Below are 183,110 nucleotides of genomic sequence, written 5' to 3'. Positions count from 1 at the left end.
GTTCAACAATGACCGTGGCGACCGTAAGCCCTTCGGTGACCGGCCCGAGCGTGGACCGCGGAACTTTGATGGCCCCCGCCGCGACAACGATGACCGTCGCTCATTCGGTGGCGACCGCAAGCCCTTCGGCGATCGCGGCGATCGTCCGGCCCGTGATGGTGAGCGTCGTCCGTTCAACAATGACCGTGGCGACCGTAAGCCCTTCGGTGACCGGCCCGAGCGTGGACCGCGGAACTTTGATGGCCCCCGCCGCGACAACGATGACCGCCGCTCATTCGGTGGCGACCGCGACCGCAAGCCTTTCGGCGACAGGCCCGAACGCGGCGGCGAGCGTCGTTCCTTTGGTGGCGACCGCAACGAACGCGGTGGCTCATGGGAAGAGCGTCCTGCACGGGTTCCTAACGCCAAAGACATCCGTAGCGCCAACCGTCCTGACCGTGAGCGTTCCCCCGAAATTGATGAGGACGTCACGGGCAAGGAACTCGACCGCGCTACAGGCCACCAGATCAAGACCCTCGAGGAGCAGAGCGCAGGGTGGGTTGCCAAGCACCTGGTGATGGCTGGGCGTCTGATCGACATTGAGCCCGAACTCGCCTTCCAGCATGCCCTTGCTGCAAGCCGCCGCGGTGGACGCCTCTCGGTAGTACGCGAAGCGGTAGGCCTGACCGCCTACGCCGCCGGCCACTACGGCGAAGCGCTGCGTGAATTCCGTACGTACCGCCGCATCAGTGGGTCCAACGTTCACTTGCCGGTGATGGCCGACTGCGAGCGTGGCCTTGGCCGCGCTGACCGTGCCCTGGACATGGTCCGCTCTCCCGAAGCCCAGGATCTTGACGCTCCGGGCAAGGTTGAGCTCGCCATTGTTGCCTCCGGCGCACGTGCAGACCTCAATCAGCTGGATGCTGCTGTCAGCGAACTCGAGATCCCACAGCTGGACATCAACCGGGCCTTCTCTTACAGCCCGCGCCTCTTCCGCGCATACGCTGAAGCGCTGGCTGCGGTGGGTCGTACTGAGGAAGCCGATAAGTGGGCCCGCCAGGCGCTCGTTGCTGAGAGCGCCTTGGGTGTTGGCGACTTCGCTGAGCCCGAAATTCTTGACCTTGGCTGGGACGAGCAGGAAGAAGCAGCCGCGCGGAAGCCGCGCTTCGAGAAGCCGGCGCGGGACGCCGACGTCGTGAAGCCGGAAACGGAAACGGTCATTGTTGAGGCTGCAGCCGCCGACGTCGAGCACGATGAGGTTGAGCTTGATGATGCGGAATCGGACTATTTTGACTCCGATGACGCAGAATCAGACATCGATTCAGCTGAAGACGAGGTAGAGGCAAAAGACGAAGATACCGAGAACGAGGGTTCCGACTCCCAGCATGGCTGATTCACTGATCTCCTCCTTTGATGCTGTCCTTTCGGACCTGGACGGTGTGGTCTATGCAGGACCACATGCCATCCCCGGTGCCGTGGAGGCGTTGCGGCGTCTCGAAACCGTGGACGTGGGCCTGGGGTATGTGACTAATAACGCTTCCCGCACCCCGGCCCAGGTCGCGGCGCATTTGCGTGAGCTGGGTGCCCCGGCGGAGGACCATCAAGTGGTCAGTTCCTCCCAGGCAGCAGGGGAGCTTTTGGCTTCCATGCTGCCTGCGGGGGCGCATGTGCTCATTACTGGCAGTGCGGCATTGGCCCATGAGATCGAGTTGGTGGGGCTTAAGCCGGTGCACAGCGCCGCAGAATCCCCGGTGGCCGTTGTCCAAGGGTTTAACCCGGAGATCGGTTGGAAGGATCTGGCGGAGGCATCCTATGTTGTGGCTGGGGGAGCCATGTGGTTTGCCACCAACACGGACATGTCCATTCCGCAGGCCCGCGGGATGGCACCGGGGAATGGAACTCTGGTTGCCGCTGTGGCGGCGGCCACGGGTAAGAAGCCCCTGGTGGCCGGCAAGCCCGAAGCGCCTCTCTTCCACGCAGCGGCGAAACGGTTGAACGCCCGCCACCCGCTGGTGGTGGGGGACCGTTTGGACACCGATATTCTGGGTGGCAACCGTGCAGGATTTGCGACGGCGGCCGTCCTCACCGGGGTGGACACCACCCACACCATCCTTGCGGCGCGGACTGACGAACGTCCGGATTTCCTTTTGGCTGACCTGGAGGGTCTTTACGCGCCGTACCCGGAGGTGACCAGCGACGGCGATACGTTCCGTTGCGGTGCGGCTTCAGCAGTTGCCGGAAACGGAACGGTGACCGTCACGGGAGACGAGGACGACCTCGACGCCTGGCGTGCGGCCTGTGGCGCGTGGTGGGCTGCGGTTCCCGACACGGACGTGGCACATGCGCCGCAGCTGGAATGGCGAAATCACTAGACTGGTGCGATGACCGAGCCCCAACATTCCGAGCCCTCACCTCCTGAGGTGGAAGCTGAACGTCCTGCAGTGCAGTGGCCTGAGGTGCCGGTTCCCACGGGAGATCCTCTGGTGGACAGGGCCCTTAGCCTGCTGGATGGCGTCGTCGGATCTCCCGTGCCAGACCACGGGGAGCTGTACACCGGCGTCCATGATGGGCTCTTGGAAGCTTTGGACGCGGAACCCGGACTTCCGGCACCACCTCAAAGCAGCCCGCGCCCGGAAGGCGACAGTTAACGAATGCCAAGACTTGATCAGGAACTCGTCACCCGTGGGCTGGCGAGGTCGCGTACGCATGCCGCCAAACTCATCAGTGATGGCAAGGTCAGCTCGAACGGGCACGTCCTCGTCAAAGCCGCCCACCAGGTGGATGCTGAGACGAGGCTGGATGTCGAGTCCCATCTGGAAGACATTTACGTCAGCCGTGCCGGGCATAAGCTGGCCGGCGCGCTAAAGGCTTTCCCCGCCGTCGTGGTTTCCGGAAAGCGGTGTCTGGACGCAGGCGCCTCCACCGGCGGTTTCACTGATGTCCTGTTGCGACAGGGCGCCGCCCAGGTAGTGGCGGTGGATGTGGGGCATGGCCAACTGGTGGCCCACCTTCGGGATGATCCCAAGGTGGAGGTCCACGAAGGCCTCAACGTCAGGTATATGACTCCGGAGCAGATCGGCGGCCCGGCCACGTTGACGGTGGCTGACTTGTCCTTCATTTCCTTGACGCTGGTCCTGTGGCCGCTCGCGCAGTGCACCGAGCCGGGCGGCGATATGGTCCTCATGGTTAAACCACAATTTGAGGTTGGCAAGGAACGCTTGAGCCGAACCGGTGTGGTGTCCTCGGAGAATGAACGACGCCGGGCGGTGTCCCAGGTGGCCCGGGCGGCAGTGGATGCCGGCCTTGAACTTCAGGACCTGGCAGCCAGCCCGCTTCCGGGCCAGGACGGAAATGTTGAATACTTCCTGTGGATGAAGCGCAGGATGTCCACGGTGTTGCCTAAGATCGAAGAGCGGGACGAGGACGTTGCTGCGTTGATCAAGAAACTCTGGCCGAACCACTAGAAAGCAGATCCGATGAGCAGGCGTGTACTTGTCCTTGCCCACACAGGGCGGGAGGAATCGCTCCGCGCAGCGTGGGATGCATGTACGCAACTGCATGCCTCCGGTCTGGTTCCTGTGCTGCAGAAATCCGAACTCGCGGATATCGAACGTTTTTTCGGTGCCCTTGATACGCCCATCGAGATCCTCAATGATCACGTCAATCTGGAGGACGTGGAGTTGGTGATGGTCCTGGGCGGCGATGGCACCATCCTTCGCGCTGCTGAACTGGTCCGTGAGGTGGACGTCCCCCTGCTGGGTGTCAACCTGGGCCACGTGGGATTCCTTGCGGAAAGTGAACGCGCGGATCTGGCCCAGACAGTGGAATGGATAGCCAGCCGCCAGTACACGGTGGAAGAGCGCATGACCATCGATGTCCAGGTGTGGGTCAAAGGCCAGAAGATTTGGCACACGTGGGCTTTGAACGAGGCTGCCATTGAGAAGGCCAACCGGGAACGCATGTTGGAGGTTGTCACAGAGGTGGATGAGCGTCCGCTGACGTCGTTCGGCTGTGATGGTGTTGTTCTTGCTACGCCCACGGGTTCCACTGCCTACGCTTTCTCCTCGGGAGGTCCCGTGGTGTGGCCCGAGGTTGAAGCTTTGGTCATTGTTCCCATCAGTGCACATGCGCTTTTTGCCAAGCCCTTGGTGGTGTCCCCGCGGTCCAAGCTGGCCGTGGAAATCATGAACCGGACCGACGCTTTGGGGGTCCTCTGGTGCGATGGCCGCCGTTCGGTGGATCTGCCGCCTGGAGCGCGCGTTGAAGTAACGCGGTCTGCCACCCCGGTACGGCTGGCCAGGACGCACAAGACTCCGTTCTCGGCCCGCCTGGTCCGCAAGTTCCAGCTTCCTATCCATGGCTGGCGCGGCCCGGCCCCTCGGAGCGGTGAAGTCCACACCGGTCCCATCCCTGTCATCCGGACCCTGTCACCGGCTCCGTTGCCCAGTCCCCGGGACTCCGATGCGTCCCAGGACTTGGGGTACGGTGAGCCATCAGACCCCACGAATGCGAAGTGAACCATGCTCGAAGAACTCCGAATCCGTGACCTCGGCGTCATCACCGATGCCGCCCTCCCGCTAGGCCCGGGCCTCAGCGTCGTCACCGGCGAAACCGGTGCGGGCAAGACCATGGTGGTGACCGCCGTCGGACTTCTTCTTGGCGCCCGTTCGGACGCCGGTGCCGTTCGTAGCGGAGCCAAATCCGCGTCGGCCGAAGCTGTGTTGAAGCTTGATCCCTCGCACAGTGCTGTTGAACGCGCCAAGGAGGCCGGCGGCGAGGCGGAAGAGTTCGACGGCGTTGCTGAACTCCTGCTGGCCCGGACCGTGGGTGCCGACGGGCGCAGCCGTGCCTACGTTGGCGGGCGCGCGGCACCGGTGGGTGTGTTGGCTGAGTTGGGTGAAAGCCTGGTGGTGGTCCATGGCCAGTCGGACCAGATCCGGCTCAAAAGCGCCACCGCGCAGCGGCACGCCTTGGACAGGTTCGCCGGCACACCTTTGGCCAAGACGCTGGGGGAGTACCAGGAGCTGTTCAACCACTGGAAGGCTATCCAGTCCGAACTTGAGACGCTGCGCCGCGAAGCCCGCGAGCGTTTGCGGGAGGCTGAGTCCTTGGACGTTGCCCTCAAGGAAATTGATGAAGTGGATCCCCAGCCGGGTGAGGACGAGACGCTCAAGGCAGAGGCTGTAAAGCTGGCAAACGTGGAAGAGCTGCGTTTGGCGGCAGCTGCTGCCCACGAGTCGCTCATTGCCGAAGAGTTCGGAGACGCCGGCGATGCCACCACCATGGTGGATGCCGCTAAACGGACGCTGGAGCACGTGGCGGAACATGACGAGGAACTTGGTTCCGCGGCAAAACGGCTGGCCGAGGTGGGCTTCCTCCTCAATGACATCGCCGCCGAGTTGTCCAGCTACCAGGCTGCGCTGGACACGGAAGGCCCTGAGCGGCTCTCCGAAATCGAGGATCGCCGGGCTGCCCTGGCCAAACTGATCCGCAAATACGCGCCGAGTATTGATGAAGTGCTGGAGTGGGCTGCTACGGCGAGGACCCGCTTGGACGAGTTGCAGGACGATTCAAGCCGCATTGAGTCCTTGGACGCCGAGGTGGTTTCCGCGGAGGCGGCCCTGCGCAAGCTGGCTTCGACCATCACCAAGGCCCGCCTCAAAGCTGCCAAGGACTTGTCATCCCGGGTCAGCGCCGAGCTGAAGGCCTTGGCCATGGCTGATGCCACCTTGATCATCGAGGTGGATGGCAGCGGCGCATTGGGCCCTTGGGGCACCGATGAGATCGCTTTCCTCCTCCAGCCCCACTCCGGAGCTCCGGCCAGACCCCTGGGCAAGGGAGCCTCCGGCGGTGAACTGTCCAGGGTCATGCTGGCGATCGAGGTGGTGCTTGCCGCCGTAGATCCTGTCCCGACGTTTGTCTTCGATGAAGTGGACGCCGGCGTGGGTGGGCGCGCCGCCGTGGAAATCGGACGCAGGCTGGCCATGCTTGCCCGGCACGTCCAGGTCCTGGTGGTGACGCACCTGCCACAGGTGGCAGCGTTCGCCGATCAACACATCCGCGTGACCAAAACGTCCGTGCGCGGCGCTGATGGGAAGACCACCACCGGCTTCACTTCCAGCGATGTGCAGTTGCTCAGCGATGATGAGCGCGTCAAGGAGCTTGCCCGCATGCTGGCCGGCCAAGAGGATTCCGAGAGCGCACAGGCGCATGCCCAGGAATTGCTGGATGACGCGAAGCTCTTGCCGCAGCGTGCCTAGCGTTTTGGGCGTAGCGGGCGTAGCGGGCGTTTCGGACGCTGCGGCTGCGAAGTGCGAGCACCATCACATCGGTGCACTTAATCCGCCCGGGTCTTGCCTGGAATGCGGTGGTGAGCAACTATTGACCATTTGGGGAATCCGAACAGACGCTTGGAAGGCGTAATTGATGATAAGCTCGAATTCCGTGGTGCAGCGATCAAATTCCCGTGTAAATTCCCGGTTCCCGGGCTCGTCCAAGACGACCAAACACATCTTCGTCACCGGTGGTGTGGCGTCCTCGCTCGGTAAGGGTCTGACGGCTTCCAGCCTCGGTCACCTGCTGCGGGCACGTGGTTTGTCTGTAACAATGCAGAAGCTCGATCCCTATCTGAACGTGGATCCGGGCACGATGAACCCCTTCCAGCACGGCGAAGTATTCGTGACGGACGACGGCGCCGAAACCGACCTCGACATCGGACACTACGAGCGCTTCCTCGATGAAAACCTTGAAGGTTCGGCCAACGTCACAACAGGCCAGATCTACTCCACCGTTATCGCCAAGGAACGTCGCGGCGAATACCTCGGAGACACCGTGCAGGTCATTCCGCACATCACCGATGAAATCAAGCGCCGCATGCGCCTGCCTGCCGAAGGCAAGAACGCTCCGGACGTCATCATCACCGAAATCGGTGGCACGGTGGGCGACATCGAGTCGCAGCCGTTCCTGGAGTCGGCCCGCCAGGTCCGCCAGGATGTAGGCCGCAACAACGTCTTCTTCCTGCACGTTTCACTGGTCCCGTACATCGGTCCTTCCCAGGAACTGAAGACCAAGCCCACGCAGCACTCCGTGGCAGCCCTTCGCTCCATCGGCATCCAGCCGGAAGCAATCGTGATCCGTTCGGACCGCGAAGTGCCGGACGCCATGCGGGAGAAGATTGGCCGCATGTGCGACGTCGACATCGACGCCGTGGTCAACGCCGCTGACGCCCCCAGCATCTATGACATCCCCAAAACGCTGCACTCCCAGGGCCTGGATTCCTACATCGTCCGCGCACTGGACCTGCCGTTCAAGGACGTGGACTGGAGCAAGTGGGACAAGCTGCTTGAAGCTGTCCACAACCCCAAGCACGAGGTCGAGATCGCCTTGGTGGGTAAGTACATCGACCTCCCGGATGCTTACCTCTCGGTGACTGAGGCACTCCGTGCCGGTGGTTTTGCCAACGAAGCCAAGGTCAAGATCCGCTGGGTCCCCTCGGATGAATGTGAAACCCTCGCCGGTGCCACCAAGTCCCTGGCCGGCGTGGACGCCATTTGCGTACCGGGTGGCTTCGGTATCCGTGGCCTCGAAGGCAAACTTGGTGCTTTGAAGTTCGCCCGCGAATCCAAGCTCCCTGTCCTTGGCCTGTGCCTGGGTCTGCAGTGCATGGTGATCGAGTACGCCCGCAACGTGGTTGGCCTTGAAGGTGCTTCCTCGAGCGAGTTCGAGCCCGATTCCAAGTACCCGGTCATCGCCACCATGGAAGAGCAGCTGGACATTGTGGACGGCAAGGGCGATCTCGGCGGCACCATGCGCCTGGGCCTGTACGAAGCCAAGCTGGACGAGGGCTCGGTCATTGCCGAGACTTACGGCACCACCACGGTCAGCGAACGCCACCGCCACCGTTACGAGGTCAACAACAAGTACCGCGAGCAGATCGCTGCCAAGGGCCTGGTGTTCTCCGGTACCTCTCCCGATGGCAAGCTCGTTGAATACGTGGAGCTTCCCCGCGAAGTCCACCCGTTCTACGTGGCAACGCAGGCGCACCCGGAGCTCAGCTCCCGCCCGACGCGTCCGCACCCGCTGTTCGCAGGCCTGGTCAAGGCTGCCCTGGAGCGTCGCGAAGGCGTTGCCGTGGACACCAAGGCCGATGCCCGCGCGGTAGCTGCCAAGTAAACGCAAGATCTAACGAAGGACGGCGCGATGCCCGGTATTTCTGAAACCCCCCGCACGTCAAGGCAGGTTTCGGACATGCCGAGCCCGCGCCGTCTTTTGTCTACCAACAAGGTTTACGAAGGCCGCATTTGGGACGTCGTCAGCGACTCCTTCCAGCTCAGCGAAGACACTGACACCCTGGTTCGCGACTACATCGACCATCCCGGTGCAGTGGCGGTTCTTCCCATGAACGTGGACGGCGAGATTCTTCTGCTCAAGCAGTACCGTCATCCCGTTGCCATGGATCTCTGGGAGATCCCGGCGGGCCTGTTGGACGTGGAAGGCGAGGACTTCGTAGTGGGGGCTGCGAGGGAACTCGCTGAAGAAGCGGACCTGAATGCCGCCACCTGGAACGTCCTGGCTGACTTCTTCAACTCTCCGGGCTCCTCCAGTGAGGCCATCCGCATCTATTTGGCGCGCGGTCTCAGCGATGTCCCTGAAGCGGACCGCCACACGCGGACTGACGAGGAAGCGGAGATCGAGCTTCACTGGGTACCCCTGGATGATGCCGTGCGGGCAGTACTTGAGGGCCGGCTGCACAATCCCTCGGCTGTGGTGGGCATCCTGGCCGCCGCAGCTGCGAAGGCTGATGGATTCACCAGCCTGCGGCCCGCCAATGCACCCTGGCCGGCCCACCCGAGCCAGCGCTGAGCATGACCGAAGCCGCCACACGCACGGTCAATGGCATTGACCGCGCCATCACCGACTACCTGCAGCATGTTGGTGTGGAACGTGGCTTGGCTGCCAACACGTTGGCCGCGTACCGCCGTGATCTGGCCCGATACTCAAACTTCCTTGCCGCCCAAGGCGTGGAGCACCCCGGCAACATCACCCGCCATCATGTAACGGCCTTTGTGCAGGCGCTGTCCGACGGATCCGACGGCGCAGCAACACTGGGTGTCCGCTCAGCGGCCCGCACGGTGGTTGCCGTCCGCGGTCTGCATAAGTTTTGGGCTCTGGAAGGAACCACGACGGCGGACCCCGCCAGCGATGTCCACCCGCCAATGCCGGGCAAGAGACTGCCCAAAGCCATCAGCGTGGGCGAAGTGACACGCATCCTGGAAGCTGCGGGCTCAGATACCGCCACAGGCCTTCGAGACCGGGCATTGCTGGAGTTCCTCTACTCCACCGGGGCCCGCATCAGTGAGGCCGTTGGTTTGGACGTGGATGATGTGTCCCTCGAGGACACAGGGGGCGATCCCGCCATCGTGAGGCTGTTCGGTAAAGGGTCCAAGGAGCGTTTGGTGCCGCTTGGCTCATACGGAGCCCGCGCCGTCGGGGCCTATGTTGTTCGTGGCAGGCCGCTCCTGGCGTCCAAAGGCAAAGGCACACCGGCATTGTTCCTCAACGCACGGGGCGGCCGTATCAGCCGGCAAAGCGCCTGGACCATCCTCAAGGCTGCGGCAGAGAAAGCCAATATCACCAAGGACGTTTCGCCGCATACGTTACGTCATTCCTTTGCCACCCACCTTTTGGAAGGCGGCGCTGATGTCAGGGTGGTGCAGGAGTTGCTGGGGCACGCGTCCGTGACCACTACCCAGGTTTACACGCTGGTCACCGCTGACACTTTGCGCGAGGTCTACGCCGCAGCGCACCCGAGGGCTCTCGGCTAGATCGCCCGCGCTCAGTTGGCAGGCGTGCTATCCGAGCACGTTCAGTGTCAGCTCCACGGCATCGACAAACAGGGCCAGCAGGGACGTCCCCAACCCAGCCACCAGCAACAGGCCCGGGTGGGCCAGTCCCACCACCACGCGTTTGAGGCGGGGGCGTCCTTTGAGGAATTTCTTCGGAACGCGTGTCTTGACCGGAACCTGCCGCCAGCCCCTCAGCCGCCGCAGGAACCACGCACAACGGACGATGAATGCCATCCACAGGATGGAGAGCACCAGCGGAACCGCGGCCAGCATGAGGTTGAAACCCAGTGCCGTGACTTCTTTTTCCGAATCACCGATCACTGACTGGACGGTGGTGGAAATTGACGCACTCATCACCACAGAGGCGGCCCACACCATGAAGGCTGCCACCAGCGCCAGGAACCGAACAAAAAAGTGACCAAGAACCGTCGCGTCCACAGCCCTGAGATGGCTTCGCGGCGTGGCATGCAGCACCACCAGTGTTGAAATGAGCGTGGGGAGGGCCGCCACCAGAACCAGCAAATACCAGGTCCATCCGGCCAGGTCCACCACTTCATCCAGGACGATGAGCCCGGCCCACACAACGGTCCAGGCCCAGCCAGCGTAGAGCGGGTGCGCCACAAGCCATCGAGGGAGCCAGACGTCCCGTTCCGCTTTGGTGGTGGCGGGCGTTTCATCGACCGGCTCAGCCACGGTGGATGCAGCTTCCGGAATGTCGTCGACGGCGGCCGCAGTAGCACGCGCGTCACCCCCACCTTCAGTCATGGGCTCACTGTAGCAATGGCAGCCGCGCTGGGGGAGATCAGGTTAAGGTAGGCAGCATGACTGCAGCCCATGTGACTTTATGCTTCCTGCTCCGCGACGGCGCGGAAGGCGAGCAGGTCCTGCTCGGGACCAAGAAGACCGGCTTTGGCCGGGGCAAGGTGGTGGGTGTTGGCGGCCATGTGGAACCGGGGGAGACTGCGCCAGAGGCAGCATGCCGGGAGGTCATGGAGGAAGCCAACGTCCTGGTGCGGACGCAGGACCTGATTCCTGCCGGAACAGTCGACTTCGTGTTTCCGGCCAGGCCGGACTGGGATATGGCCACCACTGTTTTCCTCGCCCGTGCCTGGGAAGGGGAACCATCGGAAAGCGACGAGATCGCGCCGGAGTGGTTCCCTGTGGCACAGCTTCCTGTGGAGCGGATGTGGGCAGATGCCGAACACTGGCTGCCGGCAATGATCTCCGGGCGGCGAATCGCCGTACGGGTGGCCCTGGCGGCAGACAACGAGAATGTGGCTGATGTCCGAACCCTTGAGTGGGTGGACCCCAAGCTGTAGCAGGAGCGAGGAAAGAACGACGCCGGGCCGGTCGCCTTTCGGTGACCGGCCCGGCGTCGTACTTCTCAGTGCTGTACCGGAAGCGTTAGGCGACGTGCCGCTCTTCGTGCCCGTTGTATTCGCTCAGCGGGCGGATCAGGGAGTTGGAGGCTACCTGTTCCATGATGTGCGCGGTCCAGCCGGTGATGCGGCTGGCGACGAACAGCGGGGTGAACGTGGGGGTGTCGAAGCCCATGAGATGGTACGTGGGGCCGGCGGGGTAGTCGAGGTTGGGCTTGATGGCCTTGGCCTCATCCATGGCCTGCTCGAGCCCGTTGTACAGCCCCAGAAGTTCGGGCCGACCGTAGTGGGCAATCATCTTGTCCAGGGCGGCTTTCATGGTGGGCACGCGGGAGTCGCCGTGCTTGTAGACGCGGTGTCCGAAGCCCATGACTTTTTTCTTCTGTGCGAGGGCGTCTTCCATCCATGCACGGGCGCGGGTGGCGGCTTCCTCGAGGGATTCTTCGCTGCGGATGCCGATCTCGTCGAACGTGTGCATCACGGCTTCGTTGGCTCCACCGTGCAGAGGGCCCTTGAGGGCGCCGATCGCGGCGGTCACGGCCGAGTGCAGGTCCGAGAGCGTGGAGGTGACCACGCGGGCCGTGAAGGTTGAGGCGTTGAAGGAGTGCTCTGCGTACAGGATCATGGAGACGTTGAACGCCTCCACGACCTCGGGAACCTGCTCTTCACCGAAGGTCATCCAGAGGAAGTTTGCGGAGTAGTCAAGGTCCTCCCGAGGTTCAACGGGTTCCTGGCCGCGGCGGCGCCGCTGGTCGTAGGCCACCACGGCGGGCATGGCAGCCCAGAGGTCGATTGCTTTCTTCATGTTGGCTTCGGGTGAGGAGTCCTCAGCCAGTTCGTGTCGGGCCCCGAGCACGGAGGCAGCTGTGCGGCACACGTCCATGGGGTGGGCCGTGGTGGGCAAGGTATCCACAACGGACTTCACCACGGGATCCAGGGCGCGGCCTGCGCGTTCCCGGGCCGTGAATTCAGCCAGCTCTGTTTCGTTGGGCAGTTCGCCGTTCCAGAGCAGGTAGGCGACCTCTTCGAAGCTGCATTTGGCGGCCAGTTCCTGGACCGGGTAGCCGCGGTACAGCAGCGAGTTGGTGTCCGGGTTGACCTTTGAGACGGCGGTGTAATCCACCACGACGCCGGCAAGGCCCTTTTTGATATCAACAGCTGCCATGCTGCCCTCCTTCGTTCTTAAGGCAAGCGGCCCGGTGTCCCCGGACTGCCTGCTTTCCCCTGAATGAATCCCGGTCCTAGCGATTGCCAGGAACCTGGAAGTTGAAAACGCCGGTATCGAACTGGTTGTAAGCCTCGTAGTCCACGAGTTCGTAAAGACGCGCACGCGTGAGCATGTTTTCCACGTGCGCTTCCTGGGTCCCCGCAGCCTTGATCGATTCCAGCGTACGCTCTGCAGCGCCCATGGCAATGCGGAGGAGTGTGACGGGGTAGATGACCATGTTCACGCCGACTCCTTGGAGTTGGTCCACGGTGAAGAGGTCGCTTTTGCCGAACTCGGTCATGTTGGCCAGGATGGGTACGTCCACGGCGTCGCGGATGGCTTGGAATTCGTCCAGGGTGGCCATGGCTTCGGGGAAGATCGCGTCAGCGCCGGCGTCTACCAGGGCTTTTGCGCGGTCCTGTGCGGCCTGGATTCCCTCGACGGCGCGGATGTCCGTGCGGGCCATGATGAGGAAGTTCGGGTCCCGGCGGGCATCGGCTGCGGCGCGGATGCGCTTGGTGGCCGTGTCGATGTCCACCACGTTCTTGCCGTCCAGGTGTCCGCAGCGTTTCGGGTTGAATTGGTCCTCGATGTGGCAGCCGGCCAGGCCTGCGTTTTCGAGTTCCTGGATGGATCGGGCCACGTTCATGGGCTCACCGAAGCCGGTGTCCGCGTCCACGAGTGAGGGCAGGTCCGTCATGCGGGCGATCTGCCCGGCACGGGTGGCTACTTCGGTGAGCGTGGTGAGGCCGATATCGGGCAGGCCGAGGTCGTTGGCGAGGACGGCCCCGGAGATGTACACGCCGGCGAAACCTTTTTCCTCGATCAGCCGTGCCGAGAGCGGGTTGAACGCTCCCGGGAACTGCTGCACGGTCCCGGAAGCCAGCAACTCCCGCAGCTTGACCCTCTTCTGTTCGGGGGTGACTTTGGAGTACAGCATTTAGAACAGTCCCTTGGGTGCGTTGTTGAGGTCGATCACGCCGGGTGCTGCGGTGATGTTCAGCTGGTCCAGTTCGCCTTCGCCGAGTTCGGTGACGCGTTCGACGGCGGCGAGGAACCTGTCAATTTCGGCTTCCTCCACGAGTCCGGCAGCGAGGGTGCGGAACTTGTTGATGTATTGCTCGCGGGCGAACGGGCGGGCACCGAGGGGGTGGGCGTCGGCCACGGCGATCTCGTCCGTGACAACAGACCCGTCCGTGAGTGTGATGACAACAGTGCCGCCGAAGGCCTTCTCCGCGATGTCCAGGGAGTGGTACCGGCGGGTCCATTCCGGGTCTTCCACCGTGGTGACCTTGTGCCAGAGTTCCACCGTGTCCGGCCGCGCAGCACGTTCGGGGGCGTAGGAGTCCACGTGGTGCCAGGCGCCGTCCTGCAGGGCGACGGTGAAGATGTACGGGATGGAGTGGTCCAGGGTTTCGCGGGAAGCCGTGGGGGAGTACTTTTGGGGATCGTTCGCGCCCGAGCCGATCACGTAGTGGGTGTGGTGGCTGGTCTTGATCAGCACCGATTCCACGTTGGCCGGGTCCGTGGTTTCCGGGTGTTCGCGGTTCAATTTGCGGGCGAGGTCGATCCACGCCTGGGCCTGGTATTCGGCGGAGTGTTCCTTGGTGTAGGTGTCCAGGATGGCGCGCTTGGCTTCACCGGGCAGCGGCAACGGAACCTCATAGGAGGCATCGGGGCCGTCGAGCATCCAGGCGATGACGCCGTCTTCGCCTTCGTAGATCGGCACGGGGGAGGTCTGGCCGCGCATGGAGCGGTCCACGGCCTCGACGGCCATCTTGCCCGCGAATGCCGGAGCGTGGGCCTTCCAGGTGGAGATTTCGCCCTTGCGGGACTGCCGGGTGGCAGTGGTGGTGTGGAGGGCCTGGCCCACGGACTGGAAGATCGTCTCAACATCGAGTCCCAACAATGTCCCGATGCCTGCGGCGGCGGAGGGGCCGAGGTGGGCCACATGGTCAATCTTGTGTTTGTGCAGGCAGATGGCCTTGACCAGGTTCACCTGGATTTCGTAGCCGGTGGCGATGGCACGGACAAGGTCGGCGCCGTTGGAGCCCACATGCTGGGCAACAGCCAGGATCGGCGGGATGTTATCGCCCGGGTGGGAGTAGTCAGCGGCCAGGAAGGTGTCGTGGTAGTCGAGTTCGCGCACGGCCACGCCGTTGGCCCAGGCGGCCCACTCGGGGGAGACCTGCTCGCTGATGCCGAAAACGTGGGCACCCTTGCCATTGGCGGACGGGGAATGGGTCAAAGCCTGCGCGCGGGCCGCGACGATCGGTGCCCGGTTCAGCGAGGCGATGGCCACCGAGGCGTTGTCGATAATGCGGTTGATCACCATGTCAGTGACCTCCGGTGTCACCTCGACGGTGTCCGCGGCGACCACGGCGATCTTGTGCGCCAACTGCTCCTCGCGGGGCAGGTTCTCTTCGCTCTTGTAGACGCGGACGTGGTTGTTCTTAACCATGATGCTCCTTCTGGTGGGACGTTCTACCGTGCCGTGTGGGTGGCTTTGACGTGGGTGAGACTGCGATGCAGGTGGACTGTGGTGGCGGCTTCTGCCAAGCGGGGGTTGCCGGCGGCGATGGCTTCGGCAATGGCCGCGTGCTCGGCCGCGGCTGCGTGGAGCCGGGTTGAGTCGTCGGCAGCGAGGCGGCGGACGCGGACCAAATGGACGCGCAGGCTCCGCATGGCGTTGGCCAGATAGGAGTTGGCGATCGCGGCATCGATTGCGTCGTCCAGTCGGCTCACCAAGGCGTAATACTCGTGCCGCGCGGGATCGTTATCGCTGAGCAGTCCAGGGGCCCGCAGCAGTTGGGCGTGCAACGCGCCGAAGATGCCCGGTTCCCCTCGTTCGGCAGCCAACGCGGCGGCCCGGACTTCCAAGGTTTCGCGCAGTTCGAACAGTTCGTCAATGCTGTCCAGCGAGATATCGGTGACGACGACGCCGCGGCCTCCCGCCGCCGTCGTCAATCCTTCCGCGGTCAGCCGGCTCAGCGCTTCCCGGACCGGGGTCCGGGACACTCCCAGGCGTTCGGATTGCTCCACTTCGGCGAGGACGGTGCCCGGACGGAGACGCCATTCAATGATGTCTTCACGGAGGGCGTTGTAAGCCCGATCACTGGCGCGCATATCCTCAGTGTATACACAGAGAGCATTTCAGGCCAGCAAATGAACAAAAGACACACTTTATGTATACAGAGGCCTAACGATGATTCCAGCCATACTCATTCTCCGGCCGGCCAGGAGTGCCATAACGCGGCGCCCGGGTGACCGTGCCGGCGTCGGCCAGGTACTCCAGGTAGCGGCGGGCTGTCACCCGGGACATCCCGAGTGCATCCATGACCTCACTTGCCGACACCGGCTGCTGCCCTGCCCGCACCAGATCCTTCACCGACTCCAACGTTGAACCGGAGAGTCCCTTGGGCAGCGGCAGCTCCGTGGGCGCGCGGAGGCTTGCGAACGCCTGGTCCACGTCACTCTGCGAGGCCCCGGCTTTGGAGATCCCGGACATCGAGCCTGCAAGCTGCTCGCGGAACGTCCGGTAGCTGCTGAGCTTGTCAGCAAAGGTGGCGTAGGTGAAGGGCTTGATGAGGTACTGCACCACTCCGATGGATACGGCGCTGCGCACAATGTTCAGTTCCCTGACAGCAGTGATGGCGATGATGTCAGCAAAGACTCCAGCGGAACGCATGCGGCGGGCAACGTCAAGACCATGAAGGTCCGGCAGGTTCATGTCCAACAGGACCAGGTCCACCGGCGTTCCCGACGCTGCAAATTCGCCCAGAATCCGCAACGCCGACTGGCCATCCGGTGCCGTCCCCACCAGGGTGAAGCCCTCCAAGCGGCCAATGTAGACAGAGTGGGCATCAGAGGCGATGGGCTCATCCTCCACCACCAAGACGCGGATGTGTGTCATGCCTTCTCTTCCTCGGGAACAGGCGCGGGGAGCAGGACATGGAACTGTGCTCCGCCGGGATTGCTGATGGTCATCGTACCGTTGAGCCGCTCCACAGCCTGACGCACCAAGGCCAGTCCGACACCCCGGCCATGGGCGCCGCGTGGTTTTTCTTCCGGGGACTTCGTGCTGAAACCATACTGCAGGACGTCGTCGATGGAATCCGGATTGATGCCGCTTCCCGAGTCCCGCACGGTGAATTCGACGGCGGCAGGCCCGGCTTCGACGTCCAGCTCCACCTTCCGTGGGAATTCACCGGCAGCGGCAGCATCGATCGCGTTGTCCAGCAGATTTCCCAGGATGGTGACAAGATCCTGGATTTCCAGTCCGCGGACACCGGCGCTCCCTGACGTGCGGACCACCAGTTCCACGCCCCGCTCGTGGGCTTCCGCCGCCTTGCCCATCACCAGCGCACTCATCACGGGTTCGTCCACGGAGGCCACCATGTCATCGGTGAGCTGCTGGCTCAGCTCAAGATCCTTGGTGGCAAAATCCAAGGCCTGCGGCGTCCGTCCCAATTCCAGCAACGAGACAATCATGTGGAGACGGTTGGCGTGTTCGTGCGTCTGGGCACGCAAGGCATCGGAGAGCGTTTTCATCGTCTGAAGCTCCGTGCCCAGGGACTCAATCTCCGTACGGTCCCTGATCGTGGCCACGGTGCCATAGATGGCGGGCTTCTGCCGGCTGCGCTCAGGTACCGGTCCTACTGCCGGGGCCTGGTTGACCACCAGTATCCGGGAACCGGTCAGATGGATTTCGTCGTGGGCGGGCCGACCGGACTCGAACAGCGCTCGCAGGCTTCCATCGAAGGGCAGGTCGGCCAGTTTCGGGGCGTCGTCAGGGGACCGGTCGGCGTCCGAGGGAGCCAATCCCAGGAGCTCGGCCGCTTGGTCGTTGTACATCACAGCTTTGCCGTGCGTATCAATCAGGATCACACCTTCGCGTACCGAGTGGAGAACTGACTCGTAGTAGGCGAACAGCTGCGCCAGCTGTTCAGGCCCCCACCCCCGGGTGACGGAGCGCAGGTAGCGGCCCAACAGCCATGAGGCCACCGACCCGAAGAACAGGACCACCAGGGCGATGATGCCAATCACGCCCAATCTCTCAGCAACGTCTGTGTCCACGGTGCGGACCGTCACCCCGGCAGCCACCAGGGCCTTGACGTTACCTTCAGGATCCAGGACGGGAGCAATGGTGCGGACGGACGGCCCCAAGGTTCCAGCGGTCACTTCGGTGAAGGTTTCACCCCGCAAAGCAGGCTCAATGGTCCCGATGTAGGGCTTTCCAAGCTCCTCCGTTCGGGGGTGCGTCCACCGGGTCCGGTCGGGAGCCATGATGGTGATGAAGTCGGCGTCGGCATGGTCCATGACCTCCAGCGCGTAGGGCTGGAGGACCGCTGAGGGATCTGCTGTTGAAGCCGCCTCCACCACCAGTGGATTGTCGGCCAGGGAGGCGGCGATGGCGAGCATCCGGCCGCCGGCTTCGTCGTACCCCCTGTCCCTGGCTTCCACTACGGAGAAAGCACCGAAGACTGCGGTCAGGACAAGGACGAAGAACAGGTTCGCCACAAACAAGCGGCGGGCGATGCTCCAGCTATGAAACACGTGGGCCTCCATGACCAATATGACCGCAACGGTGATGTGTGTCACCAACGGCTCAATGATGGATATCACACAAGGGCAGCGGATTGGACATCAGTGCAGGACCGCAGCGCCTTACACAGTATCCAAAGGAGAATCCCATGACCTCTCAACGTGGAGAGTCGGCAGTTGTTGCCAAAACTGGACGCAAGGGGCTCGACAAGTCGCACTACCTGTACATCGCGGTCATTCTGGCCGTAGTGCTCGGCGCCGTCGTCGGCCTGGTGTTCCCCGAAGTTGGAAAGTCCCTCAAGCCGCTCGGTGATGGCTTTATCAAACTCATCAAAATGATGATCGCTCCGGTCATCTTCTGCACCATCGTCCTGGGCATCGGATCCATCGCCAAGGCGGCCACCGTCGGCAAGGTGGGCGGTCTTGCACTGGGCTACTTCGTGGCGATGTCAACGTTCGCCCTGGCCATTGGCCTGGTGGTCGGCAACCTCATCCACCCGGGTGAAGGACTCAAGCTGACTCCGTACGACCCCACCAAGAAGGCTGACACCAACAGCACCGTGGACTTCCTCCTGGGCATCATCCCCGGTGACATTCCGGTCCTGCCCACTCTTCTTGCCGCGATCCTGGTTGGTTTCGCCCTGCAGAAGATGGGCAAGCAGGGAGCTCCGATCCTCGGAGCCATCGGGCACGGGCAGCGACTCGTCTTCCGCATCCTCATTATGATCATGTGGCTGGCTCCGGTGGGCGCGTTCGGCGCCATCGCCGCCGTGGTCGGTGCAACCGGCGCCCAGGCGATCCTCAGCATGTTCACCCTCATGGTGGCCTTCTACATCACCTGCGCACTGTTCATTGTGGTCATCCTCGGAACGCTGCTCCGCGCAGTGGCCGGCGTCAACATCTTCAAGCTCATGAAGTACCTGGCCCGCGAGTACCTCCTGATCTTCTCCACCTCGTCCTCCGAGGCTGCATTGCCCCGCCTGATCGCCAAGATGGAACACCTGGGTGTCTCCAAGCCGGTGGTCGGTGTCACGGTCCCCACGGGTTACTCCTTCAACCTTGATGGCACGGCAATCTACCTGACCATGGCCTCCTTGTTCGTTGCCAACGCCATGGGCACCCCGCTGGACCTCGGCGCCCAGATCTCCCTCCTGGTCTTCATGATCATCGCTTCCAAGGGCGCTGCAGGCGTCACCGGCGCCGGGCTCGCAACCCTGGCGGCCGGTCTCCAGGCACACAAGCCGGAGCTCTTGGGCGGCGTGGGCATGATCGTCGGAATCGACCGCTTCATGTCCGAGGGCCGGGCGCTGACCAACTTCACCGGCAACGCCGTGGCAACAGTGCTGATCGGCACCTGGGTCAAGGAAATCGACAACGGGCAGGTGGAGCGCGTCCTCTCCGGCAGTGAGCCCTTCGACGAGCAGACCATGATCGCCCACGGTGGCGAAGAAGAGGCTTCCCCCGAGGCCGAGAACCGCGAAAAGGCCACGGTCTAGCAGGATCAGCGTCACCGCAAGGTAGTTTGGCGAAGGCCGGCACCTCACCAGGTGCCGGCCTTCGCTGTTCCCGCGACAGCTCAGGGAAGCGCCTCAACCTTCGACCTCAACCAGAGGGTCAAGGCTCAAGAATCGGCCAAAGTCAAGTTCCCCAAATAACCTTGTCGGGCGCTGTAGCCTAAAGGGGTAGCAGCGCTGTCGTCCAGGGGCGCAGCGGCAGGGAAGATCGTCGTCGAAAGAGTGGTTAGATACGTGAGCATCGAACGGGGAACAGCTACGCTGGAAGGCACCGAGCTCGATCTGGAAGACGCCATCATGGGGCCCACGGGCCGTCCTTACCGCGAATTCCCGGAACCTGCTCCACTGGCCTCCCACGGCCCGGCGAGAGTCATCGCCATGGTCAATCAAAAGGGCGGAGTGGGTAAAACCACCTCCACCATCAACTTGGCGGCCGCGCTCGCCGAGTACGGCCGGCGTGTCCTGTTGGTGGATTTCGATCCCCAGGGTGCTCTGTCCGCCGGCCTCGGAGCCAACCCGCACGAGCTCGACCTCACCGTCTACAACGTGCTGATGGACCGCAAGGTGAAAATCCGCGACGCCATCCAGCAGACAGGTGTGGAAGGCGTTGACCTCCTGCCTGCCAACATTGATCTTTCGGCCGCCGAGGTCCAGCTGGTCAACGAGGTTGCCCGTGAGCAGGTCCTGGACCGCGCACTCAAAAGCGTTGAGGATGACTACGACGTCGTATTGATCGACTGCCAGCCCTCCTTGGGCTTGCTGACGGTGAATGCGCTGACTGCAGCCCACGGCGTCATCATCCCGTTGATTTGCGAGTTCTTCGCCTTGCGAGCCGTTGCGCTCCTGGTGGAGACCATTGAGAAGGTGCAGGATCGCCTGAACCCGCGCCTGCAGGTGGACGGCGTCCTGGCCACCATGTATGACGCCCGCACCCTGCACAGCCGTGAAGTAATTTCCCGCCTGGTGGAGGCGTTCGGGGACAAAGTCTTTGAAACTGTCATCAAGCGTTCGATTAAGTTTGCAGATGCCACCGTGGCCGCCGAGCCCATCACCAGCTATGCCGGCAACCACATCGGAGCTGACGCTTATCGCCGCCTTGCCAAGGAACTGATCTCGCGCGGCGGCGCGCCCTAGCGGACGGTGGGACCGTCAATCGCCCCTGCCGCGGAAGCGGACCTGGCCTCGCCTTCTGAGACGGAAACGCCGGTACACGCCGAAACGCCCGTACAAGCCGAAGCGCCCGACGCCGGAACCTCCGAAGCCCGCAAGGCCGGCTTCGAGGTACGGCTCTCTAACTTCACTGGACCCTTTGACCTTCTTCTGGGCCTCATTTCCAAGCACAAGCTGGATATCACCGAGGTGGCCTTGGCCACGGTCACTGATGAGTTCATCAAGTACATCAGGCGTCTCCAGGAGCTGGGGGAGGACTGGGCGCTGGATGAAGCCAGCGAGTTTCTGGTGATTGCCGCAACGCTGCTGGACTTGAAGGCGGCGCGCCTCCTGCCGGCCGGTGAGGTGGAGGACGCGGAGGACATAGCCCTCCTGGAAGCAAGAGACCTGCTGTTCGCCCGGCTCCTCCAGTACAAGGCATTCAAGCAGATCGCCGGGATTCTGGGAGAGACTCTGGAGCAAGAGGCCTTGAGGTATCCGCGCCAGGTCGCCCTTGAAAGCCACTTCGCCGTGCTGCTTCCGGAACTGGTGTGGCGGCACACCCCGGAGCAGTTCGCGGAACTTGCCGCGAAAGCACTCAAACCCAAGGACTCCGCTCCGGCCGAAGTTGGCCTGGACCATCTTCACGCTCCGCCGGTGAGTGTCAAGGAACAGGCCGAGATCATGGGTTACCGATTGAAGCTGGGAGCACCACTGTCCTTCCAGGCATTGATTGCCGATGCCGAGACGTCGATGGTGGTGGTGGCGCGATTCCTGGCGCTGCTGGAAATGTTCCGCGATCGCGTGGTTGCCTTTGAACAGCCTGAACCGTTGGCTGAGCTGACGGTGCGATGGACAGGCGATGACGCCGGGTGGGACAGTTCCAGCTTGAGCGAGGAGTACGGGCCTGAAGCAGGAACAGGAAGCGGGGATGGCGACAGTGAGTGAGCAGGAAACGGTGCAGGACGGGCTGGCCGAGCTGGAAGCCCTGCCCGGCGGTGCGCGTGCAGCGTTGGAAGCTGTCCTCATGGTGATCGATGAGCCGGCCACCTCGGAGGATCTGGCCGCCGGGCTCAACGTGACGGTCGCCGTCGTCGAGGATTTGCTGCAGGACCTGCAGCGGGAGTATAGCGGCTATACTGTTAAAGCCCCGGACGTGGATGCTGTCGGCTTTGCCGATGCCAGCACTGCACCCCGGGGTTTTGAATTGCGGAACGTCGCCGGGGGGTGGCGGATTTATTCACGGGCGGAATTCGCCGACGTCGTGGGGAGATTCGTCCTCGAAGGGCAGACCACCAGGCTGACTCAGGCAGCGCTTGAGACGCTGGCGGTCATTGCTTACCGGCAACCGGTCTCAAGGGCCCGGGTGTCCGCCATTCGCGGCGTCAACGTAGATTCCGTAGTCCGGACTCTCACCCAACGGGGTTTGATCGAGGACTCCGGAAACGATCCCGAATCGGGGGCTGTCCTCTACAGGACAACCTCGTACTTCCTGGAACGGATGGGCATCGGCTCGGTGGCTGAACTGCCACAGCTCTCGCCGCACCTTCCTGGTTTGGAAGGCATCGACGAGTACTACGACGCCAGCCGGATGTAGCCACGGCCAACACCGGTACTGCAAGAGAACTTCATACTGATTCACGGCGCCATATCAAGGTGCACAGCGACAAGGGGCAGACGATGTCTGCCCGGCTGGCTAGTGTTGATTTCAACACCTATTGCCGGCCATTACTACACAAGGACGGGTCATGACACAGGCGGGACGCCAGAGTTCACCACGTAACGGTTCGGGACGAAACAGTTCTGGACGCAATGAGGCCAAGGGAGGCGGCACAGGCCGCTCCAACGCCGGCGGCTTCTCAGGCCGCGGCGGCAGTGCCGGCGCTGGAAAGCGCAACTTCCCACAGGGCGAGGGCCGCCCCTTTAAGGCTCCGAAGCCCCGCGAAGCGGCACCATTCGATCCTGACAACCCCACAACAGCGGGCGATTACGACCGCGGCCAGGCAGCAAGGCCCGCTAAGCCCTTCCGCAAGCCAGGCTCCAACAAGCCCGGCTTTGGCAAGGCACCCGGCACTCCCGGTGCCATCAAGCCCAAGGCAAAGCCGGCACGGCAGTATGGCTCCAAGGCCTTCGGCAGCGAACGCTTCGGCCAGAACCTGGGCCCCATCCGCAAGCCGGCCCGCAACCGCGGTCCTCGCCAGGAAGTGCCCCAGTCCGATCTCCACGATGCTGACGGCGTACGCCTGCAGAAGGTCATGGCGCAGGCAGGCGTGGCCTCACGCCGCGTGTGCGAAGAAATGATCCTCGAAGGACGCGTCGAGGTTGACGGTGTGGTTACCACCGAGCTTGGTATGCGCGTTGATCCCACGGCAGCCGTGATCCACGTTGATGGCATCCGGATCCAGCTCGACGACACCCTGGTCTACATGGTCTTCAACAAGCCCAAGGGCGTTGTTTCCACCATGGAGGACCCTGAAGGCCGTCCCTGCATCAGCGACTTCCTCAAGAACAACAAGAACAAGGGCGAACGCCTGTTCCACGTCGGCCGCCTCGACGTCGCCACAGAGGGCCTGCTGCTGCTGACGAACGACGGCGAACTGGCCAACCGCCTGACGCACCCTTCCTATGAGGTACCCAAGACGTACCTGGTCCAGGTGCGTGGTCCGTTCCCGCAAGGCGTGGGCGCAAAGCTGAAGAACGGCGTCGAGCTTGAAGACGGCGTAGCTGCAGTGGACTCCTTCCGCCTGGTTGACTCGACTCCCGGTCACGTCCTGATTGAGGTTGTCCTGCACTCGGGCAAGAACCGCATTGTGCGCCGTATGTTCGACGCCGTCGGATTCCCCGTGGAGCGTCTTGTCCGCGTCAAGGTTGGCCCCATCGGCCTGGGCGACCAGCGCCAGGGCAGCATCCGCAACCTCGGCAGGCAGGAAGTCGGACACCTCCTGGCATCGGTGGGACTCTAAGGCATGTCGGCATTCGGTACGCACGGCCGGGGCCATCTTGATGGCCCGGTCGTCGTTCTCGGTACAGGCTTGCTTGGGGCCAGCATTGGCCTCGGCCTGCGCGGACGCGGAGTCCCCGTGTTCCTTTTTGATCCCTCGCCCACCAACCAGGCGGTGGCGGTGGACATCGGTGCGGGACGGCCACTGGGGGAGTTGGATGAACAACCCCAACTGGTAGTTGTCGCGGCCCCGCCGGACGTTACGGCCGACGTCGTGCAGAAGGCACTGGCGGATTACCCGTCAGCGGTGGTTGTAGATATTGCCAGCGTCAAAGCCACAATCCAGGCACAGTTGCGCGAACGCGGCGTTGACCTCGCCCGCTATGTGGGTACCCACCCCATGGCAGGCCGGGAGAAGTCCGGCCCGGTTGCGGCCAGGGGCGAGCTTTTCACATCCATGCCATGGGTTCTGTGCCCCTCCGAAGAAACCTCGGATGCTGCACTCCAGGCTGCACGTTCGCTCGCCGGGGATCTGGGAGCAATAGTTTCCCAATTCACGGCGGACGAGCACGATGAAGCCGTGGCGTTGGTGTCCCACTTGCCGCAGATCATGTCCTCGCTTCTGGCGAGCCGTCTGCAAGGTACGCCGCTGCATGCCCTGTCCTTGGCTGGCAACGGTCTCAGGGACACCACCCGCATCGCCGCCAGCGATCCCACTCTCTGGGTGCAGATCCTGGGCGGCAACGCGGAAAAGGTGGTGTCCATCCTTCACGGTGTCCGCGAGGACCTGAACCGTCTGATCGGCACCTTGGAAGAACCCCTCGCCCCCGGCGCGCGGCTCGACCTCGCCCAGCTGATCAGTGAGGGCAACGCAGGCCAGGCCCGGATCCCCGGAAAGCACGGCGGACCTCCCCAGGCGTATTCGTGGCTCACCATCCTGGTGGATGATAAACCGGGCCAGATCGCGCACCTCCTCACGGAGATCGGCGAGATCGGTGTGAACCTCGAAGACCTTCGGCTCGACCATTCGTCGGGACAGAACGTGGGCATGGTGGAACTTTCCGTGCTTCCGAGCAAGCATGACCTCCTTGTTGAAGCTTTGACTGACCGTGGATGGCGGGTACTCCAGTAATGACGCGTGAATTCTTTGGCCCGGAGACAGTTGCCCGTCCCGGCAAGCCGCTCGTGATCGCGATCGACGGCCCTTCGGGGTCCGGCAAGTCCAGCGTCAGCAAAGAAGTCGCCCGGCGCTTGAAGCTGGCGTACCTCGATACCGGTGCGATGTACCGTGCCCTGACCTGGTTCTGCCTTAAGACCGGCGTTGACCTGCAGGACGGCGCCGCGGTGGAACAGGCTTCCAAGATCATGCCGTTGGAGATCAGTACCACTACCGCAACGGAATATGTGGCGGTTGATGGCACGGACATCACGGACGAGATCCGTGATCCTTTGATCTCCTCGTCGGTCAGTGCTGTGGCCACGACGCTCGGTGCCCGTACCGAGCTCATCCGTCGCCAGCGTGAGCTGATCGACCAGCACCACCGCCGCATGGTGGTGGAAGGGCGCGACATCACCACCGTCGTCGTCCCCAATGCTGAGGTCCGCATGCTCCTGACCGCCAGCGAGGAAGCCAGGCTGCGGCGTCGCGGGATCCAGTTGGGCGGCACGCAGACCAAGGAGCAGCTCAAAGCCCAGGTCATCCAGCGTGACGCCAAGGACTCAACGGTAGTGAACTTCACCCAAGCGGCCGACGGCGTGGTGACGCTGGATTCTTCGGATCTGAATTTTGAGGAAACCGTGGAGACTGCCTTGGCGATCGTGAGCAAGGTTATCTATGGTGACTGAGACTCGGCTCCCTTCCGCAGCGAGCAGGCTGTGGAGCAGGCCGGTGGGCTGGTTCCTTGATCACGTCATCTACCGGACCATCGTCGCGGGCAAAAGCAACGTTCCCGCGGCCGGGCCGGTAGTTTTCGCCGCGAATCACATCAGCTTCCTGGACGGGCCGGTGATGTTCGGCGCGGCGCCGCGTCCCATGCACATCCTGGTGAAGAAAGAGATGTTCAGAGGCTTCCTTGGCTCTGTTCTGAGGGGATCCGGACAGATTCCCGTGGACCGCGCCGGTGACCGCACCGCCCTGCATGTGGGCAAGAAACTGCTCGACGCCGGCCGGTGCGTTGGGATTCTTCCCGAAGGTACCCGGGGGAGCGGTTCGGCCGAGAACATCAGCAATGGAGTTGCTTGGCTCGCCCTCAACTCGGGAGCCACTGTTATACCGGTCGCCATCCTTGGAACCCGTCAGGGTGACGAGCATCGCGACCATATCCCCAAACCGCGCCGCAAGCTCCATGTGAGCTTCGGCGAACCCATTACGGTGAAGCGCCGGAAGGGCGAACCGGGGCGTGTTTCAATGGACAGGGCGGCTGCGGAGATCCGTGAAGCCCTGGCCGGTCACGTCCAGGACGCCATCCGGGCCACAGGCCAGGGTCTTCCCCTGGAATCTGCGCCCGGAGAACCCACTTCGCAGCACCGCCACACAGCAGTAGCCGGGACGCCGGCAGACCACCCCTAAGGAAAGTGCAATGAGCGATACGACTCAAAAATCCGGCCTCCACGGAGCCGGCGACGACGAATACACGCCCACCGGCACCGACCAGGTGGCGGAGAACCTGGCGGCCCTGGACGACGACGAGGCCGAGCTCCGCGCGGCCACCCTCCGGGCCGGCCTGGACGACTACGATCTCGACGAAGAAGATGCTGCGCTGCTGAGCGGCGAGTACGGGGATGAAGGCGACGAGGGTCCCCTCAAGCTGGACCCGGTGTTGGCCATCATCGGACGCCCGAACGTGGGCAAGTCCACGTTGGTCAACCGAATCCTTGGCCGCCGCGAAGCGGTTGTTGAGGACACCCCGGGTGTTACCCGCGACCGCGTCATGTACTCAGCCCGCTGGAACGGCCGCAACTTCACCCTGGTGGACACCGGCGGTTGGGAGCACGACGCCAAGGGCATTCACGCCCGGGTGGCAGAGCAGGCCGAGATGGCTGTTGAGCTTGCCGACGCCGTACTCTTCGTGGTGGACTCTGCCGTTGGCGCAACAGCCACCGACGAGGGCGTCATGAAGATGCTCCGCAAGAGCAAGAAGCCGGTCATCATGGTGGCCAACAAGGTGGACGACTTCGCCCAGGAAGCGGATTCCGCTGCATTGTGGGGCTTGGGCTTTGGCCAGCCATACCCGGTTTCGGCCCTGCATGGCCGCGGCGTTGCAGACCTCCTGGACCACGTCATGGACACGCTGCCCGAGTTCTCCTTGGTGGATGGGGTGGAGCGTTCAGGCGGTCCTCGCCGTATCGCCCTGATTGGCCGCCCGAACGTGGGCAAGTCCTCGCTGCTCAATAAGCTCGCGGGTTCCGAGCGCGTCGTGGTGGATCCGTTGGCCGGCACCACGCGTGACCCGGTTGACGAGTTCATCGAACTTGGCGACCGCACGTGGCGCTTTGTGGACACCGCAGGTATCCGCCGCCGTCAACACATGGCACAGGGCGCCGACTTCTACGCTTCCCTGCGCACGCAAGCCGCGCTCGAAAAGGCGGAGGTCGCCGTCGTGCTTCTTGCCGTTGACGAGGTCCTCAGCGAGCAGGATGTCCGCATCCTCCAGTTGGCCATCGAATCCGGCCGTGCCCTGGTGCTCGCGTTCAACAAGTGGGATCTGCTCGATGACGAACGCCGCCGTTACCTGGAGCGCGAAATCGAGCAGGATCTTGCCCACGTGGAGTGGGCTCCCCGCGTGAACATCTCAGCCAAGACCGGCTGGCACAAGGACCGGCTGGTCCCTGCGCTGGACATCGCCTTGGAGAGCTGGGACCGACGCATCCCCACCGGTCGCCTCAATGCGTTCCTGGGCGAACTCGTGGCAGCCCACCCGCACCCGGTCCGTGGCGGAAAGCAGCCGCGCATCCTCTTCGGCACCCAGGCATCCAGCCGCCCGCCGAAGTTCGTGCTGTTCACCACCGGCTTCCTGGATCCCGGATACCGTCGCTTCATCACGCGTCGCCTCCGCGAAACGTTCGGCTTCGAGGGCACCCCCATCGAGGTCAACATGCGCGTACGCGAGAAGCGTGGCAAGAAGCGCTAAGTGAGACGGGCATCACAGCCTACTTTGGCTGTGATGGCGTCTCCGACCTCCAACTTCGTGTAAGCTTTTGGAGGTGGTTCGGCCGGACTGCTTAGGTGAGACTCTTCGGAGGAAAACTTAGGCGGAGAACGGTGGAACCAGCGGGCTGTAGCGCAGCTTGGTAGCGCACTTGACTGGGGGTCAAGGGGTCGCAGGTTCAAATCCTGTCAGCCCGACCATAAAGGCCGGAATCACGTGGAAACACGATGATTCCGGCCTTTGGTCGTTAACGGCGCATCCCGGCCTTGTTCGATTCCCTCGCCGTTGAGCGCCGGGGAATTGAACACGGCCGGGAGGGTTGGGCTAGACCGTCTGCAATGCGCCCAGTGCCCGCACCAGGGGCTCAAGTTCGGGCACGGAACCGGCGGCTTCCAGGGCGGACGCAAGAGTCTGGTCATGCACGGGCTTGGCCGCTTCGAGGAGCTTCTGGCCAGCCAGCGTCAGCTCGGTGTAAATGCCGCGGCGGTCGTCGGCGCACAGGATGCGCGTGAGCAGGCCCCGGTCCTCCAGGCGGTTGACCAGACGGGTAGTGGCGCTGCTGGACAGGGCGGTGGCGCGGGCCAGCTGCTGCATCCGCATATGCCAACCATCCTGGCGGCTGAGCGCATCCAGGACGGTGTACTCCACTACCGACAGGTCGCTCGCGGCCTGGAGGGCTTTCTCGAGCTCCGCTTCGATGCTTCCGTGCAGGGCGGCAAGGGTTCGCCAGCCCTGTGCGCGTACTTCGACGGCGTCATCCTTGATGCCCATGTGTGCTGTGCTCCTGACTTGATGTCGTGTGAATCGCGACGCATCGCAAAGTAGTTGCTTGCGCAAGTATCTAGCGTGTGCAACTATATATAGAGCGTCTGCAACTATTATTCTACGGTTCCCGACGACGCACTTCCACTTCCAGGCGGAACCGACCCATTTAAAGGAGCTCCACATGCCCGCAGGGTTGATCGCCCTTGCCCTCGGCGGATTCGGCATCGGACTGACCGAATTCGTGATCATGGGCCTCTTGCCGGAAGTTGCCGCCGATTTCCGCGTCAGCGAGGCTTCGGCAGGCTGGTTCATCTCCGGCTATGCCCTTAGCGTCACAGCCGGCGCACTGCTGGTGACGGCCGCAGTGACCAGGCTTCCGCGCAAACCGGTTCTCCTTGGCCTGCTCGTGTTGTTCATTGCCGGCAACTTCTTGTCCGCCGTTGCTGACAGCTACGCGGCCATGATGATCGGCCGTATCGTCGCCGCGCTCTGCCATGGCGCGTTCTTCGGCATCGGTTCAGTAGTAGCGGCGAGTCTGGTGCCTCCCCACAAAAAGGCCGGCGCCATCGCCATCATGTTCACCGGCCTTACCGCAGCCAACGTGCTGGGTGTTCCGTTCGGAACGCTTCTTGGCCAGAACTTCGGCTGGCGGTCAACGTTTTGGGCGATCACCGTCATCGGAGTCGTTGCCCTGCTGGGCATCGCGCTGATGGTCCCCGCATCCACCACGGAACCCACCAAGGGCCTTCGCAGCGAGCTGGGTGCCTTCGCGTCCGGTCAAGTGTGGCTGTCCATCATCGTCACCATCCTTGGATTTGGTGGCATGTTCGGTGCCTTCACCTACATTGCCTTCACTCTCACCGAGGTGTCCGGTTTCGAGTCCGGAGCCGTGCCGTGGCTCCTGGTGCTCTTTGGCGGCGGGCTGTTCGTTGGCAACTTCCTGGGTGGTAAGGCCGCGGACAAGGCGTTGGATAAGTCACTCATTGTCATCCTCGCCGGACTTGTGGCGGTGCTGATCTTCTTTGCCCTGACCGCTTCCAACAGCATCGCAACCCTGGTGTCGCTGGCGCTCATGGGCGGTTTCGGTTTTGCCACCGTCCCGGGGCTCCAAATGCGCGTGATGCACTTCGCCTCCACGGCACCCACGCTGGCATCCGGCGCGAACATCGGTGCCTTTAATCTGGGGAATGCCCTCGGAGCCTGGCTCGGCGGGGTCACTATCACCGCAGGACTCGGCTATACCTCGCCCATCTGGGCTGGAGCCGTCATCACCCTTGCCGCCCTGCTGGTGATGCTGGCTGCGGCTGCAGCAGCACGGCGCGGGGGACCTGCGGCACCTGCTGTAGCTCCCGACGTCGAACGCGAACCGCATGGGGCCACCATCGCCTGACGCCGGGCTGACATGCCTTGCAGGCAGGTCACCCTGCACAACGCAGAAGCCCGTCACGGACAATATCCGTGACGGGCTTCTTGGCGTCTCAAGCGTTGGGGGTGGTGTCCTGGGTTTCAGCTTCAGCGTTCTTCGCAGCACTGGCCTTTGCATCCCTGACGCGCTGGCTTTCTGCTTGCCTGAGCACTTTCATCTGCTTTCCCCTTCGCCGCCACAGCGCCCACAGAATGGTGACCGCAATGAAGATGAGAACAGCGGCAACGGCAGAAATGGCGGTCCAGGTGGTGAAGAATCCTGCATCCACGCTTAAGGTCCGCTGGCCGGCGTGGGCTGACTCCGTGCTGCCGAAGACGATGCCTGCAGTGAGCAGGTTGGGTGTGGCAATGGCGACAGCCACCAGGACGATAGCAATCTTCCAAGGCCAGGACACGGATTTGCGGGTGGCTTGCCAAGCCACGAGGAGCGGAATGAAAGTGAAAACGAACCCGTAGAACATGCCCACCAGGACACTGGCTCCCAGATCGCGCCGGACCTGCCCGGCGATGACATCGGACCACCAGCGGGGAAGGATGGCCCCGAGGATGAAGTAAGCGGCCACAGCGACAAGTGCTGCCACCAGGATCAGGATAATTTTTACGCCCACGTTGCGCTTTTTCTGAGCTGGTACTTGTGCTTGTTCGGTCATGGGTCAATCATGGCAGAGACCCCATCAGGCGCAGGGGAAATGTGCCTATACTTTCAGCGGTGGCCATCAGTAAGGGCCGCCGTCGAGGTTCGTAAATGTCCCGATGAAAGGCCACCAGTGAGCAATATTCCGGAAGAACTCTCCTACACCGCAGAACACGAATGGGTGACTGCTCCAGATGCCGACGGCGTGGTGCGCATTGGCATCACAGACTTCGCCCAGGACGCCTTGGGGGACGTTGTCTATGCCCAAATGCCCGAGCCGGGGACAAAGGTCACCGGAAATGAAGTTGTTGGCGAAGTGGAGTCCACAAAGAGCGTCAGCGATATCTATGCGCCGGTGACAGGCGAAGTCACCAATCGAAATGACGCCCTGGACACTGATCCGGCCCTGATTAACTCGGACCCGTACGGCGAGGGATGGCTTATTGAAGTAAAGCTTGCAGAAGCTGATGCAGTGGAATCCCTGCTCAGTGCGTCGGAGTACGAACAACAGGTAGGCTAAAGTTATCTGGCCCGTCAGGCTGCTTTCCTTAAACCGGAAAGCGGGACGGCGGGCCAGCAACCGATTTGCCCGGCGGTACCGGGAGGCGGAAGTGGCCGGCAGGGTTTGGAATTGCCGGCGGATGAGGAGGAAATTCCATGGTTGGCGGCGAACAGAATCAAGCCAATGTCGGGAACGGCGCGGAGGAACAGCCTACGTCGGAGACCACCTCGATCAGCATCACGCCAACGTGGGACGAGCCAAGCATTGCTCCCAAGTTGGCACCTGAAGAGCGTGCATCAGTAGACGCGCTTCCGCCGAACTCAGCATTGCTCATCGCGCACAGCGGCCCCAATGCCGGGGCCCGTTTCCTCTTGGATGCGGACACCACCACGGCGGGACGGCACCCGGATGCTGACATCTTCCTGGACGACGTCACGGTCTCCCGCAAGCACGTTCAGTTCATCCGGTCTGAATCCGGGTTCGAGCTGGTGGACATGGGAAGCCTGAACGGAACATACGTCAACCATGACCGTGTGGACCGAGTGCAGCTGAAGAGCGGCAACGAGGTTCAGATCGGCAAGTTCCGGTTGACCTACTACCTGAGCCCTGTTCGCGCAGCAGGCCAAGTCTGACGGGGTATCTGCCTGTGGCTATGGCCCAACAGGACCGTCGCGGACCGCAGGTCCTGAACATAGGGGAGGTTCTCGCTCAGCTGAGTGACGACTTTCCCGGCATGACGGCGTCCAAGATCCGATTTCTTGAGGAAAAAGGACTCATTAATCCGAAAAGGACCCCTGCCGGTTACCGTCAGTACACTGACAGCGATGTTGAGCGACTCCGGTTCGTCCTTGCCCTTCAGCGCGACCAGTACCTCCCGCTGAAGGTCATCAAGGATTATCTTGACGCAATCGACCGCGGCGAGAGGCCGGAGAACCTGCCTCCGGGTGTCACGGTGTCACCCAGGGTTGTATCGGCGGAGATGGCAGCGGAAGTGCAGGGTCGCGCCCGTGCCCTCACTGAAGAGCAGTTGCGCGCCGAGTCGGGCGCCAGCGTGCCGTTGCTTGAATCATTGCTGAGTTTCGGGCTGATCAGTCACGTGGGCGGCAAGTTTGATGAACATGCCCTTCAGGTGGCGCGGGCCTGTGTTCAGCTGGAAGGCCACGGCCTGGAGCCTCGGCACCTTCGGCCGTTCCAAGCTGCTGCTGAGCGGGAGTTCGGCTTGGTGGAGAGGGCCGTTGCACCCTTGACCTCGCGGCGGGATGCTGCGTCGCAGGCCCGGGCTGCTGAGGCCGCCCGCGAGATCAGCGATCTTTGCCTTACCTTGCACAGGGCCCTGGTGCACCACCGCATCTCCCGGATGGACAGCTGATGATCGAAGTCGAAATCGTTGGAGTCCGGATCGAGCTGCCTTCCAACCAGCCTTTGGTGCTCCTCCGGGAGATCAACGGAGAACGCCACGTTCCCATCTGGATCGGCACTCCTGAAGCCAGCGCCATTGCCCTGGCTCAGCAGGGCGTTGTCCCGCCGAGGCCCATGACGCACGATCTTTTGGTGGATGTTGTGGAGTCCTTGGGGCATTCCATCATCAGCGTGAACATTGTGGCTGTGGAAGACAACATCTTCTACGGACAGTTGCAGTTCGACGACGGTACGGTAGTAAGTTCGCGCGCTTCTGACGCCTTGGCCCTTGCATTGCGCGCGAAGTGCCGCATCTGGTGCGCCGATGCTGTGATGGAGGAAGCCGGCGTGCGCATTACCGAGCACGATGAAGGCGAGGACTCGGAGCCGGATCCCGCAGTGGACGAGGAGCGCGAAATGCGCCGTTTCCGCGAGTTCCTGGATGACGTGGAACCGGAAGATTTCGAAGGTTGATCCACCCTAAGCCTAAAGTTGAGGGTGAAACTTTCGACACGACCGGATTTTCGGTCCAAGGTCTTTGACCTCGGCGCCTGACGGGCCTAACGTCGAAGTTATCAAGTTCCCGTTGCATACACTGCCTGCGCAAGTCACACTGGAAGGTGCGGACTTGCGGGAATTACACTGCTGCATTTCGCCGTTGTATCAGTGTATGCACCGTCCCCAAGGGAACTGAGAACAAGGAGGTCACGTGAGTCCGAAAGGCGAAGCAGGCGAGCTGAAGCAGTCCTCTGCCGGTATTGCTGCGCCCGCATCCGGCGCCCAAGGTTTGCTCTTCACGGAGGACCTTCCTGTGCTGGACGAGGACGCGGGTTACCGCGGCCCCACCGCATGCAAAGCTGCAGGCATCACCTACCGCCAGCTCGACTACTGGGCACGCACGGGCCTGGTTGAGCCTGCCGTCCGCGGCGCTGCCGGCTCCGGTTCACAACGGCTCTATGGCTTCCGCGACATCCTGGTTCTCAAAGTGGTCAAGCGTCTCCTTGACACCGGCGTATCACTCCAGCAGATCCGCACCGCCGTTGAACACCTCCGCGAGCGGGGTGTTGAAGACCTGGCGCAGATCACCCTGATGAGCGATGGTGCCAGCGTCTACGAATGTACATCTGCTGATGAGGTCATCGACCTCGTTCAAGGCGGACAAGGCGTCTTCGGCATCGCCGTAGGCCGCGTATGGCGGGAAGTAGAGGGAAGCCTGGCTGCGCTTCCCAGCGAGCATGCTGGTGAGCAGTCGTTTCCCGACGACGAACTGAGCAAGCGACGCGTCGCGCGCCGCATCAGCTAAACGCCTGGCAGAACATAAGAATTAACGACGAAAGGCCTCTTCCCAGCAGGGTGGAGGCCTTTCGTTTTGCCTGGTAAGGCGTTGATTCGTCGCTAGCGCTGGCGGCGGTCCCGCAGGGAGGATTGTCCGGCCAGGAGGCTCTCGAGCAGGGCATCGAAGAGTTTGGCGGCATTCTTCGCCGAGTCCCCGGGCCAGTGATGGACGGAATGGGCCGCGCCCTGGATCTGCTGCCAGTTGGCTTGCTCCGGAATATGAGGGGTCAGCAGCAGCTCGCCGAACATGGATTCCATCTCAGCCAAGCGGAATGTGTGCTCAGCGGATCCGGTACGTACTCTGTTGGCCACAATGCCCGCCGGTGCCAGGTTGGGGGCGAACTCCTGCCGGAACAGCTGAATGGCACGCATGGTGCGTTCCGTGCCGGCAACAGAGAAGAGCCCGGGCTCGGCCACGAGTACTACGCGGTCGCTGGCGCTCCACGCCATGCGCGTTAGTCCGTTGAGTGAGGGAGGGCAGTCGACGAGGACGAGCTCGTAATTGCCAGCCCCGGCCAGCACTGCGGAAAGCCTGCGGAGGTCGCGCCGGCCCAAATCCGGGCGGTCGTAGATTCCCGTGAAGGCCGAACCGACTGCTACGTCCAAGGTCCCGTTGCTTGAGCCGTTGGAAACCCAGCTACTGCCGGCAACATTGCCGGCGAGGTTGGCTTTTCGGGGGCTTTTCAGCATCCGGCCGATGTCCAGTTGATCGCTTGGTTGAACGCCAAGGGCCGTGGTGGCGTCGGCGTGCGGATCGAGATCCACCACCAAGGTGGAAATACCGGCTGCGAGGGCCGCGGACGCCAGGCCGGTGGTCACGGACGTCTTTCCCACTCCACCCTTGAGGCTGCTGATGCTGACTACTTGCACTTGAAAACCCAAAACCTAACGCCGGTTGCCGTGTCGCGCTGATTCGCTCCGGAAGCACCGGAGCCGGGGCTTGCCGAAGCCCCCCCAACATCATATGGTGCATCGCGGTCGATTCCCGCTTTCTACGCGCCCGGCCGCCCGGGATGCCGCAGGGCAATAGCACGCCGTCTGGTCGCGCGCACGCATATACAGCCCACATGACGATTCCTTTGTGATGGTTGCCACAAAGATTTGTGTTTGATGCTGGCGGCACTACACACTGTGACCACCGACCGATCCACCCGCAATGATGCAGGAGAAGTATGTTTTCGAAAATTCTGGTGGCCAATCGCGGCGAAATCGCGATCAGGGCGTTTCGCGCTGGTTATGAACTGGGCGCCAAGACCGTAGCCGTCTTTCCGCATGAGGACCGTAACTCGATCCACCGGCAGAAGGCCGACGAAGCTTACCTGATCGGCGAGGTGGGCCATCCCGTCCGCGCCTACCTGGACGTAGAGGAGGTTGTCCGCGTCGCCAAAGAAGCCGGCGCTGACGCCATTTACCCCGGCTACGGCTTCCTGTCCGAGAACCCGGACCTCGCCCGTGCCGCCAAGGCAGCAGGAATTACCTTTGTGGGTCCGCCCGCGGAAGTCCTGGAGCTCGCAGGCAACAAGGTTGCCGCTTTGGAGGCCGCGCGCAAGGCAGGCGTCCCCGTCCTGAAGTCGAGCAAGCCCTCCAAGGACCTTGACGAGCTCATCGCCGCAGCTGACGAGATCGGCTTCCCGATCTTCGCCAAGGCTGTCGCCGGTGGCGGTGGCCGCGGTATGCGCCGCGTGGAGACCCGCGAAGCACTCCCTGAAGCATTGCAGTCCGCCATGCGGGAAGCTGATGCAGCCTTTGGCGATCCCACCATGTTCCTTGAGCAGGCCGTCCTGCGTCCCCGCCACATTGAAGTGCAGATCCTGGCTGACGCCGAAGGCAACGTCATGCACCTCTTTGAGCGCGACTGTTCGCTGCAGCGCCGTCACCAGAAAGTGGTGGAGATCGCTCCTGCACCGAACCTGGATGAGAACATCCGCCAGGCCCTCTACCGGGATGCGGTGGCCTTCGCCAAGGCCCTGAACTATGTCAACGCCGGAACTGTGGAGTTCCTGGTGGACACGGAGGGGGAGCGGGCCGGTCAGCACGTCTTCATTGAGATGAATCCCCGCATCCAGGTTGAGCACACCGTCACTGAGGAAATCACCGATGTGGACCTCGTGCAGGCGCAGATGCGCATCGCTTCGGGTGAAACCCTTGCGGATCTGGGGCTGAGTCAGGATTCGGTGTCCATCAAGGGCGCTGCCCTCCAGTGCCGTATCACCACGGAAGACCCCTCCAACGGCTTCCGCCCCGACGTCGGAAAGATCACCGGCTACCGTTCCGCTGGTGGCGCTGGTGTAAGGCTCGACGGCGGCACGGTCTACTCGGGTGCCGAGATCAGCCCTCACTTTGACTCCATGCTGGTCAAGCTGACCTGCCGTGGCCGTGACTACCCGGCGGCTGTGGCCCGTGCGCGTCGTGGCCTGGCCGAGTTCCGCATCCGTGGCGTGTCCACCAACATTCCCTTCCTTCAGGCAGTGCTGGCGGACCCGGACTTCAACGCCGGAAACGTGGCCACGGACTTCATCGACAAGCGCCCTGAGCTGCTCAAGTCGCACATCTCCGCGGACCGCGGAACCAAGCTGCTGACGTGGCTTGCCGAGGTTACCGTGAATAAGCCGAACGGCGAGCTCAAGGTCCATTCCGATCCCGCCAGCAAGCTGCCCGCCATCGATGGGCCGGTTCCCGCGTCAGGTTCCCGCCAGAAGTTGATTGAACTTGGGCCGGAAGGCTTCGCGAAGGCACTTCGTGAACAGCAGGCGCTGGCCGTCACGGACACCACCTTCCGTGACGCACACCAGTCACTGCTGGCAACACGTGTCCGTACCCGCGACCTCGTGGCTGCGGGGCCCGCAGTCACTGCCCTCATGCCGGAACTGCTTTCGGTGGAGGCGTGGGGCGGTGCAACGTACGACGTCGCGCTCCGCTTCCTGGGTGAGGACCCGTGGGACCGTTTGGCTGCTTTGCGCAAGGCGTTGCCGAACACCTGTATCCAGATGCTGCTCCGCGGCCGCAACACTGTGGGCTACACCCCGTACCCGGAAGAAGTGACTGAGGCTTTCGTCAACGAGGCCGCTGCCACGGGCATCGACATCTTCCGTATCTTTGACGCCCTCAACGACGTCAACCAGATGGCCCCCGCCATCCGGGCCGTACGTGCCACCGGGACGGCCGTTGCGGAAGTTGCCCTGTGCTACACCGGCAACCTTCTGGACCCCAACGAGGACCTGTACACCCTCGACTACTACCTGGGCCTGGCCCAGAAGATCGTCGACGCCGGTGCACACATCCTGGCCATCAAGGACATGGCAGGACTCCTGCGTCCGGCCGCTGCCGCGAAGTTGGTGTCGGCGCTCCGTGAGCGCTTCGACCTCCCCGTGCACCTGCACACGCACGACACCGCGGGCGGCCAGCTGGCCACTTTGCTTGCGGCAGTCGACGCAGGCGTGGACGCCGTTGACGTGGCAGCGGCCTCCCTGGCCGGCACAACCAGCCAGCCAGCAGCGTCCGCCTTGGTTGCTGCCTTGGCCAACACGCCCCGCGATACCGGGCTGAGCCTGGCCAACGTTGGCGCGCTCGAGCCCTACTGGGAAGCTGTACGCCGCGTCTACGCCCCCTTCGAATCCGGTCTCCCGGGTCCCACAGGACGCGTCTACCAGCACGAAATCCCTGGCGGCCAGCTCTCCAACCTTCGCCAACAGGCCATCGCCCTTGGTCTCGGTGAGCAGTTTGAGGCCATCGAGGACATGTACACGGCGGCCGACCGCATCCTTGGCCGCTTGGTCAAGGTCACGCCGTCCTCCAAGGTCGTGGGCGATCTCGCGTTGCACCTCGTCGGACTCAACGCCGATCCCGCGGATTTCAACGAGAACCCGCAGAACTACGACATCCCTGATTCCGTCATCGGCTTCCTCTCCGGCGAACTCGGTGATCCTCCCGGAGGCTGGCCCGAGCCGTTCCGCACCAAGGCCCTTCAAGGCCGCAGCGTCAAGGTGCGCGACGCCGAGATCAGTGCCGAGGACAGCGCAGCGCTGAAGGGCGACTCCAAGACGCGGCAGCACACGCTGAACCGTTTGCTCTTCGCTGGACCCACCAAGGATTACCTGAAGAGCGTGGACACCTACGGGAACATCTCCGTGCTGGATACCCGTGACTACCTGTACGGCCTCCAGCAGGGGGCAGAGCACGTCATCGAGCTGGAGAAGGGCGTCCGCCTCATTGCCCAGCTTGAGGCTGTTTCAGAAGCCGATGAGAAGGGCATGCGCACAGTGATGTGCACGCTCAACGGCCAGTCCCGGCCGGTTGTTGTCCGTGACCGTTCGGTGGTGAGCAACGTCAAGGCTGCTGAGAAGGCAGATCCGGCACAGCCGGGTCAGGTTGCGGCGCCGTTTGCCGGGGCAGTTACGGTAACGGTCAAGGTAGGCGATGCAGTGAACGCCGGCGATACCGTCGCCACCATTGAGGCGATGAAGATGGAAGCATCCATCACGACGCCGGTGGCGGGCACCATCTCACGCCTCGCCATTTCCTCTGTGGAGCAGGTCCAAGGCGGCGACTTGCTGCTGGTGATCGGCTAGCCGAACACGCAAAAGTACCCCGTCCGGAATCCGGACGGGGTACTTTTTTGATTCCCGGTTGCTAGGAAGCGCGGGGTGCTGAGTACATTTCCTCAATGACGGCGTCGAAGTCCTTCATGACCTGCGCGCGCTTGACCTTGAGGGACGGTGTCAGGTGCCCTGAGGCTTCAGTAAAGTCCGCCGGGACAATCCTGAAGGACTTGATGGCCTCGGCCTGGGAGACGGACTGGTTGGCCTTGCTGATGAGCTCCTGGACTGCGGCCTTCACCACCGCATGGTCAGTGGCTTCTGCGAGCGTGGTGCCCGCCGGCAGTCCGTGGCGGTCCAACCAGCCCGGGAGCGCTTCTTCATCCAGGGTGACCAAAGCTCCGATGAACGGCCGGTTGTCGCCCACCACCAGAACCTGGGAAACCAAGGCATCAGCGCGGATCTGGTCCTCCAGCAGGGCAGGAACCACGTTCTTACCGCTTGCGGTAACAATGATTTCCTTCTTGCGGCCAGTGATCTTGAGGAAGCCGTTGCTGTCCAGTTCGCCGATGTCTCCGGTGCGGAACCAGCCGTCAACGAACGTTTCGGCCGTCAGGTCTTCACGGTTGTAGTAGCCGCGCATCACGCAGACGCCCTTGGCGAGGATTTCGCCGTCGTCGGCGATCTTCACCGAGTTGCCAGGGAGCGGGGCGCCTACGGTGCCGATCCTGATCATGGAGGGGGTGTTCACCGAGATGGGGGCAGTGGTCTCAGTGAGGCCGTAACCCTCCAGGATCTGCAGGCCGATGCCTTGGAAGAAGTGGCCCAGGCGTTCACCCAAGGGGCCGCCACCGGAGACGGCGTGCGCAACCTGGCCGCCCATGGCGGCACGGAGCTTCCCGTAGACAAGTTTGTCGAACACGGCATGCTTGAGCTTCAAACCAAGACCCAGCGAACCGGCCTCGCGCGCCTTGGAGTAGGCGATCGCAGTATCCACTGCCCGGTGGAAGATGGCACCCTTGCCGCCGTCCTCCGCCTTGGTCAATGCCGAGTTGTAAACCTTCTCGAAGACCCGGGGTACAGCCAGGATGAACGTCGGCTGGAAGCTCTGGAGGTCAGCCAGCAGATTCTTGATGTCCGGGGTGTGTGCCACCTGGACGCCGCCGGCCACGGCCAGCACGGAAATGAAGCGTGCAAAGACGTGGGCCAGGGGGAGGAACATGATGGTCTTGCCCGATTCGTTAATGATCTCGGGCAACGAAGCACGGGCGTTTTCGGACAGTTCCACAAAGTTGCCGTGCGTCAGCTCGCAGCCTTTGGGCCTGCCAGTGGTGCCGGAGGTGTAAATGATGGTGGCGAGGTCCTTGAGGCCGGCCGCGGAACGGCGGGACTCAAGTTCGTCGTCGGGGACGCCGGCGCCAGCAGCCCGCAGGGCATCGAGTCCGGCACCCTCAAGCTGCCAGACGTTGGCCACGGACGTGATGTCCTCCGCGGCCACGGCCTGGCGGATGATGTCCTCGTGGTGAGCCGCTTCGCCGAAGGCAGCCACAGCACCGGAGTCACCGAGGTTCCATGCCACTTGCGAAGGGGATGACGTCTCGTAGATCGGGACGGAGACGGCTCCGGCAAACCAAATGGCGAAGTCCACAAGGGACCACTCGTAGCGGGTGCGGGACATGATGCCCACACGGTCGCCTGCAGCAACACCACTGGCGATGAGGCCTTTAGCCAACGCCCGAACATCCTCAAGGAAGTCCTTGGCGCGGATGTCCTGCCACTGCCCACTCTTGTCCAGCTTGGAGAAAAGAGCAGGGTTGGATGCTTTTTCTGCCTCGCGGATCACGAAGTCCGTGATGTTGGTTTCCGGGGCGATGTTCACGAGGGGAGGAACACTTATTTCACGCACGGGTAGCTCCTTTGATATCCACGGGCCACGAGGGGCTGCTTTCACTCTAGTATGCCCGCTCGAGCTGGTGTGTTCTATTTCACCTACTGGCGAGTAACTTTACGGATGAGCAGTCATTTCAAGCAAATGGGGCCCTTCTTCGCCGTGCAATGCGGATGCCACTCTGCCCTCCGGAATAAGATGATGGGATGCCCGCACTACGGTCCAGTTCCCTGGTCAGACCCAAGTCCCCGGCCTCGGCGTGGAGGGATGCGCCCTGGGCCGCCCGGCGGAGCCATTTAGGCCGCCGCGGCCTGGCGATCGGGATTGACATTGGCGGCACCAAAGTGGCTGCCGGAGTAGTGGACGCCGAGGGCCGGGTCCTCGCCGAAGCCCGTAGATCCACGCCGGGCGCAGACCCTCGTGCCGTCGAGCAGACCATCGTGGAACTCGTGAACGAACTCAGTGCAGGCCACCGGATCGCTACGGTAGGAATCGGCGCCGCGGGATGGATGGACCTCGACGGCGGCACGGTACTGTTCAGCCCGCACCTGGCCTGGCGCAACGAGCCCTTGAGGGACAGCCTCCAGAAGTTACTCAGGCGACCTGTCCTCCTGACCAACGACGCCGACGCCGCGGCGTGGGCGGAATGGCGCTTTGGCGCAGGCCAAGGCGAAAGTCGCCTGGTATGCATCACGCTGGGCACGGGAATTGGCGGAGCCATGGTCATGGATGGCCGGGTGGAGCGTGGACGCTACGGCGTGGCCGGGGAATTCGGACACCAGATTATTTTCCCCGGGGGACACCGCTGCGAATGCGGCAACCGCGGTTGCTGGGAGCAGTACGCCTCAGGCAACGCCCTGGGACGGGAAGCCAGGCAACTGGTACGAACCAATTCCCCGGCTGGTTGCGCACTGTTGGAAAAGGCGGGAGGGACCGCAGAGAACCTGTCCGGGGCGGCCGTGACCTCGCTGGCGCTCGCGGGCGATGCCACCTCGCGGGAACTCATTGCGGACCAGGGCGAATGGCTGGGGTTGGGGTTGGCCAACCTCGCGGCGGCGCTGGATCCCGGGATGTTTGTCATCGGCGGAGGCCTGTGCGACGCGGGGGAGTTACTGGCCGGTCCGGCCCGCGAGTCATTCGCAAAGAACCTGACCGGGCGGGGTTTTCGGCCCATGGCCAGGATAGAACTCGCGGCCCTCGGTCCGCGCGCAGGCATGATCGGCGCGGCAGACCTGTCCCGGGTCAGTGGCCGGGCGCGAAGCTAGCAGCTAGAGGCGGGCGCCGTCGTCGTCCTCATTCTTTTCCTGCGGAAGCCGCATGATCAGGTAAACCACCGATGCCACGAAAACAGCCACGATGCCCAGCGTGGCTGTCAATGGCGCGGACCTCCAGAACATGGCGGTGAAGAGCAGGGCGATCGGTCCGCCCACCGCACCAAACCATGCCAGCATGACCAATGGTTCAGTTCCCGCCAAGCTCGGGGGGTCTTCGGGAATGAACGTGTGGTCCTCGTCCTCCACCTCGAAGTCACGGGGTCCGGACGGCCTCCCAGCTGCTTCGGCGTCTGCAGGGGCTGTTTCAGCATCGGACTCCGGTTCCTGTGCCGGGGTGGAGAGTCCCAATGGATCAAAGTCCTTGAAGCTCCGGCCATGCCCGGGCTGCAGATGCTCCGCTTCGGTGACCTGGCCCTCCAGGCTGTCTTCAGGCAGTTCCCCGGCCGGGCCGGACTGTGTAGCCTCCAACCGGGACACAAGATCCAGCCACACGGCGTCGTCGTCCTTGTTGGCGCTTTGATCAGCTGAATTGGGATCAGGCCTGTTCATGGGCTGTGTCCTTTTCGGAGGAAGGCCCGTGCCCGGCCAAGGCCGCTACGGTCTTTTGAATGAACTCGACGGACCCGGCAAAAATCTCCGGCGCATCATTGTCCAGGGTGGCTACATGGCGGCTGTTGTGGAGATAAGTGACCTCCACCGGCGCCTGAACCCGGGAACGGAGGAAGTCCAGGCTCGCGGTGGAGATCACGTTGTCCACTGTTGACTTGTAGACCCGGACGGGTGAGCTGATGCGGGGCAGGATCGCCGCTGTATCTTTGTACATCTTCTTCAACTGGTGAGCGGCCGCGACGGGGGTGCGGGCGTAAGCGCCCTCGTCCTGGTCCGGTTTGAGGATGTCATTGGCGATCGAAGGGGTGGTTTTCACTACGTACTTGAGCGCAGCTACGATCACAGCCCGGGGATCGTCAAGGACCAGCCCCGGGTTCACCACCACTGTTCCTGCCACAGGACGGGTGGCTGCGATCCGCAACGCCAACGTTCCACCCATGGACAAACCCGCAGAGAAAACGTAGTCGCACTCGGAAGCCAGCTCGAGATAAGCATCGTCCACGGCACGGTGCCACTCGCGCCATGAGCGGTTGGCCATGTCCTGCCACGACGTCCCGTGCCCAGGCAGCAGAGGCAGCCTGACGGCATAGCCGGCCTCTGCAAGGTGTTGGGCCCACGGCCTGACGCTGTGGGGGCTCCCTGTGAATCCGTGGGACAGGACGACGCCAACGCGCGGCCCAACCCCATTCCAGCTGCTATGGAACGGCGAGAAATCCGGGAGCATTTTCATGATGACTCTGAGGCTACTCTGTCACCGGCGTGCTGACGGAAAAAGTGGGCCGATTCTTCAAAAATGGTGGGTGCATCAACATCCAAGGTGGCCACATGCCCGCTGTGGGGAAGGGTGACCACCTTCAGGCGCGAGGATGAAATGTATTTGCTGATGGTGGCCACTGAACTGGGCGGAATGACACCATCCACCGAGGACTTGAACACCAGGGCGGGGGCCTCAACATGGGGCAAACCCCGGGTGGCCGCGCGGAAGAGCTTCTTGAGTTCATGCACCGACTGCAGTGGCGTCTTGGAATAGTCGCCGGTTTCAGCGGTGGCCGGGGCTGGTGAGTCCTCCTCTATGGGAGTGGTGGTCCTCATGACGTACTTGAGGGCGCCCACATACTTCACCCTGCGGTCATAGAAGCTGAGGCCCGGATTGACCAGAACCAGACCGGAAACATCGTGCAGTGAGGCTACCCGAAGGGCAAGTGCGCCTCCCATGGACAGCCCTGCCACGAAACAGCTCTCAGTCTTTTCGGCGAGGTCCAGGTAGCTCTGCTCGAAGGTCCGGTACCAGTCCTGCCAACGCGTGGTTGCGAGATCCTGCCAACTGGTGCCGTGGCCGGGGAGGAGAGGCACGGAAACAGCAAATCCCTGGGAGGCCAAGTACTCAGCCCAAGGGAGCATGCTGAGAGGGCTTCCTGTGAATCCATGGCATATCGCCACGCCTGTGGAGGCATTGGGTCCATGCCCCTCATGGTGGAATGCGAGCGGCGCAGCGGGTGAAGAGCGTTCCGTCATGTGTCCCATCGTGTCACTTCTCCGGACATTTCTCACTGGAGTAGGGTTGCTGTTGAGTGCCGGCCGGGTTGCCCGGATGCATGCCAACCATTCGGCCGTGAGAGGACAAAAGTGTTCTATTGGGTCATGAAGAGGATCTTTCTTGGTCCCATCCTCAAGCTCTTGTTCCGTCCGTGGGTAAAGGGACTGGACAACGTTCCGGAAAACGGCGCCGCCATCCTGGCGTCCAATCACCTGTCCTTCTCGGACTCCATCTTTCTGCCCCTGATGGTTCACCGCCCCGTGATCTTCCTGGCCAAGTCCGAGTACTTCACCGGAAAAGGGCTCAAAGGCCGGCTCACTGCCCTGTTTTTCCGGCTGAGCAACCAATTGCCCATGGACCGTTCGGGAGGCGCGGCATCGGAAATGTCGCTGCAGGCCGGCAAGGACGTCCTGAGCTCGGGCGGCCTGCTGGGGATCTATCCGGAAGGCACGCGCAGCCCGGACGCCAGGCTCTACCGCGGGAAAGTGGGCGTGGCCAAGCTGGCACTGCAGACGCGCGTCCCTGTGGTGCCCGTGGCCATGATAGGCACGGAGAAGGTCCAGCCCATCGGTAAACGGCTCCCCAACATCCGCCGGATCGGGCTCATTTTCGGGCAGCCCTTGGACTTTAGCCGTTACTACGGCATGGAGGATGACCGCTTGATCCAGAGGGCTGTGACCGATGAAATCATGTACGAATTGATGCGGCTTTCCGGTCAGGAGTACGTGGATGAGTACGCAGCAGTGGTCAAGGCCCAGTTGGCCGGCAAAGGCCCGGAGCCGGTCCACAAGATTGAGGTTGCCGAAGAGTCCGCCGCGGACATAGCTGAAGACAGGGACGATCCCCGGAGTGACGGGGCCGGATCCACGGAGAGACTGTGACGCATGCGGCGGCATCGGTTACGGCTGCAGTCCCGCAACCTTGCCGCGGGCTACTACTCTTGAAGGGTGACTGAGCTAACCGCGAACACCGCACCCTCCGCAGCAGATCCTCTTGCCAGTACCGCCCAGAGCGGCGCGGCAAATTACCCCGGCCTCGACGCCTGGCGGGACCTGCCGATTTCCCAGCAGCCCACGTGGTCCAACTCTGAAGTCTTCAAGGCTTCCGTCAAGGAACTCTCCGTGGTGCCGCCCTTGGTCTTCGCCGGTGAAGTGGACGTTCTGAGGGAGCGCCTCGCGGCTGCTGCCCAGGGCAAGGCTTTCCTCCTTCAGGGCGGCGACTGCGCTGAGACTTTTGAGGCCGCTACCGCGGACAGAATCAGTGCCCGGGTCAAGACGATCCTCCAGATGGCAGTCGTACTCACGTACGGCGCTGCCATGCCCGTCATCAAGATGGGTCGGATGGCCGGACAGTTCGCGAAGCCGCGTTCCTCCAATGACGAGACCCGCGATGGCGTGACGCTTCCCGCTTACCGCGGCGACATCGTCAATGGCTACGATTTCACCCCCGAGTCCCGCGCTCACGACGCCGGCCGGATGCTGAAGGCCTATCACACCTCCGCTTCCACGCTGAACCTCATCCGCGCCTTCACCCAAGGTGGCTTCGCGGATCTTCGCCTCGTTCATCAGTGGAACAAGGGTTTCACTGAGAACCCGGCACACGCACGCTACGAATCACTGGCGCGGGACATCGACCGTGCCATCAGCTTCATGGACTCCTGCGGTGCTGACTTCGAAGCACTCAAGCGCGTGGAATTCTTCGCCAGCCACGAAGCACTGCTGCTCGACTACGAACGCGCACTGACCCGCATCGATTCGCGGACCGGACTGCCGTACGACACCTCCGCCCACTTCCTGTGGATCGGCGAGCGGACCCGCGAACTGGACCACGCCCATGTGGACTTCCTGTCCCGTGTGCGGAACCCCATCGGCGTTAAGCTTGGCCCCACCACCAGCGGTGATGACGCCCTGCGCCTCATCGACAAACTGGACCCCAACCGCGAACCGGGCCGCCTCACGTTCATCACCCGCATGGGCGCCGGCAACATCCGCGAGAAGCTGCCTGCCGTCGTCGAACGCGTCACTGCATCCGGCGCGCAGGTGCTGTGGGTGACTGACCCGATGCACGGCAACACGGTGACCTCGCCGAACGGTTACAAGACGCGCAACTTCGATGACGTCATTGATGAGGTGCGTGGCTTCTTCGAGGTCCACCAGTCCTTGGGCACAGTACCTGGCGGACTTCACGTTGAAATGACCGGCGATGACGTTGCTGAGTGCCTGGGTGGTGCTGATCCTATCGACCAGGACGCCTTCCTGGACCGCTATGAGTCGGTGTGCGATCCCCGCCTCAACCACATGCAGTCCCTTGAGATGGCGTTCCTCGTGGCCGGAGCCCTCTCCAAGAAGTAGAGGTACAACAGAAGTAGAGATACAACAAAGGCGCGGTCCGGATCCTTCGGGCCGCGCCTTGTGTTGTGGTTGAAAAACGTTAGACAACTGTCAGTGTCACCACTGAGTCCTCCGGTACCTCGGCATTGACGGGATTCTGGTCGCGGACGGTGCCGAAGAACCCGCCCAGGACTTTATTGACCTCAACTTTGAAACCCAGTTTCTTCAACTCCCTTTCAGCTTCGGCGGCCTGCTTGCCGATGAAACTGGGGACCTTCACCAACTTAGGCCCCTTGGACACTGTGAGCGTGACAGCTTCGCCCCGGATCAGCGTGCCGTTGGCCGGAACCTGGGAGACCACGGCGCCTTTGGGAACCGTCTTGTCGTTGACCGTCTCCGGAGCGATCACGGCTTTCAGGCCGGCGTCCTGAAGGGCTTTGACGGCTGCATCCTGTGCCAGTCCACGTACGTCGGGAACCGGAATGGGCTGCGGACCCTTGGAGACCACCAGCGATACCGGGGTGCCATGCCTGACTTCGGTGCCTTTGGCCGGGTCCTGGGAAATCACGACGCCGGCCGGAACCTTTTCGTCGAAAGCCTCCGTGACGTTGCCCAGGGCCATCTCGGCTGCATTCAAGGCAATCTTGGCTTCGTCCAAGGTGCCACCGGCCAAACCGGACAAGGGGAAAAGCTGGGCACCTTTGGAAACGAAAAGCGTGATGGGCTGGAACTTCCGGACTTCCGCCCCGGATTCAGGTTCGGTTCCTACGGCCAGCCCTGCAAGGATGTCGTCGTCGAAAACGTCCCGCGGTTCAGAGTTGAACCCGGCAGTGCGGAGCAGCTGCTGGGCTTCGGCAACGGTTTTATTCTTGACGTCGGGTACGGTGCCCGGAGATCCGGGTCCCATCCCGAAGAACCAACCGGCCGATGCCGCAAGCGTTGCAAGAATAACGATCACGATGGTCCAGATGATGCCGCGGCGGCGGGGATTTCCCTCGCGTAGCGGGCGGCTCGGAGTTGCTGCTGCCCGTGCGCGGTCTTTGCTCTCTTGCCGTTCGAGTTTCTTCAGTTCCCGCTTGCCGGGCTGGCGGGCGTCCTGATGGTTCCCGGGAACAACGGCGGCGCCTTGTGGCCTGCCGGGACCTCCCGCCGCCAAGATGGTGGTGGGGTTGCTCTGCTGGGAGATCAATTCCGTAGGCGAGGCAACTGTGGCCAGGGCTTCCGTGGGGTTGGCATCCAGACTGCCCAGTTCGGTGGTTGCCGCACCGGCCACGGAAGAGCCTGCCGGCCTGGAGGATGCCTGTCGGCGGTCCAATTCCTCGTCCGTCAGGGTGGTGCGTATGTGGCGGAGTTCGGTCAGCAGCGCAGCGCCATCCACGGGCCTGTTCTCGGCGTCTACGGCAGTGCACCACTGCACCAGTTCATCAAGGTCCTCTGCAAGGCCTGGAGCAGCATCTGAGGGGCGTCCCACCACGGCGTTGACGTGCTGGTAGGCAACCTGGATGGGGGAGTCTCCCGCGTAGGGCTGTTTGCCAGTCAACATCTCATAGAGCATGATGCCGGCCGAGTAGATGTCGCTGCGGGCATCTGCGGGCTGGCCGAGAACAAGCTCGGGAGCCAAATAGGCCACTGTGCCTATCAGGGCGCCGGTGCTGGTGTTGGCTGAGATAGCTCTGGCCAGGCCGAAGTCTCCCACTTTGATGCGTCCGTCGTCAGCTATGAGGACGTTCTCCGGCTTGACGTCGCGGTGGATCAGGCCGGATCGGTGCGCGGCGGCGAGGCCTTCAATCACGGGATCGATCAAGGCCAGTGCAAGGCGTGGCGGCAACGGGCCCTGTTCGCTCAGGGTGTCGCGCAGGGTATGACCCTTGACGTACTCCATGACCAGGTAGGCAATGTGGCCGTCCTCGCCTTGGTCGAGAACTCCTACGATGTGCGGGTGCGAGAGACTCGCGGCCGCTTTGGCTTCGCGGCTTAGACGCTGCAGGAATGTGGGGTCGTTGGCCAAATGCGGGTGCAGGACTTTGAGGGCCACGTCTCGCTCCAGGCGCTGGTCCGTGGCCAGGTAAACAGTGGACATTCCGCCCCTCGCCAGGCGGGAACGGACCGTGTACCGGCCGTCCACGGTGGTTCCGATGAGGTGGTCCTGCGTTGGTTCTTGCACCATACGATCCTAAACGAGGCAGGGAAGGGGCCCGAATCCACGCGGGATGCGGGCCCCTTCCGAGGTGGTGCTGAAGGCCTAGCCGAAGGTGCGCTGGCGGGCCTTGATCGATTCGACGTAGCGCTTGGTGTCGTCGTACATGCCGTACTTGCTGACGGAATATTGTCCCTGGTAGTAGCCGGCGATTGCCGTGTCCAGGTCCTTGCTGGTGGCGATGAGTGTCCGAATGATGGCCACACCCGCCGTGGCATTGTCGTAAGGGTCCAGGAGGTTGAGCTTGCGGCCCACCAGATCCGACGCCCATTGCCCGGACGAGGGGATGACCTGCATGGTGCCAATGGCGTTGGCGGGGGAGACGGCGCGCTGGTCGAAGCCGGACTCCTGCTCTGCGAAGGCCAAAGCCAGGGACGGGCTCACTCCCATGCGCCGGGCAGTGTCCGCCACGATGCTCTTCATCTCGGCGCGGCTGGGCACCGGTGAAGCGTTGAGCAGGGCCTTGTTCTCGTTGGCGGAGCTGACAACTGCCGGCGGGTAAGTGAAGCCGAGGAACGTGCTGGGAACCAGTGGCTTGGTCTCGCCAACCGGCTGCAGGCCGGCGCCGGGGATGGTGAGCTTCTGCCCCGGGTAGATGACAGTCGTGGCTGTGATGTTGTTATTGGCGGCCATCAACGCCGCAAGCGAAACCCCGTGGCGGGAAGCAATGGAACTGAGGGTGTCGCCTGCCTTGATGGTGTAGGAACCCGTGCCGGCCAAAGGGGCAGGCGCCGGCGCCGGGGCGGCCGGTGCTGTGGGCGCGGATGGCGCTGATCCACCACTGACCTTGATCTTCTGGCCGGGGTAGATGATGGAGCTTCCGTTGAGCCCGTTCCAGCTGAAGATGCTGGACAACGGTACGCCGTGCTTGGCGGCAATGGCGCCCAGGGTATCTCCGGGGACCACGGTGTAGACGGTTGCGCTGCTGGGGGCGGGTGCGCTGGGGGCTGCCGGGGCCGGCTGTGCCGGCGCTGCCGGCGCTGTGCCGGTGAGCTTGATGGTCTGACCCGGGTAGATGAGCGTGGTGGCAGAAAGCTTGTTCAGCTGAAGAACTGCCGTTGTGTCCAGGTTGAAGCGGCGCGCGATGGCGCTGATGGTATCCCCGCGGACAACCGTGTAGGTGTCAGGTACGGACGGGGCCATGGGGCGCAGAGTGGAGGGAATGGTGGCTGCGACCGCATTGGCAGGAATGACGGAGCCCACGTTGACTGCTTGCGCCTTCATGGCCGCAGCGAGCGTGGCGGGGATCTTTCGCGGCTGGGGTGCCGGTGTTGCCATGGAGGGTTGGGCCAGGGCAAGCGAGGACAAAACCACGGCGGGAAGCGCAGCCGTGGTTGCCGCGATAACCGGCATGCTCATGGTTCGTTTCGGCGAGCGGGGCGTCGTCATGAAATGTGTCCTCATCTCAAACAGCGGGGGCTATTGTTAGCGCTGTTGTCAGTGTTACCAAAGTTGCTGATGTTATCAATGATGCAAATGTGATCAGTGTGAATCTCTCACACTTAGTCGATCAACACAACAATTCCTGTCAAACCCAACAAATAGCCACAATTGATGCGGACAAATGGGCCAGTACCCTGCGGCCCGGGGGAACCGGCCTTGGACTTCGGCTAGGCGTGGGGCGGGGCGGCGTGGCAACCTTGTTCCGTGAGTAATGTAGAAAGCCTTGTTTCCGACTGGCTGCCGCTGCCGGATGTCGCTGAACTTTTGGAAGTTTCCATCACCAAAGTCCACGGACTTCTGGATGAGCGTGCGCTTGTCGCCATCAGGCGGGGAGAGCGGAACATCCGTTCAATCCCGGCCCTCTTTGTCCAGGACGGGCATGTTGTAGACAGCTTGAAGGGAACCGTTGCGGTTCTCGGTGACGCCGGCTACAACGACGAAGAATTGATTATCTGGCTTTTCACCCCGGACGAGTCATTGCGGGGGCGTCCCATTGACGCCCTGCGCGAGGGGCGAAAGACGGAGATCAGGCGTCGCGCCCAGTCTTTGGCTTGGTAAAGTCGCTGGCTGAATAGCAGCGCCTCTCCAGCGGGAGACTGCCTAAAACGCGGACGACGGCGGTGATTCACCGCCGTCGTCCGCGTTTGCTTTCGCAGGTGCTGCAGGGGCTGGAATAAGCTTTTTGAACGCTACACAAGAGCTAAGGGCGATGAGTTGCCTCAGCCCCGAGGCCCCGGGGTTCAGGCTGCCCGGCTGACAGCGGCTTCGGCCAAGTGGCGCAATGCCACCAGCGGGAGTTCCTCAAGGGGAAGGCGTTCAAGAGCGTCGAACGCTCTGTTGCTTAGCTCGCCGATCAAAGATTCCGTGGCTTCCAAAGCGCCGCACTCAATAATGATGCGCCGTATTTCAGCTACCTCATCCTCCACCAGGAGGGGGTTGCCCAGCATGCGATCCAGGTAATCTGCCTCTGCCCGGGGTGCTTGGTTAATGGCAAACCCCACCAATACCGTTCGTTTACCTTCCCTGAGATCATCTCCCGCAGGTTTTCCGGTGGTTTCCGGATCCCCAAAGACACCCAGGACGTCATCCCGCATCTGGAATGCTTCGCCCAGCGGTAAGGAGAACTCCGAGTAACCCTCCATCAGGGCAGCGGGTGCTCCAGCCAGTGCCCCGCCCAACGCCAGTGGGTGCTCGGTGGAGTATTTGGCGGATTTGTACCGAATGATTGATTGTGCCCGGGCTACGGATCCGGCTCGGTCACGTACCGGTCCGGCCACTTCTTCCAGGATGTCGAGGTACTGACCTGCCATCACTTCTGCCCGCATCACGTTGAAGATGCGCCGCGCAGGGCTTCCCGCTGCTGCCCGGGGGCCGATTTCCGTAAAGGACTCTTCGCTGAAGGAAAGGCAGAGATCGCCGGTTAGGATGGCTGCCGCATCCCCAAAGCGGCCGCTGTCCAAGGCCCAGCCATTCACTTCATGGAGCTGGCTGAACCGCTTGTGCACGCTTGGGCCGCCGCGGCGGGTGTCGGAACGGTCAATGATGTCATCGTGGATCAGGGCGGCTGCCTGGAAGAGCTCAAGGGCACACCCGGCGGTAATGATGTCCAGGTTGTCGGCAGGGCCGCCGGCGCCTCTCCAACCCCAGTAGCACATCAGTGCCCGGAGGCGTTTGCCGCCCGTGACAAGATGCGAAATCGATCCAATGAGCGGCTCGACATCCGGAGAAACGGAAGCCATGAGTTCCTGCTGTGCGGAGAGGAACCCGTTCAATTTGCCGGCGACGCCGCCAATGAACTGTGCCTGCTCCGAACTGACAAGGGCAGCTGCCGTCACTTGACGGACCCGGCCGCCACGTTGGCGCCGATAGTGAACGTTGAGACGCCTTCCTTTTGCCTGACCGAAACATTCACCGTTTCGCCGTCACCACGGATGAAGTCCAAGGAAGTGACGTTTCCAACAGCGGATGGACCCGGGACGAGTTTGAAGCCCTGTGACTCCATGGAGGTCTTGTAGTAGTCCACAACCCCCTCCGGTGGGGCTTTGACCGTTCCGACGAGAGCCACGGTGGCTACTTCTGCGCTCTTGTCCACACTGCTGGAACGAATGGACGTGTTGGGCATGACCGGAATGAGCTGCGCAGGGAATCCAGGGACCAGTGCATTGACCGTGGCCGTGGCATCGGGTGCCGGTGCAGGTGTTTCGGTGAACGTCGTGGTTTCGGGTGATGCTGTGGACCCCGACGCGGAGGACGATGGGGTTGGAGCCGCCTGAGTGGACGCCGAAGCAGTACCTGATGTGGACGGTGCTGCCGAACCGCCGGGCGATGGTGTGCACGCGGACGCCGCCAAAGCGACACTGACTGCGAGCAGGGCAAACCCTCGCGATTGAGGAGTTCCAAAGAGCTTCACAGGGTATCCTTCCTGGGGCTGAGCCGGACTTTGCCTCCAGTTTAGTCAGTGGCCGGGCATAGTATTGCCGATGTGAGGCAGGAAGCATTCGGTGGCGCTCAAAGCGCCGGCAGCAAGCCGCCCCGCAGTGCCGGAGATGCCCTGCGGGAAATGCGGCGAACCAGCATACTTCACGTGGATATGGACGCCTTCTTCGTCTCCGTGGAACTGCGCAGCCGCCCTGAACTTCGAGGCAAGCCGGTCATTGTCGGATTCCCGGCTGAACGGTCCGTGGTGCTCTCCGCTTCCTACGAGGCCCGGGCCACAGGCGTGAAGTCGGCCATGCCGATGTCCATTGCCATGAGGCGGTGTCCATCGGCGGTGATCATCAACCCCCGGCACAAAGAGTATTACGAGGTCTCCGCCCGGCTCATGGAGATTTTCGCCTCCATCACCGACCTCGTTGAGCCGTTGAGTGTGGACGAGGCCTTCCTGGATGTGAGCGGCGCAATTCGCCGTCTGGGGTCACCGATGGACATCGGCCACCTCATCCGTCGCAGGGTTCAGTCGGAACTGGGCATCACGGCATCCGTGGGCATCGCCAGCACCAAGTTCGTGGCCAAGATCGCATCAACACGGTGCAAACCTGATGGCATCCTCCAGATCGATGCCGAGGACTCCGTCCCTTACCTCCACAGCCTTCCAGTCGGCGCCTTGTGGGGTGTCGGCGGAAAGACGGCCGAAGTGTTGTCCCGTCTGGGTATTCGCACCGTTGCCGATGTCGCAGCAACTCCGCTGGCATCGCTCAAGAAGGTTCTGGGAGCAAGTGGTGAGCATGTCCACCGCTTGTCCATGGGTATTGACCCACGGCCGGTAACTCCAACCAGGCTTGAGAAAAGTATCGGGGCGGAGGAGACGTTCTCCGTGGATACAGGGGACGAGGCATTACTGCACAGGGAATTGCTGCGCCTCTCGCACCGTACCGCCATCCGGCTCAGGAGTTCAGGCATGTTGGCCAGGACTGTGGCGTTGAAGCTGCGGTACTCGGACTTCTCAACAGTGACACGCAGCCGCACGGTGCAGACTCCCGTGGACAGCGCCCAATTGATCTACCAGGTGGCCGTGCAACTCCTTGAATCCTTGGGCAACCGTTCCATGAGCGTCCGGTTGGTGGGGGTTCGGGCCGAACAACTGGAGCCAGCCGGCCAGACGTCCCTGCAGTTGAGTCTCGACCGGCGGGACGACAACTGGCGGGCGGCCGAACAGGCACTGGACCGTGTCTCCGAACGTTTTGGGTCCAAAACTCTTCTACCAGCGCGGCTTTTGGAGCCCGGGAAGCCCGCAACGGACACCTGAGCCGCGCACGGTTTCCCGGCAGGACTCAAGGCGTCTTTCAGAACGGCGTCGGACAAACTATCCTATTTATTACAGAGATTTAAATCGTCTGGACAAACTGTTTCCTGAACAGTCGGCCCCGAGATGCCCGCTGAACCAAGAGGGGATTTTTGGGGAACGATTTTCTTGGTCCGATCGTTGTGGAAACAGACGCACAGGAAGCGTTATGTCCAGACGCTGGCTGACTAAAGGAGGTCGCGATGCCCCTCTCGGAGCATGAACAGAAGCTGCTTGAGCAACTTGAAAAGCAACTTCATGAGGACGATCCGAAGTTCGCCAACACCATGGGTTCGGATCCCATCCGCAGCTGGTCTACCCGGCATGTGATCATAGGTGTGCTTGGAGCCATTGCCGGCATCCTTCTCCTGCTTGTTGGAGTATCACTGCAGGCGATACCTGTGGGTGTCCTCGGTTTCGTCGTCATGGGTGCTGGCGTCTATTTCGCCACGTTGCGTGGCGCGGCCTTCGGCAAAGCCAATAAGGGGAAACCCGGCAAGAGCAAGCCAAAGAGTTCGTTCATGAGCAGCCTGGAAGAACGCTGGGACGAACGGCGTCGGGACGACCACTGACATCCCGCTTCGAATCAGCGGCCGGCAGCCCCGGTCCCTCCTGAGTCAACCATGCCCCTGAGGTTCAACGGGGCATAACGAAAGACCCGCGCTGCGGGTCTTTTCGCATTTAAGGGCGGCTACCCAGCAACAGGGAGGGTCTGTCCATTTCCCCGTCCCTTGGCTCCCATCCTTTGGCTCTCCGCGGTTCCTCCACCTTCCACCCTTTTCTCCTCTTTCCCCCTTCTGTTGTGAATCAGGCCGGGCATTTTCGGGGCCGGAGCGAGGAACAAAGGGCCCTGACGCCCAGGACGCTGCCCTGCTGCATTGGCTCCTCCACTTTCCGCCACCCTTCAAAAACCGCGTGATTTCAGGCCGGATGATTCTCAAAGTGGTGGAGAAACGCCCACCAGTGCGTTGACTGTGGGGCATTGTGGAGTAAAGTGGAGCGCATAAGAGGGTAGTGGCAGTGTTGGGAATGTGCGGGCACCTTTGATTGAGGGGCGGTGGGGCCAGTGTTTCTGGGTACTCACTCGCCGCGTCTCGATGAAAAGGGCCGGATCATCCTTCCAGCCAAGTTCCGCGAGGAGCTTGCTGATGGATTGGTTCTCACCAGGGGCCAGGAACGCTGCATCTACGTCTTCAGTCAGAAGGAATTTGAGCGCATCCACGAGTCGATGCGGGAGGCACCACTGTCTTCCAAGCAGGCGCGTGATTACATTCGGGTTTTCCTGTCTGGAGCCTCTGATGAGGTACCTGACAAGCAGGGGCGCGTGACGATTCCGCCGGCGCTCCGGACTTACGCAGGGCTTGGGCGGGAATTGGCAGTCATTGGCGCCGGTACCCGGGCCGAGATCTGGGCCGCCGAAGCTTGGAATGAGTACCTCAATGAGAAGGAAGCAGCCTTCTCGGAAACGGATGACGACAATCTCCCCGGGTTCATCTGACCCCGGTGGGAGGAAGCCGCTGTCCGGCTTCTTGAATGGGATCTCCAGCCGCCCATCGAACTGTCTTCCTGGCTCAACTTCCCCTGAGCCAGGCGGCGGCCGATAGGCGCGGATGGGGATCCGATTCAAGAATCAGCAGGTAAGCGATTGAGGAAAGAGGAGGCAGCGTGGAAGAGCAGGACGCGGCAAAGCCCACATCGGAGCGCCACGTGCCCGTCCTGAAAGACCGCTGCATCAATCTGCTCGCACCCGGCTTTGAAGCCGCCAGGAAACGCGGCGAAACCCCAGTCGCCATCGATGCCACGTTGGGCATGGGAGGACACTCCGAGGCAATGCTGCAGCGTTTCCCGGATCTTCACCTGGTGGGCATCGACCGCGACGAGGAAGCGTTGGCCTTGGCCGGTGCCAGATTGGAACCCTTCTCTGACCGTACTGACCTTGTTCATGCGGTGTATGACGAGATTGAGGACGTCCTGCTGGACCTTGGCATATCCGAGGTCAATGGCATTCTCATGGACCTCGGAGTTTCGTCCCTGCAGCTCGATGAGCGTGAGCGGGGCTTCGCGTACTCCTATGACGCCCCTTTGGATATGCGCATGGACACCAGCCGCGGCCAAACGGCAGCTGATGTGGTCAATAACTACACCGAAGACGAGCTGGTGCGCATCATCCGTAAATGGGGCGAAGAGAAGTTCGCCGGACGGATCGCCAACCGGATCGTCAATGCCCGCGCGGAGAAACCCTTTGCAACCACGGGGGAGCTCGTAGAGCAGATCCGCAGCGTTGTTCCTGCCGCCGCAGCCAAGAGCGGCGGACACCCCGCCAAGCGGACCTTTCAGGCCTTGCGGATTGAGGTCAACGAGGAACTGGACGTCCTGGAACGCGCAGTTCCGGCAGCAGTGGCCGCGACGGCCATGGGTGGTCGGATCGTGGTCATGTCCTACCACTCGCTGGAGGACAAGATCGTGAAGTCAGTTTTCCAATCAGGTTCCAAATCGTCGGCGCCACTTGGCTTCCCGGTGGAGCTTGAAGAACACAAACCCGAATTGAAGACCATCACCAAGGGCACGGAAGTGCCTACGGCAGCAGAAATCGCTGAAAATCCCCGCGCGGCGTCTGCCCGGCTGAGGGCAGTGGAGCGTATCAAACCGAGGAGAGACGCATGAGCAACGCCGCAGCGAAGACTTTGCCCTCCACGGTGGGCAGCGCCGCCCGTAGCCTGTCCGCGCCTGCGGAAAGGGCCGAGCCCGCCCGCAAGGCCCGTACACCTCTGTCGCTGGTACGCAGTGCCCCGGGCAAGCGAAGGACTCCGTTCGTGGTCCTTTGCTTTGTGGCGATGGCGGCCGCCCTCCTGACGGTCCTGGTACTGAACATCTCCGTGTCCACAGCGCAGTACCAGTTGGTGCAGCTGAAAGCCGAAGCTGCCACGCTCAACAAGGAAAACCAGGACCTGACACAGAAGAAGCAGAACTACGAAGCTCCGCAGAACCTGGCTGCCAAGGCTGCAGAATTGGGAATGGTTGCTTCCACAGTCAAGGGTCAGATCGATCTGAACACCATGGCAGTGACCGGTAAGGCATCACCGGCGGTTAAGGGAGATAACCCCGGTGCCCTGCTCGCTCCGCCGGCCGTTGAAGGGTTGATCGATGTGGTTCCGTCGGTGACTACCAAGGACCCGTTGGAAAGCCGCAAGCCTGAGGCAACTCCAGCGGCCCCGGCTGCAACGCCGTCCACCCCGGCGGCAACCCCGGCGTCCCCCGCGGCCGCCCCGCCCGTCGAGCTCCACGGGGGCTCGGTACCGGCACCCCAGCAAAAGGCTCCAGGGCAGTAGATCGTCAAACCACCGAAGCAGGGCCAGCAGCAAGGAATCAACGTGGCAAAGAACCCCGGCACATCGACAAAAACGAAGACGCCGGCGGCAAGAAAGCGGTTGCGCGTTGGCCTTGGCATCATGCTGACCCTGCTTCTTGTGGTGGGCGGCAAACTCTTCATGGTCCAGGGCCTGGATATGGGCGGAATGGCTGAAGCTGCGCTGGCGAGCCGCCTGACACCGCAAATTCTTCCTGCTGAGCGGGGACAGATTGTGGATGCCAATGGCACAGTCCTGGCCAGCAGTGTGATCCGCTACAACATCGTGGTGGACCAGACCGTAAATACCAGCACGGAAACCTTCCACCGTTTCAATGAAAAGACTGAGAAGCTGGACGAGATCACCCGTGATCAGGGGATTGCCGACCTCGCCGGACTTCTGGGCGCGGATGAAAGCACCATCCGCGAATCGTTGACCGGAGAGAAGCAGTACTTTGTGGTGGCAAAGGACGTCAAGCCGGAACTGGAAGACCGGATTTCCAAACTCTATATTCCTGGTCTCAGCGCCGAGGGTGTCAGCAAGCGCGTATATCCCAACGGCAGCGTTGCCGGCGGCGTGGTGGGTTTCCTCAAGGACGGAACCAACGGTCAAGCCGGCATCGAACAAACCCAGGACGAGATTCTTCGTGGTGTTGAAGGCAAGCGTGTCTTCGAGATCGGTGCTGACGGACTGAGGATTCCGGTGGCCACTGATGAACTCACCCCTGCCGTTGATGGTAGCGACGTCAAGCTGACACTGAATACGGACATTCAGTACTTTGCCCAGCAAGCCATCCAGAGCCAGGTCAACAAGATGAACGCCGAGTGGGGTTCCATTGTGGTGATCGACACCAAGACAGGCAATCTCATTGCTTTGGCTGATACCAATGCACCGGACCCCAACGACCCCGGGAAGGTTGATGCCAAGGATCGCGGCGTCAGGTCCGTGACGGCAGCCTACGAACCCGGTTCGGTGCAGAAGATGATGACCGCTGCGGCCGTGATTGAAGAGGGGAAGTCATTTCCCCTGGATCACTTCACCATTCCCTCGGCCTACACCATTGATGGGCAGACGTTCACCGACGCGTTCGAGCACGGCACCGAAGAACGTACCCTGGCCGGAATTCTTGGGTGGTCCATGAACACCGGAACGGTGATGGCGGGCAGCAGGCTCACCAAGGAACAACGGTATGACTGGTTGAAGAAGTTCGGCATCGGAGAGCAGACGGACATCGGCCTGCCCGCCGAGGCCACGGGCATACTGGCCAAGCCCGAGCAGTGGGACGACCGCCAGCAGTACACGGTGCTTTTTGGGCAGGGTGTCTCGCAATCCACGCTCCAGACCGTGCGCGCGTTCCAAAGCATCGCCAATGATGGCGTGATGCTGCAGCCCAGGCTCATTGACAGCTACATCACCCCGGAGGGTGAGGAACAAAAAGTGCCCGCCAAGGACTCACGCCAGGTGGTTTCCAAGGAAACTGCCCAGCAAGTCCGGGACATCCTGGAAAGCGCCGTGACCGAGGGGCAGATTAAGGACGCAGCCATTGACGGCTACCGTGTGGGGGCCAAGACGGGAACGTCCCAGGCGCCCCGCGAGGATGGGCTGCCCGGGTTCGACGGTTTCACGGCCTCCATGGTGGGCATGGCACCCATGGATGACCCGAGGTTCATCGTGGAGGTGGTCCTCCAGCGCCCCAAGGGAAACATCTATGGCGTCACCAATGGTCCCGTGTTCCGATCGGTGATGTCACAGGTCCTGCGGACCTACAACGTGGCACCGTCCACCGGAACGCCCGCGCGGTTGCCGCAGTTCGTCAAGTAAGCTTCTTGGGCGTCTGTTTCGGCCAAATATCGATCCACCACTAACGGCCCGGGCGCCGCTGGCCCCCAGCCGGTCGTTCCACGAGCACCAACGGAGAACCACGTGTCAGAGCACAATGAGGCAGCTACCAACGCCACGACGCCGGAGGCCGGCCAGAGCGGCTTTCGTCCCGCATCAGTGGCTGCAGTGCCGTTGGCCACCATCGCGGAAACACTCGGTGTTGCCGTTCCTGAGTCCAGCCAGGACAGGGGAGTGACCGGCATTACCCTCAATTCGAGGGCCGTCGAAACCGGTGACCTTTATATGGCCTTGCCCGGCGCCTCCCGTCATGGTGCGGACTTCGTTCCGCAGGCCATCGAGGCAGGTGCGGTTGCCGTCGTCACGGACGACGCCGGGGCGCGCCAACTGGCGCTGGCAGGTGAGCAGCCGGTGCCGGTTCTCATCGTCGCCCAGCCGCGAACCGCCGTCGGACGCCTGGCTGCTCTGATCTATCGCAGCCAGCCTGCCGATGGCGGGTTCCCGACGTTGTACGGGGTCACCGGTACTAACGGCAAGACCACCACCACCTACTTCATCAACTCCTTGCTCACAGCTTTGGGTAAGAAGCCTGGCCTGATCGGGACCATCGAGATCCTTGCGGGCGGGAAGCCGATCCCCAGTCTCCTCACGACGCCGGAATCCACGGATGTCCATGCGTTGCTGGCCCTGATGCGCGAACGGGGACTGGATGCCGCATCAATGGAAGTCTCATCCCACGCCATCTCTTTCCACCGCGTGGACGGAGTGATGTTCGACGTCGCCGGATTTACCAATCTGACCCAGGACCACTTGGACCTGCACGGCAGCATGGACGAGTACTTCCGGACCAAGGCGGAACTCTTTACCGCCGGAAGGGCCAGGCACGCCGTGGTCACGGTGGACGACGAGTGGGGCCGCAAGCTGGCCGGTACGGCCGACATTCCTGTTACCACCCTCGCGACCAAACTCGTCGATGCAGGCGGCCCGGACGCCGACTGGAAGGTTGCCTCCACTACGGCGCGTGGGCTGGGCTCGGAATTTGAGCTCCGGCACACCGACGGACGGACCCTGCGCGTCCACACGGGCCTGCCTGGCGATTTCAATGTGGCCAACGCAGCCCTGGCCACTGTCATGGTCCTGGCCTCCGGGGTGGACGAAGTGACGCTCCAAGCGGCCTTGGATACGCACGATCCCTTCACTGTGGCAGTCCCCGGACGCATGCAGCTCGTTTCGGCACAGCCCGCTTCGGTTGTTGATTTCGCTCACAATCCGGACGCTTTGTCCCGAGCCCTTGAGGCCGTTCGCTCTCCCAAGGAAGGATCCCGGGTCATCGTGGTCTTCGGGGCAACCGGTCAGCGCGACCAAGGCAAGCGCCCCACCATGGGTGCAATCGCTGCCCGCCTCGCCGACGTCGTGATCGTCAGCGATGACGATCCCCACGACGAGGACGGGGCAGGAATCCGGGCCGAGGTGCTCCAGGGGGCCTACGCTGCCCGGGATTCCGAGAACCTGAACAGCGAAATTATCGAGTCCTACCCCAGGGATGCAGCCATCAGGCTGGCCGTCGACATGGCCACCACCGAGGACACCATCCTCATCGCCGGGCGTGGCCATGAGGTGTGGCAGGAGGTCAAGGGCGTGAATCTTGCCCTGGACGACAGAGTGGAGTTGCGGGCCGCCTTGACATCCAAGGGATTCAGCGTTTCAGCGGACCAGCGGATAGAGTCCTAAACCGAGATGATTGCACTTACTGCGGCGGAGATCGCCGACATCACCCATGGCCGATTGACCGGAGATCCGGACGTCGTGCCCACTTCCGTCGTCACTGATTCCCGGGAAGCGACGCCGGGATCGTTGTATGTGGCCAAGCCCGGCGAGCACGCCGATGGGCATGACTTCGTAGATGCCGCTTTCGAACGCGGTGCCGTTATGGTCCTCGCCGAACGCGAAGTGACCGACGCCGACGGCCGCCCCTATCCCGCCGTCGTGGTTGAGGACGCTGTCCTGGCCATGGGGGCGCTGGCAGCGGAGTCCGTGAGCCGCATCCGTGCTGAGCGCAAAAGCCGTGGCGAGGACTTCACCGTCATCGGCATTACCGGTTCCGCGGGAAAAACCACCACCAAGGACCTCCTTGCCGGTGTGCTCTCCACGGCCGGTGCCACGGTGGCACCCCAGGGCTCCTACAACGGCGAGGTGGGCGTCCCGCTGACGGTCTTTGCCGCCGACGCTGGCACCCGCTTCCTGGTGATCGAGATGGGTGCAACAGGTCTGGGCCACATCAAGTACTTGGCTGAGATGGTCAAGCCGGATATCGGCGTGGTCCTGGTGGTTGGCACTGCCCACGCCGGTGAATTTGGTGGTGTGGAGAACATCGCCAAGACCAAAGGCGAACTGGTGGAAGCCTTGAGCGAGCACGGCACGGCCGTGATCAACCTCGATGACGGCCGGGTTGCTGCCATGCGCACCCGGACCAAGGCCAAGGTGCTGGGGTTCACGGCTTCGCCGGCCACCACTGAAGAAGTGGAAGCACGCAACGTTGTGGTCAATGGGCAAGGGTTCCCGGACTTCGATCTTGTACTGCCCGACGGCGGCCCGTCCGTTGAGGTGCGCAGCCGCCTGATCGGTGGCCACCACGTCACCAATCTTTTGGCAGCAGCCGCCGCCGCGTTCGCCGCAGGCATCCCGGCCGCTGACATTGCGTCCTCGCTCAGTTCCCAGTCCGCAGCCAGCCGCTGGCGGATGGAGCGCACTGAACGTGAAGACGGCGTCACCATCATCAACGACGCCTACAACGCCAACCCCGAATCCATGCGGGCTGCCTTGCGAACGCTGGCCGACCTGGGACAAGGCAGAAGGACCTGGGCCGTTCTGGGAGCCATGCTTGAGCTCGGTGAGGACTCCATCCGTGAGCACACCGCAGTGGGCACCCAGGTGGTTCGCCTGAACATTTCCAGGCTGGTGGTGGTGGGACGTGCAGCCCGTGCGCTCTACGTCTCAGCCATCCAGGAAGGATCCTGGGGTGACGAGTGTTCCTTCACCGAGACAGTGGAAGAAGCGTACGAGCTGCTTCAACGTGAGCTGGAACCCGGAGACCTGGTGCTCTTCAAGTCCTCCAACGGTGTGGGCCTACGGCATTTGGGTGATCGGATAGCATTACCTCCACGGGCCGAGCCCACCGGAGAAAACGCGGATGAAGCTGCCGCAAGCGAAGGGAACGAGCTGCTGTGATTGCACTTTTGATCGGCGCTGGCGTCGCCCTTCTGGTGGCCCTGATCGGGACACCCCTGTTTATCAAGTTCCTCGTAGCCAAGAGCTACGGACAATTCATTCGGGACGACGGACCGACGTCGCACCACACCAAGCGCGGCACGCCCACCATGGGCGGAACCGTGGTGGTGGCTGCCGTGCTGATCAGTTACTTCGTGACGCACCTGATCATGTGGATGATGAATCCGGCCTCTGCCGGCCCGTCCGCATCCGGGCTGTTGCTGCTGTTCCTCATGGTGGGTATGGGTTTTGTTGGTTTCCTTGATGACTTCATCAAAATCTCCAACAAACGCAGCCTTGGCCTGAACGCACGCGCCAAACTGATCCTGCAGGCGGCTGTGGGCATCATCTTTGCGGTGCTGGTCCTTCAGTTCCCCAACGAGGACGGCCTGCGCCCCGCTTCAACCCAGATCTCCCTGGTCCGCGACATCCCATGGCTGGACCTCGCTTTTGGCGGAACAGTAGTGGGCGCCATCTTGTTTGTGCTGTGGTCAAACCTGATCATCACCGCTGCCACCAACGGCGTGAACCTGACCGACGGCCTTGACGGGTTGGCTGCCGGAGCGTCCATCATGGTCTTCGGCGCGTACACCATCATGGGGATCTGGCAGAGCAACCAGGCCTGCGGGTCACCCCGGGAAGCCGGCAGCGGGTGCTATCAGGTCCGCGACCCCATGGACCTTGCCATGCTGGCCGCGATACTCAGTGCGGCGTTGGTGGGATTCCTGTGGTGGAATACCTCACCTGCCAAGATCTTCATGGGGGACACCGGTTCCTTGGCCATTGGTGGTGCCGTTGCGGCGTTCGCCATCCTGTCACGTACCGAACTCCTGCTGGCGTTCATTGGTGGTCTCTTTGTCCTCATCACCCTGTCCGTCATCATTCAAGTGGGCTTCTTCAAGCTCAGTGGCGGAAAGCGCGTCTTCAAGATGGCCCCGCTGCAACACCACTTTGAATTGAAGGGGTGGGCGGAAGTCACGGTGGTGGTCCGGTTCTGGATTCTCGCCGGGCTCTTCGTGGCTGCTGGCCTTGGGATTTTCTATGCTGAATGGGTGGTGCTGCTGTGAACGAAAGCCCGGAGATGTCGCCGTCGAACGCCGACAGGCTTGAGACACTCACAAGCTGGGATGCTGACTGGGCCGGTCTGCGCGTTGTGGTGACCGGCATCGGTGTGTCCGGCTTCGCGGCCGCAGACACCCTCATCGAACTCGGTGCAAAGGTGGTGGTGGTTGACGCCGCCACCAGCGCCAAGGCCGAAGCCCAGGCGGACACCCTCAAGATTGTTGGTGCCGTGGACGTGCTGCTGGGGGAGGAGGCCGTGACGGCCCTTCCGTTGATTGAGGAAAGTTTGCCGGACCTCGTGGTGACATCGCCCGGTTGGCGCCCCGACCAAGCACTGCTTGCCGCTGCGAAGCGAAAGCACATCCCCGTCTGGGGCGACGTTGAGCTCGCGTGGCGTCTCAGGGAGCGCTCCGGCCGCAAGACCGCGGACTGGCTGACGATTACCGGGACCAACGGCAAGACCACCACGGTGGGCATGGCCGAATCCATGCTCCAGGCAGCTGGGCTCAAGGCGATCGCCGTCGGAAACGTCGGCACCCCTATTCTCGACGCTCTCCGGGACCCGGTGGACTACGATGCCTTCGCTGTTGAACTCTCCAGCTTCCAGCTGCATTGGAGCCACTCGTTGTCTCCTGTTGCAAGCGTCTGCCTGAACGTCGCCGAGGACCATGTTGACTGGCATGGCTCCTACGCGTCCTACCTTGCGGACAAAGCCAAGGTGTATGAGAACACCCAAAAGGCGGCGATCTACAACGCCGAACAGATCGAAACTGAACGAATGGTGGAGAACGCCGACGTCGTTGAGGGGTGCCGGGCCATCGGCTTCACCACCAACTCGCCCGCCATCAGCATGGTGGGCGTGGTGGATGGCCTGCTTGTTGACCGCGCGTTCATTGCCGAGCGCAAAGACTCCGCGGCGGAACTCGCCGCCATGTCCGATCTTGGTCCCGTGGCCCCACGCCACATGGTGGCCAACGCCCTCGCGGCAGCGGCCCTGGTCCGTGCCTACGGAGTCGAGGCGGCAGCCGTGAAACAGGGCCTGGCCAACTACCTGCCAGGCGCCCACCGCATCCAGCTGGTGGCCAACAACAATGACGTCTTGTGGATCAACGACTCGAAGGCAACCAACCCGCACGCGGCCTCCGCCGCCCTCTCAGCTTTTCAGCGGGTGGTATGGATTGCCGGCGGTCTGTCCAAGGGTGTCAACTATGACGACCTCGTCAAAGAGCACGCGCCCCGGCTCAAAGCCGTGGTGCTCATTGGTACTGATACCGAGGCATTGGAGGGGGCCCTCCAGCGACACGCACCCGATGTCCCCGTTATCACGCCATCCAAGAGCGACACTGAAGGAGTGCAGACCGCAGCCGGAGACGCCGCTTCGCCGATCTATGGTGAGACCGTCATGTCCCGGGCCGTGGCATCGGCGGCCGGAGTGGCAACGCCCGGCGATACCGTGCTGATGGCACCGGCGGCTGCTTCCATGGATCAGTTCTCTTCCTACGCTCACCGTGGCGACGCTTTCGTCCTGGCAGTTCGCGAGCTTGTGGAAGGGCAGGCACCGACCACCGAGGAGTAACAATGGTCAGCACGCCCACCCGCACCCGCGGCAAAGAACCCCGGGACGGGAAGTCCAAAGCTGCATCTGTTGACGGGAGCCGCCCCAAAAGGCTCCGCGGACATTTGCGCGGCTTTTGGGAGAGCCTTGAAGGCAAGAGCAAAGCACCCAACAGCTCCACGTACTACCTGATCCTCGGCTGTGCCCTGGCCTTGACGGCCATCGGGATCATGATGGTGTTGTCCGCTTCAAGTGTCGAAGCCATTTCCGAGGGCAAGTCGCCGTACGCTGATGCCCTCAAGCAGGCGCTCTTCGGCGTCGTTGGACTCATCGCCATGTACGTCATCTCGCGGACCAACGTTAACTGGATGAAGAAACTGTCCTGGTGGGCGCTCGGCGCTGTGATTGTCCTTCTGGCCTTGGTCCAGGTCATGGGCAACACCGTCAACGGCAACAAGAACTGGATCGACATCGGAGGCATCACCCTCCAGCCCTCGGAGATGGCCAAGCTGATCCTCTGCGTGTGGATCGCTGCCGTTCTGGCGCGGAAGCAGAAACTGCTTCACCGCTGGATGCACGTCATCATTCCAGTGGTTCCCGGTGCCGGGCTCGTCATTGCCTTGGTGATGTTGGGCAACGACCTCGGAACAGTCATCGTCATCGCGGCGATCACCGCTGCCGGGCTGTACTTCGCAGGCGTTCCCGGCCGCATGCTGGCTATTGCCGGCGCGGTGGGTGCGCTTGGCGCTGTCCTGGGTACCATCAGCAGCCAAAACCGGATCTGCCGCATTACCTCGTGGTTGGGGACCGCCTCCACGCAGTGCACCGAGCAGTTTGACTTCGATTTCCAATCCACCAATGGCATGTATGGCCTGGCGCAAGGCAGCTGGACCGGACTGGGCCTGGGCCAAAGCCGGCAGAAATACAACTGGCTGCCGGAGGCGCACAACGACTTTATCTTCGCCATTATTGGCGAGGAACTCGGCCTGGTGGGAACCATCGTGGTGCTGGTCCTGTTCGCGATCCTTGGCATCGCCATCTTCCGCGTCGTTGTGAGGCAGACCGACCCGTTCCAGCGCACACTCGCTGGTGGCATCATGGTGTGGCTGCTCGGCCAGGCAAGCATGAACATGGCCGTGGTGACCCAGCTCCTTCCCGTGGTGGGCGTGCCTCTTCCTTTCATCTCCTATGGTGGATCCGCGCTGATCATGTCCCTCTGCGGTGTGGGCGTAGTGTTGTCTTTGGCCCGAGGCCAACTGCCGGCCCAACAGCGTTCAGGATTCTTCCCGCGCCTCATGTCCAAGACCGCACGAAAGCGTACCTAGCACTTCATGACTTCTGACTCCACCACCGTGCCCAAGCCTTTGTCCGTCGTCCTTGCCGGCGGTGGAACTGCCGGCCACGTCAGCCCACTTTTGGCTATCGCCGATGCCATCAAGGACCGACGACCGGACGCCGCCATCCTGGCTGTGGGGACGCCGTCGGGCATGGAAACCCGGCTCGTTCCCGCGGCCGGCTACGAGCTCGCCACCATCGACCGCGTTCCCTTTCCGCGGCGCCCGTCGGCCGACCTCGTCAAGCTGCCTGCCCGGTTGAGCGGCGCGGTGCGGCAGGCCCGGCGAATCCTGGAAGAGTCCCGCGCCGATGTTTTGGTTGGCGTGGGCGGCTACGTCTGCACACCCATGTACCTCGCCGCACGGAAACTTCGGATTCCCATCGTCATCCACGAAGCCAACATGAAAGCCGGCCTGGCCAATCGGGTGGGCGCGCGGTTCACCAACCACGTTGCCGTGGCATTTGCCGGGACCCGCTTGCGGGGTGCACGCCACGTGGGCATGCCCATGCGGCGGGCTATCTCGCAATTGGACAGGACCGTAGCTGCGCCTGCGGCAAAGGCCTCCTTGGGGCTGGATGCCAACCGCCCGGCTCTGATCGTCACAGGCGGCTCCTCAGGGGCGTTGAGCATCAACCGGGCCATCACTGCCGCGCTCCCGGCACTGGCGGCTGCAGGCATTGAGACCCTTCACATCACAGGCAAGGGCAAAGCGGTCAAAGACGACGACGGCGGCCTTCTCGCCGCTGACGGCTACCGGCAGGTTGAGTATGTGGACGGCATGGAGAACGTCTATGCCGCTGCCGACGTCATCCTTGCCCGTGCCGGGGCCGGAACTGTCAGCGAGGTAGCGGCTGTGGGTCTTCCGGCCGTATTTGTGCCCTTGCCCATTGGAAATGGGGAGCAGGCGCTGAACGCAGCCCCCTTGGTTGCCGCGGGTGGAGCGCTGATGGTCAGTGACCAAGACCTCAGCCCGGAATGGCTCCAGAGAGAATTGATCCCGTTGCTGACGGACCGCAGCAGACTCAAGGACATGGCCGGGAAATCCGAAGCCCTTGGTATCAGAAACGCCGATCAGCGAATGGCTGATCTTGTCTTGGAAGCGGTATCCGCATGACCAACAACATCGCCCCGATCGAGTCCCTCGGACGTGTCCACTTCATCGGAATCGGCGGAGTGGGAATGTCCGCGGTGGCGCGCATCATGGTGTCGCGCGGCGTCCCGGTCAGCGGAACCGATGTCAAGGACCTTCCGGTGATGCGCGACCTCTCCTCTGCAGGTGCGCGCATTGCGGTGGGCTACGACGCCGGAAACCTGGGCGATGCACAGACCGTCGTGGCCGGTTCAGCCATCCGTGCAGACAACCCGGAGCTGGTGGCGGCGCGTGAGGCCGGCCTGCCTGTACTGCACCGCTCCGAAGCCCTGGCCGCCACAATGGCCGGCCACCGGGTCGTCACCGTAGCCGGTACCCACGGAAAGTCCACCACCACCTCCATGGTGGCTGTCCTCCTGAAGGAAGCCGGCCTGGATCCCTCCTTCGCCATTGGCGCTAATGTTCCGGCCCTTGGCGTCAACGCAGCTCACGGAGGATCTGACATCTTCGTGGCAGAAGCCGATGAATCGGACGGATCATTCCTGAACTACCGTCCGCTGATTGCCGTGGTCACCAACGTCGAAGCCGATCACTTGGATCACTACGGGACGCCGGAAGCCGTCTTCTCTTCCTTCGATGCCTTCGCCGCGCTCCTGCCTGCCAACGGCGTTCTGCTGGCATGCGCCGACGACGCCGGGGCCAGGGCCCTCGCGGAGCGCACAGCGTCCACTGGGACAACGCGCGTGTTGACGTACGGAACCGCAGCCGACGCGGACGTCCAGCTTCACGACGGCGGCCCAGGCGACGTTTCAGTTGCCTTTGGCGGAGACGTCCACAGGCTTGAACTGCAGGTACCCGGACGGCACAACGCCTTGAACGCGGCAGCCGCGTTCGCAGTCGCCGTCGAACTCGGCGTGGAACCCGGCGCCGCCGCGGACGCACTGGGCCACTTCACGGGTGCGTCACGGCGCTTTGAGCTCAAGGGCCAGGGGAGGGGAGTGCGGGTCTATGACGACTACGCCCACCATCCCACGGAGGTCCGCGCAGCCCTGTCGGCAGCACGCTCCGTAGCCGCAGGCAACAAGGTGCACGTCCTCTTCCAGCCGCATCTGTTTTCGCGGACCCGTGAGTTCGCTCAGGAGTTCGCTGCCGCATTGGATCTGGCGGACACCGCTTTGGTCCTGGATATTTATCCTGCCCGCGAGGATCCCATCCCCGGGGTCACAAGTACTCTCATAACGGATCATCTGGTGAACGGCCGGCTCGTAGCAGCTGATGAAGCCGTGGACGCCGTGGCGGCCGTTGCCAGCGAAGGCGACGTCGTCCTGACGGTCGGAGCCGGCGACGTCACTGCCTACGGGCCGGTCATCGTGGCGGCGTTGGATGGCTAGCACCCGCAGGCCCACCTTCAAACCCGGCACGGGCCCGCGCCAAAGCAAGCCCGGCCGTCCCGGAGGTGACTCAGGGGAGGTCATCAGCGCTCAACGCTCCGTTGAGCCGGAAGCGGACACCTCGGTGACCAGTGCTGCGAAGGTGACCGGTGCCGCGAAGGCGGGCAAGGCGTCCCCGGCGGGCAACGTCATTGCGTTTCCCGAGCCCAAAAACCGCCGTCAGCGACGACTCGTTCTCTGGACGCTTTCAGTGGTGGCTGTGGTGGTAGGGGCCCTGATTGCAGGGGCTGTCTTTTCGCCGGTGCTGGCAGTGCGCACCATCACCGTGGACGGCACATCGTTAGTCACCCCGGATGCGGTGCGGACTGCTCTCGCCGGTCTCGAAGGCAAGCCGTTGCCGCAAGTCACCGAGCAGGAAATCAACGAACTCCTGAAACCCCTTGTCCAGGTCCGTTCGGCCACCATGGAAGCGCGGCCGCCGTCTGAGTTGCTGGTGCATGTGGATGAGCGCGTCCCGGTGGCACTGCTAAAGCAGGGGGACAGCTACGTCATGGTGGATGTGGACGGCGTGCAACTCGGCGCAACCCAGGATTTGGCCGCTGTGGCACTACCCTTGATAGACGCGGGAGTCGGGACTACCAACACGGAGTTGTTTAAGGCAATTGCTGCTGTTCTGGACACCCTGCCCGCGGATATCCTGGCAAGGATGTCCACCGCTTCCGCAGCATCACCGGACGCCGTTGAGCTGAAGCTGGTAGATGGAAAGACGGTAGTGTGGGGCAATGCCGATGACAGGGAGCTGAAGGCGAAGGCACTTGAAGCGTTGCTGAGGATGCCGCCGGACCCGAAGGTCCCGGTCAGTGTCTACGACGTCAGTGTGCCAAGGCATCCCTTCACAAAATAGGCAGTTTGGAGAACGTAACCTGCGGCTGGCGGTGGCCTTATTTCGCGGCAATCACACGACACGCGCAAGCGGAGATTGCATGTGGGAACCAGAGGAAATACCGTCGCAGTAGAGTTACTTGACATAACTATAACCTTCAACTAGAGGGTTAAGGTCCAAGGATTCAAGTTGGACTCGATCAGTTTCGCTATAGGACACAAGCAAGGGGCACGAAACGTGGCAGCACCGCAGAATTACTTGGCCGTCATCAAGGTCGTCGGCATCGGCGGCGGTGGCGTGAACGCAGTCAACCGTATGATCGAGGTCGGCCTTCGGGGCGTCGAGTTCATCGCCATCAACACCGACGCGCAGGCGCTGCTCATGAGCGACGCCGACGTCAAGCTCGATGTCGGGCGTGAGCTCACCCGCGGCCTCGGCGCAGGAGCAAACCCCGAGGTCGGCAAGCAGGCAGCAGAAGACCACGCCGACGAGATCGAAGAAGTTCTCCGCGGTGCTGACATGGTCTTCGTCACGGCAGGCGAGGGTGGTGGCACCGGAACCGGTGGTGCTCCCGTGGTCGCGCGCATCGCCCGCTCCTTGGGTGCGCTGACCATTGGCGTCGTCACCCGTCCGTTTACGTTCGAAGGCCGACGTCGCGCAGGCTCCGCCGAGGCCGGCATTGACGCCCTCCGCGACGAAGTCGACACCCTGATCGTCATCCCCAACGATCGCCTCCTGTCCATCAGCGACCGCAATGTCTCTGTCCTGGACGCCTTCCGTTCCGCGGACCAGGTCCTCCTGTCCGGTGTCCAGGGCATCACTGACCTCATCACCACCCCGGGTCTGATCAACCTGGACTTCGCTGACGTCAAGTCAGTCATGCAGGGCGCAGGATCGGCCCTGATGGGTATTGGTTCCGCCCGTGGTGAAGACCGTGCCGTCAAGGCTGCGGAACTCGCTATCGCCTCCCCGCTCCTGGAGGCTTCCATTGACGGTGCCCACGGTGTCCTGCTGTCCATCCAAGGCGGCTCCGATCTCGGTCTCTTCGAAATCAACGAGGCCGCGCGCCTTGTTCAGGAAGTGGCCCACCCGGAAGCGAACATCATCTTCGGTGCAGTCATTGACGACGCCTTGGGAGACGAAGCACGCGTGACGGTTATCGCTGCAGGCTTTGATGACGTCAAGGCAACCTCGCCTTCCATGGATCAGTCCCGTCCGGCCCAGAACCCGGTGCCGTCGGAAAGGCCTGCTGCTCCGAGCAGTGCGCCGTCCAACGCTGCAGCCCCGCAGCACGCCACGGCAGGAATCGGTGCTGCAGGCCTGAGCAACTGGGGCCAGCAGCGTCCCTCGGCTCTGCCGGCAGACTCTGGCTTCGACGTCGACCTCCCCGCAGTGGTTGAGCCGGACCTTTCGGGCAGCCGCTCCGATGATCTCGATGTTCCTGACTTCTTGAAGTAAGCCGCGTTCGGAGAGTCAGTACCAGGTGTTTTGGTGGCGAAATGAAGTACGGCCCGGCGTTTCTGTAGCCTTCACGGATACAGGCGCCGGGAACCTGGCTCTCCACGTGCAGGACGACCCCTTGGAAGTGATGGCTCGTCGAGCCCGGTTGGAACAGGCTGTTGGCCTGGGCGGCGACGAGGGGTCACGGCAGTTCCAGTACATGGACCAGGTCCATGGAAATCACGTTGAGTTCGTTGAAGCCCACGGTCCTGGGCCGACGGCCGATGCCTTGGTCTCCGCTGCTCCGGCGCCATCCGTGGCTTCCGAACCTCTGGCAACTTCTCCGCGCCCCGCATTCTCAGGGCGATCAGCACAGCCTCTGGCCGTCATGGTGGCTGACTGTGTTCCGGTTCTGCTTGTTGGTACCGGCTCGGGTAACAGCCCCGTCCTGGCTGCTGCCCATGCCGGACGTCCCGGCGTCGCTTCAGCGGTGGTGCCCGCGACCGTCGCGGAGATGCGACGTCGGGGAGCTGTGGATATCAGCGCTTGGTTGGGGCCCTCCATTTGTGGATCCTGCTATGAAGTCCCGGAACAGCTGCGTGCTGAAGTGGCAGCAAAGTATCCCGAAACCTGGTCTTCCACCTCGTGGGGAACGCCTGCCCTGGATTTGCCGGCGGGTGTTCGTGCCCAGTTGGCCGCATTGGATGTCCCCGTGGAGTATTCGGGGGACTGCACCCTTGAGAACGACTCCCTATTTTCCTACCGGCGGGACTCCCTGACCGGTCGATTCGCAGGTTTGGTGTGGACGCATGACTAGCTTTGAAGATGGCGACGAACAGCGGGAAGACTCAGTTGGTGACCCCCGCGCCGCTGAGCTGGCTGAGCGGCTGGGGTTGGTGCGGAAAAGGATCGAGTTGGCCACGCGCGCTGCAGCTCGGAGTGATCTGCCGACATTGATGGTGGTGACCAAATTCCATCCCGCGGCCGACGTCCGCCGACTGGCAACCCTTGGCGTTCGGGATGTCGGTGAGAACCGTGACCAGGAAGCAGCCGCCAAAAGTGCTGAACTCTCAGAGGTTGACGTCCGCTGGCATTTCATTGGCCAGCTTCAGAGCAATAAGGCAAAGTCCGTGGTCAAGTACGCAGCTTCGGTCCAGTCCGTTGACCGTCCGCAGCTTGTTGAAGCTTTGGCCAAGGCCGTCGCCCGGGAGAAGGATGCCACCGGCCGTAGCGATCTTGACTGTTTCATCCAGGTGAGCTTGGACCACGACGCCGGTGCGCACCGAGGTGGCGCCAGCCCCTCGGATGTTGAGCTGCTGGGGGAAAAAATAGAGTCAGCGGAGGGCCTCGTGTTGTCCGGTCTGATGGCCGTTGCGCCTTTGGGGGCTGATCCGGACGCTGCGTTTGAGCGGCTGGCGGAGATTTCCGAGGCGCTCCGGGCCGTTCATCCTGCCGCAGTGGGGATTTCCGCCGGAATGAGCCAGGACCTGGAAGCAGCCGTGAGGTTCGGGGCGACACACCTGAGAATTGGCTCCGATATTCTCGGTTCCCGTCCAGCCGTGGGGTAGCGTCAAAGTATTGGAATGACGGGCCGGGGTTCCAATATGTCAAGTCATGGCGGCCCGCCTACTGCAGAAATGATAGGAGTGCACCATGGCTGGCGCTCTGCGCAAGACAATGATCTATCTTGGGCTCGCCGACGGCGATGAACACTACGAATCTGAGCAGTCCGTCCCCACGCACCACGATGAAGAACGCCCCCAGGCACAGGAACGGGAAGAGCGCCGCGCGCCTGCTCCCGTCCGGGAAGTTGTCCGTGAAATGCCCACTGTAGATGCCGAAGAGGAATACCGCGCACCCGTGACACCCATCAAGCGTGCGGCGTCCAGCCGCGAAGATGCCTCGGGCCTGAGGCAGATCACCACCGTTCACCCGCGTTCTTACAACGATGCCAAGGTCATCGGTGAGAGCTTCAGGGATGGCATTCCGGTCATCATGAATGTCACTGACATGGGCGAATCCGATGCCAAGCGACTTGTGGACTTCTCGGCCGGCCTCGTGTTTGGCCTGCATGGCAGCATCGAGAGGGTGACCAACAAAGTCTTCCTGTTGTCGCCGTCGTACGTTGAGGTCATCGGAGATGACAAGAAGGCCAGCGAAACGCAGGCCAGCTTCTTCAACCAGAGCTGACAATAGTTTTTTGCGGATGCCAGGCGGGTCAACCCGCCTGGCATCTGTGTTGCAATAGTAAGGACCGATCGGCATTCCGGAACAAGTGGGAGATCTGAGCTAACTCGTGGGCATTGTTTTCGGCCTTATATATATTGTGTTGTTGCTGTTCTTCATTGCCCTGATCATCCGACTCATCTTTGAGTGGGTCCAGATGTTCGCCCGCCAGTGGCGGCCCAGGGGTGTGGCGTTGGTTACAGCCCATGTGGTCTACTCCGTTACTGATCCTCCACTGAGCAGGCTCAGGAAGCTGATACCACCCCTTCAGTTGGGCGGAATATCCCTGGATCTGGGGTTCTTGATCCTGATTATTGCCGTCAGCATTGCCATGGCAGTGACCAACAACCTGGCGTAGCTGCTCCGCGGAACCCGGGCCACCGATGGTCCATAGGCCGCAAATTCTCCAAATCAACACGATGGTGTTGAATTGGAGGAACAAGATGATATTTAGGTACCGTAGTTTTGAACGGCCGGAAGGCCTACTGACTAACTAGACCAACGAGGTGACCAGATGGCTTTGACGCCAGAAGACGTTGTCAACAAGCGCTTTCAGCCGACCAAGTTCCGCGAAGGCTACGACCAGGACGAGGTTGATGACTTCCTCGACGAGATCGTGGTGGAACTTCGCCGCTTGAACCAGGAGAACGACGAACTTCGCAAGAAGCTCGGCGAGGCCGGTTCGGCCGTTCCCGCTGCAACTGCTGCGGCTCCGGTCGTCGAGAAGGTTCCGGCCCCGGTCAAGGTCGACAAGGAAGCTGAGGCGAAGGCCGAAGCCGAAGCCAAGGCCGCAGAAGCAGCCAAGAAGAAGGAAGCCGAGCAGACAGCAGCCGCTGCTGCAGCTCCCAAGGCGCCCGCTGCAAGCAACAGCGTCACCCCTTCCGCTGAGTCCGCTGCCGGCCTGCTGGCCATGGCACAGCAGATGCACGACAAGCACGTTTCCGACGGCGCGCAGCAGAAGGAAAAGATCATTGCCGAGGCTCAGATCGAGGCTTCCAGCCTCGTCAACGACGCCCAGGAGAAGTCCCGCAAGATCCTTGGTGCCCTCGAGCAGCAGCGCTCCGTTCTTGAACGGAAGGTTGAGCAGCTCCGCGGCTTCGAGCGCGACTATCGTTCACGCCTGAAGGCCTACATCGAAGGTCAGCTCCGCGACCTCGACGCCCGTGGTTCCGTTGCTGCCCCTGAGGTTGGCGAAGCAACCGCTGACGTTTAGCAAGTATTCTGAAAGCCGGTGGCTGAGGACTCCTCGGCCACCGGCTTTCGCTGTTAAAGACTGACAGCGTCAAAAGCTGACAGCAGCCCGCACGCTTCCCGAATGAAAGCACTATGACCGACGACTTCACCGCTGACGCCACACAGGCGACGCCTGCCGAGCGCCGTAAGTTGCGTCCTGCCATGCTCTGGCTCTTCGCCGGCTTTGCCGTGTTCGCCTACGTTTTTGACCAGCTCACCAAACTCTGGGTGACCAGCACCATGACGGAGGGTGAGCGGATCCCCGTGCTGCCTCCGCTGCTGCACTGGTACTACATCCGTAATTCCGGGGCGGCGTTTTCCATTGGGGAGAACGTCACATGGATCTTCACGATCGTCATGGCCGCCGTCTCGGTCGCTATCCTCTTTCAGCTGCGGAAGTTGGGCTCGGCCTGGTGGGCACTGTCCCTCGGACTGCTTCTTGGCGGTGCACTGGGCAACTTAACCGACCGCTTGTTCCGTGAGCCGTCCTTCGCCATGGGCCACGTGGTGGACTTCATTCAGTTGCCGAACTTCGCCATCTTCAACATCGCAGACTCGGCGGTGGTGTCCGGCGTCGTCATTATCTGCCTCTTGACACTGCGGGGGATTGGCATGGATGGAACGCGCCACGTGGCTGCCCCCAAGCCAGCCAAAGACGCCAAACCTGCCGGCGGCACCACCGGGGAGCCCGCTGGTGAGTAAATCCGTAGTGATTCCCGAAGAGCTCGCCGGGTTACGTGTTGATGCCGGCCTCGCGCAGCTTCTGGATATTTCCCGGTCCGCAGCGGCGCTGCTGATTTCCGAGGGAAACGTCACCAGCGGCGGTGTTGCGCTGGGTAAATCGGCCAAGCTCGTCGCAGGCGCATTGCTTGATGTCACGGTTCCTGAGCGGCCGGATCCCCTGGAAATCGTGGAGGAAGTTGTGGAAGGCCTGAAGATCCTGCTGGACGACGAGGAATTCGTTGTCATCGACAAACCCGTGGGGGTCGCAGCCCACCCTTCGCCCGGCTGGGTTGGGCCCACAGTAGTGGGTGGCTTAGCCGGTGCCGGGTTCAGGATTTCAACGTCAGGGGCGCCCGAGCGTGCAGGGATCGTTCACAGGCTTGATGTGGGGACGTCCGGTGTCATGGTGGTGGCCAAGACCGAGCATGCATACACGGTGCTGAAGAAGGCGTTCAAAGAACGCACTGTGGACAAGGTGTACCACGCAGTTGTTCAGGGGCTGCCCGATCCCCTCCAGGGGACTATTGATGCCCCGATCGGACGCCATCCGGGCCACGACTGGCGCTTCGCTGTGATCGAGGACGGCCGGCCCTCAGTGACCCACTACGAGGTCCTGGAAGCATTCGGCAAGGCAACACTGGTGGAAGTGCATCTGGAGACCGGCCGCACCCACCAGATCCGCGTCCATTTTTCAGCGTTGCGTCACCCCTGCGCCGGCGACCTGACCTATGGGGCGGATCCGCGCCTCGCAGCAACCCTGGGGCTCACGCGCCAGTGGCTGCACGCCCGCCAGCTCGGTTTCACCCACCCCCGCACGGGGGAGTGGGTGGAAGTCAGCAGCGAATACCCCGCAGATCTCCAGTACGCCCTGGATCTGCTGGCAAGCGGTTCTGCATAGACTGCCATCCCGTCCCGGTTCCGCATTGTGTCGGACCCGGGACGGTAGACTGTCGTGGTGACTTCCAGCAATGATTCGTTCGTCCATCTGCACACCCATACCGAATACTCCATGCTGGATGGAGCTGCCCGGCTCGGCGAGCTGTTTGATGAAACCGAACGGTTGGGCATGCCCGCCCTGGCCACGACGGACCACGGATATCTGTTCGGTGCGTTCGACTTCTGGCGCAAAGCCACAGACAAGGGCATCAAGCCGATCATCGGCGTCGAAGCCTACGTAACCCCCGGTACTGCCCGCGGTGACAAGGAACGCGTGCGCTGGGGCGACGAAAGCCAGCGCAAGGACGACGTCTCCGGTGGTGGCTCCTACACCCACATGACGCTCCTGAGCTACAACAACGTGGGCATGCGGAACCTCTTCAGGGCCTCGTCCATTGCTTCCTTGGACTCTGTCTTTGGTAAATGGCCGCGGTTGGACCGGGAGCTCCTCAACACCTACTCCGAAGGTCTGATCGCCACCACGGGTTGCCCTTCAGGGGAAGTCCAGACCAAACTTCGGCTCGGCCTCTACCGCGAGGCTGTGGAGGCCGCAGCAGAGTTCCGCGACATTTTTGGGGCAGAGAACTACTTCTGCGAACTGATGGATCACGGCCTGGACATCGAACGGCGCGTGACCGGCGACCTCCTGCGCTTGGCCAAGGAGCTCAACCTACCGCTGGTGGCCACCAATGACCTCCACTACACGCATGAGCACGATGCCAAGGCCCACGAAGCGCTGTTGGCAATCCAGTCGGGTTCAACGCTCCTGGAACCGACGTACGACAATGGCGGTTCCCGCTTCGCGTTCTCCGGCAGCGGCTACTACCTGAAGTCACCGCAGGAGATGCGTGAGCTGTTCCGTGATCACCCGGAAGCCTGCGACAACACGCTGCTCATCGCCGAGCGCTGCGAAGTTTCCTTCAACACCGGTGCCAACTACATGCCGCGTTTCCCTTGTCCTCCCGGGGAAGACGAGACGTCCTGGCTGGTCAAGGAAGTGGATACCGGCCTGCAGTACCGCTATCCCCAAGGCATTCCTGACAAAGTCCGGAAACAGGCGGATTATGAGCTCGGCGTCATCACGTCCATGGGGTTCCCCGGGTACTTCCTGGTGGTTGCCGACTTCATCAACTGGGCCAAGAATAATGGCATCCGCGTAGGTCCCGGACGTGGTTCAGGTGCAGGTTCCATGGTGGCCTATGCCATGCGCATCACCGATCTTGACCCGCTGCAGCACGGCCTGATCTTTGAACGCTTCCTCAACCCGGACCGCGTTTCCATGCCTGACTTCGACGTCGACTTCGATGATCGCCGCCGCTCCGAGGTGATCGACTACGTCACCAAGAAGTACGGCGATGAGCGTGTGGCCATGATCGTCACGTACGGAACGATCAAGACCAAGCAGGCGCTCAAGGACTCCTCCCGCGTGCTGGGCTACCCGTTCAGCATGGGTGAGACGCTCACCAAGGCGCTTCCGCCCGCCGTCATGGCCAAAGACATTCCGCTGGCCGACATCCAGAACAAGGAATCCAAGCGGTACAGCGAAGCAGGGGATTTCCGCCAGCTGATCGCCACGGATCCCGAGGCCGCCAAGGTCTTCGAGACCGCGTTGGGCATCGAGGGCCTGAAGCGCCAGTGGGGTGTTCACGCTGCCGGTGTCATCATGTCCTCGGACCCCATCATCGATGTCATCCCCATCATGCGCCGTTTCCAAGACGGCCAGGTCATCACCCAGTTCGATTACCCGACGTCTGAAGGCCTCGGCCTGATCAAGATGGACTTCCTGGGCCTCCGAAACCTCACGATCATTTCGGATGCCCTGGAAAACATCAAGATGAACCGGGGCGTTGACCTCGATCTTGAAAACCTGGAACTCGACGACGCATCCTCCTACGAGCTTCTGGCCCGCGGTGACACTTTGGGCGTGTTCCAGCTTGACGGTGGACCCATGCGGTCCTTGCTCAAGCTCATGAAGCCTGACAACTTCGAAGACATCTCAGCAGTTCTTGCGCTCTACCGGCCCGGACCCATGGGCGCCAACGCCCACACCGACTACGCGCTGCGCAAGAACGGGATCCAGGAAGTCATTCCCATCCACCCGGAGTTGGAAGAACCGCTCAAGGAAATCCTTGGCGGGACCTTCGGCCTGATCGTGTATCAGGAGCAGGTCATGGCCGTTGCCCAGAAGCTGGCCGGCTACTCGCTTGGCCAAGCAGACATTCTCCGCCGCGCCATGGGTAAGAAGAAGAAGTCCGAGCTGGACAAACAGTTCGCCGGTTTCTCCCAAGGCATGCAGGACAACGGCTACTCCATGGCCGCCGTCAAGACACTCTGGGACATCCTGCTCCCGTTCTCCGACTACGCCTTCAACAAGGCACACTCGGCAGCGTACGGCGTTATCTCCTACTGGACGGCCTACCTGAAGGCGCACTACGCGCCGGAGTACATGGCTGCACTGCTCACGTCCGTGGGTGATGATAAGGACAAGTCCGCCATCTACCTCAATGAGTGCCGTCGTATGGGCATCACCGTTCTGCCGCCGGATGTCAACGAGTCCTCGTTGAACTTCACTCCTGTGGGCACGGACATCCGCTTCGGCATGGGTGCCATCCGCAACGTGGGCGTCAACGTGGTGGATGCCATGGTGGCCGCCCGCACTTCAGAGGGCAAGTACACGTCCTTCAAGGACTTCCTCCTGAAGGTGCCGGCCGTGGTGTGTAACAAGCGCACCATCGAATCGCTGATCAAAGCCGGAGCGTTTGATTCGCTGGGCCACCACCGGCGTGCTTTGGCGATGATCCACGAAGAAGCCATTGATTCGGTGATCACGCTCAAGCGCAACGAAGCGATTGGCCAGTTCGATCTTTTCGCGGGCTTTGAAGACCAGGAGCCCGAAGCGTCGCTGACCACCGAGATCCCTGACCTGCCCGAGTGGGAGAAGAAAGACAAGCTGTCCTTCGAAAGGGACATGCTGGGACTTTACGTTTCGGATCACCCCCTGCAGGGGTTGGAGGGCGTCCTCAGCCAGCACGCGGAACAGTCCATTACGTCGATCATCGCCGAGGATGGACCGCACGACGGCGCCATTGTCACCATTGCCGGCATGATCACCTCGCTGAGCCGCAGGATCGCCAAAGCCAGCGGCAACGCGTACGCCCGGGCCGAAATCGAAGACCTCGGCGCTTCCATGGAGGTCATGTTCTTCGGCCAGGTGTACGGGCCCATCGCCTCGGTCCTGGCGGAGGATTTGATCGTCGTGGTCAAGGGGCGGCTGCAGCGCCGCGATGACGGTGCGGTCACCCTCAACTGCATGGAGCTTTCCGTGCCGGACCTCAGCGAAAGCGTGAATGGTCCCGTGGTGATCACCATTCCCACGTTCAAGGCCACCGAAGCGGTAGTAACGGACCTGCGTGACGTGCTGCGCACCCACCGCGGGAACTCCGAAGTCCGGCTCAAGCTTATGGGCGATACCAAGGTGGAAGTCATGGGGCTGCCCGTCCATATGCGGGTCAACCCGAGTCCATCGCTCTTCGGCGACCTGAAGGTGCTGTTGGGTCCGGCCTGCCTGGATAACTAGGCAGGTGGCCTGCGTGCCCGGTCAGATCTCGTAGTCGAGCGGAGCAGGCTTGCTGTAGCCGCCGCTGTGGTAAAGCAGGGGAGTGCCGTCATCGCCGACCTGCCCGTCAACAACCTCCACCACCACTACTGCGTTGTTCTCGAAGGACAGGCGCATCTGGATCCTGCCCACGAGCCAGCCGCTGACGTCTTTGAGGATGGGGACGTCGTGGGGGCCCGGTTCCCAGTGGTCGCCGTCGAACCGGTCGCGCGTCCGTGCGAAGCGATTGGCCAGGGCCTGGTTCTCCAGCCCCAGCATGTGGACTCCGATGTACTCCGCGTTGGCCACCGCCGGCCAGGAACTGGAGCTCCTGGCCATATTGAAGGTGAAGCGGGGTGGCTCCGCGGACAGGGAGGCCACGGAGGTGGCGGTGAAACCAAACGGGCTTCCGTTGAGGTTCGCCGTGATGATCGCCACGCCAGCCGCATGCCGACGGAACATCTCCCTGAAAGTCTGATCGAAGCCGGATGGTTCGCTTGACACGTGGGTATTCTCCTGAATTGTGGCGGTACATCTCACCTTCAGGGTATTCCTCCCATACTGCGAGACCCACATTTTGTTGAGTAGGCGTGAACCTTTGTTAATGTGTGTTGCATGACCGAGCCAATAATGCACGCCTCCGCCGTTGCAGAACCGATATCCATCGTGAAGCCGCGGAGGTCCAAGGACGTTCTTTGGCTGGTCCTTCCGGCTGCTTTGGGCGTGGTGGCCGGGGTGATCTGGTGGCTGCTTGCTCCGGGCGGGCTGAACCTGGTGTCCGGCAATCCGGACCTGGCGAATGCGGCCAACCCTGATTCCTGGCTTCCGCGAGACCTGGTCCTTGGAGCTTTGATGTTGCTGGCAGGCTGCCTCACCGGTGTCATGCTTGACGGCAAGCTGCAGGGTGAGGGATCCGGTCGACGTTTGGCCTTTGCCCTTGTTGGCGGCGCCTTGGGGGCTCTTATCGCGTGGCTGGTGGGTTTGCTTACCGCCCAGGTACTGGGTCCAGCCCCGGATCCGGCTCTTGGCCCCGGGTTTGGTTTTACTCTTCGCTCTTACGCCGTGCTGGTTCTGTGGCCCGCTGCGATTGCCTTTATCACGTTCGTCCTGGCCCTGTTCGGGGTTCTGTCAAAGAAGCCCGTAAAATAGCCGGGTGACCACTTCCTCGGATACTTCTGCCCCCTCCACTGACGCCCTTAACTTCCGGAGCATCGATTTCCGGGGCCGCCACCTCTCCTTGGCGGAGCTGCGTGCTGCCGTGCCCAGGGCGCAGCATCAGACCATGGCAGACGCGGAGCAGAAGGTCCTGGACATCATCTCCGAGGTCCGTAGCCGGGGCTTTGCCGCCCTGGGCGAACTGGCAAAGAAATTCGACGGCGTGGAACAGTCCCACCCCCGGGTCCCGGCGGAGGCGCTCACCAAGGCCTTGGCCGAGCTTGATCCCCAGGTACGGGCCGCCTTGGAGGAGTCCATTAAGCGTGCCCGGCAGTTTGCTGACCAGCAGCGCCCTGCCAACGTTGATGTCCAACTTGGTGCCGGCGCTGTTGTGAGCCAGAACTGGATCCCGGTGGGGCGCGTCGGACTCTACGTCCCAGGTGGACTCGCGCCCCTGGCGTCATCGGTCATCATGAACGTCGTCCCTGCGGTTGCTGCCGGCGTCGAATCCATAGCGCTGGCCTCCCCGCCGCAGAAAGACTTCGATGGCCTTCCGCACCCCACCATTCTTGCCGCCGCGAAGCTCCTGGGCATCGATGAGGTGTACGCCATTGGTGGTGCCCAGGCAATTGTTTCGTTTGCCTACGGCATCCCGGGAAGCGGAGATGAACTGCCGCTTGAGCCTGTTGACGTGGTCACGGGCCCCGGGAATATCTTCGTCGCCACGGCCAAGCGGCTGGTCAAGGGTGTAGTGGGCATTGACTCGGAGGCCGGGACGACGGAGATCGCCATCCTCGCCGACGCCACTGCACAGGCTCCGTTGGTGGCCGCGGATCTCATCAGCCAGGCCGAGCATGATCCCAAAGCAGCCTCCGTCCTGGTGACGGACTCCGCAGAGCTGGCTGACGCCGTCGTGCTTGAACTGGCACGGCAAGCCGGTGCCACCAAGCACAGTGCCCGCGTCCTTGAGGCGCTCTCCGGACCGCAGTCCGGTGTGGTGCTGGTGGATGATCTCGAGCAGGGCATCGCGGTCTGCAACGCGTACGCCGCTGAGCACCTGGAAATCATGACGACGGACGCAGCCGCCGTGGCGTCGCGGATCCGTAACGCCGGGGCGATTTTCGTGGGCGATTACTCTCCGGTGAGCTTGGGCGACTACTGCGCCGGGTCCAACCACGTACTGCCCACCAGCGGGACGGCTGCTTTCTCATCGGGGCTCAATGTCACCACCTTCCTCCGGGCAGTCCAGGTCATCAATTATGACCGCGCCGCTTTGGAGCAGGTCAGCGGTCATATCGAGAGCCTGTCCGGTGCTGAAGACCTCCCTGGCCACGGTGACGCTGTCCGGATCCGCTTCGCTCAGGAGCTTTAACCACTACATATAAGGGTGCCTACTACTACATGTAGTAATTACACGCTTGTCATTACAGGACGGCTGACCGTAAACTGGTGCCGGAAGTGAATCTTCCGGCACCTTTTGCGTATCCGGCGTCCTGCCGCATTCGATTCCGTGCCGGAGCTGTCAGGGGAGGCCCAGCGTGTATTGTCCGTTCTGCCGGAATCCCGACTCCCGCGTCGTCGACAGCCGTATGGCTGACGATGGCTCCTCCATCCGCCGCCGCCGTCAATGCCCGGAATGCGGACGCCGCTTCACCACCGTTGAGACCACCAGCTTGTCCGTCATCAAAAGGTCGGGCGTCGGTGAACCGTTCAGCCGGATCAAAGTCATCAGCGGAGTCCGCAAGGCCTGCCAGGGACGTCCCGTCACCGAAGACGACCTCGCCATGCTGGCCCAGGAAGTCGAGGAGAACATTCGTTCCTCCGGGGCAGCGGAAATCGATGCCCACGAGGTGGGCCTGGCCATTCTGGGCCCGTTGAGAAAGCTCGATGAAGTGGCGTACCTTCGCTTTGCGAGTGTCTACCAGGCGTTCGAGTCTTTGGAGGACTTCGAGTCAGCCATCTCGCTGCTCCGTCATGAGGCAGAAGAGGCCAAGGCAGGCGCCAAAGAAGCCACAGGTTCAGAAAAGAGCCAACTCTAGCTCCGGTGGCGGCAGCGGAGGGGAAGCCGCAGCCGCCACCGGCACCATGTCCGGTCTGGCGTCATCGTCCGCCGGACACGGGGAGCACTGCTCCCGTAATGTAACCGGCTGCGTCAGACATCAGCCACATCACTGCAGCTGCCACCTCTTCCGGTTCAGCTCCACGTCCCATGGGAATAGTTGGGTTCAGTCGCTCCACCCGGTCCGGCATTCCCGCCGCTGCATGAAGACCGGTGTTGGTGCTTCCCGGGGCAACGGCGTTGACACGGATACCTTGTTTGGCCACTTCTGCTGCCAGACCCACCGTCAGGACGTCAACGGCGCCCTTGGTGGCCGCGTAGTGGACCCAGGTGCCGGGGGAGCCGGCCTTGGTGGCTGTGGAGGAGATGTTGACGATGGATCCGCCGCTGCCGCCGTTGTCTGTAGAGAGTCTCCGGACGGCTTCCTGGCACATGAAAATCATGCCGGCAACATTGACGTCAACAACCCGCTGGACCGTCACGGCCGGTACGTCCACCAGGGTACCGATCAGGTTCCCGGTGATCGCGGCGTTGTTGATGACGGCCGTTACGGGGCCCAAGGCGGCAGCTTGGTCGAACAGACGCACGACGTCGGCGGGCTGGCTGACGTCTGCCTGCACGGGAAGTGCCCGGCGGCCATGGGCAAGAATGTCCCGGACCACCGCCTCTGCGCCTTCGCTGTCTGCTGAGTAATTGACCACGACGTCATAGCCGGCTGCCGCCGCGGCCTTTGCCACGGCGGCACCGATCCCGCGGCTGGCGCCGGTGACGATCGCGACTCCCGGTGCGTTGCGCCGGGCAGTGGTCCGTTCGTCGGCCATGCCGCGGCTACTTCGCGAGTTTGTGGTGCAATGCGACCTCAAGCGCGGCGCCCACGATCCCGGCGTCGTTCTTCAACTTTGCCGTGACTATTTTGGTCCGCAATTGAAGGTGCGGGAAGTACTCGTCGGAGCGCTTCGAAATGCCGCCGCCCACAATGAAGAGTTCCGGGGAAAACAGGAACTCAACGTGCTGGAGGTAGCGGTTCAACAGGACGCCGTACTCGTCCCAGCTCAGGCCATCGCGTTCGCGGGCAACGGCTGAGGCCTTGGTCTCGGCATCATGTCCGTCCACCTCGAGGTGGCCGAGCTCGGCATTGGGGACCAACTGACCGTTGAAGATGAAGGCCGAGCCGATCCCGGTACCCAAGGTGATCACCAGGACAGTGCCGTCCACACCTTCGCCGGCGCCGTAGCGGGCTTCGGCGAGACCTGCCGCGTCGGCGTCGTTAATGACCTCAACGGGGCGGCCGAGGCGCTTGGTGAAAGTGGCATCGATGTCGGTGTTCAGCCAGGTCTTGTCCACGTTGGCCGCCGAGTTGACCACACCGTGCTGGATGATGCCGGGAAAGGTCACACCCACAGGCGTGTCCGCTGCCGGAGCGTCGGGACGGCTGGAGAGTTCCTCAACGATTTGGGCAACTACCTCGGCCACAGCCTCCGGAGTGGCGGGTTGCGGAGTGGGGACGCGGAAGCGATCGCCAATCAGCTTGCCCTTCTTCAGGTCGACAATGCCGCCCTTGATGCCGGTGCCGCCGATGTCGATACCGATCAACGGGGCGTTCTTGTGGGTCTTCTCATCCTTCTTGGACAATGCATTTCCGATCATGGCAGGAGGGGATGGGCATGGCACAGCCGCCCGGGCTGCGGGGACCTTCCGGAGAGCTCAGGGAAGGGTAAGGATTTCCGCACCGGTCTCGGTGACCAGCAGGGTGTGCTCGAATTGGGCCGTGCGTTTGTGGTCCTTGGTGACAACTGTCCAGTCGTCGGACCACATCTCCCATTCGATGGTGCCGAGGGTCAGCATGGGTTCGATGGTGAACACCATGCCTGCCTCGATCACTGTGTTGTACGCCGGGGCTGCGTCGTAATGCGGAATGATGAGGCCGGTGTGGAAGGCCTCACCCACGCCGTGGCCGGTGAAATCCCTTACTACGCCGTAGCCGAAGCGTTTGGCATAGGACTGGATTGCTCGGCCGATTACGTTGATTTCGCGGCCAGGGGCCACGGCCTTGATGGCCCGGTTGAGCGACTCCTGCGTACGCTCAACCAGCAAACGGGATTCTTCATCCACGTCGCCAACCAGGAAAGTGTAATTAGTATCCCCATGCACTCCGTTGATGAAGGCGGTGATGTCAATGTTCAGGATGTCGCCATCCTGGACCACGGTGGAGTCGGGGATGCCGTGGCAAATGACTTCATTGAGTGAGGAACACAGCGATTTGGGGAACCCTCGGTATCCGAGCGTGGAGGGGTAAGCCTGGTGATCCAGAAGAAACTCGTGTCCAACTCTGTCCAGCTGGTCCGTGGTGACGCCGGGCTGGATATGCTTGCCTACCTCGACGATCGCTTGCGCGGCAATTTTTCCCGCAATCCGGATCTTCTCGATGGTCTCGGAAGACTTCACTTCGGAGCCGGTGAACTTGGCGGGCGCCTTCTTGCCTACATACTCCGGCCTCGGAATGGACGCCGGGACGGGTCGTTCAGGGCTGATGGTTCCCGGGGTGAGGGCGCCAATGGGTGCAGTCGAAGCAAGAGAAGGCATAGATTGATCATATAAGGCACACAAGAGACGCAAGTAACAAAGCGTGGCCGGGTTCCTGTGACCCCGCCAACGTTACGCGTCAAAGGGCCCCGGATGGAGGAGGAGACGTGACGGAGTACTGGTACAACGTCAAAACGCACGAGATCGAAGAGGACGCAATGTCCGATTGGACGCAGCTGATTGGCCCCTATAAAACCAGGGAAGAAGCCGAGCACGCCTTGGAGAAGGTCAAAGCACGCAATGACGCTTGGGACGCCCAGGACGACGACTAGCCGCCCGGGTGACGGGCCCGGGCGACTGGAAGGCTGAGACTAGAAGGAGTGCTCGGGTCCGGGGAACTGTCCGGACCGGACATCCTCCCCGTAGGCGGCGGCTGCGTCACTCAAGGTGGTGCGGAGATCCGCGTATTGCTTGACGAATTTTGCCATTTTGCCGCCGCGCAATCCTGCCATGTCCTGCCATACGAGTACCTGTCCTGTGGTGCTCTTGCCAGCGCCGATGCCGACGGTGGGCACCCGCAGGGCGGCATCGACTGCGGCCGCGGTCTCGGCAGGCACCATTTCCATGAGGACACTGAAAGCGCCCGCGTCCTGCAGGGCGACTGCATCTTCCACGAGCCGCTGGGCGTCATCGCCACGACCCTGGACGCGGTATCCGCCGAGGGAATGTTCGCTTTGGGGGGTGAATCCGATGTGTGCCATGACGGGGATTCCTGCTTGGACCATGGCCTTGACGGTGTCGGCGTAGTAAGCGGTTCCCTCAATTTTGACGGCGTGCGCCAGTCCTTCCTTGAGGAACCGGACGCCGGTGGCGACAGCCTGGCCCGGGGAAACTTCGTAGCTGCCGAACGGCAGGTCCGCCACCACCAACGCGCGCTTGGCAGACCTGCTCACTGCCCGCGTCAAGGGCAGGAGCTCGTCCACCGTGACGGGAAGGCTCGTCTCATTGCCGAACACGTTGTTGGAAGCGGAGTCGCCCACCAGCAGGACTTCGATTCCGGCCTGATCAAAGATCTCGGCGGTGTACTGCTCATAAGCCGTCAGCATTGCAAAGTGCTCGCCGTTGTCCTTGGCTTGCTGGAGGTGGTGTATCCGGACCCGGCTGACAGGCTTCCTGCCGGCCGCCGACGGCGCAGGGGCAGCAGCTGCCGGGCCCGTGCCGTAAGGTGCGGGGACTTCGGCGGGCGTGGTGGACTCAGGAAGGTTGCTTGGGGCCATGGATAGAGCCTAAGCGGTGCCGACGACGGCTGCCACCAGTGTGCCCGGCGTCACCTTTTGTAAACGCTGTGTTACGCGCAGCTACTGCTGCGGCATTAGCACGGAACTCTTAGTAGAGTGAAGGCTGAGCTGTCGTGGCTTCTATTCATTGAAACCAGCGGCATGGACACCGAATCGGAAAAGAGGCCCTATGGACCGCCAGCAAGAGTTCGTTCTGCGGACGATCGAAGAGCGTGACGTGCGCTTCGTACGCTTGTGGTTCACCGACGTCGTGGGTTCCCTTAAATCGGTGGCGCTTGCGCCGGCCGAAGTTGAGGGTGCCTTTGAAGAAGGCCTTGGCTTTGACGGTTCCGCCATTGAAGGCCTGGCCCGCGTGTTCGAGTCGGACATGCTCGCGCAGCCGGACCCGTCCACGTTCCAGATCCTGCCCTGGCGTGGCGAGACAGAGCAGACGTCGCGAATGTTCTGCGATGTTCTCACTCCCGACGGTGAGCCATCTGCCGCGGACCCCCGCAACGTCCTCAAACGGACCCTTGCGAAGGCCGCTGACATGGGCTTCACCTGCTACACCCACCCTGAGATTGAGTTCTATCTGTTGAAGTCCAAGGACCTCGGTCCTGACGGCGCTCCTGAGCCCGTGGACGAAGGCGGCTACTTTGACCACGTACCAGGTGGTGTAGCGCAGGACTTCCGCCGTACAGCGGTCACCATGCTCGAATCCGTCGGCATCTCGGTGGAGTTCAGCCACCACGAGGCCGGCCCGGGCCAGAACGAGATCGACCTCCGCTATGCGGATGCGCTTCAGACCGCGGATAACATCATGACGTTCCGGACGGTCATCAAGGAAGTGGCCCTTCAGCAGGGTACGTACGCAACGTTCATGCCCAAGCCGTTCACGGACCACCCCGGTTCAGGCATGCACACCCACTTCTCGCTCTTCGAGGGCGACACCAATGCGTTCTTCGAAGCCGGGGCCGAGTTCCAGCTGTCCAAGACGGCTCGCCAGTTCATTGCTGGGATCCTTAAGCACGCTCCTGAGTTCACGGCCGTCACCAATCAGTTCGTCAACTCCTACAAGCGCCTCTGGGGTGGCGGCGAGGCCCCCAGCTACCTGAGCTGGGGCCACAACAACCGCTCGGCGCTGGTTCGCGTTCCGCTGTACAAGCCCGGCAAGGGCCAGTCGGCACGCATCGAGTACCGTGGCATCGACAGCGCAACCAACCCGTACCTGGCTTACGCCGTGCTGCTGGGTGCCGGTTTGAAGGGCATCGAGGAAGGCTACGAACTTCCCGCCGCAGCTGAAGACGACGTATGGTCGTTGACCACCGCGGAGCGACGCGCCATGGGGCATGCGCCGTTGCCGGCCAGCCTCCACGATGCCATTCGCGCCATGGAGGAATCCGAATTGGTGGCCGAGATCCTGGGGGAGCAGGTGTTCGAACACTTCCTGCGCAACAAGCGCGCGGAATGGCAGGACTACCGCCTCCAGGTCACCCCGTACGAGTTGCAGCGCAACCTCGGCATTCTCTAGGCCGGGGCCATGAGCCTTGCGCGTCGGCTCATCTCAGCCGGATTCAGTGACCTCGAAAAAGGCGAACGGTTCCTCGCTGCCCCGGAACTTGAAGGGATAGACGAGGACGCCCTGTTCGCCGGGCTGTCATTGTCCGCAAGCCCGGATACCGCCCTGCAGTCCTTGGTGCGGCTGATCGAGAAGAATCCGGGGCTGAAGAAGCTGGCCGCGGCTGATCAGGACACCAGCGAGCCCATGTACCGGCTCCTGGGTGCCTCGGAGGCTCTGGGGGAGTTCCTCATGCGGCGGCCGGAGCATCTGGATGTGTTCAATGTCAGGGTCAGCCCGGAGCCGGTTCAGGCCTCTAGTGAAGAGCTCCGGGCCGGGCTGCTGCGCTCCGTGAAAGCCGAGCCCGGCGCCCAGCGCCCGGTGGCCGGAATGACGGGGCTGCCGGCCTACGCGGCCCTCCGGAGTGCGTACCGCCGCGGCCTGACGGAGTTGGCCATCAAGGACATCTGCGCTGCATCACCAACAGACTTCATGCCAGCGGTCGGCGCGGAGTTGGCCGACCTTGCCGGGGCCGCCATCGAGGCTGCCCTCGCGGTGTCCCGGGCCGAAGCTGCTGCCCAGTTCTCCGCCGCCGACGTTGCCGACGTCGGGCTTGCCGTCATTGGCATGGGCAAATGCGGCGCCCGGGAACTGAACTACATTTCCGACGTCGACGTCATTTATGTCATCGAAGCAGGCGAGGTGGACGACGCCCGCGCGTCCACCATCGGCACTGCACTGGCCTCCGGTATCTCCAGGGCCATCTCGTCCTCCGCGCCGGAACCGGGGTTATGGGAAGTTGACGCCAATCTTCGTCCGGAAGGAAAGTCCGGCCCGCTGGTTCGCACGCTGCCCTCGCACTTGAGCTATTACGCACGCTGGGCCGAAAGCTGGGAGTTCCAGGCCCTGCTGAAGGCGCGGACCATAGCCGGGGATCGGGACCTGGGCCAGCGCTATGAGAAGGCCGTGGAGCCTTTGGTCTGGGCCTCCGCGGGCCGTGAAGGCTTTGTGGAGTCGGTCCAGGCCATGCGCCGCAGGGTGACCGATTACATTCCGGCAGCCGAGGAACAGCGCCAGATCAAGCTGGGGCGCGGCGGGCTCCGCGACGTTGAATTTACGGTGCAGCTGCTGCAATTGGTGCATGGGAAGTCTGACGAGTCACTTCGTCGCCGGGACACCACCTCTGCCATCGCTGCGTTGTCTGCCGGCGGGTACATCGGACGGACGGACGCCGCGGCCTTTGACAACGCGTACCGCTACCTGCGCCTGCTGGAACACAGAATCCAGCTTTTCCAATTGCGTCGGACCCACCTCATGCCTGTTGCTGAGGATGCCCAGCGCTTCCTTGCCAAGGCTGTCCTGGGTCCGTTCGCCCTGGAGCGGCCACACCCTGACCAGTTGATGGCCACGTGGCAGAAGACCAAGAAGGCTGTCCGCGAACTGCACGAGCGCATCTTTTACCGGCCGCTGCTCAACACGGCTGCAAAGCTGAGCAGTGAGGACGCGAAGCTCAGCCCGGAGGCCGCCCAAGGCCGGCTGGCCGCACTCGGCTATGTGGACCCCCAAGGTGCCATGCGGCACATCGAGGCACTCACCGCGGGCGTCAGCCGACGCGCGGCACTGCAGAGGCAGCTCTTGCCTATCCTTTTGGGATGGCTCGCCGAAGGCGTTGACCCCGACGCCGGACTCCTCGCCTTCCGCAGGGTCAGCGAAGCCCTCGGAACCACCCATTGGTACCTGGGCCTGCTCCGCGATTCTCAAGCGGCCGCCGAGCGGCTCTGCCAAGTCCTGGCCAATTCCCGGCTGATTTCGGATCTGTTGGAAGTATCTCCGGAGTCCGTTGCCTGGTTGGGCAGTGACAAGGACCTCGTGCCCATACCTTTTGAAGCCCAGTGGCAGGAAATCCGTTCCAAACTTTCCCGCCACGCGGATCCGGAGAGTGCCATGAGGCTGATCCGGCTGATCCGGCGTCGGGAGATCCTGCGTACCGCGATTGCGGACAGTGCCGGATTGCTCGATCAGGATGCCGTGGGGTTGGCCTTGTCCGAAACGGACCGCGCGGCGGTTCTCGGGGCATTGCATGTAGCCGAGGCCGTCATCGCGGCGACGGGGCCTTTGAAAACCGATGTCCTGGTGGTGGCGATGGGTCGGCAGGGTGGCCGCGAGATCGGCTACGGCTCGGACGCGGACGTCATCTACGTACACCGTGCCCGTCCGGGGTTCACAGATGCTGAGGCGCAGGAACAGGCAACCACCATAGTGGCCAAGGTATCCAGCTTCCTCACCCAGCCGCTCAAGCCCGCCATCATGGCCGAACGAGTGCTCATGGTGGACGCCGACCTCCGTCCCGAAGGCAAGAACGGCGCCATGGTGCGGTCCTTGGATTCGTATGCGGAATACTACCGGCGGTGGTCCCTCATTTGGGAGGCGCAGGCCCTTCTTCGGGCCCGTCCGATGGCCGGCTCGGATGAGCTTGCCGCCGACTTTGTGCGTCTCATTGATCCCCTTCGGTACCCGGAGCAACTCGCGGACAACGATCTCCGGGAGATTCGCCGTGTTAAGGCGCGGGTGGAGTCCGAGCGTCTGCCTCGTGGCGCTGATCCTGCCCGGCACGTCAAGCTTGGCCGAGGCGGCCTGAGCGACGTTGAATGGCTGGTTCAGTTGATGCAGCTCCAGCACGCCGGAAAGCATCCGGAGTTGCGGACGTCGTCAACCCTGGATGCACTGGCTGCTGCAGAAAAGTTGGATCTCATCGCCGAAGACGACGCCGCGCTCCTGCGGGAGGCGTGGAGGCTCGCCAGCCGGATCCGCTCCGCCAACGTCATTGTGACCGGACGCGCCTCGGATCTGCTGCCCTCATCCCGTAAGGACCTTGAGGCTGTGGCTCGCTGGTGTGGTTACGAACCCGGGAACGCTGGTCATTTCGAAGAGGACTACCTCCGGCTCAGTCGACGGGCCCGTGGGGTATTTGAGAAAGAGTTCTACGGCAACTGAAGCGTGGCCGCGGACGCCCTTTCACGGGCGTGCCGCAGCATGGCGACAACCGGGGCTCCTGGTGTGAGGGTCCCGTCAACGACGTAGCCTTCTTCGCGGTCCCGGAGCGTCTCCACCATCCGATGCCGCCATGACTGCAGTTCACCCAGGTTGGCAGGGTCTTTGGCGAGGTTGTACCGTTCCTGGGGATCGGCGTCGAGGTTGAAGAGTTCCTCAGTTCCCTCGCCGGATCCCCAGATGTATTTGTGGTGGCCGTCTGTCAGCCAGTGCAGGTTCTGGCCCCAGTACACGTGCTCGCCGTGAAGGATCTCCCTCACCGCTTCGCTGCTTTCGCCCTGGACGATGTGTGCCAACGATTTTCCGTCTACGGACTCCGGGATGGGCAGCCCTGCAAGGTCCAGCAGGGTGGGCATGATGTCCCTGAGCTCCACCACGTGATCCACCACCGTGCCACGAGCGGCTTTCGGGGCGGCAGGAGAATTGGCGATGATGAACGGTACGCGGGAGGAACCTTCGTACGGCACGGCTTTTCGGAACATATGGTGATCGCCCATCATTTCGCCGTGGTCGCTCGTGAAGGCAATCACGGTGTTCTCGTGCAGGCCGAAGTCGGCCAGGGATTCCTTGATGCGGTTGATCTGCAGGTCAATCTGCGCCATGAGGCCGTAGTAGCCTGCCCTGGCCCGATGGACCACGTGGTCCGGGATCCTGCCGTAGCTGGCCTGATAGTTTCCGTCTTGTCGATGCTCGTCCCAGTGGTGTTCCCAGTCGCCTTCCACTGCTTCATAGGGCGGTATGTTGAGGTACTGCTCGAAGGCCCACGACGGCGGGTCGTAAGGCGGGTGCGGGCGGTGAAAGGACAGGTAGAGGAAAAAGGGTTTGACGGGATCGCGCCTGTGCATCCATTCGATGGCTTGGGTGCCGATCCAATGCGTGGGATGCAGGTTTTCTGCCTTGTCCCAGGGGCGGGCGACGATCGAATTGCAATTGACGCCGTGATCGAAGTACTCCGCGTCCGGACCCATGCCGGGTTGGCGACGGAGCCATGGCACATAGTCGTCGAATTTTGCGAAGTGTTGTTGGTGTTCCTGCCTGGCGTGGTGCAGATATCCGTCGTGAAGGATGACGTCGTCAAAGTCGAGCCTGGAGCGCTCCGGCCACACATGCATCTTCCCGATGGCTTGGGTGTGGTAACCGCCCTTCCTGAATTCGCCCTGCACCGTCACGGGATGAACCGCATGGAACGGCACGCCGTCGTTGTAGCCCACCCTTCCATGCCGTTCCTGCGATTGCCCGGTGAACAGGGCTACGCGGGCAGGTACGCACGATGGTGTAGCAGAATAGCCCTTGGAAAACCGGACGCCGCTACGGGCGAGGTCATCGAGGTGGGGTGTCTCCACAAAGGGATGGCCGTCCGCGGACAAGCAGTCGCCCCTCCACTCATCAACGCAGATAAGGATGACGTTGGGCTTGTTCATAGGAAATGGTCCCTTCATCGCACTAACGGTTGTGACAATCCTAAGAGGAGAAACTCTAGAAATGCTTGAATATGACTCGGAAGAAGCATTTCCAATCGAAAGTGATCACTTCGACCATGGCGATGTTTGGCTGATACCCCTCAAAATGCTCGACGACGACGCCCGGGCCATTCACCTTGGCGCGGTAGCGGAGTTGGCCGTGGAAGCAGGGCAGCGGGAATTCGTGGGCGACCCGATGCGCATGATGCTGATCTCCCTGGAAGAGGAATCCCGCTTCCCGTACGTCATTGAGTCCGGTGGAGTCGCGGTGGGCGTACTCACCCTCCAGTCCGGGGCGGCCACACTGGCAGGCTGGCCCGATGACGAGTCTGTGTGGTTGTTGCGGGGATTTCTTATTGACTCAAAAAGCCAAGGACGCGGACTCGGCACCTTGGCTGCGCGGGCCGCATCGGAGGAGGCGCACAAGCTGACAACCAGGCTGGGTGGCGGGCAGGCCGGCGTCGTGCTTTCCGTCAATGAGCGCAATCCCGCAGGGCTGGCCGCTTATACAAAGGCGGGATTCGTGGACGTTGGACGCTATTTGGGCGGCAACGCGGGACCACAGCGGACCATGTACAAGGCCTTCGTGTGACCATGGCGTCCGGACCCTCATCAGTCTTGGTCCAGCGGGGCTGGGTGACGTTCGCCGCCCCCAAAAGCTAAGTATCCTTATAGACTTCTTGTGTATCTGATCTCAACACATAGGGGAAGTACATGGAATACAACGGAAATCCGACAGAGAGAGCCATTCCTGCCGGAGAACTGGACCGGCGTCACGTTGGCCATTCTGTGAGCTTTCAACCCAACGACTTCACCGTGGTCTTCGGCACGATTGCCGGTATCGCCAGGACCGAAGCGCTCGTGTACCTATCGCTGGCCGGCGTCTCCGGGGGTACTCATCTGAAAGACGAATACGATCTACCCATCGATCACAACGTGTACCTTCAGTTGGACCCGCTGGGTAGCGCGGAAAAGGGAATCTCTGATGCCGCGAGTTTCGTCAAGGACAAGCTGGACGAGATCACCAAGAACCTCAGGGACCGCGACCAAGGCAAGTCTGAGTAGCCTGCACCCACAAAAGAGGCCAGCCTCCGTCCCTTGGGACGGAGGCTGGCCTCTTTGCTATGCGGTGATCTTAGACGCCGTAGTAGAGCTCGAACTCGTAGGGGTTCGGGCGCAGTGACAGCGGGCGGATCTCGTTCTCGTACTTGTAGTCAATCCAAGTATCGATCAGGTCCTGGGTGAAGACGCCACCGGCCTGGAGGAACTCGTTGTCCTCGCGCAGGGCCTCAAGCGCTTCTTCCAGGGAACCCGGAGCCTTGGGGATGTCCTTGGCTTCCTCGGCCGGGAGCTCGTAAAGGTCCTTGTCGATGGGAGCCGGGGGTTCAATGCGGTTGCGGATGCCGTCGATGCCGGCCATCAGCTGGGCAGCGAACGCCAGGTACGGGTTGGACGAGGGATCCGGAGCGCGGAACTCGATGCGCTTGGCCTTCGGGTTGGTGCCCGTGATCGGGATGCGGATACCGGCGGAGCGGTTGCCCTGCGAGTAGACCATGTTCACGGGGGCTTCGAAGCCCTTGACCAGTCGGCGGTAGGAGTTGACCGTCGGGTTGGTGAAAGCAAGGACTGCGGAGGAGTGCTTCAGCAGGCCGCCGATGTACCAGCGGGCCATGTCGGAGAGGCCAGCGTAGCCCTTCTCGTCATAGAACAGCGGGTCGCCGTTGCTCCACAGCGACTGGTGGCAGTGCATGCCCGAGCCGTTGTCACCGAAGACAGGCTTCGGCATGAACGTGACGGACTTGCCCCAAGCATCTGCAGTGTTCTTGATGATGTACTTGAACTTCTGCAGGTCATCAGCAGCCGCGGTCAGCGTGGTGAACTTGTAGTTGATCTCAGCCTGGCCGGCGGATCCAACTTCGTGGTGGGAGCGCTCAACCTCAAGGCCGGCCTTGTCCAGTTCGATGCACATGGCGTCGCGAAGGTCAGCCTGCTTGTCGGTGGGGGAGACCGGGAAGTAACCGCCCTTGACGGGGGTCTTGTAACCGAGGTTTCCACCCTCTTCCTTGCGGCCTGTGTTCCAGTGTGCTTCTTCAGAGTCAATCTTGTAGAAGCTGCCCTGCGGGGAGGACTCGTACTGGATGTTGTCGAAGACGAAGAACTCGGCTTCGGGAGCGAAGAAGGCGGTGTCGGCGATGCCTGTGGATGCCAGGTACGCTTCAGCCTTCTCTGCCACGCCGCGGGGGTCACGGTGGTACGGGTCACCCGTGCGGGGGTTCACGATGGAGAAGTTCAGCGCGAGAGTCTTCTCGATGCGGAAGGTGTCGATGAAGGCCGAGGTCACATCCGGGATGAGCTGCATGTCGGACTCGGCGATGCCCTGGAAGCCGCGGATGGAAGATCCGTCGAAGAGCTGGCCGTGGACGAAGAAATCGAGGTCGACACTCTTGGCCGGCACGTTGAAGTGCTGCTGGACACCAGGGAGGTCGGTGAAGCGGATATCGACGAATTTGACGTCTTCGTCTTTGATGAACTTGAGGACTTCGTCCGCAGTCTTGAACATCTATGCTCCTTATGCATATCAAGTAACAGGCCCGGAAGGCCGCGTGGTGCAGCCCATTCCAAGGGTCCGGAGACACAAAAAGATCCCCGTGCCGTGGTGGCTGGCAACTCATACCACCATAGGGAGATGGGATTTCCCGGGGGTGTCAGTATTGTTTCCGGCAGGTTACAGAATCATCTGTTGTGTAAACGGTAGTCGGCTGTCCGGTGTCCGGTCCATCCGGGTCCGGTGGGCGAACACCCGGGACGTTCCGCGCCGATCAGTGTTCCGGCGGGTCGGTCACCAGGCATGGCAGCCGTTAGGCTTGGAGTGTGGTGGATCGAAAAGACATTGGCTCCTGGTTGAGCGGCCCGGATACTTCCGGAATCTCCAAATATCCCGGTGAACGGCTGGGCTTGCCCGAGTCCGGTCCGGGCTCCATGGCGCGGGCCGGGCGCCGCATCCTTGGCATCGTGGTGGACTGGACCATCGCCTTGGTGATCAGCAATTTCGCCTTCGGCGGTAATTCTTGGGCTACCTTGGCCATTTTTGCTGCAGAGCAAATCCTCCTGATCGGAACGCTGGGATACAGCATCGGACACAGGATCGCCGGTATCCATGTGGTTCGCCTGGGCGGTGGCCCCGCAGGACCATTGGCCGCTGTGGTGCGGACCGTCCTACTCTGCCTGGTTATTCCTGCAGTGGTGTTCGACCCCGACCAGCGCGGTTTGCATGATAAAGCGATGAACACCATCCTCATCAGGATGTAGCGGAACGCCAGGTTAGCTGGCTCTGCGATAGAGCAACCCCAACAAAGAACCGCCCCTGTCTCACTGAGAGACAGGGGCGGTTTCAGTTTTGTCGAGCAGCTTCGTGGATCAGCGTCCGCGAGCGGCCTTGCGGTCCGGACGGGCCTTGTAAGGGTCAATGCCCTTGGGGATCGGCAGGCGGGTTCCAAGAGAGTTGATGCGCTTTGACACGGCGTTAACTTCCACCTTGGTCAGTTCGTTCTTCAGTTTGCCCATGGTCTTGGCCAACTTGTTCAGTGGCACCTGGCCTTCACCGCGACCGGATTCCAGAACATGGATGGTCACGTTGGGCAGGATGCGCGCGAGGCGCTTGCGCTCGGCATCCACCAGAGGCTTGACGCGGTGCGTGGGCCCTTCGCTGACAAGGACGACGCCCGGACGGCCAATGGCCATGAAGACGGCGTCTTGAGTGCGGGGGTTGACGGCAACTGGCTGATCCTGGGTGACCCAACCGCGGCGAAGGGTACCCAAGGCTGCACCGGAAGCTCCGGGCTGGTTCTCAATTTGAGCGAAGGCAGCCTTCTCAGCCCGGCGGGAAAGAATGAAGACGGCCGCGAGCAGACCCAGTGGGATGCCAATGATCAGGCCGGTAACCCAGTTCTCCAGCAGGAAGCCGACGAGGAGGGCCACAGCAACCACGGCAAGGAATGCCAGCAGCATGACCCACACAACCTGCGGATCATTGCGCCGGGTCATTTTGAAGACTTCAGCGATCTGCTTCAGCTGGCTCGGCTTCTTGGCCTTGGCTTCCTTGGGCTTGCGCTTGAACAGCCCACGCTTGGGTGCGTCGGCCGAGGGGGTCGAATTGCTGGAATCAGAGGAGTTCGCCATAGTGCCTTAATTCTACGTGATGGACGCATAAGGACCGGACGCCATTACGCAGGCATCCGGTCCCTCAATACTGCTGTTTGGTGTTTAGCCGTGGGCGGCGAGGATGGTGGAGGCTTCCTGGCGGGTGGTGCCGGAGTCCTGGATGCCGTCGGCGATGTGGGCGAGTTCGGCGGGGATGTCGCGGCCTTTCTTGCGCATCGCGGTGGCCCACAAACGCCCGGCACGGTAGGAGGACCGGACCAAGGGGCCGGACATGACGCCGAGGAAGCCGATCTCCTGGGCTTCTTCCTGGAGGTCCACGAATTCCTGGGGTTTGACCCACCGGTCCACCGGCAAGTGCCGCTCGGACGGGCGCAGGTACTGGGTGATGGTGATCAGATCGCACCCGGCCTGGTGCAGGTCCCGGAGGGCTTCGGAGATTTCCTCGCGGGTCTCGCCCATGCCCAGGATCAGGTTGGACTTGGTCACCATGCCCAAATCCCGGCCCTGGGTGATGACATCGAGGGAGCGCTCGTACCGGAACGCCGGACGGATCCGCTTGAAGATCCTGGGCACGGTCTCAACGTTGTGCGCGAATACCTCGGGCTTGGAATCACAGATCGCGGCGATGTGCTCGGGCTTGCCGGAGAAATCAGGGATCAGCAACTCCACTCCGGTGCCCGGGTTCAGTTCGTGGATCTTCCGGACCGTTTCGGCGTACAACCAGACACCCTCATCGGCCAGGTCATCACGGGCCACCCCGGTCACCGTGGCGTAGCGCAACTGCATGGCCTGGACACTGCGGGCCACTTTGGTGGGTTCGAACATGTCCACCGGGGACGGTTTACCCGTATCGATCTGGCAGAAATCACAGCGCCGGGTGCATTCGGACCCGCCGATCAGGAACGTCGCTTCCTTGTCTTCCCAGCACTCGAAAATGTTCGGGCAGCCGGCCTCTTCACACACCGTGTGCAGGCCTTCCTTCTTCACCAGGTTCTTGAGCTGAACAAACTCCGGCCCCATCTGGACCTTGGCCTTGATCCACTCAGGCTTACGTTCAACCGGGACCGCCGAGTTACGCTGCTCAACGCGCAGCAACTTACGGCCTTCAGGTGCCAAGGTCACTGGAGTGCTCCTTCGGGTGTGGAAACGAGTGCTTCTTCGTGCTTGCTGAATTCTTCAACGAAGCGGTCAACGATGTCGGCAGGGTTGATGGTCCGGCCGGTTTCCAGCGACATGGTGGTGACGCTGGCGTCGGTGATGCCGCAGGCGATGATCTGCGCATAGGGTGCGAGGTCATTGCTGCAGTTGATAGCCACGCCGTGCATGGTGACGCCGTCCAGGACGCGAATGCCGATCGCGGCAATCTTGCGGTCAGGTCCTTTGTCGTCGGCCAGGATCCAGACTCCCGCCCGGCCCTTCACCGTGACGGCCTTGATGCCGTAGTCGTCCATCACGGCAATCATGATGGCCTCAAGACGTTCCACGTAGTCGCGGATGCCGGCCCGGTTCTTAAGTTTGAGGATCGGATACGCAATGAGCTGCCCCGGGCCGTGCCAGGTCAGTTTGCCGCCGCGGTCCACGGGAACGACGGGAGTGCCGTCAAAGGGGCGTTCGTGGTCCTCCGTGAGTTTGCCGGCCGTGTAGACGGCGGCGTGCTCAAGGATCAAGACGGTGCTGTTCTTCTCGCCCGCAACAACTTTGTTGTGGATTTCGCGTTGCAGGTCCCAGCCCTGCATGTAATCAACGAAGTCCGGGGCAAGACCCAGTTGTGAAAACTCAAGAGTCATGGGTTCAAGCTTAGACCCAGCAGGACACTGGCCCTGGTTTTGTGGTGAAGCTCTCAGTCGCATCCCGGGTGGTCAGCGCGGGGCCAGCAGGCGGGGAAGCGCCTGTGGATAACTTCTGCGCGATCTCCTGCATTCCGGTACACCTTGTTTATGGAAACTCTGGACACCCCCGAGGCCGAGGCTCCCCATGTTCCGGGCTATTCAATATCCCGTCCGCTGGGGCAAGGCAGTAGTTCGACTGTTTGGCTTGCTACGAGGAATAAGGACGGTGCACGTTTTGCGATCAAGTGCGCCAAGCAAGGTGTCGGCGCTGCCGGGTCAACGGAAGCGGATTGGATACGTGCGGACGCAGCCCGTGAGATGAAGCTCCTCTCCGGGCTGAGGCACAAGCACCTTATACGTGTCCACGAAGTCCTCCAGATGGGCGGAACGGCCGGGGGAACCCTTGGGATCGTCATGGACTACGCAGCGGGAGGTTCGCTGGCCAACCTCGTTTCTGCGAGGGGAAGGCTCCGGATCGGGGAAGCCGTGACCATCCTGACTCCCATGGCCCAGGCATTGGACTACCTGCATGCCAGCGGCTCGGAACATGGAGATGTGTCACCCGGCAACGTCTTGTTGACGGCGGAAGGAATGCCTCTGCTGGCAGATCTTGGCGTTTCCGCCACGGTGGGCGACGAACCTCATGGCCTTCGTGTCGGAACCCCTGGATTCATGGAACCCCCGGAATGGGCTTCCGGTGACGGCAACGATTCCCAGGACAACATCCAGCCCCAACGCGACGTCTATTCGCTCGGGGCGCTGGGTTGGTACTGCCTGACAGGGACAACGCCGGGGCCGGAACAGGATCGCCCACCCCTGTCACTTCTGGTGCCGGAGGTACCCAAGGCGCTGGCCGCAGCCCTGGAGGCTGCATTGACCATGGATTCGCGGAATCGTCCCTCGGCCAAGGAACTTGGCACGGCGATCTTCAGAAGTGCTGCCCCCGAGGCCCTTGACTTGTCCGGCGTCGTGCACGAATCGATTATCCCTGAATTGCTGACGCGGCGAGAGACATTGGGGCGTGCACCCCGCCGTCCAACCCGGTTGTTGAAGACACGGTGGAGACTGTTGCCGTCCATGCGCAGAGCGCGGCATCCGGCTTCACACCCTTCGCCTCGCCAACGCGGCCGTCCCGGCCGAGGGATGAGCCGCATGCTGGTTGTTGTGGTGGCGATTGCGGCACTGATTGGTGTCATGTCGTGGATGTCCTGGCAGCAGAACGGACCGACGACGGCCCTGCTGCAGCAAGCGGCGACGGAGACCGGCGCTGCCGATTCCGAAGAGGCAGCCGATCTTCCGAACGCCCCGGATCTTCCGCAGGCGCTCTCCGAAGGTCTTCAATCCGAAGATCCCTTGATTGCCGTTCCGGCGTTGTCAGCTGTGCGCGACATCGCTTTGGGAGACCGGCGCCTGGAGCTTTTAGATGCCGTCAACGCGCCAGGTTCGCAAGCCGAGGCGAATGATAAACAGTTGGGAGACTATCTGCGTGGCGCTGGAACAGCGTTCAAAGGTCTCCGTACAACATTGACTGCACTGACCGTGGATGGACCTCCGCAGGCAGGTCATGTGTTGGTGGCGGTCACTGCCACCACGTCCGGATACGAAGAATGCCTGGCCTCAGGGGAGGTTGTCAGGACCGAAGTGGCCGGGGCGCCACAACAGTTGCGGCTGGATATGGTTCGTTCTGATGGGCGCTGGCGGATTTCAGGAGTCCTGGCCGCCGATCCCGCACAATGATGACAAAGCAAAGCAATAACCGGGATAGACCACAACCGGCCCAAGGTCTTGTCAGCGGCCCTTTTCCGGGGTTAGCCATTCCATGGCGTCCGAGAGGGTGGGATGCAACCAGTGGAAGCCGCCTTCCTGCAACCGTGCGGGCACCATTCGCTGGTTGGCCATGACGAGTTCGTCCGCCAGCCCGCCCAGAACCAGTTTCAGCGCTGGCCGGGGCACGCGGAGGAAAGCCGGCCGGTGGAAGGCCTTGGCGAGTTTGGCAACGATCGTGTTGACGTCTGCGCTCTCCGGGGCGCACACATTCACGGGCCCCTCAAGGTTTGCTGTGATGAGGTAGGCAAGTGCACGGGCTTCGTCGGTCAACGTGATCCATGGCCAGTACTGGCGCCCGTTGCCAAAGGGTCCGCCCAGCCCGATTTTCAGTAAGGGAAGCAGAGGTCCGAGGGCGCCACCGGAGGTACTAAGCACCACACCTGTCCGGGGAGTGACCACCCTCACCCCGGATGGCGCCGTCCTGGCCATTCGCTCCCATTCACCGGACAGATGCCCGAGTACGCCGTCGCCTTGTCCTGAATCTTCCCGCAGGACACCGTCGCGTGAGGCTCCGTAATAGCCTGAGGCGGATTGGCTGATGAAGGCGGCGGGCGGTTTGCTGAGTCGTCGCATGGCAGCGGTCAGGGTCTGCGTGGGCCGAAGGCGGGATTCTGTGAGAACTTGTATCCGGCGTTTTGTCCATGGACGGTCTCCGATGCCTGCACCCGATAGGTTGACCACGGCATCGGCTCCCTCCAGGACAGCCTCATCAAGCTCACCCCTGGCCGGGTCCCACGTCCATTCGAGTGCCGATGTGGCTGGGCGCCTCACCAGCCGGACAACCTCATTGCCTTCGGCAGTCAATTGCTCGGACAAGGCCGTCCCGATCATTCCCGAAGCTCCGGACATCACGATTCTCATGACCCATCTCACCATGGCGAACGCTTGTGGTGGAAACGACCAGCCGATGCCGCAACTGAGGCGTGCCTCTTGACTATGATCGAACAATGACCTCCTCCAGCTACCTCCGTTTCCCGCATGTGCACGGCGACCTGGTCACCTTCGTGGCCGAAGACGACGTCTGGATCGCACCCCTTTCAGGCGGCCGCGCCTGGCGGGTTTCCTCCCAGCAACTTCCGGCCAGGAACCCGCGGTTCACTCCGGACGGCAAGAAGCTGGTCTGGACTACTATTGTGGGCACGTCACCGGAAGTGGTCACGGCAAACGTCGACGGCGGCGGGTACAGGCAGCTGAGCTACTTCGGGCACAGCACCACTAAGGTCAAAGGCTTCACACCCGCCGGGAACGTGGTGGTAACCAGCGCCTTCCAGCAAGCCGAAAGCCGCCACACGCACGCTTACAGCCTCCCGTTGGACGGCGGCGCCGCTGTCGAACTTCCCTTCGGCCCGGTGGAGGCGGTCGCCTTTGGTCCCGAAGTTGGCGACGAGAAGCCCGTTGTCCTGGCAAGCGTGCTCTCCCGTGAGCCCGCCTGGTGGAAGCGCTACCGTGGCGGCACCGCCGGGAAGCTTTGGATCGATGCTGACGGCAACGGCGAGTTCGAGCGGCTGGTGAAGGAGATCGACGGAAACCTGACCGATCCTCTGTGGATCCAAGGACGGATCGCCTTCCTCTCGGATCACGAGGGTTACGGGAACCTTTATTCGGTGCTCCCGGATGGTTCCGGACTGCGCCGGCACACGGATCACGAGGATTTCTATGTTCGGCACGCCAGCACAGATGGGACCAGGGTGGTCTTTGAATCGGCGGGCGAGCTCTGGATGTTGCCGTCATTGGATGCCGACGCCGAGCCGGTCAAACTGGACGTCACCCTTGGTTCGGCGTCACCGGGCCGCCGACCCGCACCGCTCAAGACCTCGGCCCACTTGGGAGACGTCTTTCCAAACGTGAGCGGAACGGCCAGCGCCGTGGAATCACATGGCACAATCCATTGGCTCCGCCACAAGGATGGGCCTTCACGGGTGGTCGAGGCGACGCCGGGCGTCCGCGCACGACTGCCCCGACCCCTCACCGATGGCCGGATAGCCTACATCGCGGACCACGGGGGAGTGGAAGCGTTGTATGTCAAGCGCATCGCGGCCCGCCTTGCGGCAGTGGTGGAGGTTCCCAGCATTAAGGCCGAACAACCCGCTCCCGCTGCAGAAGAATCAGCTCCTCTGCCGAAGCCCGTTTCTGCATCCAACGTGCTGGGACAAGCAGCCGCTCCCGCGCAGGGGGTCACCCAGGCCACCCACGTCACCCAGGCAACCGGAGCACAAGGTCAGGCCAGCCCGGGGGAGACGGGCGACGCCGAACCATCCGCGGACACCGTGGGTGGCGCTCTTGCGCCCGCGGTTCCTGCGGCATCGGAAGACTCCGCGGATCTCCGTTTTGAATTCCCGTCCCCTACCCGGACCAGTGCGTTGGAAGCCAGCCCGGATGGCCGTTGGATTGCCGTGGGCACGTCCTTCGGCGACGTCTTTGTTGCCGACACCACTACAGGAACACTGGCGCGCGTTGTCAGCGTTGGCGAGGGCAGCATTGAGCAACTCGCGTGGTCCAGCGACTCACAGTGGCTTGTATGGTCCGAGCCGGTGACGTCCTTCGGTTCGCGGAGCAAGCTCAGGATCTCACGCCCGGCAGAGCCTGACTCAGGGATTATCGATGTCACGGACGGACGGTTCTGCGACGAGTCTCCGAAATTTACGCCGGACGGAAAGTTCCTGGCTTTCCTGTCCAACAGGAGCTTCGACCCCGTGTACGACGGTCACTCCTTCGACCTCTCCTTCCCGAGCCCCATCAAGCCGTACATGGTGGCTTTGGCTGCGGATACACCTTCACCGTTTGGACCTTCCATAGACACGCTGGAGGACGCCGCACCCTCCGCGGCCACATCAGACGCGGTCAAGGCCGACGACGGCGAAGCGCCCGCTGTGCGCGTGGACCCGGACGGGCTCGCCCACAGGGTGATTGCTGTGCCGGTGCCCCAGGGGAATTACTCGGAGCTGAGTGTGGGTGACGGCGCTTTGCTGTGGCTCGACACCGAACTCTCCGGTGTCATGGGTGATGGTCGAGGAACCCTCCAGGACAAGAAGACGGCGCCGTCCTTGGTCCGTTACGACCTCGCCAAGCGCAAACAGGTCACACTCGTCAAAGCAGTGGACAGCTACCGGCTGTCCGGCGACCGTAGCCGCATTGTTTATGTGCTCGATAAGCAGGTTACGTCCGTCCCTTCCGAGAACAAGGTGGAAGAGGATTCCGCAGAACTTGTGAAGGTGGAGCTCAACAGGGTTCGGGTGACCATGGACCCCGTGGCTGCTTGGGGACAGGCTTTCGATGAGGCATGGAGGCTGCAGAGGGACTTCTTCTGGACGGCCGACATGGCTGGCCAGGATTGGGACTCCGTGCACAAGCGCTACCGTCCCATCGTGGACAGGCTCGGTTCCCACGATGACCTGGTTGACCTGCTGTGGGAAATCCATGGCGAGCTGGGAACATCGCACGCTTACGTCAAGCCGATGGCTGTCACCGAGCCCGGACGAAACGGCCAGGGCAGGCTTGGAGCCGAGTTCCAGCTCGGCGCCAAGGGGTGGGAGATTACGCGGATCCTCGCAGGAGAGTCTTCCGACCCCTTGGCCACTTCACCGTTGACGCGTCCCGGGGCTGACGCCAAGGTGGGCGACGTCCTTTTGGCGATCGACGGCGTCGGGCTTTCGGCGGTCTTGACTCCGGCAATGCAGCTGGTGGGTTCGGCGGGCAGGACCGTTGAGTTGACCCTCTTGAACGGTGATGGCCACGGTGGAGCTGCTGGTGCCCAACGACGGGTTGCGGTGGTTCCCGTGCGTGACGAGGAACGGCTGCGTTACCAGGATTGGGTCCGGGCCAACCGACGTACAGTCCGCGAAGCTTCGGACGGCGCATTCGGCTATCTGCATGTCCCGGACATGATGGCCAACGGCTGGGCGCAGCTTCACCGCGATCTCGATACGGAGACGGCCTTGGACGGCTTGATTGTGGATGTACGGCGCAACCGCGGTGGACACACATCACAGTTGGTTGCCGAACTGATCGGGCGCAAGGTTACGGGCTGGAGCATGCCGCGCGGTGAAAAGCCGCGGACGTACCCGCACCACGCGCCACGCGGACCGGTGATTATCCTTGCCGATGAATTTGCCGGATCCGATGGCGACATCATCACCCAGGTGTCCAAGCTGAGGGGCATCGGCCCCGTCATTGGTACGCGGACGTGGGGCGGTGTAGTGGGTATTGACAACCGCTTCTCACTTGCCGATGGCACCGGTGTGACCCAGCCTCGATACGCCACGTGGTTCAGTGGCGGGATCGGTTGGGACGTCGAAAACCGTGGTGTGGAACCGGATATTGAGGTTCTGTTCCCGCCGCATGCGTACGCGGCCGGGACTGATCCTCAGTTGGAGTACGGAATTGGTGCGCTCAAGGAAATGATCCAGGAGCTGCCCACCGACCGTCCACCATTGCGTGAGGGCTACCGAAAGCTCCGCCCGGCGCCGCTTCCGTCGCGTCCCCAGAAGGGCTAATCGATACATAGGAATGACAAAGAGCCCCGACACTTCCCTGAGGGAGTGTCGGGGCTCTTTCCATGGTTCCAGGGCGGTGATGTTCAGCCCTGTGTAATGCTGATGCTAGGCCGAGAGGGTGGCATCCAAGGTGATCTCGATGCTCGCCAGAGCGCCGGAAACCGGGCAACCGGTCTTGGCGTCTTCGGAGATGCGGCGGAAATCTTCCTCGGACAGGCCCGGAACCTTCGCGGTCATGGTCAAGTGGCTGCCGGTGATGCCCGTACCGGGAACGAAGGTGACGTCAGCTTTGGTGTTGACTTCCTCCGCGGTGAATCCTTCGCCTGCCAGGGCATGGCTGAACGCCATGGAGAAGCAGGCGGAGTGGGCAGCGGCGATCAGTTCTTCGGGGCTGGTCTTGCCGCCGGACTGCTCGGTGCGTGCCTTCCAGGTGACATCGAACGTGCCCAGTCCTGAGCTGTCCAGCGTTGTGTTGCCGGCGCCCTCGATCAGGTTGCCGTTCCAAACCGTGTGTGCGGTGCGTGTTGCTGCCATGTCCACTCCTTGGGATCGTTGTGAGTCGGCAACCAGCCTTCGGCAGGTGCCACCGGGATCAATCCTATGGATTTGCCCGCCGGACCGCACGGCCATTCCGCTGACGGTGGATTGTGACCCCTAGACTGGCGCCATGGATATCGAAGAACCCGCACAGTCCGGGCACAACAGCGGCCCCAGAATCGCGTCCATCATGGTCAACGCCGTAGATGCCGTCCGCTTGTCATCATTTTGGTCGGAGCTGCTGGACATGCCCGTGTCAGCGGAACACGAAGGTTTCATCTGACTACGGCCAGCTGAACCTGGTTTCCCGCAACTGGCATTCCAACAAGTCGCAGCACCCACAGAGGGGCGGCGCCGCCTGCATTTGGACCTTCACGACGCCGACCCCTCAGCGCTGCGGCGCAAAGCTGAGACTTTGGGGGCTACTTTTGTTGAGGAGCACGACATAGGACATTTTCGCTGGGATGTTATGCAGGATCCCGAGGGTAACGAGTTCTGTATAGCCCAGGACTAGCCGTCCTGCAGGCCAGGACTAGCCGTCCTGCAGGCCGGGACTAGTTCCAGAGGGTGGCGATGGCGATGTTGACCAACGCCAGGCCACCTACGCCGTGGGCCAGCCCGGTGGAAACAGGCTCGCCGTTCTTCACCTTCCGTGAGCCGATAACAGCGAGAACAGCGACAGCCACCCCAATGGCGAACTTAACACCCAGCTTGAAGTAGTTGGGATCGGCGTCCGGCAGCAACGGGAATAAGCCCATCATGGCGATGCCTGTCAGGAGCTGAAGGAAGGCGCCGTCGCGCTGGCGGGGGTGGACGGTTGGCGTCTTGAGGGTGGCGATCCAGTAGCCCACAATCATGGCTGCGCCGACGATGTGCAAGAACACCAGAATGTTGAAGAGAATACTCATGGACCCAGCTTATCCAGTTGGTTCTACGTCCCGTAGCAAAGCCACGCGGATGCCTGGGGCAGGCGGGTACTAACGCAGAAGGGCAGGTTACCGGTATCCGGTAACCTGCCCTTCTGGTTCAGCAAGCTGTGCTGAGTGGCGCCTGGGTCCTAGAGGCCGAGGTCTGCTTCGAAAGCACCTTCTTCAAGGCGGGCCTTGAGGGTCTGCAGGAAGCGTCCGGCGTCCGCACCGTCAACAAGTCGGTGATCGTACGTCAGGGACAGGTACATCATGGAACGGATGGCAATCGAGTCGTCGCCATTCTCGTCGGCAACCACCACTGCGCGCTTGACGATCGCGCCGGTTCCGAGGATGCCCACCTGAGGCTGGTTGATGATCGGAGTGTCAAACAGTGCGCCAACAGAACCGATGTTGGTAATGCTGAAGGTGCCACCGGAAAGCTCGTCGGGGCCGATCTTGCCGTCGCGGGTGCGGCCTGCCACATCGGCGATCTTGCTGGCCAGGCCGGCGAGGTTCAGGTTGCCGGCGTCGGAAATGACGGGAACCAAAAGGCCCTTGTCAGTGTCAACTGCGATCGCCAGGTGCTCGGCGTTGTGGTACGTGATTTCCTGCTTCGACTCATCGTAGGCAGCGTTCAGCTTGGGATGCTGCTTCAGGGCCTCGGCTACAGCCTTGGCGATGAATGGCAGGAACGTCAGCTTGACGCCATTCTGGGCCTGGAAGGAGTTCTTGGCCTTGAGGCGGAGCTTGGCGATCTTGGTCATGTCGACCTCGTGCACCTGGGTCAGCTGAGTGGAGACCTCAAGGGACTCGCGCATGCGGCGGGCAATAACCTGGCGGATACGCGGGGCCTTCTCGGTGGTGCCTCGCAGGGAGGACGCCACCACGGGGGCAGCGGCCTTGGCGGCCGGAGCTGCTGCGGCCGGAGCAGCAGCAGGGGCAGCGGCTGCCTGCTTGGCTTCAGCGGCAGCCAAAACATCCTGCTTGCGGATGCGGCCACCGACGCCGGTGCCGGAAACCGAAGCGATGTCTACGCCGTGCTGGTTGGCAAGCTTGCGAACCAGGGGAGTGACATAACCGGATTCCGAAGAACCTTCAGCCGCCGGAGCAGCTGCGGGAGCCGGAGCGGCGGCAGGTGCGGGAGCGGGGGCCGCGGCAGGTGCGGGAGCGGGGGCCGCGGCAGGTGCCGGAGCGGCTGCGGGAGCCGGAGCGGCTGCGGGAGCCGGAGCGGCCGCAGGTGCCGGAGCGGCAGCGGGTGCCTCGGCTGCAGGAGCGGCTGCCGGGGCAGCTGCACCGGAACCGATGACGGCCAGGACGGAGCCAACCTCAGCGGTCTCGTCCTCGCTGACTCGGATTTCCTGCAGCGTGCCCGCTACCGGGGACGGAATCTCGGTGTCAACCTTGTCGGTGGAAACCTCCAGAAGCGGCTCGTCAACCTCAACGGTGTCGCCTACGGCCTTGAGCCAGCGAGTGACAGTACCTTCGGTGACGCTTTCGCCCAGTGCAGGGAGCGTTACTTCATGGCCTTCGCCACCGGAAGCGGCGGGGGCCTCAGGGGCAGGCGCTTCTTCAGCTGCGGGCGCAGCAGGAGCTTCTGCAGGGGCAGCCTGCTCGGCGGGAGCAGCGGATGCTTCCTCAGCCGGTGCGGCTTCGGCAGCCGGAGCGGCGGAGCCGGAGCCGTCACCGATGCGGACCAAGGGGGCGCCAACTTCAGCCGTCTCGTCTTCAGCGACGAGGATTTCTTCGATGACGCCAGAGATCGGAGAAGGGATTTCGGTGTCTACTTTGTCGGTTGAAACCTCGAGCAACGGCTCGTCGATCTCCACCCGGTCACCAACCTGCTTGAGCCAGCGGGTGACGGTTCCTTCGGTGACACTCTCACCGAGGGCGGGCAAGTTAACGGATTCAGACATGTCGTCCCCGTTCTCCTTATTGATCTTTGTGCGGATGAATTCTGCTGGTCCGGGTCAGGTGCATGCGGCATATAGCGCCGCATGCACCTGACCCGTGGGTCTTGGTAAGACTTAGCCGTGGAGAGCTTTGCCCGCGAGGGCAAGGTGGGCTTCGCCCAGGCTTTCGTTCTGGGTGGGGTGGGCGTGGACCAGCTGGGCCACGTCCTCCGGGTAGGCTTCCCAGTTCACGATCAGTTGGGCTTCGCCGATCTGCTCGCCCATGCGGGAGCCGATCATGTGGATGCCCACTACGGGGCCGTCCTTCTGGCGGACGAGCTTAACGATGCCGCCGGTGCCAAGGATTGAGCTCTTGCCGTTACCGGCAAGGTTGTACTCCTGGGTCTGCACCTGGTCGTCGCCGAACTTCTCCTTGGCGGCCTTCTCGGTGTAACCGACTGTGGCGATTTCAGGCTCGCAGTAGGTGACCTTGGGGATGTTGATGTCCTCAACGATTGCCGGGTTCAGGCCGGCGATTTCCTCGGCGACGAAGATGCCCTGCTGGTAGCCACGGTGCGCGAGCTGAACACCGGGGACGATGTCGCCAACGGCGTAGATGTTGCCGACACCGGTGTGGAGGCGTTCGTTGGTGATGACGAAGCCGCGGTCGATGGTGATGCCGGCTTCTTCGTAGCCGAGGTTGGCGGTCACGGGACCACGGCCAACGGCAACCAGGAGGAGGTCGGCTTCGAACGTCTGGCCGTCCACCAAGGTGACCTTGACGCCGTCGTCGTTCTGCTCAACACCCTGGAAGAAGATGCCGGTGGTGAACTTGATGCCGCGCTTCTTGAAAGCACGCTCAAGGTTCTTGACGATCGAGGCGTCCTCGTTGGGGACCAAGGAGGGGAGGCCTTCAATGATGGTGACGTCCACGCCGAAGGACTTCCACACGGAAGCGAACTCGACACCGATGACGCCGCCGCCCAGGACAATGGCGCTCTTGGGGATGTAGTCCATGGTGAGGGCCTGGTCAGAGGTGATGACCTTGCCGCCGATTTCAAGGCCGGGCAGTGAACGGGAGTACGAGCCGGTGGCCAGGACGATGTTCTTGCCCGTGTAGGAGGTGCCGTTCACGACCACGGTGTTGTTGCCCTGGAGCTTGCCTTCACCCTCGATGACGGTGATGCCCTTGGACTTGATAAGTCCCTGGAGGCCCTTGAACTTACCGGCAATGATGCCGTCCTTGTACGCGTTCACGGCCGACATGTCGATGCTGTCGAGCGTGACGTTCACGCCGTATTTGGCGGAATCGCGTGCATGGTCGGCCAGTTCAGCCGAGTGCAGGAGTGCCTTGGTGGGGATGCAACCGTTGTGCAGACAGGTTCCACCGAGCTTTGCCTTTTCCACAAGGCCAACGGTGAACCCAAGCTGAACGGCCCGCAGGGCAGTGGCGTAGCCGCCGCTGCCGCCACCGAGTACCAGGATGTCGAATTCTTGCGCAGTTGCCTGATCGGCCACTAAAACGCTCCCTCGCGTGAATGATGACACGGGACTGCGTGCCATCTGGTCTTTGGAACTTGTTCTGCCGTGATTATGCCAGCACCTAAGTTCTCTTGCATTTGTGACTATCGAGTTCACCTTAGCGAACCACCTACCCATGCTCCACCCTCTGCGGGCGTTTTGGGGAGCGCTTGTGTCGAGACTCACGTTCACTTGTGACACAGCGCTACACCCCGCATAATTCCGGGGTTGTGCAGGCCCTCGCCGGGGATCCGGCAGGGGCCTGCGCAACCCGGAAGGGCAAGGTGGTGCGTCAGGCGGAGACTGCCAGGAGATCCTCGGCGTAGGCAAGCAGTGTGCGGACAGTGCATCCGGTACCCTGCTTGGGCGTGTAGCCATACGGTGCGCCGTTGTTGAACGACGGTCCGGCGATGTCCACGTGGGCCCACGGGATCTGCTGGCCGGCGTCGTTCTTGCCCACGAATTCGCGCAGGAAGACCGCTGCGGTCATCATGCCACCGTTGCGCTCTCCGATGTTTGCAAGGTCAGCCACCTGCGAATCCAGGCTCGGACGGAGTTCTTCCGGCAGCGGCATCGGCCAGACCAGTTCGCCTGCCCTGTCAGCCGCCGACTTCAGTGCTGCAGTGACGGAATCGGATCCCATGACCCCGGCAGTGCGCAGACCCAGGGCGATCAGCTGAGCACCTGTCAGCGTTGCGACATCAATGATGGCGTCCGGCTTCTCCATGCTGGCAGCGACGATGCCGTCGGCCATGACCAGCCGGCCTTCAGCGTCCGTGTTCAAAACCTCCACAGTCTTGCCGCCGTAAATGGTGAAGACGTCAGCAGGCCGGGCTGCGGCGCCTGAAGGCATGTTTTCCGCAATGCAGAGCCATGCGGTCGCCTTGAGGGGCAGGCCGAGCGAGGCGATGGCCAGGACAGTGTTAAGTACGACGGCGGCACCGGCCATGTCGCTCTTCATGTCGCCCATGCCGAGGGCCGGCTTAATGGAAATGCCGCCGGTGTCGAACGTGATGCCCTTGCCGACCAGGGCAATCTTCTTTGTAGCCTTTGCGGGGGCGTATTCGACCTTAACCAGGCGCGGCTGGCGCGTGGAGCCCTTGCCGACGCCGAGAATACCCCCGAAGCCTTCCTTTTCAAGACGCTTTTCATCCCAGACGGTGATCTTGACCGGAAGGCCCTTGGCCAGCTCCTTTGCGGATTCCGCGAAGGACTCCGGGTACAGGTGGCTCGGGGGCTCGTTGACCAGAGTGCGGGTTGAGTTGACGGCACGGGCGAGCACAATTGCCCGATCCAGTGCGGGCTGGGCAGACTTGGCGTCGATATCCGAGAAGATCAGGGCCTTGGCCACGGGTGCCTTCAGCCCATCCTTGCTGGAACGGTGCTCCGTGTAGGCGTACGCGCCCAACGCGGCTCCTTCGGCGACAGCGGTGACATCCGCCAGGGTCGCCGTCGGGAACGCCAAGGTGACCGAAGCGGTGCCGGCCAGCTGGCGTACGGCGGATCCCGCGGCGCGCCGCAGGGCTTCCTCGCCAAGGCTTCCGTCATCGGAAAGCTTTCCTACTCCGGCGAGGACGAGAATCCCTGAGCCTGTCTCCGGCAAGCCGGGAAGCCGGTGCGCCTGGTCGGGAGCGCCGGTGATCCCCAAGAGCTTCAGTGACCCCGCAACGGACTCGGCGGCCTTCGCGCTCAGCGGGTTGGACAGCAGTACCGGCCCGTCCGCGCCTTGGGCAACGCCAATCACGAGTGCGTCGCTGGGGGACTTTTTCAGGTCCTTGGCGATGATTCCCAGGATGATGTCAGTAGTCTTGACCACGAGGATGTGTCCTCACTTCTCTCTGCATTGCATGGCGGGGCCGCATGTTTGGCGGCCCGCCCCGGTACGCGCCCGACGTCCCTTGCGACGGCGGCCTTGGTCTTCAGGTCCAGCGTCGCAAAGCGCGCCGACCCTTTTTCGATCGTAGTCTCTAGAGTGCTGCGAACAGCAATTAAATGAGAGCTGCCGCACATCCGGGGCAGGAATGCCCGTTGGACGTGCAGCGTTGTATCGATTAGTAGAGTCCCGCAGCCAGGTGTTGGCGCCTTTTGGTGCCAGGTTGCCGGCGCCCCGGGACCTTCCCGAACTTTGTCATTGCGAAAGGAACACGCCGTGTTTGAACGGATATCCGGCTCCCTCCTGGACCCTGAATCGCTGTACGCCCGGAACATCGAGACCTTCCACAGCCCCGAGCTGCGTGGATTGAACATGGTCATGGGATTCACGGGCTTTGCCGATGCCGGTCAGGTAGTCCGGCAGATCAACGCGGAACTGTTGGACGAACTGGACGCTGAGGTGGTGGCCATGTTCGATGCCGACCAACTCATCGACTACCGCTCAAGGCGGCCCCACATCAGCTTTGTGGAGGACCACCTGCAGGACTACCAAGCGCCAAAACTGGGCCTGTACAAGCTCAATGACGGCCTCGGCCAACCGTTTCTGCTCCTTGCCGGCTTCGAGCCCGATCTGCAATGGGAGCGTTTCTCGCGGGCCGTGGTTGGAATCGTGGAGGAACTGGACGTCAACCTGGTGACCTGGATTCATTCAATCCCCATGCCCGTCCCGCACACGCGGCCTGTTGGGGTCACGGTTCATGGCAACATGCCCGAGCTCATTGCGGGGATTTCGAGCTGGAAGCCCACCGTTGATGTGCCCGCCGCCATCGGACACATCCTTGAACTGCGGCTCACCGAAGCCGAACGCAACGTGGCCGGGTATGTCATCCATGTCCCGCATTACCTCTCCGAAGCCGAGTATCCGCCAGCGGCCGTAGCCGGTTTGGAATACCTGGGGGCGGCAACGTCCCTCATGCTGCCCACGGACAGGCTGCGGGAAGCCGGCCGTGAAGTGGGCCGACAGATTGCCGAGCAGATCGAGGCGTCTGAGGAAGTACAGGCAGTAGTGACAAATTTGGAGACGCGCTACGACGAGAAATCCGAAGGTGTTGTCCGCCGCTCGCTGCTGGCTGATGAGAACGATGAACTGCCCAATGCAGAAGATATTGGAGCCGCCGTCGAGGCCTATCTGGCACGTAAAGACTCGCCTCAATAAATCAGCTTTGAGTCGCCGGCAGGCATAATTGGGGGGTGAATGCTCCCCGCGCCTGGCTCATCTGGACGATCGGCGTATTCGCCTACCTGGTGGCAGTGGCGCAGAGAACCTCTTTTGGCGTTGCAGGTTTGGAGGCTACGGACAGGTTCCATGCCAGTGCCTCTGCCATCTCTTTTTTCACGGTGCTTCAACTTCTGGTGTACGCAGGGTTACAGATCCCCGTGGGCGTCCTGGTGGACAGGTTTGGCTCGCGGGCCATGATTGCCGGCGGTGCCGTGCTCATGGGATTGGGACAGTTGCAGTTGGCCTTCGCGGACAGTGTTCCCGGTGGCGTCCTGGGCCGGGTCCTGGTGGGCGCAGGGGATGCGATGACCTTTATTTCGGTGATCCGCCTGGTCCCTTTGTGGTTCGCTCCTGCCAAGGTTCCGCTGGTCACCCAGCTGACCGGTATGTGTGGCCAACTTGGTCAGCTCTTCAGTGTTGTTCCGTTCGCGCTGCTTCTCCACTCGGCCGGATGGACGCCCGCTTTCCTGACCCTGGCAGCGATGTCCGTGCTGGCAGTGGTGCTGGTACTGGCAGTGCTTCGCGATGCTCCACCCGGGCACCCGCCCCGGGAAACCGGCCAAGGCCTCCGTGCCACCGGCGTTTCCCTGTCCCGCGCGTGGAAACAACCCGGGACCCGGCTGGGACTCTGGAGCCACTTCACCGTTCAATTCAGTGGCAACCTTTTCGCGATGACTTGGGGGTATCCCTTCCTGTTGTCTGCCCAAGGACTTGATGCCGGAACCGTCTCCGGCCTCATGGCGCTGTTCGTGGCCACCGCGATAGTTGCCGGGCCAGGGTTCGGACGGTTCGTTTCCAAACATCCCATGCGGCGGTCCGCCATGGTTCTGCTGATTGCCTTGGCGACAACCATGGCTTGGGCTGCTGTGCTCATTCTTCCCGAGCGCGCCCCGCTGTGGCTCCTGGTTATTTTGGTGGTGGTGCTGGCTGTGGGCGGGCCCGGATCCATGATCGGATTCGACTTTGCCCGAACCTTCAATCCCTCGCACCGGATCGGCACAGCCACCGGTATTGTCAACGTCGGCGGTTTCATTGCTGCCCTCGTGGCCATCTACCTCATCGGACTGGTACTGGACCTCCTGTACGCCAGCGGTTTCTCCGGCGGAGATCTCTACGGTCTCGCGCCGTTCCGTATTGCCCTCAGTGTCCAGTTCGTACTGCTGGCCCTTGGTACGGTGCTCATCCTGGTGACGCGGCGGAAGGTTCGCCGCCAAATGGCATCCCAAGGGATTCACGTGCAGCCGCTCCTGGCCGCCCTCGCCAGGCAGCGCCGGGAACGGATCGAGCGACGACGTGCCGCACGCCCCGTGTCTCAGGACGAGCAGTAGTACCAGCCCTCTGCTGATTTTCCGCGGCAGCTTTTCCGCTGCAGCTTTTCCACATAGGCATGATGGTCACTGTCTCCTCCGGATGGAGTTGCGCAGGGTGGAACCATGACTTCCAACAGAACGCTCAGCATCCACCAGCCCGAAGACATTCTTGCTTACATTCCCCACATGTTGGGTTACTGGCCCGAGGACAGTCTTGTAGCGATCACCATGCAAGGGAAAACCCTTGGTGCCACGCTGCGCGTGGACCTGCCACACCTTGCTTCACTTGAGGCCCGTGCAGGTTTTGCGGACCAGATCCGGAGCTTCCTGATTGCTGATGAGGACGCCAACGGCGTTGTGCTCGCGGTCTACACCGACTCCGGGTGGGAGGACGGCAACGTGGTCCGGCAGGCAATTCCGCTGCTCAACGCCCTGCAGCTGAGTCTGGACGAGGTTGACTTATCTGTCCGCGACGCTTGGTTGGTTGGCTCCGAGTACTGGCGTAGCGCTTACTGCACAGATCTCCAATGTTGCCCGATTCCGGGATTGCCTGTTGAACGCATCAAGAACAGCAGGCTCAGCGCAGAGTTGGTGTACAGGGGGAGTTCCATAGGGCCGTCACCCAGGAGCGCGCTCGGAAAACCCCGGCTTGCCAGCCCCGGGGCCCTTGATCCTTTGGTTTTGGCAGCTGAGTCGCGCTACGGCAAGCAAATTCTCGGTCGATGGCGGAGCGAGCGTTGCTTGGACGCCATCCTTGCTGTGTGGCACCACGTGCTGAATCGGGTGGAAGCGGGCCACCCCTTGCAGCCCGGCGCGGATGCTCGCATCATGGGCTTCCTCAGGACAACCCTCAGGGTCCCTGCCTGGCGGGACGCTGTGGTGGTCATGGCAGCAGCCGGCGTGGACTCTGCGAGGTACGGGGCTTCAGCGTTCGGACTGTTCGTTGACGACGACGATGACGGCGACACGCCGTTCGACCCACAAGAACTCGGAGTAGAAGGGCCGGTTCCCGCCGCCGCCAAAGTACCGCCTGAACGAAATACTGACGGAGACGTGTTCACGTACGGTGACGTCCTGCTTGGGATGCAGCCGGATATGCCTTGCTGGAGAACTCTGGATGCACTGCAAACGGTCCTTGCCGGGTTATGCGTCGATGGCGAATCCGGCGTCGTGCCGGCAGCGGCACTGACGCTGCAGGGCTGGATTGCCTGGTGCAAGGGGCGCGGATCCATTGCCCACGCATGCCTCAGCGGGGCGGAGGCTGCCCAACCGGGCTACCGCCTTGCCGAGCTGCTCATGGATGTCCTGGGCCGGGGGACCATTTGCGCGTGGGCGCGAAGTTCCAGCACTGCCTGGCGCGGATACAAGGACACGGTCGCGTAGGGGTTTGGGCATTCATCAGGCATATGTTTCGCAAAACCGTGAGACAATGGATGCCGAGACCCGGTTGGGTCCGCGTTCGAATGCCTGAATTGTCCCCTTCGCCGGGAACAATACAGTGTCGTCGAGAGTTCTCTATAGAGACTCTGCAGACGGCGATCGCATTTGAAATTGATCGCGGACTTGACAGGGTCATAGTGGTGTTGCCCGTATGGTGATTCCACAGACCGCCGCTAGAAAGGTTTTCTGTGACTCCGTCTTCCGTCGAGAAGGAACCCGCCGCCCAGGCCGAATTGTCCGCTGAGGAAAAGAAGGCGGCAACATCGGCCAAGCGCGCAGCGACACGTGCTGCCAACAAGGCCTCAGAGGGCGACTCTGACAAGCCGGCACCCAAGAAGCGCGGACCCAAGCCCGGTGCGAAGGCCGCCGCTGAAGCCGCTAACAAGTCTTCAGGCTCCGACGCTGAGGACTCCAGCGAGGATGAAGACTTTGATCCCGCAGCTGCCGAGGAAGTCGAAGTCGGAGACGACGAGGACGGCGCCACGGCCACCAAAGACAAGGCTGCGCCTTCCGGTTCGGGTTTCGTTTACTCGGATGCCGACGACGACGACGCTCCTGTCCAGCAGGTCATGTCTGCAGGCGCTACAGCCGACCCCGTCAAGGACTACCTCAAGCAGATCGGCAAGGTTGCTCTGCTCAACGCAGAGCAGGAAGTTGATCTCGCGCTTCGGATTGAGGCCGGCCTCTTTGCTGAGGAAAAGATCAACGCTGACGACGGATCCATGGATCCCAAGCTCAAGCGTGAGCTTGAATTCGTCATTCACGATGGCAAGCGCGCCAAGAACCACCTGCTGGAAGCCAACCTTCGCCTCGTCGTCTCCTTGGCCAAGCGCTACACCGGCCGTGGCATGCTCTTCCTGGACCTGATCCAGGAAGGCAACCTGGGCCTTATCCGCGCCGTAGAGAAGTTCGACTACACCAAGGGCTTCAAGTTCTCCACCTACGCAACGTGGTGGATCCGCCAGGCAATTACCCGCGCCATGGCAGACCAGGCCCGCACTATCCGTATTCCGGTGCACATGGTGGAAGTCATCAACAAGCTGGCCCGCGTACAGCGCCAAATGCTGCAGGACCTCGGCCGCGAACCGACGCCTGAGGAGCTGGCACTCGAACTGGACATGACGCCTGAGAAGGTTGTTGAGGTCCAGAAGTACGGGCGCGAGCCGATTTCACTGCACACCCCGCTGGGTGAAGACGGTGACTCGGAGTTCGGTGACCTGATTGAGGACTCGGAGGCTGTTGTTCCGGCCGACGCCGTCAGCTTCACGCTCCTGCAGGAGCAGCTGCATTCCGTTTTGGACACACTGTCCGAGCGTGAGGCCGGAGTCGTGGCGATGCGCTTCGGTCTGACCGACGGACAGCCGAAGACTTTAGACGAAATCGGCAAGGTCTACGGCGTCACGCGTGAGCGCATTCGTCAGATCGAAAGCAAGACCATGTCCAAGCTGCGGCACCCGTCCCGCTCGCAGGTCCTGCGGGACTACTTGGACTAAACAAGCAGAGTCATGGGAAGTGGCCCGGCCGGATCTCCGGCCGGGCCACTTTCTTGAGCGCAAACAGTTGAGAATCTGGAGCGAAAGCAGTTACAGGCAACTCAGCCAGTTATACGCAACAAGGCCCCTCCCTGGTGGGAGGAGCCTTGTCATGTAGTCACCGCGGGTTTCGGGTGAGCCGGGTTGCCTAGTCGACGGGGACGGGAGCCTTCTCGGTGAGGCGCTCGGTCTCATCGTGCCAGTCGGAAGTCATGGGCCGAAGCGTGGCTTCAACTGCGCGGGCGTGGTGGCCGCAGAAGAGCAGCTCACCGCCGGAGGACTCGAGTACAACGCGGACGTACGCTTGGGCTCCGCAACGGTCACAGCGATCAGCTGCGTTCAGCGTGCGGTCTGCAACTGCTGTTGTCATGTCGGCCTCCTTAGTAGTTCTGTACATCCATATAACCAGCATTCGACGCAGATCCATGGCAAGGATGGGTCACTTTCGCTGTCCGCGTATCACATGTGCGTAACGTAACCGGGAAGGCTGCGCCCGCTGTGGAGTGGCAAACAGGGCTTCCTGCCTTCCCCGGCTAGGCTTGTACGGGCAGTGTTTGCCGTGATTTACCAGCCAACGCGGCTGGGAAGTACCCCCGAGATATACCCCGAAGGAGCACACCGCGAGTGGCACCGAGTTCTGAATACAACGCCCGGCATTTGTCTGTCCTTGAGGGCCTGGAAGCCGTTCGAAAGCGCCCGGGCATGTACATCGGCTCAACGGACTCCCGCGGTCTCATGCACTGCCTGTGGGAAATCATCGACAACGCCGTGGATGAGGCCCTGGCTGGCTTTGGACATGACATCAAGGTCATTCTGCACGCGGACAACTCGGTGGAGATTCACGACGACGGCCGCGGTATTCCCGTGGACGTCGAACCGAAGACCGGCCTCTCCGGCGTCGAAGTCGTCTTCACCAAGCTGCACGCAGGCGGTAAATTCGGCGGCGGCTCCTACACTGCCTCGGGTGGCCTGCATGGTGTGGGAGCCTCTGTGGTGAACGCGTTGTCGAGCCGCTTGGACGTCCAGGTGGACCGTGGCAGCAAGACGTACCAAATGTCATTCCGTCGCGGAGAGCCTGGACGCTTTGTGGATTCCGGGGCAAAGCCAAGCCCCAATGCACCCTTTGAACCGTTCGTTGAGAAGTCGGTGCTCGATGTTGTGGGCAAGGCAAAGCGCGGTGTCACGGGAACCCGCGTGCGCTATTGGTCGGACCGTCAGATTTTCACCCCTGATGCCAAGTTCTCTTACGACGATCTGGCGTCAAGGGCGCGTCAGACTTCCTTCCTTGTGCCGGGCCTGAAGATTACCGTGCGCGACGAACGCAAGCTGGCCGGTACACCGGGGGAGTCCGGTGTTCATGAGGAAGTGTTCCACCACGACGGCGGCATCTCCGAGTTCGTCGAGTTCCTCGCAGCCGATTCCGGAGTGACGGACGTTTGGCGCCTTCATGGGTCCGGAAAGTTCAAGGAAACCGTTCCCGTGCTCGATGACAACGGGCACAGCAAGATCGCCGAAGTGGAGCGTGACTGTGAGGTGGACATCGCCCTGCGCTGGGGTATTGGTTATGAGACCACCATGCGCAGCTTCGTGAACATCATCGCCACGCCCAAGGGCGGCACGCACCAGTCCGGTTTTGAAACTGCCCTGCTGAAGACTTTCCGCAAAGCCGTTGAGACCAATGCGCGCAAGCTAAAAGCCGGCAACGACAAGATAGAGAAGGATGATATTCTCGCCGGTCTGACGGCCGTACTGACCGTGCGGCTGGCGGAGCCGCAGTTCGAGGGACAGACCAAGGAGATCCTGGGCACCTCCGCCGTCCGGGCCATTGTTGCCAAAGTGGTTGAGAAGGAAATAACCGCGAGGCTGAGTTCGGCCAACCGCAACGACAAAGCCCAATCGGCGCTCCTGCTGGAGAAGATGGTGGCCGAGATGAAGTCGCGCATCTCCGCCCGTGTGCACAAGGAAACCCAGCGCCGCAAGAATGCACTGGAAACGTCGTCGATGCCCACCAAGCTGGCGGACTGCCGGACTGATGATGTGGCGCGCTCTGAACTGTTCATCGTAGAGGGCGACTCTGCTCTTGGTACCGCCAAGCTTGCGCGGTCCTCTGACTTCCAGGCCCTGCTGCCCATCCGGGGAAAGATCCTGAACGTCCAGAAGGCATCTGTTGGCGACATGTTGTCCAACGCTGAGTGCGCCGCGTTGATCCAGGTTGTTGGGGCCGGCTCGGGTCGAAGCTTCGATCTTGACGTTGCACGCTACGGCAAGGTCATCCTGATGACTGACGCCGACGTTGACGGCGCGCACATCCGGACCCTGCTGTTGACTCTCTTCTTCCGTTACATGCGGCCCATGGTCGAGGCAGGCCGCGTGTTTGCGGCTGTCCCGCCGCTGCACCGGGTGGAGGTCATCAACCCGGGCCAGAAGGCCAATGAGATGATCTATACGTACTCGGAGGCCGAGCTCCACGTGCTTCTCTCCAACCTTGCGAAGGAGGGCAAGCGCTACAAGGAGCCCATCCAGCGGTACAAGGGTCTGGGTGAGATGGACGCTCAGCAGTTGGCCGAGACCACCATGGACCCACGCCACAGGACCCTTCGGAAGGTGGGCATCGAAAGCGCCCAGCGCGCCGAGGAGGTCTTCGACCTCCTGATGGGCTCCGACGTCGCACCACGCAAGGAATTCATCATTGCAGGTGCAGCCACCCTGGACCGGGAACGCATTGACGCTTAGCTCGGGGTCCGGGGAGCCGGCGCGTCTTCAGTGGCTGCTTTAGTGTGTGAGGGGGCGGCGAACGTAGCGGCCCCCACCACCAAAGCCAGCGCGCCCAGGCCCCAGGGCAGCCCGGCGGCGACGGCAACGCCGCCCACCAGCAGCGGCCCACCGGCGTCGCCAAGTTCACGGCCCAGTTCCGCTGAGCCCATGGTCCTGCCGAGCCGTTCGGCGGGCGTGGCATCGGCCAGATGGGCAAAAGCGAGAGGCGTGGAAACCCCGATTCCCACACCGATGAGCACGGCCGCGCAGTAAACCCAGACCGCCCCGGGCGCCACTGCGGCCAGCAAGGTTCCTGCCGAGATGGCGAGCAGGCCGGCCACCATCCCTGACCTGTCCGCGATTCTTCCTTGATCGCGAAGCCGGCCGACGCGGGGCTGTATCAGCGCCGAAGCTACTGCCAGCACCGTGACGACAGCCACGCTGCCCCCTGTACCCAACCCGTCCCGTGCGGCCAAGGCGGGGAGAAAACCAACGGCTGCCCCGAGGGCTCCCGTGGCGGCAGCCAGTACGAGTGTTGGCCCAAGGAATGAGCGCTCGGTGCTCTGGCGCCACACATCCACGATCGTGTATCTGGGGCGGGGAAGCGGCTGCAACCGGGGTACCGACGCAAGGGCCCACACGGCCACCGCCACGCCCAGCGCCGCAAGAATACCGAATAGGAGACTGAACCCTCCGATGATGATGGCCAAGGCTCCCAAGAGTGGTCCGATGGCGTAGCCAAGCCCCTTCCATGAGCCGTATCGTCCAAAGTAGTGTCCGGTCTTCCCGCCTGCGAGCCGGGCGACACTGGCGGACGAAGCCGGTGAAAAGGCAGAGGCAGCCATCCCTTGTCCCAAGCGGGCAGCACCGAGCAGGGCGGGCTGATCGGCCCACAGGCCAATCAAGGAGGCAGCGGAGAAGGCCACCAGGCCACCCACGATGACTGGTTTGGGTCCGATGCGGTCGCTGAGGGCGCCGAACACCGGTTTGAGAAACACTTCCGCGACGTCATACAAAGCCAGCAGGATGCCCAAGGTCAGCAAGCTGAGTCCGATGTCGGCGCTTTCAGCCCCCAGACCAGCAGCGACAGCATGGGCGCCGAAGGCGGTGGTAAAGCCCGCGGCGTAGAGGGGCCAACGCTGGCTGGCCGGAATATCAGGATGACGTGCTTCGGGGGCTTTCACATCTTTGAATGTAACAGCTGCTACATTCGATGATGTGATTGATGAACGATGGCTCCTGATTTTGGTCCAGGTTCCTGCGCAGCCCTCCCGGCACAGGGTGGCCGTGTGGCGGGAATTGCGTCGGACCGGGGCGGTTCCGTTGTCGCCGGGAACCTGGGTTCTTCCTGCCCACCCGGCCTTTGACGAGGGGCTCTCTCGAGCTGAGGCGCTGGTAGCGAAGGGTGAGGGATCTTGGACGCTGGTGGACGCCGTGCCCCGGAATCAGGGGGCGGGGACGTTCCGCGGCGCGTTCGAAGCAGCACGGCTGGAGGAGTGGAAAGAGTTCACGGCTGATTGCGGCAAATTCGAGCAGGAGATAGCCAAAGAGATCTCACGGGAGAAGTTCACTTTCGCCGAACTGGAGGAGGAAGAGCAAAGCCTGGAGCGACTGAGACGCTGGTTCAGGGAGTTGAAATCGCGCGATGTCCTCCGTCTGCCCGTGGCGGGCGACGCTTCTGCACGTTTGGCTCGATGCACCGAAGCGCTGGAGGCTTACGCGTCCCTGGTTTATGACGCAACACTGCCCTAGTAGACGCTGCCCGAGTAAGCGGCGCTAAGTGGGTGGTGCTAGTCAGCCCAGTAGTCCTGGAACGATCAAAAGTGCCGTGGGCACCGCAAGCAGCAGGGCTGAGGCCAAGAGGACCAGCACGCGTGCAGGCTTGGTGAGCGGCGGCTTGGGTGAGAGCAGGCGGCTGACGCGGGACGCCGTCGTGCGCGGTGAGTCGGCACCGCCGGTAGCGCTGACAGCGTTGCCCTCCACGACGGCGCCACCAGCTCTGAGTGCCTGGCCACCGGGAACCTGCCCGTTAAGGACCGGCTGTGAGGTGCCGCTGGCAACAATGGCGATGGCCTTGATCAGCGTGCCTTTGCTCTCGGTGCGGAGTGCGACGTCGTCGGCCAGCATTTCGATCAGTGAGTTCACGGCCGTCTGGGCCAGCCGGGTGGTGGGGAACCAGGGCAGTGCCTGACGCCAGGCAGCAAAAGCCCACAGCAGCAGATCGTGCCGCTGGGACAGGTGGGCATTTTCGTGAATGAGGACAGCCCTGAGTTCAGCTGGTTCCAGTGCTGCCATGAGGCCGTCGGACAAGACCGTTACTGATCGGGCTCCGCCGGGCAGGCAGTAGGCGACCGGGGAGTCGTGGTTGATCACCACAGTGCCGGGACCGTCGTCGGATGGTGATGCCAGGAGGGCGAGCAGTTCCCGGTGGCGTCGCCGTTGGCGTTCAATCTTGTAGTAGGTCAGCAGGAGGGTGAAGACCAGGTGTGCGGTCAGAAGCGCTGCTGCGGAGAGCGCAAAGAGGTGCCAAAAGCCCAGAGCGGTGGTGGGTTCGTTGTTGAAGACCATCCCGGCCAGGCTCTTGAGCCCGGCTATGAGGTTGTCCCCGATTGGCTCCAGTCCGTAGACGAGCATGGCCCCAATCATGGACAAACCGCCGGCGAGGGCGATCGCCTGCCACAGCACCATGGCGGTGAAAGGGGATCGCGCAGGCCACTGTGCGCGCGAGAGCAGCACGGGTACCGGCCACGCCAGGATCAATGCCAGGACCGCAAGCAGGTATGAGGTCCAGAACATAGTGGCTAATTGTAGCCGAGCAGTTTGCGCAGGGTAGCGGCTTCACTTTCGGTGACGGAACCAATGAAGCGGGCAAGCACGGCCTCGCGGTCCGGAGCGGAGCCCAGGACTTCATGCATGAGTTCGGCGGTGTGGTCCGCGCGGCTTGAGACGGCTTGGTAGCGGTGCGGCCGCGTTCCGCGTTCGCGCTCCACCAGGCCCTTCTTTTCCAGGCGTGAGAGCACGGTAAGGACCGTGGTGACTGCCAGGTCCTTGCCTTGATGACCCGCTGTGCCGTCCCCGGCCTCGGAATCCTGCGCCAAAAGATCGCGCAGTGTGTTGGCAGTTGCAGCCTCCTGGCCTGCCCAGAGCAGATCCATCACTGCCCGTTCCAGTTCCCCAAGACTTGCCATCGATACGTCCCTACCTTCCGCTTTCCGGTGCAGCGTGCCTGCTGTCGGAAGCGATGATCCAACATTCCACAATAAATCTACCGCTTTTCAGACCTTCATTCTACGTGAGGTAGAACTATCGGCGCGTCGCTTCCGGCCGAAGTCCCTTGCGCGTGGGTTACGCCACTTGAAGAATGGGTTTCGTCGGCCTCTGTTTGTTCTACACTGTGTAGAAGAGAAGTTTTCTACGTGACGTAGAAGTTAGGTCATCGTACTTCGGTCCACCGCACAAAGGACAGCCATGGACGCCTTGGAAATCGCACGCTGGCAATTCGGCATCACTACCGTCTACCACTTCATGATGGTGCCGCTCACTATCGGCCTCGGCCTGGTGGTGGCCATCATCCAGACCATTTGGTACCGCACCGGCAAGCCCGAATACCTGCGGATGACCAAGTTCTGGGGGAAACTCTTCCTCATCAACTTCATCATGGGTGTAGCCACCGGCATCGTCCAGGAATTCCAGTTCGGCATGGCATGGAGCGAGTACAGCCGCTTCGTCGGAGACGTATTCGGCGCACCATTGGCCCTCGAGGCTCTGTTGGCCTTCTTCGTTGAATCCACCTTCCTGGGCTTGTGGATCTTTGGTTGGAAGCAGCTCAAGCGCGGTGTGCACCTGGCCTGCCTGTGGATCGCCGTGATTGGCTCGGTCTTCTCCGCGTACTTCATCATTGTGGCGAACTCCTGGATGCAGCACCCCGTGGGAGTCGAAATGGTGGACGGCCGGCCAGTGATGACCGACGCCTGGGCGGTATTTACCAACAACACGGCGCTGGTTGCCGTGCCCCACACCTTGTTCGGTGCACTCGCCGTAGCAGGAGCCTTCCTCCTGGGCATCGCCTGGTACCACCTCTGGCGTCGACGTCACGATGGCGTGGACGTTGTGGGCAAGGACGGCAAGCTGGTCCCCGGTGAAGCCGCCATCCCGGGCCGCGACAAGACCGATTACACCGTGTGGATGACGTCCCTCCGAATCGGTGCAGTGGTGGCCATGATCTCCTTCGCCGGAACCGCCATCACAGGTGACCTGCAGGGCAAGCTCATGTTCGAGCAGCAGCCCATGAAGATGGCTGCAGCAGAAGCTGCCTGCCACGACGGCACGGGCTTTTCGGTACTGAGCGTCGGTAACCTTGGCGCCACAAACTGCGACGACATTGTGGCTGTCATTGAAGTACCCGGAATACTCTCCTTCCTGGCCAAGGGTGACTTCACCACAGAGGTCAAGGGTGTGAACAGCCTGTTGGGTGAGTACAAGGAGAAGTACGGAACCCACCTGCCGGACAACCCCCTGTACGGCGAGCGCGCCGGACAGGAAATCCAATACGTTCCCGTCATGGAAGTCACTTACTGGGGCTTCCGCATGATGATCGGCTTCGGTGGCATCGCCGCCTTCGCCGCCCTGCTCGCACTCTGGGTGACCCGAAAGGGTGTGGTTCCCGAGTCCAAGTGGCTCATGCGTCTGGCCGTCTTCGGGATACTTGCACCGTTCGGCGCCAACGCCGCCGGCTGGATCTTCACCGAAATGGGCAGGCAGCCTTTCGTGGTGGCCCCCAACCCGGATATGAACGGCATCGATCAAGTGTTCATGTTCACCGCCGCTGCGGTGTCGCCGGGCGTCAGCGCAGGCGAGCTTATGACCTCGCTGGTGGTTCTCACCGCCATCTATGCCGTGCTCCTGGTGGTGGAAGTGAAGCTCCTGGTCAAGTACATCCGTGGCGGGGTGGCCTCGGCGATGCCCGAACTGGCGCACGCGCAGGACTCAAAGGATCCACACGATAAGAACGACGACGGCGGCGGCCCGGACAAGTCCGGCGACGACGTCCTGGCATTCGCCTACTAGAAACCAAGGGGTAATGACAATGGAACTGTTGCCAACCATCTGGTTCGTGGCCATCGCAGTGTTGTGGACCGGGTATCTCTTCCTGGAGGGTTTTGACCTGGGCGTCGGCATGCTCATGAAGCTGTTCGCCCGCAACAATACTGACCGGCGTGTACTGCTGAACACCATTGGCCCGGTCTGGGATGGCAATGAAGTGTGGCTGCTCACCGCAGCCGGTGCCACTTTCGCCGCTTTCCCCCTCTGGTACGCCTCGCTGTTCTCCACCCTCTACCTCCCGCTCCTTGCAGTCCTGGCTGCATTGATCTTCAGGGCAGTCGCTTTTGAGTACCGCGGCAAGGTGGACTCAGAGCGCTGGCGCAACCGTTGGGACTGGGCGATCGCCATCGGGTCCTTCGTGGCCGCCTTCGGCATCGGCGCCGCACTGGCGCTCACCACCACGGGACTGCCCTTGAACGAGAATGGTGACCGCGTGGGTGGCCCCATGGCCTGGTTCAGCGGCTATGCACTCCTGGGCGGTTTCGGTGTGGTGGCGTTCGCGCTGGTGCACGCCTTGGCGTTCCTCGCCCTGAAGACCGACGGCGATGTTCGTTACCGGGCCCGCCGCTGGTTTGTGCGACTGGTGCCGTTTGCGGTGTTGCCAATGTTTGGCTGGATGGTGGCTGTCCAGTTCCTGAGCGGCAAGCCGTGGACCTGGGCTTTGGTGGCGGCCGCGGTTATCGCCGTCGTGCTGGCGTGGCGGCTGGCCCGCGCGGGGTCCGAGGGCCGCGCCTTCAGTGCCCTCGGCGCGTTCATTGTCTGCGCCACAGCGTCCATCTTCGGAGCCGCATTCCCTGTGGTCATCCCCTCCACGATCGATCCCGCCTTCAACCTGACCATCTCCAACGCCTCGTCTTCGGACTACACGCTGGGCCTCATGAGCATCGTGGCGGCCGTTGGCCTGCCACTGGTTATCGCCTACCAATCATGGACGTATTGGGTGTTCCGGCGGCGTGTCAGCGCAGCCCACATCCCGGAAGCCCACGGCTTCCTGCCCGCCATTGCCGCGAAAGTGATGGTATCCAAGGACAGCCCCTCCGCCACACGAAGCCAAACGGGAGATTAGTCGCTCCATGAAACCCGTGTTCCCCTCCGGCCCGGCAACGCGATCGGCGCTGTACGCCATCGGCCTCATGTCCGCCCTCAGGGCACTGTCCCTGGTTCTCATGGCGCAAGCCGTGGCGGGGATGCTGGCAGGGCTCGCCTCCGGATCAGGGGACTGGCACAACGGACTCGTCTGGGGCGCGGCCGGTGCGGTCCTGAGGTCGTTGACCGTGTGGGGTCAAGGCATTGCGTCCAGGCGGGCCGCCTTGGGCGTCAAGGAGGAACTGCGGGCCCGGCTGCTGAGGCGCTCACTGTCCGACGCCGGTCCGTCACCGGTAGCGGGAATGAACGACGGCGGACTGGCGATCCTTGCCACGCGGGGCCTGGACGCGCTGGACGACTACTACACCCAGTACCTGCCGGCAATCGTGAACTGCGCCACGGTCCCTTTGCTGATCGGTGCACGGATCCTCTTCGCCGACTGGGTCAGTGCCGTGGTGATCGTCCTGACGGTTCCTTTGGTGCCTCTCTTCATGGTCCTGATCGGCAGGCACACCGAGGACACCGTCCGGGAGGCGCAAAGCACGCTCCGGAAACTGTCCGGCCACATTCTTGAACTCGCCAAAGGACTTCCCGTCCTGGTGGGCCTCGGACGTGCCACCGAACAGCGCGCAGCGCTGGAAGACATTTCCGAGCAATACCGTGCCCGAACCATGGGTACGCTCCGCACGGCGTTCCTCTCCGCGCTGGCCCTGGAACTTATCGCAACCATCTCGGTGGCCGTGGTGGCTGTGTTTATCGGCGTCCGGTTGGTGCACGGCGATATGGCCCTCGAAGCAGGACTCCTCGCATTGATCCTGGCCCCGGATTGCTACCTTCCCCTCCGGGAGCTCGGCACCGCCCACCACGCCAGTGATGACGGAAGGGCCGCCCTCGAAACCACCAACGCTGTACTGGACGCCCCCTCGCACCAGCGGCTGCAGGAGGACGACCCGTCAAGCCCAGCCCAGGTGTCCAGCACAGCTCAGGTGTCCAGCCCAGCCCAGGTGTCCAGCCCAGCTCAGGCCGGGGTGGTGGTGAGCGGACTGACGGTGACGTACCACGGAAGGTCAGCACCCGCCGTCGGGCCCCTCAGCTTTACGGCAGAGCCGGGCCGCGTCACGGCCCTCGACGGCGACAGCGGCGCCGGGAAGAGCACAGTCCTTGGCGTCCTCGCAGGGCTCATTGGGCAAGGGCCGGGGGCCTCGGTCACCGGGACCATCACCGGAGCAGCCCCCGGAACAGTGGCGTGGGTGCCGCAACACCCGGTCATGGCCACTGAAACTGTACAGGCAGAGATTGAGCTCTATCTGCAGGGATACCGGGGGAACGCAGCCGAAGCCGTCACCCGTGTCCTTCGAAAGGCGTCCGCCGAGCACCTGGCCGCCGGGAATCCAGCGGAACTGAGCCCCGGAGAGTTGCGGAGAGTTGCCTTGGCCCGCGGACTGGCCCGTGTGGAGGCCGGCGCAACAGTACTGCTGCTCGACGAACCCACCGCCCATCTGGACCACTATTCGGCAAGCGTGGTCCGCCGCGCCATTGAGTCGCTTCGTGGCAACGTCACCGTGATCCTGGTGGCCCACGACGCCGCCACCCGGGCGCTCGCCGATCACCTGGTCCCTGTGGGGAAACAGCACCCTAACTCAGCGCCCTCGGCACCCGGAGCGGGCAGTTCGCACGGGGCCACTGCAACAGCACGGGCAGCTGCAGTCCCCCCGAAAAACCCTGAAGCAAAAATCGCGCTCCCGTCCGCTCCCACGGCCGGCAGCCTGCACGGTCTTCTCCGGACACTGAAGCCCGTGCGCTGGAAGTTTGCCGCCGCCGGTGTAGTAGCCGTCCTGGCCGCCCTCTTTGCAGTAGCTTTGTCAGGCCTGTCCGGGTGGCTCATCATCAGGGCCAGCGAACAGCCGCCCATTCTCTACCTGCTCGGCGCGATCGTGGGAGTCAGGTTCTTCGGCATAGGAAGGGCCGTGCTGCGCTACTGCGAGCGTCTGTTGACCCATGACGCCGTCTTCGCTGCCATGACCCGGCTCCGCGGTTCACTCTGGGCATCGTTGAGCCGCAAGGCGCTGTCCCTCCGGCGCCTCCTCCAAGGCGGCAACGTGTTGGGCACCATCGTGGACGACGTAGACACCCTCAGGGACCTTCTTCCCAGGGTTGTCCTACCGCCCGTGACCGCCCTCGGAGTGGGAGCCGCGGCCATCCTCGCCACAGCCATCGTTGTGCCGGAGGCACTGCCGGCTGTAGTGGTGTCCGCCGTAGCGGGCCTGCTCATTGCGCCAACCCTTGCGGTCCTGGCTGACAGGAACGCGGCCAGAGCCGAACAACAGATGCGTTCTGTCGTGTTGCGGGGAGTGGCCGCCGCCCTCGACGCCCGAGCGGAACTCAACGCCAACGCAGTGCAGGAGCCGATCCTTGACGCACTGCGCGCCAAGGACCGCAACGCCACCCTCTCTGCGCAGCGCTCGGCATGGGCAGAAGGGCTGGGCCAGGCCACCATTGTCCTCGCGTGCTCTCTTGCCGCCCTGTGGGCCGGCGCCCTGAGCGCACCTGCCGTGCTCAACGGCACCATCGCCCCTGAACTCGCAGCCGTCATTGTCCTGATGCAACTCGCACTGGTTGAACCCTTCGGTGGAATCGTGTCCGCTGTACGCCAAGGACCGGCGCTCGCAGCCGTCCTGGGCCGGGTTTCATCATCCGGCGCTTTGGACACGCCCGGCCCCGCCAGCCCTTCTGAAGAGCACGACTCACTAAACCGCGACGGCGGCACGCGTCGCCTGCCGGATCGTCCTGGCGGGGCAGGCCTGGAACTTACGGACGCGTCAGCGGCGTGGCCGGGTGGCCCCACAGTCTTTGCCGGCGTGAACGCGGTTGCCGGTCCGGGCCGTTGGCTGGCCGTGACTGGCCCCTCCGGCGCGGGGAAGTCCACGCTCCTCTCCGTGTTGCTGGGATTCCTGCCGCTGGCGGAAGGAACTGTGAAGCTCTCCGGGACGGCGGCGTGGTGCCCCCAAGAGGCACACCTGTTCGACTCCACTATCCGCGGCAACCTCCTGTTGAGCCGGCCGGCCGCAGCAAAGCCCAGCGAGGCCCAGATGCATAAGGCCCTGGCCGACGTCGGGCTTGATTCAGTGGTGGCAGCATTACCGGAGGGGCTCGATACCCGCATCGGGCCCGGAGGTTCTTTCCTCAGCGGCGGAGAACGCCAGCGCCTTGCCATGGCCAGGACGCTGCTGACCGGAGCGTCCGTGTTGCTGCTTGATGAACCAACGGCCCATTTGGATGCGGCCTCGGCGCGGGACATGATGGCCATTCTCCGCAACGGACTCAAGGACGTCACCGTTGTGCTGGTTACCCACAACCCTGAGGACATTGACCCGGCAGATGTGCGGCTGGAGTTGCCTGGAGGGCAGGCTGCCGCGGAGCATGCTTCCGTGAGATCCACACCGGGCGCGGCGGAACTGGTGGGAAGGCCTACTCCTCAGTAGCCTGTTGGCATGCCTTCCAAAACCCCGAGCCAAGCCATTCCTGATGCCATTGCCACCGGGCTGAGCTGGCGACCAGCCACCATGGAGGACCTCGATAACTGGGCGGGCCTGATAGCCCGGACAGCCGCGGCCGAACATCCCGTCTGGTATGAAAAGCGCGGCGACCTGCTCCATGTGCTGGAGTCCACCAAGAACCCGGCGGAGACAAGCACTCTCCTGGGCTTGGACTCCGAGGGCGTGGCCCGTGCTTATGGGCGCATCGTCAAGAACCCCGGCGGAGACAAAGCCACCGGAATGGCGTGTGTTGACCCGGAATGGCAACAACGCGGCATCGGCTCCGCCGTCCTGGTGTGGCAGGAAGGACAAGTGCGCAGGCGGTTCCACGCCGACCAGGCTGCCGGGCATATGACGGCCCCGCCCCGTCTCCGGATCCAGACCGAGGAGCAACACGAGCATCAGGCCGCACTCCTGATGGGCCACGGCTACGGTGCTGTGCGCTGGTTCAACGAAATGCACCGGCCCCTTTCCCGCGAACTGCCCCAGGCGCCCCTGAATGTAGGACTTGAGCTGAAGACGCTGGAACCATCACTCTTTGAACCCGTGCGCCGAGCGCACAATGATGCGTTCAGGGACCATTGGGGAAGCGAGCCACGGGATGAAGAATCCTGGCGCTTCACCATTGAGGAACCTACTGCCAGGCACGATCTCAGCGCGGTGGTTATCGATACCGCCACGGGGGAGGTGGCCGGTTATCAGCTGACCAGCTTCGATCCCGACTCGGCCGCGGAGCGCGGTTTCACTGAAGGCTATACGGAGCTCCTTGGTGTGCGGCGTGCCTATCGGGGCCGGGGCATTGCCCAAGCACTCCTCGCCGACGCCATGCAGCGCTACGCCTCAGCTGGAATGGAGGTGGCGTCACTGGACGTGGACTCAGCCAACCCCACGGGGGCGTTGGAACTCTACCTCGGCATGGGCTACACGCCCGTGAACCGCAGCATGACGTGGGAGAAGATGCTCTAGGGCCTAACCGTCCACATCATGAAGATGGTGGACAACATCGTGAAGGAAATACTGGGAGAACGTCAGCACGGTAAAGGAGGATCCGTTGCTTCGGGTCCCGCTGCGCTGCCAATCATCCTCGGTGACCCGGGCGAAGGACCCGGCAATTTCCTTGCCCTCGGCCTCAAGTTCGTCGGCCACCGTTCGAGGATCAGCTGTTGCGTACTCGCCGTCGATCGCCGCTTGGTCCTGGTCCCAGTTGGCGAAACGGGCGTCATCCTCCGTGAGCATCAGGTTCAGTCGCTGGTCGAACAGGCTGAAGACGTCGCGGACATGGCAGGCGTACTCAAGGTTGGACCACGTGTGGTCATTGGGGCGCGTGGCCACTCCTTCCCTGCGCAGCACGGCCCGCCAGCGGGGGAGCATGTTCAGGACGGTGCCGGGCACCGTGGAAGGCGTCACCGTGGCGGGGTCGAAGCCGCACTCGGGGCAGGGCTCTGTGAGCACCCAGGTCCAGTCTTTTTCATCAGGAATGATGGGCATGCGGCCAGTCTAAACTGATCCAGCCCACACCCCTGCGCGGCCCGGAACATCCCGGGAAATATGGTGTCGTTTTCTATAACGTATGGACCCGCCCGAGAGTAAAGTTCGTTCCGGGGGGAGAGCCGGAAAAGAGAAAACAATGCTCAAGGATCAGCAGGTTGGTGCCGTCCTACCGGCACAGGACATAGCCCGGGCACGCGCTTACTACAGCGAAAAACTCGGACTGGAACCCGAAAATCCGGACGACGACGACAACCTTCAGTACAAGTGCGGCGATGGAACCGGATTCTTCATCTATCAGACACCGAATGCAGGGACTGCCAAGAACACTCAGATCGGCTGGATGGTCAGTGACGTCAAAGCCGCGGTACAGGAGCTCCGAGGCAAGGGAGTTAAGTTTGAAGACTACGACTTCCCTGGCTTGAAGACCGAGGACGGCGTCGCCACCATGCCGGACGGTAGCGCTGCGGCCTGGTTCCTGGACAGTGAGGGAAACATACTGAGCCTCAACCAAACCGGCTAGCCCACGCGGTGGCCTCACATGGCTACGGCATCACAAAGGCCGGAGGCTTGTACCCCCGGCCTTTGCCGTGCGTGACACCACCGCCGTGCCTGACGCCGCCGCCGTGGGTGACGGAACGACTCCGCGGCTATTCTGTGGCTTCAGCCCACGCCATGCTCGGGCCGATCGCTTCCACTGGCTGTGACAGCGGAACCCCGGATCCATCCCTGCGGCCGTGTTCGTGGGGAAGTGCTCGTGCCACCCCGGCCGCTGAGGACGCCTTGGCGGGACCATGCCCTGCCCAAGCCAGGAGCAGAGTGTCCTCGCCCTTGAGGAATCGGTGGACACGTACGCCGCCAGTGGCCCGGCCCTTGGCCGGATATTCCTCGAATGCGGTCACTTTCGCAGTTCCAGGTGCCGTTCCGGGCAGCGCGCCGTTGGTTCCGGCGATGGTCACTACGACGGCGGCAGGATCGTCCGCGCGGACGGTACCGAAGTGAATCACTTCGTCGCCCGCGGCAAGTTTGATGCCGGCCATGCCTCCGGCCGTGCGTCCCTGCGGGCGGACGATCGATGCACTGAAGCGAAGCAATTGAGCCTGCCGGGTCACGAAGACCAGGTCAACGTTGTCCTCCTGCGCCGCTTCCACAGCGAGCACCGAGTCTTTGTCCTTCAGGGCAATGATTTCCCAGTCTTCGCGGTTCAGCGGGTAATCCGGTTGGACACGCTTCACTACGCCCTGGAGCGTGCCTATGGCGAGGACGGCGTCCAGGGGCACGAACGCCACCAAGGTTTCACCCTTGAGCAACGTGATGAAGTCCTTGGCCGGTACGCCACCGGCCAGGTTGGGCAGGCCTGACACCGGTGGCAACACGGGCATGTCCATCACTTGGAGCCGCAGCATGCGTCCCTGCGATGTGACCGCGCCGATTTCGCCCCGCGCGGTGGTCTTCACCACGGAGCGGAACACATCATGCTTGGTACGGGGGCCTGCCTCGGCGAGCGGCTCCTGGTTGGATGTCCTGGCGATTTGGCCCGAAACGCTGAGCAGGGCCCAGCAGGGGTCGTCAGGAATTTCCAGGGGCAACGCTGCGGCTTTGCCCTTGGGCCCGGGGACGGACGCTGCCAACGCTGCAGCAACGGTGGGGGAGACCGCTTCTGATTCCAGGAGCACAGTGCGCCGGGGCGTGCCGTACTTTTCCGCGACCACGGCCAACTCGCCGGAGACAAGATCGCGGAGCAACTCGTCCGAGGCAAGGATGGCTTCAAGTGCCTCGATTTCGCGGCGGAGTTCGTCCTGTTCCTTCTCCAGCTCAAGGCGCGAGTACTTGGTCAATTGCCGCAGGCGCAGTTCCAGGATGTAGTTGGCCTGGATTTCGGTGAGGTCATAGATGGACATGAGGCGTTCACGCGCAGCCGAGGCTTCGTCGGAGGAGCGAATGATCTGGATGACTTCGTCGATGTCCACGATCGCGATCAGCAAGCCCTCCACCAAGTGGAGGCGGTCCTTCTTCTTGCCGAGGCGGAAGGAGGTGCGGCGGCGCACCACATTCAGGCGGTGTCCAACGTACACCTGCAGCAACTGCAGGAGACCCAGGGTCTGCGGCTGGCCGTCCACCAAGGTGACGTTGTTGATGCCGAAGGAATCTTCCATGGGCGAGTAGCGGTACAGCTGCTGGAGCACGGCGTTGGGATTAAAGCCGTTCTTCAACTCGATGACCAGGCGCAGGCCGTGATTACGGTCAGTGAGGTCCACAACATCGCTGATGCCGGTCAGTTTCTTGGCGTTGACTGCATCCTTGATTTTCTCGATGACCTTTTCCGGACCCACCATGTAGGGGAGTTCGGTGACCACCAGGCCCGTACGGCGGGCGGACAGCTGTTCCACCTCAACCTTCGCGCGGGTCTTGAAGGATCCTCGTCCCGTGGCATAGGCATCCCGGATGCCGTCCAAGCCCACGATCCGGCCACCCGTGGGAAGGTCCGGGCCTGGGATAAACCTCATGATCTCGTCCAGCGTGGCAGCAGGGTTCGCGATCAGGTGGCGTGCCGCGGAGATGACCTCCACCAGGTTATGCGGAGGCATATTGGTGGCCATACCTACGGCGATGCCCGTGGTGCCGTTGACCAGCAGGTTGGGGAATGCTGCCGGGAGGACGTCGGGCTGCGTCAGTTGGTTGTCGTAGTTGGGGACGAAATCCACAACGTCTTCGTCCAGATGGTCCGTCATGGTCAGCGCGGCGGCCGCCAAACGTGCCTCGGTGTACCGCGGAGCTGCCGGTCCGTCGTCGAGCGATCCGAAGTTGCCGTGGCCATCGATCAGCGGCAGGCGGAGCGAGAAGTCCTGCGCCATACGCACCATGGCGTCGTAGATCGCGGTGTCGCCGTGCGGGTGGAGCTTGCCCATGACTTCGCCCACCACGCGCGCGCTCTTGACGTGTCCGCGATCCGGGCGGAGGCCCATGTCGGACATCATGTACAGGATGCGGCGTTGAACGGGCTTCAGACCGTCGCGGGCGTCCGGGAGCGCACGCGAATAAATCACCGAGTAGGCGTACTCCAGGAAGGAGCCTTCCATCTCGGACGTGACGTCGATGTCCACGATGTTCTCTGTGAAATCGCCAAGGGGCTCGGCTGTGCGTGCTGATTTTTGGCTGCGGGCCATGGGGTCGGTGAATCCTTGAAAGTTGAACTGCGGATGTTTTAGCTAGGCTAAGCCTATGGTGGATCAGCCCAGCGTCGGCATTTATCCGGAATATTGGGAAGCTGATGTCGTGCTGCGCGACGGCGGGACAGCCCACCTTCGCCCCATACGGCCCCAGGACGCCGACGCTTTGCAGGCGTTCCATGCCGGCCAGTCGCAGGCCTCCATCTACATGCGGTTCTTCTCGTTCAAGCCAAAGCTCTCCGGCAAGGAAGTCCGGCGTTTCACCGAAGTGGACCACATCAACCGCGTGGCGTTCGTCATTACCATCGGCGGCGAAATCATGGGGATCGGCCGCTACGACCGTCTGGACGATCCCACCGAGGCCGAGGTCGCGTTCAACATTTCCGACGCCCATCAGGGCCGCGGGATCGGCTCCATCCTTCTGGAGCATCTGGCCGTGGCCGCCCGGGAGAACGGCATCCGCCGATTTACGGCGGAGGTCCTCCCGGATAACCGGAAGATGCTGATGGTCTTCGCCGACGCCGGCTATGACCTCAAACGCCAATTCGACGACGGCGTCGTCAGCGTTGAATTCAACATCGATCCCACGGAGAAATCGCGGGCCGTCATGGAGTCACGCGAGCACCGCGCGGAGGCGCGCAGCGTGCGCGACCTTTTGTCGCCGTCGTCCGTGGCTGTAATCGGTGCCAGCCGCAAGTGGGGGACCGTGGGTTACCAACTGCTGGAGCACATCATTGAAGGCGGCTTCAAGGGACCGGTTTATGCCGTCAACCCGGAAGCGTTCGAACTCGCCGGAATGATTTCCTTCGCAAAGTTGTCCGAGATCCCTGGCCCGGTTCAGCTGGCCATCATCGCGGTCCCCTATGAGGAAGTACCCAACGTAGTGGACGATTGCGCCGCGGCAGGCGTCAAGGGGATTGTGGTGGCCACGGCCGGATTTGCCGACGACGGCGAGCGGGGACTCGCACGTCAGCATGACCTGGTGCGGCGGGCCAGGGCGAACGGAATGCGTGTCATTGGCCCTGAGTCCCTCGGGATTCTCAATACGCACCCGGCGGTGTCCCTGAACGCTTCCATGGCGCCCACGATGCCGCCGAGGGGCAGCTTGGGCCTGTTCAGCCAGTCCGCTGCCGTGGGTGTGGCGGTTTACGCCGCCGCCAGCCGCCGCCGGCTCGGTTTGTCCTCGTTCCTCTCCGCAGGAAACCGTGCGGATGTCTCCGGCAATGACGCCATGCAGTATTGGGAGGACGACGCCGATACTGCCGCCGTTGGCCTCTATCTTGAGTCGATCGGCAATCCCCGCAAATTCTCCCGACTGGCGCGCAGGTTGTCCCGCAGCAAACCCGTGATCGTTGCCAAGTCGGACGTCACAGGCCTCAGCCTGCCGCCCGGGCACGAGGTCCGCACCACCCAGGCGCCCGCAGCGGCAGTGGATGCGATGATGCGCCAGGCCGGTGTAATCCGTGTTGAGACGATCGAGCAACTCATGGACATCGCCCAGATAGCGTCCTCTCAGGCGCTGCCCAAGGGCCCGGGCGTGGCCGTTTACTCGAATTCCGTGGCGCTGGCCAAAGTGGTTGCCGATGCTGCCGGGCCCTTCGGGCTGGATGTGAGCAAGCTGGTGACGGACCTTGACCTCGACGCCGGAATGTCGCTGGCACTGCCGGCCCTGAGGGCCAGCCTCCGGGAAAGCCTCGTCGACGACTCCGTGCATGCCATCGTGGCGGCCCTTCTCCCGGCGCGCGGGCTGACCGTGGAGTCGCTCGCCAGCGTCCTTGCCGAATGCGCCGCCGAGGCCGGCAAGCCTATTGTGGCGGCGTTCACCGGAATCCTGGACCCTTCTGTTCAGGTGGAGGGCATGGTGGGTGCTGCCGGACATCCCGTCCTGCCGTGCTATTCAAATGCCGGTGCTGCTGTGGCTGCTCTCGCGGCGATCGTGCGTTACGCGCAGTGGCGCGACCGGGACCAAGGGCTCTTCGTGGAGCCCGAGGGCTGTGACGTCGACGGCACCAGGGAGATGCTGAGCGCGATGCTGGCCGGCGTTACGGGCGAAAAGATCAGGAAGCTCGACGCCGGTGCTGCCGCCGCGCTGCTGTCAGGTTACGGAATCGATGTGGTGCCGACGCTGGGATTCGGTACCGCTGATGAGGCTGTGCGGGCCGCGGAGACTGTGGGCTGGCCGGTGGTCCTCAAGACGACCGATCCCGCGCTGCGTCACCGACTGGATCTTGGAGGCGTGCGCTTGGATATTCAGGACGCCGAATCCCTGCGGCAGAACGTAGCCCAAATGCGCCGGGCCTTGGAGCCTTATGGATCTCCGGCGCTCGAAGTACAGGCAATGGCGCCGGTTGGGCAGGCTTGCACCTTCCGTGCCATGGAGGACCCGCTGTTGGGGCCGGTCTTGTCTTTTGGGTTGGCCGGCGATGCCGTGAATCTGCTGGACGATTGGGCGCACCGGGTGCCGCCGCTATCTGCTGCCGATCTGCACGACGTCATCCGTTCGCCACGGGCATCCCGGAAGCTCTTCGGTTACCAAGGACTGCCCGCGGTTGATGTGGAGGCCCTGGAGGACATCGCGGCCCGGCTTGCAAAGCTCAAGGATGACCACCCCGGGATCGCACTGGTGGAGTTCAATCCTGTCCTGGCGGGTCCCTCAGGAGCCACCATCCTGGGAGCGGATGTATGGATCGGCAATGCTGCGCAGCGCACGGACAGTGCCCGACGCGCCATGCGGGGTTAGTCACAGGAGCGGGCCGCACGGTTAGGTAGTCACCAACCGATCTGTGAAAATGGGGGAATGAGCACCCAGTCTCCGACGCCTCAATCCCGCCCGTCCAATACCGGGCCCCACACCGCCCACCATCACAGCTCGCAGGGACAGAGCCTGGACCAGGCGCTGCAGCAGGCAGGTTTCTACCCGCGTTTGGTGGCCGACGTGGTTGATGACGCGCTGGACGGCCGCGAGTGCCTCTCCCACCTGGTCCATTTGGAGACCCACTTTGACCGGGCCGAGGTCCGCAGGCACATCACGGTGCTGGTGCTCACCGAAGACATGCTGGTGATTACCCACGTGGATGACCAGCAGTTGGATGAGGCCGGAGAGCAGATCGTTGCCCAGGTTTCCACTGAATCGGTACCGGTGGCCCAGATCCGTTCAGTGGTCCTCAGCTACATGTATTCACAGCCCCAGGACTACAAGCCCTCAGATCCTGTCCGTGAAATGACGGTGTCCATCGCCTGGTCCGGCGGCCAACGGCTGGACATGGGCCCCGCAAGCTGCGGTGATCCCCAATGTGAAGCCGATCATGGTTACAGCGGAACCATTGCCCAGGAAGACATTGTCCTGCGGATCAGTGCCGAAGCAGACGGGCTCCAAGCTGTTCAGGACGCCAAGATTTTTGCCCGAGCACTACGGGCAGTCAATACAGGCAACCCATCACCTGCCCAACATGCCAGCATTCCTGCACCGAGGCCGCGTTCGGGCGTCTTCAGCAACCGCCTCAGCCGCGGGCACCAGCGTTGAGGGAAACCGCACAGAACCCGGTGAACACCTCTGCGGGAAACTCTCCGGCCGCAGACCTCCCATCGCCCCCGCTGTTTGGGAGCAAGTCCATAGCGGAAGTCCTGACCAGTGCTGCAGCATCCCTGGGCATGCCAGACTTCACCAACCACCTTCAGTTGCCACCAGCGCAGCGTGTCTGCGTGGTTCTTGCCGATGGTCTTGGCCGTAGCCTGCTGAAGCAGAAGTCTTCCCACACGCCCTTCCTCCGATCGGTCATGGCGGAGGGACAACGCAACGTCCCCACGTGGATCGACGCCGCCTTCCCCAGTACCACTGCGGCATCCCTCGCCAGCCTCGGCACGGGTCTACCTGCTGGACAGCACGGAATGGTGGGCTACGACGTCCTCGACCCCGCCCAGGACAAGGTAGTCAATCTCTTGGGAAACTGGGATTCGAACGTGGACCCCGCACAGTGGCAACCCCACGCTACGGTCTTCGAGAGGTTGGCCGGGGAACTGGACGTTGTCACCGTCAGCCTGCCGCAGTTCGCAAACTCCCCGATGACGCAGGCTGCACTCCGGGGAAGCCGCTTTGTTGGCGGGACCACGCTGCATGCGCGGACTGCCGCGGCCGCTGAGGCTATGTCCGGCGGTGGCCGTTCCCTGATGTACTTCTACGCCAACGAGCTGGACAAGGCCGGCCACCGCTACGGTTGCCAGTCGGACCGCTGGGAGCACCAACTCGAAGAACTCGATTCCACAGTGAAAAGGCTCTCCACCGCACTGCCACCCGGGACCACCATCCTGCTGACCGGCGACCACGGCATGTTGGACGTCCCTGAATCCCAGAGGATCGACTATTCCGCTGACGAAACCCTGGTGGCCGGAGTCCGGCACACAGCCGGGGAGCCCCGCATGGTGCATCTCTATCTTGAACCGGATGCCACCCCTGCACACAGGGAATCCTTGATTGCGGCCTGGCGTTCGCGCTTTGGTGAAAGAATCTGGGCCTTTACGCGGGAGCAGGCTGTTGACGCAGGCTTGTTTGGCGCGGTGCGACCCGAGGTCGCTCCCCGGATTGGCGATGTCATGATTGCGGCGCGGGACACCCTGGCTCTGTATGACACCCGGCGGGCCCGACCAGCATCACTGGAAGTAGTGGGCCAGCACGGATCGCTGACCAAAACGGAACGCGAAGTACCTTTGCTGTGCTTCGCCGCTGCAGCCAAGGGCGCTGTGGGGAAAAAGGGCAAGCGTGGCTGAGCTGGTCTTCTTCTCAGGCACCATGGACTGCGGCAAGTCCACCCTGGCTCTCCAAATGGACCATAACCACCGTGCACGGGGACGCGGAGGTGTCCGTTTCAGCTGCAACGACCGCGCGGGTGATTCAACGATCTCCAGCAGGCTGGGCCTGCAAACCGATGCCGTGGAAGTTGTGGACAGCACCGATTTCTGGGACGAAGTGGTGGCCCGGCGAACCAACGGGCTGCGCGTGGACTACCTCATTTGTGACGAGGCCCAGTTCTACTCGCCCGTCCAAGTTGAGCAGTTGGCCCGGGTAGTGGATGAGATGGAGGTGGACGTCTTCGCCTTCGGTATCACCTCAGACTTCCGCACCCGCTTGTTTCCCGGCTCACAGCGACTCATTGAACTTGCCGACAAAGTGCAAGTACTCCAGGTTGAAGCTTTGTGCTGGTGCGGCCGCCGCGCAACCCAGAACGCCCGCACCGTGAACGGCATCATGGTGGTGGAAGGTGACCAAGTGATGGTGGGCGACGTAGCACCGCAAAACGGCGACGACGCTGCCCACACGGAGAACACCCTGCACGTGCAGGACACGTTGCCCATGGAGGCCGTTCCCGCGCAGGCGGTGGGTTATGAGACGCTGTGCCGCCGGCACTACATGAGGCGCGTCACGGCTCATGGCGCCCATCTCATGGCCGGCGCGGACCAGCCCCTGCCGTTCGACATCGATGCCTGCCTCTGGCCAGGCGCGGGGGCTGTGCGGCAAAGCTAGCCGATCGCCGGGATCCAACCGGGCAGGTGATCACCCGTCGGTGACGTTAGTCGCCGCGGGCGCCGAACACGATCTCGTCCCAGCTCGGGATGCTGGACCGCTTGGGACGGGACGGCTGGCGTTCCGCAGGGGCATCAATGTCCTTGCGCGTTTCTGCGTCTTTCTGATCCTCTGACGGCGTCTCATCCCCATGGAGGTCACGGGCCGATGGCGTGCCGGTGGCATCGTCGTCTGCCTGTGGCCGCGGATTGCCGCTGCCGCCCAGGAGTTCATCCAGTCCCGCGGGTTTACGGCCCGACAGCGACGTTACAGGCCGCAGGGGACTGGCTACCACCGTTATTTCACGGGTGTCGGTGCTCACTCCGTTGTGGAGCTTGAGGGAGTCGTCATCGGCGTCGTGGGATTCGAAGTGCTGCGGAGCCAGGCTCAGCCGCGGCAACATTGAAGGACGTCCGTCTTTACGTGCTGGCTCTTCGGCGCCGGTGGCCACCGGCCCGGCATCTTGGAGGCCGGTATCTTCAGCCGCCTCATCATGTTCTTCTCCGGGCCGGGGGTGGGCTGCGGGGACGTTGCTCAGCAGTACAGCCAAGGCGTCGTCGCCGTCTTCGTCCACGCCCAGACGTTGGCCGCGCCGTGAACGGAGCATTTCCAGGAGGCTGTCTGATTCTTTCGCTGACGCACGTGCGGCTGTTTCGGCGTCGGACTCGAAATCGAACGGCCTGTCCGAGACGGCGGCAAGCCGCCTGGCGGGGACCGGGCCGTCCATCGGTTCAAGTTCGCTGAGTTGCTGGGCCCAGCGGTTGGCGTTCTGCAGCGACTTGCGCTGGGGGCTGAAGGTCCACATGGCAGGCGGCTCTTCGCCGATGCTCCCGTGAGCGCCGGGGACAGTCTCGAAACGCGCGACCACTGTCCAAGTGCCGTCCGGGCGGCGCCATGAATCCCAGTCCACCGTGGAGGAATCAATGCCGTGCGCCGAGAGCCGGTAGTCCACCATCTCGCCCAGAGTGGCCGGGTTGTCGCCAAAAGCGGAGCGGTAGATCTCGTGCCCCGGAGCCGGGGAGGCAACCTCGATGTTGCGGGCCTGACGGACCACGTACTCGCGCTCTGCAAGCACGGGCCCCTCATAGCGTTGGACGTTGGCAAGAGGGAGGCCTGACAGCTCGGCAACTTCGCTGGCCGTGGCACCGCTGCGGATCCTGGCCTGGATGTCGCGGGGCGACATGGCAATAGCTGTGTTGGAGGCGCGTGCCGCCACTTGGGCAGGGGTGCGGCTCGCCGCGGCCCTTAAGGCTTCGTCGATCGGAAGCTGGAACATCGCACCACCGGGGCCGCTCAAGAGCAGATGCCCGCCGTCGTCGTGGACGCCTACCAGTCGTAGATCCTGCATAACACCCTCCACCACATGGCATAACTGACATTCGAAACTCTGCCACCCACTGGGGTCTTTTCCTACTAGGACAAAGGGCGTGCCGTGATATTCCGCTGAAAACCGGTGGATTCGCGAGAGCTTTCCAGCCAACATCCGCTCAAAACCATGGCTATGGACATTCAGGGCAGGGGGGAGGACAATCTGGCCGAGATCGGGCACAAATCCGGGGCATCCGGCGTTTGCCCTTTATCCGGATGCAGGGAAGTTCCTGCGTTCCGGTTCCCGCCAGGAACAGGTATGGAGGACGAAGAAGGACCATGGCCACGGACTACGATGCCCCTCGAAAAACCGAGGAAGATGTCAGCGAGGATTCCCTTGAGGAGCTGAAGACCCGCCAATCAGGGAAGCAGTCCTCCGCAGTGGACGTCGATGAGACGGAGCTTGCCGATGGCTTTGAGTTACCGGGTGCGGATCTCTCCGGCGAAGAACTCCTCATTCAAGTGATGCCACCGCAGCCTGACGAATTTACGTGCTTCAACTGTTTCCTGGTTAAGCACAAGTCCCAGATCGCTGCCGAAAGGGGCGGGCACCAATATTGCAGGGAGTGCGAAAACTAGTCCCAGCACGCCAGCCGCGAATGCCGGCAGACATGGTGCGACACCAAGGTCATGGCCGGGTTCAGCTAGCCCCTTGAGGGAGTCAGTGCCGAAACCAGCTCATCAGGACGTCGGGATGACGCCAACCAGTAAGGGGTCCGGTCTGCGGGGTCGGTGATTTCAATCTTGACCACCGGGTCAATCCAGCCCCGGAAGCACATAAAGGCCAGTCCATTCAGGCGGGGCCCCCGCTCGGCGGTGGCCTCTGCTTTGGTGAACGCCTGGACCGAGCCTACGAATTTGCGGTCGATGCTCGCCCGGCCCACTCTGACGGTGTCAGTGGTGACGGTGATGGTGGGCGTGGAGAGCACCAGCATGATGGTCATGATGGCCAGCAGCACCAAGGCAGCGATGATGCCGGTGGCAGCGCTGATGGGACCAAACATCAGGACGCCCGCGCCGGACAAACCAACAACCACAATCCAGATCCACACTGACGGCCATAGCTTCTCGGTGTACAGGACCTCTGAGGCCGAAGGGGTGTTCCGGGCAGGAACGGGGGAGGACTGGTCAGGCGTAGGCATGGATCCAGCTTATCGGGCGTCGGCCCCAAGCTGCGCCCTCCCGCGCGGTTGGTCCCGGGTGGCCGGACCGGCTCAGGAGGAACAAGTCCCGGTAGACTGGACCACTGTGAGCAACGAGACCGCAGTATTCAGTAAAGATGCCGCTTCCGCAGTCGCGGACAGCAGCGAAACCACCGCAGCATATGGCGCCCCCACTCTGGAGGTGCAGTTGAAAATGCTCGACGCCGGCTTGGAAGCCCCGTCCTATGCTCACCCAGGAGATGCGGGCGCCGATCTCCGCTCCCGCGAAGATGTCCACCTTGCCCCCGGCGAACGCAAACTCGTTCCAACAGGTGTCTCCATTGCACTGCCGGACGGATTCGTGGCTCTGATCCACCCCCGTTCCGGGCTCGCAACCAAACACGGGCTGACCGTGGTCAATGCTCCCGGGACTGTTGACGCAGGCTACCGTGGCGAAATTGCCGTCACGCTCCTGAACACCGACCAAAACAATGCCATTGACCTCAAGCGCGGCGATAGAATTGCACAAATGGTGATTCAGCGCGTCGAATACGCGCAGTTTGTTGCTGTTGACCAACTGTCCGATTCCGTTCGGGGAACCGGCGGCTTCGGGTCCACGGGCGGCTTCAACGCACCGAAGGCCTGAGAAACTACTGAACCTTGCGTACCGCACGCCGACGCTTGACGCATGGGAGCGGTTTAGCCAGGTTTAACGTGGTTGCGGTTTACTTGGGGATAGACCACTACTAAGGAGAAAACCCAATGCTTTTTGGGCGCGGCAAAAAGTCCAAGGACGAGCAGCCGGAAACCGCCGGCACCGTCGAGGAATCCGGTACCGGGGCATCACGTTCTGAACCAGGTGGTTCCGGCACTCCCGGTGACTTCCGGCTCGGCAAAGGCCCCTTGGACATCGACGAAATCGACAGCCGCGATGGCTACGTGGACCTCGGTGCACTGCTGATCGCACCGGCCGAGGGCCTCCAGTTGCGGCTTGAGGTTGAAGAAGCCACCCAACGCGTGGTCGCCGTGACCATGGACCTCAACGGTTCCAGCCTGCAACTCCAGGCGTTTGCGGCACCGCGTTCCGAAGGACTTTGGGATGAGATCCGTGAACAGATCACCCAATCGGTGGCGAGCCAGGGCGGGGAAACCGAAGAAGTTTCCGGAACTTTCGGCACTGAACTCGTGGCCAAACTGCCTGCTGAAGCGACAGACGGCAGCAGAGGTTTCCGTGCAGCCCGTTTCATGGGAGTGGACGGGCCGCGGTGGTTCCTCCGCGGCGTCCTGGGCGGGCAGGCTGCCTTGGAGCGCGATGCCGCTGCAGGTCTTGAGGAGCTCTTCCGCAAAGTAGTGGTGGTCCGCGGCGACAACCCCATGCCTCCGCGCGAGCTGCTGCAGCTGCGGCTGCCCAAGGATGCTGCGGTACCCGGCCAGGCCGGCGCTCCGCAGGGTTCGGTTCCCCCTGCAGATCCCGCCTTGCAGCAGCCGGAGCGAGGGCCGGAGATCACCCAGATTGGCTGATGAATCGGGCCGCAACGGGGTGGCTGGCCAAGGTCCCAAACGGCAGGGAGTGCGTGATCTCCCTGCCAGGGGCAGGGCGGTGTGTACCGGCTTCATAGAGTCGGTAACTCACCAGCCGCCCAGCGAGCAGCCGTTTTTCTCCGCTGTGGTGGTCGATTCCGGGCGTCCCGGGCCTGTGCCGGACACGGGGGCCGGCGGGGTCAGGAAGCCCTACGACCGCCTCCGCGTGATTTGGCTGGGCCGGACCCGCGTTCCCGGCATTGAAGCCGGCGTGGAACTCCGCTTGGACGGCATGGTGACCCAAGTTGATGGCCTTCCGGCCATGTTCAATCCCCGCTACGAAATCCTCTCTCGTCAGGAGCACCTATGACCGTGGCCAACGGCTCAGACCCGAAGGACACGGGGCGCGATGCGCCCCACGAGAACGAAGAACTGCACGCGAATGCTCCAAAATCCGGTGCGGAAGGGCCCACCGTGTCCGACCTCGCTGCCGGCTATGCCGAAAAAGCCGGTCTGCATCGGAACAGCGCAGGCCACGTGGACATGCTGAAGTCCGCTGGAGGTGTGCAGGGCATTGCCGAGAGCATCCTCCCGGGATTGGTGTTCCTGGTGGCTTTCACCATCACACGCGATCTCACGCCCGCCCTCATTGCAGCCTTGGCTGCAGCCGCCGTCTTCACTGTGGTTCGCCTGATCCAGCGACGTCCCCTGACACAAGCGTTGGCGGGCGTGGTGGGAGTGGGTATTTCTGCCTGGCTGGCAAACACCACGGGCAAGGCCGAGGACTTCTACGTGCTTGGCTTCTTCACCAACATCGCCTACATCGCAGCCATGGTGCTGTCCATCGCCTTCAAATGGCCGGTGGCCGGACTTCTCTTTGGCTTTGTACGTAACGAAGGACTGGAGTGGCGCAAGGATCCGGAGCGGCTCCGGGCTTACTCCTTGGGCACGTGGATTGTGGTGGCCGTGCTGACCCTGCGCCTTGTGGTGCAGGTCCCCTTGTACTTCATGGGCGAGCCCGGCCTGACAGCGTTGGCAACCACCAGGCTCCTGATGGGCGCCCCGCTGTACATCCTTGGCCTCTGGGTGGCTTGGTTGGTGACCAAGCCGGCACCTCAGCCGTCGAAGCCGTCGTCCTCAGCGGACTGATCCACTGTTCCGGAAGACCCCTCACGCGGTTCCTGACCGTCGTCGGACGCTGGTGACAGCAGGGCCCGCAAACCGTCCTCGGCCGCGATGGTGGTGACGAAGAAGAGCTCGTCACCGCCGTCCAGGACATCATCACGCGTGGGCGTAATGGGCGCCTGATCACGCAGGATGGCAACCAGGGTGGCATCCTCGGGCCACTGAATTCCGCCCACCGTGCTGCCAATGACGTGGGAGTCATGCGGGACAGTGAATTCCACGATCGAGGCCACGCCCGTCTGCAACGTCAACAGACGCACGATGTCGCCGATTTCCACGGCCTCTTCCACCAATGCCGTCATGAGCTGCGGCGTATTTACTGCTACGTCCACACCCCATGAGTCGTTAAACATCCAGTCGTTCTTGGGGTTGTTCACGCGTCCCACAGTTCGGCCCACACCAAATTCGGTCTTGGCCAGCAAGGACACCACCAGATTCACTTTGTCGTCGCCGGTGGCAGAAACCACGACGTCGGCATCCTCGAGTTTTGCGTCCTGCAGGGTGCTGAGTTCGCAGGCATCGCCCACCAGCCATCGGGCGCCACGCAGGCCGCTGCGTCCAATCACTTCGGGCTTCAGGTCAATGAGGAGAATCTGGTGCTTGTGGGCCAGAAGCTCACGCGCAATGGACGAGCCGACGCTGCCCGCGCCAACAATGACAACTTTCACTAAGACTCCTTGGCGGGTGCTTTGGCGAGAATCCGGCTGATCTCGGAGGTTCGGTCCAGGCTCACCATCGCGTGGACGGTATCACCCTCCTGGTATGCGGTGCCGGTTTGGGGCAACAGGCCTTCGCCGAACCTGGTGAGGAAAGCTATGCGGATTCCGGCAGCGGACTCGATGGAGTCCAGGCTGTGTCCGATCCATGCCTCGTGCAGATCCACTTCGGCCAGGACCAGTCGGCCTGAGGGCTCCCGGTAGTCGCCGGCGAGATGCTGCTCGGGAAGAATGCGCCGAAGAACCTGGTCCGCGCTCCAGCGCACGGCTGCCACTGTGGGGATACCGAGCCGCTGGTAGATTTCGGCACGGCCGGGATCGTAGATCCGTGCCACCACATGGGCAACATGGAACGTCTCCCGGGCAACCCGCGTGGCCAGGATGTTTGAATTGTCGCCGCTGGAGACGGCGGCGAAGGCGTAGGCCTCTTCCACGCCGGCCTGTTTGAGGGTGTCCCGGTCGAAGCCGACTCCCGTGACTTTGCGCCCCGCGAAAGTGTTGCGCAATCGGCGGAAAGCCCGCTCGTCCTGGTCGATGATGGCCACGGAGTGACCGGCATCCTCCAAAGTGTGTGCCAGGGTTGCGCCAACACGGCCGCAACCCATGATCACGAAGTGAGCCACCGTGTCTCCTTATGTGTGTAGTCCGTCCCGCTCGGTATGACTTTACCGGTGCAGAAGGGGTATGCCGGCGACAACCGTCATGACATCCCTGGGGATTCAGAGTAGCTTTGCGGAGTGCTGACAATTCTGAATGCCGCGAAGCGGGTGTTGGTGGGCCGGCCAGTCAGGAATGACCGCCTGGCCCATACGTTGTTGCCCAAACGCATCGCCTTGCCGATCTTCGCCTCGGACGCCTTGTCCTCAGTGGCTTATGCCCCGGATGAAATCCTCTTAACCTTGGCACTTGCAGGCGTCAGCGCGGTGGCATTTTCCCCGCTGGTGGGCCTCGCGGTGATGGTGGTGTTGCTCACAGTGGTGGCTTCCTACCGCCAAAATGTCCACGCTTATCCGTCCGGCGGTGGCGACTATGAGATTGCCAACGTCAATCTGGGCAAGTACGCCGGGCTCACCGTCGCTTCAGCCCTGTTGGTGGATTACGTCCTGACTGTTGCCGTGTCCATGTCCTCGGCGGCCACGTACCTCACCACGGCCATACCCGCACTGCACGGCCAGCAGGCGTTGATCGCCACTGTCGGCGTCATCATTCTGGCGCTGGTCAACCTCCGGGGTGTCAAGGAAGCCGGGACTGTCTTCGCCATTCCCACCTATATCTTCATGGCATCCATTCTGGGAATGACGGCCGTGGGTATCTTCCAGGCCATCAGCGGCACCTTGGGGGAGGCTCCGTCCGCAAACTTCACCATCGTGCCAGAGCCCGGATTTGATGAGGGCCTGGTGGGGCTGGCCGGGGCATTCCTTCTACTGCGTGCGTTTTCCTCCGGGGCCGCTGCACTCACGGGTGTTGAAGCAATCAGCAACGGGGTGCCCAATTTCCAGAAGCCCAAGAGTAAGAATGCGGCCACAACATTGCTGCTGCTCGGCGTCATAGCGGCTTCCATGCTGGCAGGCATCCTCTACCTGGCCAACGCCACCAAAGTGCACATCGTCCTCGACCCGGCCCGCGAATTCCTGGTGGACGGCAAACCACTGCCCGAGGGCTACATCCAGACCCCTGCCATCAGCCAGATAGCCGACACCATCTTCGGCTCCGGCTCCATCCTTTTCTATGTGGTGGTTGCAGCCACGGGCATCATCCTCGTGTTTGCTTCCAACACGGCGTTCAACGGATTCCCCGTGCTGGGTTCGATCCTGGCCCAGGACGGCTACCTGCCACGACAACTCCGTACGCGCGGAGACAGGCTTGCGTTCAGCAACGGCGTGCTTGCCTTGGCGGCTGGCGCACTGGTTCTGATTCTCGCGTTCAACGCAGATGTCACCAAGCTGATCCAGCTCTATATCGTGGGCGTCTTTATCTCCTTCACCGCCAGCCAATTGGGGATGATCCGGCACTGGGGCCGCGAACTGAAACTCGCCCGGGACAAGGCTGTCCGGCGGCGCATCATCAAATCGCGGACCATCAATATGCTGGGTTTCGGGATGACGGCCCTGGTCCTTGTCATTGTCCTCATCACCAAGTTCGAGCAAGGCGCTTGGATCGCCTTGCTCGCGATGTTCGTCCTCTTCCTCATCATGTGGAGCATCCGCGCGCACTATGACAACGTGGCCAGGGAGTTGGCGGTGGATGAGGACTCCTCGCCCCGTGCACTGCCCACCAGGGTTCACGCGGTTCTTCTTGTTTCACACGTCCGTAAGCCGGTCCTTCGGGCACTGGCCTACGCCCGGGCGTCGAGGCCTTCGCGCTTGGACGCCGTCACCGTGGACATCAGCCCTGAAGAGACGGCCCAGACCGTCCGTGATTGGGAGAAGCTGGAAATCCCGGTTCCCCTGACGGTGTTGGCCAGTCCTTACCGTGAAACGGTGACGCCCATCATGGACTACATCAAGAACATGCGCCGCGACTCACCGCGGGACCTGATCGTGGTCTACATCCCCGAATATGTGGTGGGCAAATGGTGGGAGCAACTCGTCCACAACCAGACAGCACTCAGAATCAAGACGAGGCTCCACTTCGAACCTGGCGTCATGGTTGCCAGCGTTCCGTGGCAGTTGAAGTCCTCCGAAGAAGCAAAGGCACTGCAGGATACCTAAATGACCTCCCACAGCAATTCCCCCCAACATCAACCCCACCACACCAGGGACCAGGGCACGCCCGGTACTGAACTGGTGGTGGACATCGGCCCCATCGCCCATGGAGGGCACTTCGTCGCGCGGCACGAAGGGCGCGTCATCTTCGTCCGTCACGCCATCCCGGGGGAGAAAGTCCGCATCCGCCTGACCGACTCCGGTGACTCGTCGCGCTTCTGGCGTGCCGACGTCGTCGAGGTCCTTGAAGGTTCAGCGGACCGTGTTCCGCACTTCTGGAAGCAGGCGGATTCGCTGGGCTCATGGAGCCGCGGGACGGCGCCCGTGGGCGGCGCTGAGCTCGGACACATATCCTTGCAGCGGCAGCGGTCCTTGAAGGCCGAAGTGTTGGCAGAGCAGCTCAAGCGGCTGGCCGGCCTTGACCTCGCCACCGAGGTGGAAGCTGTGGGAGAGAATCACGACGGCGGACTCGGCTGGCGTACGCGCGCCAGCTTCGCGGTGACTCCCAAAGGCCGGTTGGGAATGCACGCGCACCGATCAGACACGGTGCTGCCCATCAAGGAAATGCCGTTGGCGCTTGCGGGCATCAACGAGCTGAAGCTGTGGGACCTTGACCTGTCCGGCATAGCCCGCGTGGAGGTTGCCCTCCCCGCCAACGGCTCGCGCCCCCTGATCCTGCTGGCCCCCGAGGAATCGACGAGCCCCAAGCGGTTGCACAGCATCCTGTCTCAGTTGCCTCACGACGTGTCAGTTGCAAGCTTCGATCCCGGCAAGGGAGAGGTCCTGCAGCTGCGGGGGAGGACATGGGTGCAGGAAACTGCAGCGGGCCATGACTACCGGGTGACCGGTGAGGGTTTTTGGCAGATCCACAAAGATGCCCCGGACACGCTGGTGGGCGCCGTGACGGGCTATCTTTCCCAGGGCGGGTACTTGCAGCCCGGCGCTGCAGTCGCTGATCTCTACGCCGGTGCCGGCCTGTTTACGGCACCTCTGGCGGACGCCGTGGGTGTCACGGGATCGGTCCTGTCCGTGGAAGGCGCGCCGGGCACCAGCCGTGACGCCCGCAAAAACCTGCATGGTCAGTCCCAGGTGGAGATTGTGCAGGGACGGGTCGAGCGGGTCCTGCACCAACGCGCCCGCAGCTTCGACTCGTTGGTGTTGGATCCGCCGCGCGCCGGTGCGGGCAAGGCCGTGATCAAGCAATTGATGGCCACGGGACCCCGCGCAATCGCCTATGTGTCGTGTGATCCAGCATCCTTTGCGCGTGATCTGGGTTACTTCCATCAAGGCGGTTGGCGGTTGGAGTCGCTGCGGGCCTTTGACCTTTACCCGCACACCCACCACTTGGAAACGGTCGGGCTGATCGTCCCCGCCGCCTAGCAACGGCGCCGTCCCGGTTCCATGGTGCGAAAGGCCGAACTGCGCGTTTCCGCAGCTATGCCTGATCAGTGACGCAACACCGGAGTATGCCATTACGATGGCAGTAGTAGCCCCGGTCCGCAGCAATCATCGCCGCGGACCGGGGTGACCAAGAGAGATGCCGCCCGGCTAAGTAAGGTGCGCCTAACTGGCTAGCGGCCAACCACGCGACAAAGATGAAACTGTTGCGAGAGGAGTCCTGCCATGAGCACTGTGGACAGCTTCGGTTCCAAAGGCGTACTGAATGTAGCCGGCACCGACTATGAAATTTTCCGGTTGAACTCCGTAGAGGGCGCAGACAGCCTTCCGTTCAGCCTCAAGGTATTGCTTGAAAACCTCCTGCGGACTGAGGATGGCGCCAATATTACGGCTGACCATGTCCGCGCCCTGGCCGGTTGGGATCCCAATGCGGAGCCCGACACGGAAATCCAGTTCACCCCGGCCCGCGTCATCATGCAGGACTTCACCGGCGTTCCCTGCGTCGTGGACCTGGCTACCATGCGTGAAGCCGTCAAGGAGCTCGGCGGTGACCCCAAGCGCGTCAACCCGTTGGCGCCTGCAGAAATGGTCATCGACCACTCCGTCCAGATCGACGCCTTCGGTAACTCCGGCGCACTGGAGCGCAACATGGAGATCGAGTACCAGCGCAATGGTGAGCGCTACCAGTTCCTTCGCTGGGGCCAGACCGCGTTCGACGACTTCAAGGTTGTCCCCCCGGGAACCGGCATCGTCCACCAGGTCAACATCGAATATCTGGCACGCACCGTCATGACCCGCGAGGTAGACGGCGTTGTCCGTGCCTACCCCGACACCTGTGTTGGCACCGACTCGCACACCACCATGGTCAATGGCCTGGGCATCCTGGGTTGGGGCGTTGGCGGCATCGAAGCCGAGGCTGCCATGCTCGGCCAGCCCGTCTCCATGCTGATTCCCCGTGTTGTGGGCTTCAAGCTCAAGGGCAGCATCCCCGCCGGCGCCACCGCTACGGACGTCGTGCTGACCATCACCGAAATGCTGCGCAAGCACGGTGTTGTTGGCAAGTTCGTTGAGTTCTACGGCGAAGGCGTTGCCGCTGTGCCGCTGGCCAACCGCGCCACCATCGGCAACATGAGCCCGGAATTCGGTTCCACGGCTGCCATGTTCCCCATTGATGACGTCACGTTGGACTACCTGCGCCTGACCGGCCGCTCCGAGGCAAATGTTGCCCTCGTGGAGGCATACAGCAAGGAACAGGGCCTTTGGCACGATCCCTCCCGTGAACTGCGATTCTCCGAGTTCCTGGAGCTGGACCTGTCCACCGTTGTTCCTTCCATCTCCGGCCCCAAGCGTCCCCAGGACCGCATTGAGCTCACGGACGCCAAGGAACAGTTCCGCAAGGACATCCACAACTACGTCTCCATTGAAGACGGCAGCGTGGATGAGTCCCTGGACGAGTCCTTCCCGGCTTCCGATTCGCCGTCCTTCACACACGCCGATTCGCACACCACGGAAACGGACCGCGTTTACTCTGCCGCCAATGGTGCGCATGGCCGACCCTCCTCGCCGGTCAAGGTCAAGACCGCCGATGGCCGCGAGTTCGAACTGGACCACGGCGCAGTGTCGATCGCTTCGATCACGTCCTGCACCAACACGTCCAACCCGTCCGTCATGCTGGCTGCGGCCCTCCTTGCACGCAACGCCGTGGATAAGGGCCTGACCTCCAAGCCGTGGGTCAAGACCTCCGTGGCACCGGGCTCCAAGGTTGTCACTGACTACTACGAGAAGTCCGGCCTCACCCCCTACCTGGAGAAGCTCGGCTTCTACATTGTGGGTTATGGCTGCGCCACCTGCATCGGTAACTCCGGCCCGCTTGAGCCGGAAATCTCCGAGGCAATCCAGGCAAATGACCTCTCTGTCACTGCTGTCCTCTCCGGTAACCGCAACTTCGAAGGCCGTATCAACCCGGACGTGAAGATGAACTACCTGGCGTCACCGCCACTGGTCATCGCTTACGCCCTGGCAGGCTCCATGGACTTCGACTTCGAGGCAGACGCCCTTGGCACTGACTCCGAGGGCAACGAGGTCTTCCTCAAGGACATTTGGCCGAACCCCACTGAGGTGCAGGAAGTCATTGACTCCTCCATTGACGAGGCAATGTTCGCCAAGGGCTACGAGGGCGTCTTCGACGGCGACGACCGCTGGAAGGCCCTCGACACCCCCGCAGGCGATACCTTCGCTTGGGCCGAGGACTCCACCTACGTGCGGAAGCCCCCATACTTCGAAGGCATGAAGGCCCAGCCGGATCCCGTCAAGGACATCTCGGGCGCCCGCGTTCTCCTGAAGCTCGGCGATTCCGTCACCACGGACCACATCTCGCCGGCCGGTTCCTTCAAGTCGGACACTCCTGCAGGACAGTACCTCCTGGCCAACGGCGTGGAGCGTAAAGACTTCAACTCCTACGGTTCACGCCGTGGCAACCACGAAGTCATGATCCGCGGAACGTTTGCCAACATCCGTATCAAGAACCAGCTCCTGGACAACGTTGAGGGTGGCTTCACCCGCGACTTCAGCCAGGAAGGTGCTCCGCAGGCTTACGTTTACGACGCAGCCCAGAACTACCAGGCAGCAGGAACGCCGCTGGTTGTCCTGGCAGGCAAGGAATACGGCTCCGGCTCGTCCCGTGACTGGGCTGCCAAGGGCACGGCGCTCCTGGGCGTCAAGGCCGTAGTCGCTGAGAGCTACGAGCGCATCCACCGCTCCAACCTCATTGGCATGGGCGTCCTTCCGCTGCAGTACCCCGCTGGCGAGTCCGCAGCCACGCTGGGTCTCACCGGAACGGAAACCTTCGCGGTAGAAGGCGTTACCGAGCTCAACAACGGCACCACGCCGAAGACGCTCAAGGTAACGGCAACGGCTGAAGACGGTACCGCCAAGTCCTTCGACGCCGTTCTGCGCATCGATACCCCGGGTGAAGCGGACTACTACCGCAACGGCGGTATCCTGCAGTACGTTCTGCGCCAGATCTCGGCATAACGAACCCGCTGGTTTCCAGCTGATTCAGTTGCCGGACAGCCCCGGCTGGTCGCCCGACCAGCCGGGGCTGTTGGCGTCCGGGGATCAGTCAGGTGACTTCGCTGGGAGAACAATGCCAAGGCTCGAAGCCGCGGCGCAACGCGCGGGCCCGGGCACGCGCTAAAGTTAACAAGCACGTCATTCACCCTAAGGAGGGCCGTTGGGACTTTTGGAAACCGTCAAGGATCCACGGGACCTGGCCACATTGTCCGGCACGGAGCTGGAACAACTGGCTGGGGAAATCAGGGAATTCCTGATCACCAACGTAGCCGCAACGGGTGGACACCTGGGTCCTAACCTGGGCGTTGTGGAGCTCACTCTCGCTGTCCACCGGAACTTTGAGTCTCCGCGGGACAGCGTCATCTTCGATACCGGCCACCAGTCCTATGTGCACAAGCTGCTGACTGGACGCCAGGACTTCACGACGCTCCGCCAGCAGGGCGGTCTTTCCGGCTATCCGGACCGTGCCGAGTCTGAGCACGACATCGTGGAGAGTTCACATGCCTCCTCGTCCCTGTCCTGGGCTGACGGCATCTCGCGTGCCCGGCAGCTGACCGGTGAAGGTGACCGGTTCGTCGTCGCCGTGGTTGGCGATGGCGCGTTGACCGGCGGCATGGCGTGGGAAGCCATCAACAACATTGCCGCGGACAAGCGGCGTCGCGTGGTGATCGTTGTCAACGACAACGGTCGCTCCTACGCCCCGACTGTTGGCGGGTTTGCCGATTACCTGGCGTCACTGCGTCCCACCATTGACTCCCTGCGCACCACCCCGGCCTACGAACGCATGCTGGACTGGTGGAAGAAGAAGCTGCAGGACGGCGGCCCCGCAGGCCAATTCACCTATAAGAGCCTGCATGCCATGAAGAAGGGCATCAAGGACTGGTGGGCCCCGCAAGGTATGTTCGAGGACCTTGGCATGAAGTACATCGGCCCGGTTGACGGACACAACCTCCAGGCCATGGAACATGCACTCAATACCGCCAAGGCTTACGGTGGACCGGTCATTGTGCATGCCATGACGGAGAAGGGCCACGGCTACGCGCCTGCCCTGGCCAATGAAGCAGACCAGTTCCACGCGGTGGGAATCATCGACCCCGAAACCGGCGAGCCCACCGAAATGCCCGGGGCCAGGTCCTGGACGTCCGTGTTCGCCGAGGAAATCGCTGACATTGCCGATGAACGCCCGGACATCGTGGGTATTACCGGGGCGATGCTCATCCCCGTGGGATTGCACAAGTTCGCTGAGCGCCACCCCGAAAGGGTGATTGACGTCGGCATCGCTGAGCAGCATGCCCTGACGTCCGCCGCTGGAATGGCGTTCGGTGGCCTTCACCCCGTGGTAGCGGTGTACGCCACCTTCCTGAACCGTGCCTTTGACCAGCTCCTGATGGACGTTGCCCTGCACAAAGCCGGCGTGACCATCGTCCTGGACCGTGCCGGCGTGACCGGCCCGGATGGACCCAGCCACCACGGCATGTGGGACATGGCGATGGTTCAGATCGTGCCCGGCCTCCATTTGGCCGCTCCCCGTGACGCCACCAGGCTCCGCGAAGAACTGCGCGAGGCTGTGGCCATTGATGATGCCCCCACTGTGGTTAGGTTCTCCAAGGGCAGCGTAGGCTCCGAAATCGAAGCTATCGAGCGGCTTCATGACGGCGTTGACATCCTCGCGAGGCGACCGGAGGGTTCAACCGAAAACGATGTCCTGATTGTCAGCGTCGGCGCGATGTCCGAGCTCGCACTTGATGTTGCCGCCCGCTTGGGCGCCCAAGGAATCAGTTCCACGGTGGTGGATCCGCGGTGGGTCCTTCCCGTCCGTAAGTCGATCATCGCCCTTGCTGCCCGTCACCGCTTGGTGATCTGCATAGAAGACGGGGTACGGGCAGGTGGCGTGGGATCCCGTATCCGTCAGGAGATGCGGGCTGCCGGTGTGGACACAGCTCTGAACGAAGTGGGCCTGCCGGTGGAGTTCCTGGTGCACGGCTCCCGCAGCCAGGTCCTTGAGCGCGTTGGCCTGACGGCCCAGAAAATAACGCACGACGTCGTAGCCCAGGTTTTGGGGACGAAGGTCCCGTTCGCCAGGCCCCTCCCGGGCCAGGAACACCCGACCACCGGCAGCCTGCCAACGCTGTGACGGACGAGCGCGCGCCGGGCGCATTGCAGCCCGGTGACCTCGTGGTGTCGAGGAACAGGAAATGGGACGGCAAGGCCCACTGGGTAGTGCCCGGCCGCTACCTTGGTGAAGACATCCACGGTTGGTGGATCTTCCAGGGAGCAGGGGAGTTCTGCGCCCGCCCCGGCGCGGCTTTCTATACGGCGTCGGATGCAATTCTGTTGGTTCCTCGGACCGGTGAGTTCGTGGCCACCTTCTACGATGACAGCTATCCGGGCGACTTCAGGATCTATGTTGACCTGGCCACCGGCCACGACTGGAATCCCCTCAAGCCCGGCGTCACCGAATTCCACATGATTGATATGGATCTGGACGTCATCCGGTCCACCCAGCATGGGGTGTTCGTGGACGATGAGGACGAATTTGAGCAGCATCGGATGGCCATGGGCTATCCGCAACAGACGGTGGACGCAATGCGCGCAGAATGCGCAGCCCTCTTTGAGGCAGTGAACACCATGAAAGCGCCCTTCGACGTCAATGGAGCCACCAGCACCAGCGCCGAGTGGTTCAGGAAAGGACGAGCATGAGCGGCATCATCCGAGCGTACAAGCGCGACGACGACGGAGTACTTCACTTCCGCGAGGCCTGGTATGACGACGAAGACCAGCAGTTCGTTGTTAATCACGGTGTAGTGGGTCACCAAAGCAAGACCGACGAGGCAGACGTTGACGACGAATCTGCCGTGGATGGCCTGATGGCTGCTTTTGCTGCGCAATGCGAGGAAGACGGCTATGCCGAGATCCCCGAGTCGGAACAGTTTTGGGTCGTTGCCCAGATTGCGTTGAAGTCCAAGGACGGCACCGAACGCGACCGTCACCTTGAGCGTAAAGCCAAAGCCGCCCTCACCGGTGAATTGGCGTGGCGTGGGCTGGGAGTAGTGGACCGTTCGGAAATCGGCAACGGCCACCTGAACATCTTCTGCCTCTGCCCGGACGTCAACAAGGCAGTGAACGCCATCAAAATCTGTGTCCGCGGTGAGGACCTGGACTTCACCAAGCTCACGGTTGCAGCAGCTCCCCATAGTGACCCCACGGCATTCCGTGTGAAGCACTCGCCCAAGCAGGGTGTGGGCTTTACTCTCTAAGTAGCACCCCAACGCACCAGGAGGTATCCCCATGGCGTCCAAGAGCAACTGGCCCGGACATACGCCCCTGCCCAAAGGTCTGGCCGCTCCGGCCAGACGGGCGCTGGCGCATGAGGGGATAGAGACTTTGGAGCAGTTGGCCGAGTTCGGCGAGGCCGGGCTGTCCAAGCTCCACGGGATGGGGCCGGTGGCTGTCGCGCAGCTTGAGGATGCCATGGAGGAATCCGGGATCTCGTACGGAACCGGCTAACAGTACTGCTGGGGGGAGTTTGTTGCCTCGGGTGACAAGCAGTGCCGGGGCGCGTATAGGCTGAATTCATGACTGAATACCGACGCCTTGGCCATTCCGGATTGACTGTCTCAGCTGTAGGGCTGGGCTGCAATAACCTGGGCCGCGCCAATACCCCCACCGAGTCCCAGGAAGGCACGGACGCTGTTGTCCACGCCGCGCTTGATGCCGGGGTGACCTTCTTCGACGTCGCCGATGTTTACGGCCGCGAGCCCGGCCTGAGTGAAGTCATGCTGGGCAAGGCGCTGAAAGGCCGCCGTGATGACGTGGTCATCGGCACCAAGTTCGGCATGGACATGCGCGGAGTCAACGGCAACGACTTCGATGCACGAGGCTCGCGCAGATACATCGTTCAGGCCGTGGAAGCTTCTCTCCGCCGTCTGGATACGGAGTGGATTGATCTCTACCAGTTCCACACTCCGGACCCGCGCACTCCCATCGAGGAGACGCTGGCAGCCCTGGATGACCTGGTATCCAGCGGCAAGGTCCGGTACATCGGCCACTCGAACTTTGCCGGCTGGCAGATTGCCGAGGCTGAGTACGTTGCTCGCCAGTCCGCTGGCGTCCGTTTCATTTCGACCCAGAACCACTACAACCTCCTGGACCGCCGCGCCGAACTCGAAGTGCTCCCGGCAGCAGGAGCTTTCTCCCTGGGCGTCCTTCCTTACTTCCCTTTGGCCAACGGGCTGCTCACCGGAAAATACTCAGCGGGCAAGGCCCCTGAAGGTTCCCGATTGAGCCACACGCGCACCAACCTGGTGCACGACGCCGATTGGGAGCAGCTTGGCCGGTTCGGCCAGTTTGCCAAGGAACGCGATATCAGCGAGCTTCAGTTGGCCTTCTCCTGGTTGGCCGCACAGCCTGGAGTCAGCAGCGTCATCGCGGGCGCAACCCGTCCGGAGCAGATTCGGGAGAACGCCGGGGCAGTGTGCTGGGTACCCACTCCGGAGGATCGCGCGGAACTGGATGAGATCTTCCCGCGGGCACCGAAGGTAGCCCTCTTCTAGCCCTCTCTCACATAACAGCCCTTAAACCGGAACGCTTTCTCACTTTCCTCAAGCAAGTGAGAGAGCGTTCCGGTTTAAGCCGCGGGATGTGAGAGAGTGTTCCGTTTTAGGCCGCGGGATGTGAGAGAGGGGCGGGTCAGGCAGGTGCGGAGGCGACGCCGGGGGCGAGGAACCGCTTGCCGTTGACCCGCTCGGAGGCGCCCACCCTGTCCAGGTAGGGTGTGATGCCGCCCAGGAACATGGGCCATCCGGCTCCCAAGATGACGCAGAGGTCAATGTCTTCAGGTCCGGCTACGACGCCCTCTTCCAGCATCAGCCCGATTTCTTCGGCCAAAGCGTCCTGGGTGCGACGAAGGACTTCTTCGCCAGTGGATGGGGTGTTGCCGAAGGACATGAGGGCCAGCGTCTCGGCCGGGATGACAGGTGATCCGTCGGGTCCCGGAGCCCAGAGGCTCTTTACGCCGTTATCGATGAGCTTCTGCAGGTTTTGCGAGACCGGGAACCGCTCACCGAACGCGGCGTGCAGCGACTCCTGGACATGCTGTGCAACCGGCAGGCCAACCATGGCGCTCAAGGTGAACGGCGACATCGGCAGGCCCATGGGACGCAGGGCGCTGTCCGCAACCTCTGCCGGGGTGCCTTCGTCGAACGCTGCGATGACTTCCCCCATGAGGCGGAGAAGGATGCGGTTGACCACGAAGGCCGCAGCATCCTTGACCAGCACGGCGGTCTTCTTGAGTCCCTTGGCCAGCTCGAAGGCGGTGGCGAGGACGGCGTCATCGGTCTTGGGGGCCCGCACGATCTCCAGGAGCGGCATGACAGCTACGGGGTTGAAGAAGTGGAAGCCCACCAGGCGTTCAGGGTGCTTCAGGTCTTCGGCCATGGCTGTGACGGACAAGGAGGACGTGTTGGTGGCCAGGATGCACTCAGGGGAAACGATCGTTTCAACCTCGGCGAAGACTTGCTTCTTGATGTGCAACTCTTCGAAGACTGCTTCGATGACGAAGTCGGCGTCGGCAAAAGCCTCCTTGGAGACAGATCCGGTGATGAGAGCTTTGGTCCTGTTGGCGGCGTCCGGTTTGATCCGCTTCTTCGCCAGCATCTTGTCCACTTCGGCGTGCACATACGCCACGCCCTTGTCCACACGTGCCTGATCAATGTCCGTCATGACCACGGGGACTTTGAGCTGCCGGGCGAACAGCAGCGCCAGCTGGCTGGCCATGAGGCCTGCACCCACCACGCCAATTTTCGTGACCGGGCGGGCAAGCTTACGGTCGGGCGCACCCGCAGGGCGCTTGGAGCGCTTCTGGACCAAGTCCAGGAACGCGTAGACCGTGGAGCGGAACTCGTCGGTTTGCATCAGCCCTGCGAGGGTCTCGCACTCAAGTTCGGCGGACTCGGCCTGGGTCATGGTGCGGTTGGCTTCCATGACATCGAGGACCTTGCCCGGAGCGGGGGAGGCGTTGGAGGTTTTGGACTCCACGAAAGCCCGGGCTGCTGATACGGCGGCTGCCCACCGGCCGGCGACGGCCTCATCCGTGACATCAACGGCGTTCTTCCGCTCAGGCGTGATCTCCCCGGAGATGACCCGGGCCGCCCATGCGAGCGACTGTTCCACGAAGTCGGCGGGTTCGAACATGGCATCGGCCACGCCGAGCTCGAACGCTTGCGGGCCGGTGAGGGTCCGGTTGTTGCTGAGGGGATTCTCGATCATGACCTTGACGGCATTCTCCGGACCGATGAGGCGCGGCAGGATGTAGACGCCGCCCCAGCCTGGTACAAGGCCGATGAACGCTTCAGGCAGGGCCAAGGCGCCTGCACCTGTGGAGACGGTCCGGTAGGTGGACTGCAGGGCGATTTCCAGCCCGCCGCCCAAAGCCAGTCCGTTGATGAAGGAGAAGCTCGGAACGCCCAGGTCTGCCAAGGTGCTGTAGACGGCATGGCCAAGCTGAGCCATCCATAGCCCATGCTCGCGTTCCTTAAGAGTTTTGACGGCCGACAGGTCTGCACCTGCCACCAGGAAGTACGGCTTACCCGTGACGCCGACACCCACAATGTCTCCCCGGGCAGCCCGCTCCCTGAGATTCTCCAAGACGCCGCCGAGTTCCACCAGCGTGTTGGGGCCCAGTGTTGTGGGCTTGGAGTGGTCAAGGCCGTTGTCCAGGGTGATCAGTGCAAAGGTTCCGGCGCCGCCCGGCAGTTGGATGTCCTGGACGTAGGAGTGGGTCACCACTTCATCAGGGAAAAGGGCGGCGAGTTTTTGGAATTCGGCGGCGCTCATGCGGCGGCTCCTTCGGTGGTGGCCGTGGTGGCCTGGTCAGCGGTGAAAGATTGGAAGTCGGCGTGGTGGGGGTTTTCCCAGATCACTGTGGCACCCATGCCCAATCCAATGCACATGGTGGTGATGCCGTAGCGTACCGAGTGGTCTTCCTCGAACTGCCGTGCAAGCTGGTTCATCAGGCGGACACCGGAGGAAGCAAGTGGATGTCCGACGGCGATCGCCCCGCCGTAACGGTTCACCCGGGGGTCGTCATCGGCGATCCCGAAGTGGTCCAGGAAGCTGAGGACCTGCACGGCGAAGGCCTCGTTGATTTCGAAGAGCCCGATGTCCTCGATGCCCAGCCCTGCGTTCTTGAGCGCCTTTTCGGTGGCAGGTACCGGGCCGATGCCCATGACCTCGGGTTCAACACCGGCGAAGGCGTAGGAGACCAATCGCATTTTGACCGGGAGGCCTAGTTCCTCAGCGGCTTCGGCGGAAGCGAGAACAGCGGCAGTGGCGCCGTCGTTCAACCCTGCGGCATTGCCCGCAGTCACTCGACCATGGGCGCGGAAGGGGGTCCGCAATTCGGCCAGGTCGGCAACGGTGGTGCCGGGACGCGGAGGCTCGTCCGTGGTGTGAAGAGCCCAGCCCTGGCCGGGCTTCATCGTGGCGACTGGGACGAGGTCCTGCTGGATTTGCTCCTTGGCGTACGCTGCATCGAGCTTGGCCTGGGAGGCTGCCGCGTAGGAGTCCGTGCGGTCCTTGGTGATGGCCGGGAAGCGATCATGCAGGTTTTCCGCTGTGTTGCCCATGTTCAAAGCAGCCGGGTCCACCAGGCGCTCGGACATGAAGCGTGGGTTGGGATCGGCGCCGGCGCCCATGGGGTGGTTGCCCATGTGCTCCACGCCGCCTGCAATGACAACGTCATATGCGCCGAAACCGATGCCGCTGGCCGTCGTCGTAACTGCCGTCATGGCACCTGCACACATACGGTCGATGGCGAAGCCGGGTACCGTGCGGGGGAGTCCGGCCAACAGTGCCGCCGTGCGGCCGATGGTGAGGCCCTGGTCGCCGGTTTGGGTGGTGGCAGCGATGGCAACCTCGTCGATCCGTTCCGCGGGGAGTGACGGGTTTCGCCGCATCAGCTCGCGGATGCACTTCACCACGAGGTCATCGGCGCGGGTGCCCGCATAGATGCCTTTCTCGCCGGCTTTGCCGAAGGGTGTGCGAACACCATCCACGAACACGACGTCGCGGACGTTCCTCTGAGCACTGCGTGATGGACTCATGTATTAACTCCTCGTTGAGACATGGCGCCGAATCCCGCGTCACGGGTGCTTCGGCTGGCATTGATGCAATGTTACTCGCGGGTAACTTAGCTGGCAAGGTCGACGCCGTGCCAGGTGTCTATGTCTCCGAGGACGCGAAAGGCCTGCCGCTACGAACCACAGTTCGCAGCGACAGGCCTCGACGCGGGGATGCTTAGCCGGCATCGCCGGAAGCTTGCACGTCCTTGGCTGCTTTGGTTTCCTTCGCCTTGGACTCTTTGGCGGGCAGCGGAGCGGGGTTCAAGCACGCTTCGGTGAGTATCGGAGCCGCGAAGGAGATTTGCCACTCGCGAGCACCCAAGGACCGCAGCTCCGCAGCGATGGACTCCAGGGAAACATCAGCCGGTGGCCGCCAGACCACCCGCCGCAGATAATCCGGCGTCAGCAGGTTCTCCACCGGCAGCTTCAGCTCGTCCGCTACTGCCTGCAGGGCCGGCCTGGCGGTGGCAAGGCGCGCCGCGGCCTCCGGATCCCGGTCCACCCACACCCTGGGTGGCGGCGGCGCATTGGTGGGCAGGTGAAGGGGCGGGAGATCCGTGAGAGTCCGTGCGTTGGTAATGCAGCGCAGCCAGCGTGGGGCTTCCCTCTGGGCGGAGCGTCCGTGGAATCCTTTGGTGGCCAGCAATTGCGGCACCGTGGTCGGCATGGCCTTGGCTGCGGCTACCAGCGCCGAATCGGGGATGAGGCGGCCGGGCGCGACGTCGCGTTTGCGGGCCAGCTGATCCCGTTCGAGCCACAATTCACGAACGGCTGCCAACTGTCGGCGGTCGCGTATCTGGTGAAGCCCGGAGGTCTTCCGCCAGGGATCTACCCGCGGGGCCGAGAGGCCAGCGGCGAGTATGCCAGCGAACTCCTGTTCGGCGTATTCGAGCTTGCCGTCCGCTTCCAGCAGCTCGATGAGTTCCTCCCGGAGCTCTGCGAGGACTTCGACGTCCAGGGCCGCGTAACGCAGCCAAGGCTCCGGTAGTGGGCGCGTGGACCAGTCGGCTGCGGAGTGTTCCTTGGCCAGGCCAAAGCCGAGGAGTTGTTCGATGACTGCTGCAAGGCCAACCCGGGGGAGTCCCGCGAGGCGGGCTGCAAGTTCGGTATCGAACAGTTTGTCCGGCCACATGCCGAGCTCGGAGAGGCAAGGGAGGTCTTGCGAGGCCGCGTGCAGGATCCATTCGACGCCGCGAAGGGCGTCGTTGATGATGTCCAGGTTATCGAAGGGTTCTGGATCGATCAGCCAGGTTCCGGCACCTTCGCGGCGGATCTGAACCAGGAACGCCCGCTGGCCGTAGCGGAACCCGGACGCGCGTTCTGCGTCCACTCCGGCCGGCCCTGTTCCGGCGGCTATGGCGGCTGCGCACCGCTCCAGCCCGGACGGGGTGTCGATGACCTGGGGTACTCCTTCGCGGGGAGTGTCGAGATCGATGATTTCAGGGACGTGGCTATCGAAGCCGTCTACCTTGATGTGGGTGGTGGGATCAGCAACCGGGTCGCCGGCCGTGGTGTTTTCCGGATATTCAGGGGTCATGGTGGCTTAAGCTTACCGATTCCGGCCGTAGAGGGGTGTTTCCAGTCCCTGGTGGGTACCCGCCTGCACATTCATCACACTCAATTGAGTCTCCTGTTGGGTAGCCCGGTGACCCCTGGTGGAAGAGGTGGCAGCCCCGCGAAGGTGCACACCATGTCGGACCAGGCTTCGAGATGGGCTTGTACGTCCTGGCTGGCCGGTGTCCAGGACGCCCGGAGCTCGATGTCTATGGTGTCCGGCCGTTCGGCCAGAGTGCCGAAGCTTTCGGAAAGGATCCGTGTTGCTGTGCCACCGGCAGCGCGATAAGGGGCTGCGTGGTTCTCCAGGGCATCCACGAGCCAGGTCCAGGCAACGGAGCCAAGCATGGAGTCGTTCCCCATCTCAGCGTCCATCTGAGCCCGAATGTAGGTGACGATGCGGAATTCCCCTTCCCAGACGGCCGAGCCATCGGGGTCGTAAAGGAGGATGAAGCGGCCGGTGGCCAGTTCATCGTCCTCTTCACTTGACTGACTGCCGCCTTGGTTGGCGGCAAAAGCCTTGGCCGCAGGTCCATGGACGGGAACCCGACGGGTTGCTGCCGTGGGGCTGAAAACCTCGGCTCCCAAGGCGACTGCGTAGGGGGCCAGACGGGCGGGAGCGGGGATCTCGTCAAGGCGCAGTTCGCTGCGGCACTGTGCTTTTCGTAGTGATCCCAAGGCGAAGAGAAACTCCGAGGGAACCTGTGCGAGGGCGTTCACCATCGCAGATTATGCGTCCGGGGCGGCGAATCTGTGCAGGCTCGCCGCCCCGGGGTGCACGTCTTGTGTGTTACGCCAGCTCGCGCCTGATGGCAGCCACGAAGGCATCGATGTCTTCCTCCGTGGTGTCGAATGAGCACATCCACCGGACTTCACGGCGGGCGGCGTCCCAGTCGTAGAAAGCGAAGGACTCCCGCAGCTTGTCCGCGACGCCTTCGGGCAGGACGGCGAAGACCCCGTTGGACTGCGTTGCCTGGGTAGGTTCCACGCCGTCGATTCCCTCAATGGCCGTCCGCAGGCGCGCTGCCATGGCGTTGGCGTGGGCGGCGGACCGCAACCACAGGCCATCCTCCAGCAGGGCAATGAACTGGGCTGAGATGAAGCGCATCTTCGAGGCGAGCTGCATGTTCATCTTGCGCAGGAATTTCAGGCCGTCAGCTGCATCCGGGTTCAGCGCCACCACTACTTCGCCGAAAAGAAGTCCGTTTTTGGTGCCACCGAAGGAGAGGATGTCCACGCCGGCGTCGCGCGTGAAGGCCCGGAGGGGGACGTCCAGGTACGCGGCGGCGTTCGCCAGCCGGGCACCGTCCATGTGGAGCTTCATGCCCTTGGAGTGCGCATGGTCGGCGATGGCCCGCACTTCATCCGGCGTGTAGCAGGTCCCGAGTTCAGTGGTTTGGGTGATGGACACAACCAGCGGCTGGGCGCGGTGTTCGTCGCCCCAGCCCCAGGCCTCGCGGTCGATCAGCTCGGGGGTGAGCTTGCCGTCCTCGGTGGGAACCTGCAGGAGCTTGATCCCGCCCACCCGTTCAGGCGCACCGTTCTCATCCATATTGATGTGTGCCGTGGAGGCGCAAATCACTGCTCCCCAACGGGGAAGGAGCGATTGCAGGGCAAGGACGTTGGCGCCAGTGCCGTTGAAGACCGGGAAGGTCTCGATGCCCGGGCCGAACTGCTGCTCCAGTACCTCCTGCAGCCGTGCCGTGTACACATCCTCGCCGTAGGAGACCTGGTGCCCGCCATTGGCGGTTGCCAGTGCTGTGAGGATCTCCGGGTGCACGCCGGAGTAGTTGTCGGATGCGAATCCGCGAACCGCAGGGTTATGCAGTTGAGCAGGATCATGCAGTTGACCCGGGCCCGGGGTGTCCGTGGCGCTGTGGATTGCCTCTGTTGTGCTCGTCACTTGTTCATTCACGCTTTCAAGTCTATTTGGGCCGGCAGGATTCTAGGTGGCCAGCAGGATGCGCTGGCCGTTGAGGGCGGCGGCAGGTTGTTCAAAGAGTCCGACGACGGCAGTCGCCACGTCCTCAACGTCAGTGAAGCCGGGGAATCGCCTTTCGGGATGGGCTTCCCGCATGGCGGAGTCGACGAGAGCTTTCACCACGAAAATCACCGCTGCGCTGTGCTGCTCCGTGGGGGCATCCGGGTTTCCGGCCTTGCCGGATTGCGCCCGGCCGAAACCGTCGGCTACCGCCAAGGTCCAGGCTTCCGCGGCTGCCTTTGCTGCGGCGTAACTGGCGGCCGCGGCGGTGGGGGAGGTTGCCGTGGTTGATGAGACCATGGCGAACCTGCCGTGCGGAGATGCTTCAAGGTGGCTGTAGAAGACCCGGGAGACGTTTCGGAGGGTGGTAACAGCGCTGCGTTCCATGGCCTCCCAATCCTCGTCCGTCTGGTCTTCAATGCCCTTCGCGCCCCGCCAGCCGCCCACCAGGTGGATCACGCCGTCGATGCCCTCGATGCCGAGGCCACTCACGGTGGCAGCAAGCTCCCGAACGGACTCCAGGCTGGTGAGATCGCAGACTAAAGGAGTTGCCGAGTGGCCTGCTTCGCCCGCAGCCGCCTTGATGCGGACGTCATTGGAGCCCACTGTGAGCACCCTGTGACCGGCGGCCCCCAACGCGCGCGTCACGGCGATGCCGGAAGCGCTGCTTCCGCCGGTCACGAGGATAGTCAGTGTGGTCATCAGGCGGCAGTCGCGCCCGTGATGCCGGTGGTGGACTCAATGACGGGGCGCATTTTCTTCTCCAGTGCTTCGTAGAACATGGACAGGGGGAATTCGTCGTCCAGCACCTGGTCCGTGAGGCCGCGGGGCGGACCGTCCAAGGGTAGCGCCTCGGGGCCCTTGGCCCATACGGATGCCGGGTGAGGAGTTACCGTGCTGGAAATGAGCTCGTATGCGGCCAGCCAGTGGGCAGCCTTGGGGCGGTCGATCGAGCGCCAGTACAGTTCTTCGATTTTGGCGCCGAGTTCCACCACAACTTCGGCAGCTTCGTCCCAATCGATGGAGAGCTTGCTGTCCGTCCAGTGCAGAACGTGGTGCTGGTGCATCCAGGCGAACAGCAGTTGGCCGCCCAGACCGTCGTAGTTGCGCACACGGTTGCCGGTGATGGCGAACCGGAAAATGCGGTCGAAAATTACCGCATACTGAACCAGCTTGGCGTGCTTGCGGGAATCGGGATCGGCTTCTTCGTCCTTTTCAATGCGCACCGATTCGCGGAAAGCGGTCAGGTCACAGCGCAGCTCCTCCAGCGAGTACAGGAAGAACGGCATGCGCTGCTTGATCATGAACGGATCAAAGGGAAGGTCTCCGCGCATGTGGGTGCGGTCGTGGATCAGGTCCCACATGACAAATGTGCGCTGGGTCAGTTCCTGATCCTCGATCAGCTGCGCTGCGTCCTCGGGAAGTTCCAAGGAGGTGGTTGCGGCAGCTGCCTTGAGCACGCGGCGGAAACGGGCGGCTTCACGGTCGGCGAAGATGGCGCCCCAAGTGAACGTGGGCGTCTCGCGGACTGCCACCGTCTCCGGAAAGAGCACGGCCGAGTTAGTGTCATAGCCGGGCGTGAAGTCTACAAAGCGGATGGGGACGAAGAGCTTGTTGGAGTATTCGTTTGCCTCCAGGCCGCCAATGAACTCAGGCCAGATAACCTCGATCAGGACTGCTTCCACCAACCTGTTGGTGCTGCCGTTCTGCGTGTACATGGGGAAAACCACAAGGTGCTGCAGACCGTCAACGCGCTGTTCCTGAGGCTGGAACGCCTGAAGGGAGTCCAGGAAGTCCGGTACTCCGAAGCCTCCCTGAACCCAGCGGCCGAAGTCTTCCACCAGGAGCTCCAGGTAGCGGGCATCGTGAGGGAAGTGCGGTGCCAGGGCCGTGATGGCGTCGGTCACCGTGGAAACCAGGGTTGCCGCCTCGGCGTGGACGTCGGAATCGGCAATGGAGCCGTCCTGTTCCTGATGTGCCTGGAGGGCGGTGGCTGCAGCCTTCAAGGACATCCACTCAGCGTTGTCGGCAGTGACACGCTGGGCGGTAGCGGTAGTGATAGTGGTCATGGAGCTCGGCCCTTTCGAAGGAGTGATTGCTTCTGGGCCGAGCGTAGCAAGCAAAAAGCATCGCTAATCTAAAATTGCCTCGAGCATAAGAAACTCTTGGCCTTTGGGTGTGTGGAGACCGGTTGAGGTCCAGTCGCGGCATAGGTAACCTCCCGGACGGGCGGGGCCGAGCACCAGCCCGTCCAGGAAGGCCTAGTTTTCTTCGGGCTTCACCAGACGCAGTGAAACAGAGTTAATGCAGAACCGCTGGTCCGTGGGCGTTCCATAGCCTTCACCCTCGAAAACGTGCCCCAAGTGTGAATCGCAGTTCGCGCAGCGTACCTCCACGCGATCCATTCCCATGGTGCGGTCATGAAGATACCGGACGGTGCCCTCTGCAAGCGGCGCCCAGAACGACGGCCAGCCACAGTGGGAATCGAATTTCTCCCGGCTGGTAAACAACTGGCTGCCACAGGCGCGACACTGGTAGACGCCTTCCGTGTGGGTGTCCCAGTACTCACCCGTGTAAGGCCGTTCGGTGCCTGCCTGCCGTAGCACCCGGTACTCCTCGGGCGTCAACTCCTCGCGCCACTGAGCATCGCTCTTTTCCACGGGAACGGCAGCCCCCTCGGGCGCAGAAGTTGTCTTGCTGGTGTTGTCAGGAGTGTTCATGTCTACTGCAACGCTTACGAGTCGCCGATAAATCCCGAGCCCGCATACAGGTGCAGGACCGGAAGACCCAACTGATCCTGTGCCTTATTGGCCCAGTCAGTATGGAACGTGTCCGCAATGGCATGGGGGCGGGTAATGACCACCGCTTGGGCAGCATCCACGGCCCGGACCTTCGCCACCAAGCCGGCCACGGCACCGCCGTCGAAGACTTCTCCCGTCACGCCTCCACCCAAGCCGGCCAACGCCGCCAGCGATGCGGCCAGCGTCTCGGAGGCCTCCGCGCGCTCAGCCTCAGGGTCCGGGTGCTGCGCAGTGAGCTCCCGGAAAGCCTTGGCAATATCAAGCAACGACAGATTCTCCAGGAAATCCACCAGAAGGTGTCGTTCAGTGTTGGACGGAACCAGAACAATAAGGGGAGCATCACCGCCGTCGAGAAGTTTGGCGATGTTAACGCGGTCGTCGGGGCCGAGGGGCTCTTCAGTCAGGATGACGATGGGATCACTCATGGCTACAGCGTAGTCCCGGCCAAGGGCAGTCCGCAGACTTTTGGGGTCTGAAACGCGCGTCAGGATTCCCGGGCGAGTACGCCGCGCGGCCCACGCCTGCACCAGCCAGCGCCAGGGAGCAGCAACAATGGAACCATGGCATCGACAACCCCGCCAGCGAGCGACGCTGCAGACAAGAAACTCTCCCTCCGCACCAAATGGGCCATCGCAGGCTTCCTGGCAGGCGGCACAATCGCCGGTTTGGTGGGGGCAGGGTCCTCGGCGCTCGCCGTGTATTTTGCCCGCCGTGTCATCACCCCTGCCGCCAGGCACGAGGACCAGGAAGTGCTTGCTGTCATCCGCGGGGACAAGGGACTTCAAGTGATCTTGGCTGCCACCCCGGACAGCACCATTGACGGCGTGTTCAGCCTGTTCTTCTCGGGCGGCAAAGGTCACGCCAGGATCGGCCGGATTGTGTCGTACTCGCCCGCTGAGCAGACGGTGCTGCGTGAAGTTGAGGAAGTTTACAGCGGCGACCTCTCAGAGGCCCGCCGCGCATGGTGGAGCGGGGGAACGTACCCGGATCCTGCTGCAATCGGCCTCGCTGCCGAGGACGTGGACATTATGGTGGACGGCGGGAAAGCGCCTGCGTGGTTGATCCGTGCCGAAGCATTGGCTGCAGCGCCGGTCTGCGCCATCATGGTCCATGGCCGCGGCGCAACGCGCTTGGAAGGGCTGCGGGCGGTCCGCACCGCACGCGAGCTGGGGATGGACAGCCTGCTGATCTCCTACCGCAATGACGGTTTAGCCCCGTCCGCGGCGGACGGGCGGTACGGCCTGGGATCCACGGAATGGCGCGACGTGGAGGCTGCGATCGAATACGCAGTGGACCGCGGTGCCCAGGAGATTGTTCTGTTCGGCTGGTCCATGGGCGGAGCGATCAGCCTGCAAACAGCTGACCTGTCCAAACACCGCCACCTCATCCGGGCTCTGGTCCTTGACGCCCCGGTCATCAATTGGGTCAACGTGATGGCCCATCATGCTGAGATGAACAGAATTCCCTACAACGTGGGGCGCTATGGGCAGATGATGCTGAGCCATCCGCTGGGGCGCAGGCTGACCGGACTGTCCGCACCTGTGGACCTGAAGGCCATGGACTGGGAGGCCCGCGCCGTTGAACTGCGGACGCCCACCTTACTGATCCACAGCGTGGATGACGACTACGTGCCCTTCGGACCCTCCGCCAGCCTCGCGGAAAAGAATCCTGACATGGTCACGTTTGAACCCTTCGACGGCGCCCGGCACACCAAAGAGTGGAATGTCGATCCGGAACGGTGGGAGCGTCTCGTCCGCGCGTGGCTGCAGAGACAACTGGCTCCGCGGAACAATCCGGGACAGGCAAGCGCCGCCGGGGTGGGGCCTGCTTGAGCAGCTGGGTTGGGAGTCCGGCGCCGGATGATTCAGGGTGGGCCCTAATGCTTGTCCGTGGTGCCAATGGGAGCAGTGATGGCCTTGGTGAGCCGGATGAGGTCAGCCGGGGCCAGCTCAATATCCAGTCCTCGGCGGCCGCCTGAGACGAGGATGGCACTGAAACTCAGGGCGGACGCATCAAGCACAGTGGGGGAGGTCTGCCGCTGTCCCAAGGGGGATATGCCGCCCAGGACGTATCCCGTGCGCCGCTCCGCGGTCTTGGGGTCGGCCATGGCGGCTTTCTTGGATCCGAGAGCTGCAGCAACCGACTTTAGATCCAAGTTCCCGGAAACCGGAACGATTGCCACTGCCAGGCGGCCTTCAACCTCCACCATGAGGGTCTTGAAAACCCGTTCGGGCTCCATGCCCAGGACCTCGGCGGCTTCCATTCCATAACTGACTGTGCCTGGGTGGTGGGCGTAGGGGTGCAGCACGAAGGGAACGCCGGCCGCTGCAAGTGCTGCAGTTGCCGGCGTTCCTTGTGAAGCCATCTTTTTGGCCATCGCTGTGGTGGTGCCCTTCAGGTTTCAGCCGGTCAGTTTTCCAGCCTGCTGGCTGCTGCGACTTTCCGCTTGATCCGGCCAAGCATGGCCGTCATTCCCCGCATGCGCAGGGGAGTGATGGCCCGGGTCAGGCCCAGCAATTCCGGCATATCGTCTGGAACCGCAAGAATTTCCTCGGCCGTCAAACCATCCAAGCCCTCGTGCAACACCCCTGCGAAGCCCCGGGTTGTGGGTGCTTCCGGAGGAGCTTTGAAGAAGAGCCGGTAGGCGCGGGCGCCGCCGTCGGGATTTTTCTCGGACTCGATGGTCAGAAACAGCGGTGACTGGCACTCCACAACCTGTTCCAGCAGCTCAGGGTGGTCCTTCAAGCGCTCCGGAAGCTCCGGAAGGCCTCTCGAGAATTCGAGAAGGAGCTGCAGGCGGTCAGGCTCCGTCAGTGCTTGGAAGTCATCGACGATTTCCGCCAGGGCGGTGGGCAAAGTGTTGGTACTCATCACTTCCAGCTTACGCACAACAGTGGCCAATGCAGCTTGTGTGCCGGAACACTACGGACTCCTTGTGCCTGCGGACTGGTTGCGGCTGACGCTAGTTGCGGACGAGGGAGGCCGGAACGGAACCGCGCTCAGCGCCCTTGACGATGGGAACCCGCACAGCGTTGCCCCACTCGGTCCATGAGCCGTCGTAGTTACGGACGGTGTCAAAGCCCAACAGGTACTTCAGTGCGAACCAGGTGTGACTGGAACGTTCGCCGATGCGGCAGTATGCCACCACGTCAGCGCCGGGCTCCAAGCCGGCTTCGCCCAGGTACAAGGCCTCCAGCTCTTCACGGCTCCGGTACGTGCCGTCTTCAGCCGCGGCGCGAGCCCACGGGATGGACGCGGCCGTGGGAATGTGGCCGCCGCGCAGTGCCCCTTCTTCCGGATAGGCCGGCATGTGCGTGCGCTGTCCGGTGTACTCCTCAGGGGAGCGGACATCAATCAGGGGGTTGCCCAGGTGGGCCAGGACGTCTTCCTTGAACGCGCGGATCGGGGCATCATTCCGCTCCACCTCGGGGTAGTCACCCACGGACGGCTGCGGGACGTCGGTGGTCAGTTCGCGGCCTTCGGCGATCCACTTGTCGCGGCCACCATCGAGGAGGCGGACATCCTGGTGACCGAACAACGTAAAGACCCACAGTGCGTAGGCAGCCCACCAGTTGGACTTGTCACCGTAGATGACCACGGTGCTGTCGCGGGAAATGCCTTTGGAGGCCGCGAGGGCGGCAAAGGCGGCGCCATCCACGTAGTCGCGGGTGACCTCGTCATTCAGGTCAGTGTGCCAGTCGATCTTGACGGCGCCCGGGATGTGGCCTGTTTCGTAAAGGAGAACGTCTTCGTCGGACTCCACAACCACAAGCTTGCCGTCGGCAATGGCGCCGTCGGCAATGGCTGCCGCGAGCCACTCAGTGGACACAAGGCGTTCAGGGTTTGCGTAGGCTGCAAACTTTTCGTTCTGTTCAACTGGGTAGGACATGGTGATGGCCTTTCACTGACAACGGTCGGAGCCAGGCCGTAGGAAGTGGTGCAGGTGCCGGCCGGGCGTGCTCCAACACTAACCACGGGCGGCGGGGAATGCTTCCCTGCGGTCATACGGTGAAACATGGGCTTGGTCACGTGACGGTTTCCGAGGGTCAGATGCCGGTATTCTTGCTGGGGACCTAAAACCGAAGGAACGGACCACCGTGGTAAAGATCGAACAACTGGCTGCCCGCACACCGGCAGTCTCCGTGGAGGAACTCCTCAAGGGTTTCTACCCGTCTCCGCGATTCGGAGAGGTATCGTTCGACAGCTACCGGCCCGACCCTTCGCAGCCGAGCCAAGCCAACGCCGTGAAGCTGCTGTCGGCTTTCGCCGATGGCGTGGGTTCTGAGGATGGCGGCGGTCTTTTCAAGAAACTGTTCGCCAAAAAAGCCCCGGCAACAAGGGCAGGAATCTACCTCGACGGTGGTTTCGGTGTGGGTAAGACCCACCTCCTGGCTTCTCTCTGGCACAGGTCGCCGGGGCCCAAGGCCTTCGGTACGTTCGTCGAATACACCAACCTTGTGGGTGCACTGTCCTTCCGCAAGACCGTGGAAGCGCTGAGCAGCTACAAACTGGTGTGCATCGACGAATTCGAACTTGATGATCCGGGCGACACCGTACTCATGTCCAGGCTCATGCGTGAACTGGCCGACGCCGGCGTGAAGCTGGCAGCGACGTCCAATACCCTGCCCGGTTCCCTGGGTGAAGGGCGCTTCGCTGCTGTGGACTTCCAGCGCGAAATACAGGTTCTCGCCGACCAGTTCGACGTCGTCAGGATCGACGGCGAAGACTTCCGTCACCGGGGCTTGCCCGCGGCCCCCGCGCCGCTCAAGACCGAAGAACTTAAGCACCGGATGCGCGCCGAGTTCGACGGGAAGACCGTGGCCGTTGATGATTTCCGCACTCTCGTCAACCATCTGGCCGCAGTCCACCCCAGCCGCTACCGGCAGCTCATTTCCGGCGTGGAAGCTGTGGTGTGGAGCGACGTTGAAACCATTACCGAGCAAGCTGTCGCGCTCCGCTTCGTGGTTCTAGCGGACAGGCTCTACGACAAAGATGTGCCGATCCTTGCCAGCGGCGTTCCTTTCGATCAGCTTTTCACCGAAGAGATGATGACAGGCGGCTACACGAAGAAGTACTACCGTGCAGTGTCCAGGTTGACGGCCTTGGCACGTGAAGCCCAAAACCACGAGCCCGCCTGAAAGATGTGTCCCGCCTGATGTGCGCTGACCGCGCGATTCAGGCCTTCTGAACAGCTTCGCGGCTCTTCAACATCCAGCGAACCAGGATGCCGCCTGCCAACGCCCAAAAAGCAGCGCCGACGCCGGCGACGCTCAAGCCTGATGCTGCTATCAGGAAAGTAATGCAGGCTGGTATGCGTTCCTCGGCCACAGCCAGTGCCGAGGAGATGGATGACGCCAGCGTTCCCAAAAGGGCTAGCCCGGCCACGGCCTCGAGGAGCCCTGGTGGGGCGGCAGCCGCTACGGTGACCAGGGCGGCGGAGGCAGCGGCCAGCACCAGATAGGCAATGCCTGAGACGAACGCGGCGATCCATCGCCTTCCATGGTCCTTGCCTGCCTCCTCGCCAGAGGCCAGGGCTGCGCTGAGGGCGGCCAGGTTGATCGCATGGCCACCGAATGGTGCCCCTGCAATGGTTCCCGCGCCGGTCACCAGCATGGATGGCCGCCAGGGGGTGGTGTAACCGAAGGACTTGAGGACCGCGACGCCGGGAATGTTCTGAGACGCCATGGTCACAATGTACAGGGGCAGCGCCAGGCCCACCGCAGCTTCCACGGTAAAGACGGGTGTGGTCCACTCCAGCCTTGGCAGAAGGCTGTCTCCCGGTATCTGAACACCGGTGGAAACACTGTGGATGCCGATGACTGCCAGGGCTACCAAAAGTGACGCCGGAACGGACCATCGTGGTGCGAACTTCATCAGGACAACCCAGCACAAGATCACCGGTGCGATGAACAAGGGAGCCGAACCCAAGGATTTGAAGGGTGCAAGGCATAGGGGGAGCAGCACTCCTGCGAGCATGGCTTGCGCCAGCGCAGTAGGGATCTTCGCCATGATCCTTCCCAAGACGGGCAACAGGCCCGTGAGGAGAATCAGCACCCCGACGATCAGGAACGCGCCCACAGCGGCCGGCCAGCCGCCGTCGACCATTCCGGCGGAGGCGAGCAGCGCGGCACCGGGTGTGGACCATGCGAGCGTCACGGGCATCCGGGACCGCCACGACAACCAGAGGATGCCCAGTCCAAAAGTGAGGGTCAGCGCCAGCAGGCCACTGGATGCTTGCCCCTGGTGAGCGCCCACAGCTTTCAGGCCCGCAAGGACCACAGCGAACGAGGAAGTGAAACCAACCAGCGCGGTGACGATGCCCGCCGTGATGGGCGGGCCCAGCTTCTCCTTGGGGGCGCGGCTTTGGACGGCAGGAGTGGAAGCTGAAGGCATAAGGTCAAAAGTACCTGAACGCCACGATGTTCTGGTCAAACGCCAAGGGTTCTGATTAAACGCCAAGGGCACCGGTGGCGCCTCGCGGCGGGACCGGTGCCCCCTTGACGTATCTGGTACGGCGGCTCAGGCAGCTACGGCTGCTTCGGCTCATCCGTGACGGGAGCCTGTTCAGTCTTTCCGTCGTTCTTGGCCACGAAGTCGGAAGCGGCATTCTGGACTTTGTCGACGTGACCGGCGTACTTGCCGCCAGTCTTCTGATCCACAAAATCCCCGGCCTTGTCGATGCCATTCTTGATGGCTTCTTCGTTGCCTTGAATGAGACCCTGAGCCTTGCCCTTCAGGTCGTCAATTAAACCCACGGGCACCTCCCTTCCATCGCGGAGCCAGATCGCTCCTCCGCGTCCGACCCTAACACCAGTTTTCCGAGGTGCCAAGGGTTCAGCGGACGACTGTGGACAAACTACGCCAACGGCTTACTTTCCACCTGGTGGCGTGGGCTGTTGGGGTTCATGAGGGAATGCCGGCGACCGTAGGCAAAGTAGATGATCAGGCCGATGACCAGCCATGCGCCGAACCGGACCCAGGTTTCCCAGTGGAGCTGGAACATGAGGAACGCCGATGCCAGGACGCCGAAGGCGGGGACCACGGGCATGAAAGGCAGGCGGAACGTGCGCGGCGCGTTGGGCTTGGTGTAACGGAACACGATCACGGAAATGCAGACCACCACAAAGGCAGCCAGGATGCCGATGTTCGTGAGGTCGGCAACTTCCTTGATGGGGAAGACACCGGCAAGGAACGCCGAGGCGACACCGGCGATCCATGTGACGCGCTGCGGAGTGCCATGCTTGTCAGTCTTGGCAAACCAGCCCGGCAGCAGGCCATCACGGCTCATGGAGAACCACACGCGGGTGACGCCGAGCAGGAAGGTCAGCATCACGGTGAGGATGGACAGGACCGCGAATACCGAAATGATGGTGGCGATGACAGGCAATCCGACGCCGGTGAACGCCGAAGCGAAACCTGCGGTGGGATCGATGTCCTTGTAGTTCTGCATGCCGGTGAGCACGAGCGTTGCGGCTACGTAAAGGAGCATGGCCACAATCAGCGACAGGATGATGGCCTTGGGCATGTGCTTCTTGCCGTCTTTGGCCTCTTCCGCGGCGGTGCTCATGGCGTCGTACCCGAAGACTGCGAAGAAGACAGTTGCTGCTCCGGCCAGGACCGGTCCGAAGCCGCTGGGCATGAACGGGTTGTAGTTCTCGGTGTTGATGTAGAAAATGCCCAGACCGATGATGAACAGGATCAGGATGACCTTGATGGCAACGGCCACCAGTTCAAAGCGGCCAAACGCCTTGGTGCCGCGGCTGAGGATCCAGGTCACCAGGAGGCAGACGAGGATGGCGGGGAGGTTGATGATGCCGCCTTTGCCCTCATCCGCGGTGGAAGTCATCCATGTAGGCATGTGGATTCCGATTCCGGAAAGGAAGGCATCGAAATAGCCGGAGATGCCGATTGCCACTACAGCCACAATGGCGATGTATTCAAGCAGCAGGTCCCAGCCGATGAACCAGCCGATGATTTCTCCCAAGGCCACATAGCCGTAGGTATAGGCAGAACCGGCTCGGGGAATCATGCCCGCAAACTCGGCGTAGGACAACGCCGCTGCAGCCGAAGCAAGGCCGGCGATCAGGAATGAGAAGAGAACAGCGGGACCCACACCCGGGCTGCTGTCACTGCCATGGGCTACCAGTCCGGCCAGCGAAAAGATGCCGACGCCGATAATTCCGCCCACACCAATCGCTGTGAGTTGCCAGAGGCCAAGACTCTTAAAAAGCCCGCTGTGTTTGTTTTCTTCCTCGATATCGTCGATTGGCTTGCGCCTCAGGACAGACTGGGAAGCAATCTGTTGGTTCATGGGGGTACTCCTGCCGGTTGGCGTGGAACGGTGATGAGCTCGCAGTACATTATGCGAGCCGAATCACATGAGATAAAGCGACTTCTTCCGAGCGATACCGGTAACTTCCCATAATGAATTGAGAATTCGCCGAATCCGGGCATAAAAAAAGCAGCTCCGGGGAGCTGCTTTTTTTATTCTGGAGCGGACGACGAGATTCGAACTCGCGACATCCACCTTGGCAAGGTGGTGCTCTACCAGCTGAGCTACGTCCGCATTGCTGTTTGCCGAGCTGATGCCTGGCCTACAACTACAAACAAGTTGCCTTGTTTTGGTGGGCGATACTGGGATCGAACCAGTGACCTCTTCCGTGTCAGGGAAGCGCGCTACCGCTGCGCCAATCGCCCGTTACCGGGTCCTTCAATAGGAGAGCGGACGACGAGATTCGAACTCGCGACATCCACCTTGGCAAGGTGGTGCTCTACCAGCTGAGCTACGTCCGCACATGTTGTCTGCCCGGCAGATACCTGGCCTTCAACAACAAACAAGTTGCCTTGTTTTGGTGGGCGATACTGGGATCGAACCAGTGACCTCTTCCGTGTCAGGGAAGCGCGCTACCGCTGCGCCAATCGCCCATGCATCCAGCCGAAGCTGGAAGACATGGTTTTCACCGAGGTGGGTACGGGATTCGAACCCGTGTATACGGCTTTGCAGGCCGCTGCCTCGCCTCTCGGCCAACCCACCGTGTAAGCAGGATTCCGAGGAATTCTTGCCTTGACAGTGCCTTGCGAGCGGACGACGAGATTCGAACTCGCGACATCCACCTTGGCAAGGTGGTGCTCTACCAGCTGAGCTACGTCCGCAGTGTCGTTTTGGCGGGCAGCCTCGCAGGCATTCCGTCGCTTTCCGACGAGTAAAAACTCTATAGGAGGTTGCTGCAAACTCCAAATCGGCAGCCTGCCTTTGACGGTGCAGGTGGCTGGATCCTTGTATTTACGCGGTTCCGGCGAAGTTTCATCGCTGTAATTCCACCGTTGTAGTTCGTTCGGAGTTCGGTGCCGGGCCGGACGCCGTGATCCGTTTTGCATTCCGGCAATGGTCCGTTAGTGTTTTCTATGCACCGGGCGATTGGCGCAGTGGTAGCGCGCTTCGTTCACACCGAAGAGGTCACTGGTTCGAACCCAGTATCGCCCACCACCGGTTTGAAATGAATGAACCCCGTTTGGACTGATCGGCTCGAGTAATCGACCCAGTTCAAGCGGGGTTTTTCTTTTGCCCTCCAGCTGTGCCGAAGTCCTGCGGTGATGTTCTTCATGATGCGTTTGGCGTCACGAACAACATGGTCGCGGCACCCATCAGCATGCACGAACACGACGAATCGGAAGAGCCTTCGGCTGACGCGAGCCCTGCTCCGGCTTTTGGGGACGTGGCCCTGACTGCCCCCATCCTCGCAGGCAAACTCGCCAGGCTTGCGCCGGAGCAGCTCGCGCTGATCTTTCCGCGGATGAATTCTGTCGGTCCTCTGTGACACAGTCTTTGTATGACTGCTCCACTGCTTGCCCATGCTACTGACTACGGCCGGATGTACGCCCGCTCCACAACTGAGCATTTTTCCGTGCCGTCCATCACCACGGTGATCGGACAACAGGCGCATGCCTTGGATGGGTGGTTCAGTTACATGGGAGCAAGCAGCCTGGCTGCAGATCCTGAGCTTGCTTCCATCCTTGGGAGTCCGGCCAAAATCCGTCAGGCAATCAACAAAGCCTCCAAGGCCGCCGAGGTTTACCGGGATGCGGCTGCAGCACGCGGGGATCGCGTTCATACATACTGCGAACAGGTGGCTTTGCGGGCCATGGGGCGGCCGCACCGTTTGGAGGAGTGCAGGGAGGACCTCGCAGCCCACGGCGAGCAGGCATTTGCTGCCCGCTTTGATGAGTGGTGGGAGCTCTACCGGGTGGAGCCCCTGGCGCCGGAGATCACTGTTTGGAACAAGACGGTGGGGTACGCCGGAACGTTGGACCTTGTGGCACGGATCAACGGCCGCATCTGCCTGATTGACTATAAGACCAAAGGCACCACCCGGGACGGGACGGTAAAAGCACTGGATGACAAAGTGGTCATGCAGCTCGCGGCAGGGATGAAGGCCGAAGAAAGCCTCGTGGATCCGGTCGCAGGTGAGTGGGAGCCGTGGAAATACGGTGATAGCCCGATGCTGCTTGCGGTAGCCATCGGCGAGACCGAAGTCAGGCCGCAGCGGGCCAACCCGGAGATACTCAAACACCATTGGTGGAAGTTCTGCGCTCTTCGGAGGGTGTGGGAAATGTCTGCGGACGTTGTGGCGGCCGGGCAGCCGTTGCTGCCTGTTGCTCCGCCGGTCTTCGCAGCAGCCGGCGCAGCACCTGCGGCAGCCATGACCTCAACTAAACTGGCTTAGGCTCCGCAACACCCGGAACCTGGTTTGACGATCGTGAGGACTGACAGCACATGGCAATTTTGAGTATCCGAATCATCGGGGACCCGGTGCTGCGCACCGTAGCTGACCCCGTTACCGATTTCGGACCGGAGCTCGCCAAGCTGGTAGCTGACATGACGGAAACCATGGAAGACGTTGATGGCGCCGGCCTCGCTGCCCCGCAGGTGGGCGTCAGCCAGCGGGTGTTTACGTACCGGATCGGGGGAGTGGAAGGCCACATCATCAACCCGGTCCTGGAGAACAGTGAAGATTTCCAGCCGGACGAAGTAGAGGGATGCCTGTCCATCCCAGGTTTAGGCTTCCCCGTGCGCCGCTATCAGGCCACCAAGGTTACTGGCGTGGACCTGAACGGAAATCCAGTTTCGGTGGAGGCGGAGGGCATGCTTGCCCGCTGTTTCCAACACGAGACAGATCACCTTGACGGGGTCCTCTACACGGACAGGTTGGAAGGCGATGACCGTAAGGCCGCCCTCCGGGCCATCCGGAACGCCAACTACCACGCTATTACGGAGCAAACCACCTCCCAGCGCGCTCATTCCGTAGGATCCAGCTTCGGGGGCGGCAGCTTCGGAGCTCCCGAGTGAGGGTCCTTTTCGCAGGAACGCCTGCCGTGGCTGTGCCATCGTTGAATGCGCTGGTTAAAGCGGGCTTCGAGATCGTTGCTGTCCTCACCCGGCCGGATGCGCCGGTGGGTCGCAAACGCGTCCTGACTCCTTCTCCGGTGGCTGCACGAGCCATGGAGCTCGGTATCGAGGTCATTCACGCAGCAAAGGTTGATGCCGGGACCACAGCCAAAATCGCGGAATTCGCACCCGACGTCGCCGCAATCGTTGCCTACGGTGGCATTGTTCCCAAGGCTGCCTTGGGTGTCCCAAAGCACGGCTGGGTCAACCTGCACTTTTCTCTTCTCCCCGCATGGCGCGGTGCTGCGCCCGTTCAGCGATCCCTCATCGCGGGCGACGACGTCACCGGGGCCGCTACGTTCCAGCTTGAAGAGGGCTTGGATACCGGTCCTGTGTTCGGGACACTTACTGAAACAGTTCGCCCCGGGGACACCGCAGGTGATCTCTTGGAGCGGCTGTCCATCAGCGGTGCTGTATTGCTGAGCCAGACACTTTCGGCAATCGACGCCGGCCAGGCTGCTCCTCAGCCGCAGGAGGGGGAGATCTCCCTTGCCCCCAAGCTGACCCTCGATGACGGACGCCTGGACTGGCAGCAGCCTGCCCTTGCCTTGAACCGCCGTGCGCGCGGTGTTACCCCTGAACCCGGAGCCTGGACCACCTTGGAGGGCCAGAGGATCAAACTGGAGCCAGTAGCGCTCCGGCCCGATGTCAAAGATGTTCCGCCGGGACACATCCTGGTGGATGGCAGATCAGTCCTGGTGGGCACAGGATCCCATGCAGTGGAGCTTGGCCGGATCCAACCGGCCGGTAAGAAAATGATGTCGTCTGCCGATTGGGCGCGCGGCTTGGCAACACCCGAGAGAGTGGTATTCGAATGAGCGAGTCCGGCCGGCGAGGCCCCAACAACAGCGGGAGCCGGGACGGCGGCGGGGCGGGAAACCGAGGCTCACAGGGCAACCGTGGTGCCGGCGGCGAGAGCAAACGCAACGCCCAAGGCCGGGAGCGAAACAGAGGGCCGCAGAGGGGCTTCACCAATAACGCTCCGTCGCAGCGTACGCGCCGCGCTGATCCTGCCCGACTCGTGGCCTTCGAAGTGCTCCGCGCGGTTGCTTCCGAAGATGCTTACGCAAACCTTGTGCTGCCGGCACGTATCCGGGAGCACCGCCTGGACCGTCGGGATGCCGGCTTCGCCACTGAATTGAGCTACGGGGCATTGCGTGGCCAAGGTACCTACGATGCCATCCTGGCCCGTTGCGTGGACCGTCCCCTGGAACAACTGGATCCTGCCATCCTGGATGCTTTGCGGATTGGCGCGCACCAGCTGCTTTCCATGCGCGTTCCCGCACATGCGGCGCTGGACCAGACTGTCGGCTTGGCGCGCGCGGTCATCGGAGCCGGCCCGTCCGCCCTCATCAACGCAGTACTTCGCAAGGTGACGGCCCACAGCATGGGGGAGTGGCTGGAGATTCTGCTGGATGGCGAATCCGACGAGACCAAGATCGCTGCCCTGCGCCACGCCCACCCGGAATGGATTGTCCGGGCACTTCGTCAATCATTGGTGAACCATGGGCGCCCCAAAACCGAGATTGACGCCCTCTTGGAGGCCGATAACGCGGCCCCGGTGGTGAACCTCGTGGCGTTGCCTGGTCTGGGAAATCTGGACGAGGCATTCGAGAATGGGGCCACAGCCGGTGAGTTGGTAGAGGATTCAGCTCTTTCTGCCGGCGGGGACCTCGGACGTTTTGAATCGGTCCGGCGCGGTACCACGCGTGTCCAGGACGTGGGATCCCAACTGGTGGCCCGAGCTTTGGCCGGAGTCGAGCTGGGCGGTTCTCCTGCGCAGGGCGAGCGATGGTTGGACTTGTGCGCCGGCCCCGGTGGCAAGGCCGCGCTCCTGGCTGCCTTGGCCTACCGCGACGGCGCCACACTCCTGGCCAACGAGCCGGCACCGCACCGGGCGAAACTTGTCCAGCAAGCACTTTCCGCTGTGCCGGACGAGGCTTGGGCTGTGCGGACAGGCGATGGCCGTGAAGTGGGTGCAGAGCAGCCTGAGACTTTTGACCGCGTGCTGGTGGACGTACCGTGCAGTGGCCTTGGTGCCTTGCGGAGAAGACCGGAATCACGGTGGCGCCGCTCACCCAAGGACATCGGGGACTTGGGCCCCTTGCAGCGTGACTTGTTGAAGTCCGCGCTTGATGCCGTCAAGCCCGGCGGCGTGGTGGCCTATGTGACGTGTTCGCCGCATCCGGCCGAAACCACAGCCGTTGTCACTGACGTGCTGGCCAAGCGTGCGGACCTTGAACTGCTGGATGCCGGGCAGGCGCTGGACAACGTCAGCCTGACCGGCACTCTTGACGCCGGTCACGAGCTCACGGCCCAGTTGTGGCCGCACATTCACCAAACGGATGCCATGTTTATGGCAATCATCCGCAAGAAGCCGTAGCCGCAAGGGCCACAACAACCACCGACCCGAAGGGGCTGCTTTGTCTCAGTGCTGTATCAACCCGAGCATTCTGTCAGCGGATTTCGTCAACCTTGAGGCGGAACTGCAGCGGATCAGCAATGCAGATGCCGTCCACGTGGACGTCATGGACAACCATTTTGTCCCCAACCTGACGCTGGGCCTGCCAGTGGTGCAAAGGATTCAAGCAGTCAGCCCGGTTCCGCTGGACGCGCATTTGATGATCTCCGACGCCGACCGCTGGGCACCTGCCTACGCGGACGCCGGCGTCGCTTCGGTGACGTTTCACGCCGAAGCGGCCATGGCGCCGGTGAAGCTGGCGCGCGAACTGCGGGCCAGGGGCTCCAAAGCCGGCATGGCCCTGCGCCCGGCCACGCCCGTTGAGCCTTTCCTGGACATGCTCAGCGAACTGGACATGCTCCTGATCATGACCGTGGAGCCCGGATTCGGGGGACAGTCATTCTTGGACATCACCTTGCCCAAGATCCGGCGCGCGCGGGCAGCTATCGAGGGCTCGGGCATTGGCGTCGCCATCCAGGTGGACGGTGGCATTACTGAGGAAACCATTGTGCGGGCGGCTGAAGCCGGAGCGAACGTCTTCGTGGCGGGCTCGGCAGTTTACGGGCATCAGGATCCTGCAGCGGCGATCGATCGGCTCCGTGCAGCGGGTCAGGCCGCTGCTCACACAAACTCCTGAACGCCGTCACCACATGTTACGAAAATGGCCCGGGAATAGCCGGGCCATCTTTGTAGTTGTGGCAGAATAACAACACACATACGTGCTCCGGGGTCGGTGTAAGTCCGAACCGGCGGTTATAGTCCGCGACCCGCGAGCCATTGGCTTCCAAGAAATTGGATGTTCAGTGGCAGACGGTTGAACTGGTGAAATTCCGGTACCGACAGTTAAAGTCTGGATGGGAGAAGCACGTACAGTCATGCCTTGGGCGACGCTTTTGCGACGCCCGGCATTGCGCTGTCGTACACCCCCGGAGTCATCGCGGCTTACTGGGAAGGAACGGCATGGACTTACTGCGATGGCTCTTCGAAGCACAGATCCCCGTTGGAGGATCTGCTCTTGTCTTACGCGAAGTGCTTGGAAACATCTTTGGGCTACTCAGCGCCCTCGGCGGAATGCGCCGCAAAGTCTGGGCATGGCCAATCGGCATTGTTGGTAACATCCTCCTGCTCACGGTATTCCTGGGCAACGTCTTTGGTGCAGCAGCGCCGGCCACGCTGTGGGGACAGGCCTCGCGCCAGATCATGTTCATCGCTGTGGCCGTCTATGGCTGGTACCGCTGGCAGCAGGGCCGGCAATCGAGCACCCAAGGGCGGGCAATCGTCCCAGGCTGGGCCAGCACCAAGGTCCGAATAGCGCTGATAGGGGCCATGGTGGCCGGCACGGCGGCGTTGACGCCCCTGTTCGACTCACTGGGTTCCTACCCGCCCGTCTGGGCCGACGCCTGGACCTTTATGGGATCGCTGCTGGCAACATATGGCATGGCACGTGGTTGGACCGAATTTTGGCTGATCTGGGTGGCCGTTGACATTGTGGGCGTGCCGCTGCTGTTCAGTGCGGGCTACTACGCCAGCGCAGTGATGTATTTGTTCTACGGCTTCTTCACCCTGACCGGGTTCTTTGTGTGGTGGCGGGCCGAAAAGCGCGAACGCACCGGCCACGATGCCGGGCAGCCAGTGGCAGCCGTCTCCGCGGGAGCTGTCCAGTGAGCTTCACCAACACGCCCTATACCGCAGCAGAAACTACGGCCATGGAGGCCGCCCTGAAGGCTGCCCTTGCCGGTCCCCGGGGAGCCAACCCGTTGGTAGGGGCTGTCATCCTCAGTCCGCAGGGCGAGCAGTTGGCAACCGGCTACCACCGAGGCGCCGGAACGGCCCATGCTGAAGCCGATGCTATTTCCGAAGCCCGGAAGAAGGGCATCGACACCGCCGGAACCACCATGGTTGTCACTCTGGAGCCCTGCAACCACGTGGGTCGAACCGGGCCCTGCGCCCAAGCCATCATTGACGCGGGGATCGCGAGGGTGA

General features: G+C 62.5%; 162 protein-coding genes, 8 tRNA genes, 1 pseudogene and 1 riboswitch (1 of these 172 only partly in view). Of the genes and pseudogenes, 106 read left to right on the top strand and 65 right to left on the bottom strand.

Annotated features, from left to right (window positions below; all coding sequences use genetic code 11):
* From ACIQH5_RS12200 to xerD, 9 genes are all read left to right on the top strand, one after another.
* The coding region (locus ACIQH5_RS12200; protein WP_400403511.1) for a hypothetical protein at nt 1–1,372 on the top strand (1,372 nt) is incomplete at its 5' end.
* Entirely contained in the window at nt 1,365–2,351 is a 987-nt protein-coding gene (locus tag ACIQH5_RS12195) for an HAD-IIA family hydrolase (protein ID WP_400403508.1), read from the top strand. The genes ACIQH5_RS12200 and ACIQH5_RS12195, both read left to right, overlap by 8 nt.
* A gap of 9 nt (nt 2,352–2,360) precedes the next feature.
* Complete coding sequence (locus tag ACIQH5_RS12190; protein ID WP_400403505.1) at nt 2,361–2,627, top strand: hypothetical protein; 267 nt, start codon at nt 2,361–2,363, stop codon at nt 2,625–2,627.
* A gap of 3 nt (nt 2,628–2,630) precedes the next feature.
* A complete protein-coding gene (locus ACIQH5_RS12185; RefSeq protein WP_400403502.1) occupies nt 2,631–3,443 on the top strand; it encodes a TlyA family RNA methyltransferase in 813 nt (270 codons plus the stop codon).
* A gap of 12 nt (nt 3,444–3,455) precedes the next feature.
* Entirely contained in the window at nt 3,456–4,496 is a 1,041-nt protein-coding gene (locus ACIQH5_RS12180; protein ID WP_062067768.1) for an NAD kinase, read from the top strand.
* A 3-nt stretch (nt 4,497–4,499) separates the two neighbouring features.
* Entirely contained in the window at nt 4,500–6,239 is a 1,740-nt protein-coding gene (gene recN / locus ACIQH5_RS12175; protein ID WP_400403499.1) for a DNA repair protein RecN, read from the top strand.
* Nucleotides 6,240–6,405: 166 nt separating this feature from the next.
* Nucleotides 6,406–8,151 (top strand): CTP synthase, encoded by a 1,746-nt coding sequence (locus tag ACIQH5_RS12170; protein ID WP_024820422.1) that lies wholly within the window; start codon nt 6,406–6,408, stop codon nt 8,149–8,151.
* A 27-nt stretch (nt 8,152–8,178) separates the two neighbouring features.
* Nucleotides 8,179–8,841 carry an NUDIX domain-containing protein gene (locus ACIQH5_RS12165; protein WP_400403496.1) on the top strand — a complete coding sequence of 221 codons (663 nt, stop codon included), beginning with the start codon at nt 8,179–8,181 and terminating at the stop codon, nt 8,839–8,841.
* A 2-nt stretch (nt 8,842–8,843) separates the two neighbouring features.
* Entirely contained in the window at nt 8,844–9,803 is a 960-nt protein-coding gene (gene xerD, locus ACIQH5_RS12160) for a site-specific tyrosine recombinase XerD (protein WP_400403494.1), read from the top strand.
* Nucleotides 9,804–9,830: 27 nt separating this feature from the next.
* Here xerD and ACIQH5_RS12155 read toward each other — a convergent pair whose 3' ends face one another.
* Nucleotides 9,831–10,589, bottom strand: coding sequence for a hypothetical protein (locus ACIQH5_RS12155; RefSeq protein ID WP_400403492.1), 759 nt, complete (start codon nt 10,587–10,589; stop codon nt 9,831–9,833).
* A gap of 56 nt (nt 10,590–10,645) precedes the next feature.
* Here ACIQH5_RS12155 and ACIQH5_RS12150 point away from each other — a divergent pair, with 56 nt between their 5' ends.
* Nucleotides 10,646–11,143, top strand: a complete 498-nt coding sequence (locus ACIQH5_RS12150; protein WP_400403490.1) for an 8-oxo-dGTP diphosphatase — start codon at nt 10,646–10,648, stop codon at nt 11,141–11,143.
* 85 nt (nt 11,144–11,228) lie between these two features.
* On the opposite strand, the gene ACIQH5_RS12145 is transcribed toward ACIQH5_RS12150, so the two are convergent.
* The 6 genes from ACIQH5_RS12145 to ACIQH5_RS12120 form a co-directional block, all read right to left on the bottom strand.
* Complete coding sequence (locus tag ACIQH5_RS12145; protein ID WP_400403488.1) at nt 11,229–12,368, bottom strand: bifunctional 2-methylcitrate synthase/citrate synthase; 1,140 nt, start codon at nt 12,366–12,368, stop codon at nt 11,229–11,231.
* Between the two features lie 76 nt (nt 12,369–12,444).
* Complete coding sequence (gene prpB / locus ACIQH5_RS12140) at nt 12,445–13,350, bottom strand: methylisocitrate lyase (RefSeq protein WP_400403486.1); 906 nt, start codon at nt 13,348–13,350, stop codon at nt 12,445–12,447.
* Nucleotides 13,351–14,871 carry an MmgE/PrpD family protein gene (locus ACIQH5_RS12135; protein ID WP_400403484.1) on the bottom strand — a complete coding sequence of 507 codons (1,521 nt, stop codon included), beginning with the start codon at nt 14,869–14,871 and terminating at the stop codon, nt 13,351–13,353.
* Nucleotides 14,872–14,894: 23 nt separating this feature from the next.
* Nucleotides 14,895–15,536: a GntR family transcriptional regulator gene (locus ACIQH5_RS12130; RefSeq protein WP_400403482.1), complete on the bottom strand. Its 642-nt coding sequence runs from the start codon at nt 15,534–15,536 to the stop codon at nt 14,895–14,897.
* A gap of 73 nt (nt 15,537–15,609) precedes the next feature.
* Nucleotides 15,610–16,323 (bottom strand): response regulator, encoded by a 714-nt coding sequence (locus ACIQH5_RS12125; protein ID WP_400403480.1) that lies wholly within the window; start codon nt 16,321–16,323, stop codon nt 15,610–15,612.
* Nucleotides 16,320–17,966, bottom strand: coding sequence for an ATP-binding protein (locus ACIQH5_RS12120; RefSeq protein ID WP_400403530.1), 1,647 nt, complete (start codon nt 17,964–17,966; stop codon nt 16,320–16,322). The genes ACIQH5_RS12125 and ACIQH5_RS12120 overlap by 4 nt, the downstream gene beginning before the upstream one ends.
* A 137-nt stretch (nt 17,967–18,103) precedes the next feature.
* On the opposite strand from ACIQH5_RS12120, the gene ACIQH5_RS12115 reads away from it, so the two are divergent.
* The 10 genes from ACIQH5_RS12115 (at nt 18,104) to ACIQH5_RS12070 (ending at nt 27,906) form a co-directional block, all read left to right on the top strand.
* Complete coding sequence (locus ACIQH5_RS12115; RefSeq protein WP_400403478.1) at nt 18,104–19,450, top strand: cation:dicarboxylate symporter family transporter; 1,347 nt, start codon at nt 18,104–18,106, stop codon at nt 19,448–19,450.
* Nucleotides 19,451–19,702: 252 nt separating this feature from the next.
* Entirely contained in the window at nt 19,703–20,602 is a 900-nt protein-coding gene (locus ACIQH5_RS12110) for a ParA family protein (protein WP_062067809.1), read from the top strand.
* A 6-nt stretch (nt 20,603–20,608) separates the two neighbouring features.
* Nucleotides 20,609–21,565 carry a segregation and condensation protein A gene (locus ACIQH5_RS12105; protein WP_400403476.1) on the top strand — a complete coding sequence of 319 codons (957 nt, stop codon included), beginning with the start codon at nt 20,609–20,611 and terminating at the stop codon, nt 21,563–21,565.
* Nucleotides 21,549–22,214 (top strand): SMC-Scp complex subunit ScpB, encoded by a 666-nt coding sequence (locus ACIQH5_RS12100; protein WP_400403474.1) that lies wholly within the window; start codon nt 21,549–21,551, stop codon nt 22,212–22,214. The genes ACIQH5_RS12105 and ACIQH5_RS12100 overlap by 17 nt, the downstream gene beginning before the upstream one ends.
* A 151-nt stretch (nt 22,215–22,365) precedes the next feature.
* On the top strand, nt 22,366–23,580 hold the full coding sequence (locus ACIQH5_RS12095) for a pseudouridine synthase (protein ID WP_400403472.1): 1,215 nt from the start codon (nt 22,366–22,368) through the stop codon (nt 23,578–23,580).
* A 3-nt stretch (nt 23,581–23,583) separates the two neighbouring features.
* On the top strand, nt 23,584–24,690 hold the full coding sequence (locus ACIQH5_RS12090) for a prephenate dehydrogenase (RefSeq protein ID WP_400403470.1): 1,107 nt from the start codon (nt 23,584–23,586) through the stop codon (nt 24,688–24,690).
* Nucleotides 24,690–25,403 (top strand): (d)CMP kinase, encoded by a 714-nt coding sequence (gene cmk / locus ACIQH5_RS12085; protein WP_166842726.1) that lies wholly within the window; start codon nt 24,690–24,692, stop codon nt 25,401–25,403. Before ACIQH5_RS12090 ends, cmk begins: the two co-directional genes overlap by 1 nt.
* Nucleotides 25,393–26,127: a lysophospholipid acyltransferase family protein gene (locus tag ACIQH5_RS12080; protein WP_400403467.1), complete on the top strand. Its 735-nt coding sequence runs from the start codon at nt 25,393–25,395 to the stop codon at nt 26,125–26,127. The genes cmk and ACIQH5_RS12080 overlap by 11 nt, the downstream gene beginning before the upstream one ends.
* 10 nt (nt 26,128–26,137) lie before the next feature.
* Nucleotides 26,138–27,688: a ribosome biogenesis GTPase Der gene (der, locus tag ACIQH5_RS12075; protein ID WP_062067824.1), complete on the top strand. Its 1,551-nt coding sequence runs from the start codon at nt 26,138–26,140 to the stop codon at nt 27,686–27,688.
* 141 nt (nt 27,689–27,829) lie between these two features.
* Nucleotides 27,830–27,906: transfer RNA gene (locus tag ACIQH5_RS12070), tRNA-Pro, on the top strand.
* 124 nt (nt 27,907–28,030) lie between these two features.
* Here the strand turns inward: ACIQH5_RS12070 and ACIQH5_RS12065 are convergent.
* Complete coding sequence (locus tag ACIQH5_RS12065) at nt 28,031–28,477, bottom strand: MarR family winged helix-turn-helix transcriptional regulator (RefSeq protein ID WP_400403464.1); 447 nt, start codon at nt 28,475–28,477, stop codon at nt 28,031–28,033.
* 175 nt (nt 28,478–28,652) lie between these two features.
* Between ACIQH5_RS12065 and ACIQH5_RS12060 the strand changes: the two genes are divergently transcribed.
* Nucleotides 28,653–29,861: an MFS transporter gene (locus tag ACIQH5_RS12060; protein WP_400403461.1), complete on the top strand. Its 1,209-nt coding sequence runs from the start codon at nt 28,653–28,655 to the stop codon at nt 29,859–29,861.
* An 88-nt stretch (nt 29,862–29,949) separates the two neighbouring features.
* Here the strand turns inward: ACIQH5_RS12060 and ACIQH5_RS12055 are convergent, their stop codons facing one another.
* A complete protein-coding gene (locus tag ACIQH5_RS12055) occupies nt 29,950–30,546 on the bottom strand; it encodes a hypothetical protein (protein WP_400403458.1) in 597 nt (198 codons plus the stop codon).
* 117 nt (nt 30,547–30,663) lie between these two features.
* Here ACIQH5_RS12055 and gcvH point away from each other — a divergent pair, with 117 nt between their 5' ends.
* From gcvH to ACIQH5_RS12030, 5 genes are all read left to right on the top strand, one after another.
* A complete protein-coding gene (gcvH, locus tag ACIQH5_RS12050) occupies nt 30,664–31,050 on the top strand; it encodes a glycine cleavage system protein GcvH (RefSeq protein ID WP_024820444.1) in 387 nt (128 codons plus the stop codon).
* 137 nt (nt 31,051–31,187) lie between these two features.
* The gene (locus ACIQH5_RS12045) at nt 31,188–31,664 is read left to right on the top strand and encodes an FHA domain-containing protein (RefSeq protein ID WP_105690812.1); all 477 of its coding nucleotides are present in this window, start codon (nt 31,188–31,190) and stop codon (nt 31,662–31,664) included.
* Nucleotides 31,665–31,684: 20 nt separating this feature from the next.
* Nucleotides 31,685–32,401, top strand: coding sequence for a MerR family transcriptional regulator (locus ACIQH5_RS12040; protein WP_400403455.1), 717 nt, complete (start codon nt 31,685–31,687; stop codon nt 32,399–32,401).
* Nucleotides 32,401–32,904: a bifunctional nuclease family protein gene (locus ACIQH5_RS12035; protein ID WP_017200817.1), complete on the top strand. Its 504-nt coding sequence runs from the start codon at nt 32,401–32,403 to the stop codon at nt 32,902–32,904. The genes ACIQH5_RS12040 and ACIQH5_RS12035 overlap by 1 nt, the downstream gene beginning before the upstream one ends.
* Before the next feature lie 235 nt (nt 32,905–33,139).
* The gene (locus tag ACIQH5_RS12030) at nt 33,140–33,733 is read left to right on the top strand and encodes a MerR family transcriptional regulator (protein WP_062067841.1); all 594 of its coding nucleotides are present in this window, start codon (nt 33,140–33,142) and stop codon (nt 33,731–33,733) included.
* Nucleotides 33,734–33,825: 92 nt separating this feature from the next.
* Here the strand turns inward: ACIQH5_RS12030 and ACIQH5_RS12025 are convergent, their stop codons facing one another.
* Entirely contained in the window at nt 33,826–34,635 is an 810-nt protein-coding gene (locus ACIQH5_RS12025; RefSeq protein ID WP_400403452.1) for a ParA family protein, read from the bottom strand.
* Nucleotides 34,636–34,937: 302 nt separating this feature from the next.
* Between ACIQH5_RS12025 and ACIQH5_RS12020 the strand changes: the two genes are divergently transcribed.
* Nucleotides 34,938–38,333, top strand: a complete 3,396-nt coding sequence (locus ACIQH5_RS12020) for a pyruvate carboxylase (RefSeq protein ID WP_400403449.1) — start codon at nt 34,938–34,940, stop codon at nt 38,331–38,333.
* A gap of 61 nt (nt 38,334–38,394) precedes the next feature.
* Here the strand turns inward: ACIQH5_RS12020 and ACIQH5_RS12015 are convergent, their stop codons facing one another.
* Nucleotides 38,395–40,206, bottom strand: a complete 1,812-nt coding sequence (locus ACIQH5_RS12015; protein WP_400403446.1) for an AMP-dependent synthetase/ligase — start codon at nt 40,204–40,206, stop codon at nt 38,395–38,397.
* Between the two features lie 188 nt (nt 40,207–40,394).
* Between ACIQH5_RS12015 and ACIQH5_RS12010 the strand changes: the two genes are divergently transcribed.
* Nucleotides 40,395–41,453, top strand: coding sequence for an ROK family protein (locus ACIQH5_RS12010; RefSeq protein ID WP_400403443.1), 1,059 nt, complete (start codon nt 40,395–40,397; stop codon nt 41,451–41,453).
* 3 nt (nt 41,454–41,456) lie between these two features.
* On the opposite strand, the gene ACIQH5_RS12005 is transcribed toward ACIQH5_RS12010, so the two are convergent.
* The 3 genes from ACIQH5_RS12005 to ACIQH5_RS11995 are packed head-to-tail and all read right to left on the bottom strand — an operon-like array spanning nt 41,457 to nt 43,586.
* Nucleotides 41,457–42,011 carry a hypothetical protein gene (locus ACIQH5_RS12005; protein ID WP_400403440.1) on the bottom strand — a complete coding sequence of 185 codons (555 nt, stop codon included), beginning with the start codon at nt 42,009–42,011 and terminating at the stop codon, nt 41,457–41,459.
* Nucleotides 41,998–42,801: an alpha/beta hydrolase gene (locus ACIQH5_RS12000; protein ID WP_400403437.1), complete on the bottom strand. Its 804-nt coding sequence runs from the start codon at nt 42,799–42,801 to the stop codon at nt 41,998–42,000. Before ACIQH5_RS12000 ends, ACIQH5_RS12005 begins: the two co-directional genes overlap by 14 nt.
* On the bottom strand, nt 42,798–43,586 hold the full coding sequence (locus tag ACIQH5_RS11995) for an alpha/beta hydrolase (protein ID WP_400403434.1): 789 nt from the start codon (nt 43,584–43,586) through the stop codon (nt 42,798–42,800). The genes ACIQH5_RS12000 and ACIQH5_RS11995 overlap by 4 nt, the downstream gene beginning before the upstream one ends.
* Before the next feature lie 111 nt (nt 43,587–43,697).
* Between ACIQH5_RS11995 and ACIQH5_RS11990 the strand changes: the two genes are divergently transcribed.
* Both ACIQH5_RS11990 and ACIQH5_RS11985 read left to right on the top strand, forming a co-directional pair.
* The gene (locus tag ACIQH5_RS11990; protein ID WP_400403431.1) at nt 43,698–44,489 is read left to right on the top strand and encodes a lysophospholipid acyltransferase family protein; all 792 of its coding nucleotides are present in this window, start codon (nt 43,698–43,700) and stop codon (nt 44,487–44,489) included.
* Nucleotides 44,490–44,555: 66 nt separating this feature from the next.
* Nucleotides 44,556–45,959 (top strand): class II 3-deoxy-7-phosphoheptulonate synthase, encoded by a 1,404-nt coding sequence (locus ACIQH5_RS11985; protein WP_024820456.1) that lies wholly within the window; start codon nt 44,556–44,558, stop codon nt 45,957–45,959.
* Between the two features lie 79 nt (nt 45,960–46,038).
* Here the strand turns inward: ACIQH5_RS11985 and pknB are convergent, their stop codons facing one another.
* Together pknB and ACIQH5_RS11975 are read right to left on the bottom strand one after the other, a co-directional pair.
* Nucleotides 46,039–48,105: a Stk1 family PASTA domain-containing Ser/Thr kinase gene (gene pknB, locus ACIQH5_RS11980; protein ID WP_400403427.1), complete on the bottom strand. Its 2,067-nt coding sequence runs from the start codon at nt 48,103–48,105 to the stop codon at nt 46,039–46,041.
* Nucleotides 48,106–48,180: 75 nt separating this feature from the next.
* Nucleotides 48,181–49,524, bottom strand: coding sequence for a LysM peptidoglycan-binding domain-containing protein (locus tag ACIQH5_RS11975; protein WP_400403424.1), 1,344 nt, complete (start codon nt 49,522–49,524; stop codon nt 48,181–48,183).
* Between the two features lie 258 nt (nt 49,525–49,782).
* Here ACIQH5_RS11975 and ACIQH5_RS11970 point away from each other — a divergent pair, with 258 nt between their 5' ends.
* Nucleotides 49,783–50,136 carry an Rv2175c family DNA-binding protein gene (locus tag ACIQH5_RS11970; protein ID WP_062067875.1) on the top strand — a complete coding sequence of 118 codons (354 nt, stop codon included), beginning with the start codon at nt 49,783–49,785 and terminating at the stop codon, nt 50,134–50,136.
* A gap of 182 nt (nt 50,137–50,318) precedes the next feature.
* Here the strand turns inward: ACIQH5_RS11970 and ACIQH5_RS11965 are convergent, their stop codons facing one another.
* Together ACIQH5_RS11965 and ACIQH5_RS11960 are read right to left on the bottom strand one after the other, a co-directional pair.
* On the bottom strand, nt 50,319–51,413 hold the full coding sequence (locus ACIQH5_RS11965) for a polyprenyl synthetase family protein (RefSeq protein ID WP_400403420.1): 1,095 nt from the start codon (nt 51,411–51,413) through the stop codon (nt 50,319–50,321).
* Entirely contained in the window at nt 51,410–51,988 is a 579-nt protein-coding gene (locus ACIQH5_RS11960; protein WP_400403417.1) for a hypothetical protein, read from the bottom strand. Before ACIQH5_RS11960 ends, ACIQH5_RS11965 begins: the two co-directional genes overlap by 4 nt.
* Before the next feature lie 72 nt (nt 51,989–52,060).
* Here ACIQH5_RS11960 and dinB point away from each other — a divergent pair, with 72 nt between their 5' ends.
* The 23 genes from dinB to dnaE all read left to right on the top strand — a co-directional run bounded on the left by dinB (nt 52,061) and on the right by dnaE (nt 79,264).
* Nucleotides 52,061–53,323, top strand: a complete 1,263-nt coding sequence (gene dinB / locus ACIQH5_RS11955) for a DNA polymerase IV (RefSeq protein ID WP_400403414.1) — start codon at nt 52,061–52,063, stop codon at nt 53,321–53,323.
* Between the two features lie 239 nt (nt 53,324–53,562).
* The gene (locus ACIQH5_RS11950) at nt 53,563–53,931 is read left to right on the top strand and encodes a DUF3040 domain-containing protein (RefSeq protein ID WP_024820463.1); all 369 of its coding nucleotides are present in this window, start codon (nt 53,563–53,565) and stop codon (nt 53,929–53,931) included.
* A gap of 494 nt (nt 53,932–54,425) precedes the next feature.
* Nucleotides 54,426–54,857 (top strand): division/cell wall cluster transcriptional repressor MraZ, encoded by a 432-nt coding sequence (mraZ, locus tag ACIQH5_RS11945; RefSeq protein WP_400403410.1) that lies wholly within the window; start codon nt 54,426–54,428, stop codon nt 54,855–54,857.
* A gap of 167 nt (nt 54,858–55,024) precedes the next feature.
* Nucleotides 55,025–56,023: a 16S rRNA (cytosine(1402)-N(4))-methyltransferase RsmH gene (gene rsmH, locus ACIQH5_RS11940; protein ID WP_400403407.1), complete on the top strand. Its 999-nt coding sequence runs from the start codon at nt 55,025–55,027 to the stop codon at nt 56,021–56,023.
* Entirely contained in the window at nt 56,020–56,688 is a 669-nt protein-coding gene (locus tag ACIQH5_RS11935; protein WP_400403405.1) for a hypothetical protein, read from the top strand. Before rsmH ends, ACIQH5_RS11935 begins: the two co-directional genes overlap by 4 nt.
* Nucleotides 56,689–56,730: 42 nt before the next feature.
* Complete coding sequence (locus ACIQH5_RS11930) at nt 56,731–58,527, top strand: peptidoglycan D,D-transpeptidase FtsI family protein (protein ID WP_400403402.1); 1,797 nt, start codon at nt 56,731–56,733, stop codon at nt 58,525–58,527.
* Nucleotides 58,528–58,629: 102 nt separating this feature from the next.
* On the top strand, nt 58,630–60,276 hold the full coding sequence (locus ACIQH5_RS11925) for a UDP-N-acetylmuramoyl-L-alanyl-D-glutamate--2,6-diaminopimelate ligase (RefSeq protein WP_400403399.1): 1,647 nt from the start codon (nt 58,630–58,632) through the stop codon (nt 60,274–60,276).
* A gap of 6 nt (nt 60,277–60,282) precedes the next feature.
* Nucleotides 60,283–61,773, top strand: a complete 1,491-nt coding sequence (murF, locus tag ACIQH5_RS11920; RefSeq protein ID WP_400403396.1) for a UDP-N-acetylmuramoyl-tripeptide--D-alanyl-D-alanine ligase — start codon at nt 60,283–60,285, stop codon at nt 61,771–61,773.
* Entirely contained in the window at nt 61,770–62,879 is a 1,110-nt protein-coding gene (gene mraY, locus ACIQH5_RS11915) for a phospho-N-acetylmuramoyl-pentapeptide-transferase (protein WP_024820469.1), read from the top strand. Before murF ends, mraY begins: the two co-directional genes overlap by 4 nt.
* Entirely contained in the window at nt 62,861–64,450 is a 1,590-nt protein-coding gene (murD, locus tag ACIQH5_RS11910) for a UDP-N-acetylmuramoyl-L-alanine--D-glutamate ligase (RefSeq protein ID WP_400403393.1), read from the top strand. The genes mraY and murD overlap by 19 nt, the downstream gene beginning before the upstream one ends.
* Before the next feature lie 2 nt (nt 64,451–64,452).
* Nucleotides 64,453–65,754 (top strand): putative lipid II flippase FtsW, encoded by a 1,302-nt coding sequence (gene ftsW, locus ACIQH5_RS11905; RefSeq protein ID WP_400403390.1) that lies wholly within the window; start codon nt 64,453–64,455, stop codon nt 65,752–65,754.
* 6 nt (nt 65,755–65,760) lie between these two features.
* Nucleotides 65,761–66,879, top strand: coding sequence for an undecaprenyldiphospho-muramoylpentapeptide beta-N-acetylglucosaminyltransferase (gene murG, locus ACIQH5_RS11900; protein WP_400403387.1), 1,119 nt, complete (start codon nt 65,761–65,763; stop codon nt 66,877–66,879).
* Nucleotides 66,876–68,246, top strand: a complete 1,371-nt coding sequence (murC, locus tag ACIQH5_RS11895; RefSeq protein WP_400403385.1) for a UDP-N-acetylmuramate--L-alanine ligase — start codon at nt 66,876–66,878, stop codon at nt 68,244–68,246. The genes murG and murC overlap by 4 nt, the downstream gene beginning before the upstream one ends.
* Nucleotides 68,239–69,150, top strand: a complete 912-nt coding sequence (locus ACIQH5_RS11890; protein ID WP_400403382.1) for an FtsQ-type POTRA domain-containing protein — start codon at nt 68,239–68,241, stop codon at nt 69,148–69,150. The genes murC and ACIQH5_RS11890 overlap by 8 nt, the downstream gene beginning before the upstream one ends.
* 216 nt (nt 69,151–69,366) lie before the next feature.
* On the top strand, nt 69,367–70,587 hold the full coding sequence (gene ftsZ, locus ACIQH5_RS11885) for a cell division protein FtsZ (RefSeq protein ID WP_024820475.1): 1,221 nt from the start codon (nt 69,367–69,369) through the stop codon (nt 70,585–70,587).
* A gap of 25 nt (nt 70,588–70,612) precedes the next feature.
* Nucleotides 70,613–71,386 (top strand): polyphenol oxidase family protein, encoded by a 774-nt coding sequence (locus ACIQH5_RS11880; protein ID WP_400403379.1) that lies wholly within the window; start codon nt 70,613–70,615, stop codon nt 71,384–71,386.
* Nucleotides 71,379–72,137: a YggS family pyridoxal phosphate-dependent enzyme gene (locus ACIQH5_RS11875; protein ID WP_400403377.1), complete on the top strand. Its 759-nt coding sequence runs from the start codon at nt 71,379–71,381 to the stop codon at nt 72,135–72,137. Before ACIQH5_RS11880 ends, ACIQH5_RS11875 begins: the two co-directional genes overlap by 8 nt.
* Before the next feature lie 85 nt (nt 72,138–72,222).
* Nucleotides 72,223–72,759 carry a cell division protein SepF gene (locus ACIQH5_RS11870; RefSeq protein WP_400403374.1) on the top strand — a complete coding sequence of 179 codons (537 nt, stop codon included), beginning with the start codon at nt 72,223–72,225 and terminating at the stop codon, nt 72,757–72,759.
* A 106-nt stretch (nt 72,760–72,865) separates the two neighbouring features.
* On the top strand, nt 72,866–73,153 hold the full coding sequence (locus ACIQH5_RS11865; protein WP_400403372.1) for a YggT family protein: 288 nt from the start codon (nt 72,866–72,868) through the stop codon (nt 73,151–73,153).
* Nucleotides 73,154–73,309: 156 nt separating this feature from the next.
* On the top strand, nt 73,310–74,008 hold the full coding sequence (locus ACIQH5_RS11860) for a DivIVA domain-containing protein (RefSeq protein WP_400403370.1): 699 nt from the start codon (nt 73,310–73,312) through the stop codon (nt 74,006–74,008).
* Between the two features lie 113 nt (nt 74,009–74,121).
* The gene (lspA, locus tag ACIQH5_RS11855; RefSeq protein WP_400403367.1) at nt 74,122–74,730 is read left to right on the top strand and encodes a signal peptidase II; all 609 of its coding nucleotides are present in this window, start codon (nt 74,122–74,124) and stop codon (nt 74,728–74,730) included.
* Nucleotides 74,723–75,649, top strand: a complete 927-nt coding sequence (locus tag ACIQH5_RS11850) for an RluA family pseudouridine synthase (protein ID WP_400403365.1) — start codon at nt 74,723–74,725, stop codon at nt 75,647–75,649. The genes lspA and ACIQH5_RS11850 overlap by 8 nt, the downstream gene beginning before the upstream one ends.
* Nucleotides 75,650–75,706: 57 nt before the next feature.
* Complete coding sequence (gene dnaE, locus ACIQH5_RS11845; protein WP_400403363.1) at nt 75,707–79,264, top strand: DNA polymerase III subunit alpha; 3,558 nt, start codon at nt 75,707–75,709, stop codon at nt 79,262–79,264.
* Nucleotides 79,265–79,285: 21 nt separating this feature from the next.
* Here dnaE and ACIQH5_RS11840 read toward each other — a convergent pair whose 3' ends face one another.
* A complete protein-coding gene (locus ACIQH5_RS11840; RefSeq protein WP_400403360.1) occupies nt 79,286–79,786 on the bottom strand; it encodes a flavin reductase family protein in 501 nt (166 codons plus the stop codon).
* A 111-nt stretch (nt 79,787–79,897) separates the two neighbouring features.
* On the opposite strand from ACIQH5_RS11840, the gene ACIQH5_RS11835 reads away from it, so the two are divergent.
* The 3 genes from ACIQH5_RS11835 to nrdR all read left to right on the top strand — a co-directional run bounded on the left by ACIQH5_RS11835 (nt 79,898) and on the right by nrdR (nt 82,476).
* Nucleotides 79,898–80,431: a hypothetical protein gene (locus ACIQH5_RS11835; protein WP_400403357.1), complete on the top strand. Its 534-nt coding sequence runs from the start codon at nt 79,898–79,900 to the stop codon at nt 80,429–80,431.
* 4 nt (nt 80,432–80,435) lie between these two features.
* A complete protein-coding gene (gene hisD / locus ACIQH5_RS11830) occupies nt 80,436–81,809 on the top strand; it encodes a histidinol dehydrogenase (RefSeq protein WP_400403354.1) in 1,374 nt (457 codons plus the stop codon).
* 166 nt (nt 81,810–81,975) lie between these two features.
* Entirely contained in the window at nt 81,976–82,476 is a 501-nt protein-coding gene (nrdR, locus tag ACIQH5_RS11825) for a transcriptional regulator NrdR (RefSeq protein ID WP_400403351.1), read from the top strand.
* A 61-nt stretch (nt 82,477–82,537) separates the two neighbouring features.
* Here the strand turns inward: nrdR and ACIQH5_RS11820 are convergent, their stop codons facing one another.
* The 3 genes from ACIQH5_RS11820 to map all read right to left on the bottom strand — a co-directional run bounded on the left by ACIQH5_RS11820 (nt 82,538) and on the right by map (nt 85,079).
* Nucleotides 82,538–83,317, bottom strand: a complete 780-nt coding sequence (locus ACIQH5_RS11820; protein WP_400403348.1) for an SDR family oxidoreductase — start codon at nt 83,315–83,317, stop codon at nt 82,538–82,540.
* Between the two features lie 7 nt (nt 83,318–83,324).
* On the bottom strand, nt 83,325–84,128 hold the full coding sequence (gene ppgK / locus ACIQH5_RS11815; protein WP_400403527.1) for a polyphosphate--glucose phosphotransferase: 804 nt from the start codon (nt 84,126–84,128) through the stop codon (nt 83,325–83,327).
* A gap of 72 nt (nt 84,129–84,200) precedes the next feature.
* Complete coding sequence (gene map, locus ACIQH5_RS11810) at nt 84,201–85,079, bottom strand: type I methionyl aminopeptidase (RefSeq protein WP_400403346.1); 879 nt, start codon at nt 85,077–85,079, stop codon at nt 84,201–84,203.
* Nucleotides 85,080–85,186: 107 nt separating this feature from the next.
* Between map and ACIQH5_RS11805 the strand changes: the two genes are divergently transcribed.
* The gene (locus tag ACIQH5_RS11805) at nt 85,187–85,351 is read left to right on the top strand and encodes an SPOR domain-containing protein (RefSeq protein WP_011774435.1); all 165 of its coding nucleotides are present in this window, start codon (nt 85,187–85,189) and stop codon (nt 85,349–85,351) included.
* A 39-nt stretch (nt 85,352–85,390) separates the two neighbouring features.
* Here ACIQH5_RS11805 and panB read toward each other — a convergent pair whose 3' ends face one another.
* Nucleotides 85,391–86,296, bottom strand: coding sequence for a 3-methyl-2-oxobutanoate hydroxymethyltransferase (gene panB / locus ACIQH5_RS11800; protein ID WP_400403343.1), 906 nt, complete (start codon nt 86,294–86,296; stop codon nt 85,391–85,393).
* A gap of 190 nt (nt 86,297–86,486) precedes the next feature.
* Between panB and glnA (ACIQH5_RS11795) the strand changes: the two genes are divergently transcribed.
* Both glnA (ACIQH5_RS11795) and ACIQH5_RS11790 read left to right on the top strand, forming a co-directional pair.
* On the top strand, nt 86,487–87,827 hold the full coding sequence (gene glnA / locus ACIQH5_RS11795; RefSeq protein WP_062067946.1) for a type I glutamate--ammonia ligase: 1,341 nt from the start codon (nt 86,487–86,489) through the stop codon (nt 87,825–87,827).
* A gap of 9 nt (nt 87,828–87,836) precedes the next feature.
* Nucleotides 87,837–90,848 (top strand): bifunctional [glutamine synthetase] adenylyltransferase/[glutamine synthetase]-adenylyl-L-tyrosine phosphorylase, encoded by a 3,012-nt coding sequence (locus ACIQH5_RS11790; protein ID WP_400403341.1) that lies wholly within the window; start codon nt 87,837–87,839, stop codon nt 90,846–90,848.
* Here ACIQH5_RS11790 and ACIQH5_RS11785 read toward each other — a convergent pair.
* Nucleotides 90,836–92,326, bottom strand: a complete 1,491-nt coding sequence (locus ACIQH5_RS11785; protein WP_400403338.1) for an arylsulfatase — start codon at nt 92,324–92,326, stop codon at nt 90,836–90,838. The two genes, ACIQH5_RS11790 and ACIQH5_RS11785, sit on opposite strands and share 13 nt — an antisense overlap.
* A gap of 61 nt (nt 92,327–92,387) precedes the next feature.
* Between ACIQH5_RS11785 and ACIQH5_RS11780 the strand changes: the two genes are divergently transcribed.
* Together ACIQH5_RS11780 and ACIQH5_RS11775 are read left to right on the top strand one after the other, a co-directional pair.
* Complete coding sequence (locus ACIQH5_RS11780) at nt 92,388–92,957, top strand: GNAT family N-acetyltransferase (protein ID WP_400403335.1); 570 nt, start codon at nt 92,388–92,390, stop codon at nt 92,955–92,957.
* 122 nt (nt 92,958–93,079) lie between these two features.
* Nucleotides 93,080–93,430, top strand: coding sequence for a hypothetical protein (locus tag ACIQH5_RS11775; RefSeq protein ID WP_062067954.1), 351 nt, complete (start codon nt 93,080–93,082; stop codon nt 93,428–93,430).
* Between the two features lie 70 nt (nt 93,431–93,500).
* Here the strand turns inward: ACIQH5_RS11775 and glnA (ACIQH5_RS11770) are convergent, their stop codons facing one another.
* The gene (gene glnA / locus ACIQH5_RS11770) at nt 93,501–94,925 is read right to left on the bottom strand and encodes a type I glutamate--ammonia ligase (RefSeq protein WP_024820496.1); all 1,425 of its coding nucleotides are present in this window, start codon (nt 94,923–94,925) and stop codon (nt 93,501–93,503) included.
* A gap of 311 nt (nt 94,926–95,236) precedes the next feature.
* Between glnA (ACIQH5_RS11770) and ACIQH5_RS11765 the strand changes: the two genes are divergently transcribed.
* On the top strand, nt 95,237–95,674 hold the full coding sequence (locus ACIQH5_RS11765) for an RDD family protein (protein WP_062067962.1): 438 nt from the start codon (nt 95,237–95,239) through the stop codon (nt 95,672–95,674).
* 108 nt (nt 95,675–95,782) lie between these two features.
* Here ACIQH5_RS11765 and ACIQH5_RS11760 read toward each other — a convergent pair whose 3' ends face one another.
* The 3 genes from ACIQH5_RS11760 to lipB all read right to left on the bottom strand — a co-directional run bounded on the left by ACIQH5_RS11760 (nt 95,783) and on the right by lipB (nt 98,313).
* Nucleotides 95,783–96,544 carry a DUF4191 domain-containing protein gene (locus ACIQH5_RS11760; RefSeq protein WP_400403331.1) on the bottom strand — a complete coding sequence of 254 codons (762 nt, stop codon included), beginning with the start codon at nt 96,542–96,544 and terminating at the stop codon, nt 95,783–95,785.
* A gap of 84 nt (nt 96,545–96,628) precedes the next feature.
* The gene (lipA, locus tag ACIQH5_RS11755; RefSeq protein ID WP_400401405.1) at nt 96,629–97,648 is read right to left on the bottom strand and encodes a lipoyl synthase; all 1,020 of its coding nucleotides are present in this window, start codon (nt 97,646–97,648) and stop codon (nt 96,629–96,631) included.
* A complete protein-coding gene (gene lipB, locus ACIQH5_RS11750; protein WP_062067965.1) occupies nt 97,645–98,313 on the bottom strand; it encodes a lipoyl(octanoyl) transferase LipB in 669 nt (222 codons plus the stop codon). Before lipB ends, lipA begins: the two co-directional genes overlap by 4 nt.
* Before the next feature lie 150 nt (nt 98,314–98,463).
* Here lipB and ACIQH5_RS11745 point away from each other — a divergent pair, with 150 nt between their 5' ends.
* Nucleotides 98,464–100,092 (top strand): serine/threonine protein kinase, encoded by a 1,629-nt coding sequence (locus tag ACIQH5_RS11745; RefSeq protein ID WP_400403328.1) that lies wholly within the window; start codon nt 98,464–98,466, stop codon nt 100,090–100,092.
* A gap of 51 nt (nt 100,093–100,143) precedes the next feature.
* Here the strand turns inward: ACIQH5_RS11745 and ACIQH5_RS11740 are convergent, their stop codons facing one another.
* On the bottom strand, nt 100,144–101,043 hold the full coding sequence (locus ACIQH5_RS11740; RefSeq protein ID WP_400403326.1) for a TIGR01777 family oxidoreductase: 900 nt from the start codon (nt 101,041–101,043) through the stop codon (nt 100,144–100,146).
* An 86-nt stretch (nt 101,044–101,129) separates the two neighbouring features.
* Between ACIQH5_RS11740 and ACIQH5_RS11735 the strand changes: the two genes are divergently transcribed.
* Nucleotides 101,130–104,675 (top strand): S41 family peptidase, encoded by a 3,546-nt coding sequence (locus ACIQH5_RS11735; protein ID WP_400403323.1) that lies wholly within the window; start codon nt 101,130–101,132, stop codon nt 104,673–104,675.
* Between the two features lie 105 nt (nt 104,676–104,780).
* On the opposite strand, the gene ACIQH5_RS11730 is transcribed toward ACIQH5_RS11735, so the two are convergent.
* Complete coding sequence (locus tag ACIQH5_RS11730; RefSeq protein WP_062067972.1) at nt 104,781–105,209, bottom strand: OsmC family protein; 429 nt, start codon at nt 105,207–105,209, stop codon at nt 104,781–104,783.
* Nucleotides 105,210–105,342: 133 nt separating this feature from the next.
* On the opposite strand from ACIQH5_RS11730, the gene ACIQH5_RS11725 reads away from it, so the two are divergent.
* Together ACIQH5_RS11725 and ACIQH5_RS11720 are read left to right on the top strand one after the other, a co-directional pair.
* Entirely contained in the window at nt 105,343–105,495 is a 153-nt protein-coding gene (locus ACIQH5_RS11725; RefSeq protein WP_400403320.1) for a hypothetical protein, read from the top strand.
* Between the two features lie 18 nt (nt 105,496–105,513).
* Nucleotides 105,514–105,726, top strand: a pseudogene (locus ACIQH5_RS11720) (VOC family protein); the annotation flags it as partial.
* 40 nt (nt 105,727–105,766) lie between these two features.
* Here ACIQH5_RS11720 and ACIQH5_RS11715 read toward each other — a convergent pair.
* The 4 genes from ACIQH5_RS11715 to ACIQH5_RS11700 form a co-directional block, all read right to left on the bottom strand.
* Entirely contained in the window at nt 105,767–106,120 is a 354-nt protein-coding gene (locus ACIQH5_RS11715) for a hypothetical protein (RefSeq protein WP_024820506.1), read from the bottom strand.
* Nucleotides 106,121–106,269: 149 nt separating this feature from the next.
* On the bottom strand, nt 106,270–108,033 hold the full coding sequence (gene sucB, locus ACIQH5_RS11710; RefSeq protein WP_400403317.1) for a 2-oxoglutarate dehydrogenase, E2 component, dihydrolipoamide succinyltransferase: 1,764 nt from the start codon (nt 108,031–108,033) through the stop codon (nt 106,270–106,272).
* Nucleotides 108,034–108,144: 111 nt separating this feature from the next.
* On the bottom strand, nt 108,145–109,527 hold the full coding sequence (gene lpdA, locus ACIQH5_RS11705) for a dihydrolipoyl dehydrogenase (RefSeq protein ID WP_026005508.1): 1,383 nt from the start codon (nt 109,525–109,527) through the stop codon (nt 108,145–108,147).
* Between the two features lie 295 nt (nt 109,528–109,822).
* Entirely contained in the window at nt 109,823–111,346 is a 1,524-nt protein-coding gene (locus ACIQH5_RS11700) for a leucyl aminopeptidase (RefSeq protein WP_400403314.1), read from the bottom strand.
* Between the two features lie 333 nt (nt 111,347–111,679).
* On the opposite strand from ACIQH5_RS11700, the gene ACIQH5_RS11695 reads away from it, so the two are divergent.
* The 4 genes from ACIQH5_RS11695 (at nt 111,680) to ACIQH5_RS11680 (ending at nt 116,924) form a co-directional block, all read left to right on the top strand.
* Nucleotides 111,680–112,618, top strand: a complete 939-nt coding sequence (locus ACIQH5_RS11695; protein ID WP_105690861.1) for a proteasome assembly chaperone family protein — start codon at nt 111,680–111,682, stop codon at nt 112,616–112,618.
* A gap of 35 nt (nt 112,619–112,653) precedes the next feature.
* Nucleotides 112,654–114,009 (top strand): nitrate/nitrite transporter, encoded by a 1,356-nt coding sequence (locus ACIQH5_RS11690; protein WP_400403312.1) that lies wholly within the window; start codon nt 112,654–112,656, stop codon nt 114,007–114,009.
* Between the two features lie 105 nt (nt 114,010–114,114).
* Nucleotides 114,115–115,374: a DUF4192 domain-containing protein gene (locus ACIQH5_RS11685; protein ID WP_400403310.1), complete on the top strand. Its 1,260-nt coding sequence runs from the start codon at nt 114,115–114,117 to the stop codon at nt 115,372–115,374.
* Nucleotides 115,375–115,619: 245 nt separating this feature from the next.
* Nucleotides 115,620–116,924, top strand: coding sequence for an RNA polymerase sigma factor (locus ACIQH5_RS11680; RefSeq protein ID WP_400403308.1), 1,305 nt, complete (start codon nt 115,620–115,622; stop codon nt 116,922–116,924).
* 187 nt (nt 116,925–117,111) lie between these two features.
* Here the strand turns inward: ACIQH5_RS11680 and ACIQH5_RS11675 are convergent, their stop codons facing one another.
* The gene (locus tag ACIQH5_RS11675) at nt 117,112–117,333 is read right to left on the bottom strand and encodes a hypothetical protein (RefSeq protein WP_024820514.1); all 222 of its coding nucleotides are present in this window, start codon (nt 117,331–117,333) and stop codon (nt 117,112–117,114) included.
* Between the two features lie 254 nt (nt 117,334–117,587).
* Between ACIQH5_RS11675 and ACIQH5_RS11670 the strand changes: the two genes are divergently transcribed.
* Complete coding sequence (locus tag ACIQH5_RS11670; protein WP_400403306.1) at nt 117,588–119,696, top strand: type IIA DNA topoisomerase subunit B; 2,109 nt, start codon at nt 117,588–117,590, stop codon at nt 119,694–119,696.
* Here the strand turns inward: ACIQH5_RS11670 and ACIQH5_RS11665 are convergent.
* On the bottom strand, nt 119,693–120,901 hold the full coding sequence (locus tag ACIQH5_RS11665; protein WP_400403304.1) for an MFS transporter: 1,209 nt from the start codon (nt 120,899–120,901) through the stop codon (nt 119,693–119,695). The two genes, ACIQH5_RS11670 and ACIQH5_RS11665, sit on opposite strands and share 4 nt — an antisense overlap.
* A 34-nt stretch (nt 120,902–120,935) precedes the next feature.
* Between ACIQH5_RS11665 and ACIQH5_RS11660 the strand changes: the two genes are divergently transcribed.
* Nucleotides 120,936–121,469 (top strand): Chromate resistance protein ChrB, encoded by a 534-nt coding sequence (locus ACIQH5_RS11660; RefSeq protein ID WP_400403302.1) that lies wholly within the window; start codon nt 120,936–120,938, stop codon nt 121,467–121,469.
* Nucleotides 121,470–121,511: 42 nt separating this feature from the next.
* Here the strand turns inward: ACIQH5_RS11660 and ACIQH5_RS11655 are convergent, their stop codons facing one another.
* Nucleotides 121,512–122,513, bottom strand: coding sequence for a M56 family metallopeptidase (locus ACIQH5_RS11655; RefSeq protein WP_400403300.1), 1,002 nt, complete (start codon nt 122,511–122,513; stop codon nt 121,512–121,514).
* A 5-nt stretch (nt 122,514–122,518) separates the two neighbouring features.
* Nucleotides 122,519–122,905 carry a BlaI/MecI/CopY family transcriptional regulator gene (locus ACIQH5_RS11650; protein ID WP_011774471.1) on the bottom strand — a complete coding sequence of 129 codons (387 nt, stop codon included), beginning with the start codon at nt 122,903–122,905 and terminating at the stop codon, nt 122,519–122,521.
* Between the two features lie 280 nt (nt 122,906–123,185).
* On the opposite strand from ACIQH5_RS11650, the gene ACIQH5_RS11645 reads away from it, so the two are divergent.
* Genes ACIQH5_RS11645 through ACIQH5_RS11630 form a run of 4 tightly spaced genes read left to right on the top strand, consistent with a single transcriptional unit; the run spans nt 123,186 to nt 130,408 of the window.
* The gene (locus ACIQH5_RS11645; protein WP_400403298.1) at nt 123,186–124,784 is read left to right on the top strand and encodes a cytochrome ubiquinol oxidase subunit I; all 1,599 of its coding nucleotides are present in this window, start codon (nt 123,186–123,188) and stop codon (nt 124,782–124,784) included.
* A 19-nt stretch (nt 124,785–124,803) separates the two neighbouring features.
* Nucleotides 124,804–125,886: a cytochrome d ubiquinol oxidase subunit II gene (gene cydB, locus ACIQH5_RS11640; protein WP_400403524.1), complete on the top strand. Its 1,083-nt coding sequence runs from the start codon at nt 124,804–124,806 to the stop codon at nt 125,884–125,886.
* A 7-nt stretch (nt 125,887–125,893) separates the two neighbouring features.
* A complete protein-coding gene (gene cydD, locus ACIQH5_RS11635; RefSeq protein WP_400403296.1) occupies nt 125,894–129,388 on the top strand; it encodes a thiol reductant ABC exporter subunit CydD in 3,495 nt (1,164 codons plus the stop codon).
* A gap of 9 nt (nt 129,389–129,397) precedes the next feature.
* A complete protein-coding gene (locus ACIQH5_RS11630; protein WP_400403294.1) occupies nt 129,398–130,408 on the top strand; it encodes a GNAT family N-acetyltransferase in 1,011 nt (336 codons plus the stop codon).
* Nucleotides 130,409–130,411: 3 nt separating this feature from the next.
* Here ACIQH5_RS11630 and ACIQH5_RS11625 read toward each other — a convergent pair whose 3' ends face one another.
* On the bottom strand, nt 130,412–130,930 hold the full coding sequence (locus ACIQH5_RS11625) for a DinB family protein (protein WP_400403292.1): 519 nt from the start codon (nt 130,928–130,930) through the stop codon (nt 130,412–130,414).
* Between the two features lie 139 nt (nt 130,931–131,069).
* On the opposite strand from ACIQH5_RS11625, the gene ACIQH5_RS11620 reads away from it, so the two are divergent.
* A complete protein-coding gene (locus ACIQH5_RS11620) occupies nt 131,070–131,453 on the top strand; it encodes a VOC family protein (RefSeq protein ID WP_400403290.1) in 384 nt (127 codons plus the stop codon).
* 127 nt (nt 131,454–131,580) lie between these two features.
* Here ACIQH5_RS11620 and ACIQH5_RS11615 read toward each other — a convergent pair whose 3' ends face one another.
* Nucleotides 131,581–134,097, bottom strand: coding sequence for a DNA topoisomerase (ATP-hydrolyzing) subunit A (locus ACIQH5_RS11615; protein ID WP_400403288.1), 2,517 nt, complete (start codon nt 134,095–134,097; stop codon nt 131,581–131,583).
* 55 nt (nt 134,098–134,152) lie between these two features.
* On the opposite strand from ACIQH5_RS11615, the gene ACIQH5_RS11610 reads away from it, so the two are divergent.
* From ACIQH5_RS11610 to ACIQH5_RS11595, 4 genes are read left to right on the top strand one after another with little or no spacing between them, the layout of a single operon-like run.
* Entirely contained in the window at nt 134,153–136,840 is a 2,688-nt protein-coding gene (locus tag ACIQH5_RS11610; protein ID WP_400403286.1) for a GNAT family N-acetyltransferase, read from the top strand.
* 57 nt (nt 136,841–136,897) lie between these two features.
* The gene (locus ACIQH5_RS11605; RefSeq protein WP_400403284.1) at nt 136,898–137,623 is read left to right on the top strand and encodes a DUF5998 family protein; all 726 of its coding nucleotides are present in this window, start codon (nt 136,898–136,900) and stop codon (nt 137,621–137,623) included.
* Entirely contained in the window at nt 137,620–138,864 is a 1,245-nt protein-coding gene (locus ACIQH5_RS11600) for an alkaline phosphatase family protein (protein ID WP_400403282.1), read from the top strand. Before ACIQH5_RS11605 ends, ACIQH5_RS11600 begins: the two co-directional genes overlap by 4 nt.
* Nucleotides 138,857–139,618 (top strand): thymidine kinase, encoded by a 762-nt coding sequence (locus ACIQH5_RS11595; RefSeq protein ID WP_400403280.1) that lies wholly within the window; start codon nt 138,857–138,859, stop codon nt 139,616–139,618. Before ACIQH5_RS11600 ends, ACIQH5_RS11595 begins: the two co-directional genes overlap by 8 nt.
* Nucleotides 139,619–139,664: 46 nt before the next feature.
* On the opposite strand, the gene sepH is transcribed toward ACIQH5_RS11595, so the two are convergent.
* Entirely contained in the window at nt 139,665–141,005 is a 1,341-nt protein-coding gene (gene sepH / locus ACIQH5_RS11590; protein ID WP_400403277.1) for a septation protein SepH, read from the bottom strand.
* Between the two features lie 299 nt (nt 141,006–141,304).
* Here sepH and ACIQH5_RS11585 point away from each other — a divergent pair, with 299 nt between their 5' ends.
* Complete coding sequence (locus ACIQH5_RS11585; protein ID WP_400403274.1) at nt 141,305–141,604, top strand: DUF4193 domain-containing protein; 300 nt, start codon at nt 141,305–141,307, stop codon at nt 141,602–141,604.
* A gap of 65 nt (nt 141,605–141,669) precedes the next feature.
* Here ACIQH5_RS11585 and ACIQH5_RS11580 read toward each other — a convergent pair whose 3' ends face one another.
* Entirely contained in the window at nt 141,670–142,167 is a 498-nt protein-coding gene (locus ACIQH5_RS11580) for a DUF3093 domain-containing protein (RefSeq protein ID WP_400403271.1), read from the bottom strand.
* A 106-nt stretch (nt 142,168–142,273) separates the two neighbouring features.
* Between ACIQH5_RS11580 and dut the strand changes: the two genes are divergently transcribed.
* The 4 genes from dut to ACIQH5_RS11560 all read left to right on the top strand — a co-directional run bounded on the left by dut (nt 142,274) and on the right by ACIQH5_RS11560 (nt 144,837).
* Entirely contained in the window at nt 142,274–142,813 is a 540-nt protein-coding gene (dut, locus tag ACIQH5_RS11575) for a dUTP diphosphatase (protein ID WP_400403268.1), read from the top strand.
* Nucleotides 142,814–142,929: 116 nt separating this feature from the next.
* Nucleotides 142,930–143,688, top strand: a complete 759-nt coding sequence (locus tag ACIQH5_RS11570) for a DUF3710 domain-containing protein (RefSeq protein ID WP_400403266.1) — start codon at nt 142,930–142,932, stop codon at nt 143,686–143,688.
* A gap of 79 nt (nt 143,689–143,767) precedes the next feature.
* Entirely contained in the window at nt 143,768–144,058 is a 291-nt protein-coding gene (locus ACIQH5_RS11565; protein WP_400403264.1) for a hypothetical protein, read from the top strand.
* Entirely contained in the window at nt 144,055–144,837 is a 783-nt protein-coding gene (locus ACIQH5_RS11560; RefSeq protein WP_400403262.1) for a DUF3159 domain-containing protein, read from the top strand. The genes ACIQH5_RS11565 and ACIQH5_RS11560 overlap by 4 nt, the downstream gene beginning before the upstream one ends.
* Here ACIQH5_RS11560 and ACIQH5_RS11555 read toward each other — a convergent pair.
* The gene (locus tag ACIQH5_RS11555; protein ID WP_400403259.1) at nt 144,804–145,541 is read right to left on the bottom strand and encodes a potassium channel family protein; all 738 of its coding nucleotides are present in this window, start codon (nt 145,539–145,541) and stop codon (nt 144,804–144,806) included. The two genes, ACIQH5_RS11560 and ACIQH5_RS11555, sit on opposite strands and share 34 nt — an antisense overlap.
* The gene (locus tag ACIQH5_RS11550) at nt 145,541–146,212 is read right to left on the bottom strand and encodes a TrkA family potassium uptake protein (RefSeq protein WP_062068039.1); all 672 of its coding nucleotides are present in this window, start codon (nt 146,210–146,212) and stop codon (nt 145,541–145,543) included. Before ACIQH5_RS11550 ends, ACIQH5_RS11555 begins: the two co-directional genes overlap by 1 nt.
* A 114-nt stretch (nt 146,213–146,326) precedes the next feature.
* On the opposite strand from ACIQH5_RS11550, the gene ACIQH5_RS11545 reads away from it, so the two are divergent.
* The 8 genes from ACIQH5_RS11545 to ACIQH5_RS11510 all read left to right on the top strand — a co-directional run bounded on the left by ACIQH5_RS11545 (nt 146,327) and on the right by ACIQH5_RS11510 (nt 157,317).
* Nucleotides 146,327–148,300: an APC family permease gene (locus tag ACIQH5_RS11545; protein ID WP_400403256.1), complete on the top strand. Its 1,974-nt coding sequence runs from the start codon at nt 146,327–146,329 to the stop codon at nt 148,298–148,300.
* The gene (locus ACIQH5_RS11540; protein ID WP_400403253.1) at nt 148,301–149,674 is read left to right on the top strand and encodes a class I SAM-dependent RNA methyltransferase; all 1,374 of its coding nucleotides are present in this window, start codon (nt 148,301–148,303) and stop codon (nt 149,672–149,674) included.
* Nucleotides 149,675–149,917: 243 nt separating this feature from the next.
* The gene (acnA, locus tag ACIQH5_RS11535) at nt 149,918–152,725 is read left to right on the top strand and encodes an aconitate hydratase AcnA (protein WP_400403250.1); all 2,808 of its coding nucleotides are present in this window, start codon (nt 149,918–149,920) and stop codon (nt 152,723–152,725) included.
* Nucleotides 152,726–152,924: 199 nt separating this feature from the next.
* Nucleotides 152,925–154,898: a 1-deoxy-D-xylulose-5-phosphate synthase gene (gene dxs / locus ACIQH5_RS11530; protein WP_400403248.1), complete on the top strand. Its 1,974-nt coding sequence runs from the start codon at nt 152,925–152,927 to the stop codon at nt 154,896–154,898.
* Entirely contained in the window at nt 154,895–155,464 is a 570-nt protein-coding gene (locus tag ACIQH5_RS11525) for a DUF402 domain-containing protein (RefSeq protein ID WP_400403245.1), read from the top strand. Before dxs ends, ACIQH5_RS11525 begins: the two co-directional genes overlap by 4 nt.
* Complete coding sequence (locus ACIQH5_RS11520) at nt 155,461–156,021, top strand: hypothetical protein (protein WP_142939462.1); 561 nt, start codon at nt 155,461–155,463, stop codon at nt 156,019–156,021. The genes ACIQH5_RS11525 and ACIQH5_RS11520 overlap by 4 nt, the downstream gene beginning before the upstream one ends.
* A 31-nt stretch (nt 156,022–156,052) precedes the next feature.
* Nucleotides 156,053–156,271: a hypothetical protein gene (locus ACIQH5_RS11515; RefSeq protein WP_062068055.1), complete on the top strand. Its 219-nt coding sequence runs from the start codon at nt 156,053–156,055 to the stop codon at nt 156,269–156,271.
* A gap of 68 nt (nt 156,272–156,339) precedes the next feature.
* Nucleotides 156,340–157,317: an aldo/keto reductase gene (locus tag ACIQH5_RS11510; RefSeq protein ID WP_400403242.1), complete on the top strand. Its 978-nt coding sequence runs from the start codon at nt 156,340–156,342 to the stop codon at nt 157,315–157,317.
* Between the two features lie 136 nt (nt 157,318–157,453).
* On the opposite strand, the gene ACIQH5_RS11505 is transcribed toward ACIQH5_RS11510, so the two are convergent.
* The 9 genes from ACIQH5_RS11505 to ACIQH5_RS11465 form a co-directional block, all read right to left on the bottom strand.
* Complete coding sequence (locus ACIQH5_RS11505; protein ID WP_400403240.1) at nt 157,454–159,598, bottom strand: 3-hydroxyacyl-CoA dehydrogenase NAD-binding domain-containing protein; 2,145 nt, start codon at nt 159,596–159,598, stop codon at nt 157,454–157,456.
* Nucleotides 159,595–160,866 (bottom strand): thiolase family protein, encoded by a 1,272-nt coding sequence (locus ACIQH5_RS11500; protein WP_400403237.1) that lies wholly within the window; start codon nt 160,864–160,866, stop codon nt 159,595–159,597. Before ACIQH5_RS11500 ends, ACIQH5_RS11505 begins: the two co-directional genes overlap by 4 nt.
* 193 nt (nt 160,867–161,059) lie before the next feature.
* Entirely contained in the window at nt 161,060–162,421 is a 1,362-nt protein-coding gene (locus ACIQH5_RS11495) for an HRDC domain-containing protein (RefSeq protein WP_400403235.1), read from the bottom strand.
* Between the two features lie 80 nt (nt 162,422–162,501).
* The gene (locus tag ACIQH5_RS11490; protein ID WP_400403232.1) at nt 162,502–163,161 is read right to left on the bottom strand and encodes a DUF3000 domain-containing protein; all 660 of its coding nucleotides are present in this window, start codon (nt 163,159–163,161) and stop codon (nt 162,502–162,504) included.
* A 67-nt stretch (nt 163,162–163,228) separates the two neighbouring features.
* Nucleotides 163,229–164,320, bottom strand: coding sequence for a threonine aldolase family protein (locus ACIQH5_RS11485; protein WP_400403522.1), 1,092 nt, complete (start codon nt 164,318–164,320; stop codon nt 163,229–163,231).
* A gap of 63 nt (nt 164,321–164,383) precedes the next feature.
* Nucleotides 164,384–165,121 (bottom strand): SDR family oxidoreductase, encoded by a 738-nt coding sequence (locus ACIQH5_RS11480; RefSeq protein ID WP_400403229.1) that lies wholly within the window; start codon nt 165,119–165,121, stop codon nt 164,384–164,386.
* The gene (locus ACIQH5_RS11475) at nt 165,121–166,488 is read right to left on the bottom strand and encodes a DUF6421 family protein (protein ID WP_400403227.1); all 1,368 of its coding nucleotides are present in this window, start codon (nt 166,486–166,488) and stop codon (nt 165,121–165,123) included. The genes ACIQH5_RS11480 and ACIQH5_RS11475 overlap by 1 nt, the downstream gene beginning before the upstream one ends.
* Nucleotides 166,489–166,680: 192 nt before the next feature.
* Nucleotides 166,681–167,139 (bottom strand): peptide-methionine (R)-S-oxide reductase MsrB, encoded by a 459-nt coding sequence (gene msrB / locus ACIQH5_RS11470; RefSeq protein ID WP_105690899.1) that lies wholly within the window; start codon nt 167,137–167,139, stop codon nt 166,681–166,683.
* Nucleotides 167,140–167,153: 14 nt separating this feature from the next.
* Nucleotides 167,154–167,645, bottom strand: coding sequence for a hypothetical protein (locus ACIQH5_RS11465; RefSeq protein ID WP_105691069.1), 492 nt, complete (start codon nt 167,643–167,645; stop codon nt 167,154–167,156).
* A gap of 135 nt (nt 167,646–167,780) precedes the next feature.
* On the opposite strand from ACIQH5_RS11465, the gene ACIQH5_RS11460 reads away from it, so the two are divergent.
* Nucleotides 167,781–169,052: an alpha/beta hydrolase family protein gene (locus ACIQH5_RS11460; RefSeq protein ID WP_400403223.1), complete on the top strand. Its 1,272-nt coding sequence runs from the start codon at nt 167,781–167,783 to the stop codon at nt 169,050–169,052.
* Nucleotides 169,053–169,096: 44 nt separating this feature from the next.
* Here the strand turns inward: ACIQH5_RS11460 and ybaK are convergent, their stop codons facing one another.
* The 3 genes from ybaK to ACIQH5_RS11445 all read right to left on the bottom strand — a co-directional run bounded on the left by ybaK (nt 169,097) and on the right by ACIQH5_RS11445 (nt 171,109).
* The gene (gene ybaK, locus ACIQH5_RS11455) at nt 169,097–169,597 is read right to left on the bottom strand and encodes a Cys-tRNA(Pro) deacylase (RefSeq protein WP_400403218.1); all 501 of its coding nucleotides are present in this window, start codon (nt 169,595–169,597) and stop codon (nt 169,097–169,099) included.
* 32 nt (nt 169,598–169,629) lie between these two features.
* Complete coding sequence (locus tag ACIQH5_RS11450) at nt 169,630–170,091, bottom strand: SufE family protein (protein WP_400403215.1); 462 nt, start codon at nt 170,089–170,091, stop codon at nt 169,630–169,632.
* A gap of 91 nt (nt 170,092–170,182) precedes the next feature.
* The gene (locus tag ACIQH5_RS11445) at nt 170,183–171,109 is read right to left on the bottom strand and encodes a sulfurtransferase (protein WP_400403213.1); all 927 of its coding nucleotides are present in this window, start codon (nt 171,107–171,109) and stop codon (nt 170,183–170,185) included.
* A 208-nt stretch (nt 171,110–171,317) separates the two neighbouring features.
* On the opposite strand from ACIQH5_RS11445, the gene zapE reads away from it, so the two are divergent.
* Complete coding sequence (gene zapE, locus ACIQH5_RS11440; protein ID WP_062065995.1) at nt 171,318–172,358, top strand: cell division protein ZapE; 1,041 nt, start codon at nt 171,318–171,320, stop codon at nt 172,356–172,358.
* A 37-nt stretch (nt 172,359–172,395) separates the two neighbouring features.
* Here zapE and ACIQH5_RS11435 read toward each other — a convergent pair whose 3' ends face one another.
* The 9 genes from ACIQH5_RS11435 to ACIQH5_RS11395 form a co-directional block, all read right to left on the bottom strand.
* Nucleotides 172,396–173,613, bottom strand: coding sequence for a benzoate/H(+) symporter BenE family transporter (locus tag ACIQH5_RS11435; RefSeq protein WP_400403210.1), 1,218 nt, complete (start codon nt 173,611–173,613; stop codon nt 172,396–172,398).
* A gap of 134 nt (nt 173,614–173,747) precedes the next feature.
* Entirely contained in the window at nt 173,748–173,981 is a 234-nt protein-coding gene (locus tag ACIQH5_RS11430; protein WP_400403207.1) for an antitoxin, read from the bottom strand.
* Nucleotides 173,982–174,076: 95 nt separating this feature from the next.
* Nucleotides 174,077–175,531, bottom strand: a complete 1,455-nt coding sequence (locus tag ACIQH5_RS11425) for an amino acid permease (protein WP_062065989.1) — start codon at nt 175,529–175,531, stop codon at nt 174,077–174,079.
* Nucleotides 175,532–175,710: 179 nt separating this feature from the next.
* Nucleotides 175,711–175,786, bottom strand: a tRNA-Gly gene (locus tag ACIQH5_RS11420).
* Between the two features lie 56 nt (nt 175,787–175,842).
* Nucleotides 175,843–175,917, bottom strand: a tRNA-Val gene (locus ACIQH5_RS11415).
* A gap of 23 nt (nt 175,918–175,940) precedes the next feature.
* Nucleotides 175,941–176,013: transfer RNA gene (locus ACIQH5_RS11410), tRNA-Gly, on the bottom strand.
* A gap of 57 nt (nt 176,014–176,070) precedes the next feature.
* A tRNA-Val gene (locus ACIQH5_RS11405) sits at nt 176,071–176,145 on the bottom strand.
* A 38-nt stretch (nt 176,146–176,183) separates the two neighbouring features.
* A tRNA-Cys gene (locus ACIQH5_RS11400) sits at nt 176,184–176,254 on the bottom strand.
* Between the two features lie 46 nt (nt 176,255–176,300).
* Nucleotides 176,301–176,373 (bottom strand) — tRNA-Gly (locus tag ACIQH5_RS11395).
* A 259-nt stretch (nt 176,374–176,632) separates the two neighbouring features.
* Here ACIQH5_RS11395 and ACIQH5_RS11390 point away from each other — a divergent pair.
* The 9 genes from ACIQH5_RS11390 to ribD all read left to right on the top strand — a co-directional run.
* Nucleotides 176,633–176,707 (top strand) — tRNA-Val (locus ACIQH5_RS11390).
* 142 nt (nt 176,708–176,849) lie between these two features.
* A complete protein-coding gene (locus ACIQH5_RS11385) occupies nt 176,850–177,038 on the top strand; it encodes a hypothetical protein (protein ID WP_400403203.1) in 189 nt (62 codons plus the stop codon).
* Nucleotides 177,039–177,050: 12 nt separating this feature from the next.
* Nucleotides 177,051–177,944, top strand: a complete 894-nt coding sequence (locus tag ACIQH5_RS11380; RefSeq protein WP_400403201.1) for a cytochrome — start codon at nt 177,051–177,053, stop codon at nt 177,942–177,944.
* A gap of 50 nt (nt 177,945–177,994) precedes the next feature.
* On the top strand, nt 177,995–178,567 hold the full coding sequence (gene def, locus ACIQH5_RS11375) for a peptide deformylase (protein WP_400403198.1): 573 nt from the start codon (nt 177,995–177,997) through the stop codon (nt 178,565–178,567).
* Nucleotides 178,564–179,484 carry a methionyl-tRNA formyltransferase gene (fmt, locus tag ACIQH5_RS11370; RefSeq protein ID WP_400403196.1) on the top strand — a complete coding sequence of 307 codons (921 nt, stop codon included), beginning with the start codon at nt 178,564–178,566 and terminating at the stop codon, nt 179,482–179,484. Before def ends, fmt begins: the two co-directional genes overlap by 4 nt.
* A complete protein-coding gene (locus ACIQH5_RS11365) occupies nt 179,481–181,049 on the top strand; it encodes an RsmB/NOP family class I SAM-dependent RNA methyltransferase (protein WP_400403193.1) in 1,569 nt (522 codons plus the stop codon). The genes fmt and ACIQH5_RS11365 overlap by 4 nt, the downstream gene beginning before the upstream one ends.
* A 40-nt stretch (nt 181,050–181,089) precedes the next feature.
* A complete protein-coding gene (rpe, locus tag ACIQH5_RS11360) occupies nt 181,090–181,764 on the top strand; it encodes a ribulose-phosphate 3-epimerase (RefSeq protein WP_400403191.1) in 675 nt (224 codons plus the stop codon).
* Between the two features lie 78 nt (nt 181,765–181,842).
* A riboswitch (FMN riboswitch) is annotated at nt 181,843–181,998 on the top strand.
* Nucleotides 181,999–182,087: 89 nt separating this feature from the next.
* Entirely contained in the window at nt 182,088–182,792 is a 705-nt protein-coding gene (pnuC, locus tag ACIQH5_RS11355) for a nicotinamide riboside transporter PnuC (protein ID WP_400403188.1), read from the top strand.
* Nucleotides 182,789–183,110: the beginning of a bifunctional diaminohydroxyphosphoribosylaminopyrimidine deaminase/5-amino-6-(5-phosphoribosylamino)uracil reductase RibD gene (gene ribD, locus ACIQH5_RS11350; protein ID WP_400403186.1), read on the top strand. 815 nt of this gene lie beyond the right edge of the window; only the first 322 of its 1,137 coding nucleotides appear in the window; it begins with the start codon at nt 182,789–182,791; its stop codon lies beyond the right edge, outside the window. Before pnuC ends, ribD begins: the two co-directional genes overlap by 4 nt.

Source organism: Paenarthrobacter sp. NPDC091711, from assembly GCF_044756605.1.
Classification (GTDB): Bacteria; Actinomycetota; Actinomycetes; order Actinomycetales; family Micrococcaceae; genus Arthrobacter.
Note: the sequence above shows the minus strand (reverse complement) of the source record. Positions and strands in the feature narration are given on the sequence as shown.

What these genes read in the sequence shown, in the direction of transcription:
- panB (WP_400403343.1), bottom strand. Translation starts at nt 86,296, where the DNA reads ATGGCCCCAAGCAACCTTCCTGAGTCCACCACGCCCGCCGAAGTCCCC.
- ACIQH5_RS11500 (WP_400403237.1), bottom strand. Translation starts at nt 160,866, where the DNA reads ATGAGTCCATCACGCAGTGCTCAGAGGAACGTCCGCGACGTCGTGTTC.
- ACIQH5_RS12145 (WP_400403488.1), bottom strand. Translation starts at nt 12,368, where the DNA reads ATGGCAGCTGTTGATATCAAAAAGGGCCTTGCCGGCGTCGTGGTGGAT.
- ACIQH5_RS11620 (WP_400403290.1), top strand. Translation starts at nt 131,070, where the DNA reads ATGCTCAAGGATCAGCAGGTTGGTGCCGTCCTACCGGCACAGGACATA.
- ACIQH5_RS12005 (WP_400403440.1), bottom strand. Translation starts at nt 42,011, where the DNA reads ATGAACAGGCCTGATCCCAATTCAGCTGATCAAAGCGCCAACAAGGAC.
- ACIQH5_RS11510 (WP_400403242.1), top strand. Translation starts at nt 156,340, where the DNA reads ATGACTGAATACCGACGCCTTGGCCATTCCGGATTGACTGTCTCAGCT.
- ACIQH5_RS11715 (WP_024820506.1), bottom strand. Translation starts at nt 106,120, where the DNA reads ATGAGTATTCTCTTCAACATTCTGGTGTTCTTGCACATCGTCGGCGCA.
- ACIQH5_RS12000 (WP_400403437.1), bottom strand. Translation starts at nt 42,801, where the DNA reads ATGAAAATGCTCCCGGATTTCTCGCCGTTCCATAGCAGCTGGAATGGG.
- ACIQH5_RS11870 (WP_400403374.1), top strand. Translation starts at nt 72,223, where the DNA reads ATGGCTGGCGCTCTGCGCAAGACAATGATCTATCTTGGGCTCGCCGAC.
- ACIQH5_RS11365 (WP_400403193.1), top strand. Translation starts at nt 179,481, where the DNA reads ATGAGCGAGTCCGGCCGGCGAGGCCCCAACAACAGCGGGAGCCGGGAC.
- pknB (WP_400403427.1), bottom strand. Translation starts at nt 48,105, where the DNA reads ATGGTGCAAGAACCAACGCAGGACCACCTCATCGGAACCACCGTGGAC.
- ACIQH5_RS12080 (WP_400403467.1), top strand. Translation starts at nt 25,393, where the DNA reads ATGGTGACTGAGACTCGGCTCCCTTCCGCAGCGAGCAGGCTGTGGAGC.
- murF (WP_400403396.1), top strand. Translation starts at nt 60,283, where the DNA reads ATGATTGCACTTACTGCGGCGGAGATCGCCGACATCACCCATGGCCGA.
- pnuC (WP_400403188.1), top strand. Translation starts at nt 182,088, where the DNA reads ATGGACTTACTGCGATGGCTCTTCGAAGCACAGATCCCCGTTGGAGGA.
- ACIQH5_RS12060 (WP_400403461.1), top strand. Translation starts at nt 28,653, where the DNA reads ATGCCCGCAGGGTTGATCGCCCTTGCCCTCGGCGGATTCGGCATCGGA.
- ACIQH5_RS12195 (WP_400403508.1), top strand. Translation starts at nt 1,365, where the DNA reads ATGGCTGATTCACTGATCTCCTCCTTTGATGCTGTCCTTTCGGACCTG.
- recN (WP_400403499.1), top strand. Translation starts at nt 4,500, where the DNA reads ATGCTCGAAGAACTCCGAATCCGTGACCTCGGCGTCATCACCGATGCC.
- ACIQH5_RS11520 (WP_142939462.1), top strand. Translation starts at nt 155,461, where the DNA reads ATGAGCGGCATCATCCGAGCGTACAAGCGCGACGACGACGGAGTACTT.
- def (WP_400403198.1), top strand. Translation starts at nt 177,995, where the DNA reads ATGGCAATTTTGAGTATCCGAATCATCGGGGACCCGGTGCTGCGCACC.
- ACIQH5_RS11465 (WP_105691069.1), bottom strand. Translation starts at nt 167,645, where the DNA reads ATGAGTGATCCCATCGTCATCCTGACTGAAGAGCCCCTCGGCCCCGAC.
- ACIQH5_RS12095 (WP_400403472.1), top strand. Translation starts at nt 22,366, where the DNA reads ATGACACAGGCGGGACGCCAGAGTTCACCACGTAACGGTTCGGGACGA.
- ACIQH5_RS11860 (WP_400403370.1), top strand. Translation starts at nt 73,310, where the DNA reads ATGGCTTTGACGCCAGAAGACGTTGTCAACAAGCGCTTTCAGCCGACC.
- ACIQH5_RS11605 (WP_400403284.1), top strand. Translation starts at nt 136,898, where the DNA reads ATGAGCACCCAGTCTCCGACGCCTCAATCCCGCCCGTCCAATACCGGG.
- ACIQH5_RS11760 (WP_400403331.1), bottom strand. Translation starts at nt 96,544, where the DNA reads ATGGCGAACTCCTCTGATTCCAGCAATTCGACCCCCTCGGCCGACGCA.
- ACIQH5_RS12100 (WP_400403474.1), top strand. Translation starts at nt 21,549, where the DNA reads ATGGCGACAGTGAGTGAGCAGGAAACGGTGCAGGACGGGCTGGCCGAG.
- ACIQH5_RS11950 (WP_024820463.1), top strand. Translation starts at nt 53,563, where the DNA reads ATGCCCCTCTCGGAGCATGAACAGAAGCTGCTTGAGCAACTTGAAAAG.
- ACIQH5_RS11645 (WP_400403298.1), top strand. Translation starts at nt 123,186, where the DNA reads ATGGACGCCTTGGAAATCGCACGCTGGCAATTCGGCATCACTACCGTC.
- ACIQH5_RS12115 (WP_400403478.1), top strand. Translation starts at nt 18,104, where the DNA reads ATGACCTCTCAACGTGGAGAGTCGGCAGTTGTTGCCAAAACTGGACGC.
- glnA (WP_062067946.1), top strand. Translation starts at nt 86,487, where the DNA reads ATGGACCGCCAGCAAGAGTTCGTTCTGCGGACGATCGAAGAGCGTGAC.
- ACIQH5_RS12135 (WP_400403484.1), bottom strand. Translation starts at nt 14,871, where the DNA reads ATGGTTAAGAACAACCACGTCCGCGTCTACAAGAGCGAAGAGAACCTG.
- sucB (WP_400403317.1), bottom strand. Translation starts at nt 108,033, where the DNA reads ATGTCTGAATCCGTTAACTTGCCCGCCCTCGGTGAGAGTGTCACCGAA.
- lipB (WP_062067965.1), bottom strand. Translation starts at nt 98,313, where the DNA reads ATGACTCTTGAGTTTTCACAACTGGGTCTTGCCCCGGACTTCGTTGAT.
- ACIQH5_RS11480 (WP_400403229.1), bottom strand. Translation starts at nt 165,121, where the DNA reads ATGACCACACTGACTATCCTCGTGACCGGCGGAAGCAGCGCTTCCGGC.
- ACIQH5_RS11775 (WP_062067954.1), top strand. Translation starts at nt 93,080, where the DNA reads ATGGAATACAACGGAAATCCGACAGAGAGAGCCATTCCTGCCGGAGAA.
- ACIQH5_RS12035 (WP_017200817.1), top strand. Translation starts at nt 32,401, where the DNA reads ATGATCGAAGTCGAAATCGTTGGAGTCCGGATCGAGCTGCCTTCCAAC.
- ACIQH5_RS11475 (WP_400403227.1), bottom strand. Translation starts at nt 166,488, where the DNA reads ATGACCACTATCACTACCGCTACCGCCCAGCGTGTCACTGCCGACAAC.
- murC (WP_400403385.1), top strand. Translation starts at nt 66,876, where the DNA reads ATGACCAACAACATCGCCCCGATCGAGTCCCTCGGACGTGTCCACTTC.
- ACIQH5_RS12045 (WP_105690812.1), top strand. Translation starts at nt 31,188, where the DNA reads ATGGTTGGCGGCGAACAGAATCAAGCCAATGTCGGGAACGGCGCGGAG.
- murD (WP_400403393.1), top strand. Translation starts at nt 62,861, where the DNA reads ATGGGTGGTGCTGCTGTGAACGAAAGCCCGGAGATGTCGCCGTCGAAC.
- ACIQH5_RS11835 (WP_400403357.1), top strand. Translation starts at nt 79,898, where the DNA reads ATGACCGAGCCAATAATGCACGCCTCCGCCGTTGCAGAACCGATATCC.
- ACIQH5_RS11450 (WP_400403215.1), bottom strand. Translation starts at nt 170,091, where the DNA reads ATGAGTACCAACACTTTGCCCACCGCCCTGGCGGAAATCGTCGATGAC.
- cmk (WP_166842726.1), top strand. Translation starts at nt 24,690, where the DNA reads ATGACGCGTGAATTCTTTGGCCCGGAGACAGTTGCCCGTCCCGGCAAG.
- ACIQH5_RS11515 (WP_062068055.1), top strand. Translation starts at nt 156,053, where the DNA reads ATGGCGTCCAAGAGCAACTGGCCCGGACATACGCCCCTGCCCAAAGGT.
- ftsW (WP_400403390.1), top strand. Translation starts at nt 64,453, where the DNA reads ATGGTCAGCACGCCCACCCGCACCCGCGGCAAAGAACCCCGGGACGGG.
- ACIQH5_RS11615 (WP_400403288.1), bottom strand. Translation starts at nt 134,097, where the DNA reads ATGGCCCGCAGCCAAAAATCAGCACGCACAGCCGAGCCCCTTGGCGAT.
- prpB (WP_400403486.1), bottom strand. Translation starts at nt 13,350, where the DNA reads ATGCTGTACTCCAAAGTCACCCCCGAACAGAAGAGGGTCAAGCTGCGG.
- ACIQH5_RS11445 (WP_400403213.1), bottom strand. Translation starts at nt 171,109, where the DNA reads ATGTCCTACCCAGTTGAACAGAACGAAAAGTTTGCAGCCTACGCAAAC.
- msrB (WP_105690899.1), bottom strand. Translation starts at nt 167,139, where the DNA reads ATGAACACTCCTGACAACACCAGCAAGACAACTTCTGCGCCCGAGGGG.
- ACIQH5_RS11490 (WP_400403232.1), bottom strand. Translation starts at nt 163,161, where the DNA reads ATGGTGAACGCCCTCGCACAGGTTCCCTCGGAGTTTCTCTTCGCCTTG.
- ACIQH5_RS11785 (WP_400403338.1), bottom strand. Translation starts at nt 92,326, where the DNA reads ATGAACAAGCCCAACGTCATCCTTATCTGCGTTGATGAGTGGAGGGGC.
- ACIQH5_RS11385 (WP_400403203.1), top strand. Translation starts at nt 176,850, where the DNA reads ATGGTCGCGGCACCCATCAGCATGCACGAACACGACGAATCGGAAGAG.
- ACIQH5_RS11685 (WP_400403310.1), top strand. Translation starts at nt 114,115, where the DNA reads ATGACTTCCAACAGAACGCTCAGCATCCACCAGCCCGAAGACATTCTT.
- ACIQH5_RS11740 (WP_400403326.1), bottom strand. Translation starts at nt 101,043, where the DNA reads ATGAGAATCGTGATGTCCGGAGCTTCGGGAATGATCGGGACGGCCTTG.
- murG (WP_400403387.1), top strand. Translation starts at nt 65,761, where the DNA reads ATGACTTCTGACTCCACCACCGTGCCCAAGCCTTTGTCCGTCGTCCTT.
- ACIQH5_RS12165 (WP_400403496.1), top strand. Translation starts at nt 8,179, where the DNA reads ATGCCCGGTATTTCTGAAACCCCCCGCACGTCAAGGCAGGTTTCGGAC.
- ACIQH5_RS11675 (WP_024820514.1), bottom strand. Translation starts at nt 117,333, where the DNA reads ATGACAACAGCAGTTGCAGACCGCACGCTGAACGCAGCTGATCGCTGT.
- ACIQH5_RS11745 (WP_400403328.1), top strand. Translation starts at nt 98,464, where the DNA reads ATGGAAACTCTGGACACCCCCGAGGCCGAGGCTCCCCATGTTCCGGGC.
- ACIQH5_RS11630 (WP_400403294.1), top strand. Translation starts at nt 129,398, where the DNA reads ATGCCTTCCAAAACCCCGAGCCAAGCCATTCCTGATGCCATTGCCACC.
- map (WP_400403346.1), bottom strand. Translation starts at nt 85,079, where the DNA reads ATGCCTTCTCTTGCTTCGACTGCACCCATTGGCGCCCTCACCCCGGGA.
- der (WP_062067824.1), top strand. Translation starts at nt 26,138, where the DNA reads ATGAGCGATACGACTCAAAAATCCGGCCTCCACGGAGCCGGCGACGAC.
- ACIQH5_RS11725 (WP_400403320.1), top strand. Translation starts at nt 105,343, where the DNA reads ATGGATATCGAAGAACCCGCACAGTCCGGGCACAACAGCGGCCCCAGA.
- ACIQH5_RS11505 (WP_400403240.1), bottom strand. Translation starts at nt 159,598, where the DNA reads ATGAGCGCCGCCGAATTCCAAAAACTCGCCGCCCTTTTCCCTGATGAA.
- acnA (WP_400403250.1), top strand. Translation starts at nt 149,918, where the DNA reads ATGAGCACTGTGGACAGCTTCGGTTCCAAAGGCGTACTGAATGTAGCC.
- glnA (WP_024820496.1), bottom strand. Translation starts at nt 94,925, where the DNA reads ATGTTCAAGACTGCGGACGAAGTCCTCAAGTTCATCAAAGACGAAGAC.
- ACIQH5_RS12020 (WP_400403449.1), top strand. Translation starts at nt 34,938, where the DNA reads ATGTTTTCGAAAATTCTGGTGGCCAATCGCGGCGAAATCGCGATCAGG.
- ACIQH5_RS11655 (WP_400403300.1), bottom strand. Translation starts at nt 122,513, where the DNA reads ATGTTCTGGACCTCATACCTGCTTGCGGTCCTGGCATTGATCCTGGCG.
- ACIQH5_RS11540 (WP_400403253.1), top strand. Translation starts at nt 148,301, where the DNA reads ATGACCTCCCACAGCAATTCCCCCCAACATCAACCCCACCACACCAGG.
- cydB (WP_400403524.1), top strand. Translation starts at nt 124,804, where the DNA reads ATGGAACTGTTGCCAACCATCTGGTTCGTGGCCATCGCAGTGTTGTGG.
- ACIQH5_RS12090 (WP_400403470.1), top strand. Translation starts at nt 23,584, where the DNA reads ATGTCGGCATTCGGTACGCACGGCCGGGGCCATCTTGATGGCCCGGTC.
- ACIQH5_RS11435 (WP_400403210.1), bottom strand. Translation starts at nt 173,613, where the DNA reads ATGCCTTCAGCTTCCACTCCTGCCGTCCAAAGCCGCGCCCCCAAGGAG.
- ACIQH5_RS12125 (WP_400403480.1), bottom strand. Translation starts at nt 16,323, where the DNA reads ATGACACACATCCGCGTCTTGGTGGTGGAGGATGAGCCCATCGCCTCT.
- ACIQH5_RS12130 (WP_400403482.1), bottom strand. Translation starts at nt 15,536, where the DNA reads ATGCGCGCCAGTGATCGGGCTTACAACGCCCTCCGTGAAGACATCATT.
- ACIQH5_RS11495 (WP_400403235.1), bottom strand. Translation starts at nt 162,421, where the DNA reads ATGACCCCTGAATATCCGGAAAACACCACGGCCGGCGACCCGGTTGCT.
- ACIQH5_RS11650 (WP_011774471.1), bottom strand. Translation starts at nt 122,905, where the DNA reads ATGGCAAGTCTTGGGGAACTGGAACGGGCAGTGATGGATCTGCTCTGG.
- ACIQH5_RS11585 (WP_400403274.1), top strand. Translation starts at nt 141,305, where the DNA reads ATGGCCACGGACTACGATGCCCCTCGAAAAACCGAGGAAGATGTCAGC.
- ACIQH5_RS12010 (WP_400403443.1), top strand. Translation starts at nt 40,395, where the DNA reads ATGCCCGCACTACGGTCCAGTTCCCTGGTCAGACCCAAGTCCCCGGCC.
- ACIQH5_RS12065 (WP_400403464.1), bottom strand. Translation starts at nt 28,477, where the DNA reads ATGGGCATCAAGGATGACGCCGTCGAAGTACGCGCACAGGGCTGGCGA.
- cydD (WP_400403296.1), top strand. Translation starts at nt 125,894, where the DNA reads ATGAAACCCGTGTTCCCCTCCGGCCCGGCAACGCGATCGGCGCTGTAC.
- ACIQH5_RS11890 (WP_400403382.1), top strand. Translation starts at nt 68,239, where the DNA reads ATGGCTAGCACCCGCAGGCCCACCTTCAAACCCGGCACGGGCCCGCGC.
- ACIQH5_RS12190 (WP_400403505.1), top strand. Translation starts at nt 2,361, where the DNA reads ATGACCGAGCCCCAACATTCCGAGCCCTCACCTCCTGAGGTGGAAGCT.
- lspA (WP_400403367.1), top strand. Translation starts at nt 74,122, where the DNA reads ATGACCGACGACTTCACCGCTGACGCCACACAGGCGACGCCTGCCGAG.
- sepH (WP_400403277.1), bottom strand. Translation starts at nt 141,005, where the DNA reads ATGCAGGATCTACGACTGGTAGGCGTCCACGACGACGGCGGGCATCTG.
- ACIQH5_RS11730 (WP_062067972.1), bottom strand. Translation starts at nt 105,209, where the DNA reads ATGGCAGCAACACGCACCGCACACACGGTTTGGAACGGCAACCTGATC.
- ACIQH5_RS11380 (WP_400403201.1), top strand. Translation starts at nt 177,051, where the DNA reads ATGACTGCTCCACTGCTTGCCCATGCTACTGACTACGGCCGGATGTAC.
- ybaK (WP_400403218.1), bottom strand. Translation starts at nt 169,597, where the DNA reads ATGGCCAAAAAGATGGCTTCACAAGGAACGCCGGCAACTGCAGCACTT.
- ACIQH5_RS11425 (WP_062065989.1), bottom strand. Translation starts at nt 175,531, where the DNA reads ATGAACCAACAGATTGCTTCCCAGTCTGTCCTGAGGCGCAAGCCAATC.
- ACIQH5_RS11735 (WP_400403323.1), top strand. Translation starts at nt 101,130, where the DNA reads ATGACCTCCTCCAGCTACCTCCGTTTCCCGCATGTGCACGGCGACCTG.
- ACIQH5_RS12170 (WP_024820422.1), top strand. Translation starts at nt 6,406, where the DNA reads ATGATAAGCTCGAATTCCGTGGTGCAGCGATCAAATTCCCGTGTAAAT.
- ACIQH5_RS11610 (WP_400403286.1), top strand. Translation starts at nt 134,153, where the DNA reads ATGGTGGATCAGCCCAGCGTCGGCATTTATCCGGAATATTGGGAAGCT.
- ACIQH5_RS11790 (WP_400403341.1), top strand. Translation starts at nt 87,837, where the DNA reads ATGAGCCTTGCGCGTCGGCTCATCTCAGCCGGATTCAGTGACCTCGAA.
- ACIQH5_RS11560 (WP_400403262.1), top strand. Translation starts at nt 144,055, where the DNA reads ATGACCGTGGCCAACGGCTCAGACCCGAAGGACACGGGGCGCGATGCG.
- ACIQH5_RS11580 (WP_400403271.1), bottom strand. Translation starts at nt 142,167, where the DNA reads ATGCCTACGCCTGACCAGTCCTCCCCCGTTCCTGCCCGGAACACCCCT.
- ACIQH5_RS11935 (WP_400403405.1), top strand. Translation starts at nt 56,020, where the DNA reads ATGAGCAACGCCGCAGCGAAGACTTTGCCCTCCACGGTGGGCAGCGCC.
- ACIQH5_RS11975 (WP_400403424.1), bottom strand. Translation starts at nt 49,524, where the DNA reads ATGACGACGCCCCGCTCGCCGAAACGAACCATGAGCATGCCGGTTATC.
- ACIQH5_RS12185 (WP_400403502.1), top strand. Translation starts at nt 2,631, where the DNA reads ATGCCAAGACTTGATCAGGAACTCGTCACCCGTGGGCTGGCGAGGTCG.
- ACIQH5_RS11625 (WP_400403292.1), bottom strand. Translation starts at nt 130,930, where the DNA reads ATGCCCATCATTCCTGATGAAAAAGACTGGACCTGGGTGCTCACAGAG.
- ACIQH5_RS11820 (WP_400403348.1), bottom strand. Translation starts at nt 83,317, where the DNA reads ATGGCCGACGAACGGACCACTGCCCGGCGCAACGCACCGGGAGTCGCG.
- ACIQH5_RS12055 (WP_400403458.1), bottom strand. Translation starts at nt 30,546, where the DNA reads ATGACCGAACAAGCACAAGTACCAGCTCAGAAAAAGCGCAACGTGGGC.
- ACIQH5_RS11780 (WP_400403335.1), top strand. Translation starts at nt 92,388, where the DNA reads ATGCTTGAATATGACTCGGAAGAAGCATTTCCAATCGAAAGTGATCAC.
- ACIQH5_RS12155 (WP_400403492.1), bottom strand. Translation starts at nt 10,589, where the DNA reads ATGACTGAAGGTGGGGGTGACGCGCGTGCTACTGCGGCCGCCGTCGAC.
- ACIQH5_RS11460 (WP_400403223.1), top strand. Translation starts at nt 167,781, where the DNA reads ATGGCATCGACAACCCCGCCAGCGAGCGACGCTGCAGACAAGAAACTC.
- ACIQH5_RS11995 (WP_400403434.1), bottom strand. Translation starts at nt 43,586, where the DNA reads ATGACGGAACGCTCTTCACCCGCTGCGCCGCTCGCATTCCACCATGAG.
- ACIQH5_RS12180 (WP_062067768.1), top strand. Translation starts at nt 3,456, where the DNA reads ATGAGCAGGCGTGTACTTGTCCTTGCCCACACAGGGCGGGAGGAATCG.
- ACIQH5_RS11570 (WP_400403266.1), top strand. Translation starts at nt 142,930, where the DNA reads ATGCTTTTTGGGCGCGGCAAAAAGTCCAAGGACGAGCAGCCGGAAACC.
- ACIQH5_RS11875 (WP_400403377.1), top strand. Translation starts at nt 71,379, where the DNA reads ATGACTAGCTTTGAAGATGGCGACGAACAGCGGGAAGACTCAGTTGGT.
- ACIQH5_RS12150 (WP_400403490.1), top strand. Translation starts at nt 10,646, where the DNA reads ATGACTGCAGCCCATGTGACTTTATGCTTCCTGCTCCGCGACGGCGCG.
- xerD (WP_400403494.1), top strand. Translation starts at nt 8,844, where the DNA reads ATGACCGAAGCCGCCACACGCACGGTCAATGGCATTGACCGCGCCATC.
- ACIQH5_RS12040 (WP_400403455.1), top strand. Translation starts at nt 31,685, where the DNA reads ATGGCCCAACAGGACCGTCGCGGACCGCAGGTCCTGAACATAGGGGAG.